201 protein-coding genes, 3 rRNA genes and 7 pseudogenes (2 of these 211 cut by a window edge) are annotated in these 230,686 nt (G+C 43.6%); 34 read left to right on the top strand and 177 right to left on the bottom strand.

Features of this window, described 5'->3' with window-relative positions; all coding sequences use genetic code 11:
• The 6 genes from EFA47_RS04945 to EFA47_RS04920 form a co-directional block, all read right to left on the bottom strand.
• A protein-coding gene (locus tag EFA47_RS04945; RefSeq protein ID WP_122642247.1) for an ABC transporter ATP-binding protein crosses the window boundary here: on the bottom strand, positions 1-553 show its 5' portion. Its footprint begins 125 nt before the window's first position; 553 of the gene's 678 nt are visible here — the first part of the coding sequence; the start codon lies at positions 551-553; its stop codon lies beyond the left edge, outside the window.
• A gap of 9 nt (positions 554-562) precedes the next feature.
• Positions 563-2,488, bottom strand: coding sequence for a MerR family transcriptional regulator (locus tag EFA47_RS04940; protein WP_122642246.1), 1,926 nt, complete (start codon positions 2,486-2,488; stop codon positions 563-565).
• Positions 2,489-2,899: 411 nt separating this feature from the next.
• The gene (locus tag EFA47_RS04935; protein ID WP_122642245.1) at positions 2,900-3,517 is read right to left on the bottom strand and encodes a DedA family protein; all 618 of its coding nucleotides are present in this window, start codon (positions 3,515-3,517) and stop codon (positions 2,900-2,902) included.
• Between the two features lie 256 nt (positions 3,518-3,773).
• Positions 3,774-4,004 carry a helix-turn-helix transcriptional regulator gene (locus EFA47_RS04930; protein ID WP_235853216.1) on the bottom strand — a complete coding sequence of 77 codons (231 nt, stop codon included), beginning with the start codon at positions 4,002-4,004 and terminating at the stop codon, positions 3,774-3,776.
• 255 nt (positions 4,005-4,259) lie between these two features.
• Positions 4,260-5,600 carry an MATE family efflux transporter gene (locus tag EFA47_RS04925; RefSeq protein WP_122642244.1) on the bottom strand — a complete coding sequence of 447 codons (1,341 nt, stop codon included), beginning with the start codon at positions 5,598-5,600 and terminating at the stop codon, positions 4,260-4,262.
• 48 nt (positions 5,601-5,648) lie between these two features.
• Complete coding sequence (locus tag EFA47_RS04920) at positions 5,649-7,238, bottom strand: xylulokinase (RefSeq protein WP_122642243.1); 1,590 nt, start codon at positions 7,236-7,238, stop codon at positions 5,649-5,651.
• A 467-nt stretch (positions 7,239-7,705) separates the two neighbouring features.
• Here EFA47_RS04920 and EFA47_RS04915 point away from each other — a divergent pair, with 467 nt between their 5' ends.
• Positions 7,706-8,095, top strand: a complete 390-nt coding sequence (locus tag EFA47_RS04915) for a desulfoferrodoxin family protein (RefSeq protein ID WP_122642242.1) — start codon at positions 7,706-7,708, stop codon at positions 8,093-8,095.
• Between the two features lie 61 nt (positions 8,096-8,156).
• Here EFA47_RS04915 and EFA47_RS04910 read toward each other — a convergent pair whose 3' ends face one another.
• The gene (locus EFA47_RS04910) at positions 8,157-9,650 is read right to left on the bottom strand and encodes an IMP dehydrogenase (protein WP_122642241.1); all 1,494 of its coding nucleotides are present in this window, start codon (positions 9,648-9,650) and stop codon (positions 8,157-8,159) included.
• 247 nt (positions 9,651-9,897) lie between these two features.
• Between EFA47_RS04910 and EFA47_RS04905 the strand changes: the two genes are divergently transcribed.
• Positions 9,898-11,700: a DUF342 domain-containing protein gene (locus EFA47_RS04905; protein WP_122642240.1), complete on the top strand. Its 1,803-nt coding sequence runs from the start codon at positions 9,898-9,900 to the stop codon at positions 11,698-11,700.
• Positions 11,701-11,890: 190 nt separating this feature from the next.
• Here the strand turns inward: EFA47_RS04905 and hcp are convergent, their stop codons facing one another.
• The 12 genes from hcp to EFA47_RS04850 all read right to left on the bottom strand — a co-directional run bounded on the left by hcp (position 11,891) and on the right by EFA47_RS04850 (position 21,916).
• Entirely contained in the window at positions 11,891-13,486 is a 1,596-nt protein-coding gene (hcp, locus tag EFA47_RS04900) for a hydroxylamine reductase (RefSeq protein ID WP_206215511.1), read from the bottom strand.
• 94 nt (positions 13,487-13,580) lie between these two features.
• Complete coding sequence (locus tag EFA47_RS04895; protein WP_122642239.1) at positions 13,581-14,339, bottom strand: Crp/Fnr family transcriptional regulator; 759 nt, start codon at positions 14,337-14,339, stop codon at positions 13,581-13,583.
• Positions 14,340-14,393: 54 nt separating this feature from the next.
• Positions 14,394-15,011, bottom strand: a complete 618-nt coding sequence (locus EFA47_RS04890) for a TetR/AcrR family transcriptional regulator (protein WP_122644409.1) — start codon at positions 15,009-15,011, stop codon at positions 14,394-14,396.
• 124 nt (positions 15,012-15,135) lie between these two features.
• Entirely contained in the window at positions 15,136-16,173 is a 1,038-nt protein-coding gene (rseP, locus tag EFA47_RS04885; protein ID WP_122642238.1) for an RIP metalloprotease RseP, read from the bottom strand.
• Positions 16,174-16,176: 3 nt separating this feature from the next.
• Positions 16,177-17,319 carry a 1-deoxy-D-xylulose-5-phosphate reductoisomerase gene (dxr, locus tag EFA47_RS04880; protein ID WP_122642237.1) on the bottom strand — a complete coding sequence of 381 codons (1,143 nt, stop codon included), beginning with the start codon at positions 17,317-17,319 and terminating at the stop codon, positions 16,177-16,179.
• Positions 17,320-17,390: 71 nt separating this feature from the next.
• The gene (locus EFA47_RS04875) at positions 17,391-18,200 is read right to left on the bottom strand and encodes a phosphatidate cytidylyltransferase (RefSeq protein WP_122642236.1); all 810 of its coding nucleotides are present in this window, start codon (positions 18,198-18,200) and stop codon (positions 17,391-17,393) included.
• Positions 18,193-18,909 carry an isoprenyl transferase gene (locus EFA47_RS04870; protein WP_122642235.1) on the bottom strand — a complete coding sequence of 239 codons (717 nt, stop codon included), beginning with the start codon at positions 18,907-18,909 and terminating at the stop codon, positions 18,193-18,195. The genes EFA47_RS04875 and EFA47_RS04870 overlap by 8 nt, the downstream gene beginning before the upstream one ends.
• A 244-nt stretch (positions 18,910-19,153) precedes the next feature.
• Positions 19,154-19,339: a hypothetical protein gene (locus EFA47_RS19810; protein WP_164689926.1), complete on the bottom strand. Its 186-nt coding sequence runs from the start codon at positions 19,337-19,339 to the stop codon at positions 19,154-19,156.
• A gap of 131 nt (positions 19,340-19,470) precedes the next feature.
• Positions 19,471-20,022, bottom strand: a complete 552-nt coding sequence (gene frr / locus EFA47_RS04865; RefSeq protein ID WP_122642234.1) for a ribosome recycling factor — start codon at positions 20,020-20,022, stop codon at positions 19,471-19,473.
• Positions 20,023-20,036: 14 nt separating this feature from the next.
• Positions 20,037-20,732 (bottom strand): UMP kinase, encoded by a 696-nt coding sequence (pyrH, locus tag EFA47_RS04860; protein WP_122642233.1) that lies wholly within the window; start codon positions 20,730-20,732, stop codon positions 20,037-20,039.
• Positions 20,733-20,879: 147 nt separating this feature from the next.
• Positions 20,880-21,557 (bottom strand): LrgB family protein, encoded by a 678-nt coding sequence (locus EFA47_RS04855; protein ID WP_122642232.1) that lies wholly within the window; start codon positions 21,555-21,557, stop codon positions 20,880-20,882.
• Complete coding sequence (locus EFA47_RS04850) at positions 21,557-21,916, bottom strand: CidA/LrgA family protein (RefSeq protein WP_122642231.1); 360 nt, start codon at positions 21,914-21,916, stop codon at positions 21,557-21,559. The genes EFA47_RS04855 and EFA47_RS04850 overlap by 1 nt, the downstream gene beginning before the upstream one ends.
• A 617-nt stretch (positions 21,917-22,533) precedes the next feature.
• On the opposite strand from EFA47_RS04850, the gene aroF reads away from it, so the two are divergent.
• From aroF to aroE, 3 genes are all read left to right on the top strand, one after another.
• Positions 22,534-23,544, top strand: a complete 1,011-nt coding sequence (gene aroF, locus EFA47_RS04845; RefSeq protein ID WP_122642230.1) for a 3-deoxy-7-phosphoheptulonate synthase — start codon at positions 22,534-22,536, stop codon at positions 23,542-23,544.
• Positions 23,545-23,646: 102 nt separating this feature from the next.
• Entirely contained in the window at positions 23,647-24,702 is a 1,056-nt protein-coding gene (aroB, locus tag EFA47_RS04840) for a 3-dehydroquinate synthase (protein ID WP_122642229.1), read from the top strand.
• Between the two features lies 1 nt (position 24,703).
• A complete protein-coding gene (gene aroE / locus EFA47_RS04835) occupies positions 24,704-25,534 on the top strand; it encodes a shikimate dehydrogenase (protein WP_164689925.1) in 831 nt (276 codons plus the stop codon).
• 63 nt (positions 25,535-25,597) lie between these two features.
• Here aroE and EFA47_RS04830 read toward each other — a convergent pair whose 3' ends face one another.
• From EFA47_RS04830 to EFA47_RS04785, 10 genes are all read right to left on the bottom strand, one after another.
• The gene (locus EFA47_RS04830) at positions 25,598-26,389 is read right to left on the bottom strand and encodes an HAD family hydrolase (RefSeq protein ID WP_122642227.1); all 792 of its coding nucleotides are present in this window, start codon (positions 26,387-26,389) and stop codon (positions 25,598-25,600) included.
• Between the two features lie 540 nt (positions 26,390-26,929).
• Positions 26,930-29,143 (bottom strand): threonine/serine exporter family protein, encoded by a 2,214-nt coding sequence (locus EFA47_RS04825; RefSeq protein ID WP_122642226.1) that lies wholly within the window; start codon positions 29,141-29,143, stop codon positions 26,930-26,932.
• A gap of 153 nt (positions 29,144-29,296) precedes the next feature.
• A complete protein-coding gene (locus EFA47_RS04820; RefSeq protein ID WP_122642225.1) occupies positions 29,297-30,391 on the bottom strand; it encodes a DegT/DnrJ/EryC1/StrS family aminotransferase in 1,095 nt (364 codons plus the stop codon).
• Between the two features lie 8 nt (positions 30,392-30,399).
• Entirely contained in the window at positions 30,400-30,927 is a 528-nt protein-coding gene (locus EFA47_RS04815; RefSeq protein WP_122642224.1) for a GNAT family N-acetyltransferase, read from the bottom strand.
• Positions 30,866-31,852 carry a glycosyltransferase family 2 protein gene (locus tag EFA47_RS04810; protein ID WP_122642223.1) on the bottom strand — a complete coding sequence of 329 codons (987 nt, stop codon included), beginning with the start codon at positions 31,850-31,852 and terminating at the stop codon, positions 30,866-30,868. The genes EFA47_RS04815 and EFA47_RS04810 overlap by 62 nt, the downstream gene beginning before the upstream one ends.
• Positions 31,849-32,268, bottom strand: a complete 420-nt coding sequence (locus EFA47_RS04805; protein WP_330511944.1) for a sugar 3,4-ketoisomerase — start codon at positions 32,266-32,268, stop codon at positions 31,849-31,851. The genes EFA47_RS04810 and EFA47_RS04805 overlap by 4 nt, the downstream gene beginning before the upstream one ends.
• Positions 32,269-32,387: 119 nt before the next feature.
• Positions 32,388-35,003 carry an InlB B-repeat-containing protein gene (locus EFA47_RS04800; protein WP_122642222.1) on the bottom strand — a complete coding sequence of 872 codons (2,616 nt, stop codon included), beginning with the start codon at positions 35,001-35,003 and terminating at the stop codon, positions 32,388-32,390.
• A gap of 134 nt (positions 35,004-35,137) precedes the next feature.
• On the bottom strand, positions 35,138-35,929 hold the full coding sequence (locus EFA47_RS04795; RefSeq protein WP_122642221.1) for a response regulator: 792 nt from the start codon (positions 35,927-35,929) through the stop codon (positions 35,138-35,140).
• Positions 35,907-37,214 (bottom strand): sensor histidine kinase, encoded by a 1,308-nt coding sequence (locus EFA47_RS04790; RefSeq protein WP_235853317.1) that lies wholly within the window; start codon positions 37,212-37,214, stop codon positions 35,907-35,909. Before EFA47_RS04790 ends, EFA47_RS04795 begins: the two co-directional genes overlap by 23 nt.
• A 143-nt stretch (positions 37,215-37,357) precedes the next feature.
• Positions 37,358-37,651, bottom strand: coding sequence for a hypothetical protein (locus tag EFA47_RS04785; protein ID WP_164689924.1), 294 nt, complete (start codon positions 37,649-37,651; stop codon positions 37,358-37,360).
• On the opposite strand from EFA47_RS04785, the gene pdaA reads away from it, so the two are divergent.
• The gene (gene pdaA, locus EFA47_RS04780; RefSeq protein WP_122642218.1) at positions 37,637-38,473 is read left to right on the top strand and encodes a delta-lactam-biosynthetic de-N-acetylase; all 837 of its coding nucleotides are present in this window, start codon (positions 37,637-37,639) and stop codon (positions 38,471-38,473) included. The two genes, EFA47_RS04785 and pdaA, sit on opposite strands and share 15 nt — an antisense overlap.
• Positions 38,474-38,660: 187 nt before the next feature.
• On the opposite strand, the gene EFA47_RS04775 is transcribed toward pdaA, so the two are convergent.
• The 10 genes and pseudogenes from EFA47_RS04775 to EFA47_RS04730 form a co-directional block, all read right to left on the bottom strand.
• Positions 38,661-38,936, bottom strand: a complete 276-nt coding sequence (locus tag EFA47_RS04775) for a BMC domain-containing protein (RefSeq protein WP_122642217.1) — start codon at positions 38,934-38,936, stop codon at positions 38,661-38,663.
• A gap of 14 nt (positions 38,937-38,950) precedes the next feature.
• Entirely contained in the window at positions 38,951-39,250 is a 300-nt protein-coding gene (locus tag EFA47_RS04770; RefSeq protein WP_122644407.1) for a BMC domain-containing protein, read from the bottom strand.
• A 170-nt stretch (positions 39,251-39,420) separates the two neighbouring features.
• Positions 39,421-40,794 carry an MATE family efflux transporter gene (locus EFA47_RS04765; RefSeq protein WP_122642216.1) on the bottom strand — a complete coding sequence of 458 codons (1,374 nt, stop codon included), beginning with the start codon at positions 40,792-40,794 and terminating at the stop codon, positions 39,421-39,423.
• Positions 40,795-40,858: 64 nt separating this feature from the next.
• Positions 40,859-41,983, bottom strand: a pseudogene (locus tag EFA47_RS04760) (dicarboxylate/amino acid:cation symporter); the annotation flags it as partial.
• A 44-nt stretch (positions 41,984-42,027) separates the two neighbouring features.
• On the bottom strand, positions 42,028-43,059 hold the full coding sequence (gene xdhC / locus EFA47_RS04755; protein ID WP_122642214.1) for a xanthine dehydrogenase accessory protein XdhC: 1,032 nt from the start codon (positions 43,057-43,059) through the stop codon (positions 42,028-42,030).
• A gap of 333 nt (positions 43,060-43,392) precedes the next feature.
• Entirely contained in the window at positions 43,393-44,379 is a 987-nt protein-coding gene (locus EFA47_RS04750) for a diaminopimelate dehydrogenase (RefSeq protein ID WP_122642213.1), read from the bottom strand.
• Between the two features lie 120 nt (positions 44,380-44,499).
• Positions 44,500-44,862, bottom strand: a complete 363-nt coding sequence (locus tag EFA47_RS04745; protein WP_122642212.1) for a heavy-metal-associated domain-containing protein — start codon at positions 44,860-44,862, stop codon at positions 44,500-44,502.
• Positions 44,863-45,016: 154 nt separating this feature from the next.
• Entirely contained in the window at positions 45,017-45,445 is a 429-nt protein-coding gene (locus EFA47_RS04740) for a cytidine deaminase (RefSeq protein WP_122644406.1), read from the bottom strand.
• Between the two features lies 1 nt (position 45,446).
• A complete protein-coding gene (gene udp, locus EFA47_RS04735) occupies positions 45,447-46,229 on the bottom strand; it encodes a uridine phosphorylase (RefSeq protein WP_122642211.1) in 783 nt (260 codons plus the stop codon).
• 65 nt (positions 46,230-46,294) lie between these two features.
• On the bottom strand, positions 46,295-46,858 hold the full coding sequence (locus EFA47_RS04730) for a DNA-3-methyladenine glycosylase I (protein WP_122642210.1): 564 nt from the start codon (positions 46,856-46,858) through the stop codon (positions 46,295-46,297).
• A 239-nt stretch (positions 46,859-47,097) separates the two neighbouring features.
• Between EFA47_RS04730 and EFA47_RS04725 the strand changes: the two genes are divergently transcribed.
• The 3 genes from EFA47_RS04725 (at position 47,098) to EFA47_RS04715 (ending at position 49,935) form a co-directional block, all read left to right on the top strand.
• Positions 47,098-47,847, top strand: a complete 750-nt coding sequence (locus tag EFA47_RS04725) for an SDR family NAD(P)-dependent oxidoreductase (RefSeq protein WP_122642209.1) — start codon at positions 47,098-47,100, stop codon at positions 47,845-47,847.
• A 65-nt stretch (positions 47,848-47,912) separates the two neighbouring features.
• Positions 47,913-48,233 (top strand): rhodanese-like domain-containing protein, encoded by a 321-nt coding sequence (locus tag EFA47_RS04720; protein WP_122642208.1) that lies wholly within the window; start codon positions 47,913-47,915, stop codon positions 48,231-48,233.
• A gap of 1 nt (position 48,234) precedes the next feature.
• Entirely contained in the window at positions 48,235-49,935 is a 1,701-nt protein-coding gene (locus tag EFA47_RS04715; RefSeq protein WP_122642207.1) for an FAD-dependent oxidoreductase, read from the top strand.
• Positions 49,936-50,075: 140 nt separating this feature from the next.
• Here the strand turns inward: EFA47_RS04715 and EFA47_RS04710 are convergent, their stop codons facing one another.
• On the bottom strand, positions 50,076-51,443 hold the full coding sequence (locus EFA47_RS04710) for an MFS transporter (protein WP_122642206.1): 1,368 nt from the start codon (positions 51,441-51,443) through the stop codon (positions 50,076-50,078).
• A gap of 23 nt (positions 51,444-51,466) precedes the next feature.
• Positions 51,467-54,526: a glycoside hydrolase family 2 TIM barrel-domain containing protein gene (locus EFA47_RS04705; protein ID WP_122642205.1), complete on the bottom strand. Its 3,060-nt coding sequence runs from the start codon at positions 54,524-54,526 to the stop codon at positions 51,467-51,469.
• Between the two features lie 227 nt (positions 54,527-54,753).
• Here EFA47_RS04705 and EFA47_RS04700 point away from each other — a divergent pair, with 227 nt between their 5' ends.
• The gene (locus tag EFA47_RS04700) at positions 54,754-55,614 is read left to right on the top strand and encodes an AraC family transcriptional regulator (RefSeq protein WP_122642204.1); all 861 of its coding nucleotides are present in this window, start codon (positions 54,754-54,756) and stop codon (positions 55,612-55,614) included.
• Between the two features lie 185 nt (positions 55,615-55,799).
• Here EFA47_RS04700 and EFA47_RS04695 read toward each other — a convergent pair whose 3' ends face one another.
• The 17 genes and pseudogenes from EFA47_RS04695 to rpsB all read right to left on the bottom strand — a co-directional run bounded on the left by EFA47_RS04695 (position 55,800) and on the right by rpsB (position 74,545).
• Positions 55,800-56,612 carry an AraC family transcriptional regulator gene (locus EFA47_RS04695; RefSeq protein WP_122642203.1) on the bottom strand — a complete coding sequence of 271 codons (813 nt, stop codon included), beginning with the start codon at positions 56,610-56,612 and terminating at the stop codon, positions 55,800-55,802.
• Positions 56,613-57,482: 870 nt separating this feature from the next.
• A complete protein-coding gene (locus EFA47_RS04690) occupies positions 57,483-59,696 on the bottom strand; it encodes an FtsX-like permease family protein (RefSeq protein ID WP_122642202.1) in 2,214 nt (737 codons plus the stop codon).
• Positions 59,686-60,453 carry an ABC transporter ATP-binding protein gene (locus EFA47_RS04685; RefSeq protein ID WP_122642201.1) on the bottom strand — a complete coding sequence of 256 codons (768 nt, stop codon included), beginning with the start codon at positions 60,451-60,453 and terminating at the stop codon, positions 59,686-59,688. Before EFA47_RS04685 ends, EFA47_RS04690 begins: the two co-directional genes overlap by 11 nt.
• A gap of 255 nt (positions 60,454-60,708) precedes the next feature.
• Positions 60,709-61,722, bottom strand: coding sequence for a sensor histidine kinase (locus tag EFA47_RS04680; protein WP_122642200.1), 1,014 nt, complete (start codon positions 61,720-61,722; stop codon positions 60,709-60,711).
• The gene (locus EFA47_RS04675; RefSeq protein ID WP_122642199.1) at positions 61,719-62,387 is read right to left on the bottom strand and encodes a response regulator transcription factor; all 669 of its coding nucleotides are present in this window, start codon (positions 62,385-62,387) and stop codon (positions 61,719-61,721) included. The genes EFA47_RS04680 and EFA47_RS04675 overlap by 4 nt, the downstream gene beginning before the upstream one ends.
• Before the next feature lie 87 nt (positions 62,388-62,474).
• Positions 62,475-63,467: a virulence RhuM family protein gene (gene rhuM, locus EFA47_RS04670; protein ID WP_122642198.1), complete on the bottom strand. Its 993-nt coding sequence runs from the start codon at positions 63,465-63,467 to the stop codon at positions 62,475-62,477.
• A gap of 580 nt (positions 63,468-64,047) precedes the next feature.
• On the bottom strand, positions 64,048-64,224 hold the full coding sequence (locus EFA47_RS04660) for a metallophosphoesterase family protein (RefSeq protein WP_235853215.1): 177 nt from the start codon (positions 64,222-64,224) through the stop codon (positions 64,048-64,050).
• 159 nt (positions 64,225-64,383) lie between these two features.
• Positions 64,384-64,653, bottom strand: a pseudogene (locus EFA47_RS04655) (DEAD/DEAH box helicase family protein); the annotation flags it as partial.
• Between the two features lie 336 nt (positions 64,654-64,989).
• Positions 64,990-65,334 carry a hypothetical protein gene (locus EFA47_RS04650; protein ID WP_122642196.1) on the bottom strand — a complete coding sequence of 115 codons (345 nt, stop codon included), beginning with the start codon at positions 65,332-65,334 and terminating at the stop codon, positions 64,990-64,992.
• A gap of 23 nt (positions 65,335-65,357) precedes the next feature.
• Positions 65,358-67,385 (bottom strand): AAA family ATPase, encoded by a 2,028-nt coding sequence (locus EFA47_RS04645; RefSeq protein WP_122642195.1) that lies wholly within the window; start codon positions 67,383-67,385, stop codon positions 65,358-65,360.
• The gene (locus tag EFA47_RS04640; protein ID WP_122642194.1) at positions 67,385-68,170 is read right to left on the bottom strand and encodes an ABC-three component system middle component 1; all 786 of its coding nucleotides are present in this window, start codon (positions 68,168-68,170) and stop codon (positions 67,385-67,387) included. Before EFA47_RS04640 ends, EFA47_RS04645 begins: the two co-directional genes overlap by 1 nt.
• Positions 68,170-69,690, bottom strand: coding sequence for an ABC-three component system protein (locus EFA47_RS04635; protein ID WP_122642193.1), 1,521 nt, complete (start codon positions 69,688-69,690; stop codon positions 68,170-68,172). Before EFA47_RS04635 ends, EFA47_RS04640 begins: the two co-directional genes overlap by 1 nt.
• 456 nt (positions 69,691-70,146) lie before the next feature.
• On the bottom strand, positions 70,147-70,269 hold the full coding sequence (locus EFA47_RS20265) for a hypothetical protein (RefSeq protein ID WP_268888463.1): 123 nt from the start codon (positions 70,267-70,269) through the stop codon (positions 70,147-70,149).
• Between the two features lie 179 nt (positions 70,270-70,448).
• Entirely contained in the window at positions 70,449-71,456 is a 1,008-nt protein-coding gene (locus EFA47_RS04630; protein WP_122642192.1) for a virulence RhuM family protein, read from the bottom strand.
• 30 nt (positions 71,457-71,486) lie between these two features.
• Entirely contained in the window at positions 71,487-72,053 is a 567-nt protein-coding gene (locus tag EFA47_RS04625) for a metallophosphoesterase (protein ID WP_122642191.1), read from the bottom strand.
• 565 nt (positions 72,054-72,618) lie between these two features.
• The gene (gene tsf / locus EFA47_RS04620; protein ID WP_122642190.1) at positions 72,619-73,539 is read right to left on the bottom strand and encodes a translation elongation factor Ts; all 921 of its coding nucleotides are present in this window, start codon (positions 73,537-73,539) and stop codon (positions 72,619-72,621) included.
• Positions 73,540-73,792: 253 nt separating this feature from the next.
• Complete coding sequence (gene rpsB / locus EFA47_RS04615; RefSeq protein ID WP_122642189.1) at positions 73,793-74,545, bottom strand: 30S ribosomal protein S2; 753 nt, start codon at positions 74,543-74,545, stop codon at positions 73,793-73,795.
• A gap of 261 nt (positions 74,546-74,806) precedes the next feature.
• On the opposite strand from rpsB, the gene EFA47_RS04610 reads away from it, so the two are divergent.
• Positions 74,807-75,175, top strand: coding sequence for a VOC family protein (locus EFA47_RS04610; RefSeq protein WP_122642188.1), 369 nt, complete (start codon positions 74,807-74,809; stop codon positions 75,173-75,175).
• Positions 75,176-75,313: 138 nt separating this feature from the next.
• Here EFA47_RS04610 and EFA47_RS04605 read toward each other — a convergent pair whose 3' ends face one another.
• From EFA47_RS04605 to EFA47_RS04505, 23 genes are all read right to left on the bottom strand, one after another.
• Entirely contained in the window at positions 75,314-76,480 is a 1,167-nt protein-coding gene (locus EFA47_RS04605; protein ID WP_306438857.1) for a C40 family peptidase, read from the bottom strand.
• Positions 76,481-76,692: 212 nt separating this feature from the next.
• On the bottom strand, positions 76,693-81,135 hold the full coding sequence (locus EFA47_RS04600; RefSeq protein WP_122642187.1) for a hypothetical protein: 4,443 nt from the start codon (positions 81,133-81,135) through the stop codon (positions 76,693-76,695).
• Between the two features lie 107 nt (positions 81,136-81,242).
• Positions 81,243-81,908, bottom strand: a complete 666-nt coding sequence (locus EFA47_RS04595; RefSeq protein ID WP_122642186.1) for a hypothetical protein — start codon at positions 81,906-81,908, stop codon at positions 81,243-81,245.
• A gap of 39 nt (positions 81,909-81,947) precedes the next feature.
• On the bottom strand, positions 81,948-82,280 hold the full coding sequence (locus tag EFA47_RS04590) for a hypothetical protein (protein ID WP_122642185.1): 333 nt from the start codon (positions 82,278-82,280) through the stop codon (positions 81,948-81,950).
• Positions 82,281-82,292: 12 nt separating this feature from the next.
• A complete protein-coding gene (locus tag EFA47_RS04585; RefSeq protein ID WP_122642184.1) occupies positions 82,293-82,769 on the bottom strand; it encodes a hypothetical protein in 477 nt (158 codons plus the stop codon).
• Between the two features lie 31 nt (positions 82,770-82,800).
• The gene (locus EFA47_RS19805; protein WP_164689923.1) at positions 82,801-82,950 is read right to left on the bottom strand and encodes a hypothetical protein; all 150 of its coding nucleotides are present in this window, start codon (positions 82,948-82,950) and stop codon (positions 82,801-82,803) included.
• Positions 82,951-83,141: 191 nt separating this feature from the next.
• Entirely contained in the window at positions 83,142-84,644 is a 1,503-nt protein-coding gene (locus EFA47_RS04580; protein ID WP_122642183.1) for a hypothetical protein, read from the bottom strand.
• A gap of 26 nt (positions 84,645-84,670) precedes the next feature.
• On the bottom strand, positions 84,671-85,708 hold the full coding sequence (locus EFA47_RS04575; RefSeq protein ID WP_122642182.1) for an ATPase, T2SS/T4P/T4SS family: 1,038 nt from the start codon (positions 85,706-85,708) through the stop codon (positions 84,671-84,673).
• 26 nt (positions 85,709-85,734) lie between these two features.
• Positions 85,735-85,899: a hypothetical protein gene (locus EFA47_RS19800; RefSeq protein WP_164689922.1), complete on the bottom strand. Its 165-nt coding sequence runs from the start codon at positions 85,897-85,899 to the stop codon at positions 85,735-85,737.
• Positions 85,900-87,188: 1,289 nt separating this feature from the next.
• Entirely contained in the window at positions 87,189-88,019 is an 831-nt protein-coding gene (locus EFA47_RS04565) for a MurR/RpiR family transcriptional regulator (RefSeq protein ID WP_122642180.1), read from the bottom strand.
• A 12-nt stretch (positions 88,020-88,031) separates the two neighbouring features.
• Positions 88,032-89,816 carry an aspartate--tRNA ligase gene (aspS, locus tag EFA47_RS04560; protein WP_122642179.1) on the bottom strand — a complete coding sequence of 595 codons (1,785 nt, stop codon included), beginning with the start codon at positions 89,814-89,816 and terminating at the stop codon, positions 88,032-88,034.
• A 98-nt stretch (positions 89,817-89,914) separates the two neighbouring features.
• Positions 89,915-91,180: a histidine--tRNA ligase gene (hisS, locus tag EFA47_RS04555; RefSeq protein ID WP_122642178.1), complete on the bottom strand. Its 1,266-nt coding sequence runs from the start codon at positions 91,178-91,180 to the stop codon at positions 89,915-89,917.
• The gene (gene hemZ / locus EFA47_RS04550) at positions 91,171-92,598 is read right to left on the bottom strand and encodes a coproporphyrinogen dehydrogenase HemZ (RefSeq protein ID WP_164689921.1); all 1,428 of its coding nucleotides are present in this window, start codon (positions 92,596-92,598) and stop codon (positions 91,171-91,173) included. Before hemZ ends, hisS begins: the two co-directional genes overlap by 10 nt.
• Positions 92,599-92,621: 23 nt before the next feature.
• Positions 92,622-93,242, bottom strand: a complete 621-nt coding sequence (locus EFA47_RS04545) for an MBL fold metallo-hydrolase (RefSeq protein WP_122642176.1) — start codon at positions 93,240-93,242, stop codon at positions 92,622-92,624.
• A 47-nt stretch (positions 93,243-93,289) separates the two neighbouring features.
• Positions 93,290-95,590 carry a RelA/SpoT family protein gene (locus tag EFA47_RS04540; protein ID WP_122642175.1) on the bottom strand — a complete coding sequence of 767 codons (2,301 nt, stop codon included), beginning with the start codon at positions 95,588-95,590 and terminating at the stop codon, positions 93,290-93,292.
• A 175-nt stretch (positions 95,591-95,765) separates the two neighbouring features.
• Positions 95,766-97,478 (bottom strand): single-stranded-DNA-specific exonuclease RecJ, encoded by a 1,713-nt coding sequence (gene recJ, locus EFA47_RS04535; RefSeq protein ID WP_122642174.1) that lies wholly within the window; start codon positions 97,476-97,478, stop codon positions 95,766-95,768.
• Between the two features lie 152 nt (positions 97,479-97,630).
• Complete coding sequence (secD, locus tag EFA47_RS04530) at positions 97,631-99,868, bottom strand: protein translocase subunit SecD (RefSeq protein WP_122642173.1); 2,238 nt, start codon at positions 99,866-99,868, stop codon at positions 97,631-97,633.
• The gene (gene scfB, locus EFA47_RS04525; RefSeq protein WP_122642172.1) at positions 99,855-101,276 is read right to left on the bottom strand and encodes a thioether cross-link-forming SCIFF peptide maturase; all 1,422 of its coding nucleotides are present in this window, start codon (positions 101,274-101,276) and stop codon (positions 99,855-99,857) included. Before scfB ends, secD begins: the two co-directional genes overlap by 14 nt.
• On the bottom strand, positions 101,273-101,425 hold the full coding sequence (locus EFA47_RS19795; RefSeq protein ID WP_164689920.1) for a hypothetical protein: 153 nt from the start codon (positions 101,423-101,425) through the stop codon (positions 101,273-101,275). The genes scfB and EFA47_RS19795 overlap by 4 nt, the downstream gene beginning before the upstream one ends.
• 47 nt (positions 101,426-101,472) lie before the next feature.
• A complete protein-coding gene (gene scfA, locus EFA47_RS04520) occupies positions 101,473-101,616 on the bottom strand; it encodes a six-cysteine ranthipeptide SCIFF (RefSeq protein WP_005612689.1) in 144 nt (47 codons plus the stop codon).
• A 106-nt stretch (positions 101,617-101,722) separates the two neighbouring features.
• Complete coding sequence (locus tag EFA47_RS04515) at positions 101,723-102,112, bottom strand: TIGR04086 family membrane protein (protein WP_122642171.1); 390 nt, start codon at positions 102,110-102,112, stop codon at positions 101,723-101,725.
• 179 nt (positions 102,113-102,291) lie between these two features.
• The gene (gene spoVT / locus EFA47_RS04510; protein WP_122642170.1) at positions 102,292-102,837 is read right to left on the bottom strand and encodes a stage V sporulation protein T; all 546 of its coding nucleotides are present in this window, start codon (positions 102,835-102,837) and stop codon (positions 102,292-102,294) included.
• 84 nt (positions 102,838-102,921) lie between these two features.
• On the bottom strand, positions 102,922-104,553 hold the full coding sequence (locus EFA47_RS04505) for a Na/Pi cotransporter family protein (RefSeq protein WP_122642169.1): 1,632 nt from the start codon (positions 104,551-104,553) through the stop codon (positions 102,922-102,924).
• A 63-nt stretch (positions 104,554-104,616) separates the two neighbouring features.
• Between EFA47_RS04505 and EFA47_RS20470 the strand changes: the two genes are divergently transcribed.
• The 3 genes from EFA47_RS20470 to EFA47_RS04495 all read left to right on the top strand — a co-directional run bounded on the left by EFA47_RS20470 (position 104,617) and on the right by EFA47_RS04495 (position 106,200).
• Entirely contained in the window at positions 104,617-104,769 is a 153-nt protein-coding gene (locus tag EFA47_RS20470) for a DUF6783 domain-containing protein (RefSeq protein ID WP_306438856.1), read from the top strand.
• Positions 104,770-105,081: 312 nt separating this feature from the next.
• Complete coding sequence (locus tag EFA47_RS04500; RefSeq protein ID WP_122642168.1) at positions 105,082-105,723, top strand: PduL/EutD family phosphate acyltransferase; 642 nt, start codon at positions 105,082-105,084, stop codon at positions 105,721-105,723.
• 30 nt (positions 105,724-105,753) lie between these two features.
• On the top strand, positions 105,754-106,200 hold the full coding sequence (locus tag EFA47_RS04495) for a GatB/YqeY domain-containing protein (protein ID WP_122642167.1): 447 nt from the start codon (positions 105,754-105,756) through the stop codon (positions 106,198-106,200).
• A gap of 150 nt (positions 106,201-106,350) precedes the next feature.
• Here EFA47_RS04495 and EFA47_RS04490 read toward each other — a convergent pair whose 3' ends face one another.
• From EFA47_RS04490 to rhmD, 6 genes are all read right to left on the bottom strand, one after another.
• A complete protein-coding gene (locus EFA47_RS04490; RefSeq protein WP_122642166.1) occupies positions 106,351-107,502 on the bottom strand; it encodes a zinc-binding dehydrogenase in 1,152 nt (383 codons plus the stop codon).
• Positions 107,503-107,514: 12 nt separating this feature from the next.
• A complete protein-coding gene (locus EFA47_RS04485; RefSeq protein WP_122642165.1) occupies positions 107,515-108,021 on the bottom strand; it encodes a YhcH/YjgK/YiaL family protein in 507 nt (168 codons plus the stop codon).
• 55 nt (positions 108,022-108,076) lie between these two features.
• A complete protein-coding gene (locus tag EFA47_RS04480; RefSeq protein ID WP_122642164.1) occupies positions 108,077-108,973 on the bottom strand; it encodes a dihydrodipicolinate synthase family protein in 897 nt (298 codons plus the stop codon).
• Positions 108,974-108,977: 4 nt separating this feature from the next.
• Positions 108,978-109,733 carry an IclR family transcriptional regulator gene (locus tag EFA47_RS04475; protein WP_122642163.1) on the bottom strand — a complete coding sequence of 252 codons (756 nt, stop codon included), beginning with the start codon at positions 109,731-109,733 and terminating at the stop codon, positions 108,978-108,980.
• Positions 109,734-109,918: 185 nt separating this feature from the next.
• Positions 109,919-111,301 (bottom strand): GntP family permease, encoded by a 1,383-nt coding sequence (locus EFA47_RS04470; protein ID WP_122642162.1) that lies wholly within the window; start codon positions 111,299-111,301, stop codon positions 109,919-109,921.
• Between the two features lie 28 nt (positions 111,302-111,329).
• Complete coding sequence (gene rhmD / locus EFA47_RS04465) at positions 111,330-112,523, bottom strand: L-rhamnonate dehydratase (protein ID WP_122642161.1); 1,194 nt, start codon at positions 112,521-112,523, stop codon at positions 111,330-111,332.
• A 492-nt stretch (positions 112,524-113,015) separates the two neighbouring features.
• Between rhmD and EFA47_RS04460 the strand changes: the two genes are divergently transcribed.
• Positions 113,016-113,936: an AEC family transporter gene (locus EFA47_RS04460; protein WP_122642160.1), complete on the top strand. Its 921-nt coding sequence runs from the start codon at positions 113,016-113,018 to the stop codon at positions 113,934-113,936.
• Positions 113,937-114,018: 82 nt separating this feature from the next.
• Here the strand turns inward: EFA47_RS04460 and EFA47_RS04455 are convergent, their stop codons facing one another.
• Together EFA47_RS04455 and EFA47_RS04450 are read right to left on the bottom strand one after the other, a co-directional pair.
• Positions 114,019-115,128 carry a ComEC/Rec2 family competence protein gene (locus tag EFA47_RS04455; protein ID WP_235853212.1) on the bottom strand — a complete coding sequence of 370 codons (1,110 nt, stop codon included), beginning with the start codon at positions 115,126-115,128 and terminating at the stop codon, positions 114,019-114,021.
• 126 nt (positions 115,129-115,254) lie between these two features.
• The gene (locus tag EFA47_RS04450) at positions 115,255-115,416 is read right to left on the bottom strand and encodes a hypothetical protein (RefSeq protein WP_164689919.1); all 162 of its coding nucleotides are present in this window, start codon (positions 115,414-115,416) and stop codon (positions 115,255-115,257) included.
• Positions 115,417-115,696: 280 nt separating this feature from the next.
• Here EFA47_RS04450 and EFA47_RS04445 point away from each other — a divergent pair, with 280 nt between their 5' ends.
• A complete protein-coding gene (locus EFA47_RS04445; protein WP_122642157.1) occupies positions 115,697-116,593 on the top strand; it encodes a YitT family protein in 897 nt (298 codons plus the stop codon).
• A 114-nt stretch (positions 116,594-116,707) separates the two neighbouring features.
• Here EFA47_RS04445 and EFA47_RS04440 read toward each other — a convergent pair whose 3' ends face one another.
• The 8 genes from EFA47_RS04440 to EFA47_RS04405 form a co-directional block, all read right to left on the bottom strand.
• Complete coding sequence (locus EFA47_RS04440) at positions 116,708-117,901, bottom strand: glycine C-acetyltransferase (RefSeq protein WP_122642156.1); 1,194 nt, start codon at positions 117,899-117,901, stop codon at positions 116,708-116,710.
• A 93-nt stretch (positions 117,902-117,994) separates the two neighbouring features.
• Positions 117,995-119,056: an L-threonine 3-dehydrogenase gene (tdh, locus tag EFA47_RS04435; RefSeq protein WP_122642155.1), complete on the bottom strand. Its 1,062-nt coding sequence runs from the start codon at positions 119,054-119,056 to the stop codon at positions 117,995-117,997.
• 63 nt (positions 119,057-119,119) lie between these two features.
• Positions 119,120-121,819, bottom strand: coding sequence for a glycosyl hydrolase (locus EFA47_RS04430; protein WP_235853211.1), 2,700 nt, complete (start codon positions 121,817-121,819; stop codon positions 119,120-119,122).
• Between the two features lie 159 nt (positions 121,820-121,978).
• Positions 121,979-123,235 carry a family 43 glycosylhydrolase gene (locus EFA47_RS04425; protein ID WP_122642154.1) on the bottom strand — a complete coding sequence of 419 codons (1,257 nt, stop codon included), beginning with the start codon at positions 123,233-123,235 and terminating at the stop codon, positions 121,979-121,981.
• 65 nt (positions 123,236-123,300) lie between these two features.
• Complete coding sequence (locus tag EFA47_RS04420; protein WP_122642153.1) at positions 123,301-124,470, bottom strand: trans-sulfuration enzyme family protein; 1,170 nt, start codon at positions 124,468-124,470, stop codon at positions 123,301-123,303.
• A 9-nt stretch (positions 124,471-124,479) separates the two neighbouring features.
• Positions 124,480-125,322 carry a carbohydrate ABC transporter permease gene (locus EFA47_RS04415; protein WP_122642152.1) on the bottom strand — a complete coding sequence of 281 codons (843 nt, stop codon included), beginning with the start codon at positions 125,320-125,322 and terminating at the stop codon, positions 124,480-124,482.
• Positions 125,323-126,207, bottom strand: a complete 885-nt coding sequence (locus EFA47_RS04410) for a carbohydrate ABC transporter permease (RefSeq protein WP_122642151.1) — start codon at positions 126,205-126,207, stop codon at positions 125,323-125,325.
• A gap of 142 nt (positions 126,208-126,349) precedes the next feature.
• The gene (locus tag EFA47_RS04405) at positions 126,350-127,717 is read right to left on the bottom strand and encodes an ABC transporter substrate-binding protein (protein ID WP_122642150.1); all 1,368 of its coding nucleotides are present in this window, start codon (positions 127,715-127,717) and stop codon (positions 126,350-126,352) included.
• Positions 127,718-128,223: 506 nt separating this feature from the next.
• On the opposite strand from EFA47_RS04405, the gene EFA47_RS04400 reads away from it, so the two are divergent.
• Positions 128,224-130,293, top strand: coding sequence for an alpha-amylase family protein (locus EFA47_RS04400; protein WP_122642149.1), 2,070 nt, complete (start codon positions 128,224-128,226; stop codon positions 130,291-130,293).
• A gap of 111 nt (positions 130,294-130,404) precedes the next feature.
• Here EFA47_RS04400 and EFA47_RS04395 read toward each other — a convergent pair whose 3' ends face one another.
• The 5 genes from EFA47_RS04395 to EFA47_RS04375 all read right to left on the bottom strand — a co-directional run bounded on the left by EFA47_RS04395 (position 130,405) and on the right by EFA47_RS04375 (position 138,134).
• Positions 130,405-131,112 (bottom strand): FadR/GntR family transcriptional regulator, encoded by a 708-nt coding sequence (locus tag EFA47_RS04395; protein WP_122642148.1) that lies wholly within the window; start codon positions 131,110-131,112, stop codon positions 130,405-130,407.
• 245 nt (positions 131,113-131,357) lie between these two features.
• Positions 131,358-134,254: ribosomal RNA gene (locus tag EFA47_RS04390) — 23S ribosomal RNA — on the bottom strand.
• A 261-nt stretch (positions 134,255-134,515) separates the two neighbouring features.
• Positions 134,516-134,633: ribosomal RNA gene (gene rrf, locus EFA47_RS04385) — 5S ribosomal RNA — on the bottom strand.
• 120 nt (positions 134,634-134,753) lie between these two features.
• A 16S ribosomal RNA gene (locus EFA47_RS04380) occupies positions 134,754-136,286 on the bottom strand.
• Together the 16S, 23S and 5S rRNA genes form the textbook arrangement of a ribosomal RNA operon.
• A gap of 501 nt (positions 136,287-136,787) precedes the next feature.
• Entirely contained in the window at positions 136,788-138,134 is a 1,347-nt protein-coding gene (locus tag EFA47_RS04375; RefSeq protein ID WP_122642147.1) for a cytochrome c biogenesis protein/redoxin, read from the bottom strand.
• A 453-nt stretch (positions 138,135-138,587) separates the two neighbouring features.
• Here EFA47_RS04375 and EFA47_RS04370 point away from each other — a divergent pair, with 453 nt between their 5' ends.
• The 9 genes from EFA47_RS04370 (at position 138,588) to EFA47_RS04330 (ending at position 148,738) form a co-directional block, all read left to right on the top strand.
• On the top strand, positions 138,588-139,664 hold the full coding sequence (locus EFA47_RS04370) for a zinc-binding dehydrogenase (protein WP_122642146.1): 1,077 nt from the start codon (positions 138,588-138,590) through the stop codon (positions 139,662-139,664).
• A gap of 161 nt (positions 139,665-139,825) precedes the next feature.
• Positions 139,826-140,512, top strand: a complete 687-nt coding sequence (locus EFA47_RS04365; RefSeq protein ID WP_122642145.1) for a beta/alpha barrel domain-containing protein — start codon at positions 139,826-139,828, stop codon at positions 140,510-140,512.
• 26 nt (positions 140,513-140,538) lie between these two features.
• Complete coding sequence (locus EFA47_RS04360; protein ID WP_122642144.1) at positions 140,539-141,909, top strand: MFS transporter; 1,371 nt, start codon at positions 140,539-140,541, stop codon at positions 141,907-141,909.
• A gap of 36 nt (positions 141,910-141,945) precedes the next feature.
• Positions 141,946-143,001, top strand: coding sequence for an NAD(P)-dependent alcohol dehydrogenase (locus EFA47_RS04355; RefSeq protein ID WP_122642143.1), 1,056 nt, complete (start codon positions 141,946-141,948; stop codon positions 142,999-143,001).
• 182 nt (positions 143,002-143,183) lie between these two features.
• On the top strand, positions 143,184-144,023 hold the full coding sequence (locus EFA47_RS04350) for a class II fructose-bisphosphate aldolase (RefSeq protein WP_122642142.1): 840 nt from the start codon (positions 143,184-143,186) through the stop codon (positions 144,021-144,023).
• Positions 144,016-144,984 (top strand): carbohydrate kinase family protein, encoded by a 969-nt coding sequence (locus tag EFA47_RS04345; protein WP_122642141.1) that lies wholly within the window; start codon positions 144,016-144,018, stop codon positions 144,982-144,984. The genes EFA47_RS04350 and EFA47_RS04345 overlap by 8 nt, the downstream gene beginning before the upstream one ends.
• Positions 144,985-145,056: 72 nt before the next feature.
• Positions 145,057-146,049, top strand: a complete 993-nt coding sequence (gene ydjG / locus EFA47_RS04340; RefSeq protein WP_122642140.1) for an NADH-dependent methylglyoxal reductase — start codon at positions 145,057-145,059, stop codon at positions 146,047-146,049.
• Between the two features lie 183 nt (positions 146,050-146,232).
• Entirely contained in the window at positions 146,233-146,991 is a 759-nt protein-coding gene (locus EFA47_RS04335; protein ID WP_408631205.1) for a DeoR/GlpR family DNA-binding transcription regulator, read from the top strand.
• Positions 146,992-147,391: 400 nt separating this feature from the next.
• Positions 147,392-148,738 (top strand): dicarboxylate/amino acid:cation symporter, encoded by a 1,347-nt coding sequence (locus EFA47_RS04330; protein ID WP_122642138.1) that lies wholly within the window; start codon positions 147,392-147,394, stop codon positions 148,736-148,738.
• A 56-nt stretch (positions 148,739-148,794) separates the two neighbouring features.
• Here EFA47_RS04330 and EFA47_RS04325 read toward each other — a convergent pair whose 3' ends face one another.
• The 12 genes from EFA47_RS04325 to EFA47_RS04270 form a co-directional block, all read right to left on the bottom strand.
• Positions 148,795-149,628, bottom strand: coding sequence for an SDR family oxidoreductase (locus tag EFA47_RS04325; RefSeq protein ID WP_122642137.1), 834 nt, complete (start codon positions 149,626-149,628; stop codon positions 148,795-148,797).
• Between the two features lie 57 nt (positions 149,629-149,685).
• Positions 149,686-150,030, bottom strand: coding sequence for an SDR family oxidoreductase (locus tag EFA47_RS04320; protein WP_330511919.1), 345 nt, complete (start codon positions 150,028-150,030; stop codon positions 149,686-149,688).
• Between the two features lie 16 nt (positions 150,031-150,046).
• Positions 150,047-150,295, bottom strand: a complete 249-nt coding sequence (locus EFA47_RS04315; protein WP_330511917.1) for a cupin domain-containing protein — start codon at positions 150,293-150,295, stop codon at positions 150,047-150,049.
• Entirely contained in the window at positions 150,282-151,259 is a 978-nt protein-coding gene (locus EFA47_RS04310; RefSeq protein WP_122642136.1) for an aldo/keto reductase, read from the bottom strand. The genes EFA47_RS04315 and EFA47_RS04310 overlap by 14 nt, the downstream gene beginning before the upstream one ends.
• An 8-nt stretch (positions 151,260-151,267) precedes the next feature.
• Positions 151,268-152,257, bottom strand: coding sequence for an aldo/keto reductase (locus EFA47_RS04305; RefSeq protein ID WP_122642135.1), 990 nt, complete (start codon positions 152,255-152,257; stop codon positions 151,268-151,270).
• 63 nt (positions 152,258-152,320) lie between these two features.
• Entirely contained in the window at positions 152,321-152,836 is a 516-nt protein-coding gene (locus EFA47_RS04300) for a flavodoxin (protein WP_122642134.1), read from the bottom strand.
• A gap of 185 nt (positions 152,837-153,021) precedes the next feature.
• Positions 153,022-153,915: a LysR family transcriptional regulator gene (locus EFA47_RS04295; protein ID WP_122642133.1), complete on the bottom strand. Its 894-nt coding sequence runs from the start codon at positions 153,913-153,915 to the stop codon at positions 153,022-153,024.
• A 474-nt stretch (positions 153,916-154,389) separates the two neighbouring features.
• Positions 154,390-156,174, bottom strand: a complete 1,785-nt coding sequence (locus EFA47_RS04290) for an ABC transporter ATP-binding protein (protein ID WP_122642132.1) — start codon at positions 156,172-156,174, stop codon at positions 154,390-154,392.
• Complete coding sequence (locus EFA47_RS04285) at positions 156,171-157,985, bottom strand: ABC transporter ATP-binding protein (RefSeq protein WP_122642131.1); 1,815 nt, start codon at positions 157,983-157,985, stop codon at positions 156,171-156,173. Before EFA47_RS04285 ends, EFA47_RS04290 begins: the two co-directional genes overlap by 4 nt.
• 32 nt (positions 157,986-158,017) lie before the next feature.
• A complete protein-coding gene (locus EFA47_RS04280; RefSeq protein WP_122642130.1) occupies positions 158,018-158,611 on the bottom strand; it encodes an MptD family putative ECF transporter S component in 594 nt (197 codons plus the stop codon).
• Positions 158,612-158,631: 20 nt separating this feature from the next.
• Complete coding sequence (locus tag EFA47_RS04275) at positions 158,632-160,119, bottom strand: ABC transporter ATP-binding protein (protein WP_122642129.1); 1,488 nt, start codon at positions 160,117-160,119, stop codon at positions 158,632-158,634.
• Between the two features lie 14 nt (positions 160,120-160,133).
• Positions 160,134-160,856, bottom strand: coding sequence for an energy-coupling factor transporter transmembrane component T (locus tag EFA47_RS04270; protein ID WP_235853210.1), 723 nt, complete (start codon positions 160,854-160,856; stop codon positions 160,134-160,136).
• 179 nt (positions 160,857-161,035) lie between these two features.
• Here EFA47_RS04270 and EFA47_RS04265 point away from each other — a divergent pair, with 179 nt between their 5' ends.
• Positions 161,036-162,004 (top strand): helix-turn-helix domain-containing protein, encoded by a 969-nt coding sequence (locus tag EFA47_RS04265; RefSeq protein ID WP_122642128.1) that lies wholly within the window; start codon positions 161,036-161,038, stop codon positions 162,002-162,004.
• Positions 162,005-162,325: 321 nt separating this feature from the next.
• Here the strand turns inward: EFA47_RS04265 and EFA47_RS04255 are convergent, their stop codons facing one another.
• The 14 genes and pseudogenes from EFA47_RS04255 to EFA47_RS04195 form a co-directional block, all read right to left on the bottom strand.
• Positions 162,326-162,532, bottom strand: a complete 207-nt coding sequence (locus EFA47_RS04255; RefSeq protein ID WP_235853209.1) for a helix-turn-helix domain-containing protein — start codon at positions 162,530-162,532, stop codon at positions 162,326-162,328.
• A 409-nt stretch (positions 162,533-162,941) separates the two neighbouring features.
• Entirely contained in the window at positions 162,942-164,324 is a 1,383-nt protein-coding gene (locus EFA47_RS04245) for an RNA-binding domain-containing protein (protein WP_122642127.1), read from the bottom strand.
• Positions 164,325-164,662: 338 nt separating this feature from the next.
• Positions 164,663-165,316, bottom strand: coding sequence for a type I restriction endonuclease subunit R, EcoR124 family (locus EFA47_RS04240; protein WP_334295122.1), 654 nt, complete (start codon positions 165,314-165,316; stop codon positions 164,663-164,665).
• A gap of 304 nt (positions 165,317-165,620) precedes the next feature.
• The gene (locus EFA47_RS04235) at positions 165,621-166,160 is read right to left on the bottom strand and encodes a DUF1697 domain-containing protein (protein WP_122642126.1); all 540 of its coding nucleotides are present in this window, start codon (positions 166,158-166,160) and stop codon (positions 165,621-165,623) included.
• The gene (locus tag EFA47_RS20465) at positions 166,157-166,333 is read right to left on the bottom strand and encodes a PDDEXK nuclease domain-containing protein (protein ID WP_235853208.1); all 177 of its coding nucleotides are present in this window, start codon (positions 166,331-166,333) and stop codon (positions 166,157-166,159) included. The genes EFA47_RS04235 and EFA47_RS20465 overlap by 4 nt, the downstream gene beginning before the upstream one ends.
• Positions 166,284-166,904, bottom strand: coding sequence for a DUF1016 N-terminal domain-containing protein (locus EFA47_RS04230; protein ID WP_235853207.1), 621 nt, complete (start codon positions 166,902-166,904; stop codon positions 166,284-166,286). Before EFA47_RS04230 ends, EFA47_RS20465 begins: the two co-directional genes overlap by 50 nt.
• A gap of 283 nt (positions 166,905-167,187) precedes the next feature.
• Positions 167,188-169,893 (bottom strand): DUF1292 domain-containing protein, encoded by a 2,706-nt coding sequence (locus EFA47_RS04225; RefSeq protein WP_164689918.1) that lies wholly within the window; start codon positions 169,891-169,893, stop codon positions 167,188-167,190.
• 2 nt (positions 169,894-169,895) lie between these two features.
• Complete coding sequence (locus EFA47_RS04220) at positions 169,896-171,767, bottom strand: NACHT domain-containing protein (protein WP_122642124.1); 1,872 nt, start codon at positions 171,765-171,767, stop codon at positions 169,896-169,898.
• A 458-nt stretch (positions 171,768-172,225) separates the two neighbouring features.
• Positions 172,226-172,420, bottom strand: a complete 195-nt coding sequence (locus EFA47_RS04215) for a hypothetical protein (protein WP_122642123.1) — start codon at positions 172,418-172,420, stop codon at positions 172,226-172,228.
• A 4-nt stretch (positions 172,421-172,424) separates the two neighbouring features.
• Entirely contained in the window at positions 172,425-172,610 is a 186-nt protein-coding gene (locus tag EFA47_RS19790) for a hypothetical protein (RefSeq protein ID WP_164689917.1), read from the bottom strand.
• 143 nt (positions 172,611-172,753) lie between these two features.
• Positions 172,754-173,081: pseudogene (locus tag EFA47_RS04210) on the bottom strand (type II toxin-antitoxin system RelE/ParE family toxin).
• Complete coding sequence (locus EFA47_RS04205; protein ID WP_122642122.1) at positions 173,078-173,383, bottom strand: type II toxin-antitoxin system RelB/DinJ family antitoxin; 306 nt, start codon at positions 173,381-173,383, stop codon at positions 173,078-173,080. Before EFA47_RS04205 ends, EFA47_RS04210 begins: the two are co-directional and overlap by 4 nt.
• A 19-nt stretch (positions 173,384-173,402) precedes the next feature.
• Positions 173,403-173,777: a hypothetical protein gene (locus EFA47_RS04200; RefSeq protein ID WP_235853206.1), complete on the bottom strand. Its 375-nt coding sequence runs from the start codon at positions 173,775-173,777 to the stop codon at positions 173,403-173,405.
• Between the two features lie 55 nt (positions 173,778-173,832).
• Positions 173,833-175,110 (bottom strand): annotated as a pseudogene (locus EFA47_RS04195) (terminase large subunit); the annotation flags it as partial.
• On the opposite strand from EFA47_RS04195, the pseudogene EFA47_RS04190 reads away from it, so the two are divergent.
• Positions 175,064-175,555: pseudogene (locus EFA47_RS04190) on the top strand (transposase); the annotation flags it as partial. The pseudogenes EFA47_RS04195 and EFA47_RS04190 sit on opposite strands and share 47 nt — an antisense overlap.
• On the opposite strand, the pseudogene EFA47_RS20460 reads toward EFA47_RS04190, so the two are convergent.
• From EFA47_RS20460 to EFA47_RS03990, 42 genes and pseudogenes are all read right to left on the bottom strand, one after another.
• Positions 175,523-175,690, bottom strand: a pseudogene (locus EFA47_RS20460) (type II toxin-antitoxin system RelE/ParE family toxin); the annotation flags it as partial. The pseudogenes EFA47_RS04190 and EFA47_RS20460 sit on opposite strands and share 33 nt — an antisense overlap.
• Positions 175,687-175,989 (bottom strand): type II toxin-antitoxin system RelB/DinJ family antitoxin, encoded by a 303-nt coding sequence (locus EFA47_RS04180; protein WP_122642121.1) that lies wholly within the window; start codon positions 175,987-175,989, stop codon positions 175,687-175,689. The gene EFA47_RS04180 and the pseudogene EFA47_RS20460, both read right to left, overlap by 4 nt.
• A 104-nt stretch (positions 175,990-176,093) precedes the next feature.
• Entirely contained in the window at positions 176,094-176,612 is a 519-nt protein-coding gene (locus EFA47_RS20630) for a DUF3825 domain-containing protein (RefSeq protein ID WP_122642120.1), read from the bottom strand.
• Positions 176,609-176,851 (bottom strand): helix-turn-helix domain-containing protein, encoded by a 243-nt coding sequence (locus tag EFA47_RS04170; protein WP_122642119.1) that lies wholly within the window; start codon positions 176,849-176,851, stop codon positions 176,609-176,611. The genes EFA47_RS20630 and EFA47_RS04170 overlap by 4 nt, the downstream gene beginning before the upstream one ends.
• Positions 176,852-176,908: 57 nt before the next feature.
• On the bottom strand, positions 176,909-177,250 hold the full coding sequence (locus EFA47_RS04165) for an RNA polymerase sigma factor (RefSeq protein ID WP_122642118.1): 342 nt from the start codon (positions 177,248-177,250) through the stop codon (positions 176,909-176,911).
• Between the two features lie 71 nt (positions 177,251-177,321).
• Complete coding sequence (locus EFA47_RS04160) at positions 177,322-177,585, bottom strand: hypothetical protein (protein WP_122642117.1); 264 nt, start codon at positions 177,583-177,585, stop codon at positions 177,322-177,324.
• 180 nt (positions 177,586-177,765) lie between these two features.
• A complete protein-coding gene (locus EFA47_RS04155; RefSeq protein ID WP_122642116.1) occupies positions 177,766-180,135 on the bottom strand; it encodes an ABC transporter permease in 2,370 nt (789 codons plus the stop codon).
• Between the two features lie 27 nt (positions 180,136-180,162).
• Positions 180,163-181,983, bottom strand: a complete 1,821-nt coding sequence (locus EFA47_RS04150; protein WP_122642115.1) for an ABC transporter permease — start codon at positions 181,981-181,983, stop codon at positions 180,163-180,165.
• Between the two features lie 15 nt (positions 181,984-181,998).
• Positions 181,999-182,664: an ABC transporter ATP-binding protein gene (locus tag EFA47_RS04145; protein ID WP_122642114.1), complete on the bottom strand. Its 666-nt coding sequence runs from the start codon at positions 182,662-182,664 to the stop codon at positions 181,999-182,001.
• Positions 182,665-182,669: 5 nt separating this feature from the next.
• Complete coding sequence (locus EFA47_RS04140; RefSeq protein WP_122642113.1) at positions 182,670-182,933, bottom strand: hypothetical protein; 264 nt, start codon at positions 182,931-182,933, stop codon at positions 182,670-182,672.
• A gap of 299 nt (positions 182,934-183,232) precedes the next feature.
• Positions 183,233-183,892, bottom strand: a complete 660-nt coding sequence (locus EFA47_RS04130; RefSeq protein ID WP_122642112.1) for a CatA-like O-acetyltransferase — start codon at positions 183,890-183,892, stop codon at positions 183,233-183,235.
• A gap of 36 nt (positions 183,893-183,928) precedes the next feature.
• On the bottom strand, positions 183,929-184,963 hold the full coding sequence (locus EFA47_RS04125) for a sensor histidine kinase (protein WP_122642111.1): 1,035 nt from the start codon (positions 184,961-184,963) through the stop codon (positions 183,929-183,931).
• A complete protein-coding gene (locus EFA47_RS04120; RefSeq protein WP_122642110.1) occupies positions 184,960-185,652 on the bottom strand; it encodes a response regulator transcription factor in 693 nt (230 codons plus the stop codon). The genes EFA47_RS04125 and EFA47_RS04120 overlap by 4 nt, the downstream gene beginning before the upstream one ends.
• Positions 185,653-186,177: 525 nt before the next feature.
• Positions 186,178-186,498 carry a winged helix-turn-helix domain-containing protein gene (locus EFA47_RS04115; protein WP_122642109.1) on the bottom strand — a complete coding sequence of 107 codons (321 nt, stop codon included), beginning with the start codon at positions 186,496-186,498 and terminating at the stop codon, positions 186,178-186,180.
• A gap of 42 nt (positions 186,499-186,540) precedes the next feature.
• A complete protein-coding gene (locus EFA47_RS04110) occupies positions 186,541-187,392 on the bottom strand; it encodes an aldo/keto reductase (protein ID WP_122642108.1) in 852 nt (283 codons plus the stop codon).
• Between the two features lie 31 nt (positions 187,393-187,423).
• The gene (locus tag EFA47_RS04105) at positions 187,424-188,542 is read right to left on the bottom strand and encodes an iron-containing alcohol dehydrogenase (RefSeq protein WP_122642107.1); all 1,119 of its coding nucleotides are present in this window, start codon (positions 188,540-188,542) and stop codon (positions 187,424-187,426) included.
• 3 nt (positions 188,543-188,545) lie between these two features.
• The gene (locus tag EFA47_RS04100) at positions 188,546-189,235 is read right to left on the bottom strand and encodes a DUF4405 domain-containing protein (protein WP_122642106.1); all 690 of its coding nucleotides are present in this window, start codon (positions 189,233-189,235) and stop codon (positions 188,546-188,548) included.
• An 18-nt stretch (positions 189,236-189,253) separates the two neighbouring features.
• The gene (locus tag EFA47_RS04095; protein WP_122642105.1) at positions 189,254-189,889 is read right to left on the bottom strand and encodes a flavodoxin family protein; all 636 of its coding nucleotides are present in this window, start codon (positions 189,887-189,889) and stop codon (positions 189,254-189,256) included.
• Between the two features lie 2 nt (positions 189,890-189,891).
• On the bottom strand, positions 189,892-190,941 hold the full coding sequence (locus tag EFA47_RS04090) for an alpha/beta hydrolase (protein ID WP_206215510.1): 1,050 nt from the start codon (positions 190,939-190,941) through the stop codon (positions 189,892-189,894).
• Between the two features lie 14 nt (positions 190,942-190,955).
• Entirely contained in the window at positions 190,956-191,417 is a 462-nt protein-coding gene (locus EFA47_RS04085; protein ID WP_122642104.1) for a flavodoxin family protein, read from the bottom strand.
• Positions 191,418-191,459: 42 nt separating this feature from the next.
• On the bottom strand, positions 191,460-192,446 hold the full coding sequence (locus tag EFA47_RS04080) for an aldo/keto reductase (RefSeq protein ID WP_122642103.1): 987 nt from the start codon (positions 192,444-192,446) through the stop codon (positions 191,460-191,462).
• Between the two features lie 32 nt (positions 192,447-192,478).
• Positions 192,479-193,165 carry a flavodoxin gene (locus EFA47_RS04075; RefSeq protein WP_122642102.1) on the bottom strand — a complete coding sequence of 229 codons (687 nt, stop codon included), beginning with the start codon at positions 193,163-193,165 and terminating at the stop codon, positions 192,479-192,481.
• 33 nt (positions 193,166-193,198) lie between these two features.
• Positions 193,199-193,936, bottom strand: coding sequence for a flavodoxin (locus EFA47_RS04070; protein ID WP_122642101.1), 738 nt, complete (start codon positions 193,934-193,936; stop codon positions 193,199-193,201).
• Between the two features lie 19 nt (positions 193,937-193,955).
• A complete protein-coding gene (locus EFA47_RS04065; RefSeq protein WP_122642100.1) occupies positions 193,956-195,125 on the bottom strand; it encodes an iron-containing alcohol dehydrogenase in 1,170 nt (389 codons plus the stop codon).
• 104 nt (positions 195,126-195,229) lie between these two features.
• Entirely contained in the window at positions 195,230-196,846 is a 1,617-nt protein-coding gene (tnpC, locus tag EFA47_RS04060; protein ID WP_122641480.1) for an IS66 family transposase, read from the bottom strand.
• A gap of 143 nt (positions 196,847-196,989) precedes the next feature.
• Positions 196,990-197,331: an IS66 family insertion sequence element accessory protein TnpB gene (gene tnpB, locus EFA47_RS04055; protein WP_072524981.1), complete on the bottom strand. Its 342-nt coding sequence runs from the start codon at positions 197,329-197,331 to the stop codon at positions 196,990-196,992.
• A complete protein-coding gene (tnpA, locus tag EFA47_RS04050; RefSeq protein ID WP_122641481.1) occupies positions 197,325-197,735 on the bottom strand; it encodes an IS66 family insertion sequence element accessory protein TnpA in 411 nt (136 codons plus the stop codon). The genes tnpB and tnpA (EFA47_RS04050) overlap by 7 nt, the downstream gene beginning before the upstream one ends.
• A gap of 193 nt (positions 197,736-197,928) precedes the next feature.
• Positions 197,929-198,825 (bottom strand): LysR family transcriptional regulator, encoded by an 897-nt coding sequence (locus EFA47_RS04045; RefSeq protein WP_122642099.1) that lies wholly within the window; start codon positions 198,823-198,825, stop codon positions 197,929-197,931.
• Positions 198,826-199,096: 271 nt separating this feature from the next.
• On the bottom strand, positions 199,097-199,567 hold the full coding sequence (gene tnpA / locus EFA47_RS04040; protein ID WP_122642098.1) for an IS200/IS605 family transposase: 471 nt from the start codon (positions 199,565-199,567) through the stop codon (positions 199,097-199,099).
• Between the two features lie 186 nt (positions 199,568-199,753).
• Positions 199,754-200,683 (bottom strand): DUF6973 domain-containing protein, encoded by a 930-nt coding sequence (locus EFA47_RS20125; RefSeq protein ID WP_235853205.1) that lies wholly within the window; start codon positions 200,681-200,683, stop codon positions 199,754-199,756.
• 35 nt (positions 200,684-200,718) lie between these two features.
• Positions 200,719-202,383 (bottom strand): S8 family serine peptidase, encoded by a 1,665-nt coding sequence (locus tag EFA47_RS04030; protein ID WP_122642097.1) that lies wholly within the window; start codon positions 202,381-202,383, stop codon positions 200,719-200,721.
• 17 nt (positions 202,384-202,400) lie between these two features.
• Positions 202,401-203,723 carry a lachnocin radical SAM maturase gene (locus EFA47_RS04025; protein WP_122642096.1) on the bottom strand — a complete coding sequence of 441 codons (1,323 nt, stop codon included), beginning with the start codon at positions 203,721-203,723 and terminating at the stop codon, positions 202,401-202,403.
• Positions 203,724-203,825: 102 nt separating this feature from the next.
• On the bottom strand, positions 203,826-203,963 hold the full coding sequence (locus EFA47_RS19785; RefSeq protein ID WP_164689916.1) for a lachnocin family radical SAM-modified peptide: 138 nt from the start codon (positions 203,961-203,963) through the stop codon (positions 203,826-203,828).
• Positions 203,964-204,137: 174 nt separating this feature from the next.
• Complete coding sequence (locus tag EFA47_RS20560; protein ID WP_206215509.1) at positions 204,138-204,275, bottom strand: lachnocin family radical SAM-modified peptide; 138 nt, start codon at positions 204,273-204,275, stop codon at positions 204,138-204,140.
• A gap of 71 nt (positions 204,276-204,346) precedes the next feature.
• Complete coding sequence (locus tag EFA47_RS04020; RefSeq protein WP_122642095.1) at positions 204,347-206,152, bottom strand: ABC transporter ATP-binding protein; 1,806 nt, start codon at positions 206,150-206,152, stop codon at positions 204,347-204,349.
• Between the two features lie 209 nt (positions 206,153-206,361).
• A complete protein-coding gene (locus EFA47_RS04015; protein ID WP_235853204.1) occupies positions 206,362-207,090 on the bottom strand; it encodes a biosynthetic peptidoglycan transglycosylase in 729 nt (242 codons plus the stop codon).
• On the bottom strand, positions 207,087-207,263 hold the full coding sequence (locus tag EFA47_RS19780) for a hypothetical protein (protein WP_164689915.1): 177 nt from the start codon (positions 207,261-207,263) through the stop codon (positions 207,087-207,089). Before EFA47_RS19780 ends, EFA47_RS04015 begins: the two co-directional genes overlap by 4 nt.
• 96 nt (positions 207,264-207,359) lie before the next feature.
• The gene (locus tag EFA47_RS04010; protein ID WP_122642094.1) at positions 207,360-209,687 is read right to left on the bottom strand and encodes an ABC transporter permease; all 2,328 of its coding nucleotides are present in this window, start codon (positions 209,685-209,687) and stop codon (positions 207,360-207,362) included.
• Entirely contained in the window at positions 209,684-210,367 is a 684-nt protein-coding gene (locus EFA47_RS04005) for an ABC transporter ATP-binding protein (protein WP_122642093.1), read from the bottom strand. The genes EFA47_RS04010 and EFA47_RS04005 overlap by 4 nt, the downstream gene beginning before the upstream one ends.
• Positions 210,368-210,617: 250 nt before the next feature.
• Entirely contained in the window at positions 210,618-211,712 is a 1,095-nt protein-coding gene (locus EFA47_RS04000) for a YdcF family protein (RefSeq protein ID WP_235853203.1), read from the bottom strand.
• Positions 211,713-211,742: 30 nt separating this feature from the next.
• A complete protein-coding gene (locus EFA47_RS03995) occupies positions 211,743-212,780 on the bottom strand; it encodes a sensor histidine kinase (protein WP_122642092.1) in 1,038 nt (345 codons plus the stop codon).
• A 14-nt stretch (positions 212,781-212,794) separates the two neighbouring features.
• Entirely contained in the window at positions 212,795-213,481 is a 687-nt protein-coding gene (locus EFA47_RS03990; protein WP_122642091.1) for a response regulator transcription factor, read from the bottom strand.
• A 725-nt stretch (positions 213,482-214,206) separates the two neighbouring features.
• Here EFA47_RS03990 and EFA47_RS03985 point away from each other — a divergent pair.
• Both EFA47_RS03985 and EFA47_RS03980 read left to right on the top strand, forming a co-directional pair.
• Positions 214,207-214,644 carry a plasmid mobilization protein gene (locus EFA47_RS03985; RefSeq protein WP_122642090.1) on the top strand — a complete coding sequence of 146 codons (438 nt, stop codon included), beginning with the start codon at positions 214,207-214,209 and terminating at the stop codon, positions 214,642-214,644.
• A complete protein-coding gene (locus EFA47_RS03980; RefSeq protein ID WP_122642089.1) occupies positions 214,619-216,244 on the top strand; it encodes a relaxase/mobilization nuclease domain-containing protein in 1,626 nt (541 codons plus the stop codon). Before EFA47_RS03985 ends, EFA47_RS03980 begins: the two co-directional genes overlap by 26 nt.
• A 7-nt stretch (positions 216,245-216,251) precedes the next feature.
• On the opposite strand, the gene EFA47_RS20360 is transcribed toward EFA47_RS03980, so the two are convergent.
• Positions 216,252-216,407, bottom strand: coding sequence for a hypothetical protein (locus tag EFA47_RS20360; protein ID WP_330511897.1), 156 nt, complete (start codon positions 216,405-216,407; stop codon positions 216,252-216,254).
• Positions 216,408-217,269: 862 nt separating this feature from the next.
• On the opposite strand from EFA47_RS20360, the gene EFA47_RS03970 reads away from it, so the two are divergent.
• From EFA47_RS03970 to EFA47_RS03950, 4 genes are all read left to right on the top strand, one after another.
• Positions 217,270-218,028 (top strand): hypothetical protein, encoded by a 759-nt coding sequence (locus EFA47_RS03970; protein WP_122642088.1) that lies wholly within the window; start codon positions 217,270-217,272, stop codon positions 218,026-218,028.
• Between the two features lie 161 nt (positions 218,029-218,189).
• A complete protein-coding gene (locus tag EFA47_RS03965) occupies positions 218,190-219,140 on the top strand; it encodes a S8 family peptidase (protein ID WP_122642087.1) in 951 nt (316 codons plus the stop codon).
• A gap of 758 nt (positions 219,141-219,898) precedes the next feature.
• Positions 219,899-220,381: an RNA polymerase sigma factor gene (locus EFA47_RS03955; protein ID WP_330511895.1), complete on the top strand. Its 483-nt coding sequence runs from the start codon at positions 219,899-219,901 to the stop codon at positions 220,379-220,381.
• Positions 220,378-220,875 carry a zf-HC2 domain-containing protein gene (locus tag EFA47_RS03950; protein ID WP_122642086.1) on the top strand — a complete coding sequence of 166 codons (498 nt, stop codon included), beginning with the start codon at positions 220,378-220,380 and terminating at the stop codon, positions 220,873-220,875. Before EFA47_RS03955 ends, EFA47_RS03950 begins: the two co-directional genes overlap by 4 nt.
• 390 nt (positions 220,876-221,265) lie before the next feature.
• On the opposite strand, the gene EFA47_RS03945 is transcribed toward EFA47_RS03950, so the two are convergent.
• From EFA47_RS03945 to EFA47_RS20625, 6 genes and pseudogenes are all read right to left on the bottom strand, one after another.
• Entirely contained in the window at positions 221,266-222,120 is an 855-nt protein-coding gene (locus tag EFA47_RS03945) for a YodL domain-containing protein (protein ID WP_122642085.1), read from the bottom strand.
• Complete coding sequence (locus EFA47_RS03940; RefSeq protein ID WP_122642084.1) at positions 222,120-222,350, bottom strand: transposon-transfer assisting family protein; 231 nt, start codon at positions 222,348-222,350, stop codon at positions 222,120-222,122. Before EFA47_RS03940 ends, EFA47_RS03945 begins: the two co-directional genes overlap by 1 nt.
• Positions 222,347-226,066 carry a DUF3849 domain-containing protein gene (locus tag EFA47_RS03935; RefSeq protein ID WP_122642083.1) on the bottom strand — a complete coding sequence of 1,240 codons (3,720 nt, stop codon included), beginning with the start codon at positions 226,064-226,066 and terminating at the stop codon, positions 222,347-222,349. The genes EFA47_RS03940 and EFA47_RS03935 overlap by 4 nt, the downstream gene beginning before the upstream one ends.
• Before the next feature lie 60 nt (positions 226,067-226,126).
• Positions 226,127-228,007, bottom strand: a pseudogene (locus EFA47_RS03930) (helicase-related protein); the annotation flags it as partial.
• A 104-nt stretch (positions 228,008-228,111) separates the two neighbouring features.
• Positions 228,112-229,926 (bottom strand): reverse transcriptase/maturase family protein, encoded by a 1,815-nt coding sequence (locus tag EFA47_RS03925; RefSeq protein WP_002576337.1) that lies wholly within the window; start codon positions 229,924-229,926, stop codon positions 228,112-228,114.
• Between the two features lie 575 nt (positions 229,927-230,501).
• Positions 230,502-230,686, bottom strand: the 3' end of a protein-coding gene (locus tag EFA47_RS20625; protein ID WP_122642082.1) for a DEAD/DEAH box helicase family protein. The gene runs 6,238 nt beyond the window's last position; the window shows 185 of its 6,423 coding nt (coding positions 6,239-6,423); its start codon lies beyond the right edge, outside the window; its stop codon occupies positions 230,502-230,504.

Genomic DNA, 230,686 nt, shown 5'->3' with positions numbered 1-230,686 from the left:
GCAAAAGTTCTACAATCCTTTCTTCATTTTCTGTATCCAGATTCCCCGTGGGCTCGTCTGCCAACAGTATTTTACCGCCTGCCGCCATGGCCCTGGCTATTGCCACCCGCTGCTGTTCACCTCCGCTCATCATCTTCGGGTACTGGTTAAGTATCTTCTCCCCCAGTCCAGCTGCCTGGATACACTCCCTTGCCTTTTCCCTGGCTTCCCTGCGGCGTACGCCCCGCAGCTCCAGGGGATACATCACATTTTCCCATGCTGTCAGCAATGGGAACAAATGAAACGCCTGGTACACCACGGCGGCTTTCTCCTGCCTGTACTTATCCCTGTCTATCTTTGCCAGATCCTCTCCATCCACGGTTATAGTACCTGTGCATGGGCAGTCCAGTCCTGCCAGAAGAGACAAAAATGTACTTTTCCCGCTCCCTGACTCTCCTGTAATCGCGTACAGGCACCCTTCCTCAAACACACAAGATACCTTCTTCACCGCCTCAATTGTCTGATATTTATTCTGATAAGAATAGCTGACTTCCTCTACTTTAATTCGTTCCATATATGCCTCTCAATCCCTGTGTGATAACACAGCCGCAACACTGAATTTCCCAAACATCCATATGGCTGCCGCCGCTCCAAGAGCATAACAGCCCATAAATATTATCCAAATGGCCGCTCCCTGAACAGGCCCCACTGCCTTGAATAATATCCCAATAACAGCGCCTGCCGCACTTCCCGCCGCAAAGAGCAGACAGTGTTCCGCAAAGAGCAGAATATTGCACTTCTTCCGGCCCGCACCCAGGGCCCTCATAATCGCATACTCTTCACGGCGTCCCTGGACAAGCAGATGGGGGACAATGTAGCCTATCATAGCTGTTACCAAGAGTATAAATGGCAGGAATCCTTCTAATAAAGAAAGATTCTTTTCCAGGTTCAATGCTGTTTCAATAAATACCGTATCCTCAATTCTCAATCCCACGCCCATATAGGATGAAGGTGAGCCTTGGATTACAGACTGAAAGCCTGCCTCCTTCATTTCTTCTTTTAATGCATTAAGCTCCATAGGATCCTTCACAGTGAAGGACAGGGATGACGCAAAATACGTTTTATCATTCTCCTCAAAGATTTCCTTTACATACGCAAGGGGAAGCAGGGCGTCCGGGAGGATCATATCTGGGTCCACTTCTGCAAAGTCTGTCACGCCCACGACTTCCATTTCCGCCGGCTGAAGCGGCTCCCATTGGAGGGTCACGCCCGATAATGCTTGTTTATACCTTCCCAGGGAGAACAATAGCTTCTCCTGCTGGCCAATGCCTTTTTTATCTGCAAGATCTTTATTTACAATACACACGCCCGGCGCCTCCTGGAACTTTTCCCAATCCCATCCATCAGCCCATGTAATTGCCGCCTCCTCAAACCCATCAATACAGTCCAGGCGGTTCACTCCAAGAAACTGAAGATTTTTTTCCTCCTCCTCATCTTTGCCGCCCCCATCTTGAATCACACCCAAAAGCTCTGCTGTCTCAGCCAGTGCTTCAATATGGGATGTCTCATATACCTTTTCCAGCATCTGTGGCTGTATAAACAAACCATTCTTCATTTCCCCGCATAGATTCCACACCTGCCCGGAAACTTTTAATGCATCTGGAAGTTTATGCAGCTGTTCCTTGGCCCCCGCCAGGTTTCCCATGTACAAAATTAGCACTATGGCTGTCAAAAAGCTGACGGCTATATTGAGCGCACTTTTTACACGGTGCCTCCTGATATTTGCCGATACAGTATTCACCCCCTGGTATACCTGGCGCCTTCCCTTAGATATCTCTTTTTTAAGCTCCTCGCGGCTCTCCCGGATACAGACAATCTGTGCAGAGGCCCGGCCTGTCCCTTCCTCTTTGAGGATCCGGGCGCCAGTATAAGGAATCTGGTCCAAAGAAAATTCCGGGTACATCCCCGGCTTGATCATTTGAAACTTCATCCCCTGCCTTGCCGCATATTTTTTAAGCTCTTCCTCAAATTCTCCCGGTGTGTTTACAGCCTGCACCGTATAGAAAGAAATCTGCCGGCTCTGTTCATCCAGCGCCACCTGCTTGTAATCATCCACAATTCTGGCAAATACTCCTCCATTTTGGGACATATTTTCCATTTTCCCAAGATAGGTATCCACATCTACATTCTCTGTTTTTTCCCTGTAGATACTCGTACATACTTCCACAGCAGCCTGAAGCTGCTTTTGTTGGGCCAGCAGGCTCTCCCGCTGGATAACAACAGCCTCTTTTAAGGGAACCTGCCCATTTAGTACATTTTCAATTTCCTTTAAAGGCATATCCAGCAGGCGCAGCATTTTAATCAGCTTCAGCCTGCGCACGTCCTCCTGCGAATAATCCCTGTATGCATTTTTATCTTCTCTGGCCGGTTCCAGTAACCCCTGCCGTTCATAATAGCGTATATTCTGTCTGGATATGCCGGTCAGCTCTTCTACCTGTTTTGTATTCAAACATACACCTCCCTCCTGGCTTTTCATGGTTATTTTAAAGTATATAGCAGGTTTACAGTCAAGTATAAATACCGTTCATTTCTTAATCTGACACCTGATTTCAGGATAATCTGCCAGTTTTCAGCATAGTTAAAGACCCCTATGCAGGCATACGGGGCATCAAACTAGCAGCGGTGCAGGCATCGGGGTATCAGGCCCAGGCGGCAGCCGCAAAATGGACATATAAGCATGTCCCCTTGGCCCGTTCCCGGCGGAAATAAATGCTTACTCCTCCATAAGCTTCCTGAATATAAAATGAGGCCATTGCCCCTTAGATGATCACCCATCTGTCTGCAATGGCCCCATTGATTTATTCCACAGAAAGTACATCCCTTTACAATGGAACAAAAATTCTTCAGGCGGTATCCATTCTTATCTCTCTTTTTTAAATTTTCTTCTGACAACCCGGACTACAAAGTACAGCGCAGCCGCAACCAGGGCCGCCTTTATAAATGCAGAGTATTTTCCTACATAGATAAGAACTGTCTCCCAGGACGCCCCTAAAACGGCTCCCAGTGATACAAGGATAATATTCCACACAGTACTTCCTATAACCGTATAAAACATGAATACAGGAAGAGGGATTTGGGCCATGCCCGCCGGTATGGAGACAAGGCTCCTGATTATAGGAATACATCTGCCAAACAAAACGGCCTTCTTCCCCTGCCTGTCAAACCATTGGATGCTTTTTTCAATATCCTCTTTTTCAAACCCCAATATCCTGCAAAGCCTGCTGTTAAGCACGCTGTCAAGACGGTCCGGGGTCAGGCCGGTCCCCGCCCAATATAAGACTAACGCCCCGATAGAAGAACCCAATGTGGAAAAAACCACGACTCCAGCCACTGTCAGCCTTGTATAAGTTGTCATAAATCCACCAAAAGTCAATATGACTTCAGAGGGGATGGGAGGAAAAATATTTTCAACAGCAATCAGAAAACAAATCCCCAGATAGCCAAACTGGTCCATAATCTGAACTATCATCTCCTGCATATACTTTCATCTCCTGTCTGTTCTGTAACACAAGTATATGCAGTACTCTCTGAATCATTCTCTTTACCGTTAATTTTACGCCGGGAACATTCCAAACCATGGGGTTTATATGGAAAATACATTCTGCCCCTGAGACATTTAGTTTTAATATAATATATATGGGATTTAAGATACTGTGTATCTAAGCGATTTGCGGATAAATATAAATGGATTATTGCTTATACAAGCCAGTGGCCGCTTTGTTTTAAATATCAAATTAATACCTGAACCAATGTTTTTTGTCTCTTCCTATAATTTCATCAACCGATACACCGAAAATATCCGCCACAGTAATCAATCCATAAATATCAGGAAGTCTTTTCCCTGTCTCATAATTTGATAAAGTCTGCCTTGTTATGTTTAGTTTCTTAGCCAGCTGCTCTTGAGTCAGGCGGTTCGTTTTTCTTAACCGCCTTAAATTTCTCCCTATAGTATTGTTATCCATCATACCTCTGAACCTCATCTTTCGCGCATTGATAAAGAAGTATGATTATAATAACATTTTCTATATTCTAAGAATTTGTCTGTCGCTAATCGTTTCAAAATAGTAACACTTCGCATACTATGCGTAAGATATATATTTTATATGCTGTGCAGAAGAAAAATAACTAAAACTTTATATTTTCAAATCATAAGCCAAAAGGCTGAGACCGGAAATATTCAGCAATATTTTCAGGCTTCTGCCGCATATGCCGCCCCTTTGTCACCTCCCCGCAGAACAGGCCAAAAACCTCCGGCGCAAATATATATATCCCACTGCATCGGCCAGCATCCACCCCAAGGGCACTGCCGCCCATATCCCATTCACACCGATTCCTGGGACTGCTGACAGCGTATAGGCCAGCAGGACCCGGCTCCCCAGGGAGAGTACAGTAAGGACCACTGACATCCCAGGGCGCTTCACGGCCCTGTAAAAGCCATAGAACAAAAACAAGAACCCTATCAGGCAGTAAAAGCTCCCCTCAATCCTGAGATACGACACTCCCACTGACAGAATTTCTGTCTCCCAGGGCTTTACAAATAAAAGCATGAGCTGTCTGGCAAATATCCACACAAGCAGAGAAATTATCAGGCAGAAAATAAACGTGAGCTGTACCGCATTCCGTATGCCGTCCCGTATCCTTTCCTGCTTGCCCGCACCATGGTTTTGAGCTACAAAAGTAGAAAATGCATTGCCAAAATCCTGTACGGGCATATAGGCAAAAGAATCAATCTTCACCGCCGCAGAAAATGCCGCCATTACCACAGTTCCAAAGCTATTCACCAGTCCCTGCACCATGAGGATCCCAAAATTCATAACAGACTGCTGGATACACGTGAGGAAAGACAGTTGAAAAATTTCCCGCAGTACAGCCTTTCTCCATCTGAAGTGCCTTTTTTTCAATCTCATCTTTGGAAAACGCAGCAGTGTATATACACAAATCCCGATCCCCGCTGCATACTGGGACATTACAGTTGCCAGGGCCGCCCCGCCGACTCCCCAACCTAACCCGATCACAAAGTACAAATCCAGTCCGATATTCATAACTGCCGATATTCCCAAAAATATAAGCGGTATAGCTGAATTGCCTATTGACCGCAGCCACGCGGCAAAGAAGTTATATAAAAATGAAGCGGTTATGCCCCAGAAGATCACCCACAAATATTCCCTCATCAGTCCATATGTATCTCCTGGAACCTGCATAAACTTCAGTATCAGGTCGATTCCGCCAAAAGAAAGCAGGGTAAGTCCCGCCGTTACCCCGCCTATCAGCACAAAAGACATAAACACTCCATTCTTCATGCCTTCCATATCTTTTTTTCCAAAACAAAGGGAAAACTCTACCCCGCTCCCCATGCAAAGACCAATCAAAATAGAGGTCAGAAATGTCATAAGTGTATAGGAGGCCCCGACTGCCGCCAAGGCCTCCTTGCCCAAAACCTGCCCTACAATCAGGGTATCCGCCACATTATATAGCTGCTGCAGTAAATCCCCCGCCATCATAGGCAAGGCGAACCGAACCAGAGCCCCTCTTATATTCCCCTCCGTAAAATCCTGGTTCATTACATCCTCCCATAAAATGTATTTGATGATTGCATAAGCCTGGCCTGTTTATCCCATGATATCCACAGCCGCTCTCTCAATAGGAAGTCCTGCTTTATACCTGCCCATAAACTTCTCAAATCCGTCCATGTCTCTCTCATCTGGATTCAGTGTAACAGATTTTTCTCCTGCGAATATTTTATTTGCGAGGTAGGCATCCAATGGCTCCCCTTCTTCCTTATCCTTCATATAAGAAGCCAGAAGGGCGATTCCCCAGGCACCCCCTTCTCCCGCCGTCTCCATGACGGACACTGGTACCTTCGTTGCGGCGGCCATCACTCTCTGCCCTACGCCTTCCGTCTTAAAAAGTCCCCCGTGTCCCAGGATCTGATCCAGTTCGACCCCATCATCGTAAAGGATCTCCATCCCCATCCTCAGCGCACCTAAACAGGTGAACAAGTGGGAACGCATAAAATTCGCCAGAGTAAACTTACTTTCCGGTGTCCGCACAAACATAGGGCAGCCTTTTTCAAATCCAGTAATATGCTCGCCTGAAAAATAGCAGTATGACAAAAGTCCGCCGCAGTCCGGGTCTCCCTCCAGAGCCTTATTATACAGGGTGCCGAACAACTTATTCATATCCGTCTCCATACCCATGGCCTCTGAAAATTCTTTAAATAAGTTCACCCATGCATTCAAATCAGAAGTGCAGTTGTTTGAGTGTACCATTGCCACAAGATCCCCGGCAGGTGTAGTGACAAGATCTATCTCTGGATAGACTCTGGACAGTTCCTTTTCCAACACAACCATGGCAAAAACAGACGTGCCCGCCGATACATTGGCCGTACGTTTCGCCACACTGTTAGTGGCCACCATACCCGTGCCGCCGTCACTTTCCGGGGGGCAGACAGGGATTCCCGCTTTCAGCGTGCCTGTCACATCAAGCAGCTTAGCGCCTTCTTCGCTGAGGACGCCTGCATCCTCCCCTGCTGTCAGCACCTTCGGAAGTAAGCTGCCCAGTTTCCAAGAGTAACCTCGGTCCGCCACCAGCTCATCAAACTGTGCAATCATATTCTGGTTAAAGTCTTTCTTCTCCACGTCAATGGGGAACATGCCAGAGGCCTCCCCAATCCCAAGCACCTTTCTCCCTGTCAGCTTCCAGTGTACATATCCTGCAAGAGTCGTAAAGAAAGCTACATCCTTCACATGATCCTCCTGATTCAGGATCGCCTGGTACAAATGTGCAATGCTCCAGCGCTGGGGGATATTATACTTAAACACCTCCGTAAGCTTCTCCGATGCAGGCCCTGTAATATTGTTCCTCCATGTACGGAACTCAGCCAGCAGCTCGTCGTCCTTGTCAAAGGGAAGATACCCATGCATCATACCGCTGAACCCAATGGCGCCAATTGTATCAAGTACAACCCCATATGTATTCTTTACGTCCTTCGCCAAATCACGGTAACAGTCCTGAAGGCCTGTCCAGACTGCATCCAGGCTGTATGTCCAGATATCGTCCACATACTGGTTTTCCCAGTCATGGCTGCCGGACGCCAACACTTTACCTGCCCCGTCAACAAGCACTGCCTTGATTCTTGTAGAACCAAACTCAATCCCCAGCGAGGTCTTTCCTTCTGCAATGATTTCTTTTGTTTCCATAGCGTCAAAACTCCTCTCCTGATCCTTAACATATAATACTTCTGAAATACTCCATTCCAGGCCTTTGTGCCGCAGCTTCCAGGCGGGCCTTACATGGAGTGTGCCTGAGCATTTATTCCAACAATCTCAAACACACCTTAGTTCTATTTTATCCTGTTCCTGTATTTTATACAACCGTTAATATTCCCAAAATATGAATTAGCAGAAACCCGGCAGAATAGGTACCTATGAATATCCACAGGGCACCCCCAAAATCCCTGCCCCTTCGGGCACACTGATTGAACTACTAATGTTCAATCTGGTATAATTTTTTTTCTTTCAGCCATACTAATTCGGAATACATTTTATCATCCAACGTGCCAGCGCGGCTGCCCTCTCTGGGGATGATTCCAACCAGTTGGTACGGCCGCATCTGCACAGCAATTATCAACTCATTTTTAAGAAATAATTTAATGGAGGATTCTGTTATGTCACACAAAAAACCAGCTTTTTACGCATGTGCTAAATGCCATGTAATTATCGAGGAAATCTGCGGGGACAGGGGAGGCTTTTCCTGCTGCGGCGCCCCCATGGAGGAGCTTCATGCCAACACCTCCGACGGCGCCCAGGAAAAACATCTTCCGGTCATTGAACAAAATGGCAATACAGTCACTGTCAAGGTGGGAAGTGTTTTCCACCCAATGACTGAGGAACACAGTATTGAATGGGTCTATCTTCAGACCGAAAAAGGATGCCAGAGAGTCTGCCTTGCATCAGACCAGGCTCCTGAAGCTGTATTTATGCTTGCAGATAATGACAAGCCTGTGGCTGCATATGCATACTGCAACCTCCACGGTTTCTGGAAAACAGAATTTTAGGGACAGAAAGGCATGCCGCCAGATCCTGAAAGATTAGGCGGCATACCTTTTCTCATTGCTGCTATCGTTTGTCCCTCAAAAGGACGTCATGGGCCCCTCCCTCAACAATACTTGTGGAGGACACCAGTGTGATTTTCGCTTTCTTCTGCAGCTCTGGAATTGTAAGGACACCACAGTTACACATGGTAGACCTTACCTTGCTCAGAGTCAGGCCCACATTATCTTTCAGGCTCCCTGCATAGGGCACAAAAGAATCTACCCCCTCCTCAAAGGACAGCTTCTTATCTCCCCCCATATCATATCTCTGCCAGTTTCTTGCCCTGGCGCTCCCCTCGCCCCAGTACTCCTTCATATAACTTCCATTGACATTGACTCTTTTCGTCGGACTTTCATCAAATCTTGCAAAATATCTTCCCAGCATAATAAAATCAGCGCCCATGGCAAGCGCCAGCGTAATATGGTAGTCATGGACAATCCCGCCGTCTGAACAAATGGGGACATAGATACCAGTTTCCTGAAAATACTCATCCCTGGCCCTGGCCACCTCAATCAAGGCTGTAGCCTGTCCTCTTCCAATCCCTTTTTGCTCACGGGTAATACAGATTGCCCCGCCTCCGATCCCTACCTTCACAAAGTCAGCGCCTGCCTCAGCCAAAAACCTGAACCCTTCTGCGTCCACCACATTTCCGGCTCCCACTTTTACACTGTCCCCATAGTTCTTCCTGATATAGTCTATGGTGATTTTCTGCCATTCTGAAAACCCTTCTGAGCTGTCTATGCACAGTACATCCGCGCCTGCCTCCAAGAGAGCGGGGACACGCTCCTCATAATCCCTTGTGTTGATGCCTGCACCGGCCATATATCTTTTTGACCCGTCTATCAGCTCATGCTCGTTCTTCTTATGGGTATCATAATCCTTCCTGAATACAAGGTACACAAGCTCCTGCCGTTTATTGACCAGGGGAAGGCAGTTGATTTTATGTTCCCATATAATATCATTGGCCTCCTTCAATGTAGTGTCCTCATAAGCATACACCAGATCCTCCAGCCTGGTCATAAAATCGCTGACTTTCGTATCCAGTCCCATACGGCTGACTCTGTAATCTTTATTTGTCACAATCCCCAGCAGCTTCCCCCCGGGCCTCCCGTCCTGTGTCACCGCCACTGTAGAATGGCCTGTCTTTTCCGTAATGGCGAGCACGTCCTTGAGGGTCATCTCCGGGGATACATTGGAGTCACTGACCACAAACCCCGCCCGGTATCTTTTCACTTTCCGGATCATCTCAGCCTGGCTCTCAATGGCCTGGGATCCATAAATAAAGGAAAGCCCGCCCTCCTGAGCCAGGGCAACCGCCAGCCTGTCGTCGGAAACTGACTGCATGATTGCAGATACCATGGGGATATTCACAGAGATGGAGGGTTCCTCCCCTTTCTTATATCTGACCAGCGGAGACTTTAAGCTGACCGCCGAGGGTATACATTGTGCGGAAGAATACCCCGGTATTAAGAGATATTCACTAAATGTCCTGGATGGTTCCTCATAATAAAATGCCATATTAATCCTCCTTTTAAGGTTGATGCAGTCCTTCATGTTATTTGATTTAATAGTATAATAAACTCCAGGATAAAGCAATCTTTATCCTGCTTTTCCTGGGAAATGCCACAGCGCCTGCTTTCTAATTGTTTCTTGCTAAGGCTGTGTCTGTCATGGTATGATAATTTTGTATATTTCAAATCTATTTTGCAGCATACATATCTAGTAACACAGCTTGTCAAATGTACAGATGTAAGAGGGGGAAATCATGGACGAAAAGCAAAAGGAACCTATCAAAAATACCAGCCTGTTTGAGCGTTTAAAAGAAACCATACTAAAAAAGAATATAGAACCTGAACCTATTAAAGAGCAGCCGGAGATCCCTTCCACCTCCGGACTTTCCGCCTCGTCGCCTGATGATGCCCCAGAAGTCCAGAACCGGGGAATAGTCAGCGTCCCAACCAACAGCCTGCTTTTTTCCCTGTGGTATGAATGGAACATGGCTGTAAATGGGGAGGCAGAAGAGGCCCCTGAGGGAAACAGCCCGCTCATGCCCGAGTTAGAGCTGATACTGGAGAAATCCGATGCTGTCACTCTTCCTCTTACAACGGAGGAGTTGGAATCAGAAAAGCAGCGTGCCCAGATGCAGCTTCTAATCAGGGCCAAGACCCACCATCAGCTGACCCGCCCCAATGAGGAGGGTGTCACTCCCACTGTGGACGCTGAGGTCACCATTTATGTAGCGCACAGGCGGATGGCCGCCTGGGCCTTTGTTTTCCCTCCCTCCGGTGAGGGCAGGCCTCTCCAGCGCGCCCAGCTTGACGCCGCATTGACGGCCTACTCTGTAAGCGCCGGCATATTTCAAGAGTCACTGGATTATATTATCGATAAACAGCCTTATTTTAAGCTGATTCCTATCGCCAGCGGGACGCCCATGATTCCAGGGACTAATGGATGGGTCGAGGAGAAATATCCCCGGAGCCTGGAAAAGACTTTTGGGACAACTGACCGGGGCAATGTGGACTACAGGATCCAGAACTATGTCCAGATCATCCACACAGGGGATGTTATCTGCGAGGCAATCCCCCCCACTCTTGGGGAGGACGGCATAGATGTCCTGGGAACCGTCATCCCGGCCAAAAACGGTACTCCCGCCAAACTGACGGCCGGACAAAATACATCCCTGGATGAAGAAAATACCAAGATCACTGCTGCCATGGATGGGCACCTGGTTTATGAAAGTGGAAAATTCCAGGTCAAACCCGTGTTTTTTGTCAATGGCGATGTGGATTTTAACGTGGGCAATATTGATTTTCTGGGTGATGTGCATGTATCTGGAAATATATTGGAGGATTTTATTGTCCACGCAAGCGGGACAATCACAGTTGAGGGACTCGTAGAGGGCGCCCTTTTAGAGGCAGGAAGAGATGTAATTATTGCCAATGGGATTCTGGGGGACGATAAGTCCGTAATCAAGGCCGGGGGAAGTGTGCAGGCAGAGTATATAGAAAACAGCATTATCTACGCCGGAGAAAATGTACGGGCAAGTACAATTATTTCTTCTTATATTTATAGTGACAATGAGATCATTGTCCGATCCGGCCGTGGGACGATCATAGGAGGGAAGCTGGTTGCCGCTAATCTTATTGATGCCGGCATTATAGGTTGCCGCGCGGAGCGCCCGACTACCCTGATTATTGGGGAGCTGCCCTATATCCAGCAGCAAAAAGAAGAAATTGCGCTGATACTGGAAAAGATCCAGAAGGAGACGAAAGAAATAGAGCGTACGATCCAATTTTTTGCCAATACGGCTAACGGGGATCCTGAAAAGCTCCAGAATGCTGCCAACTACAGGCTCCACCGCTCTACTCTGGCCATGCAGGCGGCCCATCTGCAGAAACAGCTTGAAGAATTTGCAGAACGCAAGACAGATGTGGCCAACTGTAAAATAGTCGCCAACTCTATTTTCCCGGTGACACAGATCTATATACAGGATTACAGCTATACAATCACCGAGGAGACAAAGCACCGTACAATCCGCATGGGGCCTGAGTCTATCCTGCTGCTTTAGGAAATGCAGGTAGGCAGAAGCCTTTTTTTCCATTTCAGCATTTGGCAATCCCATGAAACGGATCCTATTTTTATATTCCAGAAAAAACATGCCGGGGGGAATTTTAGTATCATTCCCCCCGGCATGAAAAAATATCTTGAAAAATCCCTGTACATATCCCCCTGCCTGCGGGAATTGTACCATCTTTTTTCTATTTTCCAAGTATTGCCGCCAGATCCTCCTTTGCGCTGCCCACAGGAGATATCTGATAATGTTCCACTAAATATTTCAATACATTTTCTGAGACAAAGGCGGGCAGTGTAGGGCCCAGATAAATATTCTTAATTCCCAGATATAAAAGAGTAAGCAGGACACAGACCGCTTTCTGCTCATACCAGGATAATATAATAGACAGAGGAAGTTCGTTCACTGAACACTCAAACGCTTCGGCAAGTGCAGATGCCACGCGGATGGCACTGTATGCATCGTTGCACTGCCCCATGTCCATCAGTCTGGGTATCCCTTTAATATCTCCCAAATCCAGATCATTAAACCTATATTTGCCGCAGGCTAATGTCAGGATAATGGAATCCTTAGGCGCCTCTTTCACAAACTCAGTATAGTAATTTCTCCCTGTCCTGGCCCCGTCGCAGCCTCCTACCAGGAAGAAGCGGCTGATATCCCCCGCTTTTACTGCCTCAATCACTTTATCTGCCACAGAAAGCACTGCATTGTGGGCAAAGCCTGTCATCACTTCATGGCCCCCATTGATCCCCGTCATCTCTCTGCCCTCTGGATAGCCGCCCAGCTCAAGGGCCTTCTCAATCACCGGGGTAAAGTCTTTATCCTGCCCTATATGCACAATCTCAGGGTAGGCCACCACTTCTGTCGTAAATACCCTGTCCGCATAACTTGGGCGGACGGGCATCAGGCAATTTGTAGTAAACAGGACAACCCCGGGGATATTGTCAAATTCTTTCTGCTGATTCTGCCATGCTGTGCCAAAGTTTCCTTTCAGATGAGGATATTTCTTTAGCTCAGGATATGCATGGGCGGGGAGCATCTCACCGTGGGTATAAATATGGATCCCTTTGTCCTTTGTCTGCTCTAAAAGCTGTTTTAAATCATATAAGTCATGGCCGCTTATCACAATAAATGGCCCCTTCTCAATATCCAATGGCACTTTAGTAGGCACAGGATTGCCATATGTCTCTGTGTTGGCCCTATCCAGAAGTTCCATGCATTTCAGATTTATCTCACCGGTCTTAAGGACAACAGGAAGCAAGTCCTCCATATCCATCTCACAGGCAATGGTGGCCAGCGCCTCTATAAAAAAGTTGTTGACATCCTCATCCTCATACCCCAGTACCTGGGCGTGGTAGGCATACGCGGCCATGCCCCGGACGCCAAACAGAATCAAGGATTTCAGGGAACGTATATCCTCCTGTGCTTCCCAAATATTTTTCATATCATAATCATCTGTATTTCCGCAGCGGGCTGCGCATGTGCTGCATCCAGGTACAATCTTGGCTTTTTCTTCCCGCACCTCACCCAGCAGCCTGAGAATTGACGCTTTATCAAAACTTACATTTGTGATTGTGGTAAATAATCCTTCCACAATCAGGCTTACCGCTGTCCGTCCATAGGGGTTGCCCGCGCAGGCTGCTGCCAGTCCAATCAGGGCGCCGGTCAGCTCATCCTGAAGATTAGCCACTTCATGGCTCTTTCCACATACTCCTGCGTTGCCCGTACAGCCGCTGCACCCTGCTGTCTGCTCACATTGAAAACAAAACATTTTATCTGTCATAATATACCTCCATCTATTTAATGCCCTGTTCATCCAGGGGATAAAAAGATGATATACAAAATCCAGATAATATTCAGTAACATTTGTTACATTACTATAAATATAATTCTAATTTTTTTTGATCCAGAATTATAATTTCCCTCCGCTCCAATTTCAAAATACCCTCCCCCTGCATTTTCCCCAATTCCCGGGAGAGGGATGGCCTGGGTATATGCAGGTAGTCCGCCATCTCTTCCCGCATTAACCCTGCTTTGATCCGTCCATCCTGTCCCTGCCTGTCTATCAGATAACGGACCACTTTTTCACGGATACTGGTACTTCCCAGGATCCTTAGTTTCTGGTTCATAAAATATGCTTTTTCTGCAAAAATAATCAGCAGGTTATTCCTCAGGGTATGGAATACCCTTTCTCCGCTTCCCGCTGCCCCCTGCTCCCCATCCTCCTTAAAGAACATACGCCCGTCCATCACAAACACGGCGGACTCTTCAGAGGCTTCTGCATACATATCATATGACGGCCTCTGCATAAACACATATACTTCTCCGAACATTTGGCCGGGTTCATCAATTTGTGTAAGCATAAGACGTTTGCCGGAAAGTGTATCTTTTGCCACCGTGATGCATCCCGATAACAATATATATACTTTTTCAGGCATATCTGCCTCCTGAAAAATCTTACTTCCTCTTTGATATACCTTTACCCGGTTACAAGGATTACTGAGAATCCGGGATATTTCCTCATCCGTCATATTTTTGCACAGGCTGCTGCCCTTTAAGACAGCCTCCGCCTCTTTATACAAGCCTGTATATTTAAATTCTGCTATATTTCCTTTGGGTAAATCCTGTAATTTCAAAATATTCCCCTCCTTATTAGTTCTAACTAACCGCCAGCCAAAAATTATAGGGCGTCACTGCCCCATAATTTTCATCCAGCCTGCGGTATAAAACTTACGCATCTCCTCCAGATAATTCTTGGCTTCATCCAGCGGCATTTCATGTATGATAATCTCAAAGAAAGCATTAAACATACCTGTAATTAAAATATGCTCTAGCTTTGGGTCTATTCTGTGGGAAGGATACCCCAACTCCTCAAGCACAGCCTGATAATCACGGGTGGCCTGCACTTCAATCTCCACCATTTCATCGATCAGACCATCAAATCGGGTACCTTCTGAACAGCACAAAATCAGCTTAAACTCTTCTAAATTCTTGTATGCGTATGACAGCATATCAAACATACTTGCCCCCGAGATATCCCCCAGGTTTTCCGGCTGCCGTTCATGGGGAAGCTGGGCGAACTCCCTCTGGGCCTTTTTAAACCGATTCAGGATATACTCATACTGTTCGCTCACCAAAGCGCCAAATAACGCCTCTTTGCTCTCGTAATACCCATAAAAAGCGCCTGTAGTCATCCCCACAGCCTTCACAATATTTCGCAGGGAAGCAGATTTAAACCCCTTTTCCAAAAATTCTGTCTTTGCAGCCATGTGTATGCTTTCCAGTGTTGATAGACTTTTCTCTGCCATCAGCCGCCTCCTCATAACGCCGTTATATATTCCTGTTATTTTATATCTTCCGCCTGCCGCCCCGCCAATAAACCCCATCTAATGTAGACTGGGTTTATCTCCTCAAAAACTTCCTAATCTTTCCCTATAAAAAGAGATTCCGTATATCGTTATACATTACAACAACCATCAGAGCCATCAGCAGGGCAAATCCTGCAAAATGCACCATCCCTTCCTTTTCCGGGGGCACACGTTTTCTCCGTATGGCCTCAATGAACAGAAATACCAGCCTTCCGCCGTCCAGTGCAGGCAGGGGAAGAAGATTGATGACCCCCAGGTTGGCTGACAGCAGTGTGGCGATATTCAGGAGATTTAAGATGACAACGCTCCACCCTGCGGGGGCAGCTTCTTTGTAAGTGTTATCTACAAAGTCTACAATGCCCACAGGCCCGGACATCTCTTTAATGCCTACCTGCCCTTTGACAAGCATTTTCAGGCAGTCAAAAGAATAGTCCACCCAATACTTCAAAGTATAAGCGCCATACTTAACAGAGTCCAGCGCGCCTGCCTTTACATTCGTGCCGCTCCCGCGTATCCCTATGCGGCCAAATGTATCCCCCTCCAGCTGCCTTGGCTCTAAGGTGACAGTACGCTCCTGCCCATCTCTTACATAGGTCAGGGACACGGGGTTTGTGCCCTCATTCATGAGATTAAAGAGAGTGACTTCCTTCCAGAGATGGATTTTCTTGCCATTGAGCTCTGTGATAACATCCCCTTCCTTAATGCCCTGCTCGATTGCCGAGTACCCTTCATCGACGCCTGCAATGACGGGCGCATCATATCCAATCCAGGCCACCAAAATTACAGAAAAAATAAGGGCCATAATAAAGTTAAAAACCGGGCCCGCCACAATAACAGATATCCGTGCCCAGACAGATTTACTGTTAAAACTGCCCTCAGACATATCCTCGGCGTCATCCTCGCCCATCATACAGGCGCCTCCGAACGGAAGGAGCTTTATCGAAAATTTCGTTCCTTTTATTTCTTTGCCTATCAGTGTAGGGCCCAGGCCCAGTGAAAATTCATCCACGCGGATTTTATTTAACTTGGCCAGGGTAAAATGCCCCAGTTCATGGAAAATAATAATCACGCTAAATAAGATAATTGCTAAAATAATCCCCATATACTACCACCTGTTTTTAATAAATTCATATGCTTCCTGCTCTGTATTTAGTATCTCCTCCACCCCAGGTTCCTCGATTATTTTATGATTTTCCATACAAGACTGTATAATCTCCGGTATCTGCAGATATTTGATTCTTTTTTCCAAAAAGAGCGCCACAGCCATCTCATTTGCCGCATTAAAGGCCGCAGGGAGGGAGCCGCCCCTTTTGCCCGCCTCAAAAGCCAGCCTCAAGCCGTAAAATGTCTCCATATCGGGTTTTTCAAATGTGATCTTTGCTATAGTCCCAAAATCCAGGCGTTCCCCAGGAAGATAGCGCCTCTCTGGATAATACAGGGCATATTGGATAGGCAGCTTCATATCAGGCGTCCCAAGCTCTGCTATAATGGCCCCATCCTCATACTCTACCATGGAATGTATGATGCTCTGGGGTTGGATGACCACCTCAATCTGGTCAATGGACACCTGGAACAGCCATTTTGCCTCGATCACTTCCAAACCCTTATTTACCATAGTGGAGGAATCGATTGTAATCTTCCTCCCCATCTCCCAATTTGGGTGCCTCAGGGCATCTTCCACCTGTACGTCGACAAGCTCATCCCTTGTTTTCCCCCGGAAGGGCCCACCGGATGCTGTCAGCAGTATTTTGTGCAGCGCCTTCTCCTGCCCTCCCTGGAGGGACTGGAATATGGCGCTGTGCTCACTGTCCACCGGGAGGATAGACACGCTATATTGTTTTGCAAGGGGCATAATGATATGCCCGGCTGTCACCAGTGTTTCCTTGTTTGCCAGGGCAATATCCTTCCCCGCCTTTATAGCGGAAATCGTAGGCAAGATCCCAATCATCCCCACAACTGCAGTGACCACGATCTCTGCCTCCTGTTCTGATGCCGCCTCCTTTAACCCCTCCATCCCGGACAAAATCTTTATATCCAGGTCGCGCACCTTCTTACGAAGGCTGGCCGCCTTTTTTTCATCCCAGACTGCCGCCAGCTTAGGATGGAATTCCCGGATCTGCCGCTCCAGAAGTTCAATATTATTCCCGGCAGCCAACGCCGTAATCTGGATATCTCCATTTTCCCTGGCCACCTCTAAGGTCTGTGTGCCTATAGAGCCTGTGGAACCAAGCACTGCAATTTTCTTCATTGTATATATTCCCTTCTTTTATGCCAGTTTACGCATGTACATATGACTATGCCCCCTATCCTACATTTCTGCTACAGCAGGACTGCCAGATAATATATGATAGGGGCTGTAAAAATCACACTGTCAAAACGGTCCAATATCCCTCCGTGCCCTGGAATCAATTTCCCATAATCCTTAATATCATGGTTCCTCTTAATGGCCGACGCTGCCAGGTCGCCCACCTGTGAGATTGCACCGCCTGCCGCGCCAATGACCGCAAAGCTTAAGAGGCTCACGCCTGCATTGCCCCATCTATTGACAGCCAGCGCATACAGTATCCCCAGCAGGGCTGCCCCCACAATCCCTCCAATCCCCCCTTCCACGGATTTCTTGGGACTTAAGCGGGGCGCCATCCTATGTCTCCCTATTAACATTCCCACGCAGTAGGCACAGGTATCGCATCCCCAGGAACAGATAAATACCAGCCACACCATAAACACACCGCCAGGCAAAATCCTTGTCTGGTATACATATGACAGCATGACCGCCACATAAAAGACTCCAAAAAATGCCGCCAGGATCTGTTCTGTCCTGTATGCGGGGAATGAGAATACAAATACAGCCATCATGCATATTAGAAATGCCATAAAAAGCAGCATAAACCAGTCTGTTGTGTCTGGCAGCAAGGCTTTTGCATAGACAAGGATATAGTATGCCGCTGCAAAAAGATAACCGCATATTCCCGGGGCCTTGTTCCAGATACCGAACACTTTGTAAAGCTCTGTCAAACCAATCATACTGATAATAAACAAGGTTGCAAATAGGATATTCCCCCCGGAAATCACTGTCACAAGTGCGATTATCACCAGCAGTATGCCGCTTAATAGACGTGTCTTAAACATCCTGTTCCTCCTTTACCCCTCCATAGCGCCTGTCTCTGCTATTATACTGCTCCACAGCTTTTACTAATTCCTCTTTTGTAAAGTCAGGCCACAAAACATCTGTAAAATAAAATTCTGTGTAGGCCAGCTGCCAAAGAAGATAATTAGACAGCCTCAGCTCCCCGCTTGTCCTGATTAACAGATCCGGATCCGGGATTCCATGTGTATCCAGATATGACTCATACAGCGCTTCATCAATCTCTGAGGGATCCACCTTACGCTCCACACAGTCCTTTGCTAAATTCCTGAAAGCGCGTATCATCTCGTCCCTGCTTCCGTAGTTAATAGCAATCGTAAAATTCAATCCTCCATTTTCCCTGCTTGCTTCCTCTAATTCTTTAATCCGGCCTTTGATATCCTCATCCAATGCTTTAATATCCCCAATCACACGGATTTTCATGTCATTCTTCTCAGCCGTTTTCAGGCAAGTTTTCATATAATTACGGAGAAGCTTCATCAGGGCATCCACTTCACTTTTAGGACGGTTCCAGTTCTCAGTGGAGAAAGCATATACGGTCAGGTATTTTATGCCCATCCTCCAGGCTTCCTCACAAATCTTTTCTACATTTTTACTGCCCTGGGCATGTCCATAATTTCTCGGCATTCCTTTGGATTTTGCCCACCGGCCGTTGCCGTCCAGAATGATTGCCACATGCTGTGGTACTTTCATCAACATATCCTCCTAAAAACAGTGTTCAATTTAACTAGAGGGCAAAGCAGATAGACCTGCCCTCTTTTCTCCCCCATCACTGAAAAGCCTGCTTCCATCCATGCGCCAGGACACAGCTTTACGCCTTTTTACGTTGCATATCCCAGCATCTTAGGCAGGTTTTAATATAAGAAAATGAAAACTTTCCAAATAAAGTAATAAAGAATCCTGCCATAGCAGGATTCTTCCCCTGCGGCGGGCCGCATCAGCGATATCGTCCTACTCCGCCGCAGCGCAGTCCGGCACGGAGCGCTTTATAATTCATAGGAAACCCAACGGATTTTTCTATGTAATTATAAAAAGAATGTGCATAGCACATTCTTAGCTGTTGCACATCATATACATCCAGGAAATTGGGGGGCATTCTCTTCCCCGCTGCTGGGTGGCCCATAAAGAAGTATTCCTGCCTCGCCAAACAGACTTCCCTGCAGAAGCCAGCCTTCCCGGCCGGGCGTGCACCAACGCCACTATCTCCATGGCGCACATCCTGCCAGGTATTATCTGCAGCCTGCTGAAAATATATTAAACAGTGAGGACTTCTTTAGATTTTGCCTCCACAGCCTTATCTACATCGGAAATATATTTGTCAGTCAGTTTCTGGAGGGACTCCTCTAAGTCCTTAATCCCATCCTCAGAAATCTCGCCGCCTTTAAGTTTCTTAAGGGCGTCGTTGCCGTCCCTGCGGATATTCCGGATAGCGACCTTGGCCCCCTCTCCCTTTTTCTTTACATCCTTGACCAATTCTTTTCTGCGCTCCTCAGTAAGCTCAGGAAAAACCAGCCTGATGGTAGAGCCGTCATTTGTAGGGTTAATTCCAATGTCTGACATCTGAATCGCCTTCTCAATCTCCTTAAGCATACTCTTTTCCCACGGCTGGATCTGAATCATCCTTGCCTCTGGTACAGCCACATTGGCGACCTGCTGGATAGGTGTGGGCGACCCGTAGTAATCAACCACCAGCCTGTCCAGTACATGGGGGTTAGCGCGCCCCGCCCTGATTGCGGCCAGGTCACTATTCAGGTTGCTGATTGTCTTAGTCATCTTTTCATCATATACTTTTAATTTTTCATCCATGTCTTCATACCTCCCTATACTGTCACTTTTGTTCCCGTAAATTTGCCGCTTATAGTATTGGCAATACTGTTCTCTTCGTTCAGGCCGAATACAAGCATGGGCATCTTATTCTCCATGCAGAGAATGGATGCAGCCAGATCCACTGCCGCTAACTTGCGGTCAATCACTTCCTGGATAGAAATCTCCTCATATTTCTCTGCCTGCGGATTCACCTTCGGGTCACTGTCATAAATCCCATCAATCGCTTTGGCAAGCAGCATGGCGTCTGCCTCAATCTCAACGGCCCTTAGCACAGCTCCTGTGTCCGTGGAAAAATACGGATGCCCCGTACCTCCGGCAAAAAAGATTACTTTCCCCTGCTCTAGGGCCGCCAGGGCGGCATCCTTAGAAAACAGTGCGGTAAATGTACTGCACGCAAAAGGGGTAAAAATCTCGGTCTGCATTCCCACATGCCGGAATATGTCAGATACGTATATACAGTTCATCACTGTGGCCAGCATTCCTATCTGGTCAGCCTTGGCCCTGTCTATTGTCTCACTGGTACGGCCTCTCCAAAAATTCCCGCCCCCGGTCACAACTGCAACCTGGATTCCCTGGTCCACAAGCTGTTTTACCTGCCTGGCCACACCCATACAGGTAGCTTCATCAAAGCCTGTCTTCTTATCACCTGCAAGCGCTTCGCCACTCAGCTTTAACAATACTCTTTTCATACATTCTGGCTCCTTCAAATTCTGTTGTATATTCTAAAATGCAGTATACCATAACTTTTCTATTTTGTCATGCACATATCCCGCTTCTCCTTCTGTCTCTGATTCTGTCCCTGGCAATCCAGAGGCTCCATCCGGGTATCAGAACAGCTATAGAAACATAGCAACCACAGCAGTTACAATTCCGCAGATCCCAATCGCAAGGCCGCTCATGGCTCCCTCCACTTCCCCTATCTCAATGGCTTTGGAGGTGCCCACTGCATGGCTGCATGAGCCAATAGCAAGGCCCGCTGCCACAGAATCTGAAACTTTAAAAATTTTTATGAGCAGGGGGGCTGCAATGCTTCCTAAGATCCCCGTGAAGAGCACCGCCACCACTGTAATAGGCACTATGCCCCCATGGGCCTGTGCAATGCCGGCAGCGATAGGGGTTGTAACTGATTTCGGGATCATAGATACAGTAAGGCCTGCGTCCAATCCAAACAACCTGCACAGACAATAAATGCTGGCCATGGATGAAAATGAACCTGCCGTACATCCGACTATAATAGGAAGCCAGTACTTTTTTAATATGGCAATTTTCGTATAGATGGGGACTGCCAAACATGCCGTGGCCGGCGCCAGGAACATATCTATGACTCCGCCTCCCACACTGTAGGAATCATATGGGATTCTGAATATCAGAAGTATGCCGACAACGATCACAATAGCAATCAGCAGCGGATTACAGACCGCATTCCTGGTTTTCTGCTGAATTTTTACACCGATGCCAAAGGCTATGATACTGAGGGCCACCCCGAAATATGGTGAGGCAAATAAAGCCGACATTATTTTTTCCTCCTATCCATAAGTTTTATGGTCAGTTTGACACTATATGCCGTGACCGCAAAGGTGATAATGGTCGAGATAACGCAGATGATGATCAGCTGCACGGCGCTGCTTTTCAGCACATCGAAGTAGTTCATAATACTGACTCCTGCAGGGATAAAAAAGAAAGCCATATTCCCCAAAAGAAAATCTGATTTCTCCTGGATATGTTCGATCTTTAGAAATCCAGTCATCAGGCAGATAAACAGTAGTATCATCCCAATCACGCTTGCCGGAAATTCAAAGGGGAGAATTCTGGCAATAACCTGGCTCAGCCAGCAGACTGTAAAAATAATGCCTGTTTGCTTAATTATTTTCATTTCTCATTCCTCTATTCTCTCAATAATATCGTATACCCTACGGGCGCCCCGGCCCTATAAACAGACTTGCAGACAAACTGCAGGCTGCCGCGGCAACCCTACAGGTTAAAATACACCCCCCTGTAATAATTGTCAATGTCCGTGTTCACCGCCAGGCACGTTTGGCGGCCATTTAATTCGGCTGTAAAAATATAAATTTCTTTACCTTGACGAATGAAGTCCACCCGTCTGAAGGACATGAATGAAGGGGCGACCTTTGGGTATGCCTAATCCTACAGGAACAGTTTATTTAGTATAACCTTACTGGACGCCCCCGTCCGAAGGACATGTGTTAGGAGATGCCCTTTGGGTATGCCTTGTTGAACATTAACAGTTCAAATAGTTTACCTTGTCAGACAAAGTCCCCGCCCCTGTGGGGCGTGCGTTAGGGGGCCACCTTAAGGCATACTTTTTGTACATATTTGTAATATACTATTTTCCTACATGTCCAGGGCCCCATGAATTTTCTCCAAACTTATTGACATTCCATGGGAGATGTTTTATGATACATATGTTTTCACACTTTAAACAGCTAAAATTTTACAGTGTGAAGTCAATGTATTTGGGAGGGAACGAACATGATTATTGTATTAAAACCGCACACCTCAGAAGATAATATCAGCCGTGTGCAGAATCTTATTAAAAAGCGCGGACTAGATACCCATATCGTCAGAGGCCAGGAAATGACTATCATTGGCTGTATTGGTGATACAACTGCTATAGATTCCAAACTGTTTGAAGTAGATGCATCTGTTGATAAGGTTATGCATGTCCAGGAACCCTACAAACTGGCCAACCGTGCATTTCATCCTGAGGATTCTGTTATCGATGTATCCGGTGTCCAGGTGGGAGGAGACCATCTCGCACTGATAGCCGGCCCCTGTTCTGTAGAATCGCTGGAACAAGTCACAGAGATCGCCCAGGCCGCGAAGGCCTCCGGTGCCAACCTGCTAAGAGGGGGCGCTTTCAAACCCCGCACCAGTCCATATTCATTCCAGGGACTTGGCATGGAAGGACTGGATATTTTATGTGAAGTCAAAAAGATTACAGGACTCCCCATAGTCACAGAACTGATGTCGCCTGAATATCTTGAAGTATTTAATGAAAAGGTAGACCTAATCCAAATCGGGGCCAGAAATATGCAGAACTTTGACCTCCTGAAACAGCTCGGGCAGTTAGACCGCCCGATACTTCTGAAAAGGGGATTAAACGCTACCTACGAAGAATGGATCATGTCCGCCGAATATATTATGGCTGCGGGCAATGAAAATGTCATTCTCTGCGAGAGGGGAATACGGACTTTTGAAAACTATACCAGGAATACCCTGGATCTGCAGAGCATTCCTGTCCTCAAGAAAAAGACACATTTACCCGTCATCGTAGACCCCAGCCACGCAGGCGGCAAATGGTGGCTTGTGGAACCCATGGCAAAAGCCGCCGTGGCAGCCGGTGCGGACGGACTGATGATAGAAGTTCACAATGACCCGGAATGCGCCCTGTGCGACGGCGCCCAGTCACTGAAACCCGAAAAATATGACAATTTACTTAAACAAATCAAACAAATCGCTTCGGTCGTAGGGAAGAAGTGATAAACATATGAAGGGGACAGACCCTTTTGCAAAGGGGTCTGTCCCTTCTGCAAAAGGGTCTGTCCCCTTTGTCAGCCATTCTATATCAAAAGGAGAAATCTCTTGAAATTAATAGTTAATTTAGGTAAAAATAGTTATCCTATCTTTATTGAATCTGGAATATTAGCAAACGCGGAACAATATGTCTCTCAGTTCTTCCATGGCAAACGCATAATGATTATTTCTGATGATCATGTATTCCCCCTTTACGGGCAGAAGCTCATCCATTCGTTGCCATCCTATGAATGTCACAGTCTTATTTTGCCTCACGGGGAGACAACCAAGAATTTTCAAACTCTTCCTCAAATATATGATGCAATGTTAGAAAAACAAATCACCCGCAGCGACCTTGTCATTGCTCTGGGCGGAGGGGTTATTGGAGATCTGGCCGGGTTTGCAGCTGCAAGTTACCTCCGCGGAGTCAGTTTTGTGCAGATACCTACTTCCCTCCTTGCCCAGGTGGACTCTTCTGTAGGAGGCAAGGTAGCAGTTGACCTGCCCCAGGGAAAAAATCTGGTGGGAGCCTTTTATCACCCCCGCTTGGTTTTGATTGACCCTGCCGTATTGGACACCCTCCCCAAAAGGTATATTATTGATGGCATGGGAGAGGTAATAAAATATGGATGTATTAAAGATGCCTCACTATTTGAAACTTTATATAAATGCGGCTCTTTCGAAAATCTAAAGGGGCAGATTGCTGATATCATTTATCGCTGCGTTGACATTAAGCGTGCTGTGGTAGAAAATGATCAATTTGATACCGGCGAGCGCATGCTCCTTAATTTTGGCCATACACTGGCACATACCATTGAACAATACTATCATTATGGCAGAGAGAGCCACGGCGAGGCCGTTGCCATTGGTATGTATCAAATTACCAGGCTGTCAGAAGCCAGAGGCCTTTCTTTAGCTGGGGAATCCGACAGAATAAAAGAAATTCTATCGGCCTATGGCCTGCCAGTTCAAAGCGGACTTTCCATTTCTGATTTGACCGATGCTATCAAACTGGATAAGAAAAACATAAATAACCATCTAAATGTAGTGCTCCTCCATAAAATAGGAGACAGTTATGTGCAGCCTATAGATCTTGATTTCTTTAAAAAAGCAGGAATGGTTTAATATGGACGTAAACAAAAACACAAATTATCGATTAGGAATCCTTGGAGAAAAATTATCACACAGCCTTTCCCCTGAAATACACCAAGATTTAATGGGGCAGTTAAACATTCAGGGAACATACCAAAAATTCGAAATGACTGCAGATGAAGTTCCCCTACTAAAACCATTTATGGAAAAGGAAAACATTGTTGGCATGAATGTTACAATTCCTTATAAAGAAACTGTCTGCCGCCTCGTAGATATATTGGAACCCGCCGCCGCAAAAATTGGCGCCGTAAATACAATATTTCTAAAAAGTGGCGTACTTTACGGCTATAATACTGATTTTCTGGGTGTTGTCAGCATGTTCAGGAAAGCCAATATCGCACTGCTGGGGAAAAAAATCGTAATCCTTGGTTCTGGCGGCGCCTCTAGAGCCCTCATCTATGGGTTCCATAAAGAACAAGCGGCCCAAATTACAGTTGCAGCCAGAAACCAAACCGCCTCCTCTGTGCTAAAAAAACAATTTCCCTACATCGCCATCTGCACCCTGGATGAAATCCCAGATGGCGATATCATCATCAATACGACACCTATAGGAATGTACCCTAATGCCGGGAAAAGTCCGGTCAGTAAAGAAATTGTTAAAAAATTCAAAATTGCATCTGATATTGTGTATAATCCGTTGATGACAGAGTTTCTCCTGACCGCCCAGGAACAAGGCCTCCAAATCGTAACAGGCCTTATGATGCTGGTTGATCAGGCCATTGGAGCAGAAGAAATCTGGTTCGGGCGAAAACTTGACTATACAATGGGCAATAACATCCACGACGAATTATCCAGAAAATTCTGAAAATGGAGCTCAATGGGGACAGTCCCTTTTGCAAAAGGGACTGTCCCCATTCCTCTCATTCTTCTAAATCAACCCATAATGTTCAATTGCGTGTGCAAGTCCATCTTCTTCCACCGTATCTGTCACATACTCTGTATACGGTTCCAGTTCCTTAGCATGTTCCCCCATAGCAATTGTATGCCTGGCATATGCAAACATGGAAATGTCATTCGTGCTGTCCCCAAATACATAAGCCTGCTCCAAATCCATCCCAAATTTATTCAGAATATAGTCGCAGGCGGTTGCCTTGGAATAGCCTTTCTGTACACATTCATATATGCCATTTCCCCGGTCAATGGGTTCTATGTCCTCCTCGATAAATTTCATAAATGTATTTTTATCACTCTGTTTATCTGTATAAATCAAAAATTTATCATAAGTAAACTTCCCTGTCTCCAGATATACCTCCACACCTAATCCGTATCCGCGGAAATAGCGCCTGGTGCTTTCTAGTCCGTCAAACCGGCTTATCCTGGACGGCATATAGACATCCTCCACGCCTTCTGCTATACCTTCTATCCTGCACTCTGCCATCTTACTTATAATACTTAGGCCCCGCCCCTCTGGTATAGAGCTGGACAGTAAGACTTCATCCCCGTATGTCAGGTAAGTCCCGCAGCCGCACAAATACCCGTCAAATCCAAATTGCCGTACTTTTGGCGGCAGGCTGCAGAATGTCCGGCCAGTATTGATAAAAAGTAAATGCCCGGCCTTTCTCGCCTTATTCAATGCCTCCAGTGCACTCCATGGGATTTCATATGTTATTTCACTCAATAGGGTTCCGTCAATATCAAAAAAAAGTACTGATCTGTCCATTTTCTTCTCCTTTTCTCATAGCCTGCTATCTATTTTCAACATAGCTGCTCTATCGCGCCCAGTTTATGGGAATACAGGCTAAGTGGACTATGCTTCACTTAGCAAGCATCTCCTCTGCCGCTAAATACGCTCTTTTACCACTTTATCACTATTCCTCATAAAAATCCATTTTAACCTGGCAAAAGCCGGCAAAAATTGTAGGGCTGCATCCCCCCATTGCATACCTCCAATCCGTCCACAGACAGCAGCCTTCAATCCAATCTAAAATACCACAAAGTTTGTCTTTTACAAAAAAATAAAACCATCGATGACAGGCCTGATTTCTTATATTGGAATCACCGCCCCCATGCACGCAAACTGCGAGCAGACTCTATGGCTGCTGTTCACTGGCAAGCTTGACACTTGCCGTCAGGCTTGCCAGTCATGATTATTGGCTGTTTGGGCCTTATCTATGATAGACCCATGTAAGGCGGACTAAAATCGTTACTCTACAACTCTACACTACTCTACACAGTACAGTCCCCATATACAAGCGCCACTCTACCCATACATCCCTTCATCCACTATATAAAACACAGCGCCCCTATCTTTCATCGTCTCCTCAAACCCGACTTCCTCCCCCAGCCTTTCCACATATTCACTAAATACACTTGTATCGTCATCCAATATGACAAACCCTCTTATCTCTGCATGTTTTATGTACTCCACAAAACCTTCATATGTATCCGTCTTCTCTGTAGAACTCCATGATGGCGAAAACGCACTGTTAGCTGTCTCTACGCTCCCATCCACAAACATTTCTGCCCTTGAGATGATGATCCGCATATCTGGATAGTATTCTTCAATATATGCCGCTATATTTTCATATCCTCTGGCAGACATACTCTCATATCTCCATGCATCGGTATCAAAATTATTTCTTATCAGCTTGGCGTCATAATATTGATATCCAATTGACCCGCTCCAGTTCGTCACCAACAGAAAAATGACGCCAAAAACAATCCATCCGCCCAATGCGGATTCCATGATGATCCTTTCCCCGTCCCCCTCTTCCCTGTCTTTCCAATAATATAGCTTAAAACACGCGAAAAGAATGACAGCCGCCGGTACAATAAAGTAATTGCCGTCCGGCTGTTTCAGAATTCCCGCGAACAATAGCGTAAAAACAAACATGGCTGTGGAAAGCAGCACCAGCCATTTATGGGCGTCCCCGATTATTTTTCTCCTCTTCACTGCCAAACAGATCATTGCAATATAGCATACAAGCCAAAGATTCGTAGGCCAGCAGATTTTCGTAAATAATAAACTGTCCAGATCAGGAGTAAAGATAAAATGAACCAATTGTTTCATAACGGCAGGCAGGTCAATCCCTGCCCCAAAATAATTACTGTTTGCACTGAATCCCCTGCTGACATCCGTCGGAGTAAAACCCAGTTTATCCCATATACCGATCCCTACCGGGTAAACCGGATATCCTGTTAACAGCAAAGTCCTGTAATGAATCCCCGCAATCAGAATCAATGCGGTTATCAGTACCCACGGGATTTCCCCTTTATATTTCTTTTCACCGGAATCCGCTTTCCGATTCTCTTTTATCCTGAAAATGAAATAAACTAAAATACATAGGAAAACCAGTCCTCCCCAGGCAAGGAATGTCACCTTTGTACCTGTAGACAAGGCCAGGCATACCAGGGAGTAAAATACAAATTTACGGTCATGGCTTTCTATAAACCGAAGAAACAAGACAACTGCAGTTACCGTCAGAAACGCCCCCATCATATCAGGTTTTGCCGAGACGCCCAAGGCCGTGACCACTGGAACCGACATAATGGCCAGGCATGGGAGAAGCCTCCTATGGCCCGAACGGCCGCTCATTCCCTGCGTAATAGCTATGGATAGAAAATAATAAAAAAATACATTCCCGATCTGTATAAAACTATAATCTCCTAACCCGCTGACTGGTAACATAAACAATTCATACAATTTCGGATAGTAATATACATAGCCAGAATATCCCAGGTAGTCATAGAACGAGTGCTCGCCTATCAAAAAGTGTTCTGGTTTCAGCAGATACCACACAGAATCAAAGTCAACCGAATTATTGGTTCTGGCCGCCAGCATACACCCTAAAACCAGAAGGAGATTCAGGGCAAGCATCCATTTCCAGTCCCCTTTGTTCTGTTGATAGAGCCTATTTACATTTCCCAGAATTGTATTTCCCAATTTCTTCTGTTCCCTGTTTATAATGGCGCACAAAATCAAAATCCCCACTGTCATAATCCTAAGATGGACGATGGTCCCAAATCCCAGAAGGGAACTGACAATCGCAGCCGCTCCCCAGCAGGACATGCCTGTAATCAAGTCTAAAATCAGATCCGGTTCATATTTTTCTTTTGTTTCAGTCCTGCTCCGCAGGGTGCTTCCAATAAATACGATGCCCTCAAAATATAGCAGTACTGTTACATACGGCACGATCACTGCCTGCCACGAAAGAAAAATGCATAATACAACCAACGCTCCAAAAAATCCTCTTTGGAATTTATATGCAATCAGTTGGCTTACAAAGATCACACAGATGCTTGCGGCCAGGCTTCTGGTAAAGAACGGGTCAGACAACTGCCAGTTGTATATTTCACCCATAAATAAATATTTTACTGAAATCAATAAAAACAGAATCAGGGCAGCGCCCAGCAAAATCCCCGCCTTACCTGATTGTTTTTTTGATACTGTATTTTTCTTTAGTTTTTTCTTCATTTTCTGTTCTTATATGTATGATGTTTATAGGAATGAAACATCAACTTCCTTTTCTTAATTCATAGACAGCATGTCAAGCCGAAAATTGGTATCTATTCAGCCATACGGCTGGGATTCACAGCTAGTGCAGTTTTTCACCTCACGGCTGAACAGTTAGGAGAACGCATTCAAACACGCAATCACATAGTCTGCCTCTTCCCACGTCATTCCATAATATAAGGGCATCGATAATACCGTTTCTGCATATTTTTCCGTGATGGGATAACTGCCCTTTGGTAATTCCAGGTAAGAATAGGCCTTTGATAAATGAGGCGGTATAGGATAATGTATCATTGTCCCAATTCCCTTTTCATCCAGGTACTTCATAAGTTTTTCCCGCTCCTCACACTGAACTACAAATTGATGCCAGATATGCGTTGCGCCCTCCCGGATCCTCGGCAGCCTGATATGGGGATTGTTTATCTTCTTTAAATAATTTCTACAGACATCCCGCTTTTCCCGCTCCAGTTCAGCCATATGAGAAAGACGTACCCTCAGCAATCCTGCCTGCAGTTCGTCTAACCTGGAATTCGTCCCCGCTGCTTTGTTATGATATCTTTTTTCACTGCCATAATTCCGAAATATCCTTACGTCATCCGCCGTTTTACGATTATCTGTCACAATGGCCCCGGCCTCTCCAAAGGCTCCCAGATTTTTGGATGGATAAAAGGAAAAACAGCCAATATCGCCAAACGTCCCTGTCATCTGTCCTTTGAAGCAGGCTCCGTGGGACTGGGCGCAATCCTCCACAACACGCAGGCGATAGCGGCGCGCGATTTCCATAATAGGACCCATATTGGAAGCCTGGCCATATAGATGCACCACTAAAATCGCTTTCGTCCTGTCCGTTATCTTCTCTTCGATTTTGGCTGCGTCTATATTAAAATACGCGTCTGGTTCCACAAAGACCGGGGTAGCTCCATTGATTGTAATCCCCATCACACTGGCAATATAGGTATTTCCCTGTACAATCACCTCGTCCCCGGAGCCAATCCCCAGAATGCAAAATGCAATCCAGAGCGCATCCAGCCCGCTCCCGAGGCCTACACAGTACCGGCTCCCAGTGTATCGTGCAAATTCCTGTTCAAAAGCCAAAACTTCCTTTCCCAATACATACCGGCCGCTTCGCAGCACTTCCAGAGCCTTTTTCTCAAACTCTTCCTGATATTGATAAAAGCCTCTGTCCAGCCTGTTGGCCATGATTTTCATGATACGCCTCACCTTTCTTTGCCTGCAAAAAAATCCTCCCTAAAAATAGCATAGCTTTTTAATTCACAGGATCTCCCATTTCTATAGATTTGCTCTCTGAAATCTGCATCTGGCACAAACCCACACTTTTCATACAGGCGAACCGCCTTTTCATTGTCCGCCATTACCTTTAAATAGACCCGTTCCAATCCGAATGTTCCAAAGGCCATCTGGAGCAACTTTTTCGTAGCCTCATAGCCAATCCCTTTGCCCTGGGCACACTTTCGCAAACTGACCGCATATTCGGCGCACCGCTCTCCCAGGCAAATATTTTTCAGGCTTATGGTGCCAAGATATTCATCCTCATCACCGGCTACCGCAAAATGGACACTGCCTCCCTCTTTTGGACAGCAGGAGGCTGTCTCTATAAAATACAAAATATCCGGCATTTCTTTATCCAGAAAATCTTTCTGGAAATTCTTTTGGATTTCAGGGTCATGCATCCATTCCAGCATCCTGTTTGCATCCTTTTTCTGAAGTCCCCTCAGTCTTATCATTCATTTCCTCCTGATCTTCCTCCACAATATACGGCGGCCTGTTCCGTGATGCATCCAAAGTCCTCCAGAGATATCCGCCCAAAACCCCCAGCGTCAACATAATAATCCCAAAGCAGAATAACTGAAACATAAACAAGATCATCCAGGCACTGACAGAAATCCATCCTATCTGCTTCAATATCAGCGCAGCTACAGCCCAGGCCACCGCCCCAAAGCTGGACAATATGCCGATCAGTGAGACTACCGTAACCGGTAATGTGGAGAAACTAAATAACGTATCAGAAACCAGGCGCAGCTTTTTCTGCAGTGTCCACCTGCTGGTTCCACATGTTCTCTGCAAGCGTGTATAATAAATCTTTCCAGTCTGAAATCCACTCCAAAGAATCTGTCCTGTGAGCACACTGTTTTTTTCGTCTAATTGCAGCAGCACATGGATTACCCTCTTGTCCAGCAAATAGACATCAAAACCGCCTTTTGGCATTTGTGGCAAAGCGCTTTTTCTGACCATCCAATAGTACAAAGCAGCAAACATAGTCTGTCCTCTTCCTTCCTGCCTGTCCTTTCGCACAGCCAGCACAACACGATTCCCTGTTTTCCAGCTTTCCACCATTTCCAGGATTATCTCTGCAGGCTCCTGGAGATCCGCCGCCTTTACAACGGCACAGTCCCCCGTACACTTGGACAGCCCACATAAAATCGCTGCATGGGAGCCAAAATTTCTGGACAGGCTGTATATTTTTATCCGCCTGTCCCGGGCCGCCAACCGCCCCATAATAGAATAACTCCTATCCCGTGAGCCATCATTGACCATAATCACTTCCCAGTCATATTCCTGGCAGGAAAATAGTTTTTTCTCCATCTCGTCATACAAGGGGAGTAAACTGTCTTCATTGAAATAGACCGGTATTACCACTGATATCTTCATACCTGCTCCTTGTGTACCATTTCCAGAAAATCGCCGTAGTCCCGGATGTATTCCTTTTCATCGTAATGTACACTTGCCAGGCAAAGCAAAACAGAGTCTGGACTGAACTCATACATCTCCTTCCACACCATCGCCGGGAGATAAATCCCGGTATGAGGCCGGTTCAGAGAAAAAATGGTATCCTTCCCTTTTCCATCCGAAACCTTCACTTTACAACTGCCTGCCGTATTAACCAAGACAAACTCAGAGCGCAGATTGGCGTGCCGCCCTCTCACGGCCTCCCGGTCCGACCCGAAAATATAAAAGATCCTTTTTATCTCAAAAGGAATATCCCACATTCCCTCTATCGCGACCAGATGTCCTCTTTCATCCCCCCGCCGGGGAAACTTAAGCATCCTCGGTTCCTGATAATCCACTCCTATCCACTCCTATCTTTCGTTATGTATAACCTGCAAAACCTCCGTCAGACAAACTTCAGCATTCCTAAACAACGCTGCTATTTGTCAGAAGGAGGTTTTCAGGGGCAAAGCACCCACTACCCTTTGAATCTGGATTTTAACATTACGGCTCCTACAATCGCGCTTCCACTTGCAGCCAGCAGAGTAACCCACACCCAAAGATAGCTGCTGTCCCCGGTCTTAGTAGCTTTTGTATCCTCATTTGGACTTGTGCCGCCGCCTGGCTTTGTGTCGTCTGCCGGTTTTGTATTATCTCCCGGTTTTGCATCATCATCTGGCTTTGTGCCATCTCCTGGCTTTGTATCATCCCCGGGCTTTGTGTCTCCTGGCTCTGTATCATCCCCTGGCTCTGTGTCTCCCGGTTCTGTATCATCCCCCGGCTCTGTATCTCCCGGCTTTGTGTCTCCTGGTTTCGTATCATCCCCTGGTTCTGTCGGTTCTTCCCCCGGTTTTCCAGGAAGGATCAAAGCCTCCTGTGTGGTTTCTTCCTGGCTGCTGTCAAACAGAAGGCCACAGTTTTCACAAGTGTAATGCTCCGCTATCCCATCTGCCCCGTCAGCAGCCGGAACCTCATCATGATGCACCAGTTTGTGTCCATTTGCCGGAATATCCGCAACTGTTTTTTCCTGTTGGCCTGCCCAGTCTGCTTTAAATACAGCCGTATACGTCGTTTTCCCTTTTTCCGTACAGGTGGGAGCTTCCGTCTCTCTTTCTGTTACATCTGCTTGGGCCTCCTCCTGATGGGAAGAGTCATTCTGGCAGATCCTAAACGCGGTGCAATCCTGATTATCATCGCTCCACCGATACTGGGGAGTCCCCCAGTTATGCCCCGCTACTATGGAATAACCGCAGACTGTACAGCTCTGCGGCGTGTCACAGGTCGCCCCAGGGTCAGGGACATGCGCTTCTCTTGCAGACTCATGGCTCGGATCCTGACACCCCTCTACCTGGCAGGGATGCCAGTGAGAACTCCCGTCAGACTCCCAGCCGGTTCCATATTTGTTATGGGCCGGGCCAAGTATAACCTTACCGCCATTTCCTTTTGTCACTTTCGCATATTCAAGAATCTCGATTTTATCACTGGGGGCGAATTTACCTGTATCATCAGCGCCGCCTCCAATGTCCGGGGCCTTAGTACCGCCATCCACATGAACCGTTCCGCCGTTAATGATTATCGTTCCGCCGGATGCATTCCCGTCTCCTCCAATCCCCGCCCCAGCGGCGTCATTGCTGACAACAATCAATTTTCCCATTGTACCTGTATTGGTGGACTGGGCATAAACACTTAGGCTGTTTTTCCCCGGAGTGTCCGCTCCCGGCACCCTAATACCGCCGGACGCAGTCAGGGCCACGCCCTCTTTCAAAACCAGATGGACATTCCCCCTAACAGTGATGCGGCCGGATATGGTGATATCCGCAGTAACAACGTACCAATGCTCCTGGCCGTCATCGGCTCCCCAGACAATAGTATCAGCGGCAATCTCCGTATAGACTGTTACTGAGCCAGGTTCCTGTACATATTTCCCCTGATCCCCATCCCATGTATATTTGAGATAGTCTACTGCCGGATTCCAATTAGCTGTCAAGATAAGGTTCTCTGTCACACCAACGTTAAAATCCCATTTCTTGTCGCCCTGATACCAACCCCGAAAGCCATAACCTGCCATCGCAGGATCCTCTGTGGGTTTGGCCGCTGTACTGTCCCTTTCCACGATTTGCGCCTCATACGCAACAGCCGCCGTTCCGCCGTTTGTATCAAAGTTGACGGTATAAAATGTACTGCCATTACCGCTGATTGGCGCACCGGACTGCCTTCCAGAAGCACCGCCAGTTGCTTCCAGAGTCTTTGCTGTGACGTTGTTTCCGTTATATCCGGCAATTCCGTCGCCTCCACTGCCGTCCTGATCCCCCACATATCCCTCGCCGCCAGTGCCTCCAGTGGCAGTGATACTATCTGCTGACACGGTTCCTGCATCCTGAATTAAAATGCCAGCTCCCCCGTGCCCCGGATTGCCGCCAGTTGCAGGATTCCTTTGGCCCTCTCTACCCCGGGCAATAATCCTGCCGCCTGATATCTTTCCGCTCCCCGAAACCAAGATACCATTACCGGATAAAGATCCATTCCTCACGTTAAAACCTCCAATTCCTGTAATGGTGCCATATGACACAATCTCTCCCCCGCTAATTTGGATACCCTCTCCAGCCTTAACTTGACCTTGAGAACTCCCTACAGAGCGGCCGCCCTCTGCCGTAAGCTCTCCCTGCGCTCCAAGTGTTATACGGCCACTCTGACACAGAATTCCCGATCCACCTTCCGTGCCGCTTCCGCCCTGGAAAGTCCCGGTACCCGTAATAGTAAGATTCCCCCCATTCATGACCAAAGGTGTGACGCCCCTTCCATCCTCGCCTTTCAAGGCCATGCCATTCATATTCAAGGTCCAGTCTCCGCCAGTAAAAGAAATGGCCGCAGATAAGGTGATATCAGTGGTCAGGGTGATGGTCTTCCCCTCCACCGTCACATTTCCTGCCCCGCCAAGATAACCGAGAATCTCATCCGCCGTAGTGCTCTCTCCAATGGTCCCGCCGGTTCCTGCCCCCTCCGCAAACGCCCACATGGGACAAAGTGGAAACAGCAATATGCCGCAAAGTAACAGACTGATGATCTTTCGTTTTGTTTTTCTGTTGTTCGTCATAGCAACCCTCTCCCTGTCGTCTTCTTATGTAGTGTCCTAAAACGCACGATATTCTTTACTTTAGCAAAATAAGTGCAACAAAAGCGCAACAAAAAACCGGAGTCTTTCTCAAACTCCGGTTTTCGCCCACACATTTATTGATTCTTTTCAAAAATAATTTCCCCATTTCTAAATTCGGCCCAACTATAGGAATACATATAATCGTTCCGGTACTGGTTGACCGCCATGGGATCTCCCTGCAAAAACCGATAATAGTCACAGTCTATACGCTCCGGCACCACCGCAAAGGAGTTAAAGCTTATGGCCAGAATCTCTTCGGCCCCGGCTTTTTTCAGCGCGCTTCTCATCCCATGTACTATAGTACGGAAATAAGACCTGCCGGATACGCTGTCCGCAGCATCCTCAAACAAGGCGGCATAAGCCTCTCCCGTTGTCACCGCCGCCCCCCGGTGATCCACCAGAAAAGCCAGCAGTTCTTTGGACTTGGTACGCTCAAATTTCACAGGTTTCCCGTCCACAAATATCTCAAACCCACCAAAAGTCTGTATCCGAATCCGGCTCCTTCTTTCTGCCTTCTCATAGATAAAGCTCAATTCCCGTTCCACAGCCGCCTCACTCACCGGCTTTAACAGGTATCCGGTAGCATGTATGGAAAAAGCCTCCACTGCATACTGCTGGTGTCCGGTCACAAATATAATGTGTATATCCGGGTTCTGCCTTTTTAGCCTGACAGCCAGCTCAAGTCCCGTCATGCTTCCCATCTCAATATCCAGGAAGGCCACATCTGCAGGGCGTTGCGCTGCAGCCTCCAATGCATCCTCCGGCCAGGTAAAGGATAATATTTCTGCCTCCGGGCGTGTCTTGTGCAAAATATCCAAGAGTCTCTCCACCATATTTTTCTCATCATCTACTACCAAAAAACGCATGATATTCCCCCGCAAGTGGTATTTTTAGAGTTACCGTCGTTCCCTGAGCGCTACTTTGTATTTCCATACTGCCTTTCACTACAGTCTGTATACGGCTTCGTACATTCTCTATGCCAACTCCCGTATACCCCCCCCCCGGTATTTTATAGGAATGTCTGGCATTTTCCATCCCTATCCCGTCATCGACAATAGCCACGACCGCGTATCCATCTGTCTCAGCCGTGCGTATCGTGACCGTTCCACCCTCTCTCCTATGCAGGATACCGTGGTGCACGGCATTTTCCACCAAAGGCTGCAAGGACAAGGGGGGGACGTAAAAGTCCTTTGCCTGAATATCATACACAATCCGCAGGCGCTCCTGAAACCGCTGCTGCTCTAAATATAAGTAATTCTTCACATGGTTCAGCTCTTTTTCAAAGGGAATGGGTTCCCGTTTCTTCAGGCTGTCCATATTGCCCCTAAGAAATAAGGCAAATTCCTCCGTAGCCTTCTCTGCCTTCACGGGATCCCGCCTGCACAGGTGCGCGATAGTGCCCAGTGCATTATACAGAAAATGAGGCTGTATCTGGCTGAGCATAATGTCAATACGCTGCTTTGCCAGCTCCTCTTCCTGCCGCCGCATGGTGAGTTCATGCTCAAACTGAATATTTACCAGGATAAACAGCAGCGCAAATGCAACGCCAACATTGACAACCGCAATCCCGCGCAGCAGCATCTGCGCCGCGCCGCCGCCCAAGGGAACAAAGATATACAGCAGAAAAAAGACGATCTCCCGGCTGGTCAGATTCTTCCGGTAAGCAATGACCAATGCCGTAAACAAAATATAACAAATCAAAGGGATGGCCTGAGAAATGAAAAACAAACTGCCCCGCTGATATCCACTGTCATTTACATAAAATATGGCACCAGTAAATGGAGAAACAGCCGCAAAAAACACCTGAATTCCGCATATCACCGTAACTGTCACTAAAAAAACGGTTTGAATCCTGCCAAAAAGCTGCAGATATTCACTGATATATCTTGCAAAAAAATAAAGCACAAATGCCGATGCAATATAGAACAAAGCAGTCAGCGCATATAAACTCATCTTCAGACCCATAGAAGACACGTCCCGGATGCTCCAGTCCCCCAGATCTCCCAGGATCATAAATATATTTGAAATGCAAATGCCTAAAAAGTATTGGTTCCTGCGCTGCTTATACCGCTGGCTGCTTAATAAATATAGAACGGGAACCAGGGACAGAATGATACTAAAAAAATCTAAGGAAATATTTGCAGTTATCATTTGGTCCACAGAAAATTCACCTCATTTTCGACTGATTTTAAGTAATTTTTCAGATTCCACAAGAAATATAGTGAGAATAATTCTTTATTCCTTCTTTTCGCCGATAGGCTCATCATATCATACCGGAATCAAGAAATCCAGATTCAAATCAGCATCAGCCAAAGGAGCGCCCCTTCTCCCACCTCCACACCAATATCCCCCAAACTGGAGGCCCCGGCAATCGTCTGACTCCTATCCTCGGACGGGATACAGCCAATCCCATCCCCTGCCCTCCAAACATCTGCCTCCCAGCAGGGCCTTACGCTCCCCGCCATATTGAGGAGGCGTAACATGGTATGATAATACCAGAATGTTTCCATTTTTAAATATATTTTATCCATCTCATCATATACTGGTACTAAACAATATTTTTGGTGGTTTGCATGAAAATACTCCAAAACAAAAGATCCACTTTAAAAACCGGCGCCAAGTTTCTCCTGCTCTTTGCCGCCGCTTTCCTCGCCGGGCGTTTGGCGGGAAAAATACAGGAACATTTCTCAGGAGAAGCCCTCCCCACATCTGCCGAGGGCAACTGGGGCCTTAGTTTCCAGGAAGAGGGACAGCCGCCTGTGGGCAACGCCACTCCCCAGGAACTTAAGGAATTTGATGCCTATTATTCTGGAAATTCAGACGAAAAAGTAATCTACCTGACATTTGATGCAGGTTTTGAAAATGGAAATACACCGGCTATTCTGGATGCACTGAAAAAGCATAATGTCCCCGCAACATTTTTTGTAGTAGGGACATTCATTTCCTCAAACCCAGATTTAATAAAACGTATGGCCAGCGAGGGGCATACTGTAGGGAACCATACATATCACCATCCCGACATGTCACAAATTTCCACACAAGAGTCCTTCCAAAAGGAACTGGTAGATGTAGAAAATGTATATAAGGAAATCACCGGGGAGGAAATGACAAAATTTTACCGGCCGCCTCAGGGGAAATACAGTGAAGATAATTTAAGAATGGCAAAAGAAATGGGATATAAAACCTTTTTCTGGAGTCTGGCCTATGTAGATTGGTATGAAAATGACCAGCCTACAAAGGAGGAGGCCTTTGATAAACTTCTGGGCAGAATCCACCCAGGCGCCATCGTCCTCCTTCACAGCACCTCAAAAACCAATGCAGAAATATTAGATGAACTTCTGACGAAATGGGAGGAGATGGGATATACCTTTAAACCTTTAAGCGCCTTGTCTGAAGAGCCTTCTTCTTAAACCAGCACCTAATTTAATAGGGGCCAAGGCGCAACCGAAGAGTCCATGGATCTTTCTCCTTAAAAAGATTGCTAAGATTAAAGCAAAAAAGCCTTTATACGGCAGGCAGCTCCTGCCGTATAAAGGCTCCTTGCATATGCCCAAAGGGGCGGATGGACTCCCTCTGGCAAGGGATGCCCTTTGGGTATTATTTCTTAAAATCTTCTACAATATGTATCATTTCCTGGGATGGGTTTGAAATTACCGCTGAGTTAATAATCTTACAAGGCGGATTTTCCGTTACTGCCTCCACTGCCGCTGTCACCGCTGAGACACTGCCGCTGATAAATATCAAGGCATGTCCCCCACACTTCGTATCCTGGGTTTCATAAACCACTTCCGCTGCTTTCAGCATCTGGTCTGCCACCAACACACCGTTTGCCTCTCCGAGAACTTCTACCAGTCCAAAAGCCCCATATGCCATATCTGTTACCTCCCCTATTTATGAATCGTCATTGCAATCGCTGTCTCCGTATCCGCAGCAGGCGCTGCAATCACGGTGTGGGAAATGATATTGGCTATAGGCCCTGCTGTCTCTAAAGCCACTTCCATAGCCGCATTCACATTGGAAACTGTGCCTCTCATTTTCACACATGCCTCCGCCCCCATACGGTTCCTCTCCACTGCCTGAATTTTAATATCTGCCGCTTTTGCCGCCGCATCTAATGCCACAAAACATGCACATTCACTGTCCAGCTCAAATACGCCTATTGCCATTCCTTCATATTGTCCGGCCATAATCTCCTCCTGCCTGCAGAACATCTCTCTGCACTTCTTTGTCCACTAATATTTTTATTATATAAAATGGCCGGAAATTTTTCAACAAAAAAGTACAGTGTTCTTTATACAAGATGCAAATGAAGCCTGGAAATTTTATACAGATAGGCGCTTGTCCTGCTCACAGAGAACTAAGCCTTATTTTCTCCCATCCCCTCCCCCTTCCTTTTTTCCACATTCCTCATAATATAAAGGTAATAGGGCACTAACGGTATCAAAGCCGCAATCCAGGCCGCTGGACTGGATAAGCAGACCTGCGCGAAGGTGCCCCTCCCTGCCACTGCCACAACCACTGACGCCCTGGCTATCAGCTCAAAGACCCCGCCCAGCATGGGGACAAGCCCAACCCCCATACCCTGAAGTACATTCCTGTATAAAAGAATACTCCCCAGAAATGGATAACACCAGAGTACGGACCTAAAGAAAATCTGCGCAATGCGAATCACTTCCTGCTGGGAAGCATCCACAAATATCAATACTAAATACTTTCCAAACAGATAAATCACGGCCATCATAGCCACACTCCAGGCCAAAATCATAAGCTGCATACGCCGTACCCCCTGCCTTACCCTGTCAGTCCTGCCAGCTCCCCAGTTCTGCCCACTGTAAGTGGCAATCGTTGCCCCAAAAGACATGAAAACAGCCTCCACCAGATTTTGTATTTTAATTCCCGCTGAAAACCCGGCTATGTAGACGGCCCCATATATATTCACCGCCCCCTGGACGATAATAGTCCCAATTCCTGTAATAGAAAACTGCAGGCCCATAGGAATCCCCAGTGCAAGGAGTTTTTTGATACTGTCCGCCGAGACTGCAAAGTCTTCCCTCTTTAGATGGAGTATGGGAAATCTTTTTATAATATATATAAAACATAAAAGCGCTGATATGCCCTGGGCAATGACCGTGGCATAGCCACAGCCAATTACCCCCATGTTGAAACAGACAATAAACACAATATCAAGAATCACATTCACCGCAGCTGATACCATTAAAAAGTACAGTGGCGACCTGGAATCTCCCAGCGCCCTGAGCATACACGCCAGAAAATTATATGCCGCCGTCACGAGCAAGCCTGCATAAATAACCCCCATATAGCCTTTTATATCCCCCAGAAGTTCATTGGGAGAATGCATCAGCTTTAAAATCGGCTCATTCACTATTTCCAACCCAATAGTCATCAATACAGTAATTCCTGTCATTAATAAAACCGACATAGCCGTATAGTGGCGCATCCTGTCGTATTTTCCTGCCCCGAAACACTGGGACGCCAATATGGAGAACCCGCTGCTTAAGCCATTTATCCATCCAGTTACCATAAACATCAAGGAACCTGTGCTGCCAATGGCCGCCAGGGCATCTACACCTATAAATTGGCCGGCAATCATAGAATCCGCAATATTATAGAGCTGCTGAAAGATATTTCCCAGACACACGGGAACCATAAACTGGAGCATCAGTTTTACCGGGTTCCCTGCTGTCATATCACTGATTGTACTGGTTTTCATTTATCCCTTTTATTTCCTGCCTTTCAATATTATGCTTTTTCACATACCCTGTCAGCATCATAGTCAGGGCTCCATCCCCTGTCACATTACATGCAGTCCCGAAACTGTCCTGCAGAGCAAATATGGTCAGCATCAAGGCCGTACCTGTCTCGTCAAATCCCAGCACTCCGGTTATTAACCCAAGAGAAGCCATGACCGTCCCTCCTGGGACTCCCGGGGCGCCAATGGCAAAAACACCTAAAAGCAGACAGAACAAAACCATCGTCCCCACAGAGGGAAGGGTACCATAAAGTATCTTTGAGACTGTCATCACAAAAAACACTTCTGTCAGGACAGACCCGCAGAGATGGATATTCGCAAACAGCGGGATGCCAAAATCCACCATATCATCCCTGAGGGGCGGCTCTGACTTCTTTGCACACCGCAGCGCCACAGCAAGGGTTGCCGCTGAAGACATGGTACCCACAGCCGTAATATAGGCCGGCCCATAATTCTTAATAACATGGATTGGATTGCTTCCAGAATAAATTCCGCCAACCCCATAGAGTACAGCCAGCCAAATATAATGCCCTACCATGACAATGAGCACGACCTGGATAAATACAGGCAGCTGTTTGGTTATTGTCCCCTCATAGGACAACGCACAGAATGTGAAAGCAATAAATATAGGCAGGAGGGGGATGACCACCCTGGTCACTATTTCCAGGACAATTTCCTGAAACTCCTCCAACACTTTGGTAATCGCCTCCGCCTTTGTCCACGCTGCTGCCAGGCCCACTAACACAGAAAATACAAGGGCGCTCATAACCGGCATAATCTCTGGAATATCCAGCTTAAACACAATTCCAGGCAGCTCCTTTAAACCATCCACCTCCGATACAATTGATAAATGTGGTATCAGGCCGTATCCGGCTGCCATTGACATCAAAGCAGCCAGCACAGAAGAGATGTAGGCTATAGTGACAGCCACACCCAGAATCCTGGACGCATGGCTCCCAAGCCTTGTAATGGATGGGGCTATAAAGCCAATAACGATTAGGGGCACACAAAAAGTAATCACCTGTCCCAGCACGTATTTAATAGTAACAACAATATTCATAAATCCTTCATTGGCAATCTGCCCTGCCAAAATTCCCACTGCCACTGCGACCAGTAGCCTAAACGGCAGGCTGCCCCATATTTTTTTCATTTTCCCAATCTCCTTCCCATTGAAAATACAGCAAATAGTTCCACCTATCGATTTGAAAATCCTTTACCTTCTTTCCTCTGCGCCCTCTCCTGAATGAGCTGGGCTGTGATGCTCACCGCAATCTCTGCCGGCGTTTCGGCTTTGATAGAAAGTCCGATTGGCGTGATGATCCTTTCCAGGTCTTTGTCCGTAAAATGCATTTCCTTCAATTTTTTGAACACTCCGGCCTTTTTAGTCCTGCTGCCAATTACGCCAATATACGCTGCATCTGTTTTTAAAACCTGTGCCTGCACAGCCAAATCATCTTTATGGCCTCTTGTCATGATACATACATAGTCCTGGCCGCCTATATCCACATAATCAGCGATATGGCTGGTTTCTATTAAAAGTATTTCCTCCGCTCCCGGAAATAATTCCCTCCGGCAGAATTCCCTTCTGTCCTCCAGGATTATACATCTGAAATCCACTGCACACAAAGCAGGTACTAAGGCCTGGGACACATGCCCTCCTCCAAAGATATACACCTTCCCTGCGGGGATCATTTTTTCGCAGAAATAACTCTCCCCCCGGGTTTCTTTCTGTATAGTACCTTCTGCAAGGCCTGCCCACACCTCCTGGGGAACCGGCTGGCCAATAAGGCCCTCCCTGGCAGTATACACAGATATTCCGCCCTTGCCGGAAAGCCGGTTGATTAGCCAGAATTCTTCCCTTGTTTGATATAATGCAGAAATTTTGTCCATTAGAACCAGATTATTCTCATCCCCCGGGGAGAGGTACTGAAAATGGATATTTACATCACCGCCGCATATCATTCCCAAATCCCGTATTTGGTTTGGCCGGAGAGTAAAACACTCTGTTCTAGAATGCTTCGTCTGCAGTATTTCTTCCGCCATCTTTTCTGCCTGATGCTCCAAAACGCCTCCCCCGATAGTCCCGCTGGCCCTGCCGCCCCGGGTGACTAGCATACGGGCCCCTGCGCCCCTTGGCACGGATCCGGTCTTGGCAGTGACTGTCACGACCACCCCGTCCATCCCAGATAACAGAGCTTCCCGCAAAAGCCGAAATAATTCCTCCATATTCTCCTCCTTCTATCCCCTAAAGCCATTCCCCTGGCCTGTATGCCCGTAAAAACACAAATTATGGGGACGCCTGGGCTAGTCCTGGAAATACTTTAGTATCCCCCATAAGGACACAGCAGAAGAGACTGCTGCAAAATCAATATTCCATACAGGACTGTGGTATCCTTCGGTCAGTTTTTACCACATCCAGTTGAATTTTATATTTTGCAACAGTCCCCAGTTGTTTTCTTAAATGACTTCCTATTTAATTCACAAAGGCCACTGCCCGCCATATCCTTATTACAGGTGTTTTACAGCCTGGTTTCCAGGGCGTGGCTGTTAATATGCCTCCTACAAAAGCTGTGCCCTAAGCTCCTCAGCGCTTTTCACAGAAAGCAGCGCGGGCGCGATATCAAATACCGTCCTCGCGCCAGACTCCCCTTTTTGTGCAAGCCTGTACGCTGCACGCGCATAGCATACCAGCACGCTGGATGTAAATTCGGGATTGGAGTCCAGCTTTAGGGAATACTCAATCACATGCTTATTCCCATCATGCCCTGTCTCACCGCTCCTTATGACAAATCCCCCGTGAGGCATCCTTGCATGGCCAGCCTTTAATTCCTCTTCTGTGATAAAAGTCACTGTGGTCTCATAATCTGCAAAATAATTGGGCATTGTCTTAATAGCATTTTCTATCTGGCTCTGGTCAGCGCCTTCCTCTGCCACAACATAACACTCTCTTAAATGCTTATCCCTTGTCTCCAGCTTTGGCCCGCAGCCGCTCCTTACCTTGTCCACGGCTGCCTGGATAGGAACCGTATACTGGATGGCATTTTTCACTCCAGGGATACGGCGGATAGCATCAGAGTGCCCCTGGCTGACCCCCTTCCCCCAGAATGTATACGTATCTCCCTGTACAAGGATTGACTCTGCATACACTCTGTTCAGGGAAAACATTCCCGGATCCCAGCCTACAGAAATAATGCCAATATTGCCCCCTTCTTTTGCAGCTGCATCTACATCACTGTAATATTCCGGAATCTTGGCATGTGTATCAAAGCTGTCTATTGTGTGGAAATTCTTTACAATCTCAGGCCCAATCACAGGCAGGTCTGTGGCCGACCCTCCGCACAGAATCATGACGTCAATTTGCCCTTTCATACTCAGCATATCGTCCATCTTCATCACAGGCACGCCCGAAGTTATAATCTCTACAGACTCTGGCTCCCGCCTGGTAAATACGGCTTTAAGCTCCATATCCTCGTTTCGTTCCACCGCAAGCTCGACCCCGCGCCCTATATTGCCATATCCAACGATCCCTATTCTAATTTTTTCCATTATATACCTTCCTTCCATATATCTCCAAAAAACCTCAACTATCAAGAACCGTAAATAAGTATACCATATCAAGGCAAACTGCACAATTTGAAATTATATTTTACAGCCGCGGCCTTTTGTTTACAGATACTCTACATTGACAGCTGTGTAACCCAGTCTTTCAACCACTTTTTTCAGCTCCTCTTCTTTAAGCCTTTGTTTCATCCGGATTGTGCCGTTGCCTGCCTGTGAATCCACCTTCGCCCAGACGCCTTCCATACTGTTAAAAGCATTTTCAATGCGCTGCCCACAATTTGTACAGGTCATCCCTTCAATCTGCACCTTGCTGATATACGGGTAGTGCGCCGTATTTTTGTCCTTTGGCTTCACCTTTTTAACTGCATCTCCGCCGCCGCAGCACCCCTGGGTCAGTTTCTTTGCATAGCTTCTTACCCCCAATACACAAATAAGTATAATAACCACACATATAATTCCTGTTGCCATAACCATCCACTCCTATCTTTTCTTTCTTAAATTATTTAGGCACAACCCTGCAGTCCCCCTGCAGGGAACAGCATTTTGGCTCCATGAGTTAGCTTTAGCTAACCATATCATACACCAAGATTTTAATCTTGTAAAGCTGTGGCCTGACAGACTCCTATGCCAAATTTTCCGGCCCAAACCCCTCTGGGAACAGTTCTTCCAGGCGGTATATCTTATAACACGCCTCATCTACTGCCAGGATCACCTGAAAACTCCCGGGATTACAAAACTCCATCATCACCTGCCTGCATACTCCGCAGGGAGCAGTAAAGCCGGTCAGCCTGCCGTCTTTGCCCCCCACGATGCAGATTGCCCGAAACTTGCTGACGCCTTCACTGACCGCCTTATAAAAGGCTGTCCTCTCCGCACAATTTGACGGGGTATAGGCGGCGTTTTCAATATTGCAGCCTTTATATATATTTCCATTGTCTGCCAGCAATGCCGCCCCCACTTTAAAACCTGAATAAGGTGAGTAGGAATATGCCATTGCCTCTGTTGCCTCCCGGATCAGCCTTTTCACTTCCTGCGCCTGGATATCTCCCATATTATTTTTTCCTCTCATCTTCTCTTATTAACTCCCTTATGGCCTCAATGGCTGTGCGGATTGCCCCGTCCGTATCATGTACCACGGGATTATAAAGGCCCTGCTTTGCCCTCTCCTGATTGGCCAGGACAACAAACACAGACCCCACCCTCACTTTCAGGCTCCCTGCCACAACAAACAGCGCTGCAGACTCCATCTCCGATGCCTTACAGCCCAGCTTCACCCATGCGTCCCATTTACTCATCAGCTCATATCCCACCGGCTTTGTCATGGGGGAGTGCTGCCCATAAAAAGAATCCTTACACTGCACCACGCCTACATGGTATGGAAGCCTCAGCTTCCCTGCGGCACGTACAAGGGCTGCTGTGACCTCAAAATCCGGCACCGCTGGAAATTCGATAGGGGCGTACTCCCTGCTGGTTCCCTCCATGCGGACTGCACCATTGGCAATCACTAAGTCTCCGCTCTTCACATTCAGATCCATGCCTCCGCTGGTTCCCACCCTTATAAAAGTATCAGCTCCAGCCATCACCAGCTCTTCCATGGCTATTGCCGCAGAGGGGCCGCCGATTCCCGTAGAAGTGACGCTCACCCTTTCATGGCCAAGCATACCTGTATAAGTGACATACTCCCTGCTGTCCGCTATCAGCTCTGGATGCTCCAGATAGGCCGCGATCTTTTCACAGCGCTTTGGGTCGCCGGGGAGAATTACGTAGCGCCCCACATCCCCGGGGCCCGCCTGAATATGATATAGCTTTCCTTCATTTTCCGAATAATTTACCATACACTTTCCCTCCAAACATATAAAGTATAAGATACATCTGACCCTGCCTCTTAGCCTTAAGGGCCTTAACTTTCACAATGCTCCAGAAAGCAGCCTTCCTCATGGGAATAAATAATGCCTATGGCCTGCATATAAGAATAAATAATTGTGGTGCCCACAAATTTCATTCCCCGCTTCTTTAGATCCTTTGAGACTGCATCGGACAATGGCGAATATGCCAATCCTGTCTCATAGATGATTCTGCCCTCTGTCCATTGCCATATATAATTAGAAAAACTCTGGAACTCCCTCTGTATCTCACAGAATACTTGTGCATTATTGACAGCCGCCTTTATTTTCAGCTTATTTCGGATAATTCTTGAATCCCCCATCAGCCGCTCTATGTCCGCTTCCTGGTATGCACAGATTTTGCTTAAGTCAAAGCTGTCGAATGCCTCCCTGAATGCCTCCCGTTTATTGAGTACACATTCCCAGGACAGTCCGGCCTGAAAAGATTCCAAAACCAGCATCTCAAATAAATGGCCGTCGTCATATACAGGAATCCCCCATTCCCTGTCATGGTACTGAATATATGCCTCATTTTTGGGGTTCGCCCACCTGCACCTTATCCGCCCGTCGCTCCACTCCATATTCCTATTCCCGCCTTTCCTCCCAGCAGCCAAAAACAAATAGCAGCCATTCACTCTGCCATATGATTAGCATAATGGACCTGTTCCTCTCAGACCACCACCGTATTCTTTTATCATTTTATCATAACAGCCAAGGAACAACAATTCATTTATGATACAGTAATTTTTTGGTGATAATGTCACGGAATAAACTATGTAAACTTGATATAATAAATTTAAAAAGATAGGAGGTACATTAAATGTTAAGATTAAAAGATAAAGTAGCCATTATTACTGGCGGAAGTCGTGGTATAGGCTTTGCTACTGCAGACAGATTTTTAGAGGAAGGGGCCAAAGTCATTATCGCTGCCAGCTCCCAGGAAACTACTGCCAAGGCAGTCAGTAAATTAAAGGAAATGCATCCCGGTTCTGTGATAGATGGAATCTATCCAAATCTCTCTAGTTTGGAGTCTGTCCGCCAGGCATTCCAGGAAGCCACATCCAAATATGGCTGTGTAGATATTCTGGTCAATAATGCAGGCATATCTGAAAGTACTCCGTTTATGGAATATACAGAAGAAGATTTTGACAAAACTATGGATTTAAATGTCAAGGGTGTGTTTAATGCCACACGGGCAGCCAGTGAATGTATGGTGGCCCGGGGAACAGGGGTCATTCTCTCCACCTCTTCTATGGTCAGTATCTATGGCCAGCCAAGCGGCGTGGCCTACCCCACATCCAAGTTTGCAGTCAACGGACTGACCGTCTCTCTTGCCCGGGAATTGGGGCCAAAAGGTATCCGAGTAAATGCCGTTGCGCCAGGCATTACAGAGACAGACATGATGAAAGCAGTTCCCAAAGAGGTCATCGAGCCAATGATCCAGCAAATTCCCTTACGCCGCCTGGGACAGCCTGTGGATATTGCAAATGCATTTGTATTCCTTGCCTCAGAGGAAGCTTCTTATATTACAGGCGTTGTCCTGCGTGTGGACGGTATGGCCAGGACATAATTTAAAAACAGGTATATGCGCCTTTGCAAGAAAAATAGAGGAACCGATAAAAAAGGAGAATACACATGGGATTTTTAAATTTTCTGCAAGGCCCTGATATTAATCAGGGAATCAACGAATATGGGAAAACAGCAGGGGCAGTGCTGTTAGATGTACGTACGGTACAGGAATACAGGGAAGGGCATATTCCTGACAGCCAAAACCTTCCCCTTCAGTCGTTGGAGGGAATCAGCAAAATTGCCGGGAGCAAAGATACTCCCCTTTTTGTATACTGCCATAGCGGAAGCAGAAGCCGCCAGGCCGTAGGCGCCCTGAGCAGGATGGGATACACAAGTGTAAAAAATATAGGCGGCATAGCTGCTTACTCAGGAAAGGTGGTACATTAATATGAAAACTGTAATTATCGGCGGGGTAGCAGGAGGCGCCACAGCGGCAGCCCGGATACGCAGGCTGGATGAACAGGCGGAAATTATTGTTTTTGAACGTTCTGGATATGTTTCTTATGCGAACTGCGGATTGCCCTACTATATTGGAGGGATTATTGAAGACCCGGAAGAGCTCACCCTTCAGACTCCTGAAAGCTTTTTCTCCAGGTTCCATGTCACAATGAAAGTACATCACGAAGTAACCTCCATTGACCCAAAGGAGAAAAAAGTTTCCGTGAAGAACCTGGAAACAGGAGAAGAATTTGAGGAAAGTTATGATAAGCTGCTTCTGTCTCCCGGCGCAAAACCAACTCAGCCGCGGCTGCCAGGGGCAGGTTTGGACAAATTATTTACCCTGCGTACAGTGGAAGACACTTTTCGCATCAAGGAATATATCGCCCAGAACAACCCTAAATCTGTTGTTCTTGCAGGGGGAGGGTTTATCGGCCTGGAACTGGCAGAAAACCTTCGAGAACTGGGCATGGAGGTAACTATTGTCCAGCGGCCAAAACAATTAATGAACCCTTTTGATTCAGATATGGCCTCTTTTATACACAGCGAAGTAAGAAAGCATGGAATACGTCTGGCTCTCGGGCATACGGTAGAAGGATTCGAGGAAAAAGATGGAAAAGTGGCAGTCTTATTAAAGGATGAGAGTCCCCTCACTGCAGATATGGTTGTTCTGGCCATCGGCGTAACCCCTGATACGCCTCTTGCTAAGAAGGCCGGCCTTGCACTCGGCATGAAAGACAGTATCCTTGTAAATGACAGGATGGAGACCAGTCTTCCGGATATTTATGCAGTCGGGGACGCGGTACAGGTAAAGCATTATGTCACAGGGTCAGACGCCCTGATTTCTCTGGCCGGCCCGGCAAATAAACAGGGCAGGATTGCCGCAGATAATATTTGCGGCGGTGACAGCAAATACCAAGGCTCCCAGGGAAGCTCCGTAATCAAAGTCTTCAGCCTCACTGCTGCTGCCACGGGCGTCAATGAGACAAACGCTAAAAAAGCTGGACTGGATGTTGACGCCATCATCCTCTCTCCCATGAGCCACGCAGGTTATTACCCAGGGGGCAGGCTAATGACCATGAAAGTAGTTTTTGAGAAAAATACATTCAGGCTGCTTGGCGCCCAGATTGTCGGCTATGAAGGTGTAGATAAACGCATTGATGTGCTGGCCACAGCAATTCACGCAGGAATGTCTGTAATTGCATTAAAAGATCTGGACCTGGCTTATGCGCCTCCCTACTCTTCTGCCAAAGACCCTGTCAATATGGCTGGGTTTATGGCGGAGAATATAGCAAAGGGGATCCTAAAACAGTTCCATTTAGAGGATGTGGCACAGCTGCCTCATGACGGCTCAGTTACTCTTTTGGATACCCGCACTGCCGGCGAGTATGCAGGCGGCCATATTGAAGGATTTGTAAACATTCCAGTAGATGGACTCCGGGAGCGCCTTGACGAGATTGATAAAGGCAAACCAGTCTATGTCATCTGCCAGAGCGGCCTGCGCAGCTACATTGCAGCACGTATCCTGGCTGGGAATGGGTTTGACTGTTATAATTTTTCAGGCGGCTTCCGCTTCTATAACGCAGTCATGCATGAACGGGGCCTGATCCAGTCATCCTCTCCATGTGGCATAGATAACCCAAAAGCCTGACGGCAGGTCCGATGCACAGCGCTGGGCGGGGAATGTAAGATTCCCCTAAGGGCAGAAAGCTATTAACATCTAAAAGTCTGTTTGGATGCTAACAGGGAGCAGAGTCCTATTCTAACGAAAGACAGGACTCTGCTTAAATTTTATATAATTGATTTCTGTGTTTTTAATTCTGCATTTGCTTTTTCTACTTTCATTTTTGACATGATAATTGTGATTATCAGCGTTATGACGAAAGGAATCCATAAAAACATGATCCTTAGCATCTGTAAACAAGAATCCGGCTGTATGGTTAATTTCTCATTAAATCCACTAAGCGCCAGAAGCCACCCTGAAATCGCAGTTCCCAAGCCTCCGCCAAGCTTCACGCCCAATGATGTACAGGAATACATGGTTCCATCAACACGTTTCTTCTTTGTCAGATAGGTGTACTCAGAGCATTCTGCAATCACTGCATTCATATCCCCCTGCCATGGGCCAGTGCCAAAAGAAGCCAATGCCGTAAATGCAATCATCAGTTCCACACTTCCCAGATATGCCGCTGCAACTACAAGCATACGCCCAGCTGTTCCAATCATATAACCTGTCAGATTTAATTTATACATTCCTTTCCATTTGGCAACCAAAGACGGAGTGATCAGAAGTGCAATAATCAGCGGTATATTGCTTGCCCATGAGAATACTGGATATAATTCTTTATTGAACAAAATATACATCATGTAATAGAGGCCCATATTTACCATGGCTATATAAATCTGCTGCAGGATATATGTGGCGCAGATCATCACATAATACTTGTTAGAAAATAATAATTTAGCGGCATCAATCAAGGTATACTTTTCATCCACTCCCGATTTTCCAATATCCTCCGCCAGTTCTTCTTCTGAAAGTTCCTTCACTGACATCGCCGACAGGGTGTTGACAATCAAGCCGATCACAGCATAAATAACGGCCACTGTCCTCCATCCTGCTGCTCCGCCCCCAAGGCTGTCCACAAAAGCAAGTGTTACGGACTGAATCAAAAGGCTGGTAGAAAAAGCAAAGATAAAACGATATGACCCCATCTCCACTCTTTCTTTATTATTCTTCGTGATTAAAGCCGTCAGTGCAGAATACGCAATGTTATTTGCCGTATAAAATACTGCGTTAAGCAATGTATATGCGATGAAAAACCACGCATACTGTGCAAACTCCCCCGCATCCTCTGGAATCGCAAAAATTGCTGCCAGTGTGACTGCACATCCAATGTATCCATAAAGCATCCATGGCCTGGCTTTTCCCATCTTGCTTTTGGTTTTATCAATCATGGACCCGAAAAAAACATCCGTTATTCCATCAAAGAGTTTTGAAACTGCAATCAATGTACCTACAATACCTGCATTCAGACCTACTGTATTGGTAAGATAAATCATAACAAAGGAGGTGAGAAACGCATAGACCATGTTTCCTGCAATATCTCCTGAGCCATAACCAACTTTGTTATACCATTTTAAGTATTTCTTTTCTTCCATCTTTGTTCTCCCATTTTTATTTATCATTTCCTGTATGGTATCAGCATAATTCTAAATTCAAACCCAGGACTGTCTAATCTGTACTTTTCTGCCAGTTCTGGGCCGCAGCTGTTTGACCCAATACCGTTTTGTGCATAATCCAGGCATAAAACCGTATTTTCAGAAGGCTGCAGTTCAAAGTTATGTTTTTTTGCGGTCAGCTCTTCTTGTGTATAAACAGAGGCATTGAATGAAAATGTTGTCTCCGACATTACTGCCAGCTTACAGTGTTCTCCTTCTGCCGTCACATAAGAACAATCATAATGACTCCCGTTTTCCTGGGGTTTGATGTAATCCTCATGTAATTCACTTACCTGTGCAGTATAAATGCCATGGCTGGAAGCTCTGTGCTTATCGCAGTAGCTCTCAGCCGGGCCCATACCATAATAGCTCACATGGTCCAATGTTTTATTCAGGAACAGGCGCAGGCCGAATCTTGGAAGCATGGGGAATTCCGGGAGCCGTTCTACTTTCATATGCAGGCTGATTGCCCCCCTTCCATCTATTTTCCAGGTGGTATCCATATTCAATATTTTCTGGATCCCATTGGCTGCCAAAGACATATGGCATTGGACTGCCACCGTACTCTCTGCTCTTTCCACACGGGAATCATATGCCCGTACAGATGTCTTATCATACTTTGCCCTGTACCACTCTTTCTGGATGTACATATCATTATCTGTGGGTGCACGCCAGATATTAACTTCCATCGGTTTTTCAATTTGTTCCACGCCGTTATACTCTAAACTGGAAAATAACCCTGTCCGCTTATCCAATCTATATTTAAACCCGTTTCCTTCAAGCTCTACAAATGTATCGGTTTCATCTACTTTCATTGCAGCATCATGACTTCCAAACTTTTCAATATCCTGTACTACTTCCTGGTTCCTCTGATCTGTATTTTCAAGTGCAATTTCATCAAACCCGAGCAGATGGCCGGACGGAACTAACGCAGCCGCTTTTGTGGAGTAATAAGTAATCTTTAAGAATGCCCTTCCTTTCTCCGGAATCTCAATGGGAAGCTCTACTGTTGCAGACTTCTGTGGTTCAATAGAGATGGATGGCAGCTCTCCCTCTTCTCTGATATAGCCGTCACAGCCCACTTCATATTTCATCTGAATATAGTCTTTGGCGTTTGTAAAATCTAAATAATTATGGAATGTAATCTTCTTATCTTTCTGGTCAAAGGATAAGACCCTGATTGGCCTGTAAACGTTCTTATATTCCAGCAGTCCAGTGTGCGGCCTTCTGTCTGGATAAACCAGGCCGTCCATACAAAAGTTGCCGTCATGTACTTCCTCTTTGTGGTCTCCGCCATAGTAATACATTTCTTTCCCGTTGTCAGCCAAACCTTTATAGATACCATGGTCACACCATTCCCAGACAAATCCGCCGCACATTATTTTCTCTGCATGGAATTTCTGAAAATAATCCTCAAAATCTCCAGGCCCGTTTCCCATAGAATGGCTGTACTCAATCAAAATAAAGGGCTTATCCGGGTGGCCCTCCAGGTATTCATCTATCTCATGAAACGGCGGATACATTCTGCTGAATAAGTCCAGGTTGGAGAATTCATATTTCCGTTTTCCACCATGATATCTTGCACTTTCAAAATGTGTAAGGCGTGTGGGGTCGAACTCCTTAGTCCATTTCAGCGCTTCTTCAAAGGTACATCCGTATGCACACTCATTTCCCATAGACCAGATAACAATACAAGGTCTGTTTTTTTCTCTCTCCACACAGCGTTTTACTCTGTCTACGGTTGCCCCTACAAAGTCTGGATTGTCGGAAATGGCCTCATTCCAGCGCTTACTCTTATTTTCAAATTCGTTATTTTCATAATAGATTTCAGAGGGTCCATGGCTTTCGTTGTCAGCTTCATCCACAACAAAGAATCCATATTCATCGCATAGCTGGTAAAAGAACGGGGCATTTGGATAATGACTGGAACGGATTGCATTGAAATTGTGCTGCTTCATCATTTCCATATCCTTCTTGATCTTGTCAATAGAAATGGTGAACCCAGTAACCGGGTCAGAATCATGTCTGTTTACACCACGGAAAATAATCGGTTTTCCATTGAAGTGCACCACATTATTTTCGATATATATTTCACGGACGCCCACTCTGTCTGTTATTACCTCATTCTCTGTTTCAAAAACAATCCTATATAGATATGGAGATTCTGGGTTCCAAAGCTTTGGGTTTTTTATAACCAGATCAATCCTTGCTGCCCCACATTCTTCTGTCTTAAAAACCACACTTTCTTCTGCCACCGTAACACCATCTGCATCTATCATGCTGACTTTGGTTGGAACGGCATTCCCAAGATACTTGATTTCTACGTTTACCACTGCCTTTATATCCGTGTGGGAGGTCCTAATATAATAGTCATACATGCACTGTTGAGGCCGGTTCAGTAAATACACATCGTTAAAAATACCGCTCATACGGAACTTGTCCTGGTCTTCCAGGTAACTGCCGTCACACCATTTCAGAACCAGCGCTGCAACACGGTTTTTTCCTTCCTGGAGAATTTCCGTCACATCAAATTCGCTGGTAGAATGGGAAACCTGGCTATATCCAACATACTCCCCATTGACCCACACATAGAAACACGAATCAACCCCTTCAAATACTAAGTATGCTCTTGGCGCCGACTCGTCTTTTTTGTATTCAAAATCATATACATATGTCCCACATGGATTATCCTGCGGCACATAGGGTGGGTCAAATGGAAACGGATACCGGACATTTGTATATTGATGGGAATCATAACCATAATTCTGCCATACTCCCGGAACCCACACTTCATCAAACTGACTTACATCAAAGGCCCTTTCGTAGAATTTTTCCTGTAAGTCATAAATGCTTTCATAATATCGGAACCTCCATTTCCCATTTAATAATTGGAAGCGGTCTGATTCTTCACGGTGTTCCACTAAAGAATCCATTGCCCTAGACGCAGGAATATAATAACTGCGGTTCGGCATTGTATTTTCATGCAGCACGTGAAGATTTTCATAATGTCTTGGTATAAGCACTTAAATTACCTCCTTCTTGAATTTTTGGGTTTTTTTTGTGTCTCCTTATTCTCCTATTTTTTTATGCCCTGAAGGGTCCCCCTCAATGCATTCCCTTTAGGTAAAATTATATACAAGGGGATATTCTATTAACATGAATTAGATTGGACAAAACATGCACAAAATGATACAATTTATATATTATTTTCATGATTATGGACAAAATCATTCTGGAAGGAGGTTTTGCTATGTATGTAGATTCTGCTTATTGGCATAATAAGGCACTTGACTTCAAAGACAAAAGGCATTCTTTGTTTGTCACCAGCTGCGGAACCTACCGCCTGCTCACAAAGCCAAAGCTTCCGACTAACAGGCCCCGCGGCAGAATCGATTATCAGATACTCTATATTGCTTCTGGCAAGGCCCATTTTTATTTTAACGGTATAGAAGAAATTGTTGCTGCCGGTAACATGGTCATTTACCGCCCTAAAGAGGAGCAGCGCTATTACTACTATGGGGCTGACCATACGGAAGTATATTGGGTGCATTTTACTGGCAGCAATGTAAAAAATATTCTGAGAAAATACGGCATCCCAGATAAGGCACATGTGATTCATACCGGCACTTCTTTGGAATATAAACATATTTTTTTGCAGATGATCCGTGAATTGAAATTGTGTAAAGAGGATTATGAAGAATTGCTTGTCAATTATCTGAAACAACTTTTGATTATGCTGCATCGGTTAATGGGCCGCAAGCCCAAAGGCAGGAACCGCCTGCTTATGGAAGAAATGGACTCTGCAGTTTCGTATTTCCACGAAAATTATAATAAGCCCATTAGCATCGAAGAATACGCCGCCGGGCGCCATATGAGCATCAGTTGGTTCATTAGGAATTTCAAAGAATATACAGAAGCAACGCCAGCTCAATATATTCAATCCTTACGCATCTCTAACGCGCAGACGCTGCTTGAGACAACTAATTACAATGTTTCCGAGATTGCTCAAATTCTCGGGTATGACGACCCATTTTACTTTAGCCGCGTTTTCAAAAAGCAAAGCGGATTGTCACCTACTGAATTCCGCAGACAGCTTCAGCAAGATACCTAATTTATATCTAAAGGGCGCTCCACAATACATGGCCTTTCGACGGGCGGATTCCGTCTAACAAGGTTTATCCAAAGGATATGCATTGTGGGGCGTCCTGCTGAAGAGGGCCTATCTTACTTAAAGGGCATAGGGTAAGGAGTATTCCGGGTACAGTTTTCTCTACCACCTTTAGACTGTGCCTGCCCTTATAAAGATTGCTGTGTGATATATTTTTCCCTATAATAATTTCTGTATTCTCTCGGACTCATTTTATACATTTCCCGAAACACTCTGTTAAATGTCCGCTGGCTCTGAAAGCCTGCATTCAGGCAAATATCAGTAATAGGCTCATCGGAACACTCTAATAATGAAATCACATAATTCATTCTCTGCTCATTTAAGTATTGATTATAATTCTTATGAAATGTTGCAGAGAACACCCGGGATAAGACATATTTACTGACTCCTAGATCTTTTGCCATCCTCTCTAATTTAATTTCTTCTCTAAAATGTGCCGCCACATAAGATACTGTACGAAAAATAATATCTCCACTTCCCAAACTGTCTTTTTCAACCAGGTGAAAACATGGCAGGCTTCTGGCCACAATAATTTGTATATAGCACTGCTCCACAATAGAGTCCCTGACCTGTTCGCGGGCCAGGCAGCAGACCGCATTGATAATATCCCCATGTACATTCTCTTTTTTAATCACCGGATTATCTGGACAATATTTCTGAAGATTCCCAACAAACTGCCCTGCATAAGAAAGCGGCGGGTATAAATAATACGCTTTGCTGCACTCCTTAGAAAATACTTGGTAATGATGTATCATATTCGGGAATACAATTGCAAAATCCCCCTTTTCCATATGAAAAAACTCCTGCCCAACGCCTAATTCCAATGTTCCTTCTGTTACATACACAATTTCCAGGTTATCATGTAAATGCGGCGGATAATGCTTTGACACCTTATGCACAATATTAAATTGTTCCTTTTTTTCTTCATACATAGAAATCATCTACATCCCCTCCTAAACAAAATTTGACTACTTTTTATTCACATTTGGCAAGTAATACTCCCCCCTGATGGTTTAGAATAAACTTGTAAATAAAAGAAAGGAGAAGTATAATATGAAAAAAATAATCAACTATTTAAACTATGTTATGAATTTTTACGCTGGTTTCTATAAATGCAATTATCGCATGTAATTACTAAGCCAAAGACCCCAATGCAGGCAGACGGGGCATCAAACTAACAGCGATGCCAGCATCAGGGTATGAGGCCCTCGCGGCAGTCGCCCAATGGACACGTAAACATGTCCGCTTGGCTCGTTGCCCGCTGGAATAAATTGTTTAGAAACCGAATGTGTTTAATTCATATGATGAAACTGGCCTTTTCTTCGGAACAGGTCTTTTTACTTTTAAACCAACGGTTATAAATATAAGTATATTAATTCCTATTCATGTTATCCATAAACTACATTCATCAAAACATGTACAAAATGATACGCCTGCTCTCTTCCTTGCATAGTTGATATCATTTTCAGAGATACATCCACTTATTCCCGTCATTACCTTTTGGGTTATCCGAAATGTCTCCTATTTAAAAACAGCATAAACGCATATATTCAGTATCCTCCACTTGACACATAACAATTTCATAGTCAAAGACCCCGATGCAGGCAGACGGGGCATCAAACTGGCAATGATGCAAGCATCGGGGTATGAGATCCTAGCGGCAGTGGCCAAATGGACATGTAAACATGTCCGCTTGGCTCGTTGCCCGCTGGAATAAAACATGAACCTGCCTTTTTAACGCAAAAAATCCCCCAGTTCCCATACATATGAGGAACTCAGGGGGATTGCAGATACCTGCTCCATTAGACTACTTAAATGGAGCGCCTAAAAAGTATCCATGTGCTAATAAAATAACAAATTAACAATAGCACCAAGATACCTATAGTGATACAAAGCTGTAACATCAATGTTCCAAACCCGATATATGCTGAAATTTCTGTCGCTACTGTTTGGATAAAATAAGTAAGTACAACTGTAGAAACTATGACAGAAACAATAATAGGAAACCCAAACCATACGCTTAACTGCTTTAGTACAAGTTTCCCTATCTGTGGTTCTTCCACACCTAGTTTTCGCAGCACTGAAAACCTGTACCTATATTTCCCTGCATCTAAAAGCTGCTGTAAAGCCAACACTGTAAGGCACATTACCATAAGTACCACTGCGCCATAAATCATAGATGCTTTTAAAACAAAATTGCTAGAAATAATACGGTTGGCCTCACTGGTATGAATCGTATTGTTGTAATCCGCCGAATCAGTGCTGCCGGAATCCTCTGGATATGCGTCCAAAAGGATGTTCTCAAGTTCTGCCGCCATATTGTATGACAAAGGAGTGCTGGTTTTCACAAATCTATTCCGCTGAACCTGAAGCAGTTTTCCTGTCGCTTCGTCCGGTATGATATAAACAAAATCGGTATAAAGATTATAAATAGATTCACCCATAGAATTTTGAAAAGCAGAATTTTCACTAATCCTCAAGTTTCCCGCATCAGTTTCCAGAATCGGACATTTATCTATATATTCCTCGATATCCTCATTTTCTGCAGTTAAAGTCCACTGTGTAGTAAATTCGTCTTCTGCAAGTTTAATCGGTTCATATCCTAACATCTTACGCAAGTCATTATAATCACTTACCGCTAAAGCCAGCGGTGGAAAATTATATTTTACTCTCTGATGAAACTGTTCTTTCTTTGGCAGATATTCCGAAAAAATTATATCATAATCTGCCGAGATGTTATACATTTCCAGAAACTTTGTGATTTCTTCATAGTCTGTATCCGGCAGGTTCTCTTCCTGGTAAACATGGTTGTACAAACTCGAAATCTGTATGTCACAGATCGAACGCTTATCAAGATAACCCAGACTCCAGCCACTCAAAATCGGAGCGATTACAAACAGGCAAATCGAAAATGTTAAAGTAATACAGATGATTGTCATCGTTTTGGTATTGGTGGAAAGTTTAGACGAAATCTGTCCAAACAAAAACAAGTTTGTATTCTTATATTTGTGCTGCACACTTGATTCCTTCCAGTGAATAAGCGCCGTATTGGCCAAATAAATAATAGCTGAAATAATGAATAAAATATCCGTAATCACAAACAGCAGATATTTATTTTGTGTCGGCGTATCAAAACCTAAAAAGTAGGTGTTTTCCAGCATCGGAATAGAAAAAGCAGGAACAGCAGTACAAATAGCGCCAACCAAAATTCCGCCTATATGAGAAATATCATCTTTCTTCCTTTTCAAAAAATACGCCGCCACTTCCCAAGCCAAGGTCAATATCGGAAACAGGACATTTCCCCAGTACATGAGTTTTACCGGTAGTGGATGTCTGTTATCAAAATATAATTCATAGTTTACAATACCACTTTCCACCATCCACAGCAGCATAACCCCATAAAAAATACAGATTAACATCATCCAACGACTTTTGTGTAGAGGCTTTTCATTTCGCCTGTCAGATGTCATAAGCTCAATGATCTTACTTTTGTTTAGTATACGGACATTTCCCATTCCGACAACTATTTGACAGAGCATAAAGAATCCTGCTGTCAGAAGTACAGTATCCGGAAACAACGTCCATGTAAATGCATAAGTTTTGCCAAAGGACGCAAGCAACATTGCTGTAATAAATTGAGAAGCAAGCATCCCCATAATGATTCCGGCACTCAGAGAAAGGAAGCTGAGCAAAAAGGTTTCCGCAAAAAAGATGCGCCCTATTGTTTTCTGCTCCATACCTGTTATCATTTCAACTGCGAATTCTTTCTGTCTTTTTTGCAGCATATAACGATTCACATAATTTATAAGAAATAAAAGGAGAAGGCTCACCGCACAAATCGCAATCTTCATTCCTCCTGCGAGCATGGTGATATCAAATTCTGCTCCAATAACAGGATTGTAGTATTTACTGCTGATGGACAGAAAGGCGTAGAACATAGCAACACAAATCGTTATGGTTACAATATAAAGCAAATAATCCTTCACAGACCGTTTTACATTTCTGAAAACAAGTTTAGCATACATGGCTTTGTCCTCCTCCAATCATGGTTAGGACACTCAGAATTTTATCAAAAAAGGTACGTCTGCTGTGGCTGCCCTTATACAGTTCTGTTAAAATCTCGCCGTCCTGCAAAAAAAGTATACGGTTTGCATAGCTGGCTGTAAAAGCGTCATGGGTTACCATGAGGATTGTTGCGCCCAACTGCTCATTGATACTCTGAATAGTAGACAGAAGCATTTGGGAAGAATGACTGTCTAATGCGCCCGTTGGCTCATCAGCTAAAAGCAATTTGGGATTGTTAATCATGGCTCTGGCACAGGCGCAGCGCTGTTTCTGTCCGCCGGACACCTGATACGGATATTTGTCTAAAATATCGCTGATATTCAGCTTTTTAGCAATATCCAAAATACAGGGTTCTACTTCTTTTGCCGGGGTTTTATTGATTGCTAACGCCAGCGCAATGTTTTCAGAAATTGTCAGCGTATCCAGCAAATTAAAGTCTTGAAATACAAAGCCTAAATTTTCTCTGCGGAACCGGGCAAGAAATTTTGGCTTTATCTCTGTAATATCAGTGCCCTCCAAATGGATGTGCCCTGCGCTTACGGTGTCAATGGTAGATATACAGTTTAACAGGGTTGTTTTTCCAGAACCAGACGCTCCCATAATTCCTAAAAATTCACCTGCTTCTACGGAAAAACTTATATCCTTAATGGCTTTTGTGATGTTTCCCTCATTGCCATAATACTTTTGGATATGCTCCAATTTCAAAATAGGTTTCATGTTTTTACTTGCCTCCTTAAATCTTTCATGCCTTTATTGTAATCAATGGACAGGAGTTTTTGTATCAAGTTTACTTACACAGTTCTTACAAAAATGTAAGAAGATTATTTTTTAGGCAGGTCTGCGCATTCACTGCGCTGACCATAAGAACACGTAGGCAAGCTGGCCAAAATCCCTCGCCGAAGGCGATTCCAAATGGGTTTTTGCACATTGCTGTGAATGGAATGAACAGTAATGTAAGAAGTGCAGGACGTATCAGCCCTGCACCCCGATAATAAAGTCGTTGATATGAAAGGAAAGGGATATGGTTGTTCCTTCCCCCTGAGAATCAGCAGAAATCCCAATTCCCAGCTTATCACAAAGACGCTTGCAAAGATATAATCCAATCCCGGTAGAGCTGTGAATTGTCCGTCCGTTCTGCCCTGTAAACCCTTTTTCAAAAATGCGGGGCAGATCACTTTGTGATATGCCTATACCACTATCTTCAATGGATAATATAATTTTGTCATTCTTCTTTACGGTAAAGAAACGTAATGTCGGCTGGTCTGTACAATATTTTACTGCATTACTGATAATCTGGTCTAAAATAAACCGTACCCATTTATCATCGGTATATACGCTATGTTCCATCTCGTCTACCGTAATCATCACATTACTTTGCCGCAATAGATATTTGTTGTCTGCGATTGCACTGTGTACCACACCACTAAGGCTGATTTCACGAACAGAATAGTCTTTTTCCGTATGCTCACTGCGTGCATAATAAAGAGCCTGTTCCGTAAACCGATTGACATTTTCAAGTTCTGCCATTAACTCTCTGGTAAAAGGGGAGCGATTATTTTCACAAATCAGTTTCATGGCTGTGATAGGGGTTTTTACTTCATGTATCCATTGCTCAATGTATTCTTTATATTCCTTTCGCTCCCTCTGTACCTCGTTTATCCTTTCCAACATAGACTTTTCTGCCATCTTCAAAATCTGATAGAATACCTGCTCGTCGGCTTTTTCCGGCACCTGCATAACTTCCGGCAGCAAATACCTTTCTTCTAATTGCTCTGCTATATCAAGCAATTTATTCAAATATTTTTTCCGTATGAGATAAGAAAGCAGCAGGTACAGAACAAGGACAAGCAACCAGACAGTAAAAATGAACAAAACAATTTGAATCTGATTTCCGTTTGCAATTAAAAACAAAACAAGGGCAAGCATACCGAACAGGTTGATTAAAATAACAGGCAATTGATTTTTCACATATTGCTTTCCCCTCATAATGTGTACCCCTGTCTATGCTTTGTTTTGATAAAACTGTTCAGACCAATGGAAACCAGTTTTTCACGAATACGGGTTATATTGACACTTAGGGCATTATCATCAACATAAAGTTGATTGTCCCATAAAAAATCCACAATATCATTGCGAGAACATATCTTGCCTGCATTCTTAAAAAGATAGTAGAGAATTTTTAACTCATTTTTTGTAAGTTCTGCTTTTTGTCCTTTGTATACTATAAAACCGCTTTCCAAATGCAGATCTGCACCATTCCATGTGAGTATTTCTGATTGTCCAAAAACATACGCCCGCCGGAGTAAGGCGGCGATTTTAGCAAGCAAAATTGCTGTATTATAAGGCTTTGTAATAAATGCGTCCCCACCCAACATAATACTATTTAACTCATCCATATCTGTATTGCTGCTCGTCACGAACACAATAGGTATATCAGAAAAAGTGCGGATTTGTGAACATATTTCAAATCCGTTATTTCCCGGCAATTTAATATCTAAAAGAATTAAATGCGGAGCAAAAAAATTTATATCTTCCATTATCTTTGAAAAATCTTCAATTACACTAACATCATAACCATTGCTAGATAAAAGGTTTTTCAACTGTGTCTGTATAGTAAAATCATCTTCGATAATAAGTATTCGTTGTTTCAAAATAGGACCTCCTTACTAACTCAGTATATTATATTATTTTGAAAAATTCCTGATAAATCCATCTTTCCTCCGTATATCTAAAATTTTTTATTTTCTTCTAGCACCCTGCTTTGCACTTTTATTTGCATCTTTAATGGCCTCTATATAAGCCTCTTCCACAGGAGCAATTGTTTTCTCCTGATATTTTCTATATTCACTTTTTGCTTTTTTTACAGCCTGAGTGTGGCTCACTTTTCCTGATCCACTTAATAATTTTCGATTACCAGAAGACAACACCGAATCTAATTGTTCCACATAATCATCCATGTACATTGGCTTATGCTCAATTGCATTAATTTCAGCCAAATCAAAATAACCTGAAACAAGATTATTTAATATCTTCAATTCCGCTTCCGAAAGATAATTTTTTGCAACACTAATATCTTTTAACGCTGGCAATTCCCCTGCAAAAAAAGTTAGTCCCATAAAAGGTTTCTCTGCATCTGCTCTTTCATATATTACTTCCGCTGCTGTGTGACCATGTGCTGCAAAATGCAATTTGTTCTGTACAATTTTGAAAAAGCGTATTGATTCATCACTTTGCGGATTGTAATCAACACTTGTAGCGTATAAATCAAGTACTTGACGATAAAGAACCTTTTCAGATGATCGAATATCTCTAATTCGGTCAAGTAATTCTTTCCAGTAGTTTCCTCCACCATTTCCTTTTAAGCGCTCATCATCCATTGTGAACCCTTTAATCATATATTCCTTTAATCGTTCTGTTGCCCATCGTCGAAATTGTGTACCCCTAATAGACTTCACTCGATATCCCACAGAGATTATAACATCGAGATTATAATAATTTGTAGGTTTTGTAGAAAAATCGGAATTTCCGATTTTTCTTACAGACTCTGATTTAAGTAATTCTCCTTCTGAAAAAACATTCAAAATATGCTCATTTATAGTTGATCTAGCCTTTCCAAACAATTCTGACATCTGATCTATTGTCAACCAAACCGTTTCATCTTCTACTTTTACCTCGATATGTGTCAAACCATCGTCTGTATTATAAAAAATAACTTCACCCTGTTTTTCCATTTAAACTACTCCTCATGACTCAATTATACATCAACAACTCTATAATTCCTTTTACTAATACTAAATAATAACTATTTGCATCCTCCGAATCATTTCCTCAGAAAATCCATAATTAAATTTTCTTTATCATTCCCATTATATCAAAAACATTCCTTCAAATATCTTGAAACACTTTCTGCACTTTTCAACACAAAAATAGTCGCCCATAATCTTCCATAATCCTATTTCGTCCTCGCCTATGATACACTCTACTTCCTGGTTGTCTATCTACACAGTCTAAGTCTTCGTTTTCAAAAATCTGATCCACTTGCTTACAAAGTTTCTCCATTTCATATATTGTTAAATTACTTGAATCAAATTTTATTTCCTCTTTAAACATTACATATGCCTTTTCTATCATTTCAAACTTTCTAATATTACCACTTACAAGGAACTGTTATATTGGTATTTTTTCAATTGAGGGATTGAATCAATATAGGCAAATTTTGCCCAAACAATTCAGCATCATATTTCTTATCATGATTCCCTTTAATCAGAATCTTCTTTCCGTTCAATTTACTAATCAATCCATTTGCTCTATTCACCAGTAAATGATGGCTGACATCCCCAAGAATATACACCATATCATTTTATGCACTACCTCATTATAGTTCTGAATCAAAACCTGATACATCTCCTGAACATTTTCAAAAGGACGATGCTGCATACTGATAATCCCACGATACCCTAAATGTAAATCACTTGTAAAATATATCATGATATCGCCCCTCCTTTTTCCATTACGAATTTTTCCTGCAAAAAGTCACAAATTCCATTTGTCCGCCTAGTATCATCTGGTCCGTAACCTACCATTTCGTCCACAAAATCCATACCAAACAGCACTAAATATCACGCTTTTTCACTCCCAGACAGACTAGGAAACAAAATATTCTACAGAATTATTTGGGAAAAATTCTTTAAACTCCCCGTAAAGCTGTGCAGCCAATGTTTTATTGTGTGCGATAACGAGCGTCGGTTTCTGCAACTCTTGAATGACATTCGCCATCGTAAATGTCTTACCGGAACCCGTAACCCCTAGTAAAGTCTGGCATTGATTGCCTTCCTTAAATCCTTTTACTAGTTCTGCGATAGCTTGCGGCTGGTCTCCGGTAGGCTGGTACGGGACTTTTAAAACAAACTTATTCATGGTCAAAACCTCCTTTGTGACTTTTGATACCTTGTCGTGCGAAGCACGCCTATGCGCAGCATCTGCATTTGGGTATACCCGTATGGATATACGTTCAATATCAGCCACATTTCTTTTTCTATTCGTAATGAAATTCGTAACGAAAACTTAAATTTTGAAAACAAATCGCCTTATAGTAAACTTTACGAATTAAAAATGCGAAAAGTCACAAAAAAATTAGTCGTAACGAAATGCAAAATACTCTGTTGAGTATTCACCATTATTTCTTTTACATTTGTGCATGTCGCTTGCATAAATTATTCGCAATTATATTTTACACTAGTTGCCTTTATTACTTTACACGCCATACATTTCTTCCTTAACGTTAAATGATTGCCCTAATTGATTGTACTTATAAAATTTGTATAGGATATAATTTTCCTTATCAATCTCATGCGTTGACAATATTATTTGTTTTTCTGAAAAATCATTTCTCAAAACTTCAATCAATGACGAAATATTTATATCATCCATAGTTTGCACAGGATCATCAATCAATATAAAACCTAAATCATCTGATGACTTTTTAATATATTGTTTATTCATAGCAAACAGAAACGCTAAGACAAATCCTGAAAGCTGACCTGAACTAAATGTATTTAAAATATCATGTTTTGCATCACCATTCGATACAAATCTCATTTCATCTTTACTTACAAATACCCCTAATCCATTTTGATAATCTTGCCCGTGTATATTAGTAACGGAACCCTTAATTTTTCTAATGTCAAATTTTCAAATCTTTCAATGCTGCCCTTATAAACTTTTTCCAAGTCATTTAACCTTTTACGTATCTTTTCCATCTTTATTTTTCTAACAAGAAGGACGTTCAATTTTTCTCTAATCTCCTGCATTTCTGCATTATCTATTTCATCAATGATTGATTCAAGATATTTCTTTTTTTGAAGCAATAAATCTATAAATCCTTTTGCCCTTAGATTCTCTATATGCTCTCTATACTTTAAATTGACCTTATCATATTCGTGTTTTGCATAAAGATTTTCAAACTCTTCATTTTTTATTTTCTTAATAAGCCCTGCCAAAACTCGCTGTATTTCAATAATAACATTACTGTTATCAATTTGATAATTGAAATCTGTATTTTCTAAATAATGGACGACTTTTTCAACATTACTAATTCTTCCCGAATCATTAATAAAATCTTGAACTTCTATTTTATTGTGAACAAGTCCCTGAACCACGTTTTCATCTGTTCCTTTAATATATGGAATTATTATTTTTTTTACTTCCGCAGCTATAGTTGTAAGTTCTTTTTGCTTATTTATAATCCGTTCACCTACATCTCCACTTTCTTTCTGCAATAAGTTATCAACCTCTTCAAAACCATCATTTAACAATTTTTCTTCTGAAAATTTTGTATTACAAAATGGACATACTTTGCTATGCTCATCATGTTCATCATTGGCAATTTTTAATGCTTTACGAGCATTTACTAACTTTTCTATTACTTTTTGATTTGTCGAAAGCATACTTTTCAGATTAAGAATTTCTTCCGAAATATTCTTTATTATTGTAAAATCAAATTCTTGTAATTGAGGAATTAAGTTTTTTAATTTTCTGATATCTTCTTCATGGAAATTTGCAGCCTCTGGCACTTCCTGCTGAAACATTACTGAACTATTATATATCTGTATTTTATTATCCCAGTTATCAAGATCCTCATTAATTCTATCTAATGATAACTTTTCACCTAAAATATATTTTCTATAGTCTCTATAATCTTCTAATGCTTTGCTTTTCTGTACTTTTTTAACGTCTCTATTCCAAAGGAAATTATTATAGTCATCTTTATTCTCAAGAAAAGAAATCAAATTCTCCAGTTCTCTTTCCGCTTTTTTTATTTCTAGTACTTTCCACTCTGTAACTTTGGGACTATCCCAGAAAAACAACTCAGAATCCTCTTCAAAAAGTCCAATGTCAACATTTTTCTTTTCTTGATGAATGCTATTTAGATTTTCATTTTTCAAAATCTTCAATCTTTTAATTTTCTCTTTTATTTGATTGTCCAAAGATATAATTTCATCATTAACAATAAAGCCATTTACTCCATTACGTTTACCAATAAGTTCATCAATATAAGATATCCTCTCATCAATAGTATCTGTATTAAGCAACACATTCATCGCATTTTTTCTATCGGAGATTGATTTCTTCAAAAAGTGAACAGATTCAGCTTGCGAAACATAATAATAAACATTAAAATTCTCAGCTCTATATCGTATATTTTCATTATTTATCTCATCTGTCCAATCTTCATAATTTTCAAGAACCTGATCCAGCTCCTCTGTTGATACCATCCGAAAGAGTTCTCCATAAAACACCGATTTTTCTAGTTCCAATTTATGGTTAGTATTCAATATTTTTGCAAATAACGTCACAAACTCTGCACTTTCATTTTTTAAAGTTAAAATGACATAACCATCTTTGTCTGCCTTATTAAGCAAAATATTTTTTCCCAGATTTGTCCTTTTACTTTCAATAGCTTTATCCAACCTCGTAATATTTTTTGAGAAAATCAATTCTATCGCATCAAAAAACGTCGTCTTCCCAAATCCATTTGGGCCAGATAAAACCACTGGATTCCTACTATCATCTATTCTAAATTCATAATATTTTGAATCATCAAAACACTTGAAATTCTTAACTCTCAAATTTACTATTTTATACTGCATTAGTCTATTTCCTCCAATAACTTGCTTATCCTTTGAGTTATTTCGCTTTCAGGAATATCCTCATCTTCTAATACAATTAATTCATCTAACGTAATTTCTCCTTTCCTGACAATTTCATCGTATTTTTTTAAATCAGAATCCAACGCATCCTCAACAACTTTATCTAATGTTATTTCATCTGATACAGCCTTAAACTGATATTGTACAAACGGTATTTTTGAAAATATTCTAACTACAAGTTCGTAAATACTATTGCTATTTTTTCCATTTAAAAGCAAATAATAATTATCTTCATCATCTGCCAAGTCAGTAAGCACATCAACTATACTTCTTTCCTCATAGTTCTGTAGAACATTCTTCAACCCTAATACCTGTTTATCCGTATACGGCAAAATATATCTTCTGAAATAAACGGGCGATTCTTCAATTGAATAAATAATATTCCTATATTTAGACAGCACATTTTCTTCTGAAAATTTTACCAGATAAATTGCTGATGTATTTTTATCCAGCTGTGCAATCTCTTCTTTATTTTCAAAAGAATTCATTATTGAATATTTAATTCCAGATTTCTCCTTTTCTGTATTTACATATTCTTTTTCCAACTTATTTAATGCTTCTTTAATTCTTTCCTCATCTTCCTGAATACTTGTACAATCCACAAAATTCACAATAAAATAACTTACAATATTATCTTTCTCACTTTCAAAAAAATATTTATCATCATTCTCCCATTTTTTTGCAAATTGATAGCAGTCAAACAACTTACAAATTATATCTTTCATTATTTTAACTCTCCTAATGCTGTACTCTTATCAACTAATCTAACCACCTTTGGTCTGTTACAATCCAGCTTCATTTTTTCAACAGTAGTCGATGTAATCTCCCTTATTTCATCCAATTCTTTTTCTGTCAATACATTAACATCTCCACCATTAAAAAATAATGCATTCTTATTCAACCTATCCGTAATCAATACATCACATTCATACATTAATGATTTGTCTGTATCTTTCTCTAATTCCTTTTTTAAATTTTTTTGGAAATCGTCAATATCATAACTTCCATCTAATGTCATTCTATATATTTCTTCTCCATCTTTTATTGTCTGAAAAACATTCTTTTTTGACAAATATAATGTATTTATTTCATCTAATAAATTTAGAAACAAATGCGAAATCATACTATCTGATGGAAGATTATTGTTTTTACCTACTTGAGGTGTTTTTAAAAGCAAATTATGAATAATTTGATTCTTCTCATCCTCTGTTTTACTATTCAAAACATTAATCTGTTCAAACAAGTTACATACCTTAACATTAGAACATTCATTACAATTCTCTGCTTTACAATCACTCCAAGATTTATTCGGATATTCAGCATATGTATCCCTTATTGCCTTTAACACCTGAAAATATTGATAAGATACTGTATCAATTTTTTCATGATAATCTACTGTGACTGTTTCAAAAATTTCACTAAATGTTAAAATACACTTATCATACTTCTTTTTCCCCTTATTAAATTCTGTTATCTTTTCTTTCATAAAAAGAAATAATTGATCATATACCAATGCCGCATAATCTAAATCAACAAATGTAAATTCTTTACGTTCTAATTTCAATATAGCAACAATAACCTCATATGCTTTTTCACGTATTTCCTTTACATTATCAAATCTTTCAGGATAAATATCCAAAAATACCTCATCTTCTTTTGAATCGGTTTTCGGCATAGTACTTACCGTATCATTAATTCTTTTTGTATACTCATCTAATTCTTTATCAATATCCTTAATGATTTTCTTTATTACTGAAACTTCCTTCGAATTACCCGAAACATATTTTATCATACTATACACACTTGCTTTTTTATGATTTCCTGAAATTTTATCTGATTTTGTTAATTCCTTTTTTTCTACTATTTTTTTCTTCAACTCCGATTGAAGTTCTTTAATATACGTCAATGTACTTGAAACAAAATCCGTCGGAATTTTTTTCTTATTTATAATATGAAAGTATCCATAGTCCGCATTATTTTGTAAAATTTCAGCAATAAAAGAAAACTTATCATTTGCTTCCAGTTTTATTGCTCCTGCCTTAACCTGATGAAGCGATAGATATTTACTTTCCTTTCTCAATGAAAAATCTTCTTCTCCTTCAATCTGCAACTCACAGGATAATATATTTTCTTTATCACACAACACTCCATATAGTTGCTTTAATGCTATATAAAGTGCTATATGCCCCTGATATTCATAATCTTCCCATGGTGTAATCGCACTTATTGGTTCAATTAATTTCATTTACATACTCTCCTCCCAATGCTACAGATACACATCTTTCGCTAATGCTCCAACCCTTTTTGTCTACTTCTTATTAATACTAAATCGTCTTAATAGTAATTGTTTTTCTTGTATTCTTTCCTTTTCCTATAAGTCTATTTCACTTAATAATTATGCAGCCACTGTCTGTACAATTTTAAATTGCTTTCAACTTGTAAGCAATATTCTTTTTTATATGATATCAAACATTACATTAATCTCATCTGTTGAAATAGATTCTATTTCTGAATTAAATTTTATCGTTTCAATGTGATATCTTTTATAATACACTTAGGAAGCTTTATTAAAGTTCCCCTTTTTACCACCGATATTAAAAACCAATTTTCTGCTAATTTATGATTGACTTTTCCTAACTAGTCTCCACTCTCTAGAAAATATTCATCTCGAATCATCTACTCAGCCAAATCACATCCATATTTACTCAATTTCTGCAAATTTCTCGACTTCTTCAAGCGTAAGACCTACATATGCTGCAATTTTCTCTAAACATAATACACCATCTTTAATCATAGACATTGCCATTTCTCTCTTGTTCTCCATAATCATATCTTCCACTAGTTTAGACATACTTTTTCCTTTCAAACTTTTCTGTTATCGTAGCTCAATGCAAAGTTCATAATCTTGTTTTCTAAATTGGGGAATTCAGTTTCCCCAATTGAATCCTTACTTTCAATACCATAGGTTCATTTCTAATTAAGTTACAAGCTGTAACCTTTTCTCTAACTCTTACTTTTTCCTTCAAGTCTTTCCAATTGATCAACGCTCTCTAAAAAGTGCTGTTCTACCGGCGAAAACAGATTATCTTGTTTGACTCTGAATTTATCATATTCTTCATGTGCTTTCTTTATTGCCTGCAAATGCGATACCCTACCCTTTGTTGAAAGGATATCTCTTCGAGTCATTTTAAGATAATCATCTATCGTTTCTAACCAATCTTTCATATACATCGGTTCATGATTTAACGCACGAACTTCAGCAATATCTAAATAGGCTGTCACTATTTTATTAAGTGCATCTATCTCTTTTTCATTCAAATAATTTTTTGCCACTTCCACATCTGAACGTTTTATGTTTTCTCCTGGCCAAGAAGTCAATCCCATATTAGGTTGTTCTGCATCCGCTCTTTCATAAATCACTTCTGCTGCTGTATGTTTATGCGCTGCCCAATGCATTTTATTTTGTACTTGTTTAAAGAACATCATTGAGCTTTCTGCTTTCGGATCATAATCAATGCTTGTTGCATATATTTCCAATACTTTTCTCCAAAATACTTTTTCAGAAGAACGAATATCCCGTATTCTTGATAACAATTCATCAAAATAATTTCCACCACCAAGGTTTTTCAATCGCTCATCATCCAAAGCAAAACCTTTTTTCATATATTCTTTTAAAATTCCTGTTGCCCAAATACGAAACTGTGTGCCTCGATGAGATTTCACTCGATATCCCACTGAAATAATAACATCTAGATTATAATAATCTACCTGATACGTTTTTTCATCCGAAGCAGTATAGGCAAATTTTGCCCAAACTGATTCTTTCTCTAATTCTCCTTCTTTGAAAACATTTCTTACATGCTTTCCTATTACACTTTTATCACGTTGAAATAATTCTGCCATTTGATCAATCGAAAGCCATACCGTATCATTTTCAAAAGTAGTTTCTATCTTTGTCAAACCATCTTCTGTCGTATACATAATTATATTTGATTCTGGTTTATGTTCCATATATATCCCCTTCCAAACCAATTACTTTATTTACATTTGAACTCCCGAGAAAAATTCGTTCGTTCCCACTTTATATTTTCCTTCATTATTCTCAAAAAACTCTACAATCTGCCTCACCGACACCGGACGATAACCATTCGCATCCACACCAACATCATACCTTCTAATTCCATCTACTCTATTCTGCAGATTATATTCCTCACGAGCATGTATATGTCCATGTAACTGAATACTCCCGCTATTCTTCTTTGGCCATGATAACATCGGATAATGCATCAATGCAAAATACACTCTATTCAATGACACTGTCTTAAAATCACATATCTCTTCAAACAATTTAACATCATATTTCTTGTCATGATTCCCTTTAACTAGAATCTTCTTTCCATTCAATTTACTAATCAATTCATTTGCCCTATCCATCGGCAGATGATGGCTGATATCTCCAAGAATATACACCGTATCGTTTTTATGTACTACTGCATTATAATTTTGAATCAAAATCCGATTCATCTCCTGAACATTTTCAAAAGGACGATTCTGCATCTCTATAATTCCACGATGCCCTAAATGTAAATCACTTGTAAAATATATCATGATATCGCCCCTCCTTTGCCCATTACGAATTTTTCCTGCAAAAAGTCACAAATTCCATTTGTCCGTCTAGTATCATCTAGTCCATAACCTGCCTTTTCATCCGCAAAATCCGTACCAAACAGCACTGAAAAGCACTAAATATCACGCATTTTCACTCCCAGACAGACTAGGACACAAAATACTCTACCAAGTATTTATTTTTACCTTTCCCAACATTATAAATCATCCCAAATCTTTCATCAATCCATATTTTTCATGCGATAACTTATGATAATTTGGGGGAAGATACGCAATTTTATGTTCAAATTTTGGGGATAGCGTTATCCCCCAAAAAAAAGATGGCACGCAATCTTTACTTCTTTCTTCAGAAGAAAGAGGCAAACTTTAAAACAGCAGTTGGGGGAAGGCTTTCCCCCAACTCTTCCCCCAAAAATCCTCCAGCTTTGATGATAAAATACGGTAATTTATGATAAATTATGAACCTTCCGAAAGAACGCAAAAAACCCCTGAAACTGCCCGTTTTACGGGGTTTTCAAGGGTTCTAAAAATCTTTTTGCTTATAAGTTTACTGTCCCATCTGTGCAGCTACCTCAGCAGCAAAATCTTCCTCTTTCTTCTCAATACCTTCTCCGGTCTCGAAACGAATGAATTTCTTAACGGTTACATTTGCATTATTTTCTTTTGCTACCTTCTCAACGTATTTAGCAACGGTCAAGTCACTATCCTGCACATAAGCCTGATCTAACAGACATACTTCTTTCAATTCTTTATTCAGGCGTCCGATGATCATCTTTTCGATGATGTTATCAGGCTTTTCAGGATTTTCCTTCTTGGCCTGAGCCAGAAGAATTTCCTTTTCATGATCCATATATTCCTGAGATACTTCATCCCTTGATACATACTTTGGATACATAGCTGCTACCTGCATAGCCACATTCTTCAGGCATGTCCTGATATTATCATTCACAACATCTGTTTCAGCTTCCACAAGAACACCAATACGTCCGCCGCCATGGATATAAGACACAACACATCCATCTGTAGTAATCTTCTCAAACCGTCTGATATTGAGGTTCTCCCCGATTACTGCTACCTTCTCAACAAGGGCGTCCTTTACTGTCTTTGTTGTATCAGCTGCCCATGGCTCTGCCATAAATGCGTCCATATCCGCCGCATCTGAGTCTGCGGCCTGGTTGGCAACACCCTCAACAAATCCCTGAAACTCTTCATTTTTAGCAACAAAATCTGTCTCAGAATTCACTTCAACAATAGCCGCCACCTTATCATCTTTAACAACAGTTTTTACAATACCCTCTGCTGCGATTCTTCCAGCTTTCTTTTCAGCCTTAGCCTGTCCATTTTTTCTCAAATATTCAACTGCTGCATCCATATTTCCATCTGTCTCAGTCAGGGCTTTCTTACAATCCATCATCCCTGCACCTGTCATTTCTCTTAACTCCTTAACCATTCCTGCTGAAATTGCCATGGTTCATTCCTCCATTCATATAATTTTATCTCTATGCCCTAAAGAGTCCTCTTTACGCAGGCCCTTACAGGCGGGCAGACTTTGTCCAGCAAGTATATCTAAAATTGTGCTTCCTTAACACATGCCCTTCCGGTTGGATTAGTGGAAATCCATTGAAATATGCCGCCCAAAATCCCTAATATACAATTTACTTTTTATGGTAAAAATGCTCCAACCTGTGCCTACAGGCTGAAGCATCTTGAACCCAAAATAATTATGCTTCTACAGTTTCTTCCGCTACTGCCTCTTCTGCAGTTTCCTCATAATATTCTTCTTCGCCTGCTGCTCCCTGATTGACCTCAATAACCGCATCTGCCATCTTAGAAACAATCAACTTAACAGCACGGATTGCGTCATCATTGCCTGGGATTACATAATCTAATTCTTCTGGATCACAGTTTGTATCGCAGATACCGATCAGCGGAATTCCAAGTGTATGCGCTTCCTGGACACAAATTCTTTCCTTCTTTGGGTCAACAATGAAAATAGCGTCGGGAATTCTTTTCATCTCTTTGATTCCGCCCAGGTTCTTTTCCAGTTTTGTCCATTCCTTTTTCAGCTCTATAACTTCCTTTTTGGGAAGTACATCAAACGTGCCGTCTTCGGACATTCTCTCGATCTCTTTCAGTCTCTGTACCCTGCTCTGAATCGTCTTAAAGTTTGTCAGCATACCGCCAAGCCATCTCTCATTCACGTAGAACATCCCACAACGCTCTGCCTCTGTTTTAATGGCATCCTGTGCCTGCTTCTTTGTTCCTACGAAGAGCACTGTACCGCCCTCGGCAGCGACATCAGCCACAGCTTTATATGCATCGTCCACCATCCCTACAGACTTTTGTAAGTCAATGATATAAATACCATTTCTTTCTGTATAGATGTATGGCGCCATTTTAGGGTTCCATCTTCTTGTCTGGTGTCCAAAATGAACACCTGCTTCTAAAAGTTGTTTCATTGAAATAACACTCATGATTTTCTCCTCCACAGGTTTTTGACTTCCATATGCTTTAGTTCTCCTTTGAAACCGGCCTGCAAAACAGGCTTGGGCACCTTCAAGGAATCCACATATGTGATTTTTCGCAACGGTTGTAGTATACCATAGAAAATACTGGAATGCAAGGCTTTTATGCGTATCCTGTGTATGGTATCCTGAAGATGAAACAGCGTATTCTATGGTGACTCACTGGATATCTGTTCACTGATTATTATAGCAGTAAAAGGAGGCAGCAACATGAAGTTTACATTTGCACATAACAATCTGAATGTCTATGATTTAGAAAAATCTCTTGAATTTTACAGCAAAGCACTGGGACTAAAGGCTATAAGGAGGAAGGAAGCAGATGACGGTAGCTTTGTACTCGTTTACCTTGGGGACAATACAACTCCCCATCAGCTCGAGCTGACTTGGCTCCGTGATATGGAGCGCCCTTATGAGCTAGGTGACAATGAGATACATCTTGCATTTCAAGTGGATGATTTTGAATCTGCGCTCGCCAAACACAGAGAGATGGGCTGCGTTTGCTTCGAAAATCCCACTATGGGCATCTATTTTATAGAAGATCCTGACGGCTACTGGCTAGAGATCATACCCGCAAAATAGCTGTGGCTCCCATAAACAACGCTCCCCTTCATGGAATATAAGAAACTGCCGCAAAATCAGTCGATTTTACGGCAGTTTCTTTCTCTTTTATGAATCTGTATCCTTCAAGGATATATAGTGAAACATCCTTGACTATGTTTACCAATATCTTACATAATATGTAGCACGCACAGAGCTGACGCAAATTGTCGTCCCTGGCTGCTGGGCCTCAATCATTTGCCCATCGCCAATATAGATCGCCACATGTCCCGGCGTCCAACAAATATCACCTGGCTGCGGATCACTCACGATCTGGCCGCCTGCAAGCTGGTCAGAATCCACACGTCCAATAGAAATACCTGCCTGTGCATGGCACCACTGTGTAAGTCCTGAACAGTCCAATCCCACATAAGGAGTGGTGCCTCCCCAAACATATGGCACGCCAATCTGGGTCCATGCTGCATTCACAATTGTCTGGGCAGCGCTTGTATTGCCTGAACTAGTTCCAGCATCAGGGACAGGAGTTTCAGCTGCCGGAGGGGTAGTAGTTGTACTTTCTGTATTGCTGCCTCCCGTATTCTCTGTATTTTCTACAGTCCCTGTATTATTTGTGCTATTATTGTTATTATTATTGCTCTGACTATTTTGATTGTTCTGTGCTGCGGCGGCGCGTTCCGCCTCTTCCTGTGCCGCTTTCTGGCGGGCAGCTTCTTCTTCAGCCGCTTTTCTGGCTGCCTCCTGAATCTGCTCATCCAAATTAGCTACTTCAGCGCTCTTACTCTCAATCGTAGTATTCAATTCAGACTGCTGTACTTCATACTCAGCCTGCATATCTTCCATTTTGGTCATCTCGGTCTCAAGTGTGGTCTTTAATTCTTCGACCTCATTTACCGTATTGACATATTCATCCAGCATCTCGCGGTCATATGTATGTACCTTCTGCACATATTCTGCTTGGCTTAACATCTCTGCAATGCTGCCGGAACCTAAAATCCGTTCCATTGCAGAAACATCGCCTTCTTCATACATATATTTGATACGAAGCTTCATATCTTCGTACTGCTGCTTTTCCTTCTCCTCAGCCTCTTTGAGCTGTTTCTCTGCTTTTGTAATTTCCTCGCCCTTTGTAATCATCTGATTCTGTAAGTCAGTAATCTTTGACATCAAATCAGACAACTGAGACTGAAGGCTACTTACTTCATTTTCTGCTGCACGCTTCTGTTCTTCCAGGTTCGATGTGCTCGGCGCCGCCAATACAGGCACCACTGCCATCGAACATGTCAGAGCAGTCGCAATAAATACATTGCGTACTCTCTTCATCTTCATACTTTCACCTATCCTTATTATTTATTATCTATGTCCCCACATATATGCTTTACTATACAATATTCTACAGCATTTTTCAACAGGATTTCTTGAAAAAACATATTTGTAGGTTTTCTGTAATTTATCTTCTGTTCATACATAATGCATTATAAAGGATGAGTGACAAAAGCGCAATAACTTTTTAACATTTTTGTAATATTTTAGCGCTTTTATCATGATTTCCGCAAATGGCTGAACTGCTCTGAAAACTTTGTAAGAGCATTTTCGTTAAGACTATTTCCAATTCCATATTCTTTTACAAAAAATTTCACATTTTTTACATCTTGATCAGAAAAATTCCAGCTTTCAGCAGCAGATTTATCTGAATCCCACACCGACAATATCCTAGCCTTATACTCTGGATCCTGATACCATTTAGAATCTGGGAGGAGTCCTCCGTTCTTGGATTTATCCTCATCATCAGAATTATTTAAATTTTCTTCATAATATTCCTGATTAATAAACCGCACGTATTTTGCTGCTTCCGGTTCAACAATCTCCCCGTCTTTTACTACATATACTGTACATTGCCGGAATGTTTCCTTCCCGTTTCCTTCTGGTCCCATGCTGTCTTTTACTGAATACGTTACTGTCACATACCCCGAGTCCTCAAATTCAAGAAATTCCTCTGGACAAAAATCCAACAATTCTATCTTGTTGGGCAGCTGCCCTGGATATAGCTTATCATCCTCCTTGTCTGTGGCCTTTATCCGCCCATCTTTTATCCCCTCATCGAGAAGAAGCCTTTCCGTAATTACGCCCTTCCGGGCCTCTTCCAGGGTAAAATACCATTCCTGCGCTTCTAGTTTTGGGAATTCATTATAAATAACCTTTACTGTCCAATTAAGTTCTGTACGGTTTCCAAAACTATCCGTAACCTGATATATAATCTTATGTATTACTGGTGAATCTTTCGGATCCATTTGCAAAAACCAGGTATCCAGCTTGTAGCTGTCAGGCATCCCATCTTTCCATATTTCAACAGCACCGTCTTGTTTTTTGCCTTCTACAATTTTTCCCGGAGCATATTCTATCTTGCTAATGCGCACCTTATCAGTTATATCGCCATCCTCCCTGTCTGCCGCATTGACACCGTCCATCAGCATCTTGGCAGTGACTTCTGTGCCTTCATAAAATTCCAGCACTTTCTTAGCAGTGATTTTGGGGAATTCGTCCCATGAAGTATAGAGTACCAGTTCCGGCACCGGTTTTGTATCCGAAGATGATATTTTCTGCTGCTCCTTGGCCAGCCTTAAAATCTCCTCAAAACTCACTTTATTTATCTTGTTTTCAGGAAACTTTACTTTTTCGGAAGATACCCCCTGGTAAATATCCCACCCTGCAAATGCGGAATCTTTCCTGGCAAAACCAGCGAATCCTTTATTTTTCCGTATTGTATACCCTTGTTTTTCTGTACAGTCTTTCAAGGTTGCATACTCTACTTTATCTGATGAACTCCCTTTCTCGCTGTCCCGGTAAATAATTTTGATTTTTGTATTCCAAACTGCATATAGCTTGAGATCTCGGTTGACGGCTGCATCGATATTTCCATTGGCCAGGTATTTGGGATTTTCAGCTTTTGCATCCTCAGACCATCCTTTAAATCTGACCAAACCGGCGTCAGGTAATTTATCAGAAATTTTTGCCGTTTCATACCAGTGCTTTATAGCTTCTCCAGGCATATTTTGAACTGCGCCGTCAAAATTCTTGTCATACCGTACGTGATACTGCGTGCTCAGAATAATATCTGCATCCCCCACTTTGGCCAGGTCTGATTTAAAGTCGCCTGGCCTGAGGATAAAGTTTCCTCCCGGAGTCAGTTTAAAATGATGAAAGTGTGTGCTGCCCAGTCCATTCCCATAGCCTGTCTGGGCAACCTTCCTTCCATTTTTGTATATATCCGGCGTCAGCACTGCCGCCGCCGCCGTATTAAGGCTGCCCGTGACAGTCACAAATTTACTGGCACATAAATAAACATCATTACTGGCATCCACCTGAGCCGCCCCGCTCATATTCAGGGCCGCCCCATTAAAGTGTATTCCCTTCCCCTCTCCTGCAGTATTGCCTTTGATCATACCGCCGCTTAGATTCATCACACTATCAGGAAGGACAGCTATACCGCCGCCTGCTTTCTGAACTCTATTATTGAATATACTGCCCCCGCTCATAGTAAAAGTCCCGCTGGTCAGCACACCTCCGCCATTTAGGGCGCCTAAGTTTGAATATACCTCTCCCCCAGACATTTTTAATGTTCCTTTATTTACAATCCCTGAACCTTTGTTTTCCGTAATACGCCCTCCCTGAATCAGGGCCGTACCGCCGTTTACTGCCACGCCTGCGCCGCCATTATTTCTAATCATCACAGAACCCGTAATTGCCAGTTCTTTCCCCTGGCAGGCCACCCCATCCTGTTGGTTATCATAGATATTGCCTGCGCTGATGTTCATAGTCCCTCTGCCATTCATATTCGCAGCGCCATACCGGTTGTTGTGTATGCTTCCCCCTGTCATTGTGAAGGTACAGGCTTCTTCTCCTACATAAATGCCACACTCCTGGTTATCAAATATTTCTCCCCCATAGAGATTTATAGCAGTCTGTGCCCGCACGCCGTCATACCCGTTTCTGTATATCTTTCCGCCATGGATATTGACTGTCCCGCAGGAAGCCACGCCATTAGAACCATTTCCATAAATCTCGCTGCCACTATAAACGTGTGTGGTACCCTGATTATTCCAAATCCCATTGCCAGATGAGTTTGTAAACCTCGAGCCTTCTTTTGCATGGATCGTCACATTCCCTGCATTGGAAACAATTACCCCGGAATATCCAGAACCATTTGCATTCATAGTCAATGTATATCCTTTATCTCCGCCAATATTCCAGACAGCATTTCCCGGCCTGCTTTCATCACTGCATATGATGCCTGCCTCTTCTCTGCTGCCTGCAAGATAAGTGACTGTCCTGTTTCCGTCTTCCGGAAGCAGCGTAAATGATTTAGTAGTCACAATGTGCCTGGTGGTACAGTTTTTCACCACATACAATGTTCCGCTGCTGCCCAGAGAGTCAAATGCATGATTAAAATCTGTATAATAGGTATTTCCTATTCTGGCAACTGCATCTGTTTTTAGGGGTTCTCTTGCAGTCCCTGGCGCAGGGCTGCCCTTTCCAATAAGCATAACCTGTACTGCCTCAATACGCTTTTTTAGATTTATGGTTCCAGAGGCCTGCCCATTTTTCGCCCAGTCCAACCAGCCATATGTCTGGCAATAGGCACGGTAATACACATCATAGTCAGGTGCCTTACCGCCTGTGAGCCGGATTCTAAAGGCTTCCATACGCAGGGCCTCTCCCTGGGTTCCCGCTGTTTCTCCGTCACTGACCCAGTTCATCCAGCCTTTACTCTGCACATGTGCCTGATAGCTGACGCCAAGGTCTCCATGTCCATAAACCCGTATCTGAAGGGCTTCCATACGTTTTTGCTCTTCCGTCGTCCCGGAGACGGCCCCGTCACTGCCCCACTCTTTCCATCCATATGTCTGGCAGTATGCGCGGTAACTAATGGCAGGAACTGCCTTTGCAGAAAAAGCTCTGGACGTAGGTCCGGCCTCTGGCTTCTGAGCAGAACCTATCAGGTTATTTGTATTAGATCCATATGAGTCGCTGTCCTGGATTTCCGTGTCCTCAAAGCCTGATAAACCGTATATCTCGTATATGGTTTTTTCGGCTTCCCGCAGCACTTGGTTTTTCTCTTCTTCAGAAACGCCTCTTCTGGCAGCTAGCTCTATTTTATTAAGAGCAGATAGGAAGTCCTCTATATTTGCTTCCGATTTGTGCTTCAAATATACGGCATAGCTTTCGAGATCTACGATACTAGCCGCCTCTTGTTCAGAAATTTCCAGCTCATTTGCCTGAATTTCTTTCAGTCTTTTGAATGCCTGTTCTTCCGCTTTTTCCCTGGCTTGATCCTGTCCTCCATACTGGATGTTCCTTTCCAGAATATTTTGGAACAGCGCCAGCCTTTTTTGGAGGCCTTCATGGAGAATCTGTTCTTCCTCGGCTGCCTCCAGGTTGCGGCCTGCCTCGGTAAGCCAAAGATACATATATAACACCTGCAATTCTAATAGCTCTGAGTCAGAAATCCTATTCAAAAAGGATTCCAGAGTAATCTCATCTAAGCCGGCCAAAACGCTAAGAGCATGGTCTTCCTCCAATAGCCTGTCCGCTGCCTGGCTAAATCCTAAAGAAGTATCCATAAAAATTTCCTGTATATTAACATACTCTTCATATTTGGCATTGTCTTCTATATTCTCCTGGTTCTCCTTTATTTCAACGCTCTTTCGTATTTTTGCCCCTTCTTTGTCTGTCTCAGCATGATTCTGTGGCTCTGCGTTTTGGTCCTCCTGTGGTTTCTGTGCAGTTTCGGCATTGGCTTTCTGCGTTTCCTGAGCTTCCTCTTTTATATCATTCTTCGCCTCCCCAACTGTCTCTGTATTTACTTGGCTTTCCTTATCCAAAGACTGTCCTATTCCTGACTCAGCCTGTGAGGACGCCGGAAAGCACAGTACTAATAGTGAAACTGTCAGGAGCGCCCCTGCTAACACCTTTCTTATTTTCATAAATTTACACCCGGCCTTTCGAGTGCAATCCCTTCTGCATTTGAAAGGCGCAAATCAAAGATTGAAAGAGTGATTTGCATACACTTTTCCTTTCTTTTGTATTTCTTTCAACCTTTCTTCTGTTTATAGACTGCTTTAAACTCCATGTCCTCTCTGGCGTAAAGTGATCCCACATTTTCTTTATTGTAAAGAATTCCAATATCCAGCTTAGGCTTCACAAGCTCCCACCCACTAAAGACATACCCTTCTTTCTCCATTTCTGCCTGAGGCAGTATAGAGGCGGACAGGCTGTCCCCATTCAGAACATTTACCTGCTTAATCGTATACGACTCCCCCTGGCCATCCTTTCCCCATGACAAAAATGATATTTTATAAAATTCTTCCTCGGGTTCCATTTCTTCCTCTAATATAATTGTTTTCTGGCTGGCCACCTCCCCATAGCCAATAATCTGTTTATACCGTTCCTTAACTTTTACATCCAGAATCCCCTTCTCTACATCAACATCCAGAATATCAACTGTAAAATCAGAGTTGCTGGTTGTTTTCATAAGAAAGCCTTGAATAAAATCTGCTATAAATTCATCTGTGCCATTTTCCTTTTCTATATGGTATACAGGATTAACCGTCAAAACTTTCATTGACTGCTCCATTGCTGTACTAAGGGTGCTGTCCAGCTCATTTTTCCTTATTTTCCTATTTTCAGCTGTCTGAATAGATACGCCTGAAATTATTAGAATCACAATCATAAAAAAACCTATGACTGCATTTTTCATATACACTCCTTTCTGGTCATATTTCTACGAAAACCACCCTTATCTGGCATAACCTACAATCTCATGCTGTAAAAACAGGTTCAGCACAGGAAGAGTATATTCATAAGCCAATGTAACCTTTGCATATTTGCCGCTGTCACCACTTACAAGGGGTTCAATTTTTAACTCTGTATATCCGTTCTCCAGCGCTTTTTCTCTGCAGCTTTCCATAACCAACTCCGAGAAGTCGCCTGCCTCCACCTCAGCTATCACTGCTGAATGATAGTTCTGGGCCCTTTCCGTATTCAGAGACGCCATGATATATGCTGTGCTGAGCACTGCCATAAAGGCAATCATAATAATGCCTATCATTGTTTCTACTGCTCCCTTCATTTCTGACTCCTCTCAGTCTGCAACAAATCTATATTCCTTCTCATTTCGTTTAATACTTCCCAGGTAATTTTCTTCCGTGGAATAACGTATTTTATATATACCACTCTGGGTAGGAATGAAATTTTGGGGATCTGCTGTTGCTGTGATATCCTCCTCAAGGGGGGCAATGATTTTTGTAACAGAAACAGGAAGGACATCACCATCCTCGTTTTCTGCCTGTATCCCAAACGCCTCTGCATGGAGCAGATTATATTTCATTCCCTTCTTTAACTTTTTTGTTGTGACAGCTAAAACAGGAATGTTTCTGGAGGCAATATCATCCGCAAGCTCATGGCTGTCCCCATGGCCAACAGTTGCTTTAGGCCCAGTACTTTTCAGAATCTCTTCCAGTCCTTCCCCACCCCCGCCAAACATAAACAAAATCAAAATACAGGCGATAACTGTCAGCACAATTATTTTTCCATACTCTCCAATTACTGCTTTCAGCAATACTCACCTCACTCTCGTGTATCTTTAGCAGTCAGAGGGCCCCTGTGCTTTCCATAAAAATTTTTGCTAACTGTGAAAGTCCTCCTCCTGCCGCTGTCAGTTCAGATAAAAAACCTAGCAGCAGAAGTCCCATAAAACAGGCTGTAATTACACCGCCGTACTCTTCTATAAATTCCTTCATTATTGCATCTCTCCTGTTTCTCGTGCCCAATAACCACCTTAGGCCTAAAGCCTTGTTTCACAAATCATCCTTAATATATCCCAAAGGCCCGTCATTACGGCAAACCCCATAATAGAGATGGCAATCATCCCGCCATATTCTTCAAAAAACTCTTTCATAAACTCAAAAACCTCCTCATATCTCCATGATTTTCAGGCCATATTTCCCACTGCTGACAGAATATATATAACAACCAGGGCCAAGTCTGCCAGCATTTTAATTACACCGGTTATCATAGGCAATAGCACAAGGAAGCCAGTCCCTGCTATATAGTCCTCAGCCTTAAGTCTTTCGGCCTTATCCGTCATAACTGCATTTCTTTCTACCAGGGGACCTATCTGTCTGCCTATATCAGCCGCACCGTATTCCGCCATAGAATAAAGCACCTTCATTGCTGATGTGATATCGGGCAGTGCAGCTTTGTCCATAAAGGAGAGATAAGGCTTTACAGAATCAGGTTCTTTTTCGATGCCCCCCATAAGCCTGGTCAGCTCTTCTTCCAGAATTTTTGGTGCCCGTGGTATAGATTTTGCCAAAGAGACATGCACGTTGTCTGTCTGGAGCTGTAAAGACATGCTCATCAGCCATTCTGGAAATGCTTTTTCCACTGCTCTGGCCATATGCTTCAAAGAGATTCTGTAACGTCTCTTTGGCTGTGTGGATACTAACCCGGCAAATATAACACAAAATACTGCTGCCGTGAAACTTCTGTTTAGCAGCAAAACTCCTGCACCTAATACCAGCACAAATACCACTGGATATAATTTCTTTAACTCCTTTTTCAGATCCCTGTGCATCACATAATCATATTGTCTCTTTACCTCCTCATATTCCATCCCCTCCTCTCCCCGGATCAGGCTTTTTGACAGCCTGTGCCAGGCGGCATACCAGATAAGCATATTCAGCAGGACCGTTATCGTTGCTGCTGCCTGAGAAATTACATGCTCTGTTATGCCGAACTCAGCAGGAAGCATAAATACTGTCATGCCGCATATCAGGAATGAAAGGCCTATGCCAATGGTAATCTTAACCATCACATTCTTCTTATCCCTCTGCAGTTCATAGACACGGTCTATCCACATCCTCCGGTCATCAAGGAGCATATCTGCAGACTGTGTAAAATCTCCTCCCACAGCTTCAGCTTCTATCAGAAAATCATGGATTTTGTAGAGCCTGGTACATCCATATTCTCTCTCTATGATAGCGAATGCCTCTTTATAAATACTTTCTCCGGCCTGGGCATTTTGTATATACCCAATGGCCTCTGAGACAGCATCATACAGCCTGCTCTCACCCTGGCTAAAAAGTGACAATGCATCTTCCAATGAAGTCAGAATTTTAGCCCGGCGTTTGAAGGAATATAGGACTTGTTCCATATAGGCCGTTATATCCTCGAACTTCTTTTCTTCATACATATTCCTGTACAACATCATAAAAATCCCTGGGATAAAGCAGGCTGCCACCATAGAAATAATCAGTATGCACTGCCATTTCAGTTTGAAAATATAAGAAATTACAGCAATACATCCATACAGTCCCAGAAAGTAGCTTATGTACTTCCTGACTGAAAACACATAGCCAAGCCGCCCTATCTCACTGCTTAAATATTTGGGGTTCAAGTATCTGATCCCCTCATTTGTTTTATGTTTTTTCACCACGCCCTCCCTCAGCTTTGCCGCGCTTATTCTTTAAATACTTCCGGTATGCCCGCCAGGCTGAACTTCTTTTGTATATTTTCTGGTATTTCCCTTGAAATAAATTTACCCCCCTCAAAAATCAGCCGCCTGATATTTTGTTCGCCCCCACGGTCAAACAGGCAGATCTGGTCAATATACCGGGTAACTTCTTTCCCTTCTGTCACCTTTTTCCTGAGCAGGACACCTACGTTGATAAAGCTGTAGATATCATTTTCCAGTCTGGAAGCCGCATATGTATCCTGCATCATATTCTGGATCCTGTCCGGTATTTTCCTTGTATCATCTGTATGCAAAGTAGTAAGGCCATGAAGTCCTGTAGAAAAACACTCAAGCAGATATTTTACTTCTATTGAACGTGCCTCAGACAGCAGCACCCACTGTGGATTCTGCCTCAATGCAGTCTTGATAGCTTTTGTATAGGGAAACAATTCCTGATCCACTTTCAGTTCCACACAATTTGCCCCTGGGTTAATATCACGATAATGGATTTCCAGATTGTCCTCAATTGTCATAACCTTTTCTTCACTGGGGATATATTGTGTCAAAAATTTTAATAACTCTGTCTTCCCAGATCCAGGCCTGCCGCAGAACACGATATTCATTCTGGCCAAAACACAATTTATAAGGAACTTCAGGACTTCATCTGAACAGTAATGCTCCCGGAGCATACTTTCTCTTGTCATCCGCATGACTGCAGGAGTCTTTCGTATAGAGATTGCATATCCAGTATTTGTAGCGCTGGGGTGTATAATAGAGATACGCAGAATATCCGTCTCTGCTTCCAATACGTTATTAAATTTGTTTATCTGTTCACTAACCACATTTGACACCCTGATGCTGAACTGAACCGCAAAATCATCTGACAGCTGTACAGGCACTTTATAGATGCCCCGTTTTAAATGTTCTACCCACACATCTGTGCCGTTATAGTTGATATCCGTTATATCCTTATCCAGTACATAGGGCAGCAAGGGGCCAAAACTCTCCTCTTTTAAATTCCAGGCTTCTCTGGAAATCTTCAAAATTCAGCTCTCCTTCCCACACTTTACTACACAACCGGTGCAGTGGTGCCCAAAGCCTCTGTAAGTTTCTGGACGGCCGATGTGATTCCATCCCTAATACTATTTCCTAGAGGTGTGGCTGCAACTACAATAATCATAATAACAATAGCTGCTACGATAATAACCCCATACTCTTCCATAAATGTTTTCATATACTTTCCTCCTTAATTCAATAAACTCACCTGTCTCCAAACGTTTAACGCCAGATAAATGATCTATCTGGTATAATCTACACATTCATAGAGCACCACCACCTTTACGAAAGAGAATTTTACCGGAGATTCCCGGAACAAGAGTTGCCTAAAGAAAACTGTATATATACAGCTATAAAGAAAAAAGAACTTACATAAACAGGAGGCCAGAGGCACTTTTGCATGAATGGCCGCCCTGGAACCGCCTGCCTCTCTGCCATATAAGGATACATAAGATTCCTTAACATACACCTTATTGGACGAAGTCCACCCGTCCGAAGGACATGTATTAAGGGACGCCCTTTGGGTATACCTTATTGGACAAAGTCCACCCGTCCGAAGGACATGTATTAAGGGATGCCCTTTGGGTATACCTTATTGGACAAAGTCCACCCGTCCGAAGGACATGTATTAGGGGATGCCCTTTGGGTATACCTTGCTGGATGGAGTATGCCTTATCGAACATTAGCAGTTCAATAAGTATAAAACATGGGATATATTTTAGAAATAAACTACTTAGAATAAAATAGAATTTTAAGAATTATGAACTTCAAACAAGAATTACTATTTTTTATATAATATCATATACTATATATTATGTCAAGATATAATATTACCATTTATAGACTTATGAGATATGTAAACATTCAATTTAAGCTAGAGTAGGTCCCTACTGCTGAGTCCCTTTAAATATAAAAACATTTGTCCATACTTTAAAACCATTCTTATGATTAGACAGTTTCCTTATAAATTCAACAAAAAAAACATAGCATACTATCTAATATTGCTGAATGTATACTTTAAAACATATATTTTATACTTAAAATAATGGGATAAAATGTTGAAAACAAATGAATCTTAGATTTAATGAAAACAGAATATATACTAAGAACTTAATTTAAGAAAATCTATTATATACACTTTACACTGTACGGATTTAATTGTCAAGCAAAACAGGCCAAATCCGGCTTAAAAGATAACCTTGCAGTTTTTCTGGCTTCACAGACTGCCTCCTCTAGCTAAATAAAGGCCTAATATGTGATTTCTAGATGCAGTCCGGCCTGCTGCCAAAAACTGTCTCCTACAGCAGGCCGGATCATTGTCTATCAGGATGCCATCAGGCAAAATATTCTTAAGGATGACATTCCTTACCTTATTGAACATTAGCTGTTTCATAAATATTGGTTATAAGATTTATATAAATGTACAGTACCCACAATCCATATCCCGGATGCAGATCTGTCTGGCAGTCACTTATCCTCGTATTGTCCTGAATAGCCGGACGCGCCTGTTTTTTTGTACTCGTCAATCAGCATTTCTATAATAATCCGCTCAATCATCGGATGATTCTGTACACTTGTAGTAAAATGATATAATACCGGATAGGTAACATTAGGATCTGCTGCTGCCTCTTCATTTGAAGTTATCAGGGCAATTTTCCCCTTTGTCTTTCTCACAAAAGATCTGGACTGGTCATGTGGCTTCATGCCATTTTCATAAATATACTGCCCGGAATTAGAGAAAATAATTAATAATGTATTCTCATCTGCCTCATTGATATACTGCTCCTGTTTTACGTCGTAGATATTCGTCTTAATATATTTCCCTTCTCCTGCTATCTTGTACATCAGATCCATAGCAACTGTTTCTGAATAGACAGATCCAAACGCAGCCACCCTTTTAAACTCGTGCAGTGCCTTGGCAAGCTCATGTATCTGCCTTTTATCAACGCCTGCAAGAAAATTTTTAATATCCTTCGCCAAAATTTCCAGATACTTTTCAATTCCATATTTCTCTATGCAATAATCCATAGTCATCTTCTGTTCATAATTATGGTATCCAGCCTTTTTCTTCTCATTTCTGGCATTATCGCGGAATTCTCTATAATCCTCAAATCCCAGACGTTTCACGAATTTTGATAATGTAGATTTAGAAATATGACACTTTTCTGCCACCTGGTCAATCGGCATATGCTCCACCTCATAGATCATATCCAGCAGGCTCTCAGCAATGTGGGCCTCCGTAGAATCATATTCCGAGTCATTCAGCAAATTAATAAGACGGTACGCAACAATATACATCCTTCACCTTCCTTATTCAGCAGAGCATTTCTCCAATCCCAGTTCTTCCAGCTGTTTATCATCTACCTGGCTTGGAGCCTCAGTCATCAGGCAGGAGGCGTCTTTTATCTTCGGGAAAGCGATTACATCTCGTATACTGTCCTCCTTGGCCATAAGCATGACCATCCTGTCAAGTCCATAAGCCAGTCCGGCATGAGGCGGCACCCCATAGTTAAATGCATCCAAAAGGAAACCAAACTGCCCATAAGCCTGTTCCTTAGTAAATCCAAGGACTTGGAACATCTTCTCCTGTATATCATTCTGGAATATACGGACACTTCCGCCCCCAATTTCATTTCCATTCAGTACAATATCATAAGCCTTAGCCCGTACACGTCCCGGTTCAGAGTCAATAAGGGCAAGATCCTCTTCCATGGGCATTGTAAAGGGATGATGCATAGCCATAAAGCGATTCTGCTCTTCGCTCCATTCCAGCAGAGGGAATTCAGTGATCCAGACGAATTTATATTCATCCTTGTCCAGGAGTTCCATTTGCCTTGCCAGCTCCAGCCTCAGATTCCCCAGAACGTCCCACACTATCTTATTTTTATCGGCCGCAAATAAAAGCAGGTCCCCCGGCTCCCCAGACATTACTGTGATCAGATTCTTCATCTGCTCTTCTGTCATAAATTTAGCAAAAGAGGATTTCCATGTCCCATCTTCCTGCACAGCAATGTAAGCCAGGCCTTTTGCCCCAAAATCTTTCGCAAAATCTACCAGCTTATCGATCTTCTTTCTGGGCATCGCACCCTGTCCCTTTGCATTAATTCCTCTAACTGTGCCGCCATTTTCGACCGCTCCCTTAAACACCACGAATTCACAGTCTTTTACTGTATCAGTAACATCCACAAGTTCCATCTGGAAACGGATATCCGGCTTATCTGAACCATAACGGTCCATGGCCTCCTGCCATGTCATTCTTGGAATCGGAAGGGAAACTTCTACATTTAAAATATCTTTGAATAATTTCTCCAAAAGCCTTTCATTTACTTCAATCACATCATCAACATCTACAAAGGAAAGCTCCATATCAATTTGCGTAAACTCCGGCTGTCTGTCGGCGCGCAGATCCTCATCCCGGAAACATTTCGCAATCTGAAAATACCGGTCATATCCAGAGCACATTAAAAGCTGCTTAAACAACTGGGGGGACTGGGGCAGGCCATAAAAACTGCCCGGATGGATCCTGCTTGGCACCAGGTAATCCCTGGCCCCTTCAGGTGTACTTTTCCCAAGAATAGGAGTCTCAATCTCCAAAAACCCTTCGTCTGCAAGGAACTGGCGAGTCAAAGTAGCCACCTTGCTTCTCATCATTATGTTTCTTTGCAGGTCAGGCCTTCTCAAATCCAGATATCTGTACTTTAAACGGAGTTCCTCTTTTGTCCTGCTGTTTTCCTCCACCGGGAACGGAGGCGTCTCCGCCTCTGAAAGGATACGCAGTTCCTGTGCCCTGACCTCAATATCCCCTGTAGCCAGATTTTCATTTATAGCGCCGCTTCTTGCTTCCACTTTACCCACAACGGCCACAACGAATTCACTTCTTAATTTTGCTGCCTTCTCAATCAACTCGGCATTTTCTTCACCTTCAAACACAATCTGGAGGATACCTGAACGGTCCCTCAAATCTATAAATACAATGCCGCCTTTATTTCTGTTCTTTTGTACCCAGCCCATAACTGTGACAATCTCGCCGATGTTTGCACCGGACAGCTCGCCACAGCGATGGCTTCTCTTTAATCCACTCATTGATTCTGCCATGTTTATACCCCTTTTCTTTTTATAGGGGTCTGTCCCTCTTGCAAAGGGGTCTGTCCCTTTTGCAAAAGGGTCTGTCCCCTTTCACACTTTCTTCACAATTATATCTCGTCAACCCGGCCTGCGTAGCATTCTACTATCTCAGTATATCCCTGTTCTGCCAATTGTTCTTTCTGGAATTTTTTATTTTTCTTCATGTTGGCTATCATGACCTGCCTGCCCTCAGCACGTTCTTTTTTTGCCATAGTAAGTATCTTGAGCATTCCATCTGCGGGCATATTTTTTTCTATAAGAAATGCTTTTTTTTCTTTTCCTGCACAGACTTGGTACCCTCTCTCTAAAAGCAGCATGACGATCCGCTCAAATCCAATCGAGAAGCCTACAGCGGGCGTGTTCTGTCCAGTAAACTTTCCGATCATTTCATCATAACGGCCGCCGCCGCCCACAGAACCACCAAATTCGTCCATGGAAATCTCAAATATAGTTCCAGTATAGTAGGACATCCCCCGCACAAGCGTGGGGTCAAAGCTTATATTAAACTCTGCCTCCTTGGCGCTCTCCACACTGGCAATAATCATTTCCAGTGAATCTGCCGCCTCATCCGCAAGAAACCCTTCCAGCTTCTTCTTACAAAAGCGCACGCCTTCCACGTCGCCTGTAATCTCTTTAAACAGCTGCAAGTATTTTTCCACTGATTCTTTCCCATAGCCATTTCCCTCTAATTCTGCCGCCACCCCATCTATTCCGATTTTATCCATTTTGTCCAATGTGATAAATACGCTCTCATAATCGGACTCTTGGAAGCCACTATAAGCTGCCATGGCTTTCAGAAATCTCCTGTCATTGATGCGGATTGTAAAATTCTTAAAGTCCAGCCTGCCAAGCAGTGCAGAAGTTGCCAGAATAAGTTCAATCTCTGCCAGATTCCCGGGTTCCCCCAGAATGTCAATGTCACACTGCATAAACTGGCGGAAACGCCCCCGCTGGGGCCTGTCCGCACGCCATACATTCCCCATCTGCAGCGCCTTAAAAGGGGATGGCAGTTCGTTGGCATGGTTGGAATAATACCTGGACAGCGGCACAGTCAGGTCATATCTGAGCCCTCCGTCTACCAATTCATCCTCCCCTTTCGCCTGGTCCAGCTTCAGCTTTTCACCCCGCTTCAAAATTTTAAAAATAAGCTTTTCGTTATCCCCGCCCTGCTTGCTGCACAAATTCTCAATATGCTCCACACAGGGGGTCTCAATAGATGAAAAACCAAATGACTTGTAAGTTTCTTTTATCAGTCCCATGACATAATCCCGTATTTCCATTTCAGCAGGCAGTATGTCCTTCATGCCCGTAACAGGCTTTTTCTTTAACGCCATAACCATTCTCCCTTTCTCTCTATCATTTCATCAATGCGGCTGATATATTCTCCAATATCTTTTACATTTTCAATCCTGACAAGGCTGCTCTTCTTCCCATTTTCCAATTCTATCTTTTCTGGAAATACAATTTTCGTGGATGCCCCCGCCCCTGCCGCAAGGATCGTCTGTCTTTCTTCCATAATTAGTATATTGTATATTCCCGCTTTGTCAACCTTAGCATAGCCAACATTCTCAAAATTCCCCGCAATATTTTTCTGGCGGTACAGATAATATGGCTTTAGTCCCATTCGGAAAGCAGCCTGGCAGCTATCCGATATCATTTTCTCGATTTCTGTATGGAGATCCATTTTATGGCCTTCCCTCGCCATCCTTGCCGCCCTTTTAATGGCCAGCGCATGCACTGTCAGACTGTCAGGCTCCAGCTCTTCTATCTGTCTGAGGGTGTCCCTCATATCTGCTGCATCTTCTCCTGGCAGACCGGCAATTAGATCCATATTAATATTCTGAAACCCCATTTTCCGCGCCATATAAAACACCCTTTTTACATCATCCGCGCTATGCATGCGTCCCACTGTATCCAGTGTCTTTTGCTGCATAGTCTGTGGATTTATAGAAATGCGTGTGACAGGATAACAGGCCAGTACCTTTAGCTTTTCCTCTGTGATACTATCCGGCCGTCCCGCCTCTACCGTAAATTCTATAAGGTGCTCAAAAGAAAATAATTCCCCCAAAAGCTCCAAAAGCCTTTCTAGCTGCCCTGCCTTAAGAGTTGTGGGCGTCCCGCCCCCGATGTAAATTGTAGTGAGTCTTTTTCCTTTCGCCATTCCTGCAATTGCTGAAATCTCTTTGCACAATGCCCCCACATACTCGTCCAGTCTGTCTTTCCAAATGTGGACGGAGGAAGAGCCAAAGGAACAGTAGGAGCAGATACTTGGGCAGAAGGGAATCCCGATATACAGACTCCAGCCTGTCCCATAGTCCAAATCCCCAAGGAGTTCCTTTTCTCTGGAAGCAATCTCAAAGCTGAGTTCTGCCTTTTCACGGCTGACCCCATAGGTATCCTGTAAAAATACCGCCGTTTCTTTTTTATTTCTCCCTTCCTCTATTTTCTGCATGGCTAGCTTTGTGGGCCTGACGCCAGTCAGCATGCCCCACGCAAGGCTTCGCCCTGTCAGGCTGCACAAATAATCGTAGACCCTCTTAGTCACCTGCCTTTTATATTCCTGCCTGTCAAGAAACTGCCCAAGTTCCTCAGCAGAAACCAAAAAGCAAGGATCCTCTTCCAGCTTCAGTTCTATCAGAGGCCCTTGCCGTTCATCCACAATCTGCCTAATCTCCCTGTTTGGGAAAAAGGCCTTTGTAATATGGTATACATTATACATATATAATGTATCTTTACTGCTAATTTCAATCATAATTGTCCAAAGCCTGCTTTCGTTTATAAAAATGGATTACTCATCTTTTCAGAAGCAATGGTGGTGGCATCCATATGGCCTGGATATACTGCTGTCTCTCCCGGAAGCACCATCAGCTTATCCTTAATGGAGCTAATTAGCTGGCCGCTGTTTCCCGTGGGAAGATCTGTCCGGCCCACAGAACCATGGAATAAAGTATCCCCGCTGAATAAAACGCTTTCCCGCGGAAGATAATAGCAGCACCCTCCAGCCGTATGCCCGGGAGTATAGAGCACTTCTATGTCTATCCCTGCAGCCTGCAGCCGCTCTCCATCCTGCACGTATACCGCATCTGAAAACGTATACCCCGGCCCATATGTGAGAGAGGCATTTAGGGCTGCATCCTCCAAAAGCTCTTTTTCTGCCTCATGGGCATAAACCGGAACCTGAAATTCCGACAAAAATCCATCAATCCCCATAATATGGTCAAAGTGCCCGTGGGTGAGTAAAATCGCCGCAAGCTTTAATCCCTGGTCTTTCATATGGTTCATGAGTTTTGCCGGGCACGCGGCAGGATCTACTAAAAAGCACTCCTTGGATGTTTCGTCGTGCACCAGATAACAATTTGTCCCAATAATACCAATTACAAAATTCTCTATCTTCATTTCACTTTAACCTGCCATTTCTGTACTAGTTTCCCATTTAATATCCTCTAACCGGCTGTTCGCTCAATGTCTATCACGCCCTCAATCTGGCGCAGCTTTTCTATCATTTTATTCAGTTCTGCCCTGCCACGGACAATAAATCCCATATCCAGGGTTGCCGTGCCCTTTTTGCTGGTCCGTATATTCATGGACTTCACATCAATCTTTGCCTCAGTAAAAATCCTTGTGATCTCCATCAGAAGCCCCTGCCTGTCATGGGCAAACATCTTCAGTTCTGCCCGGTACTGGCCGCCGTTTTCTTCTGAAGTTGTCTCTTCCCATTCCGCATCCAGCAGACGCTCACGCTCTGTCTCAGACAGATGCAGCATATTTACACAGTCTGTCCTGTGGATGGACATTCCCCTGCCTCTTGTCACGAACCCTACAATTTCGTCGCCCGGCACCGGATTACAGCATTTAGAAAAACGTACTGCCATATCGTCGATACCTTTTACCACAATGCCGCTCTTAGACTTGCCAATATGCACTTTCTGGTTATTGGCCTCAGAAATTTTCTCCAGAATCGTCTCGTCCGTAATCTCCTTTTTGTGCTCTTTCTGGTACTCCTCAAAGAGACGGTTGACTATCTGGCCTTCCTTTAATCCCCCATGGCCCAGCGCGGCAAGCACAGCATCCCAATCCCGGAACCCATACTTCTGCTGTACAATCTGCTGATATTTAGGCTTCATAATATCCGGCATATTAATGGACTTTGTTTTGCAGTAGGAGGCTATCAGCTCTTTGCCCCGGATGATATTGTCCTCTTTAAACTCTCGTTTGAACCATTGATTAATTTTATTTTTGGCCTGCGTGCTCTTTACTATATTCAGCCAGTCCCGGCTGGGCCCCCTTGAATTCTGGGATGTCTGGATTTCAATCCTGTCGCCATTCTGTATCTTATATTCAATAGGAACCAGCTTTCCATTCACTCTTGCCCCCACCATTTTATTTCCTACAGCGCTGTGTATGGCATAAGCGAAATCAACAGGTGTGGAACCGTTTGGCAGGCTCTTTACATCGCCCTTTGGCGTAAAACAGTATACATCCTCTGCAAATAAATCCAGATCCCCTTTCAAAAGGCTTAGGAATTCCCGGTTATCGGACATATCCCTCTGCCATTCCAGTATCTGCCTCAGCCAGCTTAGCTTCTCTTCCTCCTGGGCCTTCCCGCTCTTTCCACCGCCCTCTTTATATTTCCAGTGGGCCGCAATACCATACTCTGCTGTCTTGTGCATCTCCTCTGTACGTATCTGTATTTCAAAAGGCTGCCCGGAAGGCCCCATCAAAGTCGTGTGGAGGGACTGGTACATATTGGCCTTGGGCATTGCTATATAGTCCTTAAAACGGCCTGGGATAGGGGTATACATCTCATGTATGACACCCAGGGCAGCATAGCAGTCTTTCACAGAGTCGACGATAATACGCACGGCAAACAAGTCATAGACCTGATCCAAGGTCTTATTTTGGTTTACCATTTTCTTATAAATACTGAAAAAATGCTTGACCCTGCCATAGACCTTGGTTTTAATATGTGCGTTCTCCATATGTGAGGAGACCTCCGCTACAATCTGCTGTACAAACTCCTCCCTCTCCGTTTTACGCTCATTCAGATCTTTCACAAGCTCATAATATACTTCTGGCTGGGAATATTTCAGCGAAAGGTCATCCAGCTCTGTCTTAATTCTGGATATACCAAGCCTCTGGGCTATGGGGGCATAAATGTCCATTGTCTCCCTTGCCTTTTCCTTCTGTTTTGCCGGAGTCATAAATTCAAGGGTACGCATATTATGCAGCCTGTCCGCCAATTTAATGATGATCACCCGGATGTCCTTAGCCATAGCAAGGAACATTTTGCGCAGATTCTCAGCCTGGACTTCCAGTTTATCCTGAGAATAAGATAGTTGGCCCAGCTTGGTGACGCCGTCCACCAGAAGGGCAACCTCTTCCCCAAATTCTTCCGCCACATCCTCCAGTGTCATATCTGTATCCTCCACAGCATCGTGGAGCATCCCCGCCACAATTGTCTCCTTATCCATCTCCAAATCTGACAGAATGATCCCCACCCAGAGAGGATGGATAATATAAGGCTCCCCCGATTTACGCACCTGATCCTTATGAGCGTTTTTCCCTATCCTGTACGCTTTTTCAATCAGTGTAATATCAGCAGATGGGTGATATTTTCTGATTCTGGATATCAATGCCTGATACAGTTCTTCTGGATCCTGGTAGTCTTCTGGAGCTTTCACTGCGTGTCCGTCCACCATCTCCAGATTCTTGTTGAGTAATTCATATTCCGGAGTACCTGCCATATCAATCCCCCCTTTTCTTTATGTAAGTTCCATGATGCCCTCGGATTTTTACGCCTCTATGCCCTAAATCCTGTATAATTTCATATTTTTAAGTATACCATCATTTCGATAATTTTCAAACTGTTTCCTTTATAAAATGTATACAAAAGCAGCCGTACTGACACGGATATCCCAATTATTGATAATGAGTCACTGTAATCTGGAGCGTTTTCTTACCCATATATTCATTCACCGAAGGATAGAACACAAAAGACACTTCCGGCTTCTGCCCTATATATTTCAGGCAGGCTGCTGCATCCCCGAAATAAATCCCTTCCACAGTGCTGCCTCTTTTGTCTCTTACTTGAAATTTTAACACATTCTGATTCTTCCCCATGATTCTGGGATTCAGAACCTGCAGATTCTTTTCTGCAAACAGGGGCCTTGTATTTCCCTTGCCAAAGGGTTCCAAAAGCTCCAGCTCCGACACCAGCTCTTCTGTCACATAGGATAGGGGGAGCTGCATATCTATAGATACCTTGGGCACCAAATCTTCCTCTGACAGGCTGGAGAGCTCATTGACCGTCCTGCGGAACCTGTCCACATTTCCCTCATCCATCGACAGTCCCGCCGCCAGCTTATGTCCCCCAAACTTTGTAAACAGGGCCCTGCACTTACACATTTCCTCAAACATGTTATATGCCTCCACAGAACGCCCCGAGCCTTTCACGCCAGCATCCCCCCGGGTAAGCACAAAGACCGGCCTTAAGTACCTCTCTTTAATTCTTCCCGCAATAATCCCGGCTATACTTTCATGGCAGTCGGGAAGATACACGACCAGAACTTTATCCTCCTTTAAAGAACTGTTCTCTATTTGCTCAACTGCCTGTTCTACCCCCCTCTCCGTCATTTCCCTGCGGCTGTCGTTGAGCGCCTTCAAATCCTCAGCCAGCATAACCGCCTCCCTCCGGTTAGGCGCATTCAGAAGCTCCAGGGCCCGTTTCGCTGTGTCCAGGCGTCCGCTTGCGTTGATACAGGGCCCCAGCACAAAGCCGATATGATATGCGGACAGCCTGTCCACAGGGATCTGTGTGCATTCAATCAGTGCTTTTAACCCATGGTTTTGAGTACGTTTCAGCATTTCCAGCCCCTGCCTGACAAAGATACGGTTTTCTCCAGTCAGGTCCATCACATCCCCCACCGTTGCTATGGCAACATTTTCCATGAGATAATCCACATCATCTGCCTCATGCTGCATGACCTCAAACAGAGCTTCAACCAGTTTATATGCCACACCGGCTCCGCAAAGTCCTTTAAACGGATACCCACAGTCAGGCCTGTGGGGATCCACCACGGCATCTGCCTGTACCAGCAAATGCTCCCTCTCCCCGCCTGCATCTATATAAGGGATCTCATGATGGTCGGTGACAATCACAGTCAGGCCATTTTTTCTCCCATAAGCAATCTCCTCTGCAGCAGCAATGCCATTGTCGCAAGTAATAATCGTGTCCACCCCGTCTGCCAGGGCACGGTCCACCAGCATTCGGTTTAACCCATATCCGTCTTTTATCCGGTCAGGAATATCTGTGTCCACATTGGCCCCAAGTTTTCCTAATCCTTCCTGCAGTATATAGGTTGCATTTACCCCGTCAATGTCGTAATCTCCTATGACCCGGATAGGTTTTCCCTCCCTGATTTTCTCCACAAGAATTTCCACGGCCCTGTCCATATCTTTCATCAGCATCCCATCATACAAATCGCCAATTGTCCCATTCAAGTAAAAATCAATGTCCTGGTCCTGGGTTATGTCCCGGTTCCTGATCAGCCTTGCAAGAATCGGGGAAATATGGTACTTCTCTGCAATCCTGCTAAAATCTGCCTTTTTCATTGCAACAAACCACTTTTCCACCTCTGTTCCTCCTCTTAAGCATATATATCATCTTATCCAAAAATGTAAAAGCATGTCAATACAAGAAAAATCATTCCCCGCAAATTCAACAAAAAATACACTGTAAGGCCAGAAGAATGTCTCCCCATACCCTACAGTGTATTTTGTTACATTTATTTCGTCTCCTTACCCAATTTTGTTTTCATGATATACCACAGCGCCCCTGTAATACATACAGATGAATATGCGCCGCACACAATACCTACCATCAGAGGAAGGGCAAACTCTTTGATAGAGCTAACCCCCATCACATATAGTACTGCAACCATAACAAAGGTTGTAAAAGACGTATAGATACTACGTGTCAATGTCCGGGTGATACATCTGTTGACAAGCTCCTTCAGTTCCTCGCTGCGCTTCTTTGTCTTTAACTCCTCACGGATCCTGTCAAAAATGACGATAGTAGCATTAATAGAATATCCCACAATTGTCAGCATACATGCAATGAATGTATTTCCCACGGAAATTCTCGCAATTACATAAAATGCCAGCACAACCAGCACATCATGGAGCAGTGCAGCCACTGCGCTGGTGGCAAACCTGATATCCTTGAACCGGAACCAGATGTACAGCAGCATACAGATTGTGGCAATGGCAACTGCAATAACCGCATCCTGCCGCATCTCAGAACTTACTGTGGAGCTAATGTTCTCCATTGTAATTTCATCTTCACTGACATGAAACTCCTGGGTCATGACTTCTGTAAATGCCTCCCGCCTGTCCAGTCCAAGTGTCTGGGTTTTAAAAATAACCTGTTTTGTGCCCTCCACCTTCTGAACCTGTACGTTGTTATCCTGGGCCGCCTCCTCGATCAGGGGCACAATCTCCCTGTCAATTTCCTCCAGGCTGTAATCCTTATCAAAGGTTACACTTGTAGACGTCCCCCCTTTAAATTCCAGGCTATAGTTCATAGCTCCCTTGCCCTGGCTGGAGTAAATACCCATGCCTACAAACCCAGCAAGGATCATGGCCGCAGAAACCACAAAGAATATGGCCTTCTTCCCAAGAAAGTCGATGGTCTTATGGGCCTCCCTCGTACGGCCGTATACTTTTACATTCCGGATGCCGACAGCATAGAAAGCATATACAATCAGCCGTGTAATTACAAGCGCTGTGAACATCGAAACAACGATACCCAGGGCAAGCGTCTGGGCGAATCCTTTTACAGTGCCGCTCCCCTTAAGCCAGAGAACCGCCGCCGCTATCAATGTTGTAATATTCCCATCCAGAATGGCGGACATGGCCTTATGGAAACCCGCGTTTAATGCTGCCCTTACAGACTTCCCTGCTGTCAGCTCTTCCTTCACCCTGGCAAATATAATGACATTGGCATCCACCGCCATACCGATACCCAGGATAATGCCCGCGATACCCGGCAGGGTCAGCGTAATGTCAAATGCATTCAAAAGAACAAGGATCAGTCCTGTATAAATCAGCAGGGCAACACTGGCCGCAAAACCAGGGAGTAAATACACCGCGCACATAAATATAAAGACAATTGCCAGGCCAATTGCACCGGCCTGCAGGCTGGTGGTGATAGCCTCTTCGCCAAGCTGCGCGCCTACCACATTAGACCGCAGCTCCTCCAGCTCAAGGCTAAGCCCTCCGATCCGGATAGTGGAAGCCAGCTGCTCCGCCTCCTCATAGGACATATTCCCTGAGATCTGTGCCTCGCCGTTTGGAATCTCTGCATTGACATTAGGGACGCTGATCAACTCACCGTCATAGTAAATTGCAATGCTCTCATTGGCTGCATAGGCATTTTTTGTAGCCTCTGCGAACTTCTCCGTCCCTTCTTTATTAAACGTGAGAGTCACTACATTATCTCTGTTATCCAGGCTGTCCTGGGTTGTTCCCGCCTGCGCATTTTTTACATCTGTCCCAGTGAGGACAATAGAACCTTCCTCTTTCAGCTCTTCAATAGTCTTGTTAAGTTTAAATTCCCCCAGGCTGACCTGGGAATAATTCTGGTTCCCCTCCTCGTCCGTCTGCCGGATAAAATACAGCGAACCTGGCTGTCCCAGCTCATCCAGGATTTTATTGGCGTCCTTCACACCGGGGATCTCTATGCTGATACGGTCATCACCTTCCTGGTATACGCTGGCCTCTGTGCTGTACTGTTCCACACGGCGCTGGAGCTTATACACTGTATCATCCATATCTTCCTGGGAAGGCTTGTCCCCTTTTACCTGATACGTAATACTGACGCCGCCTTCAAGATCCAGTCCCAATTTAATGTTCCTGGCAGCGCCCGAACCAGTTTTTCCAAATCCTACTATTGTTGTGAATCCCAGAAGGGCAATCAGAACAACAGTCAGCAACAGAGTAATAATGCCTCTACTTTTCTTCATGACTCATATTCCTTTCTTCATCTGCCAATGCGGCCTTTATCATAATCGCACATTCCACACGCTTACGTTCCATCTCACAGCTCACATCATAAGTATCATGTATCGTACCATGAAACTTATGGGAATTAGCCATACAGCCGCCACTGCAGTAAAATCTTGCAAAACAGCTCCTGCATTTTTCTTTGGAATAAACACTGCAGCCTCTGAACTCATCCGCAATCTCCGGCCTTTTGATCCCATCGTCCACATTCCCCATCAGGAACTGATCCTCCCCCACAAACTGGTGGCAGGGATATAAGTCGCCCCATGGCGTGACAGCAAGGTATTCTGTGCCAGAACCACAGCCTGAGAGCCTCTTTGCCACACACGGCCCCCCTTCAAGATCCAACATAAAATGGAAGAAAGTAAATCCCTCCCCCCTGCGCTCCCTGTCCACCATAGTCTTTGCCAGCTTATCGTATTCGCTGAAAATCTGCGGCAGGTCGCCTTCTCTGATGGCATAGGGGTCTGATTCATCCCCCACCACAGGTTCAATGGATATCTGCTTAAAGCCAAGCTGCGCAAAGTGCAGCACATCCTGCGAGAAATCCAGGTTGTCCCTTGTAAAGGTGCCCCGGATATAATATTTCTGCTGCCCCCTGCTGTCCGCCAGTCTCTGGAACTTAGGCACAATCAGGTCATAGCTGCCCTTCCCATTCCTGAATGGCCTCATTTTATCATTGACTTCCTTCCGTCCATCCAGGCTTAAGACTACATTATCCATCTCCTTGTTTACAAACTCTTGGATCTCTTCATTTAGGAGAACTCCGTTTGTAGTAAGGGTAAACCGGAAATGCTTATCGTGAAGTTTCTCCAGCTCCCTCCCGTAAGCTACCAGTTCCTTGACTACCTGCCAGTTCATCAAGGGTTCTCCCCCAAAGAAATCCACTTCCAAATTCCGCCGCTTTCCTGAGTTGGCGACCAGAAAATCCAGCGCTTTCTTCCCCACTTCACTGGACATTAAGGCCCTCCTGCCATGGTACTCCCCTTCCTGGGCAAAGCAGTACCTGCAGGCCAGGTTGCAGTCATGGGCAATGTGCAAGCACAGTGCTTTGACAACCGTCTTTCTCTGCTTCACTTCAGCAATATATTCTTCATAAATGTCATCTGTAAAAAGCTGGCCTGCTTCTGCAAGCTCCGCCACAGCCTCCAGCACCTCCTCAAGCTCCGCCCCGCTATACTTACCTCCAAGTTCGCTGTTCAGGTATGCCAGAGTCTGGCTGTCACAGGAAATGCCAAAAGTATGAGAACTGTCCTGGGCGTTAAGACAGGCAATCACGTCATATGCAGCCTCATCCACTACATGGACAGAACCACTGTTCACATCCAGGACAATATTATATCCATTATTCTGGTACTGATGTATCACAACAGATACCCCTCTTTCATTTTAATGATATAGGGGACAGCAATATATGCCCCACATTCCCTCTTGGTTTTCATAAGAATATCCTGAAACCCCGGGGATAATTTCTCCGCAACAAGCGTAAGGCAGCGGCCGAGGTCGCTGCCTTTCATATGGTTCTCCCACCATATTTACTTATACAAGATCCTGTATATGTATTCTACTTTCTATTCTCACATGTCTGGTTCCCAACTGTACAGGATGTCTTACATGCTGACTGGCAGGATGTCTGGCACTCTCCGCATCCGCCTTTTTTCACTGTATGGTTTAAGGTCTGTGTATTCAATGTCTTAATATGTTTCATGGCTTATCCTCCTACTATTCATGCCCCGGGCATGTGTTTATCTCGTAATATTATAGCACAGTGCCTGTGGATTTAAAAGTATTTTTTTCATGAACATTTGGCGCAGTCAGGATATCATCCCTCCCAGCATCCCCCCTCCTGCACATAGCAGAAATGTAGTCAGCACATTCGCCCCATTTCCCTGTACAGTCCGGTAAATCCCAAGAGAGATCAGCAGCAACAGCGCGAAATATAGGACGCCGATCGACAATCCCCAGACAAAACGCCTGACTTTTGCCATTTTACCTGCTGCAAAACCTCCCACAAAGGTAGACAGTACATAGATCACAATAATTCCTGCCGTCACTTTGCCTTCATCCAGATTCATTTTATAAAGCAGCAGTGTCAGCAGAAGCAGTAAAATTCCTGTCACCACATAAGCGCAAAGAAGCGCCTTAAGTATCCAGGCCACTTTGACTTCGCCCCCAATCCGGTTTTTTGCTGTCTCTTTCTCCATCCTTCTCCTCCCCTATCTGATCATTCACTAATAAAACATATGATTGTCCTCTGTAAAATATACCTAACCTCCATTCCTTATTGTACATTCGCAGTCCGGACAAAGACCCCGATGCAAGCATCGGGGTCTTTGTCCTGAAAAGATATACTTGCTGTGAGGCCGTACCCACAAACAATTGGCTACTGTTCCATCTGCCTGCCAAGAAAACTTGCTGCACTCATGGCAACTTTCTGTTCCAGCTCCCCAAACTTTTTCTTTTCTTCCCTGTTCAGCAGCACAACAGCTCCGATTGCATCGCCTTCACAGAGGATGGGGCATACTGCCTGCTCTATAAAATCCTTTTCATCCGGGACAATACTGGCATATTTGGCGCTGTCTGACTTTGCCAAAAGCTGTTCTCTTCCCTGGATGACTTTCTCCAGCTCCTTACTGATGTATTTATCCTGCAGCTCCTTTTTCCCACTGCCAGAAGCCGACACCACCTGGTCTGTATCAGTGATACAAACTGTGCATCCCATAGTCTGCGCCAGACTTTCAGAATACTGCTTTGCCAGAGTCCCCAACTCACCGATAGGAGAATATTTCTTTAATATAACCTCCCCTTCTCTGTCCGTAAATATCTCCAATGGATCCCCTTCGCGAATCCGCAGGGTTCTGCGTATTTCTTTCGGAATGACAACCCTTCCCAGATCATCAATCCGCCTTACGATTCCCGTAGCTTTCATAAAAAATTCCTCCATTTAAAATCATAGTAATCTTTAGCACTGCTACTATTATTTGTTAAATAGAGGAAAATATTCGCATTTTTATCAGTTTTCCATCTCTACATACTGCTCGGCAATATTTTTTACATGGTCACCCATTCTCTCAAAATCCGTCAGCACCTCGCTGAAAAGAATCCCGATCTGAGGTTTGCATTTTCCCTTCTTAAGGCGCTGCATCTGCTTTTTAAAATATTTCTCCCTAGTATCATCAATCTTTTGCTCCATTGCCCCGGCCTGCGCAAGGATCGACTGTGCGTTGCCTAAATCCGCCGCCCTGACAACCGCAAGCGCTTCCAGGCATTGGCTTTTCATAACCTCAATCTCCTCGTTGGCCATTTCTGAGAAGCTTAGATCCCATCCCTTTAGGTCACGGGCATATCCGGCCAGGTTCATTGCATGGTCCCCGATTCTCTCTAAATTACTTATAATGACATAATATCCATTAATCAGCTTCGAGTCAGACATAGACATCTCATTTTTCATTAAAGACACGATATAACCTGATATCTCTTCATTCAGATAATCTATATAATCTTCCCTTTCCGCTATCTTTTTCAGTTCCTTGTCATTATATTTTCTTAAAACATCATAGGAATGGCTGATATTTTTCTCTACCATTTCCTGCATCCTGAGCACCTCATTTTTTACCTGCGTGATGGCTACGGCCACCTGCCCGATTGAATAAGAAGTCTCAAATCTAGATATATATTTGAGGCAGTGCTCCTCTTCCTCCTCCTTTTTACTGTCAGGCAGAATACGTACTGCAGCAGCTGCCATATATGTCCCAAAGGGAAGAAGCAAAAGTGTTGTCACCACATTAAACGTAGTATGTACATTGGCAATCTGTGCCACGGGATTGCCTGGTGTCAGCGCTTCCATCCAGGACACAAATGGCGTGGACATACAGATAATTGTAAACAATATGGAACCAAAAATATTGAACATCAGATGAATCACTGTTGTTCGCTTTGCATTTACCTTCATGCCAATAGAGGCCAGGACAGCCGTAATACAAGTACCTATGTTCTGTCCAAACAAGATATAAACGGCGCTGGAAAGAGGGATCATCCCCGTACTTGCAAGAGCCTGCAAAATACCTACTGAAGCGGAAGAAGACTGGATAATAGCAGTAAATACTGCGCCAATCAGGATCCCCGTCAGTGGATTCTCAAACGTTGTCATAAACTCCACAAAAGTCTTGGAATGCTGCAGGGGCACCATAGCATCCCCCATCATGTCCATTCCCATAAATAAAATACCTAACCCCGCAAATATGCTGCTTATATGATGGATCTTCTCACTTTTCACAAACATCACCGCAGCCACGCCGCCTATGGCAAATATAGGAGCGATAGCTCCAATGTCAAGGGCAATAAGCTGTCCTGTAATAGTCGTCCCGATATTGGCCCCCATAATCACCCACACGGCCTGATTCAGGGTCATCAGGCTGGAATTTACAAATCCCACAACCATCACAGTGGTTGCTGAGGATGACTGGATTACAGCCGTAATCCCCGCCCCTACAAGCACCCCTTTTACTCTGTTTGAAGTCAATTTTTCCAGTATGGCTTTCATCCTGTTGCCTGCTGCGGCCTCCAGGCCATTGCTCATCATCTGCATGCCATAAAGAAACAGCGCCAGGCCCCCCAATAATGAAAGTATGTCCTTTATCCCCATCTCTTGTCCTTCTCCTTTTACTGCAAGTACTATTTATCCTTTTTTACTAAAATATATCTGAATATGATTTTACGCGAAATATACACCCCAATTTGTGGGAGATTTACCATAAACGAGGGGGGCATTACAGCCATATACGGCCGAATGCAAGGTAAATCTCCCACAAATTGGGGCGTGCAGATCATCAAAATGCATGTTCAGGCACATTTAGATTAATAAAAGATTATCATGACAAGGATAAACGGGTCAATCATTTTATAAAGATTCTTAACACTTTCTTTACTTAGATTATACAAATATAAAAATTGTAAGCCGCCTCCCCAGGAAACATATCCCCGGAAAACTATTTCATTCTTGAAAACCATTGAAAATCATACTTTATTCTGCTAAAATTTAAGGGATACAAAGTCAAAGACCCCCATGCAGGCATACGGGGTATTAGATCCTTACGGCAGCCGCCAACTGGACATGTAAGCATGTCCGCCTGGCCCGCTGCCTGGGGGAATAAATGCAGGATGGAGTGGATATATGAGCCTGAAAATCCCAATAGAGACCTCAGCGAGGCATATCCATGTTTCGGAGGAAGATTTTGAACAATTATTTGGTTCCGGCGCCAGGCTGAATTATATAAAAGAACTCAGCCAGCCAGGCCAGTATGCGTGTAAGGAGAGGCTGACTGTCATTGGGCCTAAGGGCCGTTTTGAAAATGTGATCGTGCTTGGCCCCTTCCGGCCGGCAACACAGGTTGAAATTTCTGTCACAGATGCCAGAAAACTTGGGATTCCCAGCGTCATCCGCCAGTCCGGAGATATTGCGGGCACTCCCGGATGCACTTTAATGGGGCCTGCGGGCAGCGTAGAACTTACAGAAGGCGTCATTGTAGCTAAACGGCATATCCATATGACTCCAATCGATGCAGTCCGGGCACATGTGAAGGACAATGATATTGTATTTGTCATCACCACAAGCTATGAACGGTCGTTGATTTTTTCAGATGTGGTTGTCCGGGTCAGCCCTCAGTTTTCCTTAGCCATGCATGTGGATACAGATGAGGCCAATGCATTTGCCAATGAAGACAACCCCACAGGCGTAATATTGAAGCTCTTTGACGGGCACACTTATAATCTGCAGACTTGGGCCGATGAATTACAGTCCGGCATTAACCGTTAATACGAATTATCAAACATATGGAGGTTTCAAATGAGTAAGATTGAAGAAATAAGAAATGCAATGGTAGCAGCCATGAAGTCTGGGGACAAAGAGAGGAAAGCCGCCCTTTCCTTCCTGTTGTCCGCACTGAAAAACAAGGCCATAGACAAGCGGGGGGATTTAACAGAGGAGGAGGAGACACAAGTCATCCTCAGAGAAATAAAGCAGACAAAGGAGACTCTGGACATGACTCCAAAGGACCGGACCGACATCATAGATGAATGTAATAAGCGTCTTGCAGTCCTTGAAGAATATGCCCCACAGATGATGGGCCCAGATGAAATCAAAACTGTCATAAAAGAAGTGCTGTCCGGCCTTGGCATAGATGTACCCACGCCAAAGGATAAGGGCAGGATTATGAAAGAACTTATGCCGAGAGTGAAAGGAAAAGCCGACGGCAAACTTGTCAGCCAAACCGTGGCAGATATGATGGAATAAGGGGTCATGATCCAGATATTGTTTGAGTATTATATATCTGGCGCACCTTAGCATAAACATATTTTAAAAATAACCCCGGCTTCCCAATATAAATTATACCAGGAGCCGAGGTTATTTTTTGCATTAATAAAAACAACAGCCTATATTTCGTTATCTGTTAAACACTGCAATCACCAGGCCTTCCTCTCTTATGGACGCCCAGTGCGCTTCATTAATTTGTTCCAGTAAATATCTATGGGTTATAAGCCTGTACAGCGGTATATGATTCTCTGCGGCTTTTCCCAAAAATTCAAAGCACTCTTCATAATCCCTGGATGAATAGAACCTGCCTCCTACTGGCATGGACTCTTCATAGTACTTTGAAACAGCCTTGCCCTTTCCGAGCACATATCCGAGCTCACAAACATGTCCGCTGGCCTTAACCAGGCGTTTCGCAGTACTGCGTCCCAAAGACGAGGCAGTACACTGGAAAACTACATCTGCAAGATGGCCCCCAAAATATCTTTTTAGCTTTTCGAGAACCCCGGCCATTCCCTTTTTATCTCTATAATCAATAGCCTCTCTGGCGCCAAATTCCTTCGCCAGTTTTAACTGGCTTTCATCGCCATCAATTACTACAATGTCATATACCCCCATGCACTTGAGGACTGCCACCGCCATCAGGCCTTCCAGGCCGCACCCCATTACAACTGCGCGCCCGGCCATGTCCAGCCGGCTGAGCTTACCCGCCCTTTGGACTGCGCTGTTTACAGCAATAGCAGTCTCCGTGAGGAGACGTGACTCCAAATCCAAGTCATTGACCTGATATATTTGATTGCCCGCCTGAAGAATCACATAATTTGAAAACCATCCATTTATTGCCTGTCCCGAACCAGTACGGTTTCCGCCATAAGAAGAAGCAAATCCTCCTGCCTTCTTCACAGCCACTACCCGGTCTCCAACTTTCAGCACATTTCCCCTGGCATCGCACAGAGAAGTGCTGCCCAGTTTTACAATCACACCAGTCCCCTGCTGCCCTGTAAGCACAGCCTGCCCAACTCTTTTCTCCTTCATGAATTCTGTTGTGTCTGACGGCGCAACACAGCATCCTTCTACCTGTACAAGGATTTCCTTCCCCCCGATCTCAGGTAGTTTATGTTCCTTCAATTCGTAATTCTCCGGTGACTGCAGCACTGCCGTTTTCCCCATCTCACTGCCTGTATAGGCAAATTTTTTCTCCAGAGTGAAGGCTTTCCTGCTCCGCCCTGCTGCACCTGCCTCAGACAAAACCTGTTTCACAATTTCGTCAATCTTTATATCCATTTCCTATCTCCTTTACCAGGACATCTTTTTCTGCTTCATACCTATCCTGCCTGCGTCTACCACATGCAGTAATTTGTCAATTTTAATCTTTACCACGACTTTCCTATAGGATTCGGGCATATTATCATGGCAGCATGGCTTATGCCCGTCAGTTGGATAAACAAGATAAAACTTTCCGGGTTTCATATGAAGCCGGTCGCCGTGCCCTTCCAGCCACTCGATATCAGTCTCTGGGTCATAGGGGGTCTTTACCTGCAAATCAGACTTATCGGCATATTCCCACATTTCAGAACCCTCCAGCAATATCTGTACATCCAGGTACTTATTATGTGTCTCAAAATCTGCCTCCTCAAAACCTCTGGTCTGCCCTTCCTGGACAAAAGCAAACCCCTTTCCAACCGGATACCTTCCCACTGCCAGACGCTCCTTCTGGGCACGCTCTGCAAAACGCACTGCATCCCACAACTCCGGCACACACCTCTGGTAATAACGGAAATTCTCCAATTTATCTATTATCATCTTATGTCAACACTCCTATCTGCTGTTATCATGCCCTCCATTGCCTAAAAACTTTTTACAGAAGCTGAAGCTCTCTCATCTTATTATATACATTTGCCCTTGCATCTGCCTCCAGCGAAAGTGCAGGGAGCCTTTCATGCCCGTCCTGGTTCAGCACACGGTAATACATGGCCTGCTTACATGCCAAAAACAGCGGCGTACTGAAGGAGTAAATATCCATAGCACTGACCATCTTTTTAAACCACACTGCAGCCTCGTTAAAGTCGCCCCTTTTGGCCGCCTTGTATGTGTTCACTGTAAATTCAGGCGCAAAATTTGCTGTGGCATTGATAAATCCGTCCACACCAGTGACCAGCAGTCCCATAGCCTGGTTCTCATATGCACAGAACACTGAAAAGTCAGGGTTAATCTCTTTCGCCTTCTGCAAACTGAGCACATGGTTGAAGTCATTGATTGTATCCTTAATCCCTACGATGTTCGAATTATCTCTTACAAGTTTGCAAACCACGTCTGGATTAAAGCAGTAACCTGTAAGGTCTGGGAAATTATATATTATAATAGGAAGGGATGTATGTGAGGCCACATATCCGAAATATGCCTCTACCATCTCTGAGCTGTACACACTGAAATATGGATTAATCAAAAGTACCCCGTCTGCGCCTGCCGCCTCAACAAACTTCAGAAGCTCCATGGTATTCTCCAGGCATGTGTCACCGACGCCTACGATCACATTCACACGTCCATCCACATGGTCAATCATTGCTTTAATGAAGTTTTTCTTCTCCTCCACAGTCATGATGCTGAATTCCCCTGATGTACCCAGGTATGCCAGTCCATCAACCCCCTGTGAGATTAAAAAATCTGCCTGTCTCTTGCTTGCTTCAATGTCGATTTTGCATTTGTCATCAAAAATAGTGATGACCGGCGGGTTTACACCGCATAATTTCTTCATATTACTATTCCTCCTTCTGATATCCAAGCTCTTTGGACAACCCCCTGCCTGCCTTAAGCATTTCCTGAGTTATGAGCTCTTTCTTGTCCATCATACGTTCCTTGGGCCCCGAAACACTGATGGCTGCGACCATCCTATGATACCCGTCATAAATCGGAACTGCAAGGCACCATAGATTTTCTTCGATTTCCTGGTCATCTGTGGCAAACCCCTGAAGCCGGAATTCCTGCAGCTGGGATCTGAGTTCCTGTATATCCATAATGGTATTGTCGGTATATTTATGGAAATCCAGTTTATTTACAATATCCCTGCTCTCCTCTGGGGGCAGGAACGCTAAGAATGCCTTCCCAAGGCCGGTACAGTATACCGGTTTTCTTGAGCCAATCTGTGCATTGGTATTGATGGTACGCTCACAGTTCTCCTTAGCTATATAAACAATCTCATCCCCAGACAAGACTCCAAGGAAACTCGTCTCCCCCAATGTCTGCATCAGATGCTTCAGATATGGGGTCGCCATTCTGCCAATATCAAACCTGGATGCCGCAACAGCCCCCAGGCTTACCAGCTTTCCGCCCAGAGAATAACGCTTTTGTTCATCCACAGACAGATAACCATTCTCTGCCATTGTCTGAAGAAGCGCAATTGTACTGCTTGGCGCAAACTGCAGCCGGCTGCTTATATCTTTATTTGTCAGTCCATCGGAACTACTCTCCAAAAGTTCAAAAATTTTTAGTACTCTTTCTGCTGATTTTACTGCCATGTCTAACTCCTGTCCCCCGGCTATTCCAGGGACAAATGCCCTACGATATAACCTAAAACTACCTTACCACGCATATCATTCATTGTCAATCATAACCAAAACAGGAGCCTGGGCATTACCTGTCCCACGCTCCCGTCCTGGAATCATTCCCTGTCAAATGCTGTACATTCAATCAGGATTCTTTCTTATATAAATAAGGTTGAAATCAAACCAACGATTACAATCAGGATAATCCCCGTTACCGAAGCGATGGCCTGGCCCAATGTATAGGTCTTGGCCCCTCCTGTCAGGTTCAGGCCCGACATATTTGAAACAATCCAGAAGCCTGAGTCGTTGATGGTTGCACCGAAAAGCGCTCCATCAAGACAAGCCAGTGCAATAAATACAGGGTGAATTGCGACTGTTGTGGCAACACTCTGCATGATTGCAAATGTGGTCAGGGAAGCAACTGTTCCAGATCCTGTGATCTGCCTGAACAGCAATCCTAAAATCCATCCAATAAGCAAAATCAATGCAACATTTCCTGAAATGTTAGATACCATATCTTTGATCGCTTCGCTGACGCCAGATGCAGTAATAACTTCAGAAAATGATCCGCCGGCGCCGGTGATCAGGAACACGATACCTGCTGATTTCAAAGAATCGGAAGCTACCTTCTCTGTTTTCTCAAGGCCAAGAATCTTGATAGAAATCAACATGCCTGCCAATGTACCGCAAAGCATAGATGTGGTTTTCTGGCCGAGGAAATCAATCCATGCAGGAACATCATCTGACACTGCGCCTACCACCGTGTTGAGCAGAATCAATACGATAGGAATAATAATCGGAAGCAATGAGATGAAAAATCCAGGAAGCTTCTCTGGCAGCTCCAACTCATCCACATTCAGGCCATTTCCATTCTCGTCTTTCTCTGGATTCCAAAGGCCTCTGTCCATCAGTTTTCCATGAATAGTTGTTGCAATCAATGCCATTGGGATACCAAATAACAATCCGGCTGCAATCATAATACCGAGATCAAAGTTAAAATATTCCGGTGCAACCAGCGGATTCGGTGTGGGAGGCACCAATGTATGTGCTATACCAGCACCAATGGAGATAGCGCCGACAATGTAACCAATTCCTTTATTCAGCTTCTTCATCAGGGCTACGCCGATTGGAATCAGGATAACAAATGTTACATCAAAGAATACTGGGATTGAAAGTATAAATCCCGCAAACGCAACTGCATAAATTGCATATTTATTTGGGAAAACGGATACAAGTTTATCTGCAATGACCGTCGCCCCGCCTGTATCACTTACAAATTGTCCAAGGATGATACCAAGGCCGATGGGGAACCCGATACTTCCCATCATATTTCCAAAACCATTGTTAATTGCATTTACAAGGCCAGTTGTCACAGTACCGTCCTCAGCCGTAACATCCACAAGCGGTACCTGTGCCAGAAATCCCAGCAGTAAAGATCCCAGGATCAGTGCAATTGCCGGATTACATTTTGCTTTTGTACACAAAAGTACAACAAGTGCGATCGATATAATCAAACTTATAATCAGAAATGTTGTTGACATATTACCCTCCTACATAAAGCTGTAATCTTTACAGTTTTGTTCCTTTCTTTACTTCAACCAGTGTTTTATCCTTATTTAATTCCACACCGAATCCTGGCTTGTCGCTGACTTTTAATTTGCCGTTTACTGGCATTGGCTCATCCTTCAGCAATGGATAGTACTGAGGAACAACCTTATCAGCCTTTGGCGCCATCATCAGGCATTCCGTGATCGGTGAGTTTGTCTTTGTTGTTACATAGTGATAGCTATATGTACCGCTTCCATGAGGAATAACAAGTTTGCCATGGGCTTCTGCCAGATTACCAATCTTGATCAGCTCTGTCATACCACCGCACCAACCCACATCTGGCTGAATCACATCCAGGTCGCAGTCCTCTATCAGCATACGGAAACCGAACCTTGTGGCTTCATGCTCCCCGCCAGTAACCATGATCTGATTGCCTGCAGCTTTCTTCAAGTCACGGTATGACCAGTAGTCATCTGGGTTAAAGCACTCTTCAATCCAATTGAATTTCAGGTCGGCAGACGCCTGCATCAGGCGTTTCGCATAATACAGATCCAGAGCCATCCAGCAGTCCCACATCAGAAGGAAGTCATCCCCACATTTCTCACGCATGTCAGCCGCCAGTTCAATGCTCTTCTTTAAGCCTTCCATTCCATCATCCTGTCCATATACAAGAGGAATCTTACCTCCCACAAACCCCATATCTTTTGCAAGGTCCGGTCTCGGGCCTGTAGCGTAGAATGACAATTCTTCACGTACTTTACCGCCCAGCATTGCATACACAGGTTCTTCTCTCAGCTTACCGAGCAGATCCCAAAGAGCAAGGTCAACTGCCGAAATTGCATTCATTACTACACCTTTACGCCCATAGTACAGAGAGGCACGGTACATCTGATCCCAGGCTTCCTCTATCTGATTCGCATCTTTTCCTACGATAAAACGGTCAAGGTGATTCATAACAAGCCATGCTGCCGGATATCCGCCGGTTGTAATACCAAATCCAGTCACTCCGTTATCTGCCTCAACTTCCACCACTAAAGTTTTCAGCGCATTGATCCCAAAGCTTGTTCTCGTCGCTTTGTACTCTGGGTAAATGCTCATCGGGGTTGCAATCTGTTTTACAATCCAATGTTCCTCACTCTGATCATGATAGTCAGCTCCGCCCCCTTCTACAACATATGCGCGGATTGCGGCAATCTTCCTTCCCATTAATGCCATGATAATACCTTCCTTTCCTCATAATAAATTCATTTACTATCAATATACCCTCTACATTTGATTCACATATGAGAATCAAATTCCGATTTCATGGATAGTTTATCATTATTTTATAATTAAGTCAACAATCTACATTTTTTTCCACAGTATAGTCAAAAAAACCTCTGTAATTTTGTATGGTTTTCACAAAACAACAGCAAACCTTATATGTCTAGAGGATTGATTTTTAAAAAATTATAACGTATACTGAGTCAAAGACCCCCATACAAGCATACGGGCATCAAACTGGCAGCGATGCAGGCATCGGGGTATTTGACCCTGGAGGCAGATGCCAAACGGACATGTAAACATGTCCATTTGGTTCGTTGCCTATGGGAATAAAGTTATCACAATCGATATCTGGAATGGCCTGCATAATTGTATCTGTAGGCCAAAGGATATACAAAAGAGGAGAGGCTGCTGAAAAAACGGCGGAGAGGGACAAAATCTATTATGTTTATTTTAATTTTTAACCAACTTCTGAAAATGTTCATCATTATGATACTTGCATTTATCTGCTATAAGTTAAAGATCGTAAATCAGGAGGGCAATAAAGCGATTTCCAACCTGCTCCTTATGGTAGTCAACCCATGCCTGATTATCACTGCCTATCAGATCGAATATGAGCCTTTACTTGTCAGAGGACTTCTAATATCCTTTGCAGCTGCCATTGCCGCACATATAATTGCAATATTGGCAGCAAAGCTTTTTATCCCCGCAAAAAACAATCCAGAGTACTACTTAGACCGTTTTGGGGCAGTCTATGCCAACTGCGGATTTATAGGAATCCCCCTGATTTATAGTGTGCTGGGCAATGAAGGAGTGTTTTATCTGACAGCCTACATGACCATATTTAATATATTTACATGGACCCATGGACTGAGCCTGCTGGAAGGAAGTTTCTCCGCCAAGCAGCTTAAAGAGGGCCTCTCCTCCCCTATGGTTATAGCCACAGTTATTGCTATCATCCTATTCTTCCTGCAATTTAGAATCCCCGGCACAGTATTAGATTCTATGAACTATGTGGCTGATATGAATACCCCCCTGGCCATGATGGTAGCTGGGTTCTCTGTTGCACAGGCTGATTTAAAAAAAATCTTTACAAACTTCCATATATACAAAATCAGCCTGGTCAAACTGCTGGTTGTCCCAATAGCCGTTACGCTGCTGCTTTATATAACCCGTGCAGGCCGCGATATCGCCTATACCACTTTAATCGCCGCCTCATGCCCCACTGCGACGACTATGACCATGATGGCAATCCGCTATAACAAGAATTATACATATGCTTCGGAAGTCTTTTCTTTTACAACCGTTCTGTCAATGGTAACAATACCTTTTGTTATTTTTCTGGCCGGTTTCTTGATCCCATAGATTAGGGCGGCCCTAAATGAAGGGTCCCGGATACATACGAATCTGTACCCGGGACCCTCCTCCATATCTTTCTATAATTCTTTTATTTTTTCATGCAGTTTGCGCAGGGAGTATACCCTTGTTTTTTCAGCTGAGAAAGGGAATCATCCGATTCCTTCCGGTTTCGGCCGGCTATTTTTTTAGCGCTGGCACAAGATGGCTTGTGTACCTTCATGGAATTTGTATTTAGAATATATACATCTCCTGCATCTTTGCCCTTCCCACTTCCTCTGGCTTGTTCTCTGGCCTGGCTGCCCTCTGCCTCCCCTGCCTTCCAGCTGCTGTCCGGAGACATATTCCATGTTATTTTTTCTCCATCTGATGTTGCCACAATTGTACCCTGCTCATCTGTCCTGAATACCTTGATCCCCTTACTTCTAAGCAGGTTTAGCACCTCCGCGTGGGGATGCCCATATGCATTATCTTCCCCGCAGCTAATCACAGCATATTCAGGACTGACTGCTTTTAAAAACTCCTCGGATGTCCCTGTCCTGCTGCCGTGATGGCTGACCTTGTATACGTCAGCCGAAAGGAATTCCTCTCTCTCCAACATTTCATTTTCAGACTCCTCCTCAGCGTCTCCCACAAACAAAAAGCGATTACTCCCATAATCCAGCCGCAGCGCAATGGAATAATCATTGGCCCCTTCATATGCTTTATCCTGTGGAGCGAGCACCGTGAACTTCGCATCCCCTAACTGATAACTATCCCCTGGCCTGGGAGCCTGGGCCTGATAATTTTTGGCCTTTATTGTATTCTCCACGTCCTCCCAGGTCTTGGTATCTTTCCTTAAGTCGGGCAGCAATACTCTGCCGCAGTCAAATTTATATAGGATAACATCCAAACCCCCGGCATGGTCTGCGTCAGGATGGGTTCCTATGACATAATCCAAATTTTCAATCCCCTGATTTTTCAGATAGCTCCAAACTGCCGTACCTTTACTGTTATTCCCTGCATCGATCAGCATAGAATGGCCCTCTGTCATAATTAACGTGGCGTCTCCCTGCCCTACATCCAGGAAGTGCACCTCCAATTTAGGACTCCTTTCATCCCTCTGTGCGCCTGCCGCAGCAGTCTGTCCCACTGTAAGTAAAAGCACTGCAAGGCCCAGTCCCAGCCACCTTTTTAGTCTGCTCCTTTTATCCCCAGCCAACCCTCTTACCCCCTTTATATATTTTCTCTCCATTGGCACTGTTTACAGGTACAATGTTCATCCCGACAGCATGTCTGTCCCAAATATAGAAGATTATTTAAGCCTCAAGTCCATAGAACATACAAATTATACCACATCTGTCTGTTCCCGCACCTTTTTATGCACAGAAAATATATTTTTCCAGTATTCCACGACAGAAAATGCCAGGGGCCACGGCACAGAATACAGTTCCTTCAGCAGGCAGTATCCCCACATTCCGAACCCAGTAAGGGGAGAAATCAGATACATAAAAAACCGGGCCTCTGCCGCCATAATAAGTCATTATAAATGCATGGTCAAAGACCCCGATGCAAGCATACGGGGCATCAAACTAGCAGCGATGCAAGCATCGGGATATTAGACCCTCGCGGCAGTCGCCAAATGGACATGTAAACATGTCCGCTTGGCTCGCTGCCCGCGGGAATAAACTATTATTAGATTTTACATTTTTTGTCTTGTAATGGTGAAATCAAAATGCTAGAATAGGTAAGCATCTAATAACTTTATCACTGTGACGGGGGAAAATAAAATGGCATTTTTTCATTCATTAAGCACACAAAAAAGACAGAATATTTTTGGTATGGGCACTGCCATCTTAGGGTCTGTGATGTTTGCGTTCGGCCTGAATGTATTCATTACACCACTTGCATTATATAACGGAGGATTTATGGGTATCTCCCAGCTGATCCGTACATTTATTGTCAATACGCTTCATTTTTCCTTCGGCCAGACAGATATCGCAGGTATTATTTACCTCCTGATTAACCTGCCCCTGATTTATATGGCCTGGACTAAAATGGGTAAAATGTTTTTTGCGCGGTCCATCATCACAATTATCATACAGACATTGGCATTGACCATTATACCTATCCCTGCGTCTCCAATTATAGACGACTATCTGGCGGCGTGTGTCATTGGCGGGATTATTGCAGGTACCGGCTCTGGCCTGATCCTCAGGGGAGGCAGTTCCGGTGGAGGGCAGGATATACTGGGAATCTATTTTTCCAAGAAGTTCCCTGGGTTCAGCGTGGGAAAGGTTTCTTTAATTATTAACTTCTTCGTATACGGAATCTGCCTGGTTATGTTTAATATAGAAATTGTCATATATTCCCTGATTTATGGCGTTGTATATTCTATCGCCTGCGACCGGGTACATATACAGAATATTAATATGAGTGTCATGATCTTTACCAAGAAACTCGGTATATCCCGTGCCATCATAGAGCAGATGGGAAGAGGAGTCACCAACTGGGATGGGGCAGGTGCATATACAAATCAGACATCTTATATCCTGTTTGTGGTTATTTCCAAATACGAGGTCAACCGGCTTAAACGGGTGGTGCACAGTATTGACCCCAATGCATTTATGATATTTACAGAAGGCTGCTCCGTATCTGGCAACTTTGAAAAGCGGCTGTACCCATAAAACAAAATACCCTGGGGCAGGTTCCATAATATATATTGGTTACCTGTCCCAGGGTATTTTTGATTTTTGTACTATATGAGATTTACTCTGCCCGGCCAATCTTAATACAAGGTTTTATTTCCCCAGCTCTTCTCTCACTTCTTTGAAACACTTCACAATATAATCAATATCTTCCTTCGTGTGTGCAGCGCTGACCTGGGTCCTGATCCTTGCCTTCCCCTTAGGCACAACCGGATAGGAGAATGCTACAACATACACACCCTTCTCCATCATTTTAGCTGCCATTTCCCCTGCCAGCTTCTCTTCATACAGCATGACTGGCACAATGGGATGCACTCCTTCTATAATGTCAAAGCCTGCTTCTGTAAGCTGCTGCCTATAATAAGCAGTAGTCTCCTCCAGATGGTCTCTGAGCGAAGTATCTGCCTCCAGTATTTTGAATACTTCCATACTAGCTTTGGCAATGGCCGGCGCTAATGTGTTGGAAAAAAGATATGGCCTGCTTCTCTGGCGCAGAAGGTCGATGATTTCCTTCCTTCCGCTTGTATAGCCGCCTGACGCTCCGCCCAGGGCTTTGCCCAGCGTTCCGGTAATAATGTCTACTCTTCCTGTCACACCACAGTACTCTGCCGTGCCCCGTCCAGTTTTCCCCACAAAGCCTGCAGAATGGCTGTCATCTACCATAACAAGAGCCTGGAATTCGTCTGCCAGATCGCAGATACTCTTTAAATCTGCAATAATACCATCCATAGAAAATACACCGTCTGTTGCAATCAGCTTAATCCTTGCGCCGGCTGCATCCGCTGCCTCCAACTGTGCCCGCAGATCTGCCATATCATTATTTTTATAACGGTATCTTTTTGCCTTGCAAAGGCGGACCCCGTCTATAATGCTGGCATGGTTCAGCTCGTCACTGATTACCGCGTCTTCTGGTGAAAGAATTGTCTCAAACAGGCCTCCATTGGCATCAAAGCAGGAGGAATATAAAATCGTATCTTCTGTGCTTAAGAATCTGCTGATGGTACTCTCCAATTCTTTATGTACATCTAAAGTACCGCAGATAAATCTTACAGAAGAAAGTCCATATCCTCTTTCTCCATATGATTTTACTGCTGCATCAATGACTCTGGGGTCATTGGCAAGGCCAAGATAATTATTGGCGCACATATTAATGACTTCCCTGCCGTCTTCCAATTTGACTTTGGCGCCCTGGGGTGAGGTAATCGGACTCTCCCCCTTAAAAAGTCCGGCAGCTTTGATATCTGCCACCTCATCTGCATAAAATTTTAAAGCATCTTCTCTTTTCATATCAATCACCTGTCCTTTTTTAATTTGTATCAGTTCGCCTTTATGATATCAGAATACCACGGCTTCCCCATTACCCTGAAAACAAAACCACTTTTATTTCCCCTCATGGAGTGAAGTCCAGTCTAACACGACCTTCCCTGAATTTCCACTGTTCATTACTGCAAATCCTTCCTCATAATCCTTGATGTCAAAACGGTGTGTAATGATATCGGAAATGTCCAGTCCGCTCTGCAGCATAGTATCCATTTTATACCAGGTCTCCCACATTTCTCTCCCGTAGATACCTTTTATGGTCAGGCCATTAAAGATAACCTTGCTCCAGTCTATCTGCGCATTGGATCTCTGCAGTCCAAGGAGAGCAATCTTTCCGCCGTTTTTCATGTTATTAACCATGTCGTTAAAACCAGCTTCATTTCCTGACATCTCCAACCCTACGTCAAATCCCTCTTTCATACCAAGCTCATCCATCACATCTTTGAGCTTTTCTTTTCCGATATTGACAGCCCGGGTTGCCCCCATCTTTCTGGCAAGTTCCAAACGGTATTCGTTCATATCTGTAATGACTACATACCTTGCCCCCACATGTTTGCTGATAGCGGCCGCCATAATACCAATAGGGCCTGCTCCTGTAATCAGGACGTCCTCGCCCACCTCGTTAAATGACAGCGCTGTATGGACTGCATTTCCAAGAGGGTCAAAGCAGGAATATAACTCTTCGGGAATGGACGGAGAGCACTTCCAAACATTTGTGGCAGGTATCACCAGATATTCTGCAAATGCGCCATTTCTGTTTACACCTACCCCCTGTGTGTTACGGCACAGATGAGGCTGCCCAGCCAGGCAGTTTCTACACTTCCCACACACAATATGGCCTTCTCCGGATACCTTTTCTCCGACATAGAACCCTTCTACATTCTCTCCAACCTCTACAATTTCTCCCACATACTCATGTCCTGCAGTCAGGCCGATTGGAATCGTATCCTGGGCCCACTGGTTCCAATTATAGATATGTACGTCTGTGCCGCATATAGAAGTCTTTAATATCTTAATTTTCACTTCATTCTTTCCAACCTTTGGGATCTCCACCTTTTTAAGCCAAAGGCCCGGCTCTGCCTTTTCTTTCACTAATGCCCACATTGTATTTTCACTGCTCATAATCTTCTCTCCTTTTCGTCATTTTGTCTGCCATACAAGCAGAATCTACTATCAATCGTGTTACTATTTCAGGCAAATAATCTTGATCATGCCCCACAGGCCAGAAGGCAAAGGTTCCTTTATCATCTCCCTTTCGCGCCAGTTAAATAGTCTTTCTTTCCTGCACATCTCCAATCCGCCTGTCTCATAGGGCCACTGGGAAATCACCTTCTTTTCCTCGAGTTTTTCTGGATACTCAGGATCAATCATCCGGTTAATCAGAAGATTTGATACAAGAATCTCAATCCTATTTTCTCCTTTTTCCAAAAGGCCAGTAATATCAGCCTTATATGGATGCTTAATTAATATATCTGCTATCTTTCCATTTATAAATATTTCTGCCGTTTCTCCTATATGTTCCAATTCAAGCATCACCCGGGCAGATTGCCCCATGCTCTCCCACTGCGCATCTGTAATATGTATCATCTTAGTGTAACGGCCTGTTCCCGAATAGTACATAAGCTTTTCTTCCTGTTCCCATCCGGCCAGTGTGCCATATTCCTGCTCAACCCCAAGTTCGTCTATTCTCAGCCTCCAGCCTGACGAGATATCTAAAATCTCCTCTTTTGTACTAAAAGGTTCCGCCACAGAAGGGGCCTCCAACTCTTCGCCAAATACAAAAATCAAAGACTGGTATGCCTCTATGTCCAGACTGGCCTTTACCCCGCCAGGAATAATTTCGTACTTCTGAACAGCTTTTTCCTCACCGCTCAGGGGGTCAAATACATAGAAATTATTATACATCTTAGAAAATGTAATAGTTTCTTTTACGCAATTTTTAGATATATTAGAAACAAAATAAATATCCCCATCTTCTGTTTTTCTATGTACATAGCCTACCACATCTGGATTCTGCTGTATAGTGACATCAGGATTCTTTACTTTCTTTAATGCTTCTGTCAGAGCCTCAAATTTATCCTCTGTGATTATGGCTTTCCCCGTCTCCTTTAGTCTCCTGCTGATTTCCCTGATTTCTGCAGAATCCTCCTCATAATTAACTACCCCGCATGCCTGCCCGGGAAGCCTCTCTGCTGCTATTACTGTCCCCCCGCTATTGGCAAACTCCTGTATCTTTCTCATGCTGGCCGCAGGTATTCTGTCACACTCAACTAGAATCAGGGTATCATAGCTATAATTTCCCCAGTTTTCCAGAACATCGTCGTTTATATAATCGAACCAGAAACCTGCCTTGTGTATTCCATCCACACAGGGAACTTCCAGCCTTTCATTTAATTTCATGCACATGTGGGTATCTGCAATCGGAGTCTCTGCCCATATATCATGCTGGGGCAAATATATGGCTGTTGTCACCACAGCCTTGCCCCGCTGCATAAAATCACACACTCTGTTCATATAGACACTAATAATTTTATAGTATTTCCACCAAGTATTTGTATGGTTAATATTTGTGGAAGCATAAAAAGCCAGCATATCCTCCCCTGCATCTGCTTTACTGTAGCTATATCCATGGTTTACGATCTGATTAATCCCATCCAGGAAAATGCTGTCTGCAGCTGCCTTAAGATTCTCCAGTGTCACCACAAATCTTGGGAAACGGAGCCATGTAAAAGACTCATTTGAAATAATAGGTTTATTATATATATGTCCTGCTGATACTGCCAGCCTGCGGTGTATGGTATTGACTTCATATCTGTCGAATGCTGAAAATGTCTCTCCCTCCGGTATATCCGCCGCGCCATAGGCCTGGAGTACATCTCCCCACGTGCCATGGGCCTGGATTCTGGAGATACACCCCTTTTCATGGCTCCATTTTGTAAGCTCCTGGAAAAAATTCTCTACCGTCAGCTCAGCCATTGTTTTCTGGAAATCATACCGGACCTGGTTTGTCATTCCCCGGATTTCTCCCCACAAAGCATATATATATGGCCGTAATTCATATCCTCTTCGCCTTCTAAATTCTTCGTATAATATATCTGTCCAGTTATGGCCAAACACCTCCAAAGAATCGCAGAAAATATCGTGGATCTTTTCACTCCCTACAGCCTCCACAATGGGATCTCCCCCATATTGGAGGAATGCCCTTAAGGACTCCTTCCTGTTATGGTCGATAATCAGTCCCTCGCCGCCCCGCAGAGGCTTTAATACCCGCTGCTTTTTATCACTGGATACAAACAGGACTATTTTATGCAGTCCTTCTGGTATCTCCAGCTCTTTTATCTCTGTCCCCCAAGGCCAGTTGAATAAATATTTATCAATCACCTTATCTGTAATGTCCTCTATAGACTCCGGCAGCATTTGGGCTCCATCCATCTTACCCAATACAGCGCCCACGATCCTTCCGTAGATCACTGTGGTTAAGTCCTTAGAAAAACGGCAGGGCCCTTCCACATCCAGGGAAAAGGGAAGCACACTCTGGCCGCTTAACTCCTCTGTCACAAAGGGCCCGCCATAGGGCCAGGAAGATCCCAACGTCAAGTCAAACTGCATCCCCCGGGCAGCCGCCTCATCCGCGGCAAACCGTATCATCTCCATAAATTCTGGTGAGAGATAATCATAATTTTTGATTCCCCTGTCTGGGTTGTCAGCTTCCAGAGGATATAATATCTGGAGCTCGACCCCTCCTATCCCTGCCTCTTTCATAAAATCTAATTCCCGGCAGATTTCTTCTTTCTCTACCGCGCAGCCATACCACCACCATCTTGTCCTTCCCCTTGCCTCTTCTCTGGGACGGCATATCTGCTGTTGTATTTCCTCTTTCTTCACCTTAGCCTCCTCCTCTAATATCCGTCGCTTAGTCCCTTGCTGAACATGAGCAGTACAACAAGTATCATCGGGCACATAGGCGTCCGCCTGCCCGCCAGGGCATGTACAGCAAGGTACCCTTTGGGCACACCTTGCCGGACACTTTATTATAATCTTCTATCATAAAAAACAAAAGTCCCACATTTCAAAAAGGCCCCCTTCATCTCCCAGAAAGCAAAGCGTCAATGGAAAAATACCTTCTGCCGGCTCAACAGGCACAGTGATTTCCATCGGCCCTTCCCTATTCTCAGAAAGAATAACTACTGTCCCGATTACTTTGCCCTGCCTGCCTCCAAGACGAATTTCTATTTTCCCGCCGCCCTTCTGGTTCCCCAATGTAATCCTGAAGCTGCTTTCCTTTTGAAACCTAAGACTTTGATACTGGCACCAGCTGCCCTCCCGGGTTCCCCGGACACCATATATGCAGCCTTCCTCTATATTTTTTGTAAAACTGTAAGCACCACTGCCTGCGCGGCTGAATCTCCCCGCCTCAATTTTTCTGGAAGCGGGCACTTCCCGCTCCTGGCCTCCCAGGCTCATTTCAACAGTGCGGATATTTCCGTTTCCATCGAAAGCAATTGGCTCCACGCACACTCTGCGGTTAAATTTACTGTTCTGGGAAGACCGGTGATAGAATATATACCATTTACCGAATATGTTCTGCATAGATCCATGGTTATTCCAGGTCTGAGGATCACAGCCTGTATTATCCACAATCACGCCCTTCTTCGTATATGGCCCGAGGGGTGCATCTGAAACTGCATAAGAAATCCTCGTTGCCCTGCCTCCCGAAATATCTGTATACAGCATATAATACATACCATTATACTTGCGCAGGGATGCACCTTCATGAAAGCCGTGCTCCTCCTCTGTAAGCAGCCATTCCTGCTTTGTACCTTCAATAATATGTTCCATAGAGCCATCCATTTTGGCTCCCCTTAAATGGAACTGCCCCCAAAAATAGTACGGGGTTCCGTCATCATCAATAAATATGGATGGGTCAATCCCATCCCTATCTATTCCGCCGATTAATTTAGGCTTTTGGAAAGGCCCTGTCGGCAAATCGGATACAGCTACGCCCTCCGCGCCGTCCTCCATACAAAAAAAGAGAAAATATTTTCCATCCTTTTCAATGCAGTCCGGCGCATAAAGCATACCTTTACCGAACACCCTCTTAAATTCTTCGTTTTCTGCATCAAGAAGCAGTCCACTCTTTTCCCAATGCACAAAATCATCTGAACAAAAAGCGTAATATTCCCTGCTGCAGTACTCCTCATTTCCCAGGATATCCATAGATCCATAGAGATATATCTTATCTCCAAATACCCTCGCCTCCACATCAGGAATACATTCGCCTAATTCTAAAATAGGATTCATGACAGCAGCCTCCTGTCCTCATTTATTATACCACCAAGCTGCCTCCAGCGCCGCTTATAAAACACTTACAGAGCTCTCAGGGCCTGCTCTAAGTCCTCAATCAGGGCATCCGCCCCTTCAAGTCCACAGTGGATCCGTATCAGCCCTTTGTCCCGGCCGCCGAGGCCTAAAAATTCCAGATCGTCCTCAGAATAATACAGAAGAGGACACAAAGCCAAACTCTCAAACCCTCCCCAGGAACATCCTATTTCAAATATTTTGAGATGATCCACAAGCTCAACTGCCTTTTGGGGATCGTCTTTGAGAACAAAGCTCATAAGTCCTGTATGGCCTGTCTGCTGCTTCCTTATCCTCTCTGCCTGAGGATGGGAATCAAGGCCAGTATAATACACCCGATCTACTTTTGGATGCCCTTCTAAATACTTTGCAACCTCTTTAGCAGTTTTCTGGTGCTGCTCCAGCCTCACCTGCAGCGTACGCAGTCCCCGGATTCCCAGCCAAGCCTCCATAGGCCCTAATATGCCTCCGAAAAGTTCTCTTATAGTATTCTTAAGTAAATTTCCCAGCTCTTCATCCTTGACGGCCAGGATGCCCCCAATAATATCACTGTGTCCCCCGATATACTTTGACATAGTATGCATGACAATATCAATTCCCATGGCGAGAGGCTTCTGATACAAGGGGGTACAGTATGTATTGTCAATATATGTCTTAATATTATGTGCTTTTGCAATCCGGGCGGCGCCTGCAATATCTGTCACTGTGAATACAAACGTAGCCGGGCTCTCCAGCAGAATCATATCTGTATTATCCTGAATTAAATCTTCCAGCTCATTCAGATCCACCCCATCCCAATAGGACACGGTAATTTCCATTCTGGGGATAAAATACTGGTTCAGGATATTCTTTACAGGCTGATATACATCTCTCATGCAAATAATATGGCTTTTAGCTCTGCACACCGCCAAGATAGCAGCCGCAGCGGCGGCCATCCCGCTTGCAAACGCCACAGCACGGCAGCCGCCCTCCAGGGCAGCCACCTTTTCTTCTAATATAGTTACTGTAGGGTTTGCCGCCCTGCCATAAACATAGGCTTGATTTTCCTCCCGCAGGGCGTAAGATTCCATGCTGTCAAACACATGCAGAGAATTCATAAACACCGGGGGCACCACGGCATTCATATATTTTGTCTGGTCCTCCCCCAAATGTGTAATCGCCAGTCTCTCCTCTTTCATTTGCTCCACCTACTCCTTGACAGCGCCAGCCGTCATACCTTCTACGATAAATTTCTGCATGGCAGCGAACATAATCGCCGTTGGCAGCAATGCCATAACGCCGCCGGCCATTAAAAGCCCCCACTCTACATTGTACTTACCAATCAGAGTTTTAAGGCCCACTGGAATGGTCCACATTTCAGGCGTACTTATGAAAATAGAACCTGCGATCAGCTCATTCCATGCCCCGATAAACCCAAAGACAAACACAGACACAATACCTGGGAACATAATCGGGAATACAATCTTAAACAGGGACTGCATTTTTGAACATCCATCCACCTTGGCAGCCTCCTCCAGTGTAACCGGAATTCTCTCAAAAAAGCTGCGCATCGTGATAACACAGAAGGGCAGGTTGACTGTCACATAGTAGATAAACAAGCCTACATGGGTGTTGATCAAGCCAATCTTAGAGAAAATGATGTACAAAGGAATAATAACCAGGATCCCCGGTATCATCTGTGTAATCAGGAAAAAGAGGATTACTGCCTGTTTTCCCTTAAACTTATACCGTGCAAGGGAATAGCCGCCCAGCATAGAAAATACTGTAATCACAAGGGCAGACGTGACAGACACAAGGACACTGTTCTTTAACAGGGCGCCATAATTAAACTGCTCAAACAGCCCTGTATAATTCTCCCATGTAAAGTTCTTAGGGAAAAAAGTAATGTTATTTAAATCCAGTATCTCTCCACTGGTCTTAAACGATGTAACTACAATCCAATAAATAGGCAGTACAACCAGCAGGAAGAAGAAAAGTAAGATCAAAACACGTATGATGGTCCCAATTGCATTCTTTGTTTTTCTGCTCATTTAGAAGTCACCTGCCTTATCATATTTTGTAGCTTTCAGGAATATCAAAGCATACAATCCAAGAATTATCATCAGTATCACACCCAAGGCCGCCGCAAAACCAAAATCATAGGATCCAAACGCTTTTGAGTACATATATGCCGGAAGCGTCTGAGAAGAGTTTGCCGGCCCTCCGTCTGTAATAATAACCACCAGATCCAATGAGTTGAAAATCCAGATCGTCCTAAGGAGTACTGTTGTAATTAAAGTTGGCTTGATATACGGAAGCGTAATCTGGAAGAACTGCCGTACTGTCCCACATCCGTCCACATCTGCCGCCTCATAGACATCTGCCGGTATAGACTGCAGTGCCGCCAGGATCATGATTGCAAAAAACGGGATTCCCATCCATATCATGGCAATGATGACAACTGCCAGAGAATAACCCGGGGTTCCCAGCCATGCAATATTACTGTCTATGATTCCCAGCTTCATCAGAAGAGTATTGACTACCCCATATTCTCCGTTAAATGACCAGCGGAAAATAAGGCCGACAACAAATCCAGAAAATGCCCATGGAAGAAATACGATGGACTGATAGAGTCCTCTTCCTCTAAACTGCTTTTTCAGGGCCAGGGCCAGGATCAGTCCCAGCAAGAACTGCCCAATTACTGATATAACTACATAAATAATAGAATTTTTCAGAATCATCATACTGTCGGGATCACCAAACAGTTTCGTAAAGTTCTCAAGTCCATTAAAATAAATGTCATCTGGGGCCGTCAGCTTATAATTCTGGAATGCCATAACAATACTGTTAATAAGCGGATAGCCAAATAACAGAAGTAAAATCACAAGAACTGGCAGCAGAAACAGCCAAGGTTCCATTTTTCTTTTCATTTTCATGCGAGTACCACTCTCCTTCACCTTGTACCCCACCAGGTACATAATCCTTTGTTGTCAAAGGGGGAATTAATGTTTCTCTGCCTCCACATTAAATCCCCCTGTAAAATCTTATACTACTGCTTGTGTATAAACTCTTTAATTATTACTGCTGTATGGTTTTCGGAGTCTCAATTGTTGTGCCTTCATTGTCAGCCAGATACTGTTTCATCCTGGTTGTCAGCTCGTCGCCGATATGGTTCAGCACATCTTCAGCAGACTGCTGTCCCAGGAGATATTTTTGAAGTTCTGTGTGGAACATATCCTGATGCAGGTCTGTATAGTTAAATGCGCCATATGTAGGAGGAACTGTAAAGTTCGGGTCGTTCAGCTGATCAAGGAAAGGAGCGTAAGGTCCGTTTTCTCCATAAGTTTCATCATCGCCCACATCATTTTTGATCGGAATAAGTCCGCCCATTTTACAGTACTCGATATTATTCTCTGGCTGTACGAGGAAATCGATCAACTCGAGAGCTTCCTCTGGATACTCGGAACTCTTTGAAATTGTATAAGAGTATGGACTTCCTGCTGTATTCAGGAGCTTGCCATCTACAGTTGACACTGGCATCGGAAGCACGCCCCACTCTGAATCATCCATTTTCTCTTCACATGCTTTAGCAACCTCAGAGTCATTGGAAACTGTACCTGTCAGGCCCCCTGTAAAGTTATCGACCATCTCCACAAATCCCCAGTTTACAGAATCCTCCGGCACATATCCGTCCTTATAAATCTCACACCATTTCTCCAGCGCTTCCACACATTCTGGTGTATTCAGGACAAAGTTTCCTTCCTCGTCGTATGTATAGCCGCCTGAGAATGTCTGCAGATATGTGAGCAGTGGGTCAAATGCACCTCTCGCGCCACGGAAAGAATTTCCATAGTGTTTCTGTTCTTTATCTGTAAGTGCTTTAATCAAATCAAAATATGCATCATATGTCCAGTCTTCACCAGTAGGAATCTCATAGCCAATCTCCTCTACCCAGTCTTTCCTGTAAAAGATACCTTTGACCATGAATCCATCTGGAATAGAATATACATGTCCGTATTTTTCTTCTTCCTGGGCCCAGTTAATACTTTTAACTGCCTCCACAAACTCTTCACCGTGTTCCTCTACATAGTCGTCTACCGGCAAGATCCAGTCGGCTTCTGTAAACTGCCCCAACCAGGATGGGTGTGTTGTAATGACGTCTGGAAGCTGGTTTGAAGTACCAAGAACTGTCAGCTTATCCGCTGCATCATCCCATGGAACACTTTCATAAGCTACAGATACGCCTGTCTCTTCCTCAAACTTCTCGAAAACACCCTCATAATACTTTTGTCTCTCAGGACTTGGGCTGACATCAATAAAACGCAGTGATGCCTCTCCGCTGCCTTTTGCCGAATCACCTGAATCTTTTTTTGATGACCCACATCCCGCCAGCAGGCCAACTACCATTGTGGCTGCCAATAAAGCGGCAATAACTCTCTTTTTCATTGATTCCTCTCCTTTTCCTTTTTCAGATTACAATACCGGATAATCTGATATTCATTTACTTTAGTTACACTCTTCCTTATCTGGTTTTCTTCCGGCCACTGTTGTGAGGTATTTCCGGTCAGACCACTTATGCAATTATACTAGCACTTAAGTTATTGTTTGTCAATTCATTTGTCACTTTTATACTTTTTACATAATTTTTGTATATCGTTTTTGTTACTTTTTTTATTTACATATTTTTTATTTCTATTGACATTTTCATTTTCATTTTATATGCTTAACATAATACACTTTTTACTTATCTATTTTCAATTCTATAATTCCATTTATATCCACCTTACATGAATGCATTTGAAAATTACTTGTCATGGAATGCATACATATATTAGAGCAAAGCACATTGTCTAGAGCATGATCATTTATTTTAGGCGAAATTTAGGCAAAACTAACTTGCATTTATTATAAGAAAGGAGTCAGGAAGATACTCTGTATTTTCCTATTAAAAGATGAGTAAAAAATATACTTCTACTAAGCGCTGCTATCTGATTGACCATCATTCTCCGCAGCCTCCTGATGTTCTTCTGAACCATCTGGATATTAATGAATACGAGACCTTTTTTGATACTGCCAACATAGATTCATTGATGGTTTATTGTAAAGACCACTGGGGAGTTACTTATTATCCAAGTGAGGTCCCGGGAGCACAGCAGCATGAAGGCATCAAAAAAGATTGGATTAAAGAGGTCAGTACTCTTTTAAAGAAAAAAGATATTGAATTTGTTGCCTATTATTGTATCGAATATGACGAAGGGGCGGCAAGGCGTTTCCCACAATGGCGGGTACAGCGCCCTGACGGTTCCGGCCTTATCCGGGATGATGAATTCGCTAAATGGAGCCTCTGCTGTTACCAGACAGATTACCGGGAATACTGCCTGAAGCAGTTAGAGGAGATTGTCTCCAGATATTCACCAGACTCTCTTTTCCTGGATATTTTTGGGGCGTCACTCTGTTACTGTGACAATTGCCGCAACAAATTCCAGTCACAGTTCCATTATCCCCTGCCTGAATCAGATGAGGAAGTCCTTTTACATAAAACTGATATAGTCCAATTTTTGAATGAAAATGCAAAAGATTTCCTGGCGGAATTGAAGCAGCGTGTCAAGGCCATTGACCCTACGCTGGCAGTCACTGTCAATTTTTCCTGCCACTATCCCCAGGAGATCCGGGATATGCTGGACTATCAGTTCTCTGAGCCATTGCTGAAAGATAACTGGTTCTCTTCTGCTTATGCCCGGGATACAGCTATTGGACGCTATCCTATCCTGGTGCCGGGGGAAGCCTCACAGGTCTATAATTATAGTTCTGTCAATGAATATGTCTGCGACTTGTCGTCTATCGCGGCCCAGGGATGCCGCACAGGAATGTACAGTGGTTCCCAGCACATAGACGGTACCCTTGATTTTCAGGAGGCCAGGCTCTTAGGGGCAGCTTTTAATGAAATCGAGAAAATGGAACCTTATCTCACAGACCGCACTCCAGTTAAATGTGTGGGAATTTTGCAGAGCGACTTATCCATGTCCATTAATATCCCAGCACTGCACCCAGATGCTATCCTAAGGATGAAACGGCATAATCCTCATCAAAATGCCGTTCTAGGCGCTATGCAGTTATGTGAAAAAGCAAAACTTCCATTTATGATCCTCCCTGAACGCACGGTCACTGAGGACTTACTGAAACAATTTGATGTCCTTCTCCTTCCAGAGGTATTTGTAATAGAAGAAGATATTGCAGATATACTCAGAAGCTATGTAAAAAATGGAGGACTGCTTATCAGTTCCGGGCAGAGCGGCTTATGGGATGCAGACTCTACGAAACGTCAGTCATCCTCTATTGCAGATCTTCTCGGCACTGGAAATGCAGAAATTCACACTGAATATAAAGCTAACCGTTGGTCCGCATATTTAAAGAATGTAAGCCAAAGAGATTTCTCCGGACTGCTTTCCTGCACGACACCGCCGATCAGTGAGCACTTTATTGAGACCGCCCCTGAGGGATCTGCAGAAACCTTGCTTCATCTTATACTGCCCTGCGTCCCCTGTGACGCTGAACATTGGGTGAACTGGTGGAGTCCGCCGCCGGGAGAAGATTCTGGGTACCCTGCCCTCCTGCACAATAACTATGGAGCAGGAAGCGCCTATTACATGGCATTTGATTTCTTTACAATGGCCTCACAGGAAAGCTTCCAGCATCCCCACAGTCTGTTTAAAGACTTGGTCACTATGGAAAATATAAGGCCCGCGCTGTTCAACAATACAGAGACGCCAGATATTATCAGAACTGCCTATTTTGAGACTGGCCATTCTTATATTGTCCATCAGATCTCTATGGTGCCGAAATATTTCCACGGAGATACTATACCTGTAAACGGAGGCACACTGGAGCTTACAGGCGCGGTCTCAGAAGCAGAACTGGTTTACCCCGAGAAAAAGTCCCTTGAAATACACACAGAGGGGGATAAGACAATCGTTCAGCTTCCGGCATTCTCTTTGCAGCAGATGATTGTATGTAAGAAATAAATATACCTCAAATGCGGGTATTAGGGGATGCCCCTGGCACAATTAAGCAAACCTAACAAGTAAAAAGCACCGGCTTTGGGAATTTCCCAGCCGGTGCTTTTATGTATCTGCCTATTCAATTCTGCCATATATTTCTAAATCCAATGCCACTATATTATCATATTTCTCCAAGGCTCCCTGAATATTCCTCTCCTTCATCATCTGAACCATTTCCAGATGATAGGGGAATGTCTCTAGTAATATAGCCTGATAATCAAACCCTTTGTCATCAAAATAGCCATAGAGTTCATCATCAAAAGTCTCATACATTTCTGTCATATTCCGAACCAGGTTGGTCATCTCATAATTGCCATAAGATTCTAATATAAGCCTATGGAAATCATGGTCCATCTCCTTAGGCATAATTCCTCTGGCAGCTATATCATTCATCTGAATTGCCATCTCTTCAAGCTGGTCCAATCTCTCCTCAGCCATATCAGGTATGGCTTTTTCCAGACTATATCTCTCTAAAACAATTTTAATCTCGAACAGTTCCAAGAAATTTTTTAGGGCCAAATGAATACTAACCTGCCTGCCTTCTACATAATCAGTTACAAATGTCCCCTTGCCGACTTCAACATGGACGACTCCCTGATTCTCCAGCTCCCGGATGGCCTCCCGCAAAGTTGGCCTGCTCACTTTCCATTCCGCCGCCAGCTTCCGCTCTCCAGGTATCTTATCTCCTGGCTGAAGATTCTTCTCTTTTATATAAAGATAAATTCTATCCGCCAGCCTCGAATAGAGTAAGTTTTTATTTTCCGTTAATCCATTACGCTCCATAGTACTCCTTACAGCCGTTCATCATTTACTAAGTAATTATAAGTCTCTCTGATTATCCCGTCAAGTGAATATTTAGGACAGTATTATAAGAGGGATTAAAAGGGATTTCTTCAGAAATCCCCTAAAGGCCCCTGTCGTCCCAAGCCGACAAAAAAAGACAATACCCTGCCAGTACTGTCTCCTCCCACTGCATATGCCCTAAAAACTGCATACAAAGTAACGCACACCCTTCCCTACTGCCTTCCTTGGTTATGCCCTCGACCTATTAGTAGCAGCCAGCTCCATGTGTTGCCACACTTCCACCCCTGCCCTATCTACCTCGTCGTCTTCAAGGGGTCTTACCAACTTTGCGTCATGGGACATCTTATCTTGGGGGGGGCTTCACGCTTAGATGCCTTCAGCGTTTATCCCTTCCCGGCTTGGCTGCCCTGCTATGCCCTTGGCAGGGCAACAGGTGCACCAGCGGCCAGTCCATCCCGGTCCTCTCGTACTAAGGACAGCTCCCCTCAGATATCCTACGCCCGCGCCGGATAGGGACCGAACTGTCTCACGACGTTCTGAACCCAGCTCGCGTACCGCTTTAATGGGCGAACAGCCCAACCCTTGGGACCTACTCCAGCCCCAGGATGCGATGAGCCGACATCGAGGTGCCAAACCACTCCGTCGATGTGAACTCTTGGGAGTGATAAGCCTGTTATCCCCAGGGTAGCTTTTATCCGTTGAGCGATGGCAATCCCACTTTATACCACCGGATCACTAAGTCCTACTTTCGTACCTGCCCCACCCGTCGGTGTCGCAGTCAAGCCCCCTTATGCCTTTGCACTCTGCGGATGGTTTCCAACCATCCTGAGGGGACCTTTGAGCGCCTCCGATACCCTTTCGGAGGCGACCGCCCCAGTCAAACTCCCCGCCTGGCATTGTCCCCCAGCCGGTTCACGGCTGTTGGTTAGAAACCCAATACTGCAAGGGTGGTATCCCAACAATGGCTCCCCTGCGGCTGGCGCCGCAGGCTCTTCGCCTCCCACCTATCCTGTACATGCAATACCGGATCCCAGTGCCAAGCTGGAGTAAAGCTCCATGGGGTCTTTCCGTCCTGGCGCGGGTAACCAGCATCTTCACTGGTATTTCAATTTCACCGGGTGCATTGTTGAGACAGTGCCCAAATCATTACGCCTTTCGTGCGGGTCGGAACTTACCCGACAAGGAATTTCGCTACCTTAGGACCGTTATAGTTACGGCCGCCGTTTACTGGGGCTTAAGTTCAAAGCTTCGCTTGCGCTAACCTCTCCCCTTAACCTTCCAGCACCGGGCAGGCGTCAGCCCATATACCTCACCTTGCGGTTTTGCATAGACCTGTGTTTTTGCTAAACAGTTGCTTGGGCCAATTCTCTGCGGCCTGGGCCTCCCCAGGCACCCCTTCTCCCTAAGTTACGGGGCCATTTTGCCGAGTTCCTTAACAATGCTTCTCCCGTCGGCCTTAGGATCCTCTCCTCATCCACCTGTGTCGGTTTACGGTACGGGCATGCCATGAGCCATAGCGGCTTTTCTTGGCAGCCGGCCTGCACGCTTCGCTACTCTCTCTTCGCTCCGCCTCACGCCTTTGGCTTGCGCGCCGGTTTTTCCTTGCGCGCGCCTCCTGCGCTTGCCCCGGGTTCTCCTCCCCCGGGTCGTGCCCCGCCGCCTGCGTCCCCACAGTTCTGTCATGGCATGGTACAGGAATTTCTGCCTGTTGTCCATCGGCTACGCCTCCCGGCCTCGCCTTAGGCCCCGACTTACCCAGGGCAGATCAGCTTTACCCTGGAATCCTTGGATATTCGGCCGGAAGGATTCCCACCTTCCTCTCGCTACTCATTCCGGCATTCTCCCTTCTTAACGCTCCACCAACCCTTCCGGCCTGGCTTCGCCGCCTTAAGAATGCTCCCCTACCGGCTGAATCTCTTCAGCCCCTGGGCTTCGGCAGTGTGTTTGAGCCCCGGACATTTTCGGCGCAGGGCCTCTCGGCTAGTGAGCTATTACGCACTCTTTTAATGCATGGCTGCTTCTGAGCCAACATCCTAGCTGTCTTCGAAACCCCACATCCTTTCCCACTTAACACACATTTTGGGGCCTTAGCCGCAGGTCTGGGCTCTTTCCCTCTTGACTGCCCAACTTATCTCGGGCAGTCTGACTCCCTGGCACCGTCTACGCGGCATTCGGAGTTTGATATTCTTCGGTAAGCTTTGACGCCCCCTAGGAAATTCAGTGCTCTACCTCCGCAAGACTTGCCTGGGGCTAGCCCTAAAGCTATTTCGGGGAGAACCAGCTATCTCCGGGTTCGATTGGAATTTCTCCCCTATCCACGCCTCATCCCCACCCTTTTCAACGGATGTGGGTTCGGCCCTCCACCGCCTTTTACGGCGGCTTCAGCCTGGGCATGGATAGATCACCCGGTTTCGGGTCTGCGTCGGCCGACTCTGGCGCCCTATTCAGGCTCGGTTTCCCTTCGGCTCCGCGCTCCTCGCGCTTAACCTCGCCAGCCGCCGCAACTCGCCGGACCGTTCTACAAAAAGTACGCGGTCGCGCCTCCTGTGCGCTCCCACAGCTTGTAGACATATGGTTTCAGGTTCTCTTTCACTCCCCTCCCGGGGTCCTTTTCACCTTTCCTTCACAGTACTATGCGCTATCGGTCACTAAGTAGTATTTAGCCTTACGGGGTGGTCCCCGCTCATTCCCACAGGGTTCCTCGTGTCCCGTGGTACTCTGGATCCCGCCTTGCCGGCCTGCTTTTCGCTTACGGGGCCTTCACCCTCTCTGGCTGGCTTTCCCAAAGCCATTCTGCTAAGCTCGTCGGTCATCTTTGCGGTCCGAACCCCGGAGCGCTCGCGCCCCGGTTTGGGCTCTTCCCATTTCGCTCGCCGCTACTCTGGGAATCACTGTTGTTTTCTCTTCCTCCGGCTACTTAGATGTTTCAGTTCGCCGGGTTCCCTTCCCTGGCTTATGGATTGGGCCAGGGATACTGGGGGGCTCCCCCAGTGGGTTTCCCCATTCAGACACCTCCGGATCGCAGGGTATTTGCCCCTCCCCGGAGCTTTTCGCAGCTTATCGCGTCTTTCATCGGCTCTTAGTGCCTAGGCATCCGCCATATGCCCTTATCAGCATAACCAACCCCGCCGTGGGACTCCCACGGCCACTCATGCCTAGCGTGGCATGGGTTGGCATTAGGTCAATTTTTTTTACGCCTGTTTTCTTCAGGACTCCCATGCCCCTTCGGGCATGGCCTCGGATGTCTTGATATCTTCTTTGTCTATCTTCTCTTACTTTGTATGCAGTTTTCAAGGTACATTCCTGGCTGCTTTATCAGCCACCACGCCCCAGGATCTTTCCTGGGCCCTGGTCGCTGGTAAACACTGCCCCTCTTTTTTTTATTTGGCGGCCACCTGCTCTCCCACACCGTCGCCAGTGCAGTACCATCGGCCGCTTGGGCCTTAACCATCGTGTTCGGGATGGGTACGGGTGTTGCCCCCAAGCGCATCGCCGCCAAAATGCCTCGTTATTAAGCTTCCTCCTTGCCTTGCCCCCCGCTTGACCCGGCCCTGCCCCGCCAAGCGCTCTGCTTAATAACTGAACAATAGACAACGGCCCTCTACTTCTCTCGTCCTTAGAAAGGAGGTGATCCAGCCGCACCTTCCGATACGGCTACCTTGTTACGACTTCACCCCAGTTACCGGCCCCGCCTTCGGCAGCTCCCCCCTTCCGGTTGGGTCACTGACTTCGGGCGTTGCCAACTCCCATGGTGTGACGGGCGGTGTGTACAAGACCCGGGAACGTATTCACCGCGGCATTCTGATCCGCGATTACTAGCGATTCCAGCTTCATGTAGCCGGGTTGCAGGCTACAATCCGAACTGGGACGTTATTTTTGGGGTTTGCTCCGCCTCGCGGCCTCGCCTCCCTTTGTTTACGCCATTGTAGCACGTGTGTAGCCCTGCCCATAAGGGGCATGATGATTTGACGTCATCCCCACCTTCCTCCAGGTTCTCCCTGGCAGTCCCCCTAGAGTGCCCACCTTTTTTGTGCTGGCTACTAAGGGTAAGGGTTGCGCTCGTTGCGGGACTTAACCCAACATCTCACGACACGAGCTGACGACAACCATGCACCACCTGTCTCGGATGCTCCGAAGAGAAGGCGACATTGCTCGCCGGCCATCCGGATGTCAAGGGCAGGTAAGGTTCTTCGCGTTGCTTCGAATTAAACCACATGCTCCACCGCTTGTGCGGGTCCCCGTCAATTCCTTTGAGTTTCATTCTTGCGAACGTACTCCCCAGGTGGACTACTTATTGCGTTGGCTGCGGCACCGGGCAGCTTTGCTCCCCGACACCTAGTAGTCATCGTTTACGGCGTGGACTACCAGGGTATCTAATCCTGTTTGCTCCCCACGCTTTCGAGCCTCAACGTCAGTTACCGTCCAGTAAGCCGCCTTCGCCACTGGTGTTCCTCCTAATATCTACGCATTTCACCGCTACACTAGGAATTCCGCTTACCTCTCCGGCACTCCAGGCCCGCAGTTTCCAATGCACTCCCGGGGTTGGGCCCCGGGTTTTCACATCAGACTTGCTGGCCCGTCTACGCTCCCTTTACACCCAGTAAATCCGGATAACGCTTGCCCCCTACGTATTACCGCGGCTGCTGGCACGTAGTTAGCCGGGGCTTCTTAGTCAGGTACCGTCATTTTCTTCCCTGCTGATAGAAGTTTACGTACCGAAATACTTCATCCTTCACGCGGCGTCGCTGCATCAGGGTTCCCCCCATTGTGCAATATTCCCCACTGCTGCCTCCCGTAGGAGTTTGGGCCGTGTCTCAGTCCCAATGTGGCCGTCCGCCCTCTCAGGCCGGCTACTGATCGTCGCCTTGGTGGGCCGTTGCCCCGCCAACTAGCTAATCAGACGCGGGCCCATCCCATACCACCGGAGTTTTTGCCGCTGCGGCATGCGCCGCCGCGGCCTTATGCGGTATTAGCAGCCATTTCTGGCTGTTATCCCCCGGTATGGGGCAGGTTGCCCACGCGTTACTCACCCGTCCGCCGCTAAGACACCGCGCCCTTCCCCCGTGGGTTCCGTGCGCGGCGCTCCGCTCGACTTGCATGTGTTAAGCACGCCGCCAGCGTTCATCCTGAGCCAGGATCAAACTCTCGTTATAAGCGTCTGCATCCAGTCCAGAATTAACTCCAGCTAATTCTTTCCCGTTTACTTTTCCCACTGGGCCTCCCCAGTGGTGGGTGCATCTCTCGATGCTGTCCTTCTGAATTTCTCTCTTCTGAAATTTTCAAGGTCTGTTGTCTATTGTTCAGTTATCAAGGTCCCTGCCTTGCCCTCAGCCTCTGCCGCAGGCAACTGCTATATAATATCACAGGCTTTGTCCTCTGTCAAGAACTTTTTTAGTTCCCTTCCAAACCCCTGGCTGCCTCCCGCGAGTCAGCTTTGATATATTAGCATCTTTCTTGTCATTTTGTCAAGGCTATTTTTACATTTTTTTACATTTTTTGTCACATAACAATGACGCGGCTGCCATTCATGGGATTTTTAAGGATCCTCCCATAGCAGAAAACAAAGCCAGGCGCCCTCCGCAGCGTATCAGGGCCTTGGAAAGCCTGGCTTCTTGTCTTTATAAACAGCACGTCCCCGGGAAGGCCATTGGACATCAATTGTCCATCTTCCCCTCAATTGTCTGTGAAATAATACTCTTCATCATTTCCTCATTCAACTGCCCGCTGATATACCCAAAAACTTTTCCTTCATCTGTAATCATAAATGTAGTGGGATACGAAGTAATCCTGTATTTCTCAAATATGTCTCCCCCTTCATCCATAAGGACGGGGTAGGTATACCCATTTTCCTCCAGAAAACCTTTTACTTCCTCTACTGACTTCTCACTGCCATAATCTGGCCCTGCAATCCCCAGCACTACAACTTCTGGGTTCTCCTCTTCCTGATAAGATTCAAACAGCTTCTGGATGTCCGGCATCTCTGCACGGCATGGGGGGCACCATGTGGCCCAAAAGTTCAAAAATACAGTTTTACCTTTATAATCGGAAAGCCTGTGCGTTTCCCCGTATTGATCCTTCAATTCAAAATCAATGGCATCACTTAACTTCTGTTCCTGTGCATTGCTCTGCTGCTCTGTATCTTCCTTTACGCTGCCGGAATTCTCTTCTTCATCTGCATCTTGCCCCTTGGCAGCTTTGTCTGTGGATCCATTTTCTTCAGATCCAGTCCCCTCCCCTGCCTTGCCTTCGGTTTTATCCTCCTGGGCCAGCTGCGTTTCTGACAAATATCCTGTGATGGCGTTCATCTTTCCCGTAAACATCATAACTCCCATTAAAATCATCAGGACACCCCCCGCCTTCACTGTATACCGGACGATATTTCCGTGCTTTTTAAATAAATCCAAAAGCGTAGCACTAAATATACCTACAGCTAAAAAGGGTAAAATAAATCCCAGCGTATATACCCCTATCAGTACAAATCCCCATATTTTTGTGCTGGCAGATGCAGCCATCAAAAGTACACTGGACAAGGCAGGCCCTACACAGGGCGTCCATGCAAAACTGAAAGTGAACCCCATAACCAATGCCGTCCAGGGAGACATTGCCAGTGTGTCTAAATGAAACGGAAGCCTATGTTCGCTGCCAAGCACCCGGGATTTCCCAAATACCCCCAACTGGTACAGGCCAAAAATAATAATCAATATCCCGCCAATTCTTGCAAACATAGCCTGGCTTCCGCTGAAAAAATTTCCGATTACAGACGCCCCAAGTCCAAGCAAAAAAAATGTAAAGCTAATCCCCACAACAAAAAACACTGTATTGACTATGACTTTCCTACGGCCATAATGTACTTTCCCATTCTCATCCACTGTTTTCGCCCCACCAGAAAGATACCCGATGTAAAGAGGTATCAAAGGCAGCACGCAAGGCGAAAAAAAGCTGATTAACCCTTGTATAAATACAGTAAAGACTGGTATGCTGACATCAAATGAAAATCCCATAGAGCTCCTCTCTCCCTAAATCTCAAATTTATATCTCTGCACCATGCGCAGCCAGATTTCTTTATTGCTGACAGTTCTCCATTGATACAGCGAATTACATTTCATTTTACTCAAAACCCCATAATTTTGCAACTATCTTTACTACAATCCATTTGAATACTTCCTTTGATTATTCTCAAAGATTCGCGTGTCAAAAGGGTGCACCACACTTTTAATCAGCGGCGGCCACTTATACCTAAGAGCGGACTTGGATGTAATTTTCAATACGCACAGAATGATTTCAAAGATAATTCTGCGGGTGTGGTTCCTTACACAGAAAATAAATCTGTGAATTAAAGAATAATTTGTTGACTTTCAAAGAAATTATGTGTAAAATACAGATGAATCAAAAAATAATGTTTCTGGCCGGAACAAAAAGAGAAAAATCAGATAACAGATTAAATGGAGGACACTATGAAAGCATTAGCAAGATATGGGAAAGAATTTGGCGGGTACAAAATGATTGACGTACCGGAACCGACATGTGGACCGGAGGATATTATTATTGAAATTAAAGCGGCTGCAATCTGTGGGGCAGATATGAAACATTACAAAGTAGATAACGGTTCAGATGTATTTAACTCAATCCGTGGACATGAGTTTGCAGGAGAGATCGTACAAGTAGGAGAACTGGTGACAGATTGGAAAGTAGGACAGAGAGTGGTATCTGACAACAGCGCTCATGTATGCGGCATTTGTCCGGCATGTGAGTCAGGAGATTTCCTCTGCTGTGAAAAGAAGGTAAATTTGGGACTTGACAATAACACATGGGGCGGCGGATTTTCCAAATATTGCAAAGTGCCGGGTGAAATCCTCAGAATTCATAAACACGCAATCTGGGAAATCCCGGAAGGCGTAGAATATGAGGAGGCGGCCGTACTTGACCCTATCTGTAATTCCTATAAAGCAATTGCACAGCAGGCACATTTACTTCCAGGGCAGGATGTTGTTGTATTTGGAACAGGCCCCCTTGGATTATTTGCAGTACAGGTTGCAAGAATTATGGGCGCTGTCAATATTGTAATGGTTGGTTTGGAAGAAGACACAAAGGTACGCTTTGCAGTTGCAAAAGAGCTTGGCGCAACACATGTGGTAAACGGCTCCAGAGAGGATGTTGTAGCAAGATGTACAGAAATCTGCGGAAGAGACAACCTTGGACTTGTAGTAGAATGTTCGGGTGCAAATATCGCACTGAAGCAGGCAATTGAAATGCTGCGTCCAAACGGAGAAGTTGTCCGGGTAGGTATGGGATTCAAACCATTGGAATTCTCCATCAATGATATTACATCATGGAACAAGAGCATTATCGGACATATGGCGTATGATTCTACATCATGGAGAAATGCTATCCGTCTGCTAGAATCAGGTGCAATCAAGGTAAAACCAATGATTACACATAGACTTGGACTGTCTCAGTGGGAAGAAGGATTTGAGGCTATGGCAAATAAAGACGCTATCAAAGTTATCTTCCACTATGATTATGAAGATTAATCAGCCAAAGCTTACATGCAGGCATATGGGGCATCAAACTAGCAGCAGTACCGGCATCGGGGTATTAGGCCCTAGCGGCAGCGGCCAAATGGATATGTCTACATATCCCCTTGGCCCATTGCCCGCGGGAATAAAAAATGTGTAAACAGGAGATTGGAAAAATGCAGAAAAAGTTATTACTTGCACCGTCAATGGGTTGCTGCGGCTTATTCGATTTTGGAAATCAGGTGAAATTCATTGACGAACATGCGGACTTTTTACATATTGATATTAAGGATGGAAACTATGTAAAAACATTCGGCGTGGGACCCGATTTTATGAATACAATAAAAGATGTTGTAAAAACACCAATGGACGCGCATCTGATGGTAGCGCATCCCCAGGATTACATCGAGGCATGTGCGGCAGCCGGCGCAGCATATATTACTCCGCACACAGACTGCATCGAAAGCGACGCTTTTGTGACTCTCAACAAAATTCTTTCTTTGGGCTGTAAAGCCGGGATCGCCATGAACCCGGCCGCCCCACTGGAGGCAATCCGCTATTATCTTCCACTGCTGTCAAAGGTGACAATTATGATAGTTGACGCCGGATATGCGGGTCAAAAAGTAATTACGCAGATGTACGATAAAATCCGTACATTGGCACAGTGGCGAGAGGAAATGGGATTGGATTTTCTGATTGAGGCAGATGGTTCTATGAATGCCGGCGTTTACGGACCGCTTTATGAGGCGGGGACGGACGTTGTCGTCCTTGGGCCGCCAGCTCTGTGGAACAAGGACGAAGACATTCGGAAAGCATGGGAAATCATGGAAAGTGAAGTTGCAGGCGAGCTTTGTGATAAATAAAAGAAAAAGAGAAAAAGGGGAAGGAAATGGAAAGAAAAAATGTAAACATCGGTGCAAGACTTGATCGTCTTCCGAATTCAAACTGGCATATTAAAATGTGGCTGGTATCAGCGTTTGCACTTCTGGTCTGCTGGTCAAATGGTATTGGCGGCGCTGTACAGAATATTCTGTTAAATGAATTGCACTGGTTGGAGCCGGGAACAGCGCTTCTGGCAATGTGGGGGACAACCTATACAGCAGGTCAGTTGTTCGGCGCTTTGGTTGGCGGGCCAATTGGAGATAAAATTGGACGCAAAAAAAGTATTTTATTATATGAAATCATTCATATCATCGCTATGATTGGCGGCGCTCTTGCACCTAATATATATGTATTGTATGTATTCAGACTTATACAAGGATTTGGCCTTGGCGCATTGTTGGTTGTATTATTTGCAGGATTCACAGAGTATGTACCGGGCAGAAACCGCGGCGTATGGTCAAGCCGTAACTCCTTTATCGGAAACTGGGCTCACCCAATCTGCAACCTGATAGCATTTTTGATTATCTCAACAGGGATCAGCTACAATATGAACTGGAGAGTTCAGTACATGATTCCGTCTATTCTCTCAATCATTGCGTCTATCCTGATTGCAAGGAAATACCCTGAGTCTCCAAGATGGTTAGAGGCACAGGGGAGAATCGAAGAGGCAGATGCAATTGTGACACAGATTGAAAAAGAAATCGAATCATCTACAGGCAAAAAACTTCCTGAAGTAACAACAGCGCCGGTGCCTGTGAAACAACTGCCGTATTCAGCATTGTTTAAAGGCAAATTATTGAAGAGGACAATTGTTGGCTCACTTGTCTTAATCGGTATGAATACCATTCAGTATACATTGATGAACTGGATGCCATCCCTGTTAAAATCTATGGGATATGACACATCACAGTCACAGTTTATGACAATGTTCGGTCTTTTCGGCGCACCATTCGGAATCTTTATTGCATCTCTGATTGTAGATAAGATTCCAAGAAAGGCATTCGGCGTAATTCTTCTGGCAACAATGGCTATTATGGGCATTGTTACAGGACAGCAGACATCCATGACAGGATTAATTGTTTCAACATTTGTATTGAATACATTTATTTATATGTACGTATGTTATGCCTCCGCAGTATATGTGCCAGAGATGTGGCCCACATCAGCAAAGCTGTCAGGCTCAGGATTCAGTAACGCAATGGGACGTGTAAGTAATATCTTTTTCCCATTCCTGGTTACATATGTGGCAAACTCAATTGGAAGCACGGGCGTGTTTGTATTGATCTCTATCGTTGCAGCAATCATTGCAGTAAGTATTCTTGTGTTCGGTGTTGAAACAAGAGGAGAGTCTGTAGAAGATATCGGTAACGTAGAATAATCTCAGGATATAAGGGCAGAAAGGAAGTTGGTAAAAATGAAAAATTCGGAAGCAATCTTAGTAACTCCCAAACAGTTTGAGATTCAGGAGTGTGCAGTACCGGAACCAAAAGACAATGAGATTCTTATGAAAGTAGAATATGTGGGTATGTGCGGCTCAGACATCCACGGTTTTGAATTTGGCCCATTTATCCCACCGAAAGACCCGAATCAAAAAATTGGTCTTGGACATGAAGTTGCCGGCGAAATTGTTGGAATTGGCCCAAAGGTAACAAAATTCAAAGTCGGCGATAAAGTATTGATTGAACCGGGCGTGCCGGATGATACCTGTGAATACTGCCGTACAGGCCGTTACAATATCTGTCCAGATGTTGACTTTATGGCAACACAGCCGAACTATAAAGGCGCTTTGACACAATATATGACACATCCTGAAGAATGGACATACCATATTCCGGAGGGAATGTCTACAATGGAAGGCGCATTAGTAGAACCTGCAGCGGTAGGTATGCATGCGGCAGTTCTTGGCGGCGCATCCATAGGAAAAAGCATTGTAATTCTTGGCGGCGGCACAATCGGCCTGATGGTACTTCAGGCATGTAAGAGTCTTGGCGCCACAGACATTACGGTAGTAGATGTAATTCAGAAACGTCTGGATCTTGCATTAAAACTGGGCGCCAAGAGAGTGATTAACGGAAAAGATCAGGATACCGTTGCAGTACTCCGTTCAGAAGAACTTTACGGAGACCACGGAGTGGATCTGGTGTTTGAGGCTGCAGGGGCTGCATTTACAGCGCAGCAGGCAGTCCAGGCAGTAGCTCGCGGCGGAAAAATTATGATGGTAGGAACACAGTCCAAACCGGTACCTATTGATTTCCTAAAGATTAATCGTGAGGTTACAATCCAGACGGCATTCCGTTACTGCAATAACTTCCCGCAGACAATTGAAGCAATTGCTACAGGCAAGTTCAACGTAAAAGACATGGTTACAAATGTATATGATTACAAAAATGTGCAGCAGGCATTTGAGGAGGCTATCGATCCTGTGAAAAAAGCGGACATGGTAAAAGGCGTAGTTAAAGTAGCCGAATAATTGACATCCAGGAAATACCGGAATTTAGGGTTATTGCAAAAGTAGATGAATACTCTGCCAAAGCAATATCTTCCCTTCCGCCGGACATACCGGGGGTATCGCTTCATCATCTAATAATCTAATTTGATGATTTTGCGGCACCCTCATAAAAAATAGTTTATATTAGGAAAAAGGAGAAGATTATGATTTCAGATATCAGATATTGGGAAAGAAAAGCAAGCGAAGGACATTATGCAATTCCACATTTTAACGTATGGAATGCTGAAATGCTAATGGGGGTAATTGATGCGGCTGAAGAACTCCACGCACCAATTATTATTTCATTCGGAACAGGATTTACGGGAAATACTTCATTTGAAGATTACTGCTATATGATGGAGTCTATGGCAAAGAAAGCATCCATTCCAGTAATCCTTCATTGGGACCATGGCCGCAGCATGACAATTCTGCAGAATGCCGTAAATCATTGTATGAACTCTGTAATGCGCGACGCATCTGCCCTTCCCTATGAAGAAAATGTTGCGGAAATCAAGAGATGCGTTGATTATTTCCATACGTATAACATTCCAGTAGAAGCAGAACTCGGACACGTAGGAAATGAAACTGTCTATGAAGAGGCTTTGTCAGAGTATCATTATACAGATCCGAAGCAGGCAAAGGATTTCGTAGAAAGAACAGGCTGCGACTCTCTGGCCGTAGCCATTGGAAATGTGCACGGGGTATACACATCCGAACCGAGATTAGCATTTGATATCCTTGAAGAAGTTGCAAATACTGTGGACGTTCCGTTGGTTCTTCATGGTGCATCCGGTATCGGTGATGAAGATATTAAGAAAGCAATTTCTCTTGGTATTGCGAAAATCAATATTCATACAGAACTTTGCCAAGCGGCAATGGAGGCAATTAACAAGCATAAGGACGAACCTTTCCTGGCTGTAGAACGCGCCGTAAGGCAGGCTGTAAAAGAGAGGGCAATGTACAAGATAAAACTATTCGGTGATGACGGAAGGGCTGATGAATAAAGTGAGTAAAGATTTAGATGTAATCATTATAGGGGCGGCAATTGTCGACTTGCCCTTAAGGCCGGTCAGTAAAGAAGTGTTTGACGTAGTATCTTATCCGGTAGACGGAATTGCAATGACAATCGGCGGCGACGCCATTAATGAATCTACGATTATAACAAGACTGGGACATAAAGTCGGACTGATGAGCTGCGTTGGGGTTGACGTGGCGGGGGCGTTTGTATTGAGTCATTGCGCGAAAACTGGTATTGATACAAAGTATATTAAACAAGATCCTGCCATAGATACGTCTATCAATATAGGCCTGGTGGCTGCGGATGGAGAACGTACATTTATTACAAACCGTCAGGGGAGCTTATGGAAATTCAAATATGAAGATTTGGATATGTCCGCCCTGAAAGATGCAAAGATTCTATCATTTGCAAGTATTTTTAATAATCCGTTGTTTGATAACAAAGCATTGGTTTCTGTTTTCACAAAGGCAAAAGAAGAGGGAATGATTATCTGTGCAGATATGGTTTCTCCTAGGCTGAATGAGACTTTAGATAGTATTACAGAAGCACTGAGTTATGTGGACTACTTCTTCCCAAACTTTGAAGAGGCAAGTGAAATGACAGGAGAAAGCGACCCAGCAAAAGTAGCCGATAAGTTATATGCGTGCGGTGTAAAAAATGTCATTATGAAAATCGGCAAAAAGGGATGCTATATCCGCAATGCAGAAGGTTCGATGATTGTTCCTGCATGTAAAGGTGTTACGGCCATTGATACAATCGGCGCAGGAGATAATTTTGCGTCAGGATTTATTACCGGTCTGCTGGAAGGCAGGGATATTCGTGAATGTGCAATTTATGCGAATTGTACGGCGGCTGTTTCCATTCAGTATGTCGGCGCAACCGGAGGAGTTGTGGACAAAGCAATTGTAGATAGAATGCTTGCAAAATATCGTGAGGACTATAAGTAATCAGATTTGTTTTCCGGGAGTACTGTGGCTTGCAGGAAACACCGGAAAGATTAGAAAGAGGGATATCAAATTATGAAAACTATGAAACTTGGAAAAACAGGAAAAGACATTTCCAGAATCGGTCTTGGAACATGGTCTATCGGAGGTGGTTCCGCATGGGGCGGAGACCATGAACTTCAGGTAGTTGTAGATACAATCAGAGAGGCGCCGAAGTGTGGGGTAAATCTAATTGATACAGCGCCGGGATACAATTTTGGAAACAGTGAGCGGATCTTGGGCAAAGCATTGGAAGGTATGAAACGTGAAGATATTGTTATTATCACAAAATGCGGCGTGACATGGGATCAGGAAATGAAAGGAGATTTATTCAATAAAGTAAACGGAATTCAGTTATACAAAAATTTGAACAGTGGATCCGTGAAAAAAGAAATTCTTGGTTCTTTAGAGCGATTGGGAACAGAGTATGTTGATGTGTATATGACACACTGGCAGGCAATTGAAGGAACAGAGTACTTTGTGCCGATCCAGAAAACAATGGACGTACTGAATGAACTAAAAGCACAGGGAAAAATAAAAGCTATCGGCGCCGCCAACGTCGATATTCACCACATTGAAGAATATCTGAAATGGGGGGATTTGGATATCGTCCAGGTTAAGTATTCAATTTTGGATCGCGCCATTGAAGATGAGATTATTCCCTGCTGCCGTGAAAATGGCGTAACCATCCAGGCATACTCACCATTGGAAATGGGATTGCTTTCAGGAACATTCCCAAGAGATTATCAGCCAGTAGGTGCGCAGATCCCTAAAAAATGGTTCCAGCCGGATAATATGCAGGCAGCTATGGATATGATGGATAAATGGAAACCGCTGTGTGAGAAGTACGGCTGTACAACCGCAAATCTGGCGCTTGGATGGATTCTTGCCCAGGGCGATTTCCTGAATCTGTTGAGCGGTTCGACAACAGTAGGGCAGATTAAAGAAAACGTAAAATCTGTTGAATTAGAATTAGAAACAGATGATGTTGCTTACATGCGTGAACTGGCAGAAAATATTGATAAATAAAAATCCGAAGATTACTATCTGCTTTTCAAAATTAAGCTGATACGGAAATCAAAGGAAAACAAAGAGATTTCAAAGGAGTTTGACATGATTTCACAGGCAAAAAGTATTGCAAATGCTGACAGAGATAGTATATTATGTAAAAAAGAGGTTTCATATACAGAAGCCAGGGGAGGAAATGATATCATGTCAAGCAGGGAAAGGCAGATGGTTATCCGGCAGAATGTACAAAGCCTGAAAAAAGTCTCGGTGGCCGAGCTGAGCAGGCAGTGCAATGTGACGGAAGAGACAATCAGAAGAGATTTAGACAAGCTCGAACTGGAAGGGGTGATCACCAGAGTACATGGCGGTGCAATTTGGAACGAAGGTGTGCGCAAAGAAGGTATTCATTTTTACCGCCGGATGACAAAACATCTGAAAGAAAAGCAGGAGATCGCCCGGAAAACGTCGGCTTTATTGGAAGAAAAGAGTGCGATAATAGCGGATTCCAGTACAACCGTGATGGAAGCGCTAAAATTGCTGCCAGATAACGCAGAACTTACAGTTGTGACAAATTCAACCGAAGTGTTTCATGAATTTCAGCACTCTGCTTTTAATATTATATCAACCGGCGGCGAATTTAATAAAAAATCTTTGTCTCTGCAAGGGCAGCTTGCGAAGAGCAATATTGTAAAATACAATGTGGAACTGGCTTTGATTAGCTGTAAAAGCCTAAATATGGAAAAAGGCGTACAAGATTCAAACGAGGATGAAGCGGAAATTAAGAAGCTGATGTTAGAGCAGGCAGAAAAAGTCGCGCTGCTTGTGGATTCTTCCAAATTTGATCAGACCGCGTTTGTCAGCCTGATTGATTTGGACAGCGTGAATTATATTGTGACAGACAAAAAACCAAGTGACGTGTGGATTCAATTCTGTGACGGACACGGTATAGAATTAATCTATTAAAAGTCAAAGACCCCCGCGGCGGTCGCCAAATGGACATGTAAACATGTCCGCTTGGCTCGTTGTCCGCGGGAATAAATAATCCCGTGGCAGGGCGTTTTTGGGCGGTAAGGTAAGGACCGCTTGAAACGCTCTGTTTTTTTGCATAAAAATCTGTGAAACAAAATATATGTGTGTCAAACCAAAATAATTCACAAAAAATAAACACAAAATATGGTAAAAACAGATAAATATCTTTGAAACAAAGAAAAATCATTGACGAACTAGGATAGGGTGGGTAAAATATACATAAAGAAGAAAGTACATATAAACAAAGATTCGTCAAAACTGCACATGAATTTGTATAGGAACTGTGATTGTACAAAGAGACATTTTGTTTAAGGAGAAAGAAGGAGATCCGGAAATGGAAAAGAAAAAAGAAAAATCATCGATTGTAAAAAGGATGATTATCGCGGTGGCAGGGGGATTTACAGTGGGATTTCTAACGCTGTTTCTCCGGGAGTTTATGAATACTCATGGAATGGAGTCTGCATGGAAGATTATTCACGCAATACTTTTTCAGGATATTACACAGACAAAAGGATTTGAAGGTTTGGGATTGTTTTATATTGCGGGACAGTTATTTATGCGAGGCCTGCAGTTAGCAATTGTTCCGCTGGTTCTGACTTCGCTAAGCCTTGCGCTTTGCAGTCTGGCAAGTCCAGAACAGTTGGGCCGGATTGCAGGGAAAACATTTATCACATATTTTTCGTTCTATGTAGTTGCGGCGGCTCTTGCAGGTGCAGCGGCATATTTTGTGAAATCTATGGGATGGTTTGATGTGAACCTTCCATCCGAGATGGCTACAGAGGCTGTGACAATGGAGGGGTATAATCCGTTGGTTACTATAGTGAACGCCGTACCGTCCAATATAGTAAGCGCCTTTTCAACAAATAACTCCATTCTCTCGGTTGTTGTTGTGGCAATTATCCTCGGTCTTTGTATGACGAGAATGAGCCAAAAAGCAGAGCCGCTGAAAAAAGTATTAGAAAATTTAAATGATGTTATCCAGATGTTTTTGAATTTCCTAATTGATACATGTGGCCCGGCTGCAATCTTCTGTATGATTACACGAACCCTTGCCGTATACGGTGTGGAATATATCGGACCGACAATGGTCTGGATCGTGACTACAATTATAGTAAGTCTGGTACTTGTTTCTACGATTTACCCAATCGGTATTTTCCTGACAACAAGATTGAATCCAATTCCGTTTATGAAAAAATCATTTAAAATAGGTTTGTTTGCAGCGGCAACAAATTCATCTGCAGCAACATTGCCTTTAAATACAAAGACATGTACAGAAGAATTAGGATGTACGGAAGAAATCAGCAGCTTTGTCCTTCCTACAGGTATGACAATTAATATGAACGGAACAACAGCAATGCATATGATTGCAGTAACATTTATTGCAACAGCCGCAGGAATTGATATGAAACCATCTACACTCGTGTTGGCAGCATTCTTATCCATTTGTACAGCAGTAGGAACACCGGCAATCCCAGTCGCGGGAACAACAATGGTATATGTTGTTATGACTGGTTTGGGAATGCATTCAGAACTTTGCATGATTGGCTACTCTCTCGTTCTGGCAATGAACTACTTACCGGGAATGGCTGTTATTACATTGAATGTAATCGGTGATGCGGCTACAAACGTAATTATAAACTTTAAAGAGGGCGTGCTCAATAAAGAGAAATACGATAAGTAAGGTCTTTATATTGTAAATTAGATATGGCTATCATGGTCTCCTCATAACAACAGTTTTTATTCTCCTGTCGGAAAATCTGTGGAAGCCGCCAGCTCTGTCTGCGTTTCATAATCCGCCACACGCTCCCTTAAACGGGTAAGTGTCGCCGAAAGAGCCTGGGAACCAAGAACCATACGGAGCGGTGCAGGAGTCATATCTACACTCTCAATAATACGCCGTGCCATTTTCACTGGATCACCGGGAGCAAGCCCTTGCGCCGGATCAAGCATGTTGAGGAAGCCGTGACAGCTATCGTATTCCGGCATCAGTTTTGCAACCTTCGCACTTCCATAGCGGAACTCTGTGCGCGCACCGCCTGGTTCTACCAGCGTGACGCCGATGCCAAACTGACTGACCTCCTGAGACACTGCTTCACAGAATCCTTCAATCCCAAACTTGGTGGCGTGGTACATGGAGTTGGCAGGGTAAGCCACCTGCCCTCCGTAAGTAGACATCTGGATGATGCGTCCGCCTTTCTGTGACCGCAGATAGGGCAGACTGTCCCGGATCAGCATAATGGAACCGGTCAGGTTCGTCGCAATGATGTGGCTGATCTCCTCATCGTTTAGTTCCTCTGCACATCCGAATAAACCGTAGCCTGCATTGCTGACGATGACATCAATTCTGCCATGCTGTGCAAATGCTTCTGCCACCAGACGATGGATCGCTGGAACATCTGTCACATCTAAGATCCGGCAGTCAAAAGAAAGCGGGTAGGCTTCTATCAACGCCTTTACTTTTTCTGAATTCCGTACTGTACCAATGACAGTATCTCCGGCTTCCAGAAGCAGTTTAGTCATCTCAAACCCAAAGCCACTGGAAACACCTGTAATAAGCCATGTTTTACTCATGTTTGAATCTCTCCTTTCATTGATTTAAAAGCCAAGGTATCTACCGACAGACAAGGCTTATTGTTCCTGTTTTAACGGTCCATAGAAATAACTGGCCGTTGCTCCACCGTCAATCAGAAAATCTGCTCCGGTAATAAAAGCGCCCTTATCACTCATCAAAAGCTCCGCCACATTTGCAATTTCATCTGCAGTTCCCGGACGGCCTGCCGGACACTTTGCAAACATATTTTTATAGAAATCTCCACGAGGGCCGTTGAACTCGTCAAGTGCCAGCGGTGTTACCACGATTCCCGGAGAAATGGAATTGACGCGAGCGCCTTTCTCGCCCCATTTCACAGCCTCTGCCATCACTCGCTTTTCATTGCACCGCTTTGCTATCTGGCAGGCATGAAGGGTGTTCATTGAAACCCTCCTTCACTTAAAGCCGATGATATTCCTTGTCCGTTACTGCTTCGCACCATTCTGTGCCGCACTCCTCACCGGGTATCTCACAGGCAATGTGAGAAAACCAGCTATCTGCCTTTGCGCCATGCCAGTGTTTTACATTTGCAGGTATCACAATGACACTGCCTGGAACCAGACTGACCGCCTCTTTTCCTTCTTCCTGATACCAGCCTTCCCCCGCAGTACAGATTAAAAGCTGACCTCCATCTTTAATGTCCGCCAAACACATCAAACTCCATTGTGTTCAATTTCTCATCAATTTCTGCCATTTCTTCTTTCCCTAAAACGATCTCTGCTGCTCCCAGATTCTCCTTTAGTCTTTCCGGTTTTCTGCTTCCCGGAATCGGAATGATAAACGGTTTCTTTGCCAGCATCCATGCAAGAGAAATCTGTGCTGGCGTTGCGTATTTTTTCTCTGCCAGATCATGCAATAATGTCAGTAATTCACGCCCTTTTTCATAACCAGACTCTGTATATTGCGGCATTATACTGCGGAAGTCGTTTCCTTCTTCAAATTTTGTATGGTTATCATATTTTCCAGTCAAAAATCCATTCCCAAGCGGGGAAAAGGCAATATAGGAAATCCCCAATTCTTCTGCCACAGGAAACAATGGTTCATACCAACGCGCCATCATAGAATAACGATTCTGGATTGCCGTAACGGGGCAGACTGCATGAGCGCGCCGCAGATATTCCTCATTCACTTCTGAGATTCCCCATGCACGAATTTTCCCTTCTTTGATGAGTTCCTCCATTACGCCAGCAACTTCCTCCGGTGCAACATTGGGATCAATCCGATGCTGATAATAAAGATCGATATAATTCGTTCCTAAACGCTTTAGACTTCCTTCCACAGAAGTACGGATCGTTTCAGGCCGGCTGTCCATAATCAAATGATTCCCGCCATGCTGCACTCCAAATTTTGTAGCAAGCACAATGTTATTACGAATCGGGCGCAGGGCCTCTCCGACAACTTCTTCGTTATATGCAATTTCTCCGCTTGGATAAATCCCCGTATAGCACTCAGCCGTATCAAAAAATGTATATCCCATCTCGTAAGCTTTCCTGAGCACTTCCACACCGTCTTTCTTCTCCATAGGTGTGCCGCTGGCATGAGTAATTCCCATACAGCCAAGTCCTATTGGCGATACTTTTATTCCACTTGTTCCTAATTTTCTCAGTTCCATACTTCCTCCTATCGTCCCACCATCTGCATCATACTCTCTGAATATCTGTTTCCTGCTACTGGAAATCTCTGAAGAATTCCATCAAGAATATTCCAATCTTTCTCTTTTAACTCTACATAGGCCGCACTCATATTTTCCTGTAGTCTGGATACGGTTTTCGTTCCGGGAATGGGAACAATCCAGTCCTTCTGATGAAGCAGCCAGGCCAGTGCAATCTGGGATGGAGCCAGTTCTCTCTCAGCAGCAAACTGCTTTACGGCTTCTGCCAGTTCCTGATTTGCCGTAAGATTTTCCTGATTATTAAATCTTGGAATGGAATGACGGACATCATTCTCAGCAAATACCGCATCTTTTTTTATGGTTCCGGTGAGAAAACCCTTTCCCAGGGGACTGAACGGTACGAATCCGATTCCCAATTCCTCCAGCACAGGGATAAGTTCCTTTTCCGGTTCCCGATACCACATGGAATATTCGCTCTGCACCGCAGCCAACGGCTGAATGGTATGAGCTCTGCGGATGGTCTGAACGCCTGCCTCAGAAAGTCCCCATGCCAGAACCTTCCCTTCTTCCATCAACTTCTGTACTGCACCAGCCACCTCCTCAATGGCCACCTGCGGATCGACCCGGTGCTGGTAATAAAGGTCAATATAGTCTGTGTGCAGCCGCTTCAAAGAACCTTCCACAGCCTTGCGGATTGTTTCCGGGCGGCTGTCAAGACCGCGGCAGACTCCATTCAGGATATTCCAGCCAAACTTCGTGGCAATCACGACTCGATCCCGGTAGGGTTTCAGCGCCTTGCCCACTAATTCCTCGTTTGCATAAAGTCCATACAATTCAGAGGTGTCAAAGAAATTTTCTCCCGTTTCCACTGCTTCCTGTAGAAAAGAAACAGCCTCCTTTTTATCCGGGAAGGGAGGATAACTCTGGCTCAGTCCCATACAGCCAAGTCCCACAGGAAATACTTTCAAATCTGAATTTCCTAACATACGAAATTTCATTTCTTCTCTTCCTCAAAAGCCTCTGTAATACTCATTTGTTTTCCTCCTGTAGAAGTCCTGCCTTTACCCGAAACTTTTTACCCATGTTTCCACTGTCTTTCGTGAATTAGCCGCTTGGGTTCCTCGAATCGGCAGTCCTTTTTCAACCGATGCTCCTTTGCAGATTTTCTTTAAATCCTGTTCACTGTTTCCCATTCCGCTGCCCTCATTGGTGCAGAAGGGGAGAATCCGTTTGCCAGATAAATCATAATGCTCTAAAAATGTAAACATGGCCATCGGCATCGTTCCCCACCAGTTTGGATAACCCACGAAAATCGTATCGTAGGGTTCAAGGCTGTCCAGATACCCTTTTAATTCCGGTCTGTCATTGTTTTGAAGTTCTTTCTTCGCTTCCTCTGTGCAGGTATGATAATCTTTTGCGTAGGGATTTATGGTATCCACTTCAAATAAATCGCCTCCGGTTATTTCCTGAATCATCTCTGCAACGACTTCCGTATTGCCTTTTGATAAGTCCTTAATGCTCCCATTCCAGTAGTTCTCGCCTTTCCGGGAATAATATACGATCAATGTTTTATTCATTGTCTGCTACCTCCTTTTCTGATTCCTATTTTAATCAAAATCAGAAAATCAGCAATTCGGATTTCTGCGGTTTTTGATAAGTAAAACTTATGCGAATATAAATAGAATCCCGCTTGCGAGATTCTCTGCCTACGGCAAGTTGCCAAAGCAACCTATTTCCTATCTGCCGCAGTGCGATGTTAAACTTATTCAATAGGCTTCAGCAAGCGGTGAAGAATATTTGTAAATTCTTCTATGTAATAATTGGTCTGTTCCTTACGCCAGAAAACGCAATAGTTGCGAAGAACCTGTTTTCCATTTCGATAAATGGGGAGTCTGTGAATAGCAGGCCCCTCCGGCGGCAATGTTCCAACGCTCTCGATGGGAAGAAATCCCCGATTTCCAACCACCATCAGGCGGCCTTCCTCCAGATTCTCTGCAAAGAGAAAATTCCCTCCGAAGCCCAGCGTATTCTTATAATAGTCCTCCTCCACATTTTGTTGTTCTCTGGAAGAAATCAAAATACAAGGTGTGCTTCTTAAATCTTTCAGTGTCACATATCCCTGTCTGCTAAGCCTATTGCGTGTGGAAAGTTCCGCATAGCAGCCACACTTAAGAAGCTGGTAATTTACATACTCATCTGAAAACGCGCGGCGCTGGTCTGTCAGGACAACATCCACCGTGCCAAAACGAAGATGATCGTATAATTCCTCATGGGTTCCATTGATGATATTGATTGACACCTCTGGATAAGTCTGGGAAAATTCTGCCAATGCCTCATGCAGCTCCTGACCACTGTAACATCTAAGATACCCGATACGAAGCTGTAATTCAGAGTCTTTTCCTAACTGAACAGTATTCCTGCGCAAATCCTCCACTTCGTCTAAAATACCTTTACAGTGATTGTAAAAGTATTCTCCGGCAGGTGTGAGGGAAAATTTGCGGTTTTCCCGGATAATAAGAGGTATGCCTAAATCTTTTTCCAATGCCTGTATCTGCTGTGAAATGGCTGATTGAGATATATAATTTTGTTCCGCCGCCTCTGTAAAGCTGTTGCAGTCTACAACGGAAACAAAGTATTTCATTTGTCTTAGCAGCAAAACTATCCCCCCTTATTTTTAAATTGCTTTAAGTTTAGCAAAAAAACCCCTGAAAATCAAAAATAAAAATCTAAACTTTTTATTTTTAGAAATTGAATTCTTAATCTCTAATATATTGTTTTAATACTTCTTCGCCCTCTTCTTCGTAAATCTACTTTAACACATAGTCCAAATATTCCTCCGGTACCGGCATATCTCAGCGTAGAGAATCTATTCCCACTGTAATCGGCGATTCGGGTCGGAATCGCTTAAACCCTTTCTGATTCGCATAGCAATTTGCCCCCTCATTTCTTCAACCGTAATGCCTTGTTTTCTCGATTCTAATTCAGGCAAATTACTAAAACTCGCTGTTTCCAATATCTGTAACTACTGTATTGCTAACTGCCGCAGCATTTCCATCCGTTCTTTTTGACACTTTCCCCGATGAAGTCAAGACCAAATGACACGCCTACTTTTCAGTGAAATCCTGAAACTTTAATTGATTTGCCAACCAGCCGTAGTCTGCTGAATATTCCACAAATGATGATATAACCCTTGTTTTTTCATTAGTTCCTCATGAGTCCCTACTTCTTTTACTTGACCCTGATTCAGTACAATAATCTGATCGGCACCGGCGATAGTTTTTAATTTGTGGGCAATCATCACAACGGTGCGGTCTTTTACCAATTCCTCAATAGCCTGCTGCACTTCCACCTCGTTTTCGGGATCAAGAGAAGATGTTGCTTCGTCAAGCAGCAGCACAGGTGCATCTTTAAGGATTGCACGAGCAATAGAAATTCGCTGTTTCTCCCCACCCGATAAAGTAGAACCGCCCTCGCCAACCATAGTATTGTAACCGTTTGGCAAAGCCATAATAAAATCATGGCAATGAGCCAGCTTCGCGGCTGCTTCAATCTCCCCCTGTGTAGCGTTTTCCTTACCATAGCGGATATTATTTCCAATGGTATCCTGGAACAAATACACATCTTGAAAGACCACGGATATTTTAGACATTAGCTTCTCCGGGTCAACTGTCTTTTCATCAACTCCTCCAAAGCGGACAACGCCGCTCTGCGGGTCATAGAATCTGGCAATCAAACGAAGCATTGTGCTTTTCCCACTGCCGGAAGGTCCAACAATAGCTGTCATGGTTCCTTTCGGGAAACTTGCGTTGACATTGTGAAGTACCACATCTTTCCCACAGCCCAGGCTGCCCTCTCTTGCTCTTTCGGAGCAATTCACCTTGTAGCCAAAAGTAACATTCTCAAAGATAACATTGTGATCTTCCGGGACTTCCCCATCGCCCTGCATAGTGGGTTCTTCCAGTAAATCTACAATACGCTTTCCCCCAGCGGCCTGATAAGTAAATACGGGAAGCTGAGTAATGGCGCTCACTAATGGGTCAAATACACGAGATCCAACCAAAAGGAAGATAATCAGCATTGGCAATTCCAGTGTGCCGCCGATAAGCAGATAAGTGCCGGCCATCGTAATCATAGAAAGCCCGATTTGCAGGAACGCAACCGCTATCAAGTAAAACGGGCCAGATACACCTTCCAGCTTAATGCTTTCTTTCATAAAGTTATGGAAAGCACATTCCAGCTTTTTGAAATTTGCCCCCCGCAGGTTATACGCTTTCATAACTTTCATTCCAGTAAGATATTCCTGCAATCGGTTTGTCTGCTCAATTCTTGCTCTTGTGTGTGCTGCGCCACGTTTGCGGTCGATCACACGGACACCCCAAAGAATCAAGAAAGTGACAGGCAATCCTGCGAACATTGCCAGCGCCATGCGCCAATCAGCAAAAGCCATTCCAAACAGGGCCAGAAACGCTACAATGATACCGCTGATAAGCTGCGGCAAAATGTGTGTAACACCTTCCTCGATCTGGCTGAAATCGTTCATCATGGTATTTCCTAATTCACCGGAATCCTTGCTCATAAGAAATCCCAGAGGCAGTTTACGGATATGCTCCGCAAGACGGATTCGCCCGTCTGCGCTGGCCGCATAACCATCATGGAAAGTTGCATGGGTTGCTTTGCGCTCCAAAATATAGACTACAATGGAAGTTACCAAAATACCGCCCCAAGACAGCCATAGGGTTTTAATATCCAGAGAACCAGTGTCACCAGCAAAGAACGAATATATCGTAATGACAAACAATGCCAGAAACATAAAAGAAAACAGATTTACATTGGTAACAACCGTCCAGATAACTGGCTTTTTCAGTTTCTTAGGATTCCCAGCCGTTACCTGATAAACAGGATTTGTCTTTTTCATACTTGTGCCGCCTCCTTATCCGTCCCTTTTTTCAGCTCCCAATCGGACGAAGCTGTATAGGCTACCCACATCTTATAGTAGGTTTTTTTATTTTTTAGAAGCTGCTCATGGGTTCCTGCTTCTTCGATGATCCCGCGATTGATAACCATAATCTTATTAGCGTTCCGAATAGTCATCAGGCGGTGGGCGATAATCAACACAGTCTTGTTTTTAATCAATTCTTGTAGCGCCAACTGCATTTGATACTCATTCTCTGGGTCGGCATAGGCGGTTGCCTCATCAAGAATCAGGATTGGAGCATTTTTTAAGATTGCTCTTGCTACGGAAACCCGCTGTTCTTCGCCTCCCGATAAATATACTCCTCCCTCCCCAATTAAGGTATCGTAACCTTGGGGCAGTTTTTCAATAAATTCATGACATTGTGCTGCCCTGGCCGCTGCATAGACTTCTTCTTTTGTTGCGCCGGGTCTTCCCACAGCAATGTTATTATAGAGCGTATCGGAAAATAGAAAGCAGTCTTGAAACACGAAAGACATGGTATTCATCAAAGCTTCCGTTTTCATGTCCCGGATATCTACGCCGCCAATCGTTACGCGGCCTTCCTTTACGTCCCAAAATCGGGGAATAAGCTGTGCAATGGTTGATTTTCCAGACCCGGAGGGTCCCACAAGAGCCGTTATTGCTCCCTGATCGGCAGTAAAACTCACATGATCTAAGACCTTTGGCCCGTCCTCATAGGAAAAAGATACATTGTGAAACTCAATCGTATATCCATTGGGTTTTTTACTGATTTCCGGTTCTTTTACCTCATTTGTGCTTAACACTTCGTTCACGCGCCGCACGCCTTCATTGATATTGTTGAAGCTGGAACCAAAGTTGTTAAACTTAAATACAGGCGTAGCAATTCCCGGTGCAAAAACCAGGACAAACAGCAGTGTCATAGCAAATGCCATATTCTGCGGATTTCCTGTAAGGAACAGCATACCTACAGGGATAATAAATGCGGAGAGCGAAAGTACAAATACGCGGAACAATACATAACAAGGTTCGTAATTGTCTGCATATTTTGTAGTCATATCGCGGTAGGCGACAATGTCATCATAGAACTTTCGGAAAGAGCGTACAGTCTGTCCGAAAATTTTGATAGAGGGCATACCTCTCACATACTGCACAGAAGATGTATTGATATTCTCCATTGCGTCGTAGTATTCTTTCAAACCCTCTTTGGCTTTTGCTCCAAACATAAAGGAGAACTGCACAACAAAACCTACGATAATTGGAATAATACAGGCAAGAGCAAGCCAGACATTCAGGCTGAACATAACGGCAACCATAAATACAATCACGGCAACGGTACTAACCATATCTGGAAACTGGTGAGCAATAAAAATCTCAATCTGTTCAACGTCCTGCTCAGTAATCTGCTTTACCTTACCGATAGAATTGCGGCTGAACCACCCCAAGGGCAATCCACTGATATGCTGGGACAGCTTTACACGGATTCCATAAAGGGTACGGTAGGCCGCTATATGGCCGATCATACCACCTATATACATAAATACATAGCAGATCACCAACCCGACGGTTCCGAATAAGGCCCAAAAGGTCATATAAGAAGTGTCCACTTGGCTAATATCTGCAGCATTGCGCAGAAGTTCCGTCATGACTTTATAGACAGCCAGATACGGAGCTAATTGGAACAGCGCCGCAATCGTTGAAAGCGAAGCACCAACGATCATCAAGGTTTTTTTCTGACCGGCCATTTCTAATAACCCAGGAATACCGTTTTTTTGTTTTTTCTCTTTGCCCATAAACAATCAACTCCTTTCTGGCAAAGGATAAATTATTCTGCATTCGAAAGACGCTTTTTTACAATCTTATTTCCCCATAAGCAGCCAAGTATCGCACACACCACAGTAACAGCAGTCAGTACAATCGCAAGCTGTGTACTGAGGAGTTCAATAACTTTCATTCCAATATCGCTTGTAAAGCTACCTTCATAAAGTTTCTTGAATGCTTCTTCCATGTAACAGAGCGGTATATATTCTCCTAATGCCAGACCTATCATTGGCATGGAAATACCGATTATCTTCGCTTTATTGCTGTTCTTTCCAGCTGTATCATAAATGAGTTCCCCAAGCAGACCGCCGACAGAAGTACAAATAAACAACATTCCATAAGGTACCATTGTAAATAAGCAGAGACCAAAGATAAAGGACGGAATAAAAATTCCACCCCGGATATTCAATTTAGAAAGCATCACGACATAGATAAGTCCTCCGGCAACTGCAAGTATGCAGGGTAATACAACCAGAACTGGCGGAAAAAAACCTATCGTACACGCAATAACCCATCCTACTGCTATCCACAAGGCTGTAAACACACCGATACGAATTAAGTCTTTCAATTTTCTGCTTTCTTTTGTTTGATTACTCATAAAAAACACGCTCCTTTTCTTTAAAATGAGATTTGAAAATATTGTGCCAGATTTTCCGGCCTATACTCATCAGGAGAAATGTATCGTATCGTACAGTCCTCCTGTAAAAGTAAGAGTGAAGTAAAAAGATTGGCGGCCAATTCATAATCATGGGTAATCACAAATACACAGGTTCCACGATCTGCCAACTTTTTAATTTCTTCTTGAACAATCTTCATATTCTTTGCGTCAAGGCCACTGGTAGGCTCATCTAAATAAAGGAATGGAAGGCAGTGCATTTTGGCAAGTGCAATGGAAAGCCGCTGCTTCTGTCCGCCAGATAACATTGTCGGGTGTCTTTTCAGATATTCACTGAGGCCAAATCGTTCTAATATGTGAATTGCCCGATCTTTATCCGGTTTGGTCTTTTTTGTTCCCATCAGCATTTCTTCCAGCACATTAGGCGCAAACAGTTGATAATCAACATCTTGCATGACATAGAAAGATTTTTTCCGCCTTTGCTGTTTGCCAGCATAGCTGCCGTTGATTAAAATTTTCCCCGTTTTAGGTTTTTCAAGGCCCATGAGCGTCCGGATCAATGTGCTTTTTCCAGCACCATTTTTTCCAATAATCCCTACAATTTCACCGCCATAGGCAGAAAATGATACATCATGCCACAATAATGGTTTTCCAGAATAGCCAAAAGAGAGCTTTTCTATTTTTATAGAATATGTTTCCTGCTTTACATCACTGGAATGAGATGTTGGCAAAATTTGAGTTAAATCCGCTTTACGCAGGCCTTGCACTGTAAACCATTCCATAGGACGATTATCAAAGTCCTGTCCGTCTATCTCACAAGCAATTTTTCCGTCTTTCATTATGGCAACACGATCTGTCAAACCTTTTAAATAGTAGAGTTTATGTTCAGATATAAGAATCGTATTGCCTTGTTCTTTTAGTGATTTTAATACTTTCCGAAGCTGCTCTGTACCAACGGAATCAAGATTGGCAGACGGCTCATCTAAAACATAAATGCCTACACCAACCATATAGATAGAAGCGATTGCTACTTTCTGCTTTTCACCGCTGGATAAATCAAAAATGTTTTTTCCTAATAAATCCTGAATTTCTAGCGCGTCCACTGATTTTTTATATTGTGTCTGCATTTTTTCCAAAGGAGTTTCCAGATTTTCACTTGGGAAAGGAATCTCTGTCTTTACATGGAGCGTAAAAAACTGAGAGCGCGGGTCTTGAAATACAGAACCAACCAACGATGAAAAATCTCCGGTTTCATGCTCTTTTATATTCATATTGCAAATACGGCAGCTCCCAGACAAATCTCCTTCAAAAAAATCTGGTATTAAGCCATTGATACATCGGGTTAAAGTAGTTTTTCCACAACCGCTGTGTCCCGTCAAAAGAATAAACTCGCCTTTTTGAACGGAAAGATTGATTTTTGACAAACTTTCACGGCCAGCGTCGTGATAGCGAAAACTAAAGTTTGAAAACTCTATAACAGGTGGATGCATAGGATTGCCTCCTTTCAAAATAAAATGATGTAATCATTGATACATACTAAACCTGCTGCAAGAAGGACCATACAGAACAGATAGAACATATCCATTTTACACAGCTTCACTTTTGTGCAGCATGTCCTCCTACGCTTCGTACTCAAACCCTTGCAAATAGAAGCAGCGGATAATTCTTCCGATATTTTTTCACTTCGGTATAAAAGTGGGACTAAAAAATTTTCCGCATATTGCATAGGGTGTTTGAATGTATCCCAAACAGAAGATTTAAGGTTCCTCATTTTAAGGCTTTCCCGAATATATCCAATCTCTTTTAGAATTGTGGGTATGTAACGATAGATGACAGATAAAGGAATCAGAACCAACTTAGGCACTCTCCACACTTCCAGTGAAAAAAGAAGTTCATCCATTGGAGCCTTTTCAATCAATACTCTTGCTGCAAGATACGCCGGATAAAGCCTTGACATCAACATAAGAAACAGAGGAAATAAATCCGAAATAACAGGGATATAAATCCATTGTAGTCCCAGAAGGAGTAACAATATCGCTCCATAACCTATAAGATTTTTTACAAACACTTTCCAGCCGCACTGAAACAGCAATATAATATCTACTATTAACACCAAAAGAAACAGCGCAAGTAGATTTCGGAAGACAGACGCCAATACTGATACCACGACAATCTGGATAATTAGAACTCGTGGATCAGGTCTGGAAGCCTTAAAATCCATTTGCATATTTTCACCACCTTTTTCTTGCTGAAATGATAGGAATATGGTATAATACTAAGAAATTAGTTGTAACTAACCAATGTATATCAGTATACTCCAGGTCTGAGGATTTCACAATAAACCAGAGGAAGGAACGTCGTATCGGCGTATAAGTGCGTCGAAATGGCGTATTAAGTAGTAATCTTATGAAACCAATAAAAGAGCTATATCACTCTATGCTTTCGGACGGCGGCTTTTACTTAGATAATGAACACAAAGAGCCTTACAAAGAGTTTACCTGCTATACTTTAAGCGTAGAAAAAGGGCAAGGTCACTTTTGGGTTTATTTTTATGAAAACATGTTTGAAATTACAATCCGTGACTTTCTTTTTTATGATGATTTTATGTTAGAATGTCCGGAACATGAATTTCTGTCTGTGACCTACTATACCTCTGTATCTGGTGAAGAGTTCCGCCCTTATTGCCAGCTTTCGCCCAATAGCCTGCAAGCGCAGATTGGGCAAAGTGATAAGGTATATCAGGCGATCTATCACAAAAACATTCCGCTGCAAAGTATCAGCTTTACGATCATGCCGAAATTCTATCAACAATATTTACGAGAAAGATTTCCAGGAGAATATATTGATCCCAGCGAGGCATTTCGCAGAATGCAAATAGGAACTGATTTTCCTGAACTAATCGCCATATTAAAACAAATTGAGGGTTATCGGGGAACTGGTCTTACAGCCAAGATGTTTTATGAGGGGAAAATTTTAGAAGCAGTATCTCTGATTATGGAGAAGGCACGGAGTAATCTAGAGAAGAAAAACAAGTTACACTTAACAGAACAAAATCAAGATAATCTTTCCGCAGTCGCAGCTTATTTGGATAACCATTATACCTTTTCAGTGCCTATCGAGAGATTGTGCCGGATTTCATTCATGGGGCAGACCAAGTTAAAAGCTGCATTTAAGGAATGTTTTGGCTGTACACTTTATGATTACATTTTACAAAAAAGAGTAGGGCAAGCACAACATTTATTGCTTGTTACGGATTTGAGCATTGCTGAAATTGCACAGGCAGTTGGGTATGACCGATCTGAAAGTTTTGCAAAACAGTTTCAACGTGTTACTGGTTTATTGCCAAGAGAATATAGGAAATTAATAAAGAAGTGAATGTTAGATATTAAGATATTTTCATGTCCCATAGTAAACCGGTACCTGTGTTCTTGATTTTCTTCCAGTAAGCTATTATCAATTATTACCGTATTAGCCTTTGCACTAATATACTCAGCACAATACTTCGCCGGATTATAGACAGGTATTTTATCCTTATCATTAAATACGGTCATCCCAAGATACAAACCACAATGTGACAGGTACTGGAAGTCTTGCTCCATACCGAGATAATCTTGAACAAACAAATCAATGTCTATCTCCTGCGGAGTCCTAAGTGCCTCTGGCATAAACTCATCAACGAGATTTTCCCCAATAACATCAATCTCTTTCTATTATGTATTCCGGTAAATCAGGAGTTACTGCATTCCTCTTTTTTCCAGCCAAATCAAGCATGAGTGCGTTTTCTTCCTTTGAAAGATTCAGGATATTTGCGAGTTGGGTAAGTTTTTCGATATCAAAGGGATTGCGTCTGTCTTTTTCCACATCAGTTAAGAACGGGGCCGACACATTCAGCATTTCTGCCATTTTTCAGAAAGTTTTATTCCTTTCCATACCAAGTCAATGCAGATAGTCATATAAAGAACGGTATCCTTGTTTCTGCTCTTTCTGTTTTCTAATAGAAGATTCAGCAAGCTCTGCTGTTTCAAACAGCCGATTGCTCCGTACTTGGATTCCCCCACTTGTTCCAAATCAAACAATATAAAAATCTCCGCTCCGTCTTACGATTCTCACTTCACAGATTGCCCGATTGATCTCGGCAACTTATGCCGTTGAGCCGATTTCATATTTCAGATATATCGCCTTCCCTACTGAAGTCAGAAAAAGGGAAAGTCAACCGACCTGTCAGTTTTATCGCGCGATGCCATCCTAATGTAGCGACAATCACATTATACGAACATTTGTTCTTGCTGCCAACGTAGATTAATTATTTTATTCAATCAAGACTCTTAACCTTCCAATATCCTGATTTATCACTTCCAATTCTCTCTATTAAATCTTTCTTTCGCAAAGAATCCAGTGTCCGCTGGATTGTCCTCAATGACTTTGATGTAGTATCTGCCAGTTCCTGTCTTGTGTAATAAGGATTCTTCCCAAGCAGACCATATACTGCCTGCTCATTCTTGTTCAAGGAAATATTTACAGTGCCACTTTCAATGCCATTTACAGTGCCATCTGTCTTATTTTCAATCTTCCGTGCAAGAATATTTTTTGTCTTTCTATAAAAAATAAATGTAAATCCATTGTCCGCAAATTCATACGAATACTTTGTCCCTGCATCCTTACATAAACTGTTGATACGCTTAAATCCGCTTCCAAACTGCTCAATTGACTTATTCAAGTACAGAATTTTGGAAATTGCGGCATTCCGTATAGAAGACTGGGGATTTTTGTTAATATAATCTTCCGGACTGTATGTACTCGCAAAAGAACCTGGACTATATATAGTAACCTTCCCCGGATGTATGCAAATTTCATGGTATGTACTACCGTTATACACTGCATGGGCATAGCTGTTCGCTAAAATCTCCCTCACAGCCGCAACTGGAATTTCCGGGATCTCCTCTCTCTCCATACCGACAATCTCGCTTTTCCAATTTATGTTTTTCAAAATATATTTTTCCGCTATTCCAAGAAGATTCAAAATATTGTCTTCATACATCTGCATATCCAAAAATGTAAGTTTTTCATCCGTTGCAAAAACGGCCGCTTTTAAAGTTACCGGATGCGAATTCCCAAACAAAACATTTCCGGCATTCGTCAAATGATCTCCATCCACAAATCCGAATCTTTTCAACACGGTCTGTACAGTATATCTTCCATCCACCATGCGTCCTGCAACAATCGCCCTTTCGCAAAAAGCCTTTACAACGGCTTTATCAACCTGCTTTACAAGGCATTGCGATTTCGCTTTCTCCCATTTTTCCTTATATTCATTCGCAACAAAAAACTGCCTTAGTTCCGCAGGTGTTACTTCCCGGTCCTCGTCCGCTGTCCTCAAATAATATCTTCCCGCAGCAGAATAAGGATAATCCTCCCCATGAAACTCTACCTTAATTACATGACAGTCATCCAGAATTTCTTCCTGTATCACAGGATATATCTGTGGTTTTATGAATTCATATACGAATCTGGACACATCCCTAAGAGATGATTCCGACACATCCTGCCCAATCACATCACCATTTGGCTTTACGCCAAAATATAAAGTTCCAACGCCATGCTTATTCAAAATAGAAGAAATCGAAATCATAGCTTCTTTCAGTTCGCCAGTAGTTTTTTTGAATTCCAATGTCTCCGATTCTTTTCCTAAGTTCATTGTCTATCACACCTCCCCAAACAGTATAGCGCATTTCAGGATAAACTCCACCAGAAATGGCACTGTATTGGCATTGTAACGGCATCGCAAAATTTATTTTATTATCCAGTGCCATGATCATCTCTTTCTTATTTCTGAATATTCTGGCGCATTACAACTTTCCCTATGATTTTTCCCCATATGGCGCTGTCGGTTCTGCTACCATCGACAACGGTTGATGCCTATCCAAATCATAAGTAATCACTTTCTTTTCCTGCCCGGTAAAGGATGCCTGACCGCCAATACCAAAGTATTTTTCAAAGAAAGTCTTTAACTTATCAATGACGCCCTGTTTCTTCTTAGCTCTCCCACCACCTCCAAATCTTGAGATCGGGGGGTATGAGCTTGTCAATGTCTGTTCCGGATGTTTTTATTTCCCCATCCCGAAACGCATTCTCCATAAATTTGCGGGTATCTTCCGGCTTCAGTTTTTCCTCCGCTATAATTTCATCAAGATCATGTGACCTCTGTTCCACCACATAGCTGTGCCATTCATTCATAACATCATCCACGTCATTGATTCCCGCAATAAAAGTTTCAATGAGCTGTTTCTTACTGCGCAGTTCCGGACTGGCATCAATCGCTTTATGAATGGTAATCAGCACTTCCTTATCCTCACAATGGGTATCATGGTACTTCTTTACAAGCATAAGGATATAGTCAATATTGATTTCTATCTGCCGGATCAATTCAATCTCAAATACGACATCCTCTGTGATGTCCGTACTTTCCTGCCGTTTCCGTTTCCATTCATCCCGCAAGTCCTGATAACGACCGAGGTAATCCTGCAGATCCCGCTCTGAGATTAATTCATTCCCCTTGAAATCATCAAAGGACAGCAGCAGGTTTCTCATACAAAGAATCGCGCCAAACAGGGCAATAAAGTCTTTCTGGTTTTGTTCTCCAACAATCTGCGGCTCTGATAATGGAAACTTATAATTCAACTCCTCCATCAAATCCACATAGCTTGAGCGGGCAGTTTTGATGGCAGTCTACGACTGCCTAACTCCGCATTATTGCAGGTAACAAGTCCACCAAATCCACTGAATCTGCACGAACAAGTTACAGCCAAAATCCATAGAAAATGCCCGTATTTCAGTAAATAGGCCAAGGGAAATTTATGGTTTTTTCGTGGTTTTGGGCGTCCTCCCATTAGTAATCGGTCAACGGTATTTAGGGGACATAGGTCTGTCCATAAAAGAACAGGCAACAGCTTTTATTGCCATAAATATCTTAATAGACTATAAGCCATTAAAATCACATTCCAACTATTTTTTTGAGAGTATTGGCTGTTCTAATTGTAAGCATTTCGCCAATTCCTGTGCTTGCTGTTTTTTTCCACCAGTTTGCTTTCGCATAATTCTTTCTATCAAAAGACCAGAAAATAGCATTCTTACAAATACATATCTGTTCCAGTTCTTTTGTTGGCTCACCTATTTTCTCAGCTATCATTTCAGCGGCAGTAGAAGGCATTACAAAAATCAGGTTATCATATATTTCTTTGTCATCAGTTCCCCACCAAGCAGGGGCTTTGCTTAATAAATCTTTCAATTCTTCTTGTAAAATAACAAAAACCGGAATATCTAATTCAAACCGTTCTAGTATCATTGCCTTAATTTTATCCGCAAAAATAATTTCACTGCTTTCATCAATCGAAAAGACAATATTTCCACTATTAAGATGTGTAAAAACATCTTTACAGCCAAATTCTATAAAACTTGATTTCAGTTCTGCCATAGGGATTTTGTTTTTGCCACTTATATTAATACCTCTTAATAATGCAATATATCTTTTCATACTCGTACCTCTCTCAATACCATTTTAACTATTCTTTCTGAATCCCAATTTCTACACTCAAGTCTATCAAAACATTTTAAGATGTAATTATCAAATACAAAGTCAATTCTAAAATGGCGTCCATCAAATGTTATTCTTTTCTGTCTTGCAACAAATGAAAATCCTCGTCCCAATTCTAAATTTTAAAAGGAACATTTGCAAATGTGTTATCAATGCCTGTCCTAAATCACTTTCATAAAAATCGTCATTTGAACTTAAACCCAAAAATCCCAAAACGTATAGGTCGGGAATGATATCTTCTTGTTTCTTCGTTGCCTCAAATGGCTGTATTTCCTCTGCAACTTTTTCATTATTTTTACTGGATAACAAACTTTCATAGAAGAAAGAATTTATCTGACGCTCAAGCGGTCTGGTACTCCATTGAGATTTCACAGCTTCCTGCATATAAAATTCTCGTGTATACTCATTCTCCACTTGCATCAAAAACCGATAGTGAGTCCAACTCAATTCGCTACGCGGCGCGTAGCTATTTAGTAATGTCAAATAAAACTGCCGCATATTTTTTAGATTTGCACCTGTAAAACCCTTACCAAAATCCTGTGTCATTTGTCTTGATAATCCCTTCAATAAGTTAGCTCCATACTCTGCCTTTTCATTGCCGCCTTGTTCCTCTATGATTGATTTTCCAATGTTATAGTATGCTTCTACCATTGCAAAATAGGCGATTGGAGGATTACAATACATGTGTTACAACTGAATAAATAAAAAGCGAGGATAGCCCCTTTGTGTTATATTTGAATCACCACAAAACAAAAAAACATAAGGAGCTTCCCCGCATGACTAGTATAACACAAGATAGGAAATACCGTCTATCCTTAATCAAGTATGCTGAAAAATTCTGTATATAATAAATTACTCCATAGCAAATTTGGGGGTAACACCCTTAAAAAACTAAGATTATTACACAACAGAACTGCGGGAAATTAGACCCGGATAGATTAAAAATATTTTGCTATATCAACTTAGTTTAGTCTATAAAATCAAATTCAGATATAAATTTTTCTTTAAAAATATTAAATACGGCCTGCAAGTCTTCTTCATTATCAACTGAAATATAAGATTCTTTACCTCCATCCGTATCAATCACCTCTAATATCACTACCTCCCCGCTATCTTCGAAATTTTCTTCAGTGGGTAATAAAATAACATACTCTTTTCCTCTATATTCAACTAAATCTAAAAACTCAAATTGCACTGGGTTTCCCTTTTCATCATTGAGTGTGATGATATTATCCAGATCTGAATCAGGATTATCTGACTCCGTATTTTGAATAGTATTTAGAGATTCTTGTATACTGTTTTTAGGCTCATCATCATTGACAGTTTTGTCTTGTACAACAACATCATCATTTAGCGGGCCAAATAGCTCATCAAATTTACGTTCCAACTCTGCTTGTAAATCGAAATAATCATTCTCATCGTTATCATAATTTATCCTAGAACTATCAACAGGTAAAATATAGCTTGACCAATAATTTGATAGAACCGTACTTTGAGGAGCTCCTTTTCCCATGCGATACATTTGTGTCACCATCTGTAATGCTTTTTCAGAAACAGGATCATTTGCAGTAATATGATATATATAAGATTCTAAATCCTGATATGGATTAATATCTACATTCTCTTTAAATTTCAGCCCTCTGACTACATCAATTTGCATTTCAGACTCAGGGGCAATCTGATTTGGTATATAATCTGCATTAATTATCATATTCTTATTTGCAAATGTGAAATACCATAAATAACGGAAACCTCCTTTCCCCGAACTATTAACTTTTCGAATTAATACTTTTGATTGTTTCTTATCTTTTTGTACCATAAAACCGGATTTATAAGCTATAGCCATCAACAATTGTGCCTGGGGACTTTGTTTCTCTAAAGCCTGGCTAAGTAGTGAAACAGCTTTTTTATAATTATGTTCAACTCCTTCTCCCTTTATATACATTAATGCCAAGTTATACATGGCACGCACATTTGATTTGTCTATTGCTTTTTCATACCATATAATCACATCTTCTACTGTATCTAGAAAATCATGCTGTTGAACCATTCTTGCATAATTGCATGCTGATAATCCATTATTATCATCTGCTTCTTGATATAATTGGGCTGCCTTTAACAAATCACTGTTTGTACCCAAACCAAATTGATACATATATGCAAGATTACATTTAGCATCCGAAATAGTTTCCGAACTATAACTATTTTCTTCTGTCACAGCATTATAACAACGAAAAGCCTCCTCAACATTTTTATTTATATATTTACCTCTAAAATATAGATTACCAAGTTCTAAATATGCTTCTCCAATCTGATGATTGGCTGCTTCTTGATATAGTTGTATTGCTCTCTCAAAATTTTTTTCTGTGCCATTTCCATTAAAATATAGCTGTCCCATAAGAAATGTTGCTCTGTGAAACCCCATCATCGATGCTTTTTGAAATAAACCGAATGCTTTTACATAATCTGTAGAAGGGAAATCATTTAAATAGCACTCGCCAAGTAATGAAATACTAGGTGCGTCCTGAATTTCTGCTCCTCGAATTAACCAGTTTATAGCTTTTTCATCACACGCACATTCATTATCAGCTTTTACTATTTTCAAAGAGTCATAGTTTACATAAAACAAAAATTCCACAATAGGAATCGTATTGTCCCTTTTTAGATAATCCTTATATGTCTCATCCGCTAGAATACTGTGTTCGTTTCTTTTCGTTACTAAATAATCATATGGCCAGCCAACTCGATCTTCTCTATAAAGAATAAGTGCAATACGTTCGCGGAGCATATCATCTATAAAAAAATCATCTCGCTCTATCTGCGAACGTAATGAATCAATTTTGTTGACAGCATCTCCATATTCTTGTTCAGCGGCCTTACAATACCATATTAAGGACTTCCTTAAGTCTGTATCTACCCCTATTCCTTCAAAATACATATCACCAAGTAATTTTTGAGCAGTTTTCTCTCCTAGTGAAGCTGCTTTAAAACAAAATTTAAATGCAAGTTTTTCATTTTTATTGCATAAGATTCCATCTTTGAGTATCTTTGCATATTCATATAGGCCACGCCAGTGCCCATTAAGAGCTGCATACTCCAATAACTCTAATGCTTTAGCAAGATCTTTATTGATACCATCGCCTTTTTTGTAATGAAATGCCATATTTACTGCAGCATTGTAGTACCCATGCTCAAGTGCTTGTTGAAAATAATTCATCGCTATATCTACATTTTTTTCAACCCCATAACCATGAGAGTATATTAATCCCAGAGCATTTATAGCAGCAGCATTTCCTTCCGCAGCTGCCTTGCCATGGTATTCAAATGCTTTTTGATAATCCTCATTAACACCAATTCCATCCTGATAAGCAAACCCTAACAAAAGCGATGCTTCATTATCACCATCATTACTCTTTCTTTTAAGTTCAGACACTACAGCATCAAACCATTGCTTTTCTATTGAAATATAACTCGGAATAGTACTAGGTCTTAAAACTGTTTGTTTAAACAAATCAATTCGAGCGAGAGCAAAGCCTTTACTAGCGGATTTAAAGAAGAGATCGGCAGCTATATAATTTGATCTCTCTACTCCATCTCCTCTCTTATACTTTATTGCCAAATTGTATATGTCTTCTGCAGGCATCATAAAAGTATTATAATCAAAAAACTCCATTGTCATCCTCCCAAATCATGCAATGATATTTCAATATCCAGATATTCGCCACATGTTTTAATCATAAGTACCTTATTACCATGATTATCAGCTATATTTGATTGTTCATTTACAAATTCTAAGATAATATTGACAGGCATATCATCGATAAACATGTTAATATCCCAATAAGGGACGTATACATTCTCCGAAGTTTTAATAATGATCCTTGCTTTTTCCATATCAAAAAGTATTCTACCAAACAAATTCCGACTATTTATTGAAACTTTAGCTTCATTAAATAAAACAGTATTCACCCTAACTGTTTTGGGAACGCTGCCATCTGACAGCCAAAAAAAATTATATTGAGAAAAATCATGACTCTTTATGTCCTTTGATATTTCTTTTAAATCACTTATAGTAATTGCATCAAATAATTGCGCAGCACTTTCTATTCGAAAAGTTATTTTTTTCATTATGGGGTCTGCCAGAATACAGCTAATATGAATATCCTGTTTTATATCATCAACAAGTAACGGTGTCAGCAAATTTAAAATTATTAAGCTCTCACTAGAAACCACTTTATTGAGAAGTTGATTTTCATACATTTCTTGAATAAAAAGCTTATACTGATCCAATGCCGAGATTCCACTATATTCATTATTCAAACGTACTGCACCGTTTCTAATGCCATCCGCCAATAAAAATTCAAATATTGATTGATGCGAAAACTGAAAGATATCATCGCCTACTCTATTTAAAAGAGTTCTAGAACGTTTATCAATATCGAGATCAATTTTATATTTACTACATAATTGGTTCAAATCTTGAGATGATACAGAATATGTATTTCCATTTTCAGCTTCTTGTAACATAAATTTAACAATATCATAAATAAATGCCCAAAAACTATTTATATAGTTAGAAGTAGCAATATCCTTTTCAGAAGTTTTTTGAATAAAGTGCACCTCTCTGTCTATCCATTTACCGATTAATGTATTGTATATCTGGTAAGCATATTTATATTCCTCATGCTCAACGACAATATCATCAATATAAGATAAAAGTAGTGGCCGTGCCATAATATTTGAGGATTTTTTTATTACTTGTTTGCCGTAAAATATTTTCCATAATTTCAATTTATAATGCTTTAATAAGTATCGGAAAACCTCATATTCAGTAAATGGACAAATATAATGTTTTATAAACATCTCATCCTCAACAAGAACTGCTCGCCCCAACTCAACAATTTGTGGTTCTTCATTGACAGCGTTATAAAACTGAGTTCTACATGAAATAACTACTTTATAGTACTTTTGGGTTATTTTTAACAATTCTTTGATAGCACGAGAAGAATTCTCGGATGCCGCCTTCGATTCATCAAATGCATCCAGCAAAAGTATTGTTTTTTTCGGATCGTGCTTTTCAGCAAATATTTTTATCTGATCTATTGCCTCAATGCTTCTAAGACTGACATAGTACATATCATATTTTTTAAACAATCTGCAGTTATAAATGAAATATAGGTTTATCAGAAATGCTGTTTTTCCCATGCCTGATTCCCCGAAAATCAAATGATGCTGATCATCTCCTTTAATGAGGTACTTTTTAATAAACTTTTTAATATTATAAGATTCTCTTCTTGATGAAAGCATAGTGTCATTTGCTTTTAGACGTGTTTTTATATATAAACGAGTGTATTTTGTTACTTCCTTCTTTTCTAAACAATCCGGACGCACATAGATACGCCTTAGGGAGAACCATACTTTCTTTATTCCCCCAACTATGACACTAATTATTGAAACTCCGGAAATAATTGTAATAATACTACCTAAATTAGTTAGGAATTGATTTTCTTCACAAATCATTTCTCTGAGGAAATCCAAAATATCCATATACGCACCTTCTTTTGTATAATCAACAAATCAATCATTGCTTTAGTTATTCAAAATTAGTTTAGCTGAATTAACATTTAAGTAAGCCAAAATTTGTAATAATAGCATAAAATATTTTTATGAGATGTCCATTATTTACTTTACTGACATTAACATATCCAAGTATAAATATGATCCAATTCATTATCTTTAATGAATCAGGTTATGTTGTATACGATTCAATCATTCTTTCGAATTCTATTTTCCCTCCATCGTTTCTTCCATTATAACCTTATGGTTGATAAACACAATACCACTTGGAAATATTTCCCCTGCAAAAAGCGCCCTGCGGTCCGTTCCCAGTCCCCAAGGCGCTACCCATTTTTTTCTTTATACTTCCACACGAATCTCCAATCCAGATTTTAATTCCACAACCAATTCTGCCTCATAAACCGTGACCTTTTAAGCCAGCCTCCACACTAACTGCTCGTCATATTCCAGCGGAATGTCGCCTGTTCCTCCAGAAAGGTTTTCATTTCCTCCATCCGCTGCCACCTGCCATCCTGCTCAGCTTCCTCTGCGAGGACATTCTGCTCTTGCTTCCGCAGAGCATAGATTTCATCCGCCACCTCCGTGAAATCCGTCTGTTTGTTTAAAACACTTTTGACTGCCATCCCATCACCTCCAGCGGCTCTTTGCCTGTATCTTTAATTCCGAAAACACCGCACCTCCGGCAGTGCTTACCATTACCAGGTTGTATCCCTTTTCCAGCACCGGGAAGTTCAGCTCCGCCAGAAGCGGCAGGCCGTTACACAGCGTGTTTCCTCCTGTATCCACCACCTTTGCCATATGTTCGATGAGCAAGGACTTCTTTTTTACCCTTCATAAATCGGAATTTCCTATAAAGTAAAAAAATAAGTGTAGAAGGTAAAGCATTAATGATGTGCTTTATCTCTTACACTTATATGGTATTAAAAGCACCTACCCCACGATAGATGCTTCTCAAATCAATATTCGGTTGTTTCGTCCAACTGTCTGCGGATATCCCTGCCACCATACATGATACGGAAATCCTTACTGTACTGGCGCTTTCATCAAGCAGATAAAACACGAGGAAATTGTCCACCGGGAAAAACGCAGTCCCAGGCTGTACCACGGTTCGTCATCATACAACCGGTACCGCATCGGCATCTCGTCCAGGGAACGGATTTCTTTCATAATTCTCTGCACCTGGCCTGCAGCCGTGTCCGGCACAAGCAGTTCCTCCGCAATATAGGAGTAAATGCTCCGCAGGTCACGCTTCGCTCCGGCTGTATAAAAAATTTGATACCTCATAAGCCAAAGTCCCGCTTCATTTCCGCTTCAACCTCTTCTGCCGAATACACTCTGCCTGCACGTATATCCTCCATGCCTTTTTGGATTTCTGCATCAAACTGCTCTTTTGTAAGTGAGCCGTATGCAAGCGGAACATTCTGCGGCAGCTTCATCTCGAAAGGGATTCCCCTCTGCAAAACCACCTGTCTTAAAAACATCCCAACTGCATTTGACATGGGAATGCCCAACTGATCCAATACTTTTTCAGCCTGTTCCTTAATTTCAGGTTCCACTCGTGCGAAAACATTTGATGTTCGTGCCATCCATACCACTTCCTTTCGGTTATAGTATAGCATTTATGCTTGCGATATGCATGCGTTCCACAAGCAATTGTAAGGGTATGCTTCCAAATAATTCTTCTGTTTTACATATTATCTTTCCGTTCTTTGACAAGCTGCTCCAGGTTGACGCCATCCCGGGCGCCTGCCTGGCAGAAAAATTTTCTTTTACGATGTCCGCAGTGATCGCATTTACATACTCCCGGAGCAGCTTTGGGTCCTCTGCGTTCAAATGCTCCTGCAGCCTTTCGTATGCCTGCTCGATCCGTTTATCCTCCTGAAGCTGTTCTGGCCGGACCGGATGCTGTTCCCCGTAACGCTGGTAGTGCATCTGCATCCTCTCTGTCATGATCATCTGAAGGAAATCTTCTTCATTCATTGGTATGCCTCCTTTTCCAGACAGCATAAAGGAACCGGTATAAAATAGCCATACGAGGAACCACCGTAAAACCCATGCCCTCCAGGTTCTGCACCATCTGCACAGCGCCCCACCGGTCAAAGGCAATCTCCCGGATATTAAACCGCTCGCCCAGACGCTCAATGAATTTCTCAATGTAGCCGTAATGCACCACGTTTCCCTCTGTGGTCTGCAAAAATCCCTGCCGCTCCCACACGTCATAGGGAACATGGTCCCGCCGGACACGCAGCTCCAGCGTTTCCTCCAGCACCCAGAAATAGGGAAGGACACAGTATTTATCTTCTTCATCCAACGGCGGGAACACCAGCACAAAGGCTGTGATGTCCGTGGTGGAGGATAGGTCAAGACCGCCATAGCAGACACGCCCTTCAAGATCACTCTCGGATACCGGGAAGCTGCAGGCATCCCATTTCTCCATCGACATCCAGCGCACCGCCTGTTTGACCCACTGATTCAAGCGGAGCTGCCGGAAGGAGTTCTCCTCCCCCGGATTCTGCTTTGCTGACTCACAGGCGGCTTTGACCTTGTCTATCCCGACTGTGATATCCAGGGAGGGGTTAGCTTTCTTCCACACTTTTGGGTCCGTCCAGTCATCCGCTTCCTCCGCCCCATAAATCACAGGATAGAAGGTCGGGTCGATTTTCCGCCCCTCCAGAATATCTTTCGCTTTCTGGTGAGTTTCATAGCAGATGGAATGGGTGTCCGTTCCCGCTGTGGTAATCAGAAAATACAGCGGCTGCATCCTGGCATCACCGGAGCCTTTGGTCATAACATCAAAGAGCTTCCGGTTGGGCTGGGTATGCAACTCGTCAAACACCACCCCGTGGATATTAATTCCGTGCTTGGAGTATGCCTCTGCGGAAAGCACCTGGCAGAAGGAGTTGGTCGGAGTGTAAATGATCCGCTTCTGCGTTGCCAGAATCTTTACCCGCTTATTAAGTGCCGGACACATCCGCACCATATCCGCTGCCACGTCAAACACAATAGTGGCCTGCTGCCGGTCAGCGGCACATCCATAGACCTCCGCCCGTTCCTCCCCGTCTCCGCAGGTCAAAAGCAGAGCCACCGCAGCCGCCAGTTCTGACTTGCCCTGCTTTTTCGGTATCTCCACATAGGCGGTATTAAACTGCCGGTAGCCGTTGGGTTTCAACGTGCCGAACACATCCCGGATGATCTGCTCCTGCCAGTCGATGAGTTCAAAGGGCTTTCCCGCCCAGGTGCCTTTGGTGTGGCACAGGCTTTCGATAAACATCACGGCAAAGTCTTTGGAACTAAGGCATACCATCAAACTCATTCAGGAATTAACTGCTGAGATTGATGAAATTGAAGCAGCCACCAAGCAGATCATGGATGAAGAAATCAAATCCCCTATCCTTACCATTCCCGGTATCAGTTATCGGATGGGAGCTATGATTATTGCCGAGATTGGTGATTTCAACCGTTTTGATTCTGCAGATAAGATACTTGCATATGCCGGAATGTCTCCATCTACTTATCAATCCGGGCAACTGGATAATTGCTATTCCCACATGGAGAAATGTGGTTCCAGATACCTGCGCTATGCCCTTTACAATGCTGCGAAATATGTCTGCCACTGGGATGAATCTTTTGGTACATATCTTGAAAAGAAACGTTCCGAAGGTAAACACTATAATGTTGCTCTGTCTCATGCTGCGAAGATTCCGGCTCTTCCACGGCTCCTTTTCATACGCCTGAAACCGCTCCGGCATCTGCTCTAAGGAGGCAATCCCCTGTTCCAGCCGGTCAAGCTGGCCTGCGGCATTTTGAACTGACTGCAGGTCAAATTCAATGTATTCAAAAATACTGCGCAGGTCAGACGTTGCCTCCGGTGTTAAACGCACTTCATAAGTCATACGCCGTACTCTTTGCGAATGTCCGCAAAAGCCTCCGCTGCCGGAACCGTCCGCCCGGCCAGCATATCCGCATAGCCCTTTTCCAGCTCTGCATGAAGCTGTTCTTCTGTCATGCGGCTGACATCCAGCGGATGCTCCGGCAGCTTCACTTCAAAAGGCAGTCCTCTTTGAAGAATAATCTGTTTGTAAAACATCGTGATTGCATTGGATGCCGGGATTCCAAGTGCGCTTAAAATATTCTCCGCCTGCTCTTTGACATCCGGTTCAATCCGTGCATAAAGATTCGCTGATTTTGCCATATCAAAAACTCCTTTCCGGATCTATGGTTTCTATTTACGCTTTCATTATACACGATTATGCTGACAAAAGCAATACAATCAAGCCGAACAAATCAAGAGTTCTTCTAAATTCCGTAGGGGATAATGTCATCAATGTTCAGTTCCTGTTTCGGCTTTGCCAGTCCCATAAACTGTTTGTGGCACTCCCACAGATCCATCAAAAGACCAAAAGGCATCAGCATGGTTTCCTCCATCGGCAGATGAAGCTGTGGGGACAGTTCATCCGCAAAGTCCCTGAAATACCATTCCAACATAGAATCTTTCTTTTTATTCCGGTCAAAGCAGGCGAAAATGTCTTTATAGCGCCTGGTGTACAGACCGGTATGAAAGCAGCAGTATTCATTCTCGATGTGAAAATGCTCCGCCGCATTGCTGGGGATTCGTTCTTCCTTGTAGTCTATAAGCTGTTTCTTAAAGATTGCGTGGATATATCGCTCTAATATCGGGGTATCTGGATTCTTGGTTAAATAAATCGGGTTTTTAAATCGCCACGGCTCCGGCAATGCCATCTCGGCCAGCATATCAAGCTGGGAGTACCAGTTCGGGACGTAGGCGAAGGAAAACAGGTCTGGCAGTAGCATCATATCAATTTCCTCCATTTTTTCTGTATCGCGTCCACAAGCTTCATTTGTATCTGCACCTTCATGTCTTCATCAATATGCCGGTAGGTATTGCCGTCCGGCCCGGTGGTTTCATACTCCACCAGAGAATTGATATAAGTGTCGTAGTGCAGGAGGATTTCCTCCAATGCCGCTGGCTCGCCGTGAACCGCTCGCTTGATTAGGTCATAGGTTAATTCATGGCTCTGGGTTTCCTTGCTCATAAAATCGTCTGATTGCTTTGAAAGCGCGCTGCCTCAGATTGTAGACAGTGCGTGTCGTCACCTCATTCTTTCTGCAAATTCCCTGTCCGGTAAGGCTCCCCAAAAATCAAAGAGCAGGACGTTTCTCTGCTTTTCCGGCAAGGAGAGAAGTGCTTTGTATAAAGTTTCGCTGTGGACCACGCAGGATAACTCGTCCGCACAAAGCACAAAATGATCGGACGGATACCTGTCCTCGTGGCCTAATAAATCAAGAATATAGTCTATCGGTTCTTCCGAGAAATGCTTCTCCCGATTGTGGTCGGCTCGTTTGAGATTTCTGCTGAAATTCCGCGCCACCGTCTTGCTGAAAGAATCGAACATAGCGATAAGCCGTTTTTCATAATTAGAGGGTGCAGTCATGACGTTACCCTCCTTTTCGCAGATTTGAGCTGGTCGGTCTTTTTCGCCTCCTCACATAACCAGAACACATCTCAGGGGTACAAACCGGAAAGGTTTTTGAAAAAATTTTTATTTTCTTTTTGATTTGTTGTATTTTTTTGTGTGGCTACTAAGAATCCCTCATATACGGCACCATCATTCTCTGCGTGAACATAAAGCAGCTTATGGAAAGTCGGGACTGGTTCAATGGACAATTCCTTATAGGCGTATTCCACCCGATATCCCCGGCACTGTAAGTATTTTTGCAGATACCAGGTAAACGTGTCGTTATCATCTATCAACAATATCTTTTTCATAGGTTCACCCCCAATATTGATTTACCTCTATCCTAAAACACAAAGGTTACACAAATGTCCGAAGCACCCCTGATTTTGACAAAAAAACAGGCTGAATTGTTACAACCCTCGGACATTTCAAAATATTGGGGGAAACAGAGAAAAAACGGGGCAGCATACGCCGCCCCGCTGGATTTGAACTTACTCTATTGAACGCATTTGCTCGATCAGAGATTGTTTTTTCTGCCTATTCACTGTCCATACAGACAGAATCAATTCCATTCCGAACAGTACTAGAATAAACAACCCCATTTCTAAAACTGGGAACTGATAAGGAACCACATCCCTTGCAAAGATTACTACGCTCATTTTGTTACAAGCGACAATAGAAACAGGAAACCCTACGGCCAGTGTTGCCAATGCCGCAAAGAGTGCATAGCATAGGCCCTCACAGATATTCATTTTACATAGCTGTTTTTCTGTTAATCCGATGGAACGCAAAATGCTGTTTTCCTGTTTCCTGGATATCTGGTTAGAAAGCGTCGTATTGATTAAATTCACAACACCAAACAAAAACACCAGCCATGAAAACACTTGCAAACTTCCGCATACTACTGCGGTTTGCATTTTTTCATATTCAATTTTGCTGTCAATTTCATCTAACGCAATATCACTATGACTGGCTACGACATCTTTCAATGCAGCTTTTACTTCTTCTGTTTTCTTCGGGTCATTCACAATGCTCCACGAATAATCAAAGGAAGTTATTTCCGGGTGCAGTTCACGGAATAATGCTTCTGGCGCATATTCGAGCGGAGCATCAAATGCTAAAGCGCCATGTCCGTTCGGCAAGGCAGTATTATCAAACACGCCTGCTACGGTAACAGGAACAGAGGATTGCCCAAAAGTAAACGCAACGGTTGTTCCGGCTGGGATATTGTCACGCTTGCTTGTACTCGAATCAACGAGAATACTGCGGGTATCTGTCGGCATAGTCCCCTCTACCAATGCTGCTTCAACCAAAGAATAGTTTTGCTCTGTCAACATATCACACATGCCAGATTCCGTGAACTCATTTACCGTATAAGAAGCATGGAGGCTTTGCCTCTTTGCTATCACATCTGTTATGCCATTAATGGATAAAATCTCCTGCCTCAATTCTTCATTTAAGGGATTACCTGCGGCCATGACCTCTTCTTCTGACAGCTCTGAATCCACATAGATTTTATAATCACCATCAGGAAAATCCTGTCTTGCAAGTTGTTCTGGTGAGCGTAACAGGACAATGGACGATACCACAAGCAGGATCATGCCGCCCAAACTCAACGAGGCCACAATACTGACCGTTTTTTTACGGTCACGCTTGAAATTTGCAATCCCCATGGAAACAGGATTGAGTTTAATGTTCTTTTTCCGGCTGTGGATATTCTTTTGCGCTGTGGTAAAACGGACAGCTTCAATAGGGGAAATCCCTGCCGCAATCTTTATCGGCTTTCGGATAGAAACAGACACCATAACCCAACAGCTCAACACTGTCAAAGCAACGATCATCACATAATAAAATACATTAAAGCCTTTGGGAAACAGAAGAAAGCCGCCACATAACCCTAGCACCGCGCCGGTCAGAATACCGATACTGCCAAGCCGCCGTCCCTCTTTTTTCACAATCCGTCTGATTTGCTGCGGCGTTGTCCCAATGGTACGGAGCTGCCCATAGCTTTGTATCTTATCGTTGACAGAGATACGGAAGATACTCTGAATAACAATATATCCACCAGTTAGAACCACGGCAATTACGCCGCCCATCAGGACAAAATCAAAGGATTTCGAGGTATAGGAAAAATATTTGCTGTTCATTTTAGGCACTGGAAGCTGATATTCTTCTGCAATCTGTCTGGAATAAGAGGTCATTACTTCTTCACTTAACTGTGCGGCATTTTCAAAATGCACATAGGCACGATACCCAGCCGGATCAAAACCACTCCATTCGGTCAGCGCATCTTCGGAAAGAAGGATGCCGCAGCTATTCATTTCTTTCTCGTTCACGCTTTCAATTATGCCGATTACGATATATTCTCCGCGAAAGCTGTCTGTATCTAAAGTAACGGTTTCTCCGAGCTTTGCGTTGTTCCCATAAGTGGATAGGAAATATTCACTCACCACAACCTCGTTCTTTTTTTCCGGCACACGGCCCTCCAGCAAATTCATCTGGTTGTGAGCAATATCCATCATTTCCTCGTCATAGTAAAAATAGACTGTATGATAACCCTGTTCAGAAAGTTCCTCACCGAGCGCATAATAGCTGCCCACGCGGGCGATTTCCGGCAGTCCTTTTAAGGTTTCAATATCTGATTTTTCAACCCCCATGTAAAGTGCCTCGTAAGTATCGACAACCTGATTGCGCTGCATTTGTGCCAGAGAGGTAGATAGAATCCCTGTTAGGCAGATTAAAAAGGCCGCCAGGGTAATTGCAACCACCACCATCAGATTCCGGCGCTTTTCGCTTTTCAGATTTCTTTTTGCCAGTTTCTTTTCAATGGCGCTGGTATCATTTTCAAAAGGCCATGTCATAGCCTGCCACCTCCTTTAGTCAAAAATCTATTCACCTGTTTTAATGCGTTCTACTACGGACTGCCTCATTAAGATACGTTTTTGATATGCCGTTACCATTGCATGAACTGTAAAAACAAGAACGAGGTAGAGGATTAAAAACAGCCACGGGAATTGATAAGAGATATAGGATAATCCCGGTATTTCTGCAATTTTGCTACAAAGGAAAAACCCCAAAGGTATTCCTACCACGCAGCTCCCTATAAAACTACCAGCAAAGTAAATCCTGTTTTCTGCATTCTGTATCTGCTGTATTTGTGCTTTCGTCATACCAGCAGCCTCTAACAGCGCATAATCGTGACGGCGCATAACTGTATTCGTTATACAGGTGTTAAGCAGATTGATAAATGCAAACAGACAGATCAAAAACATCAGAGCCGTAACAACGACTTTAGCATTATGAAAGACCCCCTGATATTCGGATAGTTCCTCGGAAAATACCGAAGTGCTTATGCGATCATCCGAAGTCACCAGCGTTTTGATTTCCTCAACGGCCACCTTTGTCTGCACATCTTCTGTACAAATGTACCACGCCAGATCACAATTTACTTCTGCCAAAAAGTCCAGATATTCAGGAGCCGTATAGAATACGCTGCCCGTATCTTTGTTTTCGATAAAGCCACATACCGAAAAATCTGTTTCTTTCATGGATGCTCCTGTATTCACCGACACAGAAAAATGATCTCCCAATTTCAAGTCAAGTCCTGTTCTTTCATAGTAAGGTGATACACGGTTTATCACAATCGGAATAGTCTGGATTACATTTTGAGAATAGGGCATACCTCCCTCAACCAACCGGACTTCAAAACTGGATGTGCCAACAATGCTGTTGATCGATATCTTATATTTATTTTCTGATTGACCGGAGACCACAACCTCACAATTTAATTTTTTTGACGGGTAAATTTCTATTACGCCAGGGATATTTTCAATATGCGCTTTTAATTCCTGGGTAAAAGGACTGTTCTTCATCAAATCAGAAGTAGAATTTTCGCTGGCTGTCGAGTTCAGTAAAAGATAAACACTGCTGTCCTCGTAATATGACTGTTGAACAAGTTCCTTTATATCAATAGCCGACATTACCGAAAAGACTCCAAACATGAGTACACCGCTCAACACAAGGGACAACAGCGTATAGGATGCTTTTTTTCTGTTGCTGGAAAAGTATGTTTTAGCCAAACCGCTGGGAGTAATACGGGTGCTTTTTCTGGAATTTCTGGATGATTTTCTTTCTTCAATTCTCAATGCTGCCATAGGGGACAAAGAAGCTGCTTGTTTTGCTGGTGTGCGAAATGACCAAAAGACTATGAACCATATAAAAGCGCCAGAGAATAATGCACAAGCAACGCTCGGCACCAAATACAATCCCAACGGCAACACACAATTACATAAAAAGCCAAAAAACAAGCCACCCAAAATGTATTTCCAAGATAGCTGTTTACGCTCGTTATGAATAACCAACTTTATTTGCCGGTATGTTGCCCCTATTGTTCTCAACTGTGCAAATTCCCGTGTTCGCTGTAACACGGAAATATACATGATATTTTTAATGGCAATTCCTGCTGTGAACAGCAAGACAATAGCAATCCCAAAAATCACACCAATTACTTCTTGTGTATTGTCAACACGGGAAATGATTTGTGTATCTATCGTGGCATTGCATACCAGAATAGTCGAAAATGTCAACAAGAACGAGGCGGCAAATATGATAATGCCTATCAGAAAATTTCTTTGTTTGTTTGCGTTCAGGCTTCGCACCGCTAACTTTTTCTCTGCATTTCGGGTGTCGTTCTCAAAAGGCCATGTCATAGCGTTCTACCTCCTTTAGCCCACGATCTTTCCATCCTCAATGCGGACAATCCGATCTGCAAGGCGGGCGATGTCGTTATTATGGGTAATCATCACTACGGTTTGTCTGAACTCCGCGCTGGTACGCTTAATAAGCCCCAGCACTTCGGAGCTAGTCTTGCTGTCCAGGTTGCCGGTCGGCTCGTCGGCCAGCACGATAGCCGGTTTGGTAATCAGGGCGCGGGCAATCGCCACACGCTGCTGCTGACCGCCGGAAAGATTGTTGGGCATATTTTTCAGCTTATCTTCCAGTCCCAGCAGGTGAACGACTTCGTTCATAAACTTTTGATCTACCGTGTCCCCGTCCAGCTCCACCGGCAGGACGATATTTTCATACACATTCAGAATGGGGACAAGGTTGTAGTTCTGAAAGATGAAGCCGATGTTGCGGCGTCGGAAGATGGTGAGCTGTTCGTCATTCATCTTTGCCAGCTCCTTGTCCCGGACGATCACATTGCCGGAGGTGGGAGTGTCCAGCCCGCCCATCATGTGAAGCAGGGTAGACTTGCCGCTGCCGGAGGTCCCAACGACGGCCACAAACTCGCCGTCCTCCAGGTCGAAGTTTACGCCGTCAAGGGCGCGGGTGATGTTCGGCTCTGCACCGTAATACTTTTTCAGGTCAATGGTCTGTAAAATGCTCATAAAATTCAATCCTTTCTTTGATGGTTGTGATAGATGCGGAACACTGCTGCGCCGGTTGCGGCAAGCTGTATCAACAGAAGCACGGCAAACAGCCAAACACTCTCATAGTAAAACAGTCCATCCCAAAACAAGAGAAGATCACACAGAGCAGTCAAGGCCACCGTCCAGCGGATATGCCAGGTCAGCCATTGCCGGAACACCAGCACAAGGGCAGCGGGCGGGAAGATCAGCAGCACAAAATTCCAAATCAATGTAGGGGGCAGTTCCATTGTGCGGCCTCCTTTAAGTGTTCGCTTTTGTTGATAAGGATATTGTAAAACCCAAATGTCCGTGAAATGTTACAGCGGGCAAAATATTTAATGAAAATCGGGATGAAATGTTACAAGGCTCGGACATTTCAGCCGAAAACCTGCCACTGGCAGCTTTGTCGGCACACTATGGCGAAAAAAATTTCAGCGGACAGCCGGAAAAGGCCGCCCGCTGTCCTTTACTTCACAGGGAGCATAATGGAAAAAGCAGAACTTTCCGTTAAAGCCAATTTGCCTTTTCATCCTTAAATCAGGGTTTCTCAACTATGCAATTCTGTCTGATTGAGTGTATTTATAACTTCCTGCACCTCATTAAAAAATCTACATAAATGAAATCCATCTGCCACGGCATGATGGATGTTCATTGTCAGGGGCATGATATGTTTTTCCTGTATCTTTTCAAATTTTCCCCAAGTAATAACTGGTGCAAGAAACTTACCCTCATCAAAAACATGTACATCAAAGTGGCTATACTTTACCCACGGGAGGCAAGATACATCAAAAAAGTTTGATGGCTGATCTTCTACAAAGCCACGATCCGCTTTATGATTTTCCTTATCTAACATAAAGCGTGCATGAAATTCAAATATGTCATCTGAAAACTCTGTTACTAATTTTTTAAAGCTCTCATCTTCTTTATGAAACTCTGTATAAGATGGACTAATGAAATTCCATTTTATTAAATCTCCTTTATCATTCCAAGCATACTTAAATTCATCATGTGAATTAACGACTTTTGATACAATCCATAACATAGAGGGATAGAATTTTAAGTTGTTTTTTTCGCAGAACTGAATAAGATTTGTCACATCAACCTCCACAGTCAAACTCATAACAATTCGCATATTATCAATGTAAGTCTTAAACAATCTTCCTCTGTTCCATTGGTTCAAATCAACTTTCGTATAATGATATTCCATGTTGTTCTCCTCTCAAAATTCAACTTATTTCGTCCTTTATATTCTTTTCGGCAGCATAATAGAAAAAGCAGAACCTTGCCCCTGCTCCGAAGCCACTTTGATATAGCCGCCCTGCCGAGTCACGATCTCACGGGCCAGATACAGACCAATACCCACGCCCTGCTGCTCATGTACTTCTTCCTCCCGGTAGAAGCGCCGGAAGATAGCCGCCTGGTTGCTCTCGGAAATGCCCTTGCCGGTGTCGGTGACTTTGACCTCCACATACATTTCCCATGCCACCACCGATACAGAAATGTTTCCTCCTGCTGGGGTGTACTTTACCGCGTTGTCCAACAGATTGAAAAGGGCTTCGCTTGTCCACTTGCTGTCATGGGAGAGAGTGAGATCTTCCGGGCAGTCCACAGATACGGCGATTTGTTTTTTCTCCGCCGCATACACAATTCCACTCATGGCCTGGGCTATCGTTTCAAAGAGGCGGCCCGGTTTCTTATCCAACCGAATAACGCCCGTTTCCAGACGGGAGGTTTTCACAAGGGCTTGAAAGAGAAAGTCCAGCTTATCCGTCTGAGTGCGAATGCCCTGGATGAAATCGGTGCGCTCCGCTTCGGCCATAGACTTTTCCAGCAGAGTGTCCGCCGCCATTTTCAGATTGCTCACCGGTGTTTTCACCTGATGGGAAATATCCGATACCAAGGCTTGAAGCTCCTTCCGTTCTTCGTCCACCTTGCGCCGGTTCTCCTGCATGATCTGATAGAGGCGGGAAAGCCGGTGGCTGATACGGGCCAGCATGGTTTCGCTGTCCTCTGCGCGCCGGGGCGCGACCTCACCCTCGATCATGTGGTCCAGGGTCTGGCACAGGTCAGAGGTAAACAGGGACAGGCGCTTTCCAAAAGCTAACGTCAGCAGAAAAAACCAGACAAGGGCACAGAGAGACAGCGCACCGCCCCCAAGCAATACCGCCGTCTGTTTTGTCGTAAGGAACAGAGCCAACGTAATCGCTGTCATGGAAAGCAGCAGACCGGCCACCACCAGACGGAGCAGCTTTTTTACTGATAGGTCTTTAAGCATCATTTCTTCTCGCCTCCCGTCCATTGATAACCCATGCCGTAAATCGTCTTGATATAGGGCGCACCGCCGTCTGCTTCAATCTTGCTGCGAATACGGCTGACAGAGGTTGTCAGGGTGTGTTCGTCTACAAAACGCTCGTCTATATCCCACAGCTTTTCCAAGAGCTGCTGGCGGGTAAGTACCTGCTTCGGATTTTTGCGGAACAGGTTCAGCATTTTATATTCCATCGGGGATAAGGTCAGCGTCTTTCCATTCAGGGCTGCGGTCTGTTCAGAGAAATCCAGAAACAGCCGCCCATCATCGTAAATATCCTTTGCGGGCTTGTGGTGTTCCAGCATAGCGAACATGGCTTTGATTTTCCGCTGTAAGGCTCCAATCACAAAAGGCTTTGTGATATAGTCTACTGCGCCCACCTCATAACCCCGTATCTGGTCGCTCTCCTGATCGTTGGCAGTCAGAAAGATTACAATAGTGTCCGGGTGTTCCGGCTTAATCAACCGGCACAGGTCGTAGCCGTTGCCATCCGGCAAGTTGATGTCCAGCAGGACTAAATCAAATTCCTGCGTGTGCAGGACTTCGGCGGCTGTTCTGGCGTTCAGGGCAGAGGTCACACCGTAGCCGTCAGCGGTCAGGTTGTAGGCTAACATCTTATTCAAAAAACTGTCGTCCTCGACAATTAAAATCTGCTTCATAACGTCACTTCCTTTGCTTTGCTTTTTGCAGATAGTATAACAGGCAAATGTCCGCGAAATGTTACAGCGGAACATTTTTCAAAAAAGTTTCTCTTTTAGCTTACCTCTAATCCCCCCTTTTTCCAAGTTATCTTTCCCATTAAATATCTATTTTACAGTATTTTTCACATCCCACTTTCCCCTCAGATACGAATAAAAATTCCATGGGTTTGCAGGTATTGAAAAATCTCTCCAGTTATAAAGCTTTGTCCTGTATTCAATTTTCTGATACCTGTACCAACTAGAAATATCTCTCCAAATTTTTCCGTCCTAAATAAAAAATGCTTTTGCCAAAAAGTATGAAACAATTTAGCAAAAGCATAATAATTCCGCAAAACTCTATTTTTTAACTTTACCGCATAACCCCATGCCCACTATGGAACGGAGTTTACATTCAAAAATCATAAAAAACACACTTTCATTTTCAAGCATAAAGTCCGGGAAAGCCTGTAAAATCAAGGTTTCTTCACCAGCAACGTCACTGTCTCAACGTGCCATGACATTGCCTTTGTCATAGGTGTACTCTTTTTCCCATATAGTTTCATAGATCTGTTCGTAGGTGTAGACACGCCCCGGCTTTTTTGCAAGGTATAGGAGAAGTTGGAACTGCTGACTAGAAAGATTAACTTCTTTATCATCCAAAAGAATTTTATGATAGTCTGGGATAATTTTTAATCTTTCAAAAACCAAGTTTGTTCCACCTTCTTCTGCCTGTATATAATTTTCTTTATCTAATATATTCTGGATTTTGGAAAAAAGGCGCTTCTCCTCATCTCCAGGGACATAAATAGCAATTACCCCAATCAATCACCCTCGTTCATTATACTCTATACATTTTGCAGCATCATCCTATACATTCCTCACCAAATTTACCAGTCGTTCCACAGCCGCCGGATCATGATGGTCAAAAAATGCACTGGTATTTGTATCAAGTGATTTGATTGCCTCCATATCCTCACAAGTCAATTCAAAATCAAATACAGCAAAGTTTTCTTCCATACGTTTCTTTTTTGTACTCTTAGGGATACATACGATTCCCCTCTGCAAAAGCCAACGCAGCACTACCTGAGCCACACTCTTTTTATATTTTTCACCAATTCTCTTTAATATATCATTATCAAACAGATTGTTTCTTCCTTCTGCAAATGGAGCCCATCCTTCCATCTGGACATCCTTTTCTTTCATAAACTCCTGTGCCTTTTTCTGTTGAAAATAAATATTTGCTTCTACCTGATTAATCGCCGGCTTAACCTCATTAAAAGCAATCAGATCGGCAAGCCTGTCAGGGTAAAAGCTGCAAACGCCAATCGCCCGGATTTTTCCTTCCCGATAAAGCTCTGTCATGGCTCTCCATGCCCCATAATAATCATTCAGCGGCTGATGTATCAAGTACAGGTCCAGATAATCCAAGCCCAGTTTTTTCATAGAGGTTTCAAACCCACGCTTCGCCCCCTCATAACTGGTATCTGTAATCCACAGTTTTGTAGTAATAAACAATTCTTCTCGCGGAATCCCACAGCGCTTAATCGCACGTCCAACTGCCTCTTCATTTCCATACGAAGCTGCAGTATCAATTAAACGGTACCCTGTCTGAATTGCATCTACAACTGCCTGTTCACATTCTTTTAAATCTGCTATCTGGTATACACCAAATCCTAATATAGGCATTTTCACACCATTATTTAATGTAACAAATTCCATAAATACTCATCCTTTCATAATTAAATAAATCTCATTCTGTAAGATTTCCAGGATACATGGAGTACCTTATCATCTCTGTTATTTCCTCCTGTGTCAGCATAGAATCTATTGGAATACTCTCTAGTGATTTTTCTGTCCAATCACCTTTAAAATACATCGAAATTCCCAATCCTTCAAATAGTGATACAATCCTTTCCACTGATTCATCAATCCCTCCCTTGTATCCAAATACATCCTGAATATAAGTACGAATATCATCCTCATGGTAAACAGACATCATTTTCAAGAAACGTGGGAATAATACAGTAAGGCTTTTTCTATATGGAACATCAAACAAAACTTCCGGTACGAATTCAAGTTCATAAATATCATACGCATAGTTTTCTTCTTTTCCAATTCCTAATCTTCCGGAAGTCGAAATGGAAGCTCCATAAAGAATCACGCCTCTGGCGTCCAAATCATTCGGATTCTCATCCAATGCTATAACAGCCTTCAGCACATTGCATATAACAGAAACACCGGCTGCATATGATATAGGGTTTTTATCTCCTATCACAGAGGCTGACAGTTGGACAAGCGTAACAAGCCCCGTATACGCTGTCATCTCCTTATTCAGTGACAAAGAGTATTTTGGTACGAGAATTGCATAATCTGCAGCAATCCCATAAGCAGTTCCGAAATCCCCTGTCCGAGAATCAGCAGAAACTGCTCCAAGTCCATATTCTGAACCGCTGGAAGGATAAGTCGGCATCAATACCAACGGAAGCCGCTCCAAACCATACGGATTTTTTCTTCCTTTTACAAATTCCCACCAATCCGCCTCGTGGCAAGCACCAAATGCAATTAACTTCGCACAATCCATGACGCTCGCCCCACCTGCGCCTATAACAAGCTGAATCTGGTTGTTTTTTACTACTTTCATTCCTGCTTCAATCGCAGTACGATCTCTGGAGGAGTTCCCTAACTCATAAAAATCTCCGCCGCTTTCAAAAACTGCATTTTTCACATCATCAAAACAGCCATTTTCTTTTGCGGAGCCTCCTCCATACACAAAAAGCACACGTTTTTTATTTATAACCTCCCGAAGTCTTTCCATAGGATTATTACAAAACCATAGCTTTGTATCATTTCTTAATTGAAAATCTTTCATCTTCTATCCCACCTTCTTCTTAGCATTTAATCTGATTTTATTCATACCATGGGATATATAATGCCCCAACCAGACAAATCCTCCCATAATCGCCAGATAGTCCAGCAAATACAGCACAAGCGGTTCCTCAAAGTCATAAAACACAAAATCTATTTGTAACAGCATATAAGAACCAAAATCTCTTTTCATAAACGCAAAGATTCCATATCCGGCAATCAGAATGCCAATACTTTTTAGCACCCATGTTCGGGCTTTGGATTTCCTCTTTGCCATACGTCCTGCCATTCCCATCATCACCCGCCAGTGAATCCCCAGATGCAAAGACATCAAAACATATCCCCAGTATGCTGCCAGCATATGAATCACTCGTGCAATACTACGGAATCCCCTGACCTGCACAGCGGAAAATATATATCTGGAAAGAACAATACCGCTAACCATAGAAGCCATCATGGAAATGAGGATCAGGCAAACCAGTAAAAGCTGAAGAATCCGAAATGGCGTATAGGTTCCTCTGCGGATATTTTTCGTCCATGTAAGATTCAGTGCATGATGTACAAGAAAGAGAACAAACATAGCCATTCCAATCCATTCGTGTGCCTCCCTGCCAACCAGTTCAAATGCCATAAGAAACATAAGGGAAATGGTCATTCCAATATCGATCAAAATTTTTATGATTGCTTTTTTACTCATTTCCAATGCTCCAATCTCTTAATCCCTGATAAAATTTGTAAACGTTACTGTTTCCGGTTCCGGCATGGCAACACCCATTTTCATAGCCACTTCCTTGCACTGTAGGAAAAATGCCATATTCTTTCCCAGAATCCGCATCGTCTGTACGCCTTCTTCATCCTTTTCAACCTGCTCAGGCGTCGCCCCATGCACAATATTCCAATATCTTGAGGAAATAATCGGCATCTGCATCAACGCAAAATACTTATTAATCTGATCCCATGTGGCGGTCGTTCCTGCCCTTCTCGCTGACACAACTGCGGCGGCTGGTTTCAGATGAAATCTTCCGCCGCCTGACAAAAGATCCTCATAAAATGCCCGGTCCAGGAAGGATGTGATCGCACCAGAGGCTGCTCCCCAGTGGACTGGCGTACCAAATACAAATCCGTCATAGTCTCCCGCAATGTCTAAAAACTCATTGACCGTATCATCAAATACACACTTGTTCTTTTTTGCACAGCTTTTGCAGGCAATGCACCCGGAAATCGGTTTATTTCCAATCCACATCAAATCTGTGTCTATTCCGTTCTCATTTAATGATTCTGCCACCGTATCCAGAGCTGTGTAAGTACAGCCTGACTTATGTGGGCTTCCATTCACTAATAATACTTTCATGCTCATTCATCTCCTTTTTTCATCTGGTCTTCCCAAAAGGACACCGCATCTGTCATCCAGCCTTCCGCCACTGTATCCGTGCCAATGCCAAACCCATGGCCCAGTCCCTCATATACATGAAATTCTGTGGGAATCCCCATGCGCTCCAGGGAACTTATCCTCTGCTGAACCGTTCTCCAGCTCGCAATCCCATCCTGATCCCCCACGTTTGCATACGTAGGCGCATCCGTTTCTGAAACCTCCGAATACCCGGTATACTGCATAATAACCGCCGCTACCTGAGGGATGTCTGTTCTCCCGGTAAGCTGCTGCAGATAGTCCTCGTTTCCAAGAACTGCCGCCATTCTCGCCCCGGCTGAACCGCCCCACAGGGAATAATTTTCCGGATTCACCTGCAATTTATCCGCATTATCATAGATATATGCAATCGCCTGGGCAAGATCTTCATATGGAGCATCCGGTCGGTAAATCAGTGCGAAAGCATTGTAACCATTTTTACTCAATTCCAAGGCGTGTGGAAAGCTGTCATGCATCGCTCCCACATAATAAAATCCGCCTCCGGCATTGGTAACTGCAAACTCCTTTCCCGGCTCTCCACGGAAAAAGAAAAGTCCGGTATTTCTTTTAGACGAATCCTCTTCCATTTCCTCTTCTGTATAAATGGAATAAAAAATCTGTTCTCCGGCCAGGGACTGCTGCTTTAAATCATTTAAAATCTCCACGGTTTTCTCCGGCTGTATCTGTGAGTACCACAGATACACACTGCTGCTACTCACTTCTTTCAGTGTCATATCCTCTGATATAGATAAGTCCACCGGAAACAGCAAACGTCCGTAATCGCCAAACGCCTCATCTGAGGTCACTTCCCCTACCGTAGAACTTTCTGTAAAGTATTCTGTATTGATAAAATCCTCCCCTGCTGTATCCGGCTGCTCTTCCTGCAATGTTTCCGCCGTATTTTCCGTACTTCCACAAGCAGTCAACGCCAGAATCAGCCATACTGCCGCATATAGCATAATGCCTTTGTATTTCCATCTGTTTTTTCTGGCCATAAGCAGAATTCCCCTTATATATGGTCTGCCAGCGCAGCCGCTTCCCTTCCGCTTGTTGCCATACCTGCATATTCCATGCCATAAAGCTTTGCAAATCGCTTCATCGTATATTCTCCTGCTTCCAGCATCCACTTTTCCGGAGCCGCTCCCTGAAACAGAAAATATAATTTTCTGCCGGAAAGTTCTCCCGAACTTACCGGGCCATAAAATCGGTCCAGAAGATTTCGGACGGAACCGCAGATATTATGCCAGTATAGCGGAGAGCCAATTACGATCGTTTCCGCCTCTTTCATCCGTGAAAGGACTTCCTCAAACTGGTCGTCCTGAAAGTTCTGACCATAACTGTAGATTTTATAATCCGTCAGATTTAAGGTTTCATACGCTTTTCCAGACAGCAGCCTGTCTGCAAGAGCGGCAGTGTTTCCCTCCTTATTGGGACTTCCGTTTATAAAAAGAATCGTTGTCGTTTTCTGCATATGTATTTTTACCTCGCTTTTCCATTTTTACTAATTTTTGTTTTATTTGGTCGGATGACCGCCGAACACCTCAAATTCCATAACGTTCAGTTTTTCATCAATCAGCGCTACTTCCTCCTGCGTCAGAACAATCTCCCCCGCCTCCAGATTTTCCCGGAGTCTTTCCGGCTTTCTGGAACCTGGAATCGGTATGATATAAGGCTTTTTGCAAATCATCCATGCCAGAGATAGCTGTCCCATGGTAGCATTTTTTTCTTCTGCCAGTCCCTTTAGCATATCCAGTAATTCCTTCGCCTTTTCGTAGCCCTCTTTGGTATACTGAGGCATTCCGGTGCGGTAATCCTTGCTGCCCTCAAACTTCGTCTGTGGCGTATACTTTCCGGTCAGGAATCCATTTGCCATAGGAGAAAATGCCACATACGCAATATTCAGCTCTTCACATACCGGAAACAGAGTTTCATGCCATCTTGCCATCATAGAGTAACGGTTCTCCACAGCAGCAACCGGACATACAGCATTTGCCCGCCGGAGATATTCCTCCGTTGTTTCGGAAATGCCCCAGGCACGGATTTTTCCTTCTTTAATAAGCTGTGCCATCGTCTGTGCCACCACCTCCGGCTCTACCTTCGGATCAATCCGGTGCTGGTAGTATAAATCAATGTAATCGGTGTTCAGGTTTTTCAGACTTCCTTCCACACTTTTTCGGATTGTTTCCGGGCGGCTGTCTAAAGTCAGAGATAAATCTTCGTTGTGTGTGACACCCATTTTTGTGGCAATGACAACTTTATGACGCACATCTTTTACTGCTTTTCCTACCAGTTCCTCATTGCAGGAAACGGTGCCATCCGGGAAATATCCCGTATACGCCTCTGCAGTGTCAAAAAAATCATATCCCATCTCGTAAGCCTGCCGCAGTATTTTAACAGCCGCCTCGTTGTCAACCGGCTCTCCGCTGGCATGGGAAAATCCCATGCAGCCAAGCCCTACTGCTGAAACCTTTAAATCTTTTCCTAATTTGCGGTATTCCATAATTAATTACTCCTTTATAACTCGCTCCATTTTTATATTACATCCAGATTGTCCAGCCAATTTTCCAATTCCTGCTCGGCTGAATCTATCTGCTCTGCCTCGACTGCAAAACCATCCAGTATCTCTGAATCAGGCAAGAGATTCTCAATTTCTGTATAACTGCTGCCGCTGCCATATCCACCATGTGTACAGAATGGAATGATTATTTTCCCTGATAAATCATACTGCTCTATAAAAGAAATCACTGGCCGCGGTATGGTAGTTGCCCATATGGGATAACCAATAAAGACAATTTCATACTGATCCATATTTTCAACCACAGTTGATAATTCCGGCATACTGCCATCGGCCTGCTCCTGATGGTTCTGGTCTACGACTGCATCGTAATCCGCCGGATAAGTGTCTGCTGTCTGTATGAGATGAAGGGTACCTCCCATATACTCCTGAATCATTGAGGCCACATACTCTGTCGTTCCCTGCAGATTGTTATCTTTTCCGATTACAATACTCGCTGATGTAGATGCGTCTATCCCATCCGGAAAATCTGTGTTTCCCCATCGGCCAAAATATGCAATTAGAACATTACTTTCATCCTGATTCACAGATTCTTCTGAATCTGTTGCTATTTGTGGTGTTTCATCTGCCGGATTTTTGCCGCACCCCATTAGCAGCAGCCCTGTCAGTACCAGGCAAAGAAACACAGTTCTGCTTTTTTTCATCTATGATACCTTATCCTTTCCGTTCTGCAGCTCCTAATAGCCAAGCCCGCTTAACCAGGTCAAAATATCTGGCTCGGCATCCTGCACATTGTTTCGTGATACGGTAAAACCGTCCTCATTGACCGTAGCGTTTGGTTCCAGTTCCTCGATTGTACTAATGGTGCCTGAGAATCCGCTGCCTCCATGCGTATTAAACGGAATAATGGTTTTCCCCGAAAAATCATACTCATCAAAAAATGAATAAAGAATCATCGGCATATCTCCCCACCAGTTCGGATAACCCACAAAAACGGTGTCGTATTGTTCAAAATTTTCAATCTGGTCTTTGATTGCCGGACGTGCATCTTCTGCCTGTTCATCTGAAGCTAAATCTACTAAAGTATCATGGTCTGTAGGATATGGGGTTTCCGGCTCAATCCGGAAGATGTCAGCTCCCGTATTTTCCTCAATGACATAGGCAACATACTGGGTATTTCCAAGTACCTCTCCATCAATCACAACAACACTGTTATCCTCTTCCTGCGTCATCTTACTCTCGTCCGGATCTGTCGTCTCCGGCATAGAGAAATAGACCACCAGCGTATTACTTCCCGTTGCCTGCCCCGTTTCATTTTCTGTTTCCGAAGATTCTGTACTTTCCGGTTCGGACACCTGTGTTTCCTCTGCGTTGGATGATTCCGTTTCAGATGCTTTCGGCGTATCGCTTTTTCCACAAGCTGCAAGACTTATCACCATAATCAATCCCATACATAATGCTGTCAATTTTTTCATTCTGTAATTCCTCCTCCCATTATTCATAACATTCCCGGAAGATATCCAGTATTTCTTCCGGAGTCATTTTCTTGTAACTTCCCGCTGATATATTGCAGGTATCTGCAATTTCCTTTAACATTTCTTTTTTTACGCCAAGTTCTTTCAACGTACCCGGCAGTCCAATCTCTCTGATAAACGCCGTCAATGCGGAAATTCCTTCCGCTGCTATTTCCTCGTCGCTTTTTCCCTCTCCCGGAATCTGCCATACGTTTTTTGCAAAGTTCACAAACTTCGGAAGTCCGTTTTGATAGATATGACGGTAATAAACGGGGTGCAGAACCGCAAGTCCCTGTCCATGATTACAGTCTGTATATGCCCCAAGTTGATGTTCCATCTGGTGACATTCAAAATCACATTTCTTTCCCAGTTTAATGATCCGGTTCTCCGCCATGGTAGATGCCCAGAGCAGATTGCTCCTTGCAGTGTAGTCCTCCGGATTTTGAATAGCTGCCCGAAGATTACGGATGACACTTCTCATTAACGCCTCTGAAATGTCGTCTGATACATTGTCCTCATTGGGTTCACTGAAGTACGTTTCCATAATGTGTGATAGAATATCAAAGCCGCCTGACACCATCTGATTCTTCGGAACACTGTAGGTGTATGTCGGATCAATCAAAGCAAATCTCGGATTACATTTTGGATAATCTCTTCCGGTCTTAATCTTCTGCTTTTCATTCGTAATCACTGCACCGCCATTGCACTCACTGCCTGTTCCTGCCACTGTCACGATGACTCCCAGTGGTACGGGTTCAAAATCAACGATTCCCGGCGCTGCCCAGTAGTTTTCCCAAATGTCTTTCTCCGTAGCTGCTGCCATGGAGACAGCTTTACAGCAATCCATTACGGAACCGCCGCCAATACCTAAAATTAAATTCACTTCGTTTTCTTTTGCAAGCCTTGCTCCCTCCAGCACCTTTTCGTAAGTAGGATTCGCCATGATACCGGAAAATTCAATCACTGTATTTCCTGTTCTTTTCAGAATCTCTGTCACTTCTTCATAGATTCCATTTTTCTTGATGGAACCGCCACCGTAAGCCAGCAGAATTTTACTTCCATATTTCCCGGTCAGACTGGAAAGATACTCTTTGACACAGCCTTTTCCAAAATACACTTTTGTCGCATTTTCAAAAATAAAATTGTTCACAGATAAAACCTCCTTTGTTTTCTCTCTGTGTAAGCGCAAAATATTAATGCGGTCGGATACAAAATTACTCCAGCCCTTTGCGAGTTGGAGTAATTCACTATAATTCACATGCGATTTTTGATAGATTGGAGTTTTTCACTCCAAGGTGCCAGCTCTGCCAGCTGTTCATCGGTCATATCTTTACTTGGCCGGTGCTCCAGTAAAAATTTAAGATATCCATAAATATTCAGATCGTATGCTTTTGCCATCTCAACCATTGTGTAGACTACCGCACTGGCATTCGCTCCGTCAACGGAATTGCTGAAGAGCCAGTTCTTCCGGCCTACTGCGAATGGACGAATTGCATTCTCACTGAGATTATTGGTAAAGCTGCACCGTCCGTCTTCCAGATAAGTCTCCGCTGTATCACGTCGGTTAAGAACGTAATTCACGGCTTTATCCATCCGGGTATTCCGGACGGGCTTCTGCTGATCGAGCCACGACCAGAAAGCCTCCAGAACGGGTTTTTCCTTCTCGAGACGCAGCTGCTTCCGCTTTTCATAATCACCGGGATACTTTTTGTTAATGGAGTCCTCAATGGCGAACAACCGGTTGCAGTACTGGACGCCCTGCACTGCCGGCTGGCTGTAGTCATACTGTTTTCCTTTGGGAACGGCGTCGATAAAGTATCGACGGATATGCGCCCAACAAGAGCAGCGTCTGATCCTCGGAAGATTGTTGTATCCCTGATATCCATCCGTTTCCAGGTATCCGCTGTAGCCTTCCAGAAACTCCCTTGCATGGCTGCCACTCCTGGTAGGGGAATAGCCATACAGGATGATCGCCGGAAGTCCATCCTCGCCGCTTCGGAACAGCCACATGAACGACTGGGTCTGGGCCTGGCGCCCTTCCTCTTTTAACACCTGGACCCGTGTCTCATCTGCCATTGCAAAACTGCGCTTCAGCAGCTCCCGATGAAAGTAATCATACATCGGCTGGAAATAGTTCTGCGAACAGTAGATGATCCAGTTGGCAAGGGTGGTCCGGCTGATCTGAGCCCCATACTGCTTCCAGTCTTTTTCCTGCCGGTAAAGGGGAAGCCCGTTGGCATACTTCTGGTACATGGTCCATGCAACAGTGGATGCTGAGGCAGGACCTTTCCCAACCAGAGCCGCCGGAACCTGAGACTTTATGATCACAGGCTTTTCCGTATCGCCGAGTCCTTCCTTGCAGGATGGACATCCGTAACTCTGGCTGTAGTATTCGATCACTTTACAGGTGGCAGGAATGAATTCCAGTTCCCGGCGGACATACTCCTCACCGATCAGGACCATCTGTGTGCCGCATACCGGACAGATCTGTTCTTCTTCGGGAAGAGGGATCACTACTTTTTCAACCTTCAGGCCTTTGAAGAGATCCTCGTGGGTTGCCTTCTTTTTACGGGTATGTTCCTTGATCACAGTTTCTACTTCCAGCAGGGATGGATCCTCTTCCACTTCCGCTTCATCGAAAAGGTTCTGTTGTCCCGGAATATCATCGGATCTTTTTTCGCTGGATGAGCCGAAAAGCTTTTTGGTCAGATAATCTACCTGTTCCTGAAGCGCTTTCTCGTGACTGGATTTTTCGTCAATGATAAGACGGAGAGATCGGATCAGTTCAGTCTGTTCGGATACCATTGTTTTCAGTTGTGATACCGTATCTTTCAGCTCTCTGAGCTGGATATCTTTTGCACTGGAAGCCATCGTTTCCCTCCTCGGTTCTGATACCTTTATTATATCAGAAACGGGGCTTTTACTAAAGGAAAATAGCTCCTGAAAAATGCCGAATCTACAGGGGATTTCCGTATTTTTCTGTGCAGGATTTCTGCTAAGATCCAGATGATTTTTTACTCTGCTTTGAGGGCTTTGGGCTGGTCAATATCGATCCCGGACATCAGCCAGTCAAACTCCCGCCAGGAAAGGTTCCGGACTTCCGACTGCTTCCTGGGCCATTGATAGCCGCCGCGGACAGACAGCCGCTTATAGATCAGAACGAAGCCGTCCGGTTCACGGAACAAGGCTTTGATCCTGTCCCGTCTTCTTCCGCAGAAAAGGAAGAGAGCACTGGACGAGGGATCCATCTTAAGCTGGTCCTCGATAACGGCACAGAGTCCGTCAATGGACTTCCGCATATCGGTGTAGCCGCAGACAATGTAGATCTTTTCAAGTCCGGAGATATCCCCTAACATGAGATCTCCTGAATCAGGCGGAATATCCTGGTGAGCAGGACCGGATCTGCATCATTGCTGATGTGGACTGTGATATCCTTCATGGCAACTTCGATCGTATGTGAATTGTCAAGGTGCGAGTTTAGCATCTGTGATGCTGTATGCTGTTCCGGGATGTGATCCGGAACAATGTCAATGGGGACCACGTCCTGTTTCGGGCGGGGAACCGGAGAATGACCATAATTCGCTGCTGGGATCTGATCCGCTGCCGCTTTCCGGCAACGGCTGACCCAGTTGTAAAAGGTGCTTACTGCAATGTCGTTTTCACGGCACCAGTCAGCATCTGTCATGCCGCTCTGGCGGCATTCATTGATAAGCCTGATCTGTTCCGCCATCGGAACACGGGCTTTGCGAGTACCTGCCATAACCTATCCTCCATAATTGTAGTGAAATAGTCTAAATATCTTTCGACTCTACAATTATAGGCAAAACTTGAGGATCAGGAAATCCGCAGGAATATTTGGCGCTTACCTCTCTGTTTTCTGTTCGCAACTTTATTGTACAAAAAAGAGACTCCATGCAGAAGTCTCCGTTTGTTATTCAGTATAAACTTTTTCGTTATAACTCCACCGCTTTTTTTATCCCCTTTAAGACTTTTCTCACCTTTTCCGATGGTTCTGTGGCGTATAAAAGTCCAAAGGGTATGCTGTAGTTCCATTCCACCGGAATCATGCGCATCAGAGGATGAATGCTGGACCAGCTTTGAATTGCAAGCAGCACATCCTGGCTGTTTTCACAGCGGTTAAAAATTTCTACGTTATAAAGTTCAAAATCCTCAATCTGAATCTGCGGATGATTTTTCCAAAGATCATCTCTCAAACGATCCACATAGTTGCTCCATCCCCGGTGCATCAACATCAGCGTTTCTCCATACAAATCCGGAATCGTCAGCTTTTCTTTTCCAGCTAACCTGTGATGGATGGAAACCGCACAGCAGAACGGTTCTTTTAGGATTTCGATTCCCCTGCATTTTCGTACATTCAGCATGGTATCATCAAAAATCCCTGCTACCACATCAATGTTCTGCCCCAGATTTGCTAAAATTTCTTTTGCATTTTCCGGTGTATTTTCAAAGGGAACCAGTTGAAATTTCATGTTTGGGTATTGCTTCTGTATCTTCGGCCATAGATCTACAAATACCTGCGGCGGTGTCATGGGGGAGATTCCAACCCGGATGACTTCGGTCTCATTCAGCATCGCATTTGACGCACGATTCACAGATTCCCGGCAATACTGCACAATATATTTTGTATCCTGATACAGTGACTTCCCTGCCTTTGTCACCACAAGCCCCCGGTGTGTCCGGTCAAAAAGCTGCAGTTTTAAACTCCCTTCCAGAGAATTAATCTGCTTAATAACTGCGGGCGCAGAAATATATAGTTTTTCGGCAGCCTTGTTAAAGCTCCCGGACTCTACCACACAGAGAAAAGTATCAAGCTGAGGGTTGTATAACATAGGAACCTCTCCTTTCGTAGACAATCCTGTTTCTCACCATTGTATCAGCTTTATTATATCTTTCTGATAAAAATGCGTCAATGATATTCACTTATCCCTACTTTCATATTCCTTAAAATCACCTCTATAGAGACAATCATAACCACCAGTGAAAACTGGTGGTTTGCTCTGTCCCTATAAGGGACGATTGCCGGCTTGGGCCTCAAAGGCCCTACGAAAATAAAGGCCCCAACCGCACCTTATTCCCGGCTATCCCTTACAAGGGATTTGTTTATTTGCCTTTTGTTACTGGCTCACCCGTAAACGGGTCTATAAATTCTTTTAAACTTAATTGGTCATATGCTATGTCGTCTTGTAATTGGTTCTTTATATACTCTTCTATTTTCTTTGCATTTTTTCCCACTGTATCCACATAATATCCATGACACCAAAATTTTCTATTCCCATACTTATATTTCAAATTTGCGTGCCTGTCGAATATCATGAGCGAACTTTTCCCCTTTAAGAATCCCATAAAGGATGACACACTTTGGTTTGGTGGGATTCTCACCAGCATATGAATATGGTCTCTGCAGCATTCTCCTTCTATAATTTCCACTCCTCTCCGTTTGCATAAGGTACTTAAAATATTCCCTACATCCGCTTTGATATTTACATATATAATCTGTCTCCTATATTTAGGTGCAAATACAATATGATATTTACATTCCCAAGTTGTATGTGATAAAGTATTTTTGTCCATGTTGGACACCTCCTTTGTTATTTTAGTGCGGTCTAGGACCCACACTCATTATAACAAAGGAGGTTTCTTTATCTAGGGCTTGAAGCCGGATGGGGGGCCACTTGCATAGCAAGTGGTTTATTTGGATTTGTATCCAATAAGGTTCGTATCACATGTCCTCCAACCATGATACGAACCCCGCCTGCCTTATGCTAACAGTTCAAAATATTCCAGTGCTTCTCTGATATACCCCTCCTTCTCTTTCGGACAGTATTTTATATCAGGATTTTCTTTCTTTGATTTATGATGGTTTTCTCCCATCTCCAAACCGCACATACGCTTCACCTGTGCAATATAAGCGGTATGCACATTTACACCGTACTTATCCTTGACGTACTCTTTGATTTTCTGATAAGTAGCCTTTTCTTTTGGGGTGTAGCTGCTTTCCTCCCCCGGCTCCATCGTGACCTCTATTTGGGGCGTGTCTTTTCTGAGGGATAATTTGACTACAGTCTCCACATGATAAATTATTTCTGCCATTTCATCCTCCGAACTCTCACTATTCATTTCTCCTATTGTTCTTCCCACTTCGTTGTTATGTAAATCCATATCCCGATGTGCCGTTTTCGGATATCCGTCCGACTCATTTCCCGTAACATCCTTATCCTCATGTGCCGTAGCAAACAGTTCTGCCTTTTCTCTTCCAATCAGAATTGTCATCTCCGCATTCCAGATTCCATGACGGAAAGCATCACTTCTATCCCCAAGACCATTTGTCCCGAATTTTTTCTCCGTCTGCGAAGTTGCAATGTTTTTGGCTGTATTTACCTTCAGCGCATCAAAGGGATATCGGATACATAATTGCTTTTCTGAATCTGTGAGTGCATTCCAGATATCTATAATTCCTCTTTCACACCCTTGATGCTGCTCATCCATAATCGTTAAGACCATCTCCTCTGTATATTCTGGATGTGCAGTTTTAATGCTCTGTATTTCGGCAATCACATGTTCAAATTCACTTTGTTCTGCTCCGATTAGATCACTGTTTCTATAATTATTCTCACTTGCCAGTGCCGTCACTGGAAAAACCATAATAAGCGCCAAAAGTAAACTAAATAATTTCAATACTTTTTTCATATGTACAATAATCTCCTCTCTTCATTTATGTATTACTAACTCAATGTAGCAATAATGGCCTCGTATAAATTACCGTTTTGAACATCTTCTAATGAAAATACTTTTTCCTTGATGTTGGATCTCACATATTTCAATGCCTGCTGATATTTTTCATCGTCCACATAGTAAGTCTGTAAACCATCCTTATAATCCATCGTGGTTGCATCAATATCGTTATGAGACAAAACAATAAATATATTTTCAATCCCATGTTTGTATAAATTTGCCAATTGCAGCTTTAAGTTTAGCACATCGACAAAGGCATTCACGCACATGATAGCCACGTCTATATTTGTTGCAGAAAGATAAGCATCTGCCAATTTTCCAAAATTGTATGTATTCAAATTATTTACCTGACCGATTGCACCGCCAATATTAATGAGCCATGCATCCATATTTTCATTTACTTCTGTCAGATACATATATTTGTTAATAGAATAAACAACATCTGGAAACTTTAATTCGGTTGGATAGTTGAACACTTCCATATCATACAACAATCCTACCGGATTATTAGAAATTGCTTTAATGTCCAGACCATCCTTTTTTAACCTGCTTAGTAAATCTATCTGAACATCAGACTTATTTAGTCCGCTACACACCCCAGCAATCGCAATAACAGGTCTTTCTAATACTGTCATTTCCGATGCCTTGTACTTATCGTAATCACACAAATATGCGTTATCATTTTTTTCAAGAAAATTTCCAATATATATAATCCGATAATCCTTGTATTTTTCTTTGATTGCTGACGGAAACTGTAAATCATAATATAACGAACTCAGCAACATTATTACATCGAAGTCATCGGTTTCCTTATCATCAGTAAACGAATAAAAACCGTCTCTCTCATAATCATAATATGCTACAATATTTTTATGTAACATATTCCTATTGATATCTCCTACTGCAGATTCTGGGAAAAATACAACAGCCACTTTACTATCTGACAAAATAGTCTTAATCTCACTTTCTCCCAGAGGGTTATTGCAGTAAATATCATCTGTATGGTGCAGCTTAATATTATATTTTTTCAATAATACCTTGCTCTTATCATTTAGTGGATCATCTCCAAGTACATCACAAAAATAACCGCATACCCTTGCGCAGGCCATACTTGAAGAGGAAAAATCAAACTCGACTTCATTCTCTGTGATAATATAGTCTTTCATAGACACTGTAACAGTAGACGGGCCAACCACTTTTATTTTTTCTTTCTGCTTTTGATCCACATTCACGCAAATCACATTGTTAAAATCTGCCGGAAATGAAATCGTATTTTTGTGTGATGCCGCAGACAAAATCACAATATTATTCTGTACAGCTTTTTCACACACATCAAAAAGTTCCTGCGAATAAGCAGTTAATCCCAAGCTAATATTAATTATATCAACCCGTTCATCAATAGCCTTTTCTATTGCTGCAATCATGGGAAATACCTGTAGTGTTCCTGATTCATCTGATATATTCAGATCTAAAATCTGTATATTCGAAGTCTTTTTATTCGCCATAATTTCCTTAAAACACCGTGTACCATGTTCTTCTTCCGGCTCCTTATACTTCTCAACCATTTCCCCATTATTCAATGAAAAATGACGAATTTTCGTTTCATTTCCAATAGATGTTTTAGAAACCCCAACATCAATCAATGCTATTTTCATTTCCATCCTCCTTGTACCTAAACTAATGATATATTGGATACATAATTAATCAAATCTCTATCTGTGCAAATCTGGTCAAGATAATACCCTAACTCACGCTCTACATTTTTTCGAGATTGCTCACAATATTCATTACCTACTTTCAAAATATCCATAAAACAAATATTACAAAATCTGGCAGCCCAGCAATGTTTGCATTTTCCTAAGCGCTTTACTGTCTCACTAACAAGTCGTTTAATCTTTTCCATATCAATGCCATTATAAATGTCCCCGATTTCGAAAAGCTCTTGAGTTTCATCTACCTTCTCACATACAATAATTTTCCCATCTGTGGTAACAAAATTTTTTCTTACTCCTGGAATGCAAAAACCGCCCGGAAGAATGATATGGCTGATCTCTGATGTATTGAACGCATTATAATATTTTTTCATATTTGTTAGCATATTTTTATAGGCAAAATCATAAATTTTTGCATCAAACTGCTCTGTTTTATCTTCTTCATCGCTCTTATCTCTTACCTGTCTAAAGTATTCCGTTTCAAACAAATCCACTAACGTAACATCTAACTTCCACAAATTGTCCAGAGACTCAAAGAGTTTCTTACTGGCCCCATTATACAAAACAACATTATAATTTACACTTTCCCTAAAATATTTAGGGTGTTTTTTACAAAGTTCGGCAATATTTTTATAAGCTCTATCGTAACTGGCTTTGCCACTTCCATCAACTCGATATTTGTTCTGTTCTTTCTCCGGGCCATCAAGACTAAGAGTAATCTTAATATCATTTTCAACTAAGAAAGCTGCCACATTATCATCGAGTAATGTGGCATTTGTTGTAATATTATAAGTAGGTTTCCTAAACGGATAACGCTCTTTCACATAAGAGATACATTCTTTTATCAAATCTAACCGTAACAATGGCTCGCCACCGTAAAATCCGATATTACATACATCACTTTCATGCGAGTTTTTAAGAAGAAAATCTATTGCTTTAAAAGCAACCTCTTTCGACATCTCTTTTAAATGATAATCATGATCCAAATATTTTGGCATGTATCCACAATATTTGCATCTTAAATTGCACTGTTCTGTAAGCGCCAACGTAATACTTTTTATTTTACTGTTAAACATTCCCATTAATTCTTCTTCTGTGAACGGATATTTCACCTCAAATTCACAGGGTTCTTTTAAATCTCTAAAGTCATTATCCCTTAAAAATTCCTCATAACTTGTATTTTCAAACAATTCTTTTTCTGAATTAATCGTAGCCAATTTATTGTTAAATGCGTCATAGACGTACAAGCGATTGCCTGTCTTGATTACTTTTGCTAAATACATACTTTCTCCTTCTTTCATTATTAGGGTTATTGATCATTTATACAGTCTGCTACAAGATAACTTTTTCATAAAAATTTGCATTTTCTATGTACTGCTGCCTAATTATAAGAACATTCCAATATATCCTTTGCTATAGGCAGAAACAGGCTTGCCTTCACATCCGCAATGACAATCCAACGTTTTTACAGTCGAATTATTTGCCTTGTTAACCTTCTTTAAATTAACTTTTTTGTTTGTCATGATTTCACCTCCTTTACAAATTTGTATTAGTATTTATAAGATATCTTCCTATACAACGTTCAATACTGTCGAAGCATTCGTCATATTAATTTCTTAGTCCATACTATCTGATGCCATACCACTTTCTAACTTCACAGTATACTTGCCATACAAGATCAATACTTATAGTCTGAATTAAATAAAACTTCCTACATAACCCTTCATAAAAGCCTGTCCTGGTCTGCCTTCGCACCCGCAATGACAATCCAGTGTTCTTACGGTTGAACTATTAGTTCTATTAACCTTTTTCAGATTAACTTTCTTATTCTGCATATTTTCACTTCCTTTCCTGCATTATCTATATAGCAGACCATATAAATAATCAATAACCCGCTTTTTCTTTCTTACTCAACAGACATTGAATAACTATCTGATTGTATTTTATACATGGAATAGAATTCTTTTTTTAACTTGATAAGATCTTCAAAACTACCTTCTTCTACAAGCTCTCCATTCTCTAACAAAATAATTTTATCGGCTAATTTCGTAATGTACATTCGATGTGAAATAATAAGTGTTGATTTTAATTCACTTATTTTTTTGAATGTGTCAAACATTTTAACCTCTGATTTCGGATCCAATGCTGCAGTAGGCTCATCCAAAACCAACACTTGAGCATCAGAATAGACAGCCCTTGATATTGCAAGTTTCTGCCACTGACCACCAGACGGTTCTATGGCATCGTTAAAAAACATTTTACTTAAATTGGTTTCATATCCGTCTTTATAGTCAGCTATAAAAACATCTGCTCCTGTTAATCTTGCAGCTTCTGCTATGCCTTCAGAATTCTGAAGTTCTTCTATATTTCCAAAACCAATGCAATTATGTACACTGTCCGAGAATTTTACATAATCCTGAAACAGTACGCCATAAAATTTTCGAAGATCATTAATATCATATTCTTTCAAATCAATACCGTCTAACAATACACGTCCCTCTGTCGGATCATAAATTCTTAGTAGTAATTTTACAAATGTAGATTTTCCACTTCCATTTTCTCCAACAAGGCAAACGGTTTCGCTCGTATTAAAATGTACATTAATATTTTTCAGCACATAGTTTTCTGAACCTGTATATTTGAAGCTTACATTTTCAAAGCAAATATCGTGTATAGTTTTTTCCTCTATTTTGAGATCTTTGCTTTCGATCACATTCGGCTCTTCCATATAATTAAATATATAATTAATGAACATCATGCTTTTACTATTAGATGCAATTTGATCTGACAACGCCATTAGATCAGTAGCAAGAGTCATGATCGCTGTAATCAATAAGTAAAATTCAGATACCGTTATCGTCCCTGCAATTGTCTTTTGAATCAGCCAAATTCCTACCAAAATTGAACCTATCATAGAAAGCAAACTTGTCGATAATGATACCGCTATTTCTTTCCCTGCTATCTTTGTATTTCCTTTGATAAAGTCTCGAAAAAGACGCTTTCTCTCATTGCTAATGTAGTCATGTAACCTATAACCTCTAACCTCATTCGCATATTCCGGTTCAGTAAGCAATTCAAGATAATACATAATCCTTCTTAATTGCATTGTTCTTTCGTTATAAAACCGGAATGTTAGCCCTTGATATTTCCTTTTAAAAACAATAATCGGTAAAGTAAAAATAATAATAACCAGCAAAGCAATAAGATTATACTTCGCTATAATAACTACATATCCCATAAGGCTTATAACATTCGCAACTGTACTGAATAAGCTTTCCATTAAATTCAATGGCTCTGAACCGCATCTATTTAAAGTATTGGAATGCAAATCTAAAAACTCCGGATTATCAATTCTTTCCTGCTTTATATTTTGGAATTTATCCGCAACTATATTTTCGATATTATGCGATAACTTTAATCCCGCTACAGCACATATTACCGTTTTTACACTTTCGGTAGCATACGATATTACTACAAGCAAAAACATTACAACAAATGCACCGACAACCCTCACATATGCTTCCTGCGAATTGGTTCCAATATTCTGTCCTAATCTTTCTATCAACTCTGCTGTCAAATAGGTAATTAGTACCGGGCTGACACCTGCAATTATCATTGAACCCACAGAAAGAAAAAATACACTCGGGCCAGCTCTAAAAATTTCTTTAAAAACAAATCCTAGTTTTACCATATAATCTTTTATCACTTTCATCTTGTCACCTACTTTTTATTTGTATGAGATGCATTATAGCATTGCTTACCCTCTCGCTCCTTCTCATGTAAAAAAAACCGCTATTTACTGTAATATTTTCTTTCAATCTTAAATTTCTTTTCCACCTTTCATTCACATTCAATCGGCACAAAAAAAGAGATGCTATTGCTTTTCAACAAATCACATCTCTAACTCGTATACATATTAACTTATTGTTCCATTTCAATATTATAAGCTTGTTCCTGTGAAATTATCCTATTTTTTACCATGCTCTCTAAAACACACTCCACTCGTCGAGCAGTCGACTCATTAACTGCATTTGGCGAATAAACGGATGGTGCATTGGGAATCCCGGCCAACATGGCACATTCATATTCACTAAGTTCAGAAAATGTCTTACCAAAATATCCATCTGCCGCCTCCCTAACGCCATAATACCCATTTCCAAAATAGGATGTGTTGACATACAATTCAAAGATATCTTCTTTGGAATAGTTGCACTCCAACTCCAGTGCTGCAAACACCTCTGCAACCTTTCGCTCAAGCTTCTTCTCTTGCGTGAAAAGCATATTCTTTGCAAGTTGCTGTGTGATTGTACTCCCGCCCTGTACAAACGATTGTTCCTTAATATCTGTCAGCACAGCTCGCCCGATTGCAATCAAATCAATCCCACAGTGATTTTCAAATCGGTGATCTTCAACGGATATTACAGCATCTATATAAAACTGAGGTAGTTCAGAATAAGATGTAAACCCTTCCATGCCACGGATTTCTTTCACACACTCATTGATTGACTTTTCTGCCACTGCCTCCTTGTACATCTGATAGCCTTTCACACCGAAAAAAGCACAGAACACAATGACTATGCAGAGTAGAGACGCAATCATATTCCGTAAAAATTTCCTAACCGGATGTTTCTTTTTCTGCCTTTTCCTCATAAGCATCCATCCTTTTCCAGCCTTCTGACAATCCAATCTGCCAGTTCCCATACAATACCAACGCCAAAGAACAGCAGACAGAGCAGAACCATAAATACATACAATGCTACAATCATTCCTATTTTCTTGCCACGCTGAATCAGTGTGCCGCAAATGCAACTCTTATTTTTCATATGCCGCTCTCACATTCTTAAACTACTGTATAGAAATTCTGCAGCACAGCAGCTTTTTCTTTTCCTGCTGTGCCGCTGTTTTATCTGCAGTTCCAATTACAAGTCATTAATCGTATCCGTGATTGCCATGTCCCTCATACGTTTCGTGGGTTCATGAACCGCAATAATGCACGAAAAAACGACTAGCAAAAGTACAATTCCAATGGTAGTAAATGGGATATTCCAAAAGCCACCGAAATGACTAATGACAATCTTCACATAAATCAAATAGTGAAGTATCAACCCAAGGGCAGTTCCGGCAATTGTACCGTAAACAGCGTATGTTACTGCCTCTGCCGTTATCATCTTTGTAACCTGCCTGCTCTCCATCCCAACAGCACGCATCGCACCGTATTGCTTCACCCTTGCAGAAACACTCATTGAAATACTGTTCATAATATTCAACATGGTTATCAGAGAAATGATTGCCAAGAAACCGTATGCCGCAATTCGGAATACCCAGTAGGAGCCAAAAACATCGTTCTTTTCTTCCCTGTCATCGAAAAATTGATATCCATCAGACAAATCACGAATCTGCTCTACTTCCGATTCGGAAATATCACTTTTTGTTATTATGCTCACTGTAGCATAATCCTGCTCCCCTGTTAGATTCCGATAGGTTTCTTCTGAACACACCACAACGGTTGCGCCGCTGACGCTCCCAACTCCTTCGGATGCAACACATGCTACTTCAACCTCGTGATTTCCAAGCTTTATTTTATCCCCCACATTCAGATGTCCGGCATCATTATAGACCGCCATCACGTAATCAGAAGCCCCATAAACACTTGATAAATCTCCACTTATCATTGACTCTTTGAAACTGTCCAGCATAAAATCCCCATAGGAAAACAGGTCAATCTTCCCTGCGTTGCCGTTAATTTCAACAGGATAATCTATAGCAAGCATCATGCCAAAAGCAGACTCTACACCTGATATTTCTGAAATATCTTCTAACAAACTTCTATCTATGGAATTTGATTCGTCTTCACTCGCAATCGTAATATCCGGCGTGAAATCACTCACCGATGGAAGCAATTTATGCACAACATCAAGGCAGGCGGAAAAAGCCAAGAACAATACGATTGTAAGGGCAAAAGAGCCTGTCATCAGAAACAGGTTTTTCTTAGACGCTGTCGCATGTTGGATTCCAAGGGAAGTTTCTACTTTAAAAAGCTTCGTATTTGCCGCATGAACCACTTTTTTCGATGATTCTGAATTTCCGGATACGGCTGCTACCGGGGAAACTTTTGCTGCATGTTTTGCAGGAGCCTGCGCCGCAATAAATACCGTAACTACGCCCACAACAGCTCCGCAAAGAATGCCGCTTATGCTTACCGAAAAAAGAGGCATATCCACCCATTCTCCTTTTACAAAGAACCGCAATATCGCACATGCTATCCAACAAATCACCGTCCCTAATGCACATCCAATCGGGATAGCGGTTTTGCACCAGTTCAATGCCTCAAGCCGTACAAGCCGTACAATCTGCTGTTTGCTTGCCCCAACACACCGCATCATTCCAAAAAACTTTGTCCGTTGCGCCACATTACTGTTCATGCAACCTGAGATCATTAAAACACCGGCAAGCAATATGATTACAAAACAAGTAATTGCCAGAGGATAAAGATCGCTTATCCTTTCATCGGTGCTGGCTCCCAGCAGACTTAAAACTGCCGTGTTTTCCTCAACATTTTCATCCGTAAGGTTATATTGCTCTTTCATTTCAGCAATCGTTTTCTTCAAGCCCTTCTCTTTCTCGAACCGGATATAAAACTGAGACGATGCTTCCACGCCATTCAAGTTGCGTACTTCATCAAATGCCTCTCTATTCATGTACACGCAGCTACCTTCAATGATATCGTTAAACTCTGTATCATCCTCATAAAATCCAGAAACGGTGTATTCAAGAACTCCCGCAGGCGTATTTAAGGTAATCCTGTCCCCCACCTTAATTCCAAAAAGCTCTTTTGCATCAGCACTGAGCGCAACTTCTTTTCCACTCTGAGGATAAGCACCTTCCGTTGGATAATTCATAATGTCTGTAACGTATGCTTCCTCAGTGCCATATAAAACCGCATTTTTGCCATTTATATAATAGCCCTGGTCAGCATCAATATTGATCACATCATACCATGAGGAAACCCCAACATTAGCATTTCCGCAAATCTGTTCCGCTTTATCTTCCGGTACATTCTGCAGGGCAATGTGCCAGTTCCCATGATTATGGCGCATTGCAGTTGTCTGCCCTTCCGTCCACATTTCTAACATGGAAAAAATTGCAGTTACGAGGAAGACAGCAAGAATAATGCAAATTCGTGTCATCCGGCTCTGCCGTCTGTGTACTTTTGCCGAAATCGGGATAAGGCTTAAATAGCTCTTCATTCACTGCACCTCCCCATGTCGGTCAGCACGCCGTCCGATACCTGCAGCACCCGGTCTGCCGTCTGCGCAATGCTCCGGTTATGAGTGATCATAATGATCGTCTGGGCGTACCGCTTGGATGCATTTTTCAGCAGAGCAATCACCTCACTGCTGTTCTGGGTATCCAAGTTGCCAGTAGGCTCGTCAGCGAGAATCAGAGAAGGACGTGTAATCAGCGCACGCCCGATTGCTACCCTCTGCTGCTGGCCGCCGGATAATTGGCTGGGCAGATGATTCCGGCGTTCCTTCAGATTCAGTACCGCAAGCAACTCCTCCAGATACTTCTTATCCGGTTTCTGATAATCCAGCAGTACCGGAAAGATGATGTTCTGCTCCACAGTCAGCTCCGGGATCAGATTGAACGCCTGAAAAATAAAGCCAATATTCCGTCTACGAAAAATAGTCAGCTTGCTCTCCTTCATCGCAAAGATATCCTTGCCGTCAATCAGTACTTTTCCCGATGTGGGGTTATCCAACGCGCCGATCATGTTAAGCAATGTGCTTTTTCCGGATCCAGACTCTCCTACGATAGCAACATACTCTCCTTTTGGAACCGAAAAACTAACCTTTTTTAATGCATGTACAGCCGTTTCACCACTGCCGTAAGTTTTGGAAATTGATCTTACTTCTAATAAATCCATATGTTATGCACCTCTTTCATTTATCTGTTTTGTCCAGGCATAAAAACAGAAACCTCCCACAAAAGCTGTTAGGCTCTGCTCTGTTCCTGAACTTCTGTAAGCATACCACTCAAATCCTACAGTAACATGACTCTTAGCCTACAATTTTGTAGGATTTAAAAAAAGCTGCACCGTCATCATAGCGGGCAGCTCCCAGATAAGAGGCTGCCGAACGAAAAAAGACCTCCCACTGGCAGTATCCCTTCATAATTTATAGAAACAAATCAATCAATCTTACCGAAATCATAATCCCCGCCGCAATACAAACCACCAAGGCGTGGCGTTTCCATGTCAGTTTCAGATATCCTGCAAACTCCCGGAGCAGGGCGTTCAACGTATAATACCATTTCGTCTTTGCCCCATAGCCAACGCATTTCATTCCCTGCTTTCTGGCAAGAAGCAGCGCCCGGAACACATGATAAGCTGTGGTGACAAGAATAACCTTTGGTCTCTCTTTCTCCATCATCCGCCTTGAAAACAGCAGGTTTTCTTCTGTAGACACGGATTTCGACTCAATCCGAATCCTTTTCTTATCTACACCTTTCTCCACGGCATAAGCCGCCATTGCTTCTCCCTCCGGGATGTCCTCGCCCGGCCCTTGCCCACCGGAGAGAATCATCACTGCATCCTGATTGCAGGTCAGCAGCTCGATCCCTTTATCAATCCGTGCCGCCAGAAGAGGAGTCACACGTGTACCAAGAATCCCTGAGCCGAGTACCACGATATAATCCGCACCTCGGTTCTTCTTCAAGTGAAACAGGTTCAGGAGGGCGGAAAACATGTACATGGACATCAGTATCAGCACATAAGCCGCCGCAAAGCTGACAATAGCATAAAGCACAGTTCCGAATGTATGCTCTGCTAAATCCCCGATCCTGGGCCAGACAACCAGATACCCATACAATAGAACCGCAAAAAGCAAGGATAACAGGTTAGACGGTTTCATTCCTTCACGCCGGATGACCTTGATGCCTTCCACACAAAACATCAAAACCATAAATCCCGGCAGAACTAGGACGCAGAGTACCACGGCAATAAATAGAGCTACTAGAATGCCAATAATCCAGCCATGGGATGCTAGCTGATCTGAGTATTCGGATACTGTAAAGAACAAAAACAGCGCCAGACACGTCAACATCCCCCAAAAGGAAACGCCGCTCCACAGCGTCCTGGGATCATGGACCATGATTCCCGCATAGATTAAAACCGCAATCAAAAACACAATAAATGAAATCCCGCACATCATTCCTTCCACCTCCCCGGTCATTCCTTTTACAAATGTCTTTCTTCCTAGATTAAAATGCATCCTTTACCTTGCAGGCAGATGACTCTTTCCCTACAATTTTGTAGGAATTAGAAAACTGATGGTAAACATGGTTCCTTTACCAAGCTCACTTTTTACTTCTATCGTTCCGTTGTGTGCTTCGATAATCATTTTTGCAAGAGGGAGTCCAAGCCCGATGCCCTGCTGGTCTTTCGAGAAACGACTCCGATAAAACCGTTTGAAAATGTGATGCAGATCTTCCGGATGAATGCCGCTCCCGTTATCCGTTATCTGAATCTGTACAATGGAAGCAGACATCCTCCACTTAATTTCTACGGTATCCCCGCTCTTCGTATGATCCATGGCATTTTTCACAATATTATCCACTGCCTCCAGAATCCAGTCACGGTCACAATATAGAAAAATATCTTCCTCCCCGAATAAAACTAGTTCCTTCTGCTCCTGTTCTGCCCGGTACGAAAAGCGCAGCTCCACATCGTTCATCATCTCCGCCACATCTTCCGGCTTTTTCTCCAATACGATAGAACCGGCATCCAGTTTGGTGATCTTCAAAAGATTCTGCACCAACGTATTGATCCGATCAAGTTCTTTTTCTGATAGCGAGGTAAATTCCTGAATTTCTGGCACATCCACTGCTTCCCCCTGCAGAAGTCCATTGTAGATATTTAATGCAGCCAACGGCGTCTTTAACTGATGGGAAATATCCGATATAGTATTCTTCAAAAACTGCTTTGACCTGCGTTCCTGCTCCACATGGGCGTTCAAGATGGTAACCAGGGAATTCACCTCATGGAAAAGCCGGTACACTTCCCCCTCCTCGTCACAGTCAATGCGGGCCTCATGGTTCCCGGAAATATATTCCGTAATCTGTGACACCGCTGTTTCCATAACCTCAGTCTGTTCCTTAAAATAGCCGTAGCAAAAAATAAGGATAGCCGCTCCCATTCCAACCATGCACAGGATAATAACTAGAGTCACAGATTCCGCCGCAAAAAAAGTGAGCAATACCGCCGCCAGGGTAAAAATCACAGTACAGACCGTTATTTTACCAAACAGCTCCTTGATTTTCTTGTTTGCCAATATCTTCACTTACACTTCACCTCTCACTTTGCCGCATTCCATTTGTATCCCATACGGCGCACCGTCACAATTCGCTCCGGTTTTCCCGGATCATCTTCAATCTTAGTGCGTAGCCTACGGATATAAACCGACAGCGTATTGCCATCCACATAGTCTCCATTGCAGTCCCAAAGTTTTCCCAGAATCTGCTCTGGAGAAAGCACCTGTCCGGGGTTTTCCATCAGTAGGCGTAGAAGCTTATATTCGTTCGCTGTCAACTCAATCTTCTCGTTGTCCTTATATACCTCACTCTTCAAAAGCTGGATGGAAATGCCACCGGAACTGAGTTCCGTATCCGCCTGATTGAAGTTATCGCTCCTTCGGAGCAAGGCATTGATCCTCGACATGAACACCGCAAGCTTAAACGGCTTCGTGATGTAATCATCTCCACCAATGTCCAATCCCATAATAATGTCCGTTTCTTCATCCATAGCGGTCAGGAACATAATTGGCACTTTCGATGTCTGCCGGATATTTCTGCAAATATCGAAACCAGATCCGTCCGGAAGTGACACATCCAAAATTACCAAATCGTATTTTCCATCTTCCCACATTGCATCTGCTTCACTTTTGGTATGCGCAATGTTCAGTCCATATCCTGCTTTTTTTACGGCAAAAGATAGTCCGCTTATTAAGCTCAGATCATCCTCGACCAATAAAATCTGTTTCATTCCGTTTCTATCTCCTTCATGTAGACGACTTATTCCCATTATTCTGGAAATGAACCCTGTGTTTCTTAACTCTTATCCTGTTCATCAGGACACCACCTATTTTACCTCTAAACCGATATTATCTCAACTCCATCTTGCCAATGCCAAGTGTTCCAACGAAACAGAGGTAAAAATTTCTTCTACCAGATAGTGGCAGAGATTTCTCCCTGCTGTTTCATCGGTCTATTACTTTTATATTTTATCATAAGATTTTTTATACTCTGCAAGCGATTGCTCCCTTTCCCATTTCTGATCCTCCATCAGTTCCTTCTCATAATCTTCATACTCCGCTGCCCTGGCTGCTTTGCTCTCGTATACAATCAGTAGATTTACAACAAAACAATAAATTCAAATAATCTTTTATTTCCCATTCGCGCTTTTCTCATTTTATCGGCTTTTATTATTATAAAGGGCTTATTCTTTTTCAAAGCAAGTTTCGCCTGCGTAACTCAAAACCCACTTCGTGGCTTTTGCTTACCCGGCAAACTTGATTGGGATTCCGCTCCCCATACCCTCGGCTTCGGCACATTTATTTAATGTGTTATCATGGCTCCTGTGAAAGACAGTCGCAGCGTGATCGGTTCCCATCACGAAAAAACAACATCTTAAAAATATTCATTTCGTTCTCTTTATGTTCTTTAGATCGGCTTATAGTATGAATACAAATTTTAGTAGAAAGGGATTTTATGGCTAGACCGAAAAAAGAAAAGGAACTGAGGCGCACCCATCCAGTAATGCTCCGCTTCACAGACGCAGAGTATGAACGTCTCCTATTCTATGCAGAAGCCGCACGGCTTCCTCTTGCAGAATATATCCGAAAACAAATTACAGGAAAACCAGTAAAAGTAAAATATGAAATCGTGGCAGAGCTGCCGGAATTGAAAAAGCTAATCGCAGAGTTTGGCAAAATCGGAAGTAACCTAAATCAGATCGCCCGCCATTTTAACAGTGGCGGTATCCATTCACAGGAAATGCGCAAAAGAATTAACCAGGGAATTTCTGACATTTATGAGATGAAGTACGAAGTTCTGAGAATGGCAGGAGACTTTCTATCCCACCCTCCGAGCGATAGTGCTGTTACAAAAGGAGATTCTTTCCATGGCAATCCTGAAGCATATCGCTAGTAAAAATGCGGATTACGGAGAGGCCCAGCGCTATCTGATGTTTCAATATAACGAGGATACCATGAAACCGATTCTTGATGAAAATGGCAGACTAATCCCCAGGGAGGAATATTATCTGGACGGCATCAACTGTGATCCCTTTACCTTTGATATGGAATGTAAAGAACTAAATGCACAATACCGTAAGAACCAGACCTTTGATGAGATCAAATCTCATCACTATATTTTAAGTTTTGATCCGAAGGACACGGAGGAAAGCGGATTGACCGGAGAACGAGCGCAGCAGCTCGGCCTGGAGTATGCCCGGAAAAATTTTCCCGGCCATCAGGCTTTAGTCTGCACTCATACAGACGGACACAATCAGAGTGGCAACATTCATGTGCATATCGTTATCAATAGCCTGCGGAAACATGATGTGGAACGTCAGGATTTCATGGAACGGCCATGCGATTCCCGTGCTGGCTATAAACATCATCTTACGAATGATTATCTTTCCTATCTGAAACAGGATGTGATGGATTTGTGCCACAGAGAGCAACTGCACCAGGTTGACCTGCTCTCTCCTGCGGAAAGGAGAGTCACTGACCGAGAATATCACGCACAGCGCAGAGGGCAGAAAAAGCTGGATACATTAAATCGGGAAATGACTGCCGGCGGCATCACACCACGCAAAACGAAATTTGAAACCCAGAAAGATTTCCTCCGAAACGCCATTGATGAAGCCGCCGCTTCCGCCCGCAGTCTGGAAGAATTTCAAAAGCAGCTTTTAGACAACTATCATATTTCACTCAAGATCAGCCGTGGGCGGTTCAGCTATCTCCATCCGGAGCGTGGGAAATACATTACGGGCAGAAACCTGGGAACACGGTATGAAAAAGAATATCTGCTGTCTGTATGGGAGAAAAATTCCAAATGCCACCAGAACCTGTCACCTGAGCCGGATACATCCGATAAACCATCTGCCTTTGCGAATCAGGACGACCTGCCTGCTTTCGTCTTTATCAAATCCGAACTCCGGCTTGTGATTGATCTGCAGAATTGTGCAAAAGCGCAGGCAAAATCTTCTTATGCCAGGAAAGTTCGGTTGTCTAATTTACAGCAGATGGCGAAAACAGTGGCCTATATTCAAGAGCATGGTTACGATACGGAAGATGATCTGAAAGCCGCTTTTGATGAGGCGCAGACACAGACCACCGAGATGCGAAAAACACTCCGTTCTACGGAAAAGAAACTTCGTGAGGTCAATGAACAAATTCATTATACAGGGCAATATCTGGCTAACAAGTCAATGTACCGGGAATTTCTTAACTGTAAGAATAAGAAGAAGTTCCGGCTGGAACACCAGGCGGAGATCACCCTCTATGAATCAGCCCGGAAAATTTTAAAAGACCTTTCCGGCAATGGGAAACTTCCCTCCATGAAAATCCTGAAAGCGGAAAAAGAGCGGCTGACCGTCCTAAAAGATAATCAGTATTCAGCATACCAGAATCTTCGGGAGTACGAGAAAGAACTAAAAACTGTCCAAGTAAATCTTGCAAATATCCTGGGAAAAGACCAGCCCCGTCAGAAAGAGCAGGAAAAAGGCGCTTTCCGTTCATAAGTTTTTCCTATTTCTTCTCTGAACCTGCCCGCTTTTCTTTCTTTAATTCTTCCACTCTTTTTCTGTCTACATAGTGCGTTGCATATGCTTTCTCAATCTCCGGTTTTCCACTCTTGCTGAAGCGGAGTGGAAGTACCGGCTTATGTCCCTGTTTTTTCTTCACTCCCCACCGCTTATAATAACAAAAAGAGGGCTTCAATCCTGCTTTCTCTGAAAAGCTGCGGATCTGTTTCATGATCACAGAAAGCTGCCGGAGATTACAGGTACATACTTGTTCTAAATATGGAATTTTCCAAAATCTCCACATCCCAAAAGTATTTACAGTGCGAAAAAATCAAAACAGGGATGTTGAACAACAAGGAGGAAGAACTTCAGAAATACGATTTCTGAACGAAATTTCCGGTGAAAAGGGGGGTAACCTAAGTCGGCGCTGGTGCAGCGTTTATCTGAAGATCATGGTGATAAATAGCGTACTTACACACCTGACACTCATAGAGCTTCTGAAGGAATTAGGCAGAAAAAGGCATCGGTTCCCTACAAAAGACAGAACCTAGTAGGGGTACTGGTGTAGCAGAAGCCTAAAAGCATCCGTACAGGATACGTTCACTGCAAAGTTGGAAAAGACAAAATCAGACGTGAAGCTCTTGATCGTATCTGGGGAACGCCAAGGAGAATCTTTCGGCAGGACAAAATACAATGAAATGGAGATACACAGGACAAATGCAGAAAAAATTACATGAACACTAGGTTTTTTTTACAAGTGAAATGTATGACGCATCATATATGATATTATCTATGTTCAGTGAAGATAATATGTATTGTAAGAGAAAAAACACTTATCCAATAAAAATTCTTTGTACAGTGGTAAACTATATATTTTTCAAATCTCTATTAAATATAATCGGTGAAAATAGATTAGTTGACAACACTGCATATTATTGAGAAAAGGGAGGGGGAACGTTATTTGGATAATATGGAATAAGTGTTTTGATACAAAGAATCTATCATATCAGGGAGGAATCGCTATGAAATTAAAAGGGAAAATGATGACTGTGTTACTTAGTTCTATTGTTTTTACTACCGGTGCGGTAAACGTGTCCGCAGCAGACTGTTGTTCATCACAAAGTAATTCTTTTGAACAGCGTGCTGTAGAAATGATGGAAAAGTATGATTCTATGCAAAGCCAGTATGAGTCCGACGAGTATTCTAAAATAAAGGAAAAAACAAATTCGGCTTTTGTTAATCCGATGAAAGTTAAGCAAGAGGAAACTCAAAGCAGGATTAACGAAGCAATTTCAAAGGCAAAGTCAAGTGGGGAAAAATGCTATACATATGAGGAGATTCTGCAGCTTGATTCGACAGATTTGGATATTTCTGATTCGGATTTAGCGTATATTAAATCTTGTATATCAGGTACTGTAGAGGAATATAAAAATATATATGAATCTATGGTAACAATGGGTGAACAGAATCATCCGCTGGCTCAAAATCTGAAAAATGCGCTTGAGATGCAGTATCCAGCAAGTTTGATCTATGTATCTCACGACGAAATTGGTGATGGACATGTTTCTGGCGGAGGATGGCCATACTGCCTTGATGATAATGGATGGGGTCCCGCAAATTTTCTTAATTCTGACTGCCAGTGGGCATTTTTACAATACGGGCAATGCTTAAGAGATCATATCGGCAATTTTGTTGGAGATCCTTCTATACGTTATTGTCAGGCATATAAGCGGAATTGTTCTCCGTTAATTGGTCATAGTAAATATTGGCATACACACTGAATTAAATTTTCGGATTTTTTACAGTGTAAAGAAATTTAGGTGTGATTCTGAAGTGATAATGTAAAGAGTACTAAATTATCAAGAAAGCACACGGTAATTGGCGACATGGGATATCCAGCGAGTCATCCCATGTCGCAATTAGCGTATTTGGAGGTGTAAGTATGAATAAAAAGAAAATTATGATTTTATTCCTGGCACTTATGACACTCAGTATAACTGCTTGTGGACAGGATGCTACTGCTGATGATGAGAGTATGCAGAATCAGATAGAAACAGATCATAATGAGAATGGAGATGTACTGGAGCCAGAACCGATAGAATTCCAGCAGGGAGAAGTCAAACAGATTGGCTATGAATATTACGGGATAGATTCTCTTCATGAAGAAGGAACTACTGGAAGAGGTGTAAAAATTGCTATTTTAGACACTGGTATAGATATAGACAATCAAGATTTGGTCTATGAGGACAGCATTAATTTTATCAGTGATGATGCGAGTGATATAATGGATGAAAATGGACATGGCACCAAAATTGCTGGCATTATAGCAGCTAGAAAAGATGGAGAGGGAATGATTGGAATTGCTCCAGACGCAGAACTCTACATATGTAAAATTTCGGATTCTTATGGAACTACTAATAACAGATTACTTACAGAAGGAATTGAATGGGCTATAGAAAAAGATGTAGATATAATTAACATTAGCATAGAATTTGATAAAGAATACAATGATATTACCCAAGCAATGCAAGAGGCTGCAGATAAAGGAATCATTATCTTAGCCTCTGCGGGGAATCAGAATACAGAAGAGAAAGATAATGAGGTTAAGTTTCCGGCAAAGTTGGAAGATGCGATATCAGTAAGTATGTTAGGGAAAGATGGTGAAATATTTGAATATGCCATTCAAAGCGATGAGGTAGACGTTTATGCACCCGGCGATGATGTTGTTGCAACAACATTTGACAATAAACTCATTGTTAGTACAGACAATTCTAGTGCAGTAGCATATGCATCAGGGGTTACAGCGCTACTTATGCAACAAAATGAAAAACAATTAGATCAACAGATGGCTATTAACCTACTAAATGATTTTTTTGGAAATGGAAAACAGTAAAAATTTTGCAGTTGCATATGAAAAACTATAAAAAAATATTGGGAGAATGCTATAAAAAACATATACTCGTAGTAGCTGCTATCTCTTGGAGTAGAAAATCCGTAAAAGGCACTAAGCCATACGGATTTTTTGCTTTTTAAATATAACGGGCATGCCGCCAGCCTGTGGTAAAAATCCACAAGGGGCGTAGTTGCCGACGCCCCCCTCATATCGACTCCCAAAGTTTGTATTGTGAGGTAACTGGGAGTTGAAAAGAACCTTGCACGGCTGACAACGTATTGCGGAGACCGCTATTACTGGATAACGACTAAGATATGCGTAGTTAGGGCAATCTCTAGCCGAAGCAGGACTTATAAGCTGTCTCGACTATTATAACGAGCGTCACGCTTAGAAGTCGCATTGAACCGCCGTATGCTGAACGGCATGTACGGTGGTGTGTGTAAGGGATGAAAAAATCTCCTCTACTTGATTGAAATGTTAAAAGCTATTGTAAGAGAATATTTATATTTAAGTGGTTGATGTAGTTCATTTGGCTAATTATAATAGATACAATCATATAAAACGTGAGAAAAGAAAAAAATTCTGGAATGCTGCGGAATGACAGATACAAAATTGCGTACATAGACGGATTTAATAGAGTTATCTATCCTGGTTGTACGTAATTACGCTCAAAACAAATGTGGAAATATATTTGAAAAAAATCAGAAAACTTTGAAACGGATTGGAATATAGTAGGTCTTATAAGAGGAGGTGATGAAGTGAGTGTGCCAGATTTTGAAAATATATACAAAGAGTATTTTTCGGATGTATATAAATATGTGCTATGTCTTTGCCGCAACGAAACAACGGCGGAAGAAGTTACACAAGAAACATTTTTTAAAGCCATGATACATATAGACAAATTTAATGGGAACTGTAAACTATATGTATGGCTTTGCCAAATTGCCAAAAACACCTATTTTAAATTTGCTGCAAAGCAAAAACGAATCGCACAAGAAGATGATACATACGATACAAATCTAACATTGGATGTCGAAACAGATTATCTTGATAAAGAGGAGGCAAGAAAATTGCATATTCTGCTTCATAATTTAAACGAACCGTATAAAGAAGTGTTTACATTAAGAGTATTTGGCGAATTACCATTTTTACAAATCGGTGAATTGTTTGAAAAAACAGATAGTTGGGCAAGGCTGATTTTTTACCGTGCAAAAAAACAACTACAGGAGGCTATGAAATGAAAATATCTTGTGAAATTATTAGCGATTTATTGCCATTATACCATGATGGAGTATGCAGTAGCGAGAGCAAACAAATGATAGAAGAGCATCTTTCTAACTGTGAAAAATGTAGAACTGAATTAAAAGAAATGGATGATATGTTAAGCATTCCAAATAAAAAACAAAATTTAAATGACGCAAAAGCAGTTAAGGAACTTTCAAAAAAGTGGAAACATAGTTTGACAAAATCAATGCTGTGCGGTATTTTAGTTGCTTTTTTGATAAATAACATTGCATGGGTGTACCTTTGGTTTATTAATAATACAGGAAACAACATAATCCCATCTATGCTATGGAGTATTGTTAATGTTGTGTGGCTGATTGTAGAAATAATTTACACCAAAAGACTAGAACGCCCTATTTACAAAAATTGGAGAGTATGGGTATGTTACTTATTTTTACTGATTGCTCTTTTTACTTTGGCTATTTATATGTTTACAGAATCTATGCCATAAAATATTTTTTATATGGGACGGAAATTTGACGTGTAAGGAGCATTTGGAAGAAATCAGGTAGAAATGACATCGACTGTATTTCATCTCCCGCTGTATCAGAAACTATCCATTCTTAACAGAGGATTCAATACCTCTACGGAAAAAATGATTTATTTGCCGTTGTGATCGCTTTCCGCTATCTTCTCCCTAAAGAAGATTTTATGAACTTCAAAAGGAAGCTGACTGCTGAAATAACTAAGGCGACAAAAAATCTGGTACATATTACAGAAACAGAATTGTTGGAGCATATGGGTTTCCCTGACAACTGAAAAAATATCTCTCGCTATTCTATTTTCCAATAACAAAAAAGGAAGATACCGCCCATGAAACGGCAAAGTATCTTCCTCTTTCTTATTTCTTCCTCCGCTCCATTTCTTCTTCCGCCGCCATCTGCGGCACAGGCTTCCCGCTCTTTCTGGCAATCTCCGCTTGCTTCAGATGGAGCCGATCCAGCACAGAAATCCGTCCTCCAATCTTCCGAGGCTTGTTCGGCAGATTATTCATACGCCCATCAATCATGTTGTAATTCTGCTCTTCCGTAATCTCGGCGCTGCGCAGATATTCCCCGTTTTCGTAGGCTTTCTGCCAGTTTTCCATCACCGGCTTTTTAGTTTTCTCCGGTTCCGGCTCTTTTGCTGGCGGGTGCAGGTACTCCCAAATCTGCTGTTTTACTGTCCCGTCAAAGCCGTGGAAAACATTGTCTGCCACCATATTCCCCGCACTGTCCAGCACCACATTGGCCGCCTGCGCCCCGTAAACGGTGTGTTCCATGAGGAAAAATTCCCACCCGTCTATGATGATACTGTCATAGGCAAGCCAGCTTCCTTCTTTCCCCTCAATATGAAAATCTGTTGTATCATAGGAAATCAAGGCACTGGAGGAACCCAGGCGGAGAAAACCGGCAAGCACAACAAAGCCTTCTTTTTCCACATAATAGGCTGTGATCTCGCCGCCGCTGTTTAAGACCAGCACATCACTGACGCTTAGGCTGTGGCAGGCAGATCTGCGGGGCGGATGCTCCCCCAGGCGCTTCCGGATCGTGTCCGGCTTATCCCCTTTCTTCATCCGTCCCAGGTAAACCTGTTCATAGTTCGCATACCGCACAGGGATATGCTGCTCCTGCAGCGTTTTATAAGAGCGGTAGCGGATCATCCGGTTTTCCGGGATATTCTTCAGTTGGTACAGGGCAAATTGGTTGATCTCCATCACGCTTCCTCCGCCGGTTCCTGCGCATAGGTTTCCAGATCCAGCCGGGAGAACTCCTGATCCGTGAGCTGCTCCATTTTCTTCAGCGTACTGTTGACAAGTGCAAGCATCTCCCCATCTTCCCTGATAAATGGAAGCACCCGGCGGATTTCCTCCATGGTTCCGGTACGGGTATCCTTCTCAAACATAGCCATAACAAAATATTCCTCTTCCTCAAATCGTACTCTCATAACTCCGGTTCTCCTTTCCTGCGCCCCTGGGCTATCTTTTCAGTTTTCTCTCCCTCTTTTTGTACCTGCTGTTCCTGGGCTTTCTGTTTTGCCTGCCTCTCACGCAGCGCCGCAAGGACAGACTGGCGCACCCCGGCAGGCTTCGATGCTTCTGGTTTCTGTACCATGTTCCCCGGTCTGTCCTGTCCGCCCGGTTCTGCCGCCGGCTCTGTCTGCACCGGCTCTTTCCTCTGTTGCTCCTCTGCCAGCATTTTCTCCAGGTCTGCCATGGCTTTCTGCACCAGGGGGCTTTCCTGATAATGGGGAACCAGGTCAATCGCATCTTTCGAGATGCTCCCGGCCCGCATCAGTTCATAATCCCCGTCATACATACTCCCGTCCTCCATCCGGAAGCCGATCCCTTTGATCCCGTTCATCCGCTCCGCCGGGATCTCTTTGTATTTCTGAAAGGCTTCCCTCAGTGTCAGGTTATCGTGATACTCTCCCATCACAGGGAACTCCATGCACTCTGCCACATAGAACGTAATTTTTGCTTCTTCCACCTCCGGCTCATACATAACTTCCGCCCTGCCCGTCTCCTGTGCCTGCTCAATTCTTGTTAACAATTTCTTTGCATTTTCTACATCCTCTGGAAGATCGTCATTCTCCCCCTCGGCAATCTCTGCCACCCATTTCCGTATGGACTCTGCTTCTCCGGAAACAAGATCAGCATAAATCATTTTCACATTTTCTTCCCTGTCCTCAACTGTATCCCGGTATTCATACAGATCAAATTCGTTTAGAAACTGATCAATATCATATGCCAGCTTCTTCAATTCTTTATCATCCAGATATTTCTCCGCATTTTTCATATATTCTTCCATAGTATAGGTTCGATTCTCAGATACTGGGGTAATATCCAGCGGAATCCCTGCAATCGTCATTCCAGCTTTATGAAGGACCGAGAAAAAATCATCTTCCCGGATATTTCCTGTGTAGAAAAGAACCACATCCAAATCAGAACCATTGTTGAATAATCCCGCTCTTGTGCGGCTGCCATAAACACGGGCAGCGTTTAGTTTTACTTCATCCTCCAGTCCCATATCCTCAAGCTGTGCCTGTGCGTAACACAACACCGTTTCCTCTATTGCTGAACGGCTCATATCACCCAGCGCTTTTTCTTTTTCTGTTATACCGGAAGTTAATGGCATTTCTATTTTCCCTTGTATTTCTCGCTGCCCTACCTCTGTTACTGCCTCCATAAAGTCGTTCCAACAAACCACATGACACTGAGCTAACATAATCTTTTCTTCATTAAGGAGAGCTTCCACCGCCTCTTGAATAGAAATATCCGTGTTCTCATAAGATCCTCCGTCCAGTTCCCGGTATTTCCGATCATAAAACGTATAATCAAACCAGCCCTCTGCGGATGTCTGAATATAAAAGTAACCTTTCATCGATGGAAGTTCATACACGATATTGGTATCTTTATTATCAAGATAAAACTGCGCATGGTTATACGCATCTGCCACTTCATCATTTATCCATTTTCCATCCAATGAAGCCTTTTTCACATCCTCCACATTTTCAATCCCATTCTCACATTTGAGCAGCGTCATTCTGGAAGTAACAGGCTCCCGGCTTTCCATCCCCAACCGTTTGTCCAGATGGTTTGGTAACAGGTGATACGCCTGAATTGCGTCATCTAGGTTTTCAAAATACTGATATTCCCTCTCCGCTTTTATTCCATAGGCATCATTCACCACATAGAACTGCTTGATAAACGGCTCTGGCACTTTCTCATAGAGATATTCTGTGATCGCTTCCATAGCACCATCGTCAAATCCATGCTCCAGATCCTCCGCCACCAGCTTCCCGTCTGCATCCACAATAATCCCTGCCACCTTATCGCCATACTCGTCATGCTCCATCCGGAAAAAAGTCTCCCCGGCGATTTCCTTCACTTCTGCCGTGTGCCAGGTGCCAAAATGCCCCTCTACCAAAAGCCCTTTTGTCTCCGGGCCAATCTGTCCTTCCCGTTTTTCTTTCTCCAGTTCCTTCATTTCATTCCGGGCAAGGCCGATAAAACCGTCCAGCACTGCTGGATGGCTCGTTACCACATAATCGGCATTGAGATCCATCCCACGGCTGATATTCTCCGGGATTTTGAAGCGATCCGCCCATTCTTTTATCTCTCTTGAAAACCGCCCGTCCGATTTGAGGTGCTGGACGGTACAGGCCAGCACGAAGGACACCCGCTCTGCCCCATATGTCTCCACCACATCTGCCGCAGCTTCATGTGCCAGATGATACCCGTCAAAGTGGCTGTCAATCGCTTCTTCAATCGCTTTCTTACAGTCCAGATTCAGCTTCCGTGAATCCAGGTAAGCGTCTGCGTTTCTATGTTCCATAGCGTAAGTAAGATCCGACAGATAGAGCGGCGGATATTCTTTTATCTGGCTTTCCAGCAGTTTCTTTCTCTGTGCATCAAATTCCGGAAGATCCTGATACCCAAAGCTGTCCACATAGTAGGCGGTCAGCTCCTTATCTTTTTTCAGGACGACCACATCACTCACCGACAGGGAATGCCCGGTATAGTCTGCCGGATGGTCTGTATTGAATTTTGTATACAAGGCTTCCAGGGTATCCCCTTCCTGCAGTTCATCTCCGTAAACGAACTGATAATCAGCGCCGTCCACAGTGATTCCCTGTTCCTGCAGGTAAGCCATTCCCATAAAACGATAATCCGTCCCGTCCCTGTCCTCACGGAGCTGATAAATCCCATATCTGTCCTGCGGTTCTTCAAAAAGTGCGTTTTCCTGATGCCGCTGTGCCTCCCGCCGGATTTCCTGCATCCGCTCTATCATCTGGTCGATAAATTCCCCGGACACCCGGCGGATCGTATCCATAGAAGATCGGAGTTCTTTCATATCCCTGTCGCTGCTCCACCCGGCAATATAAGGGAAAGAATATTCTGACGTATCCAGACCGAAATACTGGCAAACCGTATAGGCCACGCTTTCCGCTTCTACTTCCCTTGTCAGCTTATCTTTTTTCTCGCCCATTTCCTCCATAACGTCCCTGTCATGGAGCTTTGCATGGGTAACTTCATGGATACCGGTTTTCATGGTCTGGCTTTCACTCATGCCATTCTGAATCACGATTTCTTTATCTATACTGCTGTAAAATCCCTTTGCCCCGCTCTCAATCTCGTCAAAACGGATCGGTACCGGGGAAATATCCCGGATCGCCTGCATAAATATCTCATAGTTTTCCACACTTCCCATCAGCTCCGGCGTAGCCAGTTCCGGAAGCGGCTCCCCGTCCGTCTGGGATACGTCAAAAACTGTGGTGATCCGAAAGCGTGGGATCGTATATTCCACTTCCTCCATCTCCGGCGTTCCGTCCGGCTTCAGCACCGGCTCCAACGTCGCCGGATCAATCTTCTCCACTTCTTCCTTTTCCCGGATCGGCGCAGGGGCAATGATCTGGATGCCTTTCTCCCCACGCCGCACCTGCCGGTGGAACTTTTTCTGCCATGCCTGATAACCGGCCACTAAAGTTGCATCCGGTTTCTGCAGATGGATCAGGAGCGTATTGTTAAAGCTATAACTGTGGAATTGGGACATGGTTTTTAAATATTCCATGTACATTTCTGATGTGAAAATCTCTTTGACACCCTGTTCCAGCCGCTCCGTGATCTCCTTCATTCTCTGGTTCCTGTCTTTTTCTGCCATACTGCCCTCCTTAAAGCCCCCGCCGCCTGCCACGGCGGGAACGTTCTGCTTTTCTTTCCTTTATAACTGCGGTTCCAGTTTTCTCTCATTTTTCACTATTTTCTGCTGTCCGGCGGCGATCCGCTCCTGGACTTCTTTCAGTTTTCCAAGCACCGACGGCCTGCGGCGGGTGTCCGCCACAACCGCTTCCTCCGCCACCCTGCCGGCATAGTTCACCGGGCTCCTCGCAAGGTCAGCCGCCACTGTCACATCCTCTGTCCCAAGGGCTTCTGAGGGGCCTTTTTCGTCCATATTTAACAGGGAATTTAACTCTGCCAGCCGCTCCGACTTCTCAGTCAGCTCCTGTTCTTTCTCAAAAGGCTTTGCCACTTCCTCTTTCGCTGTCTCTAACTGCTGCTGTAAGGTTTCCAGCTTCTGCTGTGTCTCCGCCGCTTTCCTTTCTATGCCGGATAAAGCGTTGCTGATCCTCTGCAGGTTCCCCAGGGCGTCCTTTCCAATCTCCACTTTATAGCTGCACTGGCGTTTCAGCGTCACCATATATTTCTGGTTAAAGCTGTCAAACTCCGCACTCATCTGAAAACCGTAAAATTCCCCGATCTGCCCGGAGGTTTTCACCGCCTTTAATCCGGTGCAGGCGGCGATCAGTGCCGTCCCTGCTTCTTTCCTGTCGGTGTATTCCTTGCCGCCAATCGTTATGGAAAACTCGTCTTTTTCCCTGCCTTTTTCCAGGAGCGGCTTCACCGCCTGGAAGTCTGCTTTCAGCCCCTCCAGCCGCTCTTTCGCCGCTGTAATCTGCATGGGATAATTCTTCGCTATATCCTCCTCCAGACGGTACTTTTGGCTGGTGTGGTTGGCTTTCATCAGCTTTAACTTGCTCACCTGAATATCCAGATCCATCTTTTCCTTGATATAGGGATTTCCCGTAGCCAGAGCCTTGATTTCCGCATAGGAAAGGGCCGCATCGTCCACATCCTCACAGGCACGGACAGGGCTTTTACTCGTCATAATCTGGCTGATAAACTTCTGCTTATTCTCCAAAATCTGCCACATATAGGCATCGAAAGTGTTTTCTGTCACATACCGGAAGATCTTTACTTTCTTATTCTGGTTTCCCTGCCGGAGAATACGCCCCTCCTGTTGTTCCAGATCTGCCGGTTTCCAGGGGCAGTCCAGATGATGGAGGGCAATGAGCCTGTCCTGGATATTTGTGCCTGCCCCCAGCTTTGGCGTAGATCCAAGGAGAATGCGCACCTTCCCGGAACGCACCTTTGCGAACAGTTCCGCTTTTTTTGCCTCTGTACCTGCTTCATGGATAAAAGCAATCTCCTCCCTGGGGATACCTCTTGCCACCAGTTTTTCCCGCACGTCATCATATACATTAAAAGTGCCGTCATTCTTCGGTGTGGAAAGGTCGCAGAAAATAAGCTGGGTAGAACGGTTCTGTGCGGTTTCCTGCCAGATGTCAAAGGCATTTTTTACACAGCGGTTTACCTTGCTGTCCGGGAAATCCGGGAGCATATCGTTGATGAGCCGCTGATCCAGGGCGCACTTTCGTCCGTCATTGGTGATCTTGAGCATGTTGTCTTCACGAGGCTCCACCAGGCCGGAGCGCACCATCTCCGCCCGGTCAGCAAAGGTACTGACCAGATCTTCCTGCTCTGGACTGGGCTTCAGCACCTCATTGATATACTCCGCTTCCGGCACCGGAAGGTGGAGCATATCCGCTGTCTGAATGTCCGCTGACTCTTTAAACAGGGAAATCAGCTCTGGAAGATTAAAAAAACGGGCAAACCGTGTTTTTGCACGGTAGCCCGTCCCTTCCGGCGATAATTCAATCGCCGTCACTGTCTCCCCAAAAGCGGCGGCCCAGGAATCGAAATGCCCTAGCCCCATCGCCTGGAGGGTGTCATATTGTAAGTAGCGCATAATGGTATAAAGCTCATAAGGTAGGAAACGCCACGCCATACTTCCTTTCGTCCGTGGTCTTGGCGTAACCCCCTCCAGAACCGTGCTTACACCTCTCGATGTACACGGCTCGCCATCTTTCATAGTTTAAGTGATTTTGTCTTTGCTTCTTCGTAGCATTTCGGGCAGAGAGCCAATGACTTCCGCCTTTTCAGTAACATCAGTTCATCAAATTCATTATCAGCGTTCAAATCTTTTAAGCGCTTTACATGGTGCATATACACTTTCACGGGGTTTGCTCCGCACATCTCGCATTGTCCGCTTTTTAAACGTCCTGCAAGACTATTCGGTTTTATCTGCCCTCTGTATTTCGGCATAATGTCTACAAATTCAGGTGCGATATTGTTATTACGCCTAAATCCTTCATTGTAAAACTCACACCGCTTTGTTCCACTCTTGGTTTTGTAATCTGCGCCAAAGTCGCCCTTTACGCTACGGTATTTCTTATACATCTTCATAACAGAAGAATTATATTTTGCCGCCAACGTCTTTAAACAGCTTCCACGCATGATAGAATGAAATTTCCCCAGATTGCATACATTGATTGCTAACCTGTAATAATTGTACAATCCTCTGATTTCAGAATTATATTTACTGATGATTGCCACATCGTCTAATGGCATAAGCGCCCCTCTGTGGAGTGGCTTCCAAATCTCTTTGCCGTTTTCGTCTTTTTTGATTTTAAACGCACCGTATTCGTGCAGTTTCGCAATCCATTTTTCTTTCGGCATATATAACTGCACTTTTCCATACCACACCCGTTGCAGACCTTTTTTCGTCCGCTTTGTGTCCTGACTTCTTGATATTCTTATGTCGTATCCAAGATACCGCACCTTTTCAGAGGAATGGGTAACGTGAGTTTTCTCCTCCGACATTGTGAGATTTAGCTTGTCTTTTAGAAATATCTTTACCTGTTCCTTGATATTTTCAGCATCCTGCTTTGAACCTGTTATTGAAATCAGGAAATCGTCAGCGTAACGGTTGTATTGAAGTCTTTTGTAATTCTCATCCATCTCGTCTAAATGTGGTGTGGACAACATCACTTTCCTTGCTTCTTTAAATGCTGCTAGGTTTGCTTCTGTGCGCTCTATTTCCAGATTTTTCTGCGCTTTCCGATAAGCCCAGCGTACCTTATCATGGTCTTTGTGGACTTTACGGCTTCTTGTATCGCCTTTGTCAAAACTCTTTTTCATCCTTGCCATGAACTCATCAAGTTCATTCAGATAGATGTTGGCAAGTATCGGACTGACACCGGAGCCTTGTGGACTGCCGGAGTACGTTTCATGGTATGTCCACTGTTCCATATATCCTGCCCTTAGAAACTTCCACATCAGCGATATGAACGCTTCATCTTTTATGCGCTTTCTCAAAAGCTGTATTGTGATATGGTGGTCGAAGCTGTCAAAACAAGCCTTAATGTCTCCTTCGATTATCCACTTTGCACCAGTGAACAGCGTTACGATTTCTTTTAACGCTGTGTGGCAACTTCTTTTCGGTCTGAAACCATGTGAATTATCAGAGAATGTCGGCTCATAGATTGCTTCAAGTATCATACGGACAACTTCCTGTAACAGTTTATCGTCCGTTGACGGAATCCCCAATGGGCGCTTTTTACTGCTGTTTTTCTTCGCAATATAAACACGCCTTGCAGGGTTCGGCTGGTATGAGTGGTCTCTCAGCTTCTGAATGAGCTTTTCAATGCGCTCCATGCTCATACCGTCAAGAGTGAATCCGTCTGCACCTGCCGTCATGCTCCCCTGAGAGGTCGCAATATTCTGGTATGCAAGCAGATAGAACTCTGGGTTGTACAGGTTACGGTATAATCTCTCGTACCTGTACTCTTTGTTTTTTGCTTTTTCACTTAAACTTTTCAATACATTTTCGGGACTTCTCATAATGCCTCACGCACCTTTCCTTATTATTTGTATTGAAGAAAGACTGTCTCCCTTCGCCATGTGGACGGCTTTCCCGTCCTCGGACTACTACGGAGACTCTGTTGCCATAGTAAATATTCAGAGTCACTTTTCTCATAGCACTCATAGCCGATTTTCGGCATTTTACCTTAGGCAATCCCCGTTTAGAACTGTAATAACATAAGCCTGTTATGATTTCGGATGTGACGTTCGTCGTTTTCCATTATCCTATGGCTGATTTACTCTGGGTATCTTGTGGATACGCATGGCCGACTCATATCCACCAGAGTACATGCGAGTATAACTTCCTTACGCATGGAGCAACATTTTGCCCAATCTCCGACTGTCATTCAGGCAGTTTAGCTTTCATCCTTATTCATAACTTTTCGCCACTACCACGCAAACACTTTGGAAGTTTCCGTGTTTCGTGCCCTCCGACATGCTACACTCCCCATCGGGTTTCCCCTTTTGGATAAGTCGGGTGACGATAGGGTGCGGATTATTCCGCTTTGATACCTTGCCCTATTACTTGCTCAAGGTAAGATTATTACAGCCCCTTACGGGCGCACCACCATACTGTTGGAAACAGGCGTCCCTGTGGCAAACGTCACCCCACGCCCGCCGGTGATCTCATCTAAATACTGGCACTTAGCGAACATATCTGAGCTTTTCTGTGCGTCCGTCTGTGCGATCCCCGCAATATTCCTCATTTTTGTATAAAGAAAAAGGTTCTTATAAAAAT

Origin of the sequence: Luxibacter massiliensis, from assembly GCF_900604355.1 — a bacterium.
GTDB lineage: Bacteria > Bacillota > Clostridia > Lachnospirales > Lachnospiraceae > Luxibacter > Luxibacter massiliensis.
Note: the sequence above shows the minus strand (reverse complement) of the source record. Positions and strands in the feature narration are given on the sequence as shown.

Excerpts from the sequence above, each read along its gene's own strand:
- EFA47_RS04855 (WP_122642232.1), bottom strand. The coding sequence starts at position 21,557 with ATGTCGGCTTTATTTGCCTCACCATATTTCGGGGTGGCCCTCAGTATC.
- EFA47_RS04020 (WP_122642095.1), bottom strand. The coding sequence starts at position 206,152 with ATGAAAGTGATAAAAGATTATATGGTAAAACTAGGATTTGTTTTTAAA.
- rhmD (WP_122642161.1), bottom strand. The coding sequence starts at position 112,523 with ATGGCATTAATGGGAAGGAAGATTGCCGCAATCCGCGCATATGTTGTA.
- EFA47_RS04100 (WP_122642106.1), bottom strand. The coding sequence starts at position 189,235 with ATGAGTAAAAAAGCAATCATAAAAATTTTGATCGATATTGGAATGACC.
- EFA47_RS19785 (WP_164689916.1), bottom strand. The coding sequence starts at position 203,963 with ATGACAAACAAAAAAGTTAATTTAAAGAAGGTTAACAAGGCAAATAAT.
- EFA47_RS20560 (WP_206215509.1), bottom strand. The coding sequence starts at position 204,275 with ATGCAGAATAAGAAAGTTAATCTGAAAAAGGTTAATAGAACTAATAGT.
- EFA47_RS04230 (WP_235853207.1), bottom strand. The coding sequence starts at position 166,904 with ATGTATTGTAATCCTCCAATCGCCTATTTTGCAATGGTAGAAGCATAC.
- EFA47_RS19805 (WP_164689923.1), bottom strand. The coding sequence starts at position 82,950 with ATGAAGGAATTTATAGAAGAGTACGGCGGTGTAATTACAGCCTGTTTT.
- EFA47_RS03985 (WP_122642090.1), top strand. The coding sequence starts at position 214,207 with ATGGCTAGACCGAAAAAAGAAAAGGAACTGAGGCGCACCCATCCAGTA.
- EFA47_RS04245 (WP_122642127.1), bottom strand. The coding sequence starts at position 164,324 with ATGAACTTAGGAAAAGAATCGGAGACATTGGAATTCAAAAAAACTACT.
- EFA47_RS04640 (WP_122642194.1), bottom strand. The coding sequence starts at position 68,170 with ATGAAAGATATAATTTGTAAGTTGTTTGACTGCTATCAATTTGCAAAA.
- EFA47_RS04165 (WP_122642118.1), bottom strand. The coding sequence starts at position 177,250 with ATGACTGCACCCTCTAATTATGAAAAACGGCTTATCGCTATGTTCGAT.
- tdh (WP_122642155.1), bottom strand. The coding sequence starts at position 119,056 with ATGAGCAGTGAAAATACAATGTGGGCATTAGTGAAAGAAAAGGCAGAG.
- EFA47_RS04605 (WP_306438857.1), bottom strand. The coding sequence starts at position 76,480 with ATGAAGATGAAGAGAGTACGCAATGTATTTATTGCGACTGCTCTGACA.
- EFA47_RS04800 (WP_122642222.1), bottom strand. The coding sequence starts at position 35,003 with ATGACGAACAACAGAAAAACAAAACGAAAGATCATCAGTCTGTTACTT.
- EFA47_RS04105 (WP_122642107.1), bottom strand. The coding sequence starts at position 188,542 with ATGAAAGATTTTCAATTAAGAAATGATACAAAGCTATGGTTTTGTAAT.
- EFA47_RS04545 (WP_122642176.1), bottom strand. The coding sequence starts at position 93,242 with ATGAAGATAGAGAATTTTGTAATTGGTATTATTGGGACAAATTGTTAT.
- EFA47_RS03945 (WP_122642085.1), bottom strand. The coding sequence starts at position 222,120 with ATGGAGATCAACCAATTTGCCCTGTACCAACTGAAGAATATCCCGGAA.
- EFA47_RS04650 (WP_122642196.1), bottom strand. The coding sequence starts at position 65,334 with ATGAGATTTGTATCGAATGGTGATGCAAAACATGATATTTTAAATACA.
- EFA47_RS04720 (WP_122642208.1), top strand. The coding sequence starts at position 47,913 with ATGGGATTTTTAAATTTTCTGCAAGGCCCTGATATTAATCAGGGAATC.
- EFA47_RS04305 (WP_122642135.1), bottom strand. The coding sequence starts at position 152,257 with ATGAAATTTCGTATGTTAGGAAATTCAGATTTGAAAGTATTTCCTGTG.
- EFA47_RS04485 (WP_122642165.1), bottom strand. The coding sequence starts at position 108,021 with ATGATAATAGATAAATTGGAGAATTTCCGTTATTACCAGAGGTGTGTG.
- EFA47_RS04540 (WP_122642175.1), bottom strand. The coding sequence starts at position 95,590 with ATGGCAGGTACTCCGGAATATGAATTACTCAACAAGAATCTGGAGATG.
- spoVT (WP_122642170.1), bottom strand. The coding sequence starts at position 102,837 with ATGAAAGCTACGGGAATCGTAAGGCGGATTGATGATCTGGGAAGGGTT.
- EFA47_RS04155 (WP_122642116.1), bottom strand. The coding sequence starts at position 180,135 with ATGACATGGCCTTTTGAAAATGATACCAGCGCCATTGAAAAGAAACTG.
- EFA47_RS20125 (WP_235853205.1), bottom strand. The coding sequence starts at position 200,683 with ATGAAAAAAGTATTGAAATTATTTAGTTTACTTTTGGCGCTTATTATG.
- EFA47_RS04795 (WP_122642221.1), bottom strand. The coding sequence starts at position 35,929 with ATGCGTTTTTTGGTAGTAGATGATGAGAAAAATATGGTGGAGAGACTC.
- udp (WP_122642211.1), bottom strand. The coding sequence starts at position 46,229 with ATGGTAAATTATTCGGAAAATGAAGGAAAGCTATATCATATTCAGGCG.
- EFA47_RS04700 (WP_122642204.1), top strand. The coding sequence starts at position 54,754 with ATGTATGTAGATTCTGCTTATTGGCATAATAAGGCACTTGACTTCAAA.
- EFA47_RS03935 (WP_122642083.1), bottom strand. The coding sequence starts at position 226,066 with ATGGCAGAAAAAGACAGGAACCAGAGAATGAAGGAGATCACGGAGCGG.
- tnpB (WP_072524981.1), bottom strand. The coding sequence starts at position 197,331 with ATGTTAGGGGATATCTCCGGACTTGAAAAGATCTACATTGTCTGCGGC.
- EFA47_RS04410 (WP_122642151.1), bottom strand. The coding sequence starts at position 126,207 with ATGAAAATGAAAAGAAAAATGGAACCTTGGCTGTTTCTGCTGCCAGTT.
- EFA47_RS04180 (WP_122642121.1), bottom strand. The coding sequence starts at position 175,989 with ATGGCAAAATCAGCGAATCTTTATGCACGGATTGAACCGGATGTCAAA.
- EFA47_RS04925 (WP_122642244.1), bottom strand. The coding sequence starts at position 5,600 with ATGAACCAGGATTTTACGGAGGGGAATATAAGAGGGGCTCTGGTTCGG.
- EFA47_RS04205 (WP_122642122.1), bottom strand. The coding sequence starts at position 173,383 with ATGGCACGAACATCAAATGTTTTCGCACGAGTGGAACCTGAAATTAAG.
- EFA47_RS04820 (WP_122642225.1), bottom strand. The coding sequence starts at position 30,391 with ATGAAAATCATGGCCAACAGGCTGGACAGAGGCTTTTATCAATATCAG.
- EFA47_RS03980 (WP_122642089.1), top strand. The coding sequence starts at position 214,619 with ATGGCAATCCTGAAGCATATCGCTAGTAAAAATGCGGATTACGGAGAG.
- EFA47_RS04590 (WP_122642185.1), bottom strand. The coding sequence starts at position 82,280 with ATGAAGGGAGCAGTAGAAACAATGATAGGCATTATTATGATTGCCTTT.
- EFA47_RS03925 (WP_002576337.1), bottom strand. The coding sequence starts at position 229,926 with ATGAGAAGTCCCGAAAATGTATTGAAAAGTTTAAGTGAAAAAGCAAAA.
- EFA47_RS04085 (WP_122642104.1), bottom strand. The coding sequence starts at position 191,417 with ATGCAGAAAACGACAACGATTCTTTTTATAAACGGAAGTCCCAATAAG.
- hemZ (WP_164689921.1), bottom strand. The coding sequence starts at position 92,598 with ATGATTGAAATTAGCAGTAAAGATACATTATATATGTATAATGTATAC.
- EFA47_RS04500 (WP_122642168.1), top strand. The coding sequence starts at position 105,082 with ATGAGCCTGAAAATCCCAATAGAGACCTCAGCGAGGCATATCCATGTT.
- EFA47_RS04300 (WP_122642134.1), bottom strand. The coding sequence starts at position 152,836 with ATGAATAAAACATTGATCGTATATTATTCCCGGAAAGGCGAGAACTAC.
- pdaA (WP_122642218.1), top strand. The coding sequence starts at position 37,637 with ATGAAAATACTCCAAAACAAAAGATCCACTTTAAAAACCGGCGCCAAG.
- EFA47_RS04930 (WP_235853216.1), bottom strand. The coding sequence starts at position 4,004 with ATGATGGATAACAATACTATAGGGAGAAATTTAAGGCGGTTAAGAAAA.
- hcp (WP_206215511.1), bottom strand. The coding sequence starts at position 13,486 with ATGACAGATAAAATGTTTTGTTTTCAATGTGAGCAGACAGCAGGGTGC.
- EFA47_RS04270 (WP_235853210.1), bottom strand. The coding sequence starts at position 160,856 with ATGCAAATGGATTTTAAGGCTTCCAGACCTGATCCACGAGTTCTAATT.
- EFA47_RS04565 (WP_122642180.1), bottom strand. The coding sequence starts at position 88,019 with ATGTATATTGTTGCGTACCGTCTTATTAATTTGCTGAATGACTCGGAA.
- xdhC (WP_122642214.1), bottom strand. The coding sequence starts at position 43,059 with ATGGAGGAATTATTTCGGCTTTTGCGGGAAGCTCTGTTATCTGGGATG.
- EFA47_RS04360 (WP_122642144.1), top strand. The coding sequence starts at position 140,539 with ATGGAAAGAAAAAATGTAAACATCGGTGCAAGACTTGATCGTCTTCCG.
- EFA47_RS04015 (WP_235853204.1), bottom strand. The coding sequence starts at position 207,090 with ATGAGGAAAAGGCAGAAAAAGAAACATCCGGTTAGGAAATTTTTACGG.
- EFA47_RS04345 (WP_122642141.1), top strand. The coding sequence starts at position 144,016 with ATGAATAAAGTGAGTAAAGATTTAGATGTAATCATTATAGGGGCGGCA.
- EFA47_RS04875 (WP_122642236.1), bottom strand. The coding sequence starts at position 18,200 with ATGTTTAAGACACGTCTATTAAGCGGCATACTGCTGGTGATAATCGCA.
- EFA47_RS04215 (WP_122642123.1), bottom strand. The coding sequence starts at position 172,420 with ATGGCAGTCAAAAGTGTTTTAAACAAACAGACGGATTTCACGGAGGTG.
- aspS (WP_122642179.1), bottom strand. The coding sequence starts at position 89,816 with ATGGCAGAATCAATGAGTGGATTAAAGAGAAGCCATCGCTGTGGCGAG.
- EFA47_RS04355 (WP_122642143.1), top strand. The coding sequence starts at position 141,946 with ATGAAAAATTCGGAAGCAATCTTAGTAACTCCCAAACAGTTTGAGATT.
- EFA47_RS04790 (WP_235853317.1), bottom strand. The coding sequence starts at position 37,214 with ATGATAACTGCAAATATTTCCTTAGATTTTTTTAGTATCATTCTGTCC.
- EFA47_RS04475 (WP_122642163.1), bottom strand. The coding sequence starts at position 109,733 with ATGGCAGTAAAATCAGCAGAAAGAGTACTAAAAATTTTTGAACTTTTG.
- EFA47_RS19795 (WP_164689920.1), bottom strand. The coding sequence starts at position 101,425 with ATGAAAGGCAGCGACCTCGGCCGCTGCCTTACGCTTGTTGCGGAGAAA.
- scfA (WP_005612689.1), bottom strand. The coding sequence starts at position 101,616 with ATGAAACATATTAAGACATTGAATACACAGACCTTAAACCATACAGTG.
- secD (WP_122642173.1), bottom strand. The coding sequence starts at position 99,868 with ATGAAGAAAAGTAGAGGCATTATTACTCTGTTGCTGACTGTTGTTCTG.
- EFA47_RS04645 (WP_122642195.1), bottom strand. The coding sequence starts at position 67,385 with ATGCAGTATAAAATAGTAAATTTGAGAGTTAAGAATTTCAAGTGTTTT.
- EFA47_RS04170 (WP_122642119.1), bottom strand. The coding sequence starts at position 176,851 with ATGAGCAAGGAAACCCAGAGCCATGAATTAACCTATGACCTAATCAAG.
- EFA47_RS04395 (WP_122642148.1), bottom strand. The coding sequence starts at position 131,112 with ATGGAGCGTAATGGATTAACGGAAAATAAAAACTTACTCTATTCGAGG.
- EFA47_RS04810 (WP_122642223.1), bottom strand. The coding sequence starts at position 31,852 with ATGAAGATATCAGTGGTAATACCGGTCTATTTCAATGAAGACAGTTTA.
- EFA47_RS04825 (WP_122642226.1), bottom strand. The coding sequence starts at position 29,143 with ATGAAGAAAAAACTAAAGAAAAATACAGTATCAAAAAAACAATCAGGT.
- EFA47_RS04350 (WP_122642142.1), top strand. The coding sequence starts at position 143,184 with ATGATTTCAGATATCAGATATTGGGAAAGAAAAGCAAGCGAAGGACAT.
- EFA47_RS04010 (WP_122642094.1), bottom strand. The coding sequence starts at position 209,687 with ATGAAGAGCTATTTAAGCCTTATCCCGATTTCGGCAAAAGTACACAGA.
- EFA47_RS04255 (WP_235853209.1), bottom strand. The coding sequence starts at position 162,532 with ATGGCAGAAATGCTGAATGTGTCGGCCCCGTTCTTAACTGATGTGGAA.
- EFA47_RS04750 (WP_122642213.1), bottom strand. The coding sequence starts at position 44,379 with ATGGAAAAAATTAGAATAGGGATCGTTGGATATGGCAATATAGGGCGC.
- EFA47_RS04265 (WP_122642128.1), top strand. The coding sequence starts at position 161,036 with ATGAAACCAATAAAAGAGCTATATCACTCTATGCTTTCGGACGGCGGC.
- EFA47_RS04005 (WP_122642093.1), bottom strand. The coding sequence starts at position 210,367 with ATGGATTTATTAGAAGTAAGATCAATTTCCAAAACTTACGGCAGTGGT.
- frr (WP_122642234.1), bottom strand. The coding sequence starts at position 20,022 with ATGGATGAAAAATTAAAAGTATATGATGAAAAGATGACTAAGACAATC.
- EFA47_RS04595 (WP_122642186.1), bottom strand. The coding sequence starts at position 81,908 with ATGAAAAATGCAGTCATAGGTTTTTTTATGATTGTGATTCTAATAATT.
- EFA47_RS04515 (WP_122642171.1), bottom strand. The coding sequence starts at position 102,112 with ATGGAGAAAGAGACAGCAAAAAACCGGATTGGGGGCGAAGTCAAAGTG.
- EFA47_RS04830 (WP_122642227.1), bottom strand. The coding sequence starts at position 26,389 with ATGGACAGATCAGTACTTTTTTTTGATATTGACGGAACCCTATTGAGT.
- EFA47_RS04225 (WP_164689918.1), bottom strand. The coding sequence starts at position 169,893 with ATGGAGTTTTTTGATTATAATACTTTTATGATGCCTGCAGAAGACATA.
- tnpC (WP_122641480.1), bottom strand. The coding sequence starts at position 196,846 with ATGGCTTCCAGTGCAAAAGATATCCAGCTCAGAGAGCTGAAAGATACG.
- EFA47_RS04140 (WP_122642113.1), bottom strand. The coding sequence starts at position 182,933 with ATGGAACTGCCCCCTACATTGATTTGGAATTTTGTGCTGCTGATCTTC.
- EFA47_RS04150 (WP_122642115.1), bottom strand. The coding sequence starts at position 181,983 with ATGACATGGCCTTTTGAGAACGACACCCGAAATGCAGAGAAAAAGTTA.
- tsf (WP_122642190.1), bottom strand. The coding sequence starts at position 73,539 with ATGGCAATTTCAGCAGGAATGGTTAAGGAGTTAAGAGAAATGACAGGT.
- EFA47_RS04850 (WP_122642231.1), bottom strand. The coding sequence starts at position 21,916 with ATGAAAATAATTAAGCAAACAGGCATTATTTTTACAGTCTGCTGGCTG.
- EFA47_RS04625 (WP_122642191.1), bottom strand. The coding sequence starts at position 72,053 with ATGATATATTTTACAAGTGATTTACATTTAGGGCATCGTGGAATTATA.
- EFA47_RS04935 (WP_122642245.1), bottom strand. The coding sequence starts at position 3,517 with ATGCAGGAGATGATAGTTCAGATTATGGACCAGTTTGGCTATCTGGGG.
- EFA47_RS19810 (WP_164689926.1), bottom strand. The coding sequence starts at position 19,339 with ATGGGCCACCCAGCAGCGGGGAAGAGAATGCCCCCCAATTTCCTGGAT.
- EFA47_RS04600 (WP_122642187.1), bottom strand. The coding sequence starts at position 81,135 with ATGAAAATAAGAAAGGTGTTAGCAGGGGCGCTCCTGACAGTTTCACTA.
- EFA47_RS20630 (WP_122642120.1), bottom strand. The coding sequence starts at position 176,612 with ATGATGCTACTGCCAGACCTGTTTTCCTTCGCCTACGTCCCGAACTGG.
- EFA47_RS04680 (WP_122642200.1), bottom strand. The coding sequence starts at position 61,722 with ATGAGGGGAAAGCAATATGTGAAAAATCAATTGCCTGTTATTTTAATC.
- EFA47_RS04415 (WP_122642152.1), bottom strand. The coding sequence starts at position 125,322 with ATGAGCAGAAAAACAAAGAATGCAATTGGGACCATCATACGTGTTTTG.
- EFA47_RS03970 (WP_122642088.1), top strand. The coding sequence starts at position 217,270 with ATGAAATTAAAAGGGAAAATGATGACTGTGTTACTTAGTTCTATTGTT.
- EFA47_RS04610 (WP_122642188.1), top strand. The coding sequence starts at position 74,807 with ATGAAGTTTACATTTGCACATAACAATCTGAATGTCTATGATTTAGAA.
- EFA47_RS04025 (WP_122642096.1), bottom strand. The coding sequence starts at position 203,723 with ATGTATTTAGCAAAAGTAATCAAGACAGGCAATCGCTTGTACGTCTAT.
- EFA47_RS04080 (WP_122642103.1), bottom strand. The coding sequence starts at position 192,446 with ATGGAATACCGCAAATTAGGAAAAGATTTAAAGGTTTCAGCAGTAGGG.
- EFA47_RS04335 (WP_408631205.1), top strand. The coding sequence starts at position 146,233 with ATGTCAAGCAGGGAAAGGCAGATGGTTATCCGGCAGAATGTACAAAGC.
- EFA47_RS04200 (WP_235853206.1), bottom strand. The coding sequence starts at position 173,777 with ATGAATGAAGAAGATTTCCTTCAGATGATCATGACAGAGAGGATGCAG.
- rseP (WP_122642238.1), bottom strand. The coding sequence starts at position 16,173 with ATGGGGATTATTTTAGCAATTATCTTATTTAGCGTGATTATTATTTTC.
- EFA47_RS19800 (WP_164689922.1), bottom strand. The coding sequence starts at position 85,899 with ATGAAAACATTTATGGAAGAGTATGGGGTTATTATCGTAGCAGCTATT.
- EFA47_RS04920 (WP_122642243.1), bottom strand. The coding sequence starts at position 7,238 with ATGGAAACAAAAGAAATCATTGCAGAAGGAAAGACCTCGCTGGGGATT.
- EFA47_RS04870 (WP_122642235.1), bottom strand. The coding sequence starts at position 18,909 with ATGAAAGTACCACAGCATGTGGCAATCATTCTGGACGGCAACGGCCGG.
- EFA47_RS04325 (WP_122642137.1), bottom strand. The coding sequence starts at position 149,628 with ATGAGTAAAACATGGCTTATTACAGGTGTTTCCAGTGGCTTTGGGTTT.
- EFA47_RS04235 (WP_122642126.1), bottom strand. The coding sequence starts at position 166,160 with ATGAAAAGATATATTGCATTATTAAGAGGTATTAATATAAGTGGCAAA.
- EFA47_RS04470 (WP_122642162.1), bottom strand. The coding sequence starts at position 111,301 with ATGTCAACAACATTTCTGATTATAAGTTTGATTATATCGATCGCACTT.
- EFA47_RS04285 (WP_122642131.1), bottom strand. The coding sequence starts at position 157,985 with ATGGGCAAAGAGAAAAAACAAAAAAACGGTATTCCTGGGTTATTAGAA.
- EFA47_RS04110 (WP_122642108.1), bottom strand. The coding sequence starts at position 187,392 with ATGGAATTTGTTACATTAAATAATGGTGTGAAAATGCCTATATTAGGA.
- EFA47_RS04505 (WP_122642169.1), bottom strand. The coding sequence starts at position 104,553 with ATGGGGATAAAGGACATACTTTCATTATTGGGGGGCCTGGCGCTGTTT.
- EFA47_RS04290 (WP_122642132.1), bottom strand. The coding sequence starts at position 156,174 with ATGAAAAAGACAAATCCTGTTTATCAGGTAACGGCTGGGAATCCTAAG.
- EFA47_RS04400 (WP_122642149.1), top strand. The coding sequence starts at position 128,224 with ATGAGTAAAAAATATACTTCTACTAAGCGCTGCTATCTGATTGACCAT.
- EFA47_RS04075 (WP_122642102.1), bottom strand. The coding sequence starts at position 193,165 with ATGAAAAAAAGCAGAACTGTGTTTCTTTGCCTGGTACTGACAGGGCTG.
- EFA47_RS04375 (WP_122642147.1), bottom strand. The coding sequence starts at position 138,134 with ATGGGATTTTCATTTGATGTCAGCATACCAGTCTTTACTGTATTTATA.
- EFA47_RS04070 (WP_122642101.1), bottom strand. The coding sequence starts at position 193,936 with ATGAAAAAATTGACAGCATTATGTATGGGATTGATTATGGTGATAAGT.
- EFA47_RS04480 (WP_122642164.1), bottom strand. The coding sequence starts at position 108,973 with ATGAAGAAATTATGCGGTGTAAACCCGCCGGTCATCACTATTTTTGAT.
- EFA47_RS04715 (WP_122642207.1), top strand. The coding sequence starts at position 48,235 with ATGAAAACTGTAATTATCGGCGGGGTAGCAGGAGGCGCCACAGCGGCA.
- EFA47_RS04330 (WP_122642138.1), top strand. The coding sequence starts at position 147,392 with ATGGAAAAGAAAAAAGAAAAATCATCGATTGTAAAAAGGATGATTATC.
- EFA47_RS04490 (WP_122642166.1), bottom strand. The coding sequence starts at position 107,502 with ATGGATATAAAGATTGACGAAATTGTGAAACAGGTTTTGTCTGAGGCA.
- EFA47_RS04740 (WP_122644406.1), bottom strand. The coding sequence starts at position 45,445 with ATGGGAGATATCCAGGCGCAGGAAGTGAAAAGGCTGATCCGGGAGGCA.
- dxr (WP_122642237.1), bottom strand. The coding sequence starts at position 17,319 with ATGAAGAAAATTGCAGTGCTTGGTTCCACAGGCTCTATAGGCACACAG.
- EFA47_RS04405 (WP_122642150.1), bottom strand. The coding sequence starts at position 127,717 with ATGAAAAAGAGAGTTATTGCCGCTTTATTGGCAGCCACAATGGTAGTT.
- EFA47_RS04695 (WP_122642203.1), bottom strand. The coding sequence starts at position 56,612 with ATGATTTCTATGTATGAAGAAAAAAAGGAACAATTTAATATTGTGCAT.
- EFA47_RS04310 (WP_122642136.1), bottom strand. The coding sequence starts at position 151,259 with ATGGAACTGAGAAAATTAGGAACAAGTGGAATAAAAGTATCGCCAATA.
- EFA47_RS04890 (WP_122644409.1), bottom strand. The coding sequence starts at position 15,011 with ATGGCAGAGAAAAGTCTATCAACACTGGAAAGCATACACATGGCTGCA.
- hisS (WP_122642178.1), bottom strand. The coding sequence starts at position 91,180 with ATGGCGTTAAAGAAAAAGCCTGTTACGGGCATGAAGGACATACTGCCT.
- EFA47_RS04275 (WP_122642129.1), bottom strand. The coding sequence starts at position 160,119 with ATGCATCCACCTGTTATAGAGTTTTCAAACTTTAGTTTTCGCTATCAC.
- EFA47_RS04320 (WP_330511919.1), bottom strand. The coding sequence starts at position 150,030 with ATGAACACCCTTCATGCCTGCCAGATAGCAAAGCGGTGCAATGAAAAG.
- EFA47_RS04000 (WP_235853203.1), bottom strand. The coding sequence starts at position 211,712 with ATGCATTTTAATCTAGGAAGAAAGACATTTGTAAAAGGAATGACCGGG.
- EFA47_RS04450 (WP_164689919.1), bottom strand. The coding sequence starts at position 115,416 with ATGTATCTGATTTCTCCCCTTACTGGGTTCGGAATGTGGGGATACTGC.
- EFA47_RS04495 (WP_122642167.1), top strand. The coding sequence starts at position 105,754 with ATGAGTAAGATTGAAGAAATAAGAAATGCAATGGTAGCAGCCATGAAG.
- EFA47_RS19780 (WP_164689915.1), bottom strand. The coding sequence starts at position 207,263 with ATGAAAAATAAGAGTTGCATTTGCGGCACACTGATTCAGCGTGGCAAG.
- EFA47_RS04725 (WP_122642209.1), top strand. The coding sequence starts at position 47,098 with ATGTTAAGATTAAAAGATAAAGTAGCCATTATTACTGGCGGAAGTCGT.
- tnpA (WP_122642098.1), bottom strand. The coding sequence starts at position 199,567 with ATGGACAAAAATACTTTATCACATACAACTTGGGAATGTAAATATCAT.
- EFA47_RS04630 (WP_122642192.1), bottom strand. The coding sequence starts at position 71,456 with ATGGAACATAAACCAGAATCAAATATAATTATGTATACGACAGAAGAT.
- EFA47_RS03940 (WP_122642084.1), bottom strand. The coding sequence starts at position 222,350 with ATGAGAGTACGATTTGAGGAAGAGGAATATTTTGTTATGGCTATGTTT.
- EFA47_RS04815 (WP_122642224.1), bottom strand. The coding sequence starts at position 30,927 with ATGATAAGACTGAGGGGACTTCAGAAAAAGGATGCAAACAGGATGCTG.
- EFA47_RS04370 (WP_122642146.1), top strand. The coding sequence starts at position 138,588 with ATGAAAGCATTAGCAAGATATGGGAAAGAATTTGGCGGGTACAAAATG.
- EFA47_RS03965 (WP_122642087.1), top strand. The coding sequence starts at position 218,190 with ATGAATAAAAAGAAAATTATGATTTTATTCCTGGCACTTATGACACTC.
- EFA47_RS04445 (WP_122642157.1), top strand. The coding sequence starts at position 115,697 with ATGGCATTTTTTCATTCATTAAGCACACAAAAAAGACAGAATATTTTT.
- aroE (WP_164689925.1), top strand. The coding sequence starts at position 24,704 with ATGGACGTAAACAAAAACACAAATTATCGATTAGGAATCCTTGGAGAA.
- EFA47_RS04910 (WP_122642241.1), bottom strand. The coding sequence starts at position 9,650 with ATGGCATTTTATTATGAGGAACCATCCAGGACATTTAGTGAATATCTC.
- EFA47_RS04730 (WP_122642210.1), bottom strand. The coding sequence starts at position 46,858 with ATGGAGTGGAGCGACGGGCGGATAAGGTGCAGGTGGGCGAACCCCAAA.
- EFA47_RS04365 (WP_122642145.1), top strand. The coding sequence starts at position 139,826 with ATGCAGAAAAAGTTATTACTTGCACCGTCAATGGGTTGCTGCGGCTTA.
- EFA47_RS04690 (WP_122642202.1), bottom strand. The coding sequence starts at position 59,696 with ATGTATGCTAAACTTGTTTTCAGAAATGTAAAACGGTCTGTGAAGGAT.
- EFA47_RS04905 (WP_122642240.1), top strand. The coding sequence starts at position 9,898 with ATGGACGAAAAGCAAAAGGAACCTATCAAAAATACCAGCCTGTTTGAG.
- EFA47_RS04685 (WP_122642201.1), bottom strand. The coding sequence starts at position 60,453 with ATGAAACCTATTTTGAAATTGGAGCATATCCAAAAGTATTATGGCAAT.
- EFA47_RS20265 (WP_268888463.1), bottom strand. The coding sequence starts at position 70,269 with ATGGAGAACAAGAGAGAAATGGCAATGTCTATGATTAAAGATGGTGTA.
- EFA47_RS04765 (WP_122642216.1), bottom strand. The coding sequence starts at position 40,794 with ATGAAAACCAGTACAATCAGTGATATGACAGCAGGGAACCCGGTAAAA.
- EFA47_RS03990 (WP_122642091.1), bottom strand. The coding sequence starts at position 213,481 with ATGAAACAGATTTTATTGGTCGAGGATGATCTGAGCTTAATAAGCGGA.
- EFA47_RS04220 (WP_122642124.1), bottom strand. The coding sequence starts at position 171,767 with ATGGATATTTTGGATTTCCTCAGAGAAATGATTTGTGAAGAAAATCAA.
- EFA47_RS04710 (WP_122642206.1), bottom strand. The coding sequence starts at position 51,443 with ATGGAAGAAAAGAAATACTTAAAATGGTATAACAAAGTTGGTTATGGC.
- EFA47_RS04460 (WP_122642160.1), top strand. The coding sequence starts at position 113,016 with ATGTTTATTTTAATTTTTAACCAACTTCTGAAAATGTTCATCATTATG.
- EFA47_RS04420 (WP_122642153.1), bottom strand. The coding sequence starts at position 124,470 with ATGAAAGAGGAGAGACTGGCGATTACACATTTGGGGGAGGACCAGACA.
- EFA47_RS03950 (WP_122642086.1), top strand. The coding sequence starts at position 220,378 with ATGAAAATATCTTGTGAAATTATTAGCGATTTATTGCCATTATACCAT.
- EFA47_RS04030 (WP_122642097.1), bottom strand. The coding sequence starts at position 202,383 with ATGAAAATAGCATTGATTGATGTTGGGGTTTCTAAAACATCTATTGGA.
- EFA47_RS04770 (WP_122644407.1), bottom strand. The coding sequence starts at position 39,250 with ATGGCCGGACAATATGAAGGAATGGCAATAGGCGTATTTGAGCTGGAC.
- EFA47_RS04145 (WP_122642114.1), bottom strand. The coding sequence starts at position 182,664 with ATGAGCATTTTACAGACCATTGACCTGAAAAAGTATTACGGTGCAGAG.
- EFA47_RS04425 (WP_122642154.1), bottom strand. The coding sequence starts at position 123,235 with ATGAATCCTATTTTAGAATTAGGCGAATGTATTCCTGATGTGGAGGCG.
- EFA47_RS04120 (WP_122642110.1), bottom strand. The coding sequence starts at position 185,652 with ATGAAGCAGATTTTAATTGTCGAGGACGACAGTTTTTTGAATAAGATG.
- pyrH (WP_122642233.1), bottom strand. The coding sequence starts at position 20,732 with ATGAAAAGAGTATTGTTAAAGCTGAGTGGCGAAGCGCTTGCAGGTGAT.
- EFA47_RS04090 (WP_206215510.1), bottom strand. The coding sequence starts at position 190,941 with ATGGCCAGAAAAAACAGATGGAAATACAAAGGCATTATGCTATATGCG.
- rhuM (WP_122642198.1), bottom strand. The coding sequence starts at position 63,467 with ATGGAAAAACAGGGTGAAGTTATTTTTTATAATACAGACGATGGTTTG.
- rpsB (WP_122642189.1), bottom strand. The coding sequence starts at position 74,545 with ATGAGTGTTATTTCAATGAAACAACTTTTAGAAGCAGGTGTTCATTTT.
- EFA47_RS04440 (WP_122642156.1), bottom strand. The coding sequence starts at position 117,901 with ATGAAAAGAGAAGATGCTTTAAAATTTTATGCAGATGAGGTGGCAGAT.
- EFA47_RS04775 (WP_122642217.1), bottom strand. The coding sequence starts at position 38,936 with ATGGCATATGGGGCTTTTGGACTGGTAGAAGTTCTCGGAGAGGCAAAC.
- EFA47_RS04660 (WP_235853215.1), bottom strand. The coding sequence starts at position 64,224 with ATGATATATTTTACAAGTGATTTACATTTAGGGTATCGTGGGATTATC.
- EFA47_RS04635 (WP_122642193.1), bottom strand. The coding sequence starts at position 69,690 with ATGAAATTAATTGAACCAATAAGTGCGATTACACCATGGGAAGATTAT.
- EFA47_RS04915 (WP_122642242.1), top strand. The coding sequence starts at position 7,706 with ATGTCACACAAAAAACCAGCTTTTTACGCATGTGCTAAATGCCATGTA.
- EFA47_RS20470 (WP_306438856.1), top strand. The coding sequence starts at position 104,617 with ATGATTTTACGCGAAATATACACCCCAATTTGTGGGAGATTTACCATA.
- ydjG (WP_122642140.1), top strand. The coding sequence starts at position 145,057 with ATGAAAACTATGAAACTTGGAAAAACAGGAAAAGACATTTCCAGAATC.
- EFA47_RS04160 (WP_122642117.1), bottom strand. The coding sequence starts at position 177,585 with ATGAAAAAGATATTGTTGATAGATGATAACGACACGTTTACCTGGTAT.
- EFA47_RS04240 (WP_334295122.1), bottom strand. The coding sequence starts at position 165,316 with ATGGAGGAGTTGAATTATAAGTTTCCATTATCAGAGCCGCAGATTGTT.
- EFA47_RS04045 (WP_122642099.1), bottom strand. The coding sequence starts at position 198,825 with ATGTTATACAACCCTCAGCTTGATACTTTTCTCTGTGTGGTAGAGTCC.
- EFA47_RS04280 (WP_122642130.1), bottom strand. The coding sequence starts at position 158,611 with ATGAGTAATCAAACAAAAGAAAGCAGAAAATTGAAAGACTTAATTCGT.
- tnpA (WP_122641481.1), bottom strand. The coding sequence starts at position 197,735 with ATGGCAGGTACTCGCAAAGCCCGTGTTCCGATGGCGGAACAGATCAGG.
- aroF (WP_122642230.1), top strand. The coding sequence starts at position 22,534 with ATGATTATTGTATTAAAACCGCACACCTCAGAAGATAATATCAGCCGT.
- EFA47_RS04745 (WP_122642212.1), bottom strand. The coding sequence starts at position 44,862 with ATGGCAACAGGAATTATATGTGTGGTTATTATACTTATTTGTGTATTG.
- EFA47_RS04125 (WP_122642111.1), bottom strand. The coding sequence starts at position 184,963 with ATGATGCTTAAAGACCTATCAGTAAAAAAGCTGCTCCGTCTGGTGGTG.
- EFA47_RS04130 (WP_122642112.1), bottom strand. The coding sequence starts at position 183,892 with ATGGAATATCATTATACGAAAGTTGATTTGAACCAATGGAACAGAGGA.
- EFA47_RS04095 (WP_122642105.1), bottom strand. The coding sequence starts at position 189,889 with ATGAAAGTATTATTAGTGAATGGAAGCCCACATAAGTCAGGCTGTACT.